This is a genomic window from Desulfosporosinus burensis (assembly GCF_054657535.1).
Map to the genome: position 1 here is coordinate 57,672 of NZ_BAAHYN010000010.1, position 196,928 is coordinate 254,599.

Here is a 196,928-nt window from a genome sequence, read left to right on the forward strand (position 1 = left end):
TGATTTGGCAATTTCCTCTTTGCCTACCCCTTGTTCTCCGACTAATACAACGGGTGAATCAACTTGACTTACCCTAAATGCCAGATCCAAGACATTGTTCATGATGACGGAACGCGATCTCAAATCAGCACCCATTTCCTGACTATTTCTCATCTGAGCTATCTCTGACTGATATTTTTCGGAAAGCTGTTTGCTTTCCTCAAGTGCTTCTTGCAAGAGTACGATCTCTCTCATATCTCTGATGTTAATCACAATTTTGGCAATCTCCCCTTCTTCATCATAGACGGGGTTGCCTGTGATCACTAAGGAATGCTCAGCATAAGGCCCTTCCAAGATGCTAACCAGACTGCCCTGTTTCTTAACTAAAAATACTATGTTTTTTCGAAAGACACCCTTATCTACAAAATCCTTAAATTGTCTGCCCACCAAATCTTCCCATGAAACGTCTAAAATCCTCCCCACAGCAGGATTGCAACGTAGAATTTCGCCCTGACCATCACAAATAATTAACCCATCATAAGAAGAGGCTACAATTGTCTGGAGTTCCTCGTTAAGTTGTTTTACGCTTTGCAGTTCTTGTAAAACCTTTTCGATCTCGGAAACATCTTGGAAAACCCCTACTGCCCCTACAACCTCTCCATCTTTAATAATCGGTGTCCGATTAGAAATATACTGTCTTCGACCCACTTGAAACTTTTTACCGAATTCAGGTATTCCGCTACGAACAACTTCGAGTAGACCTGTAGGAATAATAACATCCGTCAAAAAGCGTCCTACTGCTTCCTCTTTGGTTGAACGAGTTGGTTTTTCGGCTGCTGGGTTAAGGGATGTAATTATCCCCTGTTTATTGATCGCTAGGATTCCATTATGTGCCGAGTCAAAGACAGCCTCCAGTTCACGACTTCGTGCTTGGACCTCTTGAAAATAGGACTGTAATAAGGAAAATTTAGATACTACGCCCGTAATTTCTTCCTGGTTATTAAACACAGGGTAGATATCGAAGGGTAAATTCCAAACATCTTCTAATAATGTCTCTTCGTTTAAGGGTACGAAACGAGTCGTTAGATAGTCAGCAGCCTTATTTTTCGCTGCAAAGTTTTCTAAGCCCTTTTGGTTAACCTGGTCTTGGGTGACCATGCCCAGTAGATGACCTTGTTCGTTGAGTAAAGGCAAGCCAGTCACCTTTTTTTCCATCATCAAAGTCAGTGCGTCCCCGATAGTATGATAGTTATAAAGACATACGGAAAGTCGTGACATCACTTGCCCTACACGTAACAAACTGTTTTCCTCCCAACTACTACCTATTCGGCTGGTAACCAAGTTCAATGCTGGCAATAATCTGCATATGAATGTTGGATGTTCCTTCAAGAGTTTCAAACTGCTTGGCATCGCGGAGCCATCGACCGCATGGGTATTCGGTTGAATAACCATATGAACCATAGATCTTCATGGCCATGTTTGCACCATGAACTGCTGCATTACAACCGAATAGCTTAGCCATCGAAGTCGCTTGTTGGTTTGGCAATTTGTTCTCTTTGAGCCATGCAGCTCGATAGACGAGGTATTTGGCTGCTTCATCTTCTAGTTTCATTTCGGCAATCTGCTGCTGGATCATTTGATATTTTCCAATTTGTTTGCCAAACTGGGTACGCTCATTGGCATATTGAACTGCACCCTCTAAGCAGGCTGCCGAAAGCGCTGCCGAACCAGTAGCACAACCCATGCGTGTGTTATTTAACATCCACATACAAATCAGGAAACCCTTATTAAGAGGACCTAAAAGGTTTTCCTTCGGAATCACAGCGTTTTCAAACACTAGTTCAGAAGTCGGAGCAGGCCACATGCCCACTTTCTTGAGAATGGGGATTCTTGTAATACCAGGGGTATTATTATAGTCCACTATAAAGCAGGATAAGCCCTTCGTTCCTGCTCCTTTTTCAGTGACCGCATAGAGAAGTCCAATATCGCAAGTGTGTCCGCCCGATATCCACATTTTGGAGCCATTCACCAACCAGTGGTCACCCTTATCTACCGCAAAAGTTTTCATGCTAGCCACATCAGATCCCGTGTTGGCCTCGGTTATCGCAAAGCTCCCGACCGCTTCGCCACTTACCAGACGAGGTATATACTTTTGCTTTTGTTCCTCAGTACCCCATTCATTAATGGTCATTGCTGGTCCCCAAACGTTGCCGCTGATACTTAGCCTCCAGGAAGTATGAACCTTGGCTATTTCATATAAAGCTACGACAGCTTCCATCCAGCCCATGCCATTACCGCCATACTCTTCAGGAATGCTCCACCCTAGCAGGCCCAACTCACCCATTTTAGTAAGGATCTCTCTGCGATAGTAATGATTATCTTCGTCTTCCTCTACAAACGGTGCAATTTCTTTTTCAGCAAAATCACGAGCCATCTCTTGAATCATTCTTTGCTCTTCAGTTAATGCAAAATCCATTTTCCCTTCTCCTTCTCTAAATAATTAATGGCCAGTAAAAATAGGTTTACGCTTTTCTTTAAGGGCAGCCAACCCTTCCCTGTGGTCGGACATTTCAGAAACAATAGCCATTTGGGAAGAAATCAAATCTAACGCTGTCCGCAAATCGTTAGTGCGTTGAGCTGAATAAACTGCCCGCTTAATCATTTGCACACACACTGGAGGGGAATCGGCTATTTTTCTAGCCATCTCTAAGGTGGCTTGTTCTAGCTCTAACGCGGGGACAACCTTGTTGACCATACCCATTTTTTCTGCTTCGTAGGCTGAGATGAAATCCCCAGTCCATAAGATTTCTAAAGCCTTGGCAACTCCAACTAAACGAGGCAAATAAAAAGCACCACCATCTCCTGGTACAAGGCCTGCCTTCACGTAACTGGCAGAAAGCTGCGCATCATCTGCCACTACCCTGATATCGCACATCAATGCCATATCAAGGCCTGCTCCTATGGCCATTCCGTTAATACCACAAATGACTGGTTTATCCATCAGGTCTAGTGTCAAAGCAATTTTATGGATATGGCTTGTCAAAGCCCGTTTACGGTCGATGGCATTATCGCCCCACGACTCACCTCGTTCATCACATCCGACAAATCCTTTTCCATTAAGCATGGCATCGATATCCCCGCCGGTGGAAAAGGCCTTACCCATGGCAGTCACCACGATAACCCTTATGTTTTGATCCTCTTGTGCGTCTTTTAGTGCCTCTGCCCACTTCCGAATCATCGGCAAAGAAAAGGCATTATTCTTCTCCGGTCTGTTCAGGATGATCCTGGCTAAAAAACCGTCTTTCTGATAAAGCAAATGGTTATCCTTATCTTCTTGAGGGGCTATCCGGAACTTCAAGCATTCCCTTCCCATTATTCACATCTCCTTACTATTTCATTTCTTGATTTCCCTGGAAATGTACACTTAAACAGGAGACAACCCCATTAGGATAGGTAAACACCCCAGAGGGTAAGAATCTTGCCTCTTTATCCTTTGATCGACCTAGGTAGGATCATTTGATGGATTGGTGTGATCGACTTAGGGTTTTGATAATTTGCTCCTGCAAAAGCCACACAATATTTTCTTAAATCTGGGAGAGTAACAATCTCATCCACAAACCCTCGTTGGGCACAGTACACTGGTCTTGATTTCGCTTCGTAATCTTTAATCATTTGGTTCATCTTGTCAATGGTTGCTCCTAAATCGTTACCAGCTTCTTGTTCTTTGACCAGTCTTCTAGCATAGGAAGCAGCAGCAGCGGTTTCCCCGTGCATCACATAAATTTCTGTCAATGGAGTTCCCAATGTAATGGCATTATTTTCATTAGCTTGGGGACCTCCCATAATATAATGAGCTGCAGCCGTTCCTTTTCTTAAGACGATGCACATCATGGCGATATCTGTTTTTTCAATGGAGTATATCAAGCTCTGACCAATTGCGAGCAATTCAGCCTCTTCCGCAATATCTCCTACATCGATACCCGTTGTATCTTGCAGCCAGATGATTGGCAAATTATCCCGACCGCACAGGGTCACGAATTCACATTGTTTGATGAGTCCCTGACGGTAGTGTTTACCGCCTACGCCAACATAGGTTCCTTCTGCGTACTCTGGATATTTAGGTATTATTCCTTGTCTGTTGCCGATTACTCCGACTGGGAAACCGTCGATTTTAGCTATACCAGTAAAGACCTCCGGTCCATAATCCGGCCTATACTCCATGAATTCGCTATTATCCGTAAGCCGGGCCAATACTTGAGTAGCATCATAGGGTCTTTTTTGATTTGCAGCAATAATTCTATTCAGATCCAGAAGAGGAAACTTGGGTTCTGCTGGCTCAGCCACGCGAAATACTTTGGGATCAAAGGCCGGCATACCACTCATATACTCTTTAATACCATCTAAGACGCCAACTTCGCTATCATATACTTCTCTAAAATAGGCAGTTTGATCAAAATGAGTTTCCACCCGACCCGGTGCCTTTTCCTTAAATCCTTTGGTGGCATTGATTAAGTCTTGGGCTGCTTCCAAGTCAAAAAAACCCTTTGGATTCATCCCTCCAACAATCCCGGCTCCTCCCACTGCAATATTGGCATCCTTATGAGCTATAAGAATCGTAGGACTGATTCCTTGATAGCCTCCACCAGCCGGATTGGTTCCATAAATACCATTTAGGATCGGAATTCCAAGCCGATTCAGCTCTGCATGTCTAAAGAAGGTAGTACCACTTCCCCGCCGATCGGCGTAGACGTTTTCTTGCTCCATTAATTTAACCCCACTACAATTAGTGAGCCAAACTAAAGGAATATTGAGCCTTTTGGCTAAGTCAGTGACCCTTAATATATTCTCAGCTTGGCCAGAAATCCAAGCTCCTGCCATGACCTTATTATCGAAAGCAATAATCACTGCCCATTTTCCATCTATTTTACCTAATCCGTCTACGACACCAGTGCATCCTTCTTCATTGTCATTTGGATTATAAAGTGTATGTAAAGGACACCAACTTCCGGCATCAACCAGATAATCCAGCCTATCCCAAACGGTCATCTGACCTCTTGCTCGGATTTTCTCAGCGGGAGTACCCGCATTTTTTACTGTTTCGATGGCTTTAGAAATTATTTCCTCTTGTTCTTGAAGAAATTTTATGTTGTCTTCCGTACGTTTTATTTCCCCTGCACTTAAAGGTTTCCCAATATCAGGCATCTTTTCGAAGTAAGGTCGCAATGCCGTTTGCTTTCTATCCATGATTAATATCCTCCTTCTCATCCTCATCCTTGATTATAGATTTGCCCCTAGGCTAATGAGTACCGCAATCAATGCAAAACAGGCGTCTCCATCTTCCATGCATTTCCTTTCAATGGAGCAAGTAAGTTTTACATGTGATTCACCTCCCTCATTAGCGATTTTCCTCTACAACCTCGCCAAGATTAATCAACTATGCAAAAATGCATAGTTACCATCCTTTGCATACCTGCATTAATCTTCGAACTGACAGGTTAATATTGGCACAATAATAATCATTACAGTTCTCATATGTTGCTATTTTACTGAATTTACGTGGCTGTTCACCTAGTTCTCCGTGACGAACCCCTTTGCAATCTTGCATATCTAATGTCTCTCTGTTCTTACAATATATCATTTGTTAGAATATTTCAATAGTATTTATGCATTTGTGCAAGAAATATCTTAGGTGTTAGTCTTGTGCTCCATGGTAATATTTTGCACAGAAAAAGAACGTCGGATGCCGCACGAGCTGCGTTCCAACGTCCGCTAACTATACTTAGGAATTTTTCTTCGTTTTATCCGCTAGATAATGATGCAGATAAGTCCTCCGCTGCCATCGTTGACAATCCGTTGCAGGGTATCTTGCAGTTTATGTTGAGCATTTTCCGGCATTTTATAAAGCTTATTTTGGATACCTTCACGAACCAAATCATGCAATGATTTGCCGAAGATATTCGATTCCCAGACCTTCTTCGGATCGCTTTCAAACTCATCCAACATATACTTGACCAGTTCTTCGGCTTGCCGTTCTGTTCCAATCAAAGGGGTAATTTCTGTCGTTACATCCGCTCTAATAATGTGCAGGGATGGAGCGCTAGCCTTGAGCTTGATTCCATAATGTCCCCCTTGCTTGACAAGTTCTGGTTCCTCTAGGAACATTTCTTCCAGTTGAGGAGTGACCACACCATAACCGTTGAGACGAACTTCTTCAATAGCCGCGGACAGTTTATCCCATTCTTTCTTGCCTTTGCTATAATCTAAGACTAAACGCAGCAAGGAATGATCTCCTTCAATTTCAATCCCCGTAAAATCTTGCAGGACGGTTTTAAAAAGTCCATCGATCGCGGTGATTTCCACATTTGCGATTCCGCTGCCTAAGTTCATCTCTTTAAGCAGGACATCTTGGGCATATTGGCATTCCACTAAAGCATCTAAGGCCTGATCGATATCTCTCAAGCGCCGAACGCCGTCAATGGCCTTGCGAACCGTTTCTTCAAAAGCCGCCCGAACTGGATGAATAGGATCCAGTTCCTCAACCCATTTTGGAAGATCGATATTAACCTCGGCAACGGGGAACTCATATAATACTTCTTCGAGAATTTGCGTAATATCGTCCTGAGTCATTTCTAGACAATTCATGGCAATAACAGGTATTCCATATCTCTCTTCGAGAGAACGGCTCAACTCTTGTGTGTTATCGGCATAAGGACGAGTCGTATTCAAGACCACCACAAATGGTTTCCCCAGTTGCCGGAGTTCGGTAATGACACGCTCTTCAGCGTCTAGATAAGCATCCCGTGGAATATCCGTAATAGATCCATCGGTTGTGACTACAATGCCAATCGTTGCATGGTCAGTAATCACTTTACGGGTGCCCATTTCTGCTGCATCTTGAAATGACATAGGCTCGTCACTCCAGGATGTTTTCATCATTCGTGGTTCTTCACCGTCTTCAGCCTCGTACCCTAAAGCACCCTCTACACTGTAGCCTACACAGTCGACCAAACGAACATTCATGTGAATTGAGTCTTTGAGAACGATTTCTACGGATTCCGATGGGATAAACTTGGGTTCAGTCGTCGTGATCGTTCTCCCTGTCCCACTTTGTGGAAGCTCATCTTTGGCCCGTTCTCGTTCAAATGCATCTAGGATGTTGGGCAGGACGAGGAGGTCCATGAACCGTTTGATAAAGGTGGACTTTCCTGTACGGACTGGCCCGACGACACCGAGGTAGATATCGCCCCCTGTGCGTTCAGCGATATCCCTGAAAATGTCTACTTTTTCCATTTAATTTCCCTCCCTTTTGAGTGCTGTCCCAAAATTTGGGGAAGGGCCTCCACCTTATCTCCCCTTCCACCTCCCTGTAACCCGTGGATTCCCAATAACCGGACTAGCACATTAAGCAGTATAAGTATATTGGCACTTTTGGGCAAATATGACTATACAACAAAAAACGCAGAAAAGGCTTTTAAAGAACCTCTTCTACGTTTATGAAACTCAAGCTTAAAATATGTATACTATCTTAACCAACTCATCTCCACAACTTCTTCAAGTTCATGGCGTTTCCCACGTGACATTAAATCGACTACCGCCTCTTGGGGATCGGCTCCTTCGAAGAGTACTTTGTAGGCTTGTTCTGTGATAGGCATTGAGACATTTTTCTCAATACTAAGCTCATAGGCTACACGGGCCGCTCTAACCCCTTCAACCACCATTCCTACGTCTTTAAGGACCGTTTCTAAAGGTTTACCCTGCCCAAGAGCGACACCTGCCCTCCGATTACGGCTATGCAGGCTGGTACAGGTCACAATCAGGTCGCCTACGCCAGATAATCCAGCAAAGGTTAACGGATGCCCTCCTAGCGCTACGCCCAAACGGGCAATTTCTGCTAATCCTCGAGTCATCAGAGCAGCTTTGGTGTTGTCGCCGAAACCTAACCCCTCGGCAATACCAGTACACAGAGCAATGATATTTTTTAAGGCTCCACCCAATTCTACCCCTATAACATCGGGATTGGTATAAATTCTAAATTTCGAGGTCATCATCATGTCTTGGACCGTCTCGGCAGTCTTGACATCCGAACCCACTACGACAGTGGTCGGCATATCTCTGGCTACCTCTTCGGCATGGCTGGGACCGGACAAGACAGCAATCGGATTGTGTGGAAGCTCCTCTTTCAAGACTTCCGAAAGGCGGAGATGTGTTTTATCCTCTAAACCTTTCGCAGTATTGACTACGATACAACCTTGCCTTAGGTAAGGCTTTACAAATCGGGCAGCTTCTCTGACACTATGGGAAGGCACGCTGAACACGACCAAATCAGCATCTAATTGCCTGAGATCGGTGGTTGGCAGAAGTTGGGACGGTAAACTAACACCTGGCAAATAACGTACATTTTCTCGTTGCTTCGTCAAACGTTTCATTTCATCAGGATTACGTCCGATAAGGGCAACCTGATGCCCAGCATTCGCCATGAGCACAGCTAAAGCACATCCCCAACTCCCTGCACCATAAACCGCTATATTCGGCATACCCATATCCCCCCTTACTTCGATGCTCGATGCACGAGGCACGGCCTCTAACTCAAACTTCTTCTTCGGATCTCTACTTCGGACTTTCGTACATCATGCATCATGCATCATGCATCATGCCTCGGACCATGAACTTCGGACTTCCGTTTCGGACTTCGTGCCTCTGGCTTCCGACCTCAAACTTAGGACTTGGTCCTTGGTCTTTCGTGCATCGTGCATCGTGCCTCGTGCCTCGATTATTTGTCTCCAAATCGATGTTCTGTTCCATTGATGACTCGTTTAATATTACTCCGGTGAAGGTAGATCACAGCTGAAGCGGCAACCAAGCCAAAAACTCGATACGCAAACGGTTCCTGAAAAACAAAAACAGTGATAGCGACCGCAAGAGCACCGCTAACGGAACCCATCGATACAAAACGTGTAATGACCACGACTAACAAGAAAAGTGCAATCGCCACAAACATGACTTTGGGCATAAGGACTGTAATAATTCCAAATCCTGCGGCGACTCCTTTGCCACTAGGGCGGAACTTGAATAAGGGATTCCAGCTATGAGCTGTCATCACTAGAAACCCACCAATTATTCCTCCCCATGGTCCGTAGGCCCAATAACCAAGGAAAGCAGCCAAGGCCCCTTTTAAAAAATCTCCGAGCAGCACTAAAATGCCCAGTTTAACCCCCAAAAGGCGAAAGGCGTTCGTCGTGCCGATATTCCCGCTGCCATGCCGACGTACGTCTATCCCTTTGAGTTGGCCTGCTAAATAGGCAAAAGGTATGGCTCCCAAGCTATACGCTAAGATAAAAATTAGGTAGCGTGGCATGGTTTAATCCTTCTCTTTCTCTTCATCTTTTTGTCGAACGACAATTCGGATCGGAGTACCCTCGAACCCGAAATGTTTTCGCATCTGATTCTCTAAATATCGTTTATAAGAAAAATGCATCAATTCTGGATCATTCACAAAGAACACAAACGTGGGCGGCTTTACTCCTACTTGAGTAAGGTATCTTACTTTTAAGCGCCTTCCTTTATCGGAGGGAGGGGGATTGAGATGAACCCACTCTCTCAGCAAGGTATTCAAGGTTGCCGTTGTCACGCGAGTAGAATTTTGTTCGACTACGAAATCCACAAGGTCCAAGATTTTATTAACCCTTTGTCCTGTTAAGGCGGAAATGAACATGGTTGGTGCATACTGCATAAAGCCTAATTCTTCGCGAATTGTCTTTTCAAATTTATTTATGGTCTTCTCATCTTTTTCCACGAGATCCCATTTGTTGACCACTAAAATAATTGCTTTACCTGCTTCATGTGCATACCCAGCAATCTTTTTGTCCTGTTCTGTAACACCATCGACTGCATCGATAAGCATAAGAATCACGTCAGAGCGATCGACTGCCCGAAGAGATCGCACAACACTATATTGCTCTGTTAGCTCATCAATACGAGATTTACGGCGCATCCCTGCCGTATCAATTAGGACGTAATGCTTCCCATCTTGTTCAAACGGCGTATCAATGGCATCCCGGGTTGTTCCTGGTATGTTACTGACAATAACTCTGTTTTTGCCTAGCATCGTATTGACCAAGGACGATTTCCCAACGTTCGGACGTCCGATCACAGAAATTCTTATAACATCGGGGTCATACTCGTCTTCATCATTCTCCGGGAAATTAGCTATGACCATATCGAGTAAATCCCCGGTATTCATACCATGTACAGCAGAAATAGGGATTGCATCCCCTAACCCTAAGCTTAAAAAGTCATAGAGTTGCCCTTCTATCTTTTCGAAGTTTTCTACTTTATTCGCTGCCAGCAAGACAGGCTTTCCCGACCGACGTAGTGTTCTAGCAATCATATCATCATCTGGGGTCGTCGATATCTGAGCATCTACGACAAAAATAATGACATCCGCTTCTTCCATGGCAATTTCCGCCTGTCTGCGCATCTGGGCCGGGATGGGTGTCCCCTCATCCTTAAATTCTATTCCCCCAGTATCAATTAAGGCAAATTTCCGTCCCAGCCATTCTGCATCTCGATACAGTCGATCTCTTGTCACTCCAGGCATATTTTCAACAATGGCCACAAGACCGCCCGTAATGCGGTTAAATAAGGTAGACTTTCCGACATTCGGCCGTCCGACAATAGCTACTACAGGTTTACTCAAATCGTCCCACCTCCAAAGAATCCCCAATTAGATGTTCTAAGAATACTACGCCATGATTTTCAACAATACTAGCCTTGCCATTGACCTTTTCTTCTAACCACTTAACATCATGATCATCCAGAAAGAGATCTTCATCAGCCTTGAGCATTACACGAGGGATAAAAAAATCTTCCCCTGATAAATCCTCCAATTGATGGGCGATATCTTGGGCCGTTAATAATCCCGCAGCCGTCACAGTTGTTCCAAAAAAGTCATTGCGTATCCCATGTACTGATAACTTCAAACCCTTGATTCGAGCCATTAAGCGCTGACTCCATAATTCAAAAAAGCCCTGAGCAGAGGTCCCCGTTATAAGATGGATATGGCGTTCGGCTAACTGATTCGGTAAAAGCTCCCAAACCGATTCCAGCTCAGTTATAAATTTACGGGCCATCCCCACACCGTTTTCAAGTTGTGGAAAATCATCATAAACAGCAAAATTCGGAAATTCCCGACCAGCCAAAACATAAAATTCATCTGCATAATAGACAAGATGCCGGCCCGTCAAGGAAAGGAATTTCTTTTGCCACAACTCCGCTTCTAACACAATCTGACCAGCCTCAGCCGAAGTGAATCCACGCAAGCTTGTAAGGTGTTCACGGTAGCGGGTTAACCCCACTGGAACCACAGCGATGGACTGTATAGCTGGATAAAGTCCCCCTAGCTGTCCGATAGTTTCAGCCAAAACGTCACCATCGTTATGATCCGGAACCACCACCACTTGAGCATGGACAGCAATTCCGGCTTCAGCAAAGCGTTTGATTTGCTCTGGCAACTTTCCGGCCTGAGGGTTTCTCATCATACGTGTACGTACTTCCGGGTTCCAAGCGTGGACGGAAACATAAAGCGGGCTGAGATGAAGGGCAATGATCCTCTCAATTTCTTCCTCACTCAAATTTGAAAGAGTAATAAAGCTTCCTTGAGTTAGAGATAAGCGGTAATCATCGTCTTTATCGTAAAGCGACGACCTCATTCCTTTTGGCATTTGAGCCACAAAACAAAATGTGCAATTATTGCGACAAGTTTTCAGCCCTTCAGAACTCATTTCCACTTGGAGACCTAGGAATTCTCCTGGAGCTTTCTCAATCTCGACCTCCCACTGCTCACCGTTCTTCTTCTCGATAAGCAGGATGAACTCGTCCTCGGATATGCCAAACTGAAAGTCAATAAGATCGTTCAGTTTTTCTTCGTTGACTTCAAGAACACGGTCCCCGACTTCAATCTCCATTTCTTCAGCAATACTACCTGTATGGACGGCTGTGACCACAAGCCCGTTCGACAAACTATTCATCCTCCTGACAATTCAGATCAGGGCCTATTTCCTACTAATCAGAAAGTATAACTTCGTTGTATACTTTCTGAAGCATAAGTGCAACTAAGGCGGCCGCCTTCGCCAAGGCTTGGCGCCAGCCAAGTTTTCTTTACAGCCTCAATCGTTTACAAGTATACTACATATCAAACCCGCCTGCTACTGAAGTTAATGCTCCTCCCGAGGTTCGTAAGCACTGACACTGCTTGTAGACAATTTATCAGCGGTCGCCTTTTTCAGTTTCCGTTCAACATAAGACTGCCAACCCAGACGTAAACCAGCCCAAAGCACGAAGAACCAGACACCAAAATTCCAAACAAATTCGTCGGGTAAGTCGGCATGTCTGACGATACCATCATAAGTAAAACGCACAAAGGCTTGATTTATGAGTAAGCTTCCTGCTAAGGCGGCTGCCGTTCCCCAAAAGGATTTTGCACTCAGCCAAGCGACTATAACTAGTATTAACGAGAAAATGCCTGATCCATAAGGCAAAACCCCTGGTTCATTGACTTGAAATAAGGTTTCTAGGCAGACTACTAGGCTGGTAACTATAAGAGGCAGAATCCGTCGCTCAGTCCGCTGCAGCGCCCATACCCAAAAGACTAAGATAACCATCAGACGTGCAAAGTTCCAATTCCAGGGCATCGAGGCGGGAAGGATGAATTCCAACCATTTTCCAATGATCCAGGCCATTGTCAACCCAAGAAAAAAATGCCGAGAAGCTCTTTTTTCTACCCGAGTTTCAAGGGTTAAGAATAGAATTACCCATTCTCCATAGGGAAATAACACATAACTCCCACCTTACGACGGATATTTCTCCTATTATCCCCGTTTAGAAGGAGTTTACACCGCGATGTTTGGGTGGGCTCTTGACCATCATAAGCTTGGGTATCTTCTTTCGATATCGAGTTATATTCAAGATTAGACCGAGTTTGACCAGCGTGATGACCAGTGAGTTCCCGCCATAAGAGATCAGAGGTAGGGTAATCCCTGTTACTGGGAGTACTCCGGTAACCACCGATAAGTTGACAGTCGTCTGAATAGCTAACGTGGATATCAATCCAAAGCCCAATAACCGTCCGAAGCGATCTGGGCATCCACTAATGACATGATAAGCTCGTGCATACAACGCAATAAAGAGGAATAGTAAAAATACAGTACCGATTAAGCCCAGTTCTTCTCCTACAATGGCAAAGATCATATCTGTATGGTTTTCAGGCAGGAAGCCATATTTTTGCAGACTTCGTCCCAAACCAACGCCGAACAGACCGCCCGAGCCGAAGGCAATCTCAGCATTCGTAATCTGATATCCTAAATACATAGCATCTTTCCAGGGGTCTAGCCAGACCAAAATTCGGTTCCATTGGTATTCTGTATTGTAAATCATATATAAGAGCGGTACGCCAAGCGTCGGTACAGCAGCAGCAAACCAAAATGTCGGCAGTTCCGTCTGTAACAGCATGACGGTACAGGTTAGTGCTAAGACCATCGTTGTCCCTAAATCTGGTTGTTTATAGACAAGGGCCAAAACAAGAAGGGTAATCGGTATGAGGATACCTAAGGGGATACGCCAATCTTGGCCCCGCTTAATTGGATAGCGATCTAAAATATGGGCATAAAAAAGCACCAAGGCAAGTTTAGCAACTTCTGAAGGTTGAACTGTAAATCCCAAAATTTTAATCCACCGGGCTGAACCACCCGCTTGGATCCCAGCATCAGTAAAGATGATTGCAACCAGTAAGATCATACTTATGATGACGCCTAATCCGGCAAGCCGCCGCAAAAAAGTATAAGGGATTATCATGGCTACCAGCGCGAAAAAAGAACCTACAATCGCCCACTTTAATTGTTGAGTAACATAAAAGTACGAATTGTCCGTGGCGTTAAATCCTCTTACAGCACCCGCGCTAAGAATCATAATTAATCCGAAAGCTAAAAGTGCCAGGGTTAAGAATAATATGGGGAAATCAATCGGCAGATCTAGTTTTCGCTTAGCCATTAAAATCCCCTTTCTTTAATAGAGAAACTTGGTTTTTGCCAAAATGACTTCCTGCGCCGTAGAACAGGAAGTCAATAATACCTCGATTTAACAACACCCGTATAAGAGCTTACTCTACTTGGTTTTCCAAGTGGAAAGCCTTTCCTAGGGCATCTCCTATGGTTACCGGTTGGATTTCAGCTTGTCCCGCTAAAGCCTGAGTATCATTGGCCTGAGCGGAGTCTGCAATCGCTTCCCTGATACTTAAGCTTATCCTTTTCTCCTCTGGTTTACACTGAATGACTTTAGCAGTCACTGTATCCCCGACTTTAAGCACATCTTCGACTTTATTAACCCGTTGATCTGACAATTGGGAAATATGAACCAATCCGTCCATACCTTCACCGAGGGCCACAAATGCGCCAAAAGTAGCGATACGTACGACTTTGCCCTGAATGATAGCTCCCACTGGATAATTTACAGCCGCTTGACCCCATGGACTCTCTTTAAGTTGTTTAAGACCCAAGGCTAATTTTCCGGTTTGATGATCTAATCTTAAGACTTGGACTTCAACCTCGTCCCCAATCGCCAGCAATTCTGACGGGTGCTTAATCCGCGTGTAAGCCATATCCGAAATATGCAGCAGGCCATCCATCCCACCGATATCGACAAAGACACCAAAGTCCGTCATCCGCTTGACTGTGCCTGACACTACTTCACCCTCTTTGAGGGTTTCCAGTAATTGTTGGCGTTTGATTGCTTGTTCTTCTTCCAAAATGATTTTCTGGGAAAGAACTACTTTCCTTTTCGATGAATCAAATTCTATTAATCTTAAGCGTAACGTTTGCCCTAAAAACTGATTTAGATCTTCCACATATCCCAACTGGATTTGAGAAGCTGGAACAAACCCTCGCAGTCCCACATCAACTACTAACCCGCCCTTGACAACTTCAACGACTTTAGCTTGGATTTCTTCTTTAGTTTCTGCGACTTTCTCTAAACGTTCGTGAGCCCCCTCTTCATCTGCTTTCCGTTTGGAAAGAACGGTATGTCCTTCCTCATTTTCCACACGAATCACGACTGCACTTACGGTATCCCCAATCGCTACAACGTCCTCTAGGTTAGTTTGCCGGATAGAAAACTCACTGATAGGGATGACTCCCTCGCATTTCCAACCAATATCGACGAAGATTTCCTCTCTTGTCATTTTAACGACAGTACCGGTAACCCGCGAACCAAGCTGGATTTCTTGTAAATTTTCTAGCCAACTATCCATATTCATTTCATTTTCATTCATTTCAGACATTTTTTTATAAACCTCCTCAATGATCCAATCCGGTGTAGAAGCCCCCGCCGTTAAACCGGCACTTTCGACTTCGCTAAACCAAGTAGTTTTCAATTCCTCTGCAGTTTCAATAAGGTATGTTTTTGTGCGTTCTGCGCAGATGCTCGCCAGTTTTCGAGTATTTGCGCTATCTCGCCCACCCACAACAACCATAATATCAACAGTCTCTGCTAACTCTCGAGCCACTTTTTGTCGTTCAGCTGTTGCGTTACAGATCGTGTTGTGAACGGTTATATCACCCGTATGGAGTTTCAACTCTTCGACTATCCTGATAAAATTTTCCGCAAGTTGGGTCGTCTGAGCTAAAACAGCTAAATGTGAATAATATTGAAGTTCTTTGGCCTCTTCGACCGTTTGGATGGGAATGGCCTGTTCTCCAGCCCACCCTAATATTCCTTGGACCTCAGGATGATGTTTATCTCCCATGACAATCACTTGTCGCCCTAACTTAGCTGACTCGGCAGCCAATCGTTGTGCTTTCTGGACAAAAGGGCACGTGGCATCGACCACGCGGACACCTCTATTCTCAGCACCCTGATAAACACTAGGTGCTACACCATGGGAGCGAATAATCAGGGCTTGATCAGAGGTTACGTCACTCAGATCATCGACTACACGAATACCACGTTCTGACAAGCGTTTTACGACCTGCTGATTATGAATAAGGGGCCCGAGTGAAACTGCCTTTGAAGTTTCTGCTGTTCGTTCTGCCATTTCTAAGGCACGTTTCACACCAAAACAGAACCCAGCTTTTGCCGCCATCTTGACTTTCAAAACGAAGAACCTCCTATTAATGAAAGAGAACACACCTGCTGAAGTAAAAGCTGTTCTTCGGGACAGGAATATCCCCAACAAAGTACAGAACTAATTCTCTATTCTACTCCAAAATTCCTGCCATATTTCTGAGATTATTAAGGAAAGGGGACACACCTGCTGAAGTAATAGTTGTTCATCGGGACAGGAATGTCCCCAACAAAGTGGAAAGGGGACACCCAACACTATTTGGCTTTGGGTAATTCGATCATTGCTTGCATAATGCGATCCGCAATCCATTCACGGCGGTTTTCTACCCCTTCAGGAGCCTTCAGCATTTGAGCAGTCAAGGGCTTACCGATTACAACCCCAATTTTGCCCCACCCTTTAGTCATTAAGTTTGCTGTCCCGTAAACCTTTACCGGGACAACAGAAGCTTGACTCTTTTCCATGAGCAGGACCATTCCCGGCATTCCTTTTTGAATCTCTCCTGTCTTTGAACGAGTTCCTTCAGGAAAAAGACCTAAGATGCGCCCTTGCTTTAAGATTGCTAAAGATTGACGGATGGCATTCATATCTCCCTGCCCTCGTTTGACTGGAAAAGCGCCAAGTTTGGAAAAAATCGTCCCCAAAATCGGAATGGAAAATAGTTCTTCTTTGGCCATGAAGGAGACTTGACGGGGTAGGCTGCAAGCTGCCAGAACTGGATCCCAAATGCTTACATGGTTAATGGCTAAAATTACGGGTCCACTCAAAGGCAAGTTCTCCGCCCCTTCTACTTTCCACCCCATAACACGAAACTGCAGGCGAAACATCCTCTTCGCAAAACTATAAAGCGTCATGATTCAACCTCCTGAGTCAACTTAAGAATTTCCGCTACCAGTTCTTCCACACTTAAACCCGTTGTATCGAGAATAATTGCATCTTGAGCAGGCCTTAACGGTGAAACCTCTCTCTCACTATCTGAACGGTCACGTTTCAGCATATCTTGAGCGACTTCATCGTAAGCTACAACTTTCCCGGCCTTCGTGAGTTCTATCCACCGTCGTCTTGCCCGTTCCTCAGGAGTCGCTGTTAAGAAAATTTTATAATCAGCGTCTGGCAGGACGTGTGTACCGATATCACGACCATCCATAACCACGCCTCCGCGCCCAGCCTCCAGGCGTTGAAGTTCCACTAAACGATCTCTTACCCCTTGATAGGCAGCCACAATCGAAACCGCCCGTGAAATTTCGGGGTTGCGTATAGCTTGAGTGATATTCTCGCCATCACACCAAACAATTCTCTCGTCCGAATGATCGAGCACAACTTCCGTAGTTTTTGCTATTTGACTTACCCTAGCTTCGTCGTCTATTGACGCCCCGCTTTTCAGCACCTTATAAGCGATGGCCCGATACATAGCACCAGTATCTACATAGAAAAGCCGTAATTGCTTTGCTACAATCTTGGCAACCGTACTTTTTCCCGCACCAGCAGGGCCATCGATCGCAATTTGCAATGCCTGTTGTTGCCTTTGCTCCATTTATTCTGCTCCTTTTACTCAATCATTAATTTTGCAGCTATCAGTGTGGCCACGGTATTATTTAAGGCATGTAATGCAACGGGCGGATAGAGGGATTTAAACTTAGTATACAAGACTATGAGTACGAGTCCTAAGACGAAGCGTGGGAAAAATCCGTAAACTTGGAAATGGAGAGCGGAAAAAATAACCGCACTAATCGTTGCTGCTGTCCATTTCCCGAAATACGCTTGCAGACTGCCAAAAATCACTCCCCGGAATAAGGTTTCTTCCACAATCGGTGCTAATATCCCTGCTAACAGCAAGTTAAGCAGTAATGTATAACCCGTGGCCTGTCCTAATAACTTCGAATAAACATCTGTTTCAGGAGGAGTTAACCCATAATTGTATAGGACAACGGCATAACTGATATTGATAACCCAAGAGAAAAAGTATAGTCCTATGACACTATAAAAATACTTTCTGATAGGAACAGCCTTCCACCCAAAATCAGACCATTCCCAGTGGCGAATTCTTTTCAGAAGTAAAATTAGAAGTGCAAAGGCGAGCTGAGTCATAAAGGCATTCAGATATATTAAAGCTCGTTCAAGTGGCCATCGATCCATTAACCAGATAGTCCCAAAGGATAATAAGACATAGATACAGATAACCCCGCCCAAAACCAGCACCAGATCAATCCAACTTAAATTTCGCTGATTAAGAAGGAACTCACTCCGGACTACCTTAGATTCTGATTCTTCGTCCAATTTGCTACCTCCTTCTTTTAAACACATATTTCTTTCATTTATATCTCAGACTAATTGGAAGGGAGGAATTCGTTATGTCTTCGGAAACAACTCTGCAAGTCTATCATCATCATCTTAAAATTCCCATCGAAACCTATTTCAATACAGTTGCCGATTTCTTAGATCCATGGGATGAGCGAGCCTATCAGTTTGTTGTCCATCGCCACCTAGAAGAAACGAACGATCAAGGTATTGTAGGAATGGTTCGTCAAGAAAAGGACGAGAAGTTTGTTTATTTAGATGCTGCAGTCCGTTACCCGGTTACAACTGAGAATTAAACAGGATGATCAGTGAACACGTTCAGCCGATCAATAGCGCCTCTAAGTCTTTGACACTTTGGACGATAAAATCAGGGTTTGCATTCTGCAATTCTTCAACTGTTCCATACCCATATCCTACTGAAATACTCTCAATCTGATTGGCTCTTGCCCCCTGAACATCAAATCTTCGGTCCCCGATCATCACCGTTTTCGAGCGTAAGTCAGAGGGTACATTTTTCAGCACTTCCCCAATCAGAACTTCCTTCTCCACAAATTGACCATTCAACTCGCTGCCCATGATAACACTAAAGTAGGAATCTATTGAGAAATGGTGAAGAATTTGCTCTGCAAAAACTCTCGGTTTTGAGGTCGCCAACAGATTCCTGCAACCCTTTTCTTTTAACCGGGACAGTAACTCGGGTATACCAGGATAAACAATATTTTCATAGAGACCTATTTCTTTGTAGCGCTCCCTATACAACTTGATAGCACGATCTAGAAGCGCTTCCTCTGTCGTTTGAAGCAAGATTTTAAAGCTCTCTCTTAAGGGCGGCCCGATAATCCAATCTAGATCATCTACCTTCGGAAGGGGATAATCTAACCGACTTAGAGCGTACTGAACAGAGAGCGTAATTCCTACCTTTGGATCTGTCAACGTACCATCTAAGTCCCAAAGCAATACATTATAACGCACAAAACCCCTCCAACCTAAATTTCCTTAAATTTCCTGAATGAATTCAACGCAATAAGGTCACTCTATAACGAAATGAAAGGAGGAACTATTCATGTTCTATCAGCACAAGCATTACCCTTATCACGGTTTACTCTTTTTTATGAGTCTTGTTGCCGCTTTCTTACTCGGACGGAAATCCGAAAAGTATGGCTTTACAATTATATCACGCGGGTGTGACTGTGCTTATGATGATGACTCCGCTGATGAAATGATCTAATTACAACTCAAGTTCTAATTTCAACTCAAGCTCCGAGGCTTCCCTCGGAGTTTTAATAATGTTTTAGTGATCGAAGTAAACAATGTTCGAATAAAGCCTCTAGTTTGCCAGCTGATGGATGACCAAACCGCCGGTAAAGTGACAATACTCGCCAAGGCGTTGACCATCCGAAAACTGTTTGCAGTAAACGGTGATTCCGCCAAGCCTTATGGAAATGCGCAATTTTACTGATATCTCCCTTGCAAACACCTTGCTCAATCAGACGCTTAAAAACCGCTCGTCCAGTTACACCCGATTTACGCCAGAGTTGCATTAAACTTGATGGATAATCCATCCGTTGATCGTTCTTTAACCAAAGATCGATGGCAGTTTCCAGTAAGCGATGTCGAAACACAGCTTTATCCCGTTCTTCACCACTCTCAAGCTTATTCTCCCCCTATAAAAATATCCTATGAAAAGTATGACTTAACTATTATATATCACGCGAGTACTACTGTTCAATGACGACGACCTGAGAGCCGAGCAATCCGCCAATGTTCAATGGGCTCTGTTCAGAAGAAAAGAAGTAATGGTAAAATGCCTCACTTGCATTTCGCCATTACTCCCTAATCCTTTGTTGCTTCACAGAAACATTTTTCGTACAACGGTTAATTCAGCTACTTATTAGTGTTGTCAATCGGTTTTACAATGTATGTAACAATGCCAATGGCCACAATATTAGCAAGATTGTCTAAGACTTCGACCGTTGTGACCATGAGCTGTTTTCCTTTTTTCACAATCTTAGCATAGACAAATATATCTGAGTCAACTACAGGTAACAAATAATTTACTTTTAATTCTACAGTCGACACTGCAAAATCCCTTCCAACATGCTCATTTACAACTACTGCTCCAGCGGCGTCCACGGCCATTGAGATAATTCCCCCATGCATAGCTCCATACACTTGCCGTAGATTGTTCGTATTTATAACGTGCACACCAGGATGCCCTTCCGAATTACGTACTATTTCCATACCAATGTGTTTCCAAACGTTTCCTGCCTCAAGTAAATTTAGATCTACCATGGTTTCCTCCTGTCGTTGCTATAATACTATAGATACAAATCTTAGCATTTGGAAATTAACCCTCTATTTCCACCCCAGTGTTTTCTAGAAATTGGGCCACCATATTATAAAAGCCTATAGTAAGAGTTAGTTCTACTAATTCTTGTTGGCTGAGAAACTGGGATAGCTCCTCAAATACCTCGGGACTAGCTTTCACATTAGCAGTAACCTCCTCAGTGTATCTGATAATGGCCCGCTCTTGATCATTAAATACTGAACGATCAAGGGGATCTAGCCTAAGGGCTTCTATGTGCTGTTCCGACACGCCAACCTGCCTAGCCATTATTTCGTGTTGGTACCACTCATACCTTGAATTACATAACTTGGCTATCCGGAGGATAACTATTTCTCGTAGGCGGGCATCAAGTTTTGCTTGGGTTAGTAGAGAATTTCCTAAACGCATAAAATGACGTACACTATTTTCCGCGTGAGCCATCATTCTATTGATGTTTAAGCCGCTTAGTTGGGATTTTCCTCCTGTAATCATATTACGAGTCTTATCCGGCATTTCCTCCAAAGACAGCAGGGACAATTTTGGCATAGAATCTCTCCTCCTTGTTTTCTTCGAACCTCCGTCTTATTCTCGAAGTTTCATCATTTAATTATAACCCGTATACGTTGTTAGATGGGACCCGTACAGAAACATTTTGAATATTTAGACACATTATTCTTAAAATTAGAACATAAAAAGCTGAGAATTACAGCTTTTTTTGTTCTAATTCCTTACCGAAATCAGGTCCCCTTTAATCAATCTCCTTATACCCTAGTTCCAATGCCTTTAAATTAATTGCTAAAATCTTACCCGGCAATGAATCTTCTAAAACCTTTGTAAGACTTTCCTTGGAAACCACTGGGCAAAGCTTTAATACACTTCCTAAAAACAAGGAATTAATCGTTTTAGGATTTCCTAGATCTATAGCTTTAGCGCTAAATGGATACCCCACATCATGGACTCGTTGACTGCTTTTTACAACATCTTGGTCATAAAGGATTGTGCATTCATTCGATACAATATTGCTATAGCGATCGTATCCACCTTGACTAAGGGCTAATACTAGGTCCGGCTGATCACACTTTGGAAAATAGATGTCTTCACCACTAATAATAACCTCAGATTGAGAATATCCTCCCCGTGACTGAATCCCATATGTTTGAGTTTGCACGGCTTTTTTTCCTTCTAACACAGCGGCCTTGGCTAAGGTTACGCCACCTAGAATTAACCCTTGACCGCCTGTACCCGCTAAGACGATCTGCCACGTTTTCCCTGCCATCTACTCTCTCCCCCCTGCTGTTTGGCTGACACTATTTATCCGCCGATAGTTGGTATAAAAGTCGGGTCTTTCCTTTTTAACTAACGTTCCTATGGCAAAACGCTTAGCTTGTTCTTCGCTGGACATTTCCTGAAATTTAGAGGCAGCTACTGAATTCTCCTTTAGCCACTTTAACATATTCACGGCACTGGGTTGACTATTGAATCGCCCAAAATACGTCGGGCAAGGGCTAATAACTTCTATTAGACTGAAGCCTTTATGAGTAATAGCCTCTTTAATTAGATTTTTCAGGGCCCCTACGTGATAGGCTGTAGTCCTAGCTACGAAATTAGCCCCTGCAGCTTCTGCAAGAAGACACACATCAAACCCGGGTTCAGGCGTTCCCAGTGGAGAAGTCGTGGTTTTGCTTTCCAATGGAGTAGTAGCCGAATACTGTCCTCCGGTCATACCATAGTTGTAATTGTTGGCAACGATGGCGGTAAGGTCAATATTCCGTCGAGCCCCATGAATAAAATGGTTTCCTCCGATGGTGACGGCATCTCCATCCCCCATTAAGGTAACCACTGTTAGGTCGGGGTTTCCTAACTTAATTCCTGTCGCAAAGGCTAGGGCCCGGCCGTGGGTTCCATGAAAGGCTTGGGTAGACATATAATCATCCGCTTTCCCCCAGCAACCGATCCCTGTTACGGTAACGACATCCTTCGGGGCGAGGTCTAGCTCAACGAGAGCTTCCGTGTAAGCACGTAAGATGATACCATCTCCACAGCCCGGACACCACATATGGGGGAGTCTGCTTTTATCTAGATAATCCTGATAACGTCGTGCTACCATTATTTTAACACCTCCTGAATTCGTTCCAGGATCTGTGAGGGTAGAATGATTTCACCATCGATGCGCGAAAGTGGATAAACAGGCGTCTTAAATGAATTGAGGCGCTCTACCTCCAAAACCACTTGCCCTAGGTTGAGTTCCGGTACAATCACGGCTTTGGCCTTCTTAAGGACTTCTATGACTTGTTGATCGGCAAAAGGCCATTGAGTGATAAGTCTAAGGAGGTTTACGGAGAGTCCTTCTTTTTGAGCATTGATCACGGCTTGTTTTGCTGAACGGGAGACGACTCCATAAGCAATAATGGTAACCTCTGCGTCTTCAGGCCCAAACCTTTCAACCTGAACTATATCCGCCTTATTGGTTTCTATCTTACGGTGTAAACGCCGCACTAAATTATCCGCTGTTTTAGGGGCATTATGTGAATAACCCGATTCATCATGACAAGAACTACTAATGTGCACAATATATTCAGTTCCATAAGGAGGAATAGCGGGTATATCATCGTCACCTGTAGTATAGGGTTTATATCCTTCAACTGGGTCCGTTGGTAGTTTACGATTGATAATTTCTAATTTCTCCAGTTCAGGAATTGTCAGGCTCTCTCTCATATGGCCTATAACTTCATCACCCAAAAGGATAACCGGGATCCGATACTTTTCTGCTAAATTAAAGGCCCGGACCGTTAAATCATAGCATTCTTGGACGGAAGCGGGGCTCAAGGCAATAATCGGATGATCTCCGTGGGTGCCCCAACGAGCCTGCATCACATCTCCTTGTGCAGGACGCGTGGCAAGGGCTGTGCTCGGTCCGTTTCTCTGAATGTTAATCACAACAATGGGAACTTCAGAATAGATGGCCATCCCTAGATTCTCCTGCATTAGGGAGAATCCTGGGCCACTGGTCGCCGTAAACGATTTTTTACCTGCAGCTGAAGCACCAATGATCGTGGCAATGCTCCCTATTTCGTCTTCCATCTGAAGGAAAATACCCTCAACTTGTGGTAATAATTCAGCTGAAAGCTCAGCGATTTCAGAGGAAGGTGTAATTGGATAACCCCCGTAAAATCTGGCCCCAGCATCAATGGCCCCATATACGCAAGCTTCATTGCCTTGCATGAATTGTACTCCAAGTGGTCTGATCACGTTAACACCTCCAAGGATATGGCGAAATCAGGGCAGCGCAGATCGCACAAGCGGCAATAGGTGCATTTTTCTGGAAAGCTTACTTCCGGCGAACCGTCCTTAATCAAGGAAAAAACCTGTTGCGGACAGAAAGCGTGACAGATGCCGCAACGTTTGCAATAAAAATAGTCGATATTAATCTTTACGTTCAAAGTCACCATGTCTTCCTCCTTCTAGGTAGTCTTATTTACTTCTATAATTAAACCCAGCCACGAGCCTTCATCGCTTCAACAACTGTGCCAATTGCTTTTACCCAGCACGCCTGACGCATTGAAATATTTCTTTCAGTATGCAAGGCATAGATTTCGCCAAACACCTTATGGATTATTTTCTCAAGCTTTGAGTTTACTTCCTCTTCACTCCAACTATCATTATTTAAGTTCTGCACTCTTTCGAAATGAGCCACTTGAGTACCCCCGGAATTAGCCCAAATATCCGGAGCAATAAAGATCCCTTTACGGATAAAAATTTCTTCCGCTTCCGGAGTGGTAGGACCATTAGCTCCTTCAATTAAAAACTTTGCTATAATTTGATCTGCATTTTCTTTAGTAAGCACATTTTGAACCGCACAAGGAGCTAGAATATCACATTCCAATTCCAGCATTTCTTCATTAGCAATTTCTTGCGCATTAGGGTAACCCCGAAGACTGCCAGTACGCTCTACATAGGCATGGACATCAAAGATATCTAATCCAGTCGATTTGAATATGGCTGTGGATACATCGCTGACCGATAAAACCTTTACACCGTCCTCTTGGTACAGCTTTGCTAAATGCCAACCGACTTTGCCAAATCCCTGGATCACAGCTGTTAAATTTTGCATCTCTAATCCCTTGGCATGCACTAATTCCCTAGTAGCAAACAATAGACCTCGGCTTGTTGCTTCGGCCCGTCCTTTAGACCCTCCCAGGGCCATAACTTTTCCACTGATACCCCCAGCCTCGTGATGCATATTCATCGTTTCCCATTCATCCAACATCCAGCTCTGAGTCTGAGCCGAGGTGCCGATGTCAGCCCCTGGAAAGTCCTTCCACGCCCCTATAGTCGGCCCAATCTTGCGAATATATCCTCGGCAAACGCGCTCTAATTCCCCTTGGGAAAGAGTTAGTGAATCAACGACAACGCCCCCTTTGGCACCTCCATTAGGAATTTCGTTTAAGGCGTTTTTCAAGGTCATCCAGAGTGACAAGGCCTTTACATCCTCGGGTGTTTCATCGAGATGAAAACGTGTTCCTCCTCGGGTCGGTCCTAGAGCAGCGTTATGCTGAAAACGGAAACCGGTGAAGATTCTAGTGATTCCATCGTCCATCTTAACTGGAAATTTTACAGTTAACTGTGACATGGGTTCCTTAAAAATTTCGTACACGTGGTCCTCTAATTTCATATACTCGGCTACATTACTCAATACTTCTAAGGCTACCTCATAGGCATTCTTTTTCATGTTAGTTAAACCTCTCTCTTAAGAATAACTTAACTGGTTCTTTTTGGTTACGTCTTATCCATATTGATTTACCCATTACTGAGGGCGGCCTTTCGGACGCCCTGTTCAACCGGCTTTCCACCATCACTCATTAGCGATTGATCTTAATATTATGTTCTTTATTTCATAGCGCCTTTTTCTTTATAATATTTCGCTGCGCCTGGATGTATAGGAACTGAGAAGCCATTCACAGCCGTCTTGAGATCAATGGACTTGCCTTTTTCGTGGACTTTTACAATGTCATCCTTTTTGTCAAGCTAGCGGGGGCGGTACTTCCACAGCCTGTTAACCCAATACTTAATAGTAAACCCAACGTTAAAACTACTGCCGTTATTTTTTTAGACTTCTTAATCATAAACTTACCTCCTCATGATTTTTAATAAGATGGGATACTATTTATAGGGCTTCCGCCTGCCTCTCGCTTCACCCCCCTTCATTAAGCCATAATGGCTAATGGCGATCTTAGATACTTGCTATGAATTACAACATTGCCTCCCTAAGTACTCCCAAACGGTTTATACACATAAGTCACCTACTTTTCTTTATGTTCATATCCGTTGAGCGTAGAAATTTCCAACGCAGCGCTAATAATCGAATCTCTGTATCTATCAATATAACTCGGCACAGCCCTTGATGTTGGAAAGGATATCGCTATACAGGCTACTATTTTTCCTGCCCGATCTCTGATAGGAGCGGAAAGACAAGCACTTCCAGGATGGTACTCCCCTTCGCTATACGTATAACCTTTTTCTTTAGCCTCTCTGATCTTTACCCTTAACACTAAGGGATCTACAATTGTGTTTTCCGTATACGGTACTAATTGAACCTTCTCAAGGTATTCATCAATTTCTTCATCCGATAAAGACGTTAAAAGCATCAGGGAATCGGCTCCAATATGAAGTGGCGACCGTTGACCAATTTCAACAAATGTACGTACCTGTTCCAGTCCCTGAAACGATTCTATACAGACCCGTTCCCACCCATCTCTGACATCTATATAGACTGTCTCACTCAGGAGATCACGAAGTCTGTGCAGCACCGGTGTAGCTATGTCACGCAGGACAAGACTTTCCTGGACAATACTAGCCAGGTGAAGAAACTTCAATCCTAAAGTGTACCGTTTCGTATCAGAACTTTTTTTGAGGTAACCTAACCCCGCCAATGTTCCAATAATCCTGCTAACCGTAGGACGGGGTAACCCTAGATCCTGACTCAATTCTGTAACACTATACTCCTTCTTTCTATGAGAAAACTTTTCTAGTATAGCAAAGGCTTTTTCGATGGATTGAATTTCTTTCAAATTAAAAGCTCCTTTCGTTTCGCCACTGGAAACATATATAAAAAATTAGATATTGTAAATTATGGATTATGTTTAATTAATGGTCACATCGTGAACGTACAATCCATAGAGTGGTCAATTCAATTTTACTTTATTCTGAATATTCTTGTCAAACACTTTTTTTAATAAAAATCTTCCTTCTGGTAAAATCCTTTAAACAGTAATGGCGAAATGCTTACATGCATTTCGCCATTACTTTAAAAGTTACTTTATTTAATTTGTTTTCGCACAACCTTGATTATAGCAATAGATTTCGTTATTACTATTTAGCTGATATATTATTATTATTTCTATGAGATTGGATCGTTATTTCTTTCGGGCTACATTCAACACCATGATCTTCTTTAAGCATTTTCATAAAAGACATGGTTAATATAATTAAGACAACTATTAAGGGAACCGCCGCGACTACAGAGGATGTTTGAATTGCGCTTAAACCCCCTAAAGAAACAATCGCTATCCCTACGGCCGCTAAAGCTAAAGCCCAGACAACTCTGTTCCAGCGAGCCGGTTCTTGATCTTCGGTCAGACTCTTAGTCGCCATAGAGGCACACACATAGGCTGAGGAATCAAGACAGGTGGCCAGGAAGACAAATTCCAAGAACAGGAATAAGACTAAAATAACCTGTGGCATTGGCAAGGTATTAAGAACTGCTATAATGGCGGCTGGAACTCCGCTCTCTGACATGATACTGGAGACTGGTAAAATCTTATCAAATTCCAGGTGCAAAGTATAACCACCTATAACTCCAAAGAAAGCCCAACAACCTAAAGTGCCCCAAAGCATCTCAGCAACAATCAGTTGCTTTAATGTACGCCCCTTGGAAATCCTAGCAACGAATAATCCCATATAAGGTGCCAAGGCAATCCACCACGCCCAATAAAAGACAGTCCATGCCTGTGGGAACCCGCTCTTAGCAATTGGATCGGTAAATAAACTCATTCGGAAGAAGTTATTCAATAACACACCTACACTGTCAGTGAATAATGACAAGATAAATACGGTTGGTCCAGCTAATAAAACTATAACTAGCATAGCTAAAGCAAGATAAACATTGATATTACTTAAGACCTTAATCCCCTTATAAAGTCCGGTATAAACACTAAAGCCAAAGATCAATGTCCAAATCGCAATGATTACCATATTTAAGCCCATGGACGGTTGTATACCCGTCAAACTTGATGCTGCTTGCGCCAATAAGGGAACCCCAAGGCCGAGGGAGGTCCCAAAACCACCAACGATACCAAACATAACCAAAATATCAATAACCTTCCCTATCCAGCCATCAACTAAATTTCCTAGGATAGGCCGACAGGCTGTACTAGCCCTAAGTGTGGTATCCTTACGAACGTAATAAGCATAGGCAATTGGCAAACCGGGGAGAGCATACAAGGCCCAGGCACTAAATCCCCAGTGGAACATGCCATAGGTAATGGCCCATTGGGCTGCTTCTACTGAGCCTTTTTCTATGCCAAAGGGTGGCCCTTGCAAGTAATAGAGCGGCTCAGCCACGGACCAATAAATGAGACTGGAGCCAACTCCAGCACAAAATAGCATTGCTATCCAGGTCAATGTGGAGAACTCAGGTTTATCATCAGGTCCGCCTAGTTTTACGTTCCCATATCGACCAAAAGCTATCCACATTAAGAAAGCAAATACCAAAAAAGTACCTGTTTGGAAAAGCCAGTCTAGTTTATAGGTCGCCCAGGCTAGAGCTGCATTGACAAGTTCTGTACCAGCCTCGCGATTCAATATGAGGAGTAAAGAAATACCAAAAATCACGATAACAGCAGGCCAAAATACTTTATGATCCAGTTCTGGTTTCGCCATTTAATTCGCCTCCTAACCAAGATTTCAGGGATTAGCACTTTAAAAATCGTTTTTTCTGGTCATGTCCCATGATTCTAGATTACTACTTCTGGACAATTTTGTTGCTTAACCTCACTTTCTTCTCATTTCTGAGCTTATTCCCGATGATTAACCCCATTAACGAGGAACGTCTTGAGCATTTTCGCCCTCGTTAGAACCATCGGTATGATTAAGGGGAAGTAGTGCGTTAATCATTAAAGACAGTTTGTCTTTGGTGATTTCCACTACTTTTCCGCTTAAACATTACTAATTAGCCAGCACTAGTTGCATATAATATTTAATTTATTTAAAATTTTCAGACTTCTAATGTTATGAAACACCCTTTTGATGGAGTATTTCAAATACTTTTTAAAAATCGTTGTAAGAACCATTATTCGTAGAGACCCTGGCGATGGGCGTTTAGATAACCTGTACAATAGGAGTCATTCCCCAAAAGTGTCTGTGACCCTTGAACAGCGCCCATCATACTTTTATCAAGGGGGTTCAAGATATAACTATCCATCCCCATCGTCATCGTTTGAATCATAAAGAATTGATTAAGGATTTTTCGATTTGGAAGACCGAAGGACACGTTACTTAGACCACAAACCATATGAACCTTTGGATAATTCTGCCTGATCAGTCTTACTGTATCAAGGACTTCCTGCCCAGCTTTATCCCCCGTGCTTACCGGTTTGACTAGAGGATCAAAGTAAATATCGTCTTCAGAAACTCCTGCTTCTGTTAAACTTTGATAAAGGTTTTGGGCTACAGCCATCCTGTCCTCTGCCGTCTCAGGCATACCGTTATCATCCATACAAAGAGCTACAACCTTCGTCTTATATTTAAGTACTAATGGGAGGATTTCTGAGTAACGCTCTTTTTCACCGGTAATAGAGTTTATAAGAGATTGGCCGTTGCGAGCAAGCTTCAACCCGGCTTCGATGGCCTGAGGGTTTGGGCTATCTATGCATAAAGGTGCTTGTACAACTTCCTGAACCGTATTGACTAACCATTCCATGGTTTCTACTTCATCAAAGATCATCGTGCCGCAATTAATATCGACATAATTTGCCCCAGCGGCGACTTGATCGGAAGCAATTTTCTGGATATATTCAGCATCTCTTTTCTCAACTGCTTCGCCGATCAATTTTCGACTAGTATTGATTAACTCCCCGATGATTAACACTTTCATTCCTCCTCTGACTATTTTTAGCTAACAAGTTTCAGGCATAACTCCTTGGCTGCCATGGCATCTGCTCCATAACCATCCGCCCCAATGTCGTCCGCGAAACTCTGGGAAACGGGTGCCCCGCCTATAATCACTTTTATTCCGTCACGTAAGCCCTCTTCGATTAATAGTTCAATGGTAGTTTTCATATTGAGCATGGTTGTCGTTAAAAGAGCCGACAATCCGACGATTTGAGGTTTATGCTCTTTAACCGCTTGCACAAACATTTCAGGTGAAACATCTGTGCCAAGATTAATGACTTTAAATCCACCACTTTCCAGGATCATACAAACAAGACTCTTGCCGATGTCATGAAGATCACCTTTTACAGTCCCAAAGACGACTGTCCCTGCAGTGGGCATATCTGATTCTGCGATGAAAGGCTTAATCAATTCCATTCCAGAGGCCATGGATTTTGCTGACATCATCACTTCCGGAACATACATATCTTCTGCCTTAAACCTGACGCCGACTATATTCATTCCGGCAATAAGACCCTCGTTGATAATGCGTAAGGGGTCCACCTTGCTATCAATCATTTCTAAGGTAATTTCTTTAACATTATTGAAATTACCGTTAAGTACCGCATCCGCTAGATCGTTAAAACTACTCACTACGAAATCCCTCCTCTTATAAGCGTCTTATTTGAGTGTCTTATTTCATATTGCTCATCTGCTGCAAATAATCTTCTTGGGCTCTTTTCAAGATGTTATCAATTTCAGCATTGACCTCAACACTGAGAGGTTCAACCTGGTGGGTTGCCAGTAATTCTTTAGCCTTTAATCTAGCACTCTCTTCCACCTTTTCTTTTTTTAAGGACCATTTCTCATAAGTTTGCCGGTCGCTAAGGTTCGGTTTCCAAAGCTCGCCAGCCCTAAGATGCTTTCTGGTATGCTTTTGCTCTAGAAAATTACTATTGGATTGGATCACTTCAGCAATCACACTCACTGCCAGCTTGTCTTCAGAAACCTCAATTCCTCGGACCGTCCTCTGAATCACTGAAGATAGTTCATTATCGATCACCAACATGGCGAAACATGACGTGAGAGCATTTTCCAGAGAACCAGCAGCTGCTAAAATGTCCGTGCCGATCAACGCGGGCATCAGGGCATTATATAAATGTTCATAACCACTCTGAGCATCGGCTATTTTGGAAGCACAAGAGTAGCCACTTGCTGTAGACGGTATCCCGTAAAAACGGGCCAGTTGAACTGAAGCGGCGGCGGCTAGACCCATTTCCGGCATGGCCCATAGCCCTACTCCAGAACGCATATCCATGAAGGTGACTCGAGGGGACATAATGACTGGGCTCCCTGGTTTTAAAAGTTGACTGGCAACAACCCCTGCTAAAATCTCCGCATTATGTTGAGCCACGGTACCCACTAAGGTCATTGGCCCTGTGGAACCCATCATTGGACAAGGAATAACTCCTAGCGGTAAACCAGCTTCTACTATATCCAACATCGCTTCGGCAGGATCAAATCCATACTCTAACGGGCTAATTGGAGATACTTCGATATAGGCAAGTGGTCTTTTTCTCAACATCTCTTCCCCGCCGGCGACAACCCTTAATAATTCAAGAATATATTTCATTTCATGAGAAGATTCTGCTGTGATTCGCACGGGTTTCGTCGTATTGCGCAACATCGTTGCAGTCTCTACCGAAACAATGATCTCTTGGGGAACATCCCTAGGGAAAATTGGCGAAATAATATTGATATAGTCTAAAGCGTCCGTCAATCTGACGAAATCTTCAAGGTCCACAAGTTTTACGTCCCTTTTTTCCCCGGTGTCAATATCAATTATTGAAGGTGTCCCCACACAGGTTTGGGAGTAGGCTTTTTTTCCACCCATCTCCACTACATGGTCATTATTTCGTCCGTATAGTTTAAATTCAGAAGGCACAGTTTTTAGTGCCCTGTCAAGGATATCCTGACGAAACACAATTCTTCCGTCTTTTTCCTGACAGCCATGCTCCAGCAATAAATCCTTCAGTCTCTTTGACTTGGTATGAATGCCAATTGACTTCAAAATATCCATACTTGCTTCATGGACCTGCTGGAGTTGCTCATCTGAAAATAAGTCAAACTTCACTAGCTTTCACCCCCTCTTTGTCCTTAGCTTCCGACTTCCGTTTTGCGGGCTCGTTCCAGTATTAGTTCAAATTGAGCATTAATCTCAGCGCTGATTCTTAAACCTGGATGAGCCGAAATCAAAGCCTTGGCAATTTCACGTGCTTTATCTTCGATCTTTTCCCCTGTGTCTGCCCATTTTTCGTAGGTTTGCCTATCTCCGAGGGGTGGAAGCCATAGCTCACCGGCTCTAAGATGTTTCCGAGTATGTTTCTGTTCCAGAAAGTTACTCTGAGTTCCGATGACTTCGGCTATAACCTTTACTGCCAACTTTTCCTCCGAGACTTCAACCCCCTTAATCGTCCTTTGAATGACGGATGACAATTCGTTATCAATAACTAACATGGCATAGCACGAAGTTAAGGCATTGTCTAACGAACCAGCCGAGCCAATGATGTCACTCCCAACTAAAGCTTCCATTAAGGCATTATATAAATGTTCGTATCCGCTCTGAGCATCGGCAATTTTCGAAGCACCACAGAATCCGCCCGGTGCACATGGAATACCATATAGCTTGGCGAGTTGATTCATTACCGCTCCTGCCAAACCCATTTCCGGCATAGCCCACAGACCCACTCCGGAACGCATATCCATGAAGGTTGCCCTGGAGGACATGGTCACCGGTGCTCCAGCTCTGATCAGTTGACTGGCAATAACCCCCGCTAAAATCTCGGCATTATGTTGAACGGCAATACCCGCAATCGTCATCGGGGCCGTTGAACCCATCATTGGACAAGGTTCAACGCCTAACGGTAATCCTGCTTCAACAACATCCATTAGGGCTTCAGCTGGGTCATAGCCAAAATCGAGTGGACTTAACGGAGATATAGGAATCATAGCGATTGGTTTCTCCGTTAAAGCATCTCTTCCCCCTGCTGCCAGTGCTAATAATTCAATGATATAGGGCAGTTCACGTGCCGATTCTATACAAATACTTAAGGGTTTCGAAGTGTTACGCAACAGGGTTGCCGTTTCATAAGTTAATATTATTTCTTGAGGGACATCTCTAGGGAAAATGGGAGAAATAATATTAATAAATTCTAACGAATCTGCTAACCTGGTATACTCTTCAAGATCCTTGATCGTGACATCCCGTTTTTCACCCGTTTCTAAATCCATCATCGATGGAGTACCTACACAAGTTTGGCAATAGGCTTTCTTTTGTCCAATTTCCAAAACAGGTGAGTTATTTCTGCCATAGAGTTTGAATTCTTGGGGCACAGTTTTCAGCGCTTTTTCGATCACTTCCCGAGGAAAAAGAATTCTCCCTGTTTCTTCCTTGCACCCATTATCCAAGAGTAACTTCTTAAAGCGATCAGATGTTGTGTGAATTCCTATTGTTTCAAGGACTTTCAAGCTCGCTTCATGTATTTGAGATACTTCTTCGTCCGCTAAAAGCTCGAATTTCATCCGTCTTTCCTCCAATCGCTTTAAGCTTTACCGATAAGTTTTTTGGCAATGACGACGGAGCTTAAAGCATCTTCGGCATAACCGTCGGCCCCAATCTTTTCTGCCCATGCTCCATTGATCGGTGCGCCGCCAATCATCACTTTAACTTGGTCCCTTAAACCTTCTTCAATTAAAAGTTCTATAATCTCCTTTTGCCTTCCAATAGTCGTTGTTAGCAAAGCTGAAATACCTATGATGTCAGGTTTGAGCTCCTTAGCCTTTTCAATGAACTTATTGGCTGGCACGTCGATTCCCAGGTCTATCACTTCAAAGCCCGAAGTTTTAAGCATCATTCCGACAATGTTTTTCCCAATCTCATGCAAGTCCCCCTGAACTGTCCCCATTAAAACCTTGCCATAAAACTCACGTGCCGTTCCCACCAGCAAAGGTTCAAGTTTTTTCACACCCGCATCCATAGCTTTGGCACCTAAAAGAAGATCTGGCAAATAATAATGTCCAGTACTAAAATGGTCACCAACAATCGTAATCCCTTTGGTCAATGCTTCATTAAGTATAATTAACGGCTCAATCCCTTGACTAATCGCTTTCTCGGTCAATTCAACCACTAGTTCCGGGTCCCCCTCGACCACTGCTTCAATGAGATTATCGAGTAGTTCATTTGCCATGCCTAACACCACCTAATTCTGTGTTCTATTCTATTAACTCAATTAATTCCGTGTCCATTACTTAGCTCCCATTAGGGACGGTTATTTTACTATTCCATATTCAATTTCTGCATCTTCTACAATCTGCCGTATTTTTTCTGCTACTCCAGCTGGCAACGGATCTGGCTTATGGTTTTCCAGGATAGAAATTGCTGCTTCATAAGCTCTTTCCGTGAAATCCTTGCCCCCTAAGTCTAACCAAGTGTCACGCATCCTTCTGTCGATTAATTTGGTCTGGGAGTGAGCTGTCTTAAAATGACGGAACGTGTGCTCATTGGTTACGAATTCACCGCCGGCACCTACCTGCTTGATGACATCCACAGCCAAAGTCTCTTCGTTGACCGCAATCCCTGAGACAGATTTTTTAATCATTTTAGCCATTTCGTTGTCCATGACTAATTGCGCAAAATCGAAGGTAATGCCAAGTTCAAGCATACCCAAACCATAGATTAGGTTTGCTCCGCCTAGAGCAGCCAATAATCCGGTTATGGTTTTTTCGTGGGCGGCTTGAGCATCGGGTACTTTACTATCTGCCTATCCGCCGGCAACCCAGCTGGGCAATAAGTAGTACTGAGCTAATTTGGCTACACCGGCATTAATCATGCCACATTCCGGTGATCCGACAGGAGCAGTCGTATATTTTAAATCCATAATCGTGGTTGAACTTCCATAAATCACTGAAGCCCCTTTAACCGTTAGCTGGCTTAAGACAATTCCGCTTAAAACTTCAGCATTATGAGTCACAAGTGTCCCTGCCAAGGTGACAGGTGAAGATGCGCCAGCCATTGCCATGGAAAGAATATTGACAGCGATACCCGCTTTTGCAGCCTCGATAATTACTTCTGTACAATCCGCAACCAACTGCAAAGGACTAGTTGGACAAACGATCGTACTATAAATGGGTCTTTCTCTGAGCTTATCCATACCTCCAACAATAGCCGCCGCCATCTCTACTATTTTTTTAAAGTTTTTCCCATTACTGGCGCCAGAAAAGCAATGTTTAGAGGTATTCGTAAAGTAAGCTTCAGCTTCATGAAGCGACCCAACCAGGGCATTCTCATCTTGAGCTGCAACCGCTCTTTCATAAACATCAATTTCGCTCATTGCGTCACACACCAGCGCTGTATTAGCAACGTCCTGTTTGGTTGTTTGTCTGTACTCCTTGGTATAAGGATCAATCACTCGAATGCCCTCACCGAAATTTGTAAATCCAACTCGGTTGGCCTCTAAAATCATGTCATTTTTCGGATTTCTACCTGCCAGGAAAATTGAACTTGGAGCGGAACGGATAGCGTCTTCAACCAAGTGTGCAGGAAACTTAACCATGTGAGATATGTTGTCGACGATTGCTCCTCCCCTAGCGAAGATCTCTCTTGCTTCTTCGCTTTCCACCTTAATCCCGGTGTTTCTCAGGACATCTAAAGTAGAACAGTGGATAGCATATAGTTCGTCTTCGGTAAACAGGTTAAGCCCTACTCCCTCTTGGCGACTTGCTCCCGCAAATAAGTTCCTTTTCAATCCACTCACCTCCACAAACTCCGTTAGTTTTATTCAATTATTTGGTTCTATTCAAGAGTTGAAGCGCTTTGGTTACGGCTTCCGCTGCATCCTCAGCATAGGCGTCCGCACCAATGCGGTCCGCCCAACGTTGGGTAGCTGGGGCTCCACCGACCATTGTCTTAAATTGTTCACGCAAGCCGTTTTTACGAAGCTCGTCCTCAAGCTTTTTCTGACTCATTAACGTTGTGGTAAGTAAAGCGCTGGTACCAATAATGTCCGCTTTAACTTCAATAGCTTTCTCGATTATTTTGACCACGGAAACATCTCGACCCATATCGTGTACTTGTATCCCTTGAGTTTTTAGGAGAGAAATAACAATCCCCTTGCCTATATCGTGTACATCCCCTTCAACCGTAGCTATAACAAATATTCCTTTATATTGGGCTACTCCACTCTGAACAATTGCCGCATCTAAAATTTTCACTGCCGCCTTCATGACTTCAGAAGACATAATTAATTGAGGAAGGAAAACTTCTCCTCTGCCAAAGAGTTCTCCCATTTCTCTTATCCCATAGCTGAATCCCGCACTAATAACTTCAACAGGATCATACCCTTCTGCAAGAGTACGCTCTGCCAATCCTACAGCTCTCGCTTGATCACACTGTAAGATGGTCTCCCTAGCCTCTAAAATAATATCTTCAATACTCAACTGCTAACCCTCCCCAATTATCTGATATACTGATTATCTTAAGCCAGTCATTCGTTTAAAGTTTTCTACTGACCTAATCTCTATGCCAAGTAATTTTGCAATCTTAATTTTTGCTTGAATTCCAATTGCGGCCCCATCGCGTGCTTGAACGTGACCGATATCTAGGTCCTCTCTGATCTCCTGCATGACGGCCTCGTCACATAGTTCGAAGGTAGAGATGCCTAGTTTACCAGCTACATAGTCTTTTGCTTCTTTAATTTTCATGCCTTTAGCCATTTGCATACGTGCTACCAGATCTCCAGCAGTACGTATTCCGCCCATGCCTGCAGACGTCTCATGAGTTATTGCCATACCATAAGGATCCCCATGACCTATCTATAAACCGTCTGCCTTGCCAATCTCGACTAAGGCCTTATCCGCCCTCGAAACAGCATCGACTGCAGGAGTGTTAGAATTAGGAATAGCGCCTACTCCCATACCAACATTAACATGTACCGGTATGCTCGCTGCTTCTGTACAAGCCTTGACAAAGGTAACGGTCCGCGCGAGATTCCAGGCAAAGGTCTTGCTACTGTTCGTATTAATGACGGCCCCGAAGATTGTGGCGCCAGCTTTTTCCGCCACTTTTACCTGTTGATGAGGATAGAGGCCTGCTAAGCGCTTTCCATCGAAGAACAAATCTCCATGCATGCCGAGAATAAACTCGCCAGCCATTCCGAATTCTATGGCAATATCCGGATATTTACTTTTAAGAATCTCGACAGCCTTCAAAGATGCTAGAACATCAGCGTCCCCCGAAGCGCCGACTGTGTCAAAGTTAATTCCGTCTGCCCCAGCTTCATACATACGACTAGCCACATAAACCATGTCCTTAATCGCATGTTCCACCGCTTCTTCTTGGGCTGCTTTCGCTTCAGAAATTTTAGCAAGTGGAAGTAGTTCAGACCAATTTTCAATGGGACCATCCGGCTTTGTATAGAGGCCAAGGTTTGGCATAGCTCCGTAAAAGATTGGTATAATGGTATTAAGTTGAACGTGTTCCATGGCCGCTGTCTCTTCGTGAATAATGGCTTTCAGTTGTTTGTAACTGTAATCAACATGAGCTAACTCCATACTATCGGAACAAAAAGCTCTTTCATGGGTTAGGATTGCAGTCGACCGATCCATGGGAACGCCTGCCCGAACCGGTAACTTTAACGTCCCTGCATCAAAGGTTACAACCACTTCGTCTCCTCGCTGTACACTCACGGTCTTGTCCGGCCTCGTGCAAATATCGAAAAGATGATCTAGCTCGCTTTGACTAAGGGCAGGGATTTTGCCACGATCAGCCGCATCATTAGTTCCCACTTCAAGATCGCGCCGCATCTCATCTGCACTTACTTTCGTCGGAGAACCATCACCATACCGTGTGAAAAATTCACTCATTCATGTTTCCTCCTTGTTGATTATTCATGATTTTGATAATAGAACGTTTGGTAAACTTATTTAGCAGAAACTAACATTTATAATGCGATGCAAAAGTTATGCCAATGTATAAATTGTCGGTTTTACCCGAACCACAACTCTTTTCATTTCTATTAACACAGTGTATTAATGAAATTTGGCATCATTCTATATGACAACGTTTTAAAATTCTGAATTTTTTAGCAAATACACTATTTTATTAGCCGATGAATAATTTCATTGGCTAATAATGAAATTATTCATCCCCAAGCATCTTTCTCAAACAGGCTAGCCTTTAGCTTAGGTAAAAAAAGGCCCGGTGTCAAAATCACCGAACCACTTTTATTATCATCAATATTATCTGCTTATAAGTCTATTAAACAGCATTTAAGCCAATAAAGTTATCTCCTAAAAGCTTATCTTATGGGATGGCTATCATATAAACCCGCTAATCTAAACGATATTTTTTTAAAATTTTAACAACAGTTGACTGATTAATTTCCAATGCTTTAGCAGCTTTATACGTTGATTTAAAAATATCATAAGCATTTTTTACTAATTGTTCTTCCAATTCTCTTTTAGCAAGTTTTAATGGCATCATTTCCGTGCATATAACCTTTTTATTATTCGTCTTTAATTCAAGAAAGTTCTGCATTGCTGCTAGTGTAATTACCTCCATATCACTTATGATTATTGCCCTTTCAAGTACATGTTCTAATTCCCTTACATTGCCTGGCCAGCTGTAAGTATAAAGAGCCTGCATTACTTCTGGGGCAATAGTTTTATTCATTCCATATCTGCTATTAAATATCTCTAGAAAATACTTTACTAAGGCAGGAATATCTTCCTTACGCTCTCTCAGGGGCGGTATGTTAATTGGCACGACATTAAGTCTGTAAAATAGGTCTTTGCGAAAAAGGCCCTCATTGACCATATTTTGCAAGTTGCGGTTAGTTGCTGTGATGATCCTTGTATCTATTTTAATCTTGTTTGTACCACCGACCTTGCATATTTCCCTGTCTTGCAAAAACTCAAGTAATTTTACCTGGATCAAAAGTGGTAGTTCACCAATCTCGTCTAAAAATAATGTTCCATTGTTCGCCAATTCTATTTTACCGATTTTACCGCCCTTAGTCGCGCCAGTAAAAGCCCCACTTTCATAGCCAAAAAGTTCAGATTCAATTAAGGTTTCAGGGATAACGCTACAATTAATCTTAATAAAAGGTTGATCACTTCTTAGACTTGCATAATGGATAGCTTTCGTGATAACTTCTTTTCCAACCCCAGACTCCCCTTGGATTAATACTGTTAAATCAATGGGAGCTATTTTATAAACTGTGTCCCTTACTTTGGCCATTTCTCTACTATTATATATTAAGTTAACATTGGAAAAGATCTCCTCACGCAAAGAGTTTATTTCTTGATTTTTCCTTTCAAGTTCCGTTTCCTTTTTTTCTAGTTCAGATTTTAATTTTGTAATTTCTTGGTAATCTTTAGAAGTACAAACAACTCTGGCAATTTCTCCTTCTTCATCAAAAATGGGAAAGGCGGTACTAATGACAGTCTTACCCGATTTCAAAAGCTGAATCATATTTATCTTTTTCTTTTGATGGAGGACATGCATGGTAATACTTGTGGAAAAAACCCCTTCCTTTTCTAAGTCCTTGACATGTCTGCCAACTACATCACCAGCTGTTACTCCAATTACTCTTTCTGCAGCTGGATTAAGACGTAAAACATAGCCAAATTGATCTGTTACGAAAATCTCATCTTCAATATCTTCAAATATTTTTTTATATTCTTGCATGGTTTGTTGAATATCAGGGGGACAGCCGCAATAATCCACTAACATTTTTTTTATTATGCCTATATTATTAATAATTCCAATAGGATAAGATTCTTTATTTATTATTACGACAACATCAGTATTAAAATTAATCAGCTCAGCAACTGGGAAATCTTCTGTGACTACATTAAATGTTAAAGCGTACTCTAGCTCAGCTATTGTAGTTCTCTCATTTAATCCATTTGTCTCTTTAGCTGCAAGAATTTCGCGCAAAAAATTATTCGCCGTTAATACCCCTACAACACATCTATCGTTAAAAGTAATAACGAACTTTTTGTTTTGTGTTGTAATACTATCAATAAGCGACCATAAATTATTTGAAGTTGGACTTACCATAAAATCTTGAGAAGCTAAATCAAGAAGCTTGAGCATAAATTTTCCTCCCACTAACTATAGGGGCTATACTTTTTTGCTTATAGCAAGAAAAGGCTCGGTGTAATATCACCGAACCTTTTTAAAATCTCCTAATCCAGACCCGAGGGAGGGAAGGATTTTTGCCTTGAGAGCGAATCTATTGGCGAGGAGTACGGGAGTTTCACCCGTCTACATGAATTTAGAGTCCACGCGATCAATCCGATCTACCCCCCGTGTGTTTAACATCTACTTAAATCATACCTTAATCATTAAGCAAATTCAATGCTAACGATTGATGAAGTTGTAGTTCCGCGGATGGTCGTCCTTGATTATCCCACCCTCTTAATCTGTAATAGTCGTCGAGCATCAAGTCTAGTTCTTCCCCTGTGATAACATCCCTGCCCTCGTTCAGCGGTTCCTTAAACATCCGCTTCGGCAGTGTATCCTGCTCCCTAGTAGCACCCTCGCGGAGATTGAAAACCTTACTTAACGTGACAATCCTGTTGGCTATCTCTTCGAGTTCGAACTGAGTATAATCCCAACCGGTAATCGCTTTAACTAATTGTCTAAGCTCTGGCCAGAGGATCATGTCCCTATAAAAGACACATAGTATCTGGGTATTCAAAAGCGTCAACCTATTTTCAAAATCGATGAACATTTCGGCTTTACCTTGGGTGATTGCAGGATCGATCATCCCACTTAACTCTGCCTTATAAAAAGTTGCCCTTAGATGACAGGCCCCCCTAGCCGAAGTGGAGTAAGCAAGTCCCATCCCTTTAAGCACCCGGGGGTCATAGCCGGGAGGTTCCAAACCTTTGACATGGATGGCAATATCCTCAAGATCCCAAACCAGAGCGGCATGTTTAATCCCTTGGGACAAGATCCCTCCCAGGCCTCTTGCATAGGCGATATCCTCAAGTAAGTCCGCTACACCCTTTGCGTCACCATAATTCAAGTTGGCTTCGACTTTACCACGTTGAACAGCTTCCTGAGTAAAGGCTACTAAATTCCCTGCGGTGATCGTATCCATCCCTAACCGATCACATAGATCGTTTAAATGGATGATTTCTGTTAAATCGCCGATACCACAAAGTCCCCCAAAAGCGTATATAGTCTCATACTCAGGGCCTTCTACTTTTAGCCCGTTATACTTGCCTTTAGTGACCGTTGTCAGCTTACCACAGGCTAGGAAACAAGTGGGACAGGCATTCGGTTTGACCTCATTTTCAGCGAGTAAGGTGTCTCCACTAAGGTCTCGCCAATTCTCATAAATCCCTTCGGACCAGTATTTAGTCGGGAAAGTTTCTGCACAATTCATGGTTTTAACCATCTGAGTGGTGCCGTAAGTTTGATACGCTTTAACAGCAACATTTCCTTTAGCCTTCGCCGTCAAGGCTTTAATTAAATCCTTGAGCAGTTCCGGATCAGAAATCTCGGCTTGGGCCTGACCGTGGAAAACAATAGCTTTGACTTTTTTCGAGCCCATTACTGCGCCCATACCCGTGCGACCAGCCGAACGCCAATAGTTATTTTCGATACAAGCGAACCGTACTAAATTTTCCCCTGCCGGGCCAATAACTATAGCCTGGGCTTCAGGCACTCCAACTTCCGCCAAAATTTTATCTTCTGTCTCATAGGTATCTTTACCCCAGAGATCACTGGCGGTTCGGAACACGACCTGTTGATCGGATATTTCTAGAGAAAGGGGCATATCTGCAACGCCCTCTAAAATAATCGCATCGTAGCCAGTTTTTCGCATCTGAGGCGCGACCTTGCCTCCTGAAGTTGCTTCCCCATATAATCCTGTTTGTGGGGATTTACTAAAGACTCCGTATCGGCTAGAACCCCACATTCCAGTACCTGTAGCGGGACCGGTAACAAAAATTAACGTGTTATCCCCTGAGAGGGGATCAATTCCGGTCTTGACATTCTCTAAAAGCAAGTAGGAAGCTAGGCCCCTTCCCCCTAGGTAAGTTTTCAATATATCTTCTGAAATTTCTTTAACAACGTAAGTCCTAGTCGTGAGATTAATCCTCAATAGTTTCCCGAAAAAACCTTTCATTGCCTTTCCCCCATTTACTTTAACTTATGACCACTCTTTCAGTATTGAATGATTAGTGCCCTCCCAAATAGGCAGCTTTTACTTGGGGATCATCTATTAATTCACTAGCTTTACCACTCTTAAGGACTGCACCATTTTCTAGAATATAAGCACGGTGAGCCGTATGGAGAGCGGTCATGGCATTTTGTTCGACAAGTAAAATTGTTTTTCCAGCCTGATTAATGCGTTTGATCACAGCGAAGATCTCTTTAACAAATAATGGGGCGAGGCCCATGGATGGTTCATCTAATAGTAAGGTGTCCGCTCCGGTCATCAAAGCTCGTCCTATCGCCAACATCTGCTGTTCTCCACCGGACAGATTGCCTGAGGCCTGCTTCTTTCGTTCAGACAAACGGGGAAACTGTCTATAGACATCTTCCATATCCTCTTTGACTTTAGCCTGATCCTTTCTATTATAGGTAGCTAGGATTAAATTTTCCTCAACCGTTAATTTTGTTAGCATGCCCCGCCCTTCCGGAACATGAGATAATCCTTGACGGGCTATTAAATGAGAAGGAGAATTTGTGATGTCCTTATTTTTAAACATTACCTTGCCGGAACTTGGGCGCACCATCCCTGAAACCGCCCGTAAGGTACTCGATTTTCCGGCACCGTTTGCTCCAATGATAGTTACAATTTCACCTTCATCGATATAAAAAGAAATCCCTTGCAGCGCTTTAATCACGCCATAAACGACTTCCAGGTTTTCGACTTCCATAATTCTGGCCATTAACCCACCTCCGCTTCACCCAAGTATGCCTTAATCACAACTGGGTTATTTTGGATTTCCTGAACAGTCCCGTTAGCAATAACCTGGCCAAAATTCATGACTGTAGCATAATCACAGAGACCTTCCACTAATTTCATCTGATGCTCAATCAAGACGATGGTTATATCGCTGTATTGTCTTTTGACTTCCTTAATAAGGCCCACTAATCCTTGAACCTCTTGGGGATTCATACCTGCAGCAGGTTCATCCAACAACAATAGCTTTGGTTCCGTAGCCAGTGCCCTGGCGATTTCTAACTTTCTCTGCATACCATAGGGCAAATTCCCAGCCTTTTCCTCCGCGCGAACATCAAGTCCAAAGAGGTTTAACAAACTATCAATTTTGGCAGACAAATCTTTAGTTTTAAGCTTCCCTAGCCCCCTGCGGTAGATTTGTCCAACATGAATGTTCTCTACAACCGTCAGGTCATTGAACAAGCGTAAGTTTTGAAAGGTCCTAGCCACTCCAAGGCGAGAGATTTCGAAAGACTGTTTACCAACCAAGCTTAATCCATTGAGCAGGATCTGACCGGCCGTAGGATGGTAAATTCCAGTAATTAAATTGAACAACGTCGTTTTACCGGCTCCGTTCGCTCCAATTACTCCATAGGTCATCTTCGCTTTAACCTTAATATTAAGATTGGAAATAGCTTTCAAACCACCAAACATATGGTTCAGCTCTTTGATTTCCAGCAACTCCATGGTCAGGCCCCCTTCTGTTCAGAGCTTATCTACATAACACTTAGGTATTTGATTGTTTCGACTTAGAAAAAAAAACGTGCGAATATACCCTTTCGATTCCCTCTGAGAATTCTGGGCAGGCTCATAAGTCCTTCCGGCAAGAACAAAATAACTAAACAAATCGCTACCCCAAGGATGATTAGATAGGCTGAACTTTGCCCCCACATAACCAACATATATTGGTTTCCAACATAGAGTACAATTGCGCCAATGACTGGTCCGAATAAGGTACCAATACCCCCTAAGAGAACCATAATAACCATTTGATCCGCAATCAGCGGTCCTAAAACGCTGTCTGGGTGGATAAAGGTAATCCAGTAAGCAAAGGCACCCCCAATGATTCCAGCAAACATTGAGCTGATGGCGAAGACCTGATTTTTAACCCATGTAGTGTTGAGCCCTAAGGTGCGGGCTGCCGTTTCTTCTTCCCGGACTGCTTTTACTTTTAAACCAAAATCACTATGTTCGAAAAAGAAATACGCTGCAAAGAAAACAAGTAACGCTAAGCCAAACATAACGTAATAAAAGAAATTGTCATTAAGCATCGGTGGCAAACGCAAGCCCTCTGGCCCACCTGTTATCTCTAAGACTAAAACCAATTGACGCATCATTTCCGCGAAGGCCCAGGTGCCAATGGCAAAATATGAGCCACTCAGACGTAAGGTTGGGTATCCCACGATGGCTGCGAAAAGATAGGTTAAAATTCCAGCGATGATTAACGCTAAAAAAAACGGCAAATGTAACTGGGTCATTAACATGCCTGCAATGTAAGCGCCAACTCCAAAGGAAGCGCCATGACCGAAGCTTATATAACCCATATAACCACCCAACATATTCCAGCTTAAAGCTAAGCCAATCCACATCATGATACCGGTTGCAATTCGCAAAATGAAGGAAGAAACTAAGAATGGCAAAATGCATAAAAGGACCATAGAAAGGAGCAGCAGGATTACTTTAACTGGGCTAAAAGACTTTGATATCGACAAGTTAACCTCTCCTTTCTACCAGCCTTTACCAAGAATACCTTTAGGAAGGAATACAAGGATTAAGTAGAGGATGAAAAATAATATCAAGAATACGTAGGCTCCCCCCACGTAGACGGAAACAAAACTGGATATTAACCCTAACATCAAGCCCGCTAGGATTGCGCCTGAAAAAGAACCCATTCCCCCTGCCACCACAACAAAGAAGGCGAAGGCGGTATAGCGCAAACCCATATCTGGGAATACAGAGAAAATACAGCCGATAAAGACACCTGACATAGCAGTTAAGCCAACATAAATAGCATAAACTAAGCGTGATATGCGATGACCGTCAATTCCCATTAAACCCGCCACCGTCTTATCCTCTGCGGCTGCCCGTATGGTAATCCCAGTCTTAGTACGATAAAGGAAATAGGCAAAAGCCGCCGTCACAATAATCGAAAACACAGTAGCCGCCCCTCTAATAGCGGGAACGGTAATGCCAAACAGGTTAATATTCATTTCCGATAACACTGAAACTAGATTACGATTGTTAAACCCCCATAGGGTTAGAGCCGAGCCTCTTAATAACGTCGAGAGACCAAACGTAAATGCTAAGGCCATCATGGCAGCACTTCTGTGCTTAATATTGACGACTTTCTGAATAATTGGCTGAAATAGGTAACCAATCAAAGCGAAAAAAAGGGCAATAAACGGTATTAGTAGTAATGGGTCGATCTTTGTGTACATGTTAAGCCAAAAAGCTGTGAAGGCTCCTAACATAATCCATTCGCCCACGGCAAAGTCAACTATGTGCATAACTCCATAAGAAATTGAGAAGCCAACTGCGATGGTTATGAAAATCCCACCGATTAGAATTCCGTTGATCAACGTTTGCGTAAATAATCCCATAAAACATCTCCTCTCCTATAGTTTGAGGAAACCGGGACATCCCGGCTCCTCAAACTAGAAGTTTTGCACTTAATTAGCGACCGCTCAAAGCAGGAACAGGGTAGATAGCATCTTTTGCCTTCATATCTGCAGGACCGACTATAATTTGCTCCCCTTTAACCATTTGGATCGTTAAAGCTTTTAAGCCAATATTATTATGGAACCAGTTGCCCTCTGTTGCGAATTTGATCGGCCCATAGAAGGTATTAACTTCTACTTGTTCAAGGGCTTTGGTTAACTGTTCCCTTTGCTGATCAGAAAGTGGTGGTTTTGCTCCGATCTTAGCCAAGGCAGCTGAAAAAGATTGACCCGTCGCTGAACATGCTGCTGCAGTATAGTCCGGAATGGCATTGTATTTTGCTTGGTAGAGTTTCACATAGTCCTGAGCAGTACCGTATAGGTCGTCTTTTAATTTTAGATCAGGCGTCCATACTGCCGCGCCATATACATAGTCCGCATCTTTGCCAAGGTTCTTGGTGAAGTCTGGGTTTGTAATCCCATAATGCATGACAAATGCCTTCGGCATAAACCCTAGAGATTTGGAGCCTTTGATAATTTCCATATGTTCTGCTTCATGGCCACCTACTGCCAGCACGTCTGGGTTCAGTTGTTTGATGGCGCTGATTAACGGAGTAAAGTCCGTTCCGGCAGGCACAACATCATACTTAAGAACTTTCATACCATTTTTCTCGGCAGCAGCTTTAAATGATTCAGCAACTGCTTTGGAGAAGGCATCATTTACGCCGATGATAGCGATTGTTTTGGGCGGATCCGCTAATTTAGATAATGTATCTAAAGGAGAACTTGCCGTCAAGTCAGCAGCCGGAACAGAACCAAAGGTATAGGCAAATTTCTGTGTCCAGATGGAGGGGGATTCGGCAGACCCAGTGATCATAGGGACTTTGTATTTATCGAGAATTGGGGCTACAGCTTTAGTTACTCCACTGGTATACGGTCCGAGAATGAAATCAACCTTTTCGGAAGTAATCATTCGTTCCACTGCGTTGGCTCCTGCAGCAGGATCGCTTTGGTCATCCGCGTAGACAAGCTTAACCTGATAACTTTTATCTCCGACCTTAATACCGCCTTTTTTGTTCACAGTATCTTCCCAAAGATCGTAACCATATTTAGTGATATTTCCACCGATGACTTCAGCACCCGATAGAGATGTAATGACACCTACTTTGTAATAGTCTCTTGCCTCAGTGCTCGCACTGGTACCTGCGGTACCCGTACTACCACAACCGGCCAAAGATATCATTAAGCTAGAAATCATCGCCAATCCCAAGACACGTTTAATTGTGAACTTTTTGAACATAAATTTTTTCCTCCTCTATTATCTATAATAGTAGCAACTCAGTGTGATTACGCTTTTAATCCTCCCTAATTAGATTACTACATCACCCCTTTCCTACTTTCCATATTATTGCAAATGAACATTCTCTTTGAAAATACCGTACCTGTGCATTTTCCGAACAATCGTCGATTGATTAACCTCCAAAGCATCTGCCATTTTATAAGTATTTTGGAATTTGATTAATGCTTTATTTAGTAATTGCCGTTCTAATTCGTCAGTGGCACTTTTCAAAGGACAAATGTCCAATACGAAAACTTTTGCTGAAGTACCATCCCCATGTAATATATAATCCGGCAAATGCATCGGTAAAACTTCCAAAGCATCGACGGTCACTACAACTCTCTCGACTAAATTCTCTAATTCTCGTACGTTACCGGGCCAATTGTAATTTATCAAGAGCTCCATGGTCTCCGGAGCCATTTTTTTATAAATCTCATATTTTTCTCGAAGCCCTTCTAAAAAATGCTCAACTAGGACTGGGATATCCTCTTTTCTGTGCCGCAAAGGTGGTACAACTAGGGGTACGACGTTTAATCGATAATAGAGATCTTCTCTAAACTTTCGTTCTTTAACCAGTCGAGGTATGTTACGATTTGTCGCAGCCAAGATCCTGGCATTAATATCAATGTAGTCATTTCCTCCTACTCGCCTTAACCTTTTCTCTTGGATAACCTGCAATAACTTTACTTGAAGATTAAGTGGTAATTCACTGATTTCATCCAAGAATATAGTTCCGGTACTGGCCATTTCAAAGAGTCCTTTTTTCCCTTCTTTTTTGGCCCCTGTAAAGGACCCCCCTTCATACCCAAATAATTCTGACTCCATTAAGTTCTCAGGGATTGCGCCGCAGTTAATGGTTATGAAGGGATAGTCACTTCGCTTACTTAATTGATGAATCTTTAACGCAACAACACCTTTACCTACACCGGACTCTCCTTCGATGAGCACCGTAGAATCTACACCTGCCACCTTGCCGGCAAGTATTAAGATCTGCTGCATTATTGCGCTTTTGCTGATAATTTCTGATGCATCTAAACGCTCTTTTTGCAACTTCACAATTTCAGTTCGATAGTTATCCATCAACTTTTCAGTATCTTCCAAGCGCTGGCGTAAGTTACTTAATTCGGTTATGTCTCTGGAATTCGTAACTACTCGAATGATCTGGCCTTTTTCATCAAAAACAGGATTAGCAGTTACGATGATTTTTTTCCCACTCTTGGTTGATTGTATCAACGTAGATCGTTTTTTTGTCCTCAGAACTTGAGGGGTAATACTGGGCGAAAACAGTCCTAATTCTTCTAATTTGCTTACATGTTTGCCGATCATTTCTTCCGCTTTCATTCCGTAAAAACGTTCACCCGCTTTATTTACCCTCAGGGTGACGCCCTCTCCGTCGGTAACGAAAATTTCGTCATAAGAAGAATTAAAAATGGCCTCCAATTCCTTGTTAAGTTCTTTAGTAACTTCTAATTCTTGGACTACAGCATCAAGATCGGTAATGTCTTGAAAGGATGTAACGACTCCGGTAATTCTAGTTCCTTCGAAAATCGGTTTATGGTTAGAAAGTATAACTCTTCCTCCTATGTCAACTTTATTATTGACAACAGGAATTCCCGTTTCCAACACCTCATACATGGCAGAATCCGGAAGCACTTCTCTGGCCATTTCCCCTACAACATCGCCATTAATCCCCAGCAACTCTTTAGCAGCCTTGTTGCATCCTACTATGTATCCATTAGAATCGACCATCAGCACTCCATGATATATCTCTTGAAATCCTGCTTTAAACTGCACCAATTCAACACCTCCGGTCCGTTATATAACACTTGCAACTTGTGTGCCAAATTTATAAGATTGCAATATAGCTACTATTTGTCTGTTTTATGGGAAAATTCAGTTTTTTAAAAATAAACAAAATGCGTTCTTGCATTAATATTTAATGCAATTCAGGGATCATTATTGCATAGTTGTTAAATTAGTGAGGAATTAGTAAGGAATTAAATCAAATGCATAATCACATTGCATTAATGTCTATGCGCATTATTCTGAAGAAAAATTAAAAGAATATTCCTTAATTAATTATAGGCTAATCTATAGTTCGTTTTTTAGCAATAAATTAAATTGTCGAATTTACAGAAAATGTTGTATTATATGGATTAATTTGTCTTTATTTTACCCATTATACTGTATTATAGCTTTTGCATACCATAATAGAATTCCTGATTGCATTTTTATAATGCAATCAGGATATCTAGCGATTATAGCTATAGCGTATACTAGATAATTGAATACATAATACATAATACATAATACACATGCAAATTTGCAGAGTGTGTTGCTTTAATATTAGTTTTATCTTGAAAATCTGTATAAAGTGCAAGACTGGCACAGACTTTGCAATGTTAAACATTTACGTAATGAAAAGGAAAGAGGATGGTAATAGTGACTGTTTACGCCGAAGATCAAATCGCACAAATGAAAAAAGATGACATGAGATACTTTTTGCATCCAACAAGTTCGATAGCCGACATGGAATCATGGGGTGGACCTAAGATTATTGCTGAAGGCGATGGAATTCGGGTTAAAAGTGTTGAGGGTAAGACCTATATAGACTGTGGAGCGGGTCTGTGGTTAAACAATGTAGGATATGGCCGAACTGTATTGGCCGAGGTTGCCAAAAACCAAATGGAAACGTTGTCTTTCTTTCAAACCTTCAATGGCTATTCTCATCCATCAGCCATTGAGGTGGCAAAAAAAGTAGCTACAATGATCCCCATGGATAATCCCAGGATCTTTTTTACTAGTGGAGGTTCTGAGTCTAATGATACAGCCTACAAACTGGCCCGGATCTTTTGGTACTTGCAAGGGAAGCCTAACAAGAATCACATCATTGCCAGGACTAAAGCCTATCACGGGGTTTCTTATGGGGCAGTAAGCGCGACAAGTTTACCTGGTTTTTGGGATGGATTCAGACCCTTAGTCCCATCGTTCCATCACATTGAGCATCCTCATTGTTACTTCTGTCCCTGGGGAAAAGAACACGGTCTTTGTGATCTTGAATGCGCAGGAGCGCTTGAGGAAAAAATACTCGAACTCGGCCGGGACAATGTTGCGGCCTTTACGGCCGAACCGGTCATCGGAACCGGAGGTGCAATCGTTCCGCCAGACGGCTATTATCAACGAGTACGGGAAATTTGCGATAAATATGACGTCTTATTTATCGCGGATGAGGTGATTACGGGCTTTGGTCGGACAGGTAAGATGTTTGGCATGCTGCATTGGGGAGTAAAACCCGATATTATGATGATGGCGAAGGGAATTACCAGCGGATACATTCCTATGGGAGCTGTCGGGATCTCAGATAGAGTCTATACACCGATCAGAAACCACGGTATCTTTATGCACGGTTATACTTACAGCGGTCATCCTGTAGCCTGTGCAGTTGCCTTAAAGAATATTGATATTATTGAACGAGAAAACCTTGTAACTAATGCCCAGGAGAAAGGCGAACTATTGCGTTCCCTCATCCGAGACTTGAGGTTACCCTGTATTGGTGAAGTTAGGGGAATAGGACTGATGAATGCCGTCCAGCTCGTTCAAAATGCTGAAAACAGAACCAAGTTTAACCCTGCCCTAGGATTTGCAAAACGTGTGTCTGCTATTGCTTGGGAAAACGGCTTGGCATTGCGACCGTTAATTGATGACGGGTTACAATTGTCCCCTCCGTTGATCATTACTGAAGCAGACGTCATAGAACTTGTGGATAAATTAGGAAGATCTGTTGAACAAGCTCATCGTGAGTCCTTAGGAAATGCATTTTAGCCTCCTAACGAAAGATAAATAATAGGCACCGTTTAAAATTCTTGGAAGTTCCAAGTACTTAAACGGTGCCTTTCTTCCTGCCAAGGATCAACCTCAAAATTATTGTATTAGACCTACCATTTCGAGGTACATACATTCTACTCTCTCAACATAAGTGTTTGAGTTTGAGTTTGATTCCCGCTACTCAAGGAAATATGCCCCTAATTTTTTTTGCTTGGACCAACCTATTAACGGCTACCATATAGGCACCCATTCTCATAGTCGTATTATTGTCCTTTTTCTTGTCCCATACTTCATTGAACGACCTAATCATAATTTTTTCCAGGGCACGATTCACCGCTTCTTCGTCCCACATCAAGGACTGTATGTTTTGCACCCATTCGAAGTAGGATACAACAACACCACCCGCGTTGGCTAGAATATCTGGAACAATCGTTTTGTTCTTTTTTTCGAGAATTATATCAGCTTCTACCGATGTCGGACCATTCGAACCTTCGACGATTACCGTAGCTTTAATATCTGGGGCATTGAGCTCCGTTATCTGGTTTTCTAAGGCAGCGGGGATAAGAACATCACATTCTATAGTCAGTAGCTGATCATTGGTAATCTTAGTTACTCCGGGGACATTGTAATCCTGGAGAACTTGCCCCCCGTTACTAGTAAGAAAGCTTAGAATCTCATCCACATTCAACCCGGTATTGCAGTAAACGCCTCCACTGACATCGCTTACAGCCACTATTAAACAGCCTTCATTATGCAATAATTTGGCTGCTACTCCACCAACGTTCCCCATACCCTGGATAGCTACCTTAGTGCCAATTAAGGGTATTCCCAAACGATGGAGTGTCTCCCTCGTGATTAACATAACTCCACGTCCAGTAGCTTCTTTTCTACCAAGGGAACCGCCAATTTCCACCGGTTTACCGGTTACAACTCCGGGAACTGGATAACCCTTAAACATACTGTAAGTGTCCATGATCCAGCCCATAACCTCTGCATCAGTGTTCACGTCAGGTGCGGGAATATCTCGTTCGGGACCGATCAGCGGCAATATCATGGCCGTATATCTTCGTGTGAGGTTTTTAAGTTCGGTTTTGCTCAGTTCCTTTGGATTAACTTTGACAGCACCCTTACTTCCGCCATAAGGGATATTTACAACACTGCACTTGAAAGACATCCATGCCGCCAGAGCCTTTACTTCATCGATATCAACCTTTTGGTGATACCTTAGTCCACCCTTACATGGGCCTCTCAAACTCGAATGTTGCACCCGGTAACCTTCAAAGACTCTTATCAACCCATTGTCCATCTCTACCGGTATAGCCACTTTCAATTCTCTTTCCGGGTACTTGAAAACCTCATAGTCATTTTCTTTAAGATCCAATAGATTCGCCGCTTGCTCCAGTACCTTCAGCATGTTGTCATACGGATTATATGCCTTGCCCATTTATTCTTCCTCCACTCTCGCTCATAGTCCCTCTTAGTTCTCACTAAAAACAGTCAACTCTTCGGCTACGATATATTATTAAGCAAGATTCGTGCCAATCTGTAATTGGCACAATAATACGAATAGTAAGTCTTCCGCGAATTACTTGGAACTTAACTTATTCACCAATGCATAGGTTAGTCATTTCCTTGATGAAGTACCCAATTTTGGCATGCTTGAGTCCTTCTGCAATCTGCATGCGCCTACTACCTTTCCCGTCTAACTTTATATAAACTAAAGAAAACTTGGCTAGAGCGCCAAGCCTTCTTTATAATTCCTGATTTTTTGGAGACATTTAACCCCCAGCGATAAAAGGAAAGAACTTAACGTCATCATTTTCCTCGAGCCTGTAATCTAGATCTCGCTTGACACCATTGACAACGATGAAGCCCACCGATGAGTAAGGAACCCCAAGCTGCTCCATTAACCGAGGAAGGGTAAGATCTGGCTTAATCTCCCTCTGATATAGACCGAGCTGACTAGAATATTTCCCCAGTGGTCCATATAATCTGATAGTTATCTGCAAATCTTACCTCCTTGGCCATGTTGCTCCATCCCTAAGATTTAGTTTATCCCGAGTTCATGCAATTTCGCTTCAGTTGGTTTCCCATCACGATCCCAACTCCGCAAACTATAATATTCCTCAAGCATCCTTTCAAATTCCACGAGGGGTATAAGCTGACCCTTGGTAGCTCCTGTCTTTAGAGTTTCTTTAAAAATTCTTGCGGGTAAAGTATCATTATCTTTACTGAACCCATCCCTAACATTAAATTGCCTAGCCAAGTTTACGACCCGTTCCCCGACCAATAAAAGGTCCTGTTCAGACACAGTCCGCTCTAATAAGTTAGACAAGATGATTCCCATAGTTTCCAGAGATAGCGCCCAAAAGTCACATAAAATCAAGGAGAATTTCACGGCATTATAATGTTGTAACTCTATGACAAGCTGGGCTTTTCCTTCGACCGTAAAGGCATCTAAATCTCCATAAGCCTCTTGCGCTACTGGCCAGGCCCTCATATGACAAGCTCCCCGGTCAGACGTGGCATAGGCTAGTCCCATTCCCCAAGACCCACGTGGTTCATAGCCTGGAAATTCTAAGCCCTTGACTTGCATAGCAAAGTCACTGCCGCCATATTTTTCGGAAAGTTTCTTAACTCCTAAGCCTAAATCTACGCCAATACCCTCCTGGGCGGCAATCAACCCCGGGACCTTTAAATAGGCGTCTACGTCACCAAACCGCAAGCTAAAATCTTTAATTCCCTTTTCGGTTAATTCCATGGCGAAGGCAATAACATTCCCCACAGATATTGTGTCCATGCCAAGATTGTCACACAAGTCATTGAACTCAATGATGGCCTCCAAGTCACTGATCCCACAGTTAGAACCACCTATGGCTAAGGTTTCATACTCTGGTCCTTCCACCGTCGACCCGCCAGCCCTTGAATAATTGCCACACCCCAGTGCACAACTGAAGCACCCCTTTTTACCTGAACGAACTGCTTTCATGGCATCGGAATTTATTGCTTGGTAATCGTCATAGGTTCCCTGCTGGAAATTCCTTGTGGGCAAAATACCTGTATCTTGGTTGAAATCCACGAGTAAAGCTGTGCCGTCTGTATTAGCCCAGAGATTGGTATCCGTCAAGATGTCTGTCTGCATAAACTCTTTCATACTTGAAGCGAATTGCTTAATATTGGGCACGGAGATACTGCCACTTCCCCGAACTGCGATAGCCTTGAGATTTTTGCTTCCCATGACCGCGCCCACTCCACCTCGGCCAGCCTGTCGATAAAACTCTGAGGTGATACAGGACATTGTCACTAGATTTTCCCCTGCAGGTCCGATGGCTAGTGCTTTAACTTCTTGATTGATTTTTTCTCTTAAGATCAGTTCTGTTTCCTGTGCCCCCTGTCCCCAGAGTTCAGACGCGTCCCGAATTTCCACGATCTTATCTTCGATATAGAGGTAGGATGGCTTTGTGGCCTTTCCTTCTAAAATTACAGCATCATATCCTGCATACTTTAATTCCGCCGCGAAATGGCCACCGATGGAACAATCAAGGATGGTCCCTGTGGCAGGGGATTTTGTAATTATTGATAATTTCCCAGAGAGAGGTATGATGGTTCCCGTGAAAAGGCCTGTCATTAAAATCAGCTTATTATCCGGTGACAGAGGATTCACCCCTGGAGCAAGCTCTTCATAGAGGTATTTTATGCCGAGGCCTTTACCCCCTATATAATCCACTGCCCATTGTTTATTCAACTCTTCAACCTGACTATGACCCGTTGTTAAGTTAACCCTCAATATTTTTCCAGTGTAGCTCATCTTAGTTCCCCTCCTGGTTCATCAAAGCTTGATGGGGGCACCACTCGACACAAGCCGGTGACCCTGCGCAGAGATCACAAAGAGCTATACCTTCGGCTCTGGAAGCTATAACGTTTTCAGGGCATGCTGTAATACAAATTCCACAGTTTGTACATTTATCCTGATCATAAATCAAGTACCCTGCCTGGTGAGTAATCGCTGCGGTGGGACAAATACTGACACAGGTCAGACACATATTACAAAGGGAAGTTTTGTAATTCAAACCCGTTTTAGAGTAAAGGGAAATAATCTTGAGCCTTGCTAATTCAGGGTTAAAGACCTCTTCTTTTGCGACAGAGCAAGCCAATTGGCATAAGCGGCACCCAATACAGAGCTCCTCTATTAATTTTAAAACCATCGGTTTTCCTCCGTTCACTATAACTTACGGGATTAGCACCTCTTTTTAACGAGTTTTTTTCTATAGTTTACTATCTGCCTTGCTATCGCAGTAGCAAACTATGGACAGTTCCACCGCGACAGCAAAGCAGGCTGAGTTTAAGATGGTTATCCTAGAGATCAGTTGAATACAGCTAACCCACGAACCTGCACAAGTGCATTTTTAAATGCGACAATGACACGATCCGCTTCTTTATAGGTGATCGTCAATGGGGGTTCTATTCTAATTGTTTTAGCGTTAATCAGCGTACCAGCTACAAGCACCCCGCTATCAAACATCGCCTTAGATACCTCATACCCAATTTCATCCGATTGAAATTCAATCCCAATCAGAAGACCTTTTCCTCGAATTTCCATAACCAGTTCTGGGAACTCAGCGGCAGCATTACGAAGCCTCCCCAGCATATAGTCTCCAAGTTCAGCAGATCTGGCTGGCAAATTTTCCTCAATTAGGACATTAAACGCTGCAATCGCGGCAGCACAGGCGAGTGGATTACCTCCAAACGTCGTTGTATGCATAAACGGATTCGGAAACAGGGTTTTGAAGACTTCCTCTGTCGCAACGACAGCTCCGGCTGGCATAATCCCGCCGCCAAATGCTTTGGCAAGACAGAGTATATCCGGCACAACATCATAATGTTCACAACAGAACATTTTCCCAGTGCGACCCATTCCGGTCTGGACTTCATCAAAGATAAGCAGTGCTCCAAACTGATTACAAAGTTCACGAACTTGTTTTAAATAACCCTCCGGCGGTAAAATAACCCCGCCTTCCCCTTGAATCGGTTCAAGAATTACTGCAGCGACATCTTCACCTACGAGGGCACAACACTCCATGGTCTTTCTCATCATCTCAATATCACCAAAGGGAACGTGACGAAAGCCGGGTATCATAGGTAGGAACGGTTTACGGAAAATGCCCTTAGCCGTTGCAGACAGAGAGCCTAAACTTTTACCGTGAAAAGCGCGAGTTGTTGAAATAAAGGTCGTTCGATCGCTGTACATTTTAGCAAGTTTAAGGGAACACTCGACCGTTTCAGTTCCGCTATTCGTGAAGAAGCAGTATTTTAAATCGCCCGGTGTGATATCTGCCACGATCTTGGCTAACATGGCCCGTAAGGGATCTAATAAATCTTGACTATGCAAGGCCTGACGGTTTAATTGATTTGTTACAGCTGCCATCACCTTAGGATGACGATGTCCCACATTATAAATTCCAAAACCGCCCAAGCAATCGATATACTCTTTTCCATTCACATCCATAAAGCAGTTTAGCCCCGAATCTTTCCATTCTACGGCGGCAAACTGTTTATCCTTAGTGACGCTCTTGCGATATTCTAAAAAACCAGGGTTGACATGATCCCGAAAACCTTCAACGGTTTGGCGTGTGACCCATTCTGCTTCATCCTTTGTAATGTCTTGTTTGCTAATTAAATCAAGGACTTTGTTAGAATACTCATAGACATTGGCGTACTTCTCTTTTAAGTCTTCTTTGTTTTGCGTTGTATTAACTGTCATGATAGTTCCTCCTAGATTCATTAAGATTGATACATCTAGTTGCAAATGTTATGCCAATATAAGGAGGCTGAGGATCCTCAACTCGATATATTGGATTCATTAAAGTCAAATTCCGGAGGTTTGCTACGGAATAGTTTTGTTAAGTAGGCAAGATAGAGAACTCCTATTGCTAACCAAACTAGACCCAGTGTCAGTGAACTGGTCTCCAGATTCCACCATAGAATTCCTACGAAGATCGCTCCGATGATGGGAAATAGCAGGTAACTAAAGAACCCTGTAAAGGTTTTATGCATTTTCTTCCGGACGGTATAATGAGCAATAACCGATAGATTGACAAATGTAAAGGCGGTTAAGGCTCCAAAGTTAATAAGCGCCACAACAATTGCCAAGTCTAGAAAAATGGCCAGTAAGGCTATACAACCTACTAAAAGTACATTTAAAGAAGGGGTTCCCCAACGAAGGTTTACATAGCCAAAAAACTTTTTGGGGAATACGTTATCTCTACCCATTACATATAGAAGACGAGCTACACTCGCATGAGAGGTTACACCTGAGGCAAGAACGCCAGTTAGTGTAGCGGCCAAGAAAAATATTTGGAATATTCTTCCCCCTACCATCATGGCAATTTCAGGTGATGCAGCCTCAAAGTCTTGAAATCTTGATATATCTGGAAAGAAAGCTTGAATAAAGTACGACTGGGTAATAAATAAAATTCCACCAATTAAGGCCACAAGGAAAATCGCCCGCGGAATTGTCTTAGTTGGTTCAGGAGTTTCTTCCGAAAGGGTAGTAACCGCATCAAAGCCTAAGAATGAGAAACATAGAATTGTGGCTCCGGCCAGTAATATGCTCATATCCATATCAGGGGAAAAGAAGGGTTGAAGAGTAAATACCTGACCATATCCTTCACCTGCCATTAGTCCCTGGATATCTAAATACGTGAATATACACATAATCAAAATCTGACACCCGACTAATATTGTGCTGAAGTTTGCAATGAAATTTACAGTAAACAAGTTAATTCCGGTCATTACTAAAGTAAACACCAGAATCCAGAACCAGGTTGGAACATCAGGAAATAATGCCGAGAGGTATATACCTGCTAACAAGGAATTTACCATGGGTAAGAAGAGATAATCGAGTAATACGGACCAACCAACCAGAAATCCCAAATGTTTACTGATTGTCTTTTGGGTATAGGTATAGGCAGACCCGGCTTGTGGAAATGCTTTGACCATTTTTCCATAGCTTGCAGCCGTAAACAGCATTGCAATTAAGGCTAAGAGATAACTTGTGGGAACATGCCCGCTGGTTACTTCTGATACGATCCCGAAGGTATCGAATACAACCATTGGTGTCATATAGGCTACACCGATCAGAACAACTTGCCACAATTTTAACGTGCGTTTCAATTTTCCTATATTTTCCATTTATCATCCTCCTAGTGTATTATGTATTATTTATGCAATTCATGAAATATTTTGACTATTTAGGGTAAAAAATTTTGTGCTCCCCCCTTCTTTAATATTTACCAAGCTTTTTCCGCCTATTTTAAACAATAAGCAAAATGTATGCCAATCTAAATTATTAATAATTTATTGGTATACATTTTGCTTATATTTATGCAAAATGTTCGATAAACTTTCATGAACATGTCGGTGTATAACCTTTTCCACCCTCCTATTTAAATAAATAAAAGGGCATTTCATAAATTTTAGTATAGTGAATTGTTTTATTTATTTGAATTTTATGGTATATTTATAAAAAAGTTATTCACCCCTGCATAATCTAGTTATTTCAGTATAAAAGGAGCTCTTTTCGATGGATTTGCGAACATTTTTACGTGATCCGATATTTGTGGATGAGACGACAAGTCTAACTGAAATCTCGAAACGCCTAAATAAAGAAGAGCATCCTTATGTTTTCATTAAGAAAGATGGAAACATATTTCCGTTGAAAAGTTTTAATTTCCTTATTGAGAGACAAGAGCCGTATGAGAGAACAATCAAACACTTAGTGAGTGAACCGCCACTCAATATAATCTCGTATGCTGATTTAACGGTTCATGTCCTTGACGTACTCGCTGAATTGGTGACACTGGTCAGATATGAGGATAACTTAAAGTACATCCTAAGAGAAGATTTTTTATTGACAATGATGTCCACTGGTGCGAACAGTGAAATTGCTTGGTTACGCAGCCTCTTTTCGTCGATTCCGCGCGGTCTGATGGTAGTCGATATCAACTATGCAGTAGTGAATAGCAATGCCGAGGCACACCGTATGTTACGTATTTCGGAGGCTGATCTATCCGCCCTGCGTATGCAGGACATACTGGGCTTGAACAACTTTCAGTACGTGTATAACACCCAAACTTCTTTGCTGAATCAATTTATCACGACTCCCTCAAGTCAAGCCGCAATTTTAGTCGATTTTGTGCCGCTGGTTATGTATCAAGTGGTCACCGGATTTGCTTTAGTTTTGCAAGATCTCCCATCAGTTGAAGGTATAGCCATGGAACTGGATTCAGTAAAGCTATTAAATAACGACCTTGAAGCAATTCTATCAACCATCTACGATGAAATCATCGTCGTTGATGCGCGTGGCAAACTCTTACGTGCCAGTGATCACTATATATCCTCACAATGGAATCGCCCGCCTAACACCTTAATTGGACACCAACTTTTAAAATTAAAAAAAGCGGATGAATTACTCCATAAAGTAATTCGGGAAGTACAAAAGAAAAAAGGAAAAGTTTCTTTAATGCAAAACGACAGTGAATCTCACCGACTTTCTATAGGAAATCCGATCTTTCATAAGTCAGGTGAAATAGAGCGTATCGTGATTGCTTCACGTGATCTTACGGAAGTATCCCGTCTCCAGACAGAACTGGAACAAACGCGCAAACAAAGCGAGAACTACCGAGAAGAATTAGAACAAATGCGCCAACGCGTTACCCAAGCTCAAGGAATACTGCCAATCTATGCTAGTCCTCAAATGCATGAGGTGATGCAAGAGGTCGAACGGGTGGCCCAATTCTCTGCTACCGTTCTACTGAGCGGCGAATCTGGGGTTGGCAAAGAAATTATTGCTAATGCCATCCACTCCCTGAGTGAGCGACGAAAAGAACCACTGATTAAAATTAACTGTGCTGCCATTCCAGAATCTTTACTCGAAAGCGAATTATTCGGTTACGAACGAGGTGCATTTTCAGGCGCCAACCAACAAGGTAAAACTGGCTTAATTATCAAAGCACATAGAGGTTGCCTTTTCCTTGACGAAATTTCCGAGATGCCGCTTGTCATCCAGGGTAAACTATTACGGGCCATTCAGGAACGGGAGGTCTATCCGGTCGGAGCCACCCAACCACTTAAATTCGATATTCAAATCATCGTATCCACGAACCGTCCTTTGGCTGAACTTGTAGCTCAGGGCAAATTCCGTGAAGACTTATTTTATCGGATTAATGTTTTTCCTATCGAAATTCCAGCTCTTCGCGAGCGCAAAGAAGATATCGCCTTGTTGGCTAACTTTTTCTTACTACAATTTAATCAGCTCTATCAATGCAATCTACGCTTCTCGAGTTCCGCATTTGACTTACTGGAAGCGTATCCGTTCCCGGGGAACGTTCGCGAGCTACAGAATCTAGTCCAACGAATTGCAATTAAAAACGATGGAGATGAGATTGATGCCACGAACGTTGAACGCATCTTAATGAAACTCGACCCTATAGCGCCCAGACAAACGGGACGGTTTAATCAAGTAATTCCATTAGAACAAGCTTTTAGCCAGGTCGAAAAAGAACTAATTACCCTAGCCATGAAACAGTACCATTCCACTACGAAAGCAGCTAAGGCACTTGGCGTTAGCCAATCTACGATTAGTCGTAAATATAGACAAATAGTTAATAAATCCGGAAAGCAACCACTATAAAACGGGGCTGAGCTAAAACTTGTTTGTGTTTTCACGTCCCCACTTTTGAGATCTATATCATCAAAACACAAGCGTCCTCACTCCACTTTGATAGTGAAATGAGGACGCTGTTTGATTGTTGTAAAGATTTAGAATTTTGGAGAATGAGGCCAAAGATCTCGATTACTTCTGAACCTTGGCAAATGCTCCCTCTAAAATGTTCAGAGCTCTCTCAAGTTGCTCATCTGTGATCACCAACGGCATCAGCATCCGAATTACGTTTCCATATACCCCTGCCGAAATGATAATAAGCCCTTGACTCAAACATTCTTGAGTGATCTGAGCTGTTTCTTCTTTGGCAGGTTCCTTTGTCTCCCTATCTTTAACTAGCTCTATTCCAATCATTGCACCCAGACTTCGGATATCACCAATCAATGGATATTTCTCTTGCATACCCTTCAAGCGAGCTACAACTGAAGCTCCGATTTTTGCTGCTCTGTCCGAAAGCTGTTCTTGCTCGATATAATTGATCGTCGCTATACCAGCCGCACAAGCGAGTGGATTACCCGCGAAGGTGCCTCCGATCATACCAGGACCAGGAGCATCCATAATTTCCGCTTTACCCACTACTGCACTTAAAGGCATACCAGCAGCAATGGATTTTGCCATCGTCATAAGATCGGGCTCGACACCATAGTTCTCAACCGCAAACATTTTTCCAGTTCTGCCAAAACCCGTTTGAATCTCGTCGGCAATAAAGACTATACCGTGTTTTTCAGCAATCCTTTTTAAACCTGGCAAAAACTCCTTGGGTGGAACTATAAACCCACCTTCTCCTTGAACAGGCTCGATGATCATAGCAGCTATACTCTCTGCTTCAACCTCAGCAGCGAAAAAACGCTCAAATTGTTCTAAACAGTGCATACCACAACCGGGATAGGTAGAATGATAATAGCACCGATAGCAATAAGCAGAAGGCATCTTATAAATTTCAGGAGTAAAGGGTCCAAACCCATATTTATAAGGTCTAACCTTACTAGTTAAGCCCATGGCTAAATTTGTTCTTCCATGGAAAGCCATTTCAAAAGCAATGACTCCCGTTCTTTTCGTATAGGAACGAGCAATCTTGATGGCGTTTTCAACTGCCTCCGCACCGCTGTTGACGTACGTTACTTTAAGATCTCCTTTAATCGGTGTGATTTGTATCAACTTCTCCGCCAAATCAACCCACCCTTCGTACATAGATACCATAAAGCATGTATGGATTAATTTTTCAGCTTGTTCCTTTATAGCATCAACAACCGGTCTGGGACAATGACCAGCATTCAAAACACCAATACCACCATAAAAGTCAATGAATTCGTTCCCATCAACATCAGTCATCAAAGCACCTGAAGCTTTCTCAATGAACAAAGGAGTTCCCTGCGAGATCCCTTTAGCTGTACACTTATTTTTCCTATCAATTAATGCTCTGGATTTTGGTCCCGGAAGTACCATTTTTTCACTCAATGCCAACATCCCCCTCGTATTTCTGATATACAAAAGTTTAGAACAATCTCGTTTCCGTTCGTTCTATCACTATTCTTTTTGATATGCAATTTTCTCGCCATAGATTCACTATCTATTCCATAGCCTATAATAATAATTACACGCTTAATCTCTAAATAGCAGATGCATCTATACATTGCAAAGTTTTTTAATTTCATTTCTAAAACCATAACTAATTCATAAACTTGCTCATTTTTAGGATGATGCAATTTATCATTTCATGGATGTATGATTGCATCACTCTTGGAATAGCGGACTTCTTTTTAATAGTGTTTTAATAAAAAAAAGATGCTTACACTGTGCAAGACATCTTTTAAGTGATGTGTCTATTTTCAATACTATTTGGATAAGGAAATCCCATCCCTATGATTCCATAACCTCTTCCAACCTAATTTGCCTAATTCCTTTATGACAGCGGGCTGGTAAGGCAAGGTAGTAACTTGTTGCTTCATTAAGATTTTTTTGCGCTGTTTCGGAAAGGTCAGCCACGATTTTGGCTGGCGAACCGACGACAAGTTTATAAGGTGGAATTATCGTATTTTCTAATACTAAAGCAGCAGCTCCAATCAGACATCCATCTCCTATACTTGCATGATCCATGATGATCGCACCCATGCCGACCAAAACATGTTCAGCGAGCTTAGGGGTATGCAGAATGGCTCCATGACCAATGTGACTTCGTGGCCCTAGAACAGCTTCACACCCAGGATAAGCATGAATAATGCAGTTCTCTTGGATATTGGAACCTGCTCCAATCGTAATCTTACCCCAATCTCCTCTTATTCGTGCTCCAGCAGCAATGTAACATCCCTCACCTATGGTCACATCACCAATAATTGTCGCTTCTGGTGCGACATAAGTCCCATTTCCGATTCTAGGTCGTTTACCTTCAAATTCGTAAATCATGATTCGTTCAGCTCCCCCTTAAATAGCTCTGCAAAGCCTTCTAACCATTTTTTTGTAAATTCCAGGGCAACTGCCAAATTTCCTGTTTGTCCCTCGCCCTTATGGAATATTTTAAGATCACTACATTAAATAACAAGGTCGTCCTAAAGGGTATGATGCGTGGGTAGGATTGGTACCTCATGGCGGCAAAGGGGATAGAGTTAATGAACGTTTTAGCGGCAACGGTTTTGCTTTCCGTTGCCGCTAAAGATGTACGCTCTCTTTACTTTTTATCTCTTAACGCCTTGAGTACCATTTCTGGAGTAATGGGCAGGTTATAAAATCTTACCCCGATAGCATCGTAGATTGCGTTGGTGATCGCTGGGAAGGTAGGCTGAACGGCTCCTTCGCCTGTTTCCTTAACCCCAAACGGTGCTGAATGGTCATAACTTTCTACTATGTTGGTATCCATTTCCGGCATTTCCATAGTCGTCGGCGTCTTGTAATCGTGGAAGTTAGGATTTAAATGTTTGCCGTTAGCATCTAACTTTTGGTCTTCGTAAAGGCAGGCCCCAATATTAAACAAGATGGAGCCTTCTACCTGTCCATCAACACTCATGGGGTTGACAGGCGTACCACAGTCACCGGCTTCGGTTACCTTCTTGACATAGATCCGGCCAGTTTCTACATCCACTTCTACTTCGTGTACTTGTGCACTAAAACCAAAGGTAGGTGAGTGACCGATATTTGCGCCCTGAACCCTATTGCCGCTCACAATATCAATCCCTTTGCGCCGTGGTGGAGAATAGTTCCCCATCCCGACCAAGGTCCCATTGATACTAGTATAAGCTTCAACGACTTTTCCCCACGAGATGCGTTTTTTACTTTCGTACATTGAATATATCTCATGATTTTTAATGACCAACTGATCAGCCCTGACTCCCAGCATACCTGCAGCTGTTTCTTTGAGTCTTTGATTAATTTCCACACTGGCCATCTTAATAGCCGCCCCAGAAGCATACGTTAGGCGGCTGGCAAAACTACCCAAGTCAAAGGCCCCTATTTCCGTATCTCCCGACTGAATGTGCACATCTTCAAAATGGATGCCCAACTCCTCGGCAACCATCTGGGCCATGATGGTATTGCAGCCCTGACCGATCTCAGCGGCTGCACAAAGCAGCGTAACACCGCCCTCTGTATCTACCCTGATCATCACCGTAGTATGTGGCTTGTAGTTCTGATAAAGAGTATAGGCTGTCCCGGATATATAATAACCGCCGGCCATTCCGATCCCTTTGCCAAAAGGCAGCTTACCATGCTTTTCCAGATAGCCTGATTTTTTGACCGCTGTATCCAGGCATTTCTTAAACTCGCTATGCGGTACGAACATATTGTTGATACAGGTATGACCTGATTCGATCGCGTTTTTTAGCTTTAATTCATACGGACTAATTCCCATCATTTCGGACATTTCATCCATCATGCACTCCAAGGCCCACCTTGGCTGAACTCCACCGAGACCGCGCATGGCCCCGGTGCTAGGCTTGTTCGTATAAACACTTCTTCCCCGGAACCGAACGTTAGGCACCTTGTAGGGCAGATGTAACATAGAGGCAGTGTAGAACATCACTACAATACCCCAGCCAGCGAAGGCGCCTTTATCCAAGGTGTTGTCAAAATCTACTGCTTGGAGATAACCATCCTTATCCAGGCCCATTTTCACCTTCATATGGCACGGATGCCGACCTTTATTGGTATAGAATACTTCTTGGCGATCAAAGACCACTTGAACAGGTCTGCCGACCTTCCTTGATAGCAAACAGGCTACAAATTCTGAGGGTGATGCTTCGCCTTTACCACCAAAACCACCGCCGATGGTCGGAAGAGTAACGCGGATTTTGTTCATCGGGATTTCTAAAACGATGGACATCTGACGGTGCAGGTAGTGGGGAACTTGGCTACTGGCCCACAAATGGAGTTGACCGCTTTGGGTGTCATAGCTAGCTAGGGCAGAATGCGGCTCGAGAAAGCCGTGTTGAGGATAGTTTGTATGGAATTCTCTTTCTAAAACATATTCACACTGAGCAAAGGCCTTATCCACATCGCCGTAGACCTGTTCCCCTGCATGCATTATATTCCCCTTACTATCTTCATGTATCAGCACTTCTTGGGCGCGTTCCATGGATTCAAACGGATCCAGCAACACCGGGAGAGGTTCATATTCCACTTCAATCAATTCTAGAGCAGCTTCGGCGGTTTCTTCATCTAGGGCTGCCACAGCTGCTACGCCTTCACCATAGAAACGAACTTTGCCGATGGCTAGGACCGTTTCGTTGGCTGACTGAGGAACGATACCCCATTTGTTAGTAGCTTCATCTCCAGTAAGCACTGCCAGAACACCCGGCAGCTCCAGAGCCTTGCTGCAATCAATCTTTTTAATGATGGCATGGGCATAGGTACTACGTTTTATTCTCCCATAAACCATGCCGGGTAAGGTCATATCCCCTGTATAAATCGCTTCACCCTTAACCTTAACAGGGCCATCTACCCTAGGTACACTTCTTCCCACTTGAGTATATCGTTTTTCATCCTGGTAGGCGGGTACCCCTTCGAGATTCCAGCCTTCCGGTGTCAGGTTCCATTTTGATTTTTCCATCATTTCACCCCCTCTTTAGACCAAACCTTGGCAGTAGCTTCAACGGCTTCAATGATTCTTTTATAACCAGTGCAACGACAAATGTTCCCACTTAACTCATGCTTAATATCCTGCTCAGTGGGATCAGGATTCCTGTCTAGCAACGCTTTGGAGGACATGATCATGCCCGGGGTGCAAAAACCGCACTGTACTGCGCCATGATCGACATAGGCCTGTTGAAGCGGATGTAGCACGCCACCTTTTTGTACCAACCCTTCAATTGTAGTGATCTTTTTGCCCTGACAAGCAATAGCCAGCTTAATACAGGACAACTCAGGGTTACCATCAATTATCACGGTGCAAGCTCCGCAGTCGCCATCTCCACAGCCTTTCTTGGTGCCAGTAAGGCCTACTTTTTTCCTGATGACATCAATCAGTAAATCCCTAGCATCAACGGCTACTTCATAAATCCTGTCATTAATATCTAATTCTATCAGTGTTTTCATCAACTACACCCCCTTCGCAGCGGCATAAGCCTCTTTAAGCAACCTACGTGCCAGGACTTTGACTATTTCACGCCGGTATTCAGCAGATGCCCGAATATCATCAATAGGCTTCGCCTCATCTTGGGCTGCCTCAGCTGCCTGTTCGATCAGTTGATCACTAAGCTTTTGCCCTAGTAAGAGAGTCGGAACTTCCTTTGATACCAAAGGCCTAGGATAAACGGATCCCATCACTAGCCTGACCTCTTTAATTGTCTGGCCATCATTTTCCAATTCTATGCTTACTGCCATATTGACACAGTCGATTTCCATAGCATCTCTGCGCCCCATATAGGCATAGCGACAGGCTGAATTCTGGGCAGGCTCTGGTATTATAAATTTCGTTAGCATTTCCCCTTCTGTAAGATCAAGCTGCCGGACGCCTAGGATAAATTCTTCGAGGGGTAGTTCTCTCTCCCCGGAAATGCTCCTAAGCACAACTTTGGCACCCATTGCCACCAGGGGGGGCGGAGTCTCTGCCGCCGGAGAAGCATTGCAAGAATTACCTCCCAGACTAGCCATGTGCCTTACCTGAGATGAACCTACCTCACTGGCTGCATAAGCAAGAGCAGGGTATTTGGCCTGAATTTCCTCAGAAAATTGAATCTCAGCCAACTTAGTATTGGTCCCGATCACGGCTCCTTTTCCTGGCTCGCAAATGATACCTTTAAACTCCTCTACCCCATTGATGTCGATCAGATAGTCCGGACTTATTGCCTTTGCCTTCATTACCACCAATAAATCAGTGCCGCCCGCGAGTATTTTGGCCTTACTTCCCAAGCGAGCAACTAATTCCAAGGCTTCTGCTGGCGTTTTTGGTGCAAAATACTCAAAGTTATTCAAAAACATCTTAGAGCAACCTCCTCTTCTTTTTTAAAATCAACCATTGCAGCTTGACCATGCTTTAAGTAAAATATTTCAAACTCAGGGTTATCAGGGGTTTTATAAATGGATTTTACTAAGTCATTCATGGCTAGCATTTTTCTCTTAATATTCATGTCTATTCCGAAAATTACATCTCCACTCACTCTTACAGTGACAAAATCTTGAGAGGTTGAGCAAAATTCAATCGCCGGATTGCATTGTAATTGACAAAAGACATCCTTCGTATTCGTTGTGCAAAACCAGAGCTTACCATCTTGTTCAAGCATAAATCTCCAAGGTCTTACATGGGGTCTGCCATCCTCATCAATAGATGCCAAGCAGCCAATTGGATTAGCGTATAAAAAATCAATGATTGCTTTCATCCTTATTCCCCCATCATTAATCATGGTTCTATCTACCACTAGCCTAGTTCAGTATATAGTATTATTATACATAGTATCATATCGTTAATTATTTGAAAATATTAAATCTTATGTTTTTACATTAAAATTTAATGACCCGCGAGAAACAATTTTAAACCCCTACTTTGATAAGTGGAGGTTTAATGGGACACTATCGTCACTAAAACGAGTTCACTCTGATCTATAAGTTTGAAATTCCTCAAGCAAATTTTCGACTATTTTTTCTTCGGTCAATCGCAGAGCCAGAACATTTCTCTTAATCATGGATTCTTTCGACTTATGAGGAAGTTCTGAAACGTCCAGACGAAGTTTCTCTAAACTGTACCGTACAGTGTCTAGTCTGTGTTTCAAACAATCCCTTATTTCCTCGGAACTGAGAATATCACTACCGTCAATTGCTAGATTTAAGTCTAAATAATACCATTCGAGTTTTCCTAAGGCATCCTTGATTGAGGACTTTAAGATCTCTTGCCCTCTCTCGGTAATAAAATACCGTTTTCGCTCGGGAGCCTTTCCTTCACGCTCAATCTTAAATTCCAGATAGCCTTTGCCGTTTAAACGAGTTAACACTTGATAAATCGAAGCTATACCGATTCTAACCCATAAGCGCATACTTTTAGCTTCAATTTGTTTTTCAATTTCGTAGGCGTAGGAAGGTTTTTCATTAACTAAACTTAATATGATTAACTCAGCGTTAGAAAGCATATATTAAAAACTCCCTCCATTACTCTAAACTATTATCATCTATAATAGCATAGCCTATTACTTTAGTTCAAGTTCCATAGATTTCGGTCAGCACGGACAGACAGACAGAGAAACACGGGCGTGGCAAGATTGTTTCTTCCTACGCCCGTGTCTTGAATCAGAGTATTATCGCTGAAAAAGAAAAACTAACGTCTCTCATTGCTTCAGCTTCTTGTGTTTCTAATTAGTTTAAAGTCTAGAGATGTAGTAGCTTAGCGGCGTTACCGCCAAGAATGTTTTCCACTCCCTCTGCCGGTAAAGGCAGCTGCGCGATAGCATCCATATTGCGTTTAATCCAAGGCATGCCCGGCCAATCGCTGCCGAAGATCACTTTATTCGTAATACGAGCCAAATCGGGAAAATAGCTCATTAATTTTACTGGTGGGAGACCGGCAAGTTCCATGAAGACATTGGCATGGATTTTTGCCATGAAATAAGCATGATCATACCAAACCCCTCGTCCAGAGTGGGCCATAACCAACTTTACCTCTGGAAAATCTCCAGCAACATCATCCAAATGCAATGGATCGCCGTACTTCAGGCGTGAACCCTTAAACACCGAGGATCCGGTATGAATCAAGACTGGAATATTCAATTCTTGAGCAGCTTGATAGAGCGGGTACAGCCGACCGTCGTTAAGATAGTAATGTTGGTAAGTAGGATATAGCTTCAACCCACGAAAACCCTCGTCTTCTACTTTTCGCCGTAGTTCTTCTCCTAAATCAGTATAAATATGAGGACTAATGTCACAAAAGGGAATTAATCGCGTCCTGCCCTTACAGAAATCGCGCACTTGTTCATTGGTGCAGAGCCCTGTGCTGATATAACTCAATTCTGCCACAACGCAAGCATAATCAACGTCTTCTTCAGTTAACAATGCTTCAAAGGCTCCAGGATCGTTGTAACGTTGGATATAGTCTTGATATCCCACAGGATGTGCTTCCTTCATCCACTCAGTCACCCATGGTTGGTGAAACGTATATACGCCCATATGAACATGAAAGTCGATACGAGGTTTACGGGACTCTTGGTTAATATTTAGTTGCGTCAAAGGTCACATCCCCTTTTTGCTGGCCAATAGCCTTCTTAACAAAATTAAATATGAATGTACTTTATTGTACCCTATTTTACTCTGGATTAAAATGGCATATAGTATTGTTATACTGCTTGCCCAAGGCAAAAGACTTTAGATCGAATTCAAGTGTGTTATAATTATAGTGAGAAAATTATAAATAATTAAATTATATTTATTCAATTTATACGTGTAGCTTTAAAAGAAACATACTTTTTAATGTCAGAATCTATTTTTAAAGTGTTAGGGTGTGGTAAGCAGATGTTTATGAGAAAGATTTTTGAGGACAGCGACTTGGAAGCGGATACGCTTTACGACGAGTTTTTAGAGATAATCATTAATGGTGGTGGTTACCAAGGGATTACCGATTACCTAGCCCAGAAGTTACAAGTGAACATCCTGATTGAGAATGAATATTTCCTGGTCCTGGCACGTTCTTATTATGACACCCCTACCTTCTCCAACACAGATCGAAGGACTGGCATAAAATACTGGAAACCTCAACATGTGGACCCCAGGATCGTTGAATATGTACGTTTGTTACAGAGCACCCATCAACCTGTGACCTTACCTGAGTTGCCGGAGTATGGGATAACCTCTCCAAGAATGGTGTTTCCGATCATCATAAAAGGAGAAATCACAAAGTATTTAAATATCTTCAAAGAAAACTTGAACCGAGAACAGATGAGAATTGTCAGAGTCGTAATGCACAGTTTGGTGGTGCTGGAAATCTGCCGACAGGCACAAGTGGACTTAGAAGATAGATATTTAAAAAACTTGATCTTCGGCCTTATATTTGATGATAAAGGTCAGGACCATAACTTTTATGAGAAAGAAAATCTCCCCGGTTTTGATCTGTCTAGAGAGGCGGTTTTGACTGTCATCCAAATCAACGCCGCACTGGGAAAGCGGCAGATGGAAGGGGTTTTGCGCAGCATAATCAGTGACCTTTCTATGAATGCCAGCGCAGTCGCCATTAGTGAGGAACAAGCTGTCCTGTTAATTCAATCGTCTGACGGTAGCCCCTTGGAAACAGCTGTGATTACGGAATACCTGCAGGCACTCTTTGAAGCGTTAAAAATGACGTTTACGAATTGCAAGATAAAAATCGGTGTAGGCCGCCAGTGTTATAATGCCCGGGATTATAAGGTTGCCTTGAACGAATCCTTCAAAGCGCTCTCCTTTACGGACCGCAAATTAGGGAGTGAAGAAGGGGTAATTTACTATCACTCGCTGAAATTGATGGAATGCCTGATGCAGCCGGGTAACGAACAAACATTATCGGGGTTCGTTCAGAGCATTATCGGCAACCTCTACGCTTATGGGGTTAAAAATAACATCAATCTTATTGATACCCTGGAATCTTATTTGAATCATAATTGTTGTATCCAAAGTGCGGCCAGGGAGTTGTTTATCCATCCCAACTCCCTTAGATATCGCTTGGAAAAGGCAGGGAAAATTTCCGGTCTTGATTTGACTGACAATGATACAAAGCTGGAGCTTCAGCTCGCTATTAAGCTGTATAGGTATCAAGGAGACTTACTTTTAGAGATGTGAAATTTTTTAGTTAACATATGCGCTAGCCATGACTCGAACAAGGATGTTCGAGGTTAGAGCATAGCCATGCCCTGTAACTACTATTTACATTCATCAGTGATGCCGTGTAGTGACATGGAGGTCTAATTAGTAAAAAAGGTCCGACTGCTAAAAAACTGGCAGCCGGACCTCTTTGTATAGAGTTAACAATAACAAGGCCGGTTTACTAGAATGTTTGTAATAATACGTCAATAGATGTTACAGATGACTATTAGTATAATTTAACTATAAAAAAGTACGCATAGGACAATAGTGGAGGTGTATTTATAATAAAACCTTTTCCCTATTAATCAAGTGAAGGGGCAAATAGCAATCCCTTCCAGAAAGTTAAATCCATTGTTTAGTTTGATATTTGAAAGGAGGAACACTATTCATGCTGGATGAATTATCAAAGATTGTTGGGAAGGAAAACGTGAGCAATACAAGAGAAGATCTTCTTCGTTATTCGAGCGATTTAAGTCTTCTTCCTTCGGGATTGGCCAATGCCGTGGTATGGCCAGGAAGCACAGAAGAGGTGGCGAAGGTCGTTACATATTGTAACGAAAAGAACATCCCAGTTGTTCCCGTCAGTTCCAGGGTACATGTTCATGGAAATACGATACCTAAGCAGGGTGGCGTTGTCATTGATCTTTTAAGGATGAACAAAATATTCGAAATTGATCTTTCTAACCGTCTAGTCAGGTTTGAAGCGGGTGTAACCTGGAAACAGCTTACGGAGGCCTTGAAGGAAAAGGGAATGCGTCCCATTATGCCGCTTTTGCCCCGCCCAGATCGGTCAGTGTTGACCGATACACTCGAAAGAGAAGTAGCGACAAGTATTGTTTATGATTATGGTGAGCCAACCCAGTCACTGGAGATAGTATGGGCGAATGGTACAATATTCAGATCTGGATCAGCCAGTGTTAACAATTTTCCAGATTCACATTCAAGAGGTGCCAACCCATCCGGACCTGGCCTTGACTTCTATCGTTTTATGCAGGGAGCCCAGGGAACAATGGGTATTGTTACTTGGATGAGCATGAAAATTGAATCCATACCCAGAATAGACAAAATTTTATTTGCTCCAATTGATAATCTCTCACTTGCTATGGATTTTCTCTATAGAATTCTGCCCAGAAGAATTGGTCAGGAATGTCTACTCCTCAACAATGTAGATCTTGCTGGCATTGTTGCTGATAAGGTTGAGGACTTTGACACACTATGTGCTAAACTCCCGCCTTGGACTCTTGTTCTAACCATCAGCGGACTTTTGAGAAGACCCGAAGAGAAGATTGCTTACGAAGAAAACTTCCTGAAAGACGTTTTGAAAAACGAATTTTCCAGTATACTTCTTTCAGACAAGCTACCTGGTTTTCCCGGTATGAGTAAAAAACTTCTCCCCATGCTTAGAACAACGTGGCCGGCAGACATTAAATATTGGAAAAATCGTCTCAGAGGCGGATGTCAGGACATCTTCTTTATTACGAAACCTGAGAAGGCACCAGATTTCATTAAAATCGTGGAAACAGTTGCCGCAAAACACGATTATCCTCTGGCAGACATCGGTAAATATATTCAGCCTATCGAACACAATCGTGCTTGTCATATGGAGTTTAACTTTTTCTATGATCCAGAAAATGAACAAGAAAAAACTATGATTGCCAAGTTGAATCGTGAGGCCTCAGTGGCCTTAATGAATGCGGGTGGTTTCTTCTCTAGACCGTATGGCGAGATTGCTCCAATCGTATTTGACCGTGCTGGTAACTATACAATGGCCTTAAAACGTGTGAAAAAAGTGTTTGATCCTAACAATATTTTGAACCCTGGAAACCTTTGTTTCTAAGAAGAAAGGAGGAGGCAATATGTCAGTAATTGATCTTATGAAGAAAGACCGCTATGAAACCCCCAAAACGCCAGTAGCTTTTGATGTTACGAACTTAAATAATTTTATCTATGATATGCAACATTGCATTAAATGCAAAGGATGTTATTGGGTTGAACATACGTATAATCCTGGTGTGAAATTCAATACGCGATGCCCTAGTAACCTGTGGAATGACTTCGATGCTTACGGAGCCATGGGTAAGATGAGAATTGGCTTAGCTATTGCAGCTGGAAAGATGGAATGGACAGATACACTCCTTGAAATCATCTATGCTGACCCACTTTGTGGTGCCTGTGATGTAGGCTGCAAACGTAACCTTGATCTTGAAATAGGTCTGACACTGGAGGCCTTGAGAATTAAGGCTGTCGATGAGGGTGCTGGTCCTATGCCAGCCCACAAAAAGATTGCCCAAAATGTTGCTACAACCCAAAACCAATACGGTACCTCGGAAAGCCGGGTTAAGTGGCTGACGAAGGACATCAAGGTCGCGGAAAAGGCAGATGTAATCTATTATGTTGGCTGTTCTTCAGCCTATGCCACTCCTAGTATAGCGCAAGCAACCGCGAAGATATTCAACGCTGCCGGAGTTAGTTTCATGCTTATGAAAGACGAAAAGTGCTGTGGAAACACGCTCTACTCTGTAGGTATGGTTAAAGAAGCCAAGGCAATCGCCCTAGAAAATATTGCAGCGGTGAAGGCATCAGGTGCTAAAACACTGGTGACAAGCTGTGCTGAGTGCTATCGAACCTGGAAGGTCGATTATCCGAAATTGCTGGACATTGCTACTGCAGACCTTGGCTTTGAGGTCATTCATCTCATAGAGTTTGCCAACCAAGCGGTTGCCGATGGAAAACTTAAATTGACAAAACCGGTTGATATGCGCTTCACCTACCATGATTCCTGCGGGGTAAGCAGACTCTGTGATCCTTGGACTCCTTATAAAGGAGAACGTGGTTGGATGGGTATGATCTTCCCGGGACTTTTGAGAAGACGCGGTAGACATGGCCTATATTTACAGGCCCGAAATGTGTTGAATGCCATTCCTGGCGCGGATTTTGTTGAACTGATTAGAGTTCGCGAGAATGCTTTCTGTTGTGGAGCTGGTAGAGGAACACAAGAGGCTTTCCCTGAACTCGCTAAGTTCTCAGCCAACCATCGGCTGGATGAGGTTAAAGCCGTGGGCGCTGAAGTTCTCGTATCTGCTTGTCCACGCTGCAATACTAACTTTGCCCAGGTTGCCAAAGAGGATGGCGATAATGTCAAAGTCATGGATATTTCTGAACTTATCTTAGCGTCAATTGAAATATAGGGAGGTGTAACAATGAGTATTAATAAAGATGCATATAAGGCATTTGAAGTCATCGTGGGATCCAAGTATATTTCTGAGGATCCGGCGATCTGCGAAGGCTACCGATCTGGCCCTGGTGGGTATGAAAATGGACTCGGCTACGAACGCGTGATGACAACAATCCCTCATGCAGTTGTTTTACCGAGGACAACTGAAGAAGTGCAGAAGATTGTTAAAATTTGCAACCGCTATAATGTACCCTATGTTCCATTCTCCACCGGTTTCTACGGCCCTCGTACTCACTGCCATGTGGAGAATGAACTAATTATTGACCTGAAGCGGATGAATGATTTTGAGATGGATGAAAAACACTTCAGCGTCAATGTTGGTTCTGGGGTTGTCTTATCATCAATTCAACAAGAGGCCTTAGACAAAGGTGCCTATTCTGTTATCGGCGGCGGTGGAGGGCAATGTTCAGCCATTGCCAACCTAATTGGTGATGGCTGGTCCCCTCTGAGTCATCGGATTGGTCTTCCCCACAGACGAATTCTCGGCACTGAACTTGTTCTTCCGGATGGTGAAATTGTCAAGATGGGCTCTCTTGCCGATGGCAGTGATGATCCCTTCTGGGGTGAAGGTCCTGGTCCTGACCTAAGAGGTCTCTTAAGAGGTTTTACAGGATTGCGCGGTTGTTTGGGTATCGTTACCAAAATGGCTATCAAGACGCTGCCCTGGCAACCTGAACCGTTAATACCGACTGGCATCTCTCCTAACACAGCCCTAGCCCTGCCACCAAAGCGGGTTAAATGGATAAATTACCGTGTGCCCAGCAAAAGAGAGCAAGTTAAGGCTATGTTCGACATCGGCCAAGCCGAAATTGCTGCCGCTTTAACCAAGGTTCCCCTTTTCTGGCGTGCCATTTCTAAGGCAGAGGACAAGGAGGAGTTCTGGGACATTTGGTTAAAAGAAGATGAGGAAACCATCAAGAACTTCCACATTGTCAGAGTGCTGCTCGTAGGTTTTACCTCAGAAGAGGATATGATCTATCAGGAAAAAGTTCTTAATGATATTATGACAGAACTAGGTGGGATTGAAATGCGTACCAAACCCACTGACGAGTCTTGGATCAAAAACGCCGACTCAGCTGGCATGTGGCTGATGTGCGGTTCCTATGTCTCCGTTGACTATATTATCGAGTCTCTTACCCAGGCTACTATTCATGGTGAGACTTATGCAGAACTTAAGAGAAAATACACTCCACCACTGATGCCAGACTTTGGTGATCCTGGTTGGTTCCAAAGCTTTGAATTAGGTCACCAGGGATACTCCGAGTTCTTAGTTTACTGGGATCATCGCGAAGACACCGCCGGAGTGGATCAATTCTACGTTGAAACATCTAAGATGAATATCAAGAATCGCTACTACACCTCCCTTATCGGGCCTCACCAGCCGCTTTATTTGACAGGCCCTCAATACGGGCCGAACTATCACGAGTGGCTTCTGGCGATTAAGAACGAGTTTGATCCCTTGTGGGTCAGCCATCCGCCAGTACCTCTTGCTCATGACGATTTTGTGAATAAAGCACCATGGATGCAATCCACGAAGGACTGGGAATCCCCAGAAGAATTACCGATGCCGAAGTGGGGACAATTACCAGTGCCAGAGTATTAAGAGTATTGGTATATAATAATAGACTCAGATGGAGTAAAACTCCATCTGAGTCTTAGTCAAATGTATAGACATATCGCCTTCTATGCGTGACAGTCATTTATTATCCTGTCTAGTGATTGTTATGGACAGGATTATAAATGACTGCATTTATTATCTCATAGGAATAGGAGAATCAGTCGTATGTTGAAAGCTATTGTTCTGGCTGCCTTACTAGGTATGTTGTTCCCGGTTGCAGGACATGCAGTAAGCGGCCGTTTCAGCAACAATTGGTTGCGATTCGGGATTTCTATCATTTTTCTGATTGTCTCTATCCTTATTACTTACTATCTGGCTCGACTATTTAAATGGTGAGACTGTACGGCCATTGTTGATTTATCATCCTGGAGGTGGCTTTGTGAAGAGACTTTCATGGCAAACTATTAAACGTAAATGGATTGGAAATAATGTACCGGGTATACTCCCCCAAGACGCTCCTGACTCTGCTTGGGATCTATTATCCTATAAAGAGGAACCTAAGCAAGTGATTAGTACAATAACACCTCAGTCGCTAAGAGAAAGTATGTGGAGAGATTGTTCCTATATATGCTCGGATGAAGAGGCATTTACGATGTATATGTCACTTGAGTTGGGAAAGCCGCTCCTAGTTGAAGGGCCACCAGGTAGTGGAAAAACAGAAGTAGCAAAAGTAATGGCCACTATCCTTAAGACGGAGTTGATTCGCCTACAGTGTTATGAGGGACTGGATGAGGGGAAAGCCTTGTATGAATGGAACTACCAGAAACAGATCCTTGATATTCAGAAAGGTGGAAAAGAAAACGTTTTTGGAGCAGACTATTTATTACCAAGGCCGCTCTTGGCAGCTATACAGGCTAAGAAGACACCTGTGCTTCTGATTGATGAAATTGACAAAGTTGAGCCTGAGTTCGAGGCCTTTCTGATGGAGATTCTTTCCGATTTTCAGGTATCTATCCCGGAATTTGGTACTGTCAAGGCTAAGACTCATCCTCCGGTAATTCTTACTTCTAATGCCATTAGAGACCTTGGCGATGCACTGCGCAGAAGATGTGTCTATCTTTATCTCGATTTTCCATCGATGACGAGGGAAGCTACTATCCTGATGCGGAAGATCGTAGGTATGCGCCCCGACTTAGCTCTGCAAATTGCCCGTACTATGTACTTGCTGCGGGAAGATTTAGAGTTGTTGAAGCAACCATCCGTCTCTGAAAGTCTGGACTTGGGGCAAGCTGCTGTCAATATGAAGAAGCCAAGCTTGGACCCAATGTTTTTGAATCAGTTAAACTCGCTTTTCTTAAAGACCAGGGAAGATCAAGAGTTGTTTACAAAGAAAGGCGGGGGGAAATGGGTGTGCCAAAACCTGTAATTCCCGCAGTCGTCAGAGATCAATGTCAGTGGTATTGGGAATGGCTTATTTCGATTTTTGGTTTTTCTGCAGCGGTTTCTACTCGAGAAGAGACTGTTAGTGGTAGTGTCAGTGGTAGCACAGGTACCTTGTCTATTCCGATTCAAAAGATGTCCATTCGTTACCACCGACAGGCAACTAGGCCAATAACCGGTCAAAATCTTGTCGTTAATAAAGAAAGTCTAACGACTGGGTCCTTATCTGTTCAGGAAGATGAGATAACGGATGATGATGTGGTTTATGCGCGAAGACAACTACGTAAAATTGCCCAGCATTTAGTTACCAGTTTATCCCGTAACCGTAACCATAGTAAAGTTATGACGCAAATTGACTTAAGGAGATCCCTGCGACGGTCTATACAAACTGGAGGAGTCTTAATTGACCTGAAATATAAAACTAGGGTTATTAAGAAACCTCGACTTGTAATCATTTTAGACACTTCCGGGTCGATGCAGGTCTGGATAACTATGTTGATCCAACTAATTCAAGCTGTTGGCTTGGAATTGTCAAAGAAAGAGATTTTTATTTTTGCCGAAGACTTGGAATGTGTAACCAAAGATCTTAAGAAGACCTGGCAAGAAACTGTCAATCTAATAAAAATGAGAAAAAACTGGGGCGGTACAACCAGTATTGCAACATCTCTTAGAACCCTACAAGAGAAGCATCATGATAAGTTCGTGTCTCAAACGGTCGTACTTATGCTTTCCGATTTGTTTACTGCTGAACCTCTAAAATCAGCTGAAGAAGTCAAGAAAATTAGCCGAAAAACAAAGAGTTACTTCATCTTTCGCACTATGGATGATGAGGACGATGAATATGCTTATGAAAAAAGTGTTCGTCCATTTATTCGAGTAGCAACAGCCATTTATGACATAAAGGATCTGGGGGGGATGGCAAATGCGGTTAGAAAAGTATGTCTTAAATAGCGTGCAGGGAACTAATATTTAACGGATCAGATGTAAATGATACTGCTTCAACCAATCGTTAGACTCGATGTTCGACTTTAGTTGAACGAGTTCGCTCTGTATTTTTTAGGGAAAGAGGGTGCTTGAGTTGTCCTATGGTCGTGAATTAGATATTCCGCTTGACGTCCTGGAGCTTGATAAATATACCTATCTTGTGCCGCATGGAATTCCGATTAAAACTGAATTGCTAGTGAAAGCCGGTGTCGAAAAGATTTCACTTATTAACAGAAATATTACTGTTACACCATTGGAGCATGATGCTGTAGCAGCTTTCGATTCACATCCGCTTTTTCCAACCGATGAATTTTTATCGATCCCAGGTGTTACTCCTATTGTCACCCGGTTCTCTAGTCAATTGTTGCAAGTATTGGGAATTACGATAGAAACGATCTATGAGTTTTATTCTCAGTCTAACCAGAAGTTACTTGAAGTTGATCTCTCTCAACTCTCTATTTCGAAAGGAAAACTCTGTATTGGGGAGACACCTTCGGAACAGATGGTCATTGTTTGGACCGGATCCGGTTTTGTAGTGGTTCCTGCTTCCATCAAACTTCTACCGCCGGAAGAAGTCGTTGAGGAAGCAGTCGGCTCTATTACAGGGAGCAAGTTTCGATGTAAATATGGAATGCTGGACATTATGCGAAGATAATGATGTTTACTCGACGAATAGGTCAACTATTCGATTTTCCTTAGACAGCCAATACCCCCGAATCGTGAGCCGCAAAGAAGGTATAGCCGTAAAAGTGATTGTCAAGAGTGTCAAAAGAGGATTTTCGACGTGACAGCCCATCTCCTGTAAGGTGCTGATCAGAAACTCCAGCCGTTCAGCTACCTGCGGTCCGGGAAGCGCAGAAACTCCCCCATATACGGGTAATGCCACTTCTGCCTTCACTACTCCATCGCAACAGTACACCATCCCTCCTCCTAGTTCCTGCAAGCGGTTTATCGCCATGGCCATATCCAGGTCATTACTGCCGACAACGACAACATTTCCTTCATCAAAGGACGCACTGATCGCAAACGCCCCCTGCCTCAGACCGTAGCCTTTAATTAAGCCGAGAGCCTTGCTGCCCGTCCCTTCAAATCGATCGATGACTGCAATTTTTAAGATGTCATCCTTCAGTTGGAGCAATCCATTATGCACTGGCATTTCTAGAAGAACTTCTCGGTTGACAATTTCTGTTACCATCGAAATAATCCTAGCCTGCACACTAGTACCAGGGGCCGTAATCTGAAAGAACTCAGGTGCAACGGTGGGAAGTTTGAGACTTTGGCTAAACTCAGCAGGGTAATGCTCAGCTGGTAGATCAATTTCCAGTCGCCCTTGCAGGGCCACCACCCGACCTTTAATGATCACTACTTGAGCATCAATCTTATCAATTGTAGGAATAACCACTAGATCAGCGTATTTTCCCGGGGCAATCCCACCTAGATCAGCATCAAGGTTAAAATGTTCCGCTGGGTTTAAAGTGGCCATCTGAATCGCTGTGATGGGATTCAATCCCGAAGCTATCGCCTTATTCACAATATAATCCATGTGCCCGTATTTAACTAAATGGTGGGGCCATACATCATCGGAAACCAAGATACCCCGACGCAGGTCGATATCCAGCTTAATTAGCTCTGGTATCACGGTTTCCAACTCACGGCGGATCGAACCTTCGCGAATCATCGTCGCTAAACCTAGGCGCAACCTAGCTCGCACATCTTCAGAACTAATCGACTCATGACAGCTGTCTGCTCCATAGGCAACAAAGGCATTTAACCTGCCATCTCTGGCTCCGGCACCATGCCCTTCCACCGTTTTACCTAGAGAACGTGCCTTGGAGACTAACGTGTTTAGACCTTCCTCAACTGTACCACCCACCACACGAGACCAATATACCTCTCCCAGGCCTAATATTTCTGGGTATTCTAGAATTTCTAACATTTCAGCCACGCTAACTGCTGGCTTGTTTGTTCTAAGTGAACAAAGAAACGTAATAACTGGGGCTGTCGCGAAGATTCTCAGGGGATACGTGGGTAATTTCGCCACAAACGCCCGCACACCTTCTATTCCCACGCCATTGGCTACCTCGGTTGTTTCACTAATGACCGTTGTAGTACCCCTGGGAAGGGCGAAAGCGACAAATTCTCTTAATCCCAGCCAATAATCCAGGTGGCAATGAGCGTCAATGAGTCCCGGAATCACTACTTGTCCGCGGACATCAAGCCGTAAAGTCTCCGGGCTTATAGGAAATCCTTGGTCAGGTCCTACATAGGCAATCCGTTCACCCGAAACCAAAATTTCGTAATTCGGAAGCAGTTCCCCCGTATATACATTTAGCACAGTCCCTCCAGATAAAATGAGATCAGCCGGCTCTTTACCTAATGCAACCCGTTGAAGACGCAAAACCTCATCGGTTTGAATGGACATTTTCATTTTTGTTCAATCCCCCTCTTTATAAAATCATTCTATCCTCGCACTATCCCTAACCATTGTTATTTCTCTCGAAATGTTTTTATCTATTTGAGGTGTTTTTCTTAATAGTTATCCTTTCATCGGCAACTTGATCTTAAGCCATTTGAAAATCATTACAGAGGGTGCGATGAAAGGATTTTTCATCGTACCCTCTGATTGGGTATTCTATTACCCTTAGGTATTTTCCAATTTGCGACGATCCTCGTCTCGTAATTCCCTTCTGAGAATTTTCCCAACTTTAGATTTGGGCAACATATCACGAAACTCAATATATTGGGGAACCTCATAAGAATTCAAACGTTCTTGACACCATTTAATGAGATCGTAGGCGCTAACCCCTCGGACATCTTTCTTAAAGATTACAAAGGACTTTATTCTTTCCCCAACTGCTGCATCTTTAATTCCGATAGTACAAGCAGCAATCACAGCGGGGTGTTCTTGGAGTACTGTATCAATTTTAGAAGCCGCAACTCTATATCCTTTATGCTTTATAACATCAACCGACCGATCTAAGAAGAAAAGCCAGCCTTGTTCGTCAATCCGGACAATGTCCCCAGTTTTGTACCATATTTGTCCATCAATATTCACAAAATGAATCGCTGTTTCCTCAGGTTTGTTCCAATAACCAGAGACCATATTTTCCGAAGCTATAAACAGTTCACCTGGTTGACCTACTGGGACTTCTTCTAAGGTATCTGAATTGAGAATTTTGCTCTTTTGAAAGGAGACGAATTTGCCCGCTGTACCATTCGGTGTTTCTTCCTTCGGGCGAGGTCCCGCAACCCCCCCGCAAGTTTCCGTAGCGCCATAGCCTTGATAGAGTGGTTTGCCAAATTTTTTCAGCCACCTATTGGCCACTTCTTGGGGCAGAACATCTCCGCCCGAAAAAACATATTGGAGGCTTCCTAAATTATATTGGTCAATGCGGTCGTGTTCTAAAATCATTCGGTACAAGGTCGGAGTTCCTAAAAAAGTCTTAACTTTATAGCGTTGAAAATGATCAAAGATGGCATCGAGACACATTTTGGGAAGTATAACCAAGGTTTCGCCCGTAAATAAGGCACCGAAGCCAACAGCTTGACCAAGGATGTGATAGAGAGGCGACCCTTGAAGAACGATGTCTTCACCTATCGGTATGAGTGATGAGCTCGCCGCCCTTTGTTCAGTACAACTTTCTATTAAAAGAGCATGACAGATGGGGACTCCCTTAGGAAATCCCGTCGTGCCGCCGGTATAAAGTATTTCGGCAATTTCCTTGCCCGTCAATTTTAGAAGGGGTGGAGGAGGAGCATTGCGCTTAAGCAAGTCTGGGAAGGTATAGATGTTTCTCCCTTGAGAATCGAATTTTCCTGTAGGGATTTTATCTAACAGGTGTCCAACTAATTTCTTCCAGGAGGGTATGAGATCTACTAACGTGCAGACAACAATCCGCTTGATATTAGTATCGGCAGCAATTCTATCAATATAGCCATAATTAGTATCCATACAAAAGATGGTTTCAGCTCCACTATCATTGGCTATATATTTGAGATCTTTGGGGCCGTAAAAATGGGTCACCGGTATGGCTATCGCACCAAGCCTTAGAATAGCAAACCAAGCTACAATCCACTGAGGGCAATGAGGTGCGTAAATAATCACTTTATCATTTTGCTTAACTCCCAGTTCAAAGAGAGAACCCGCTACTTGCTCTACCATGGTGTTCATCTTATTGTAACTATAGTTCTCTCCAAGATAGATTAAAGCTGAGCGGGAGGATGATTTCTCTACAGAGTTTTTGAATACTTCACTGATCGACTTACATGACTGTCCGGACAATAAACCCACCCCTTTATCGATGTTCGATGTTCGAAGTCCGAATTCAGACCTCCGACCTATGACCTCCGATATCCGTTGTCCGACTTCTGATTTCTGGCCTCTGATCTCTGATCTCTGTTCTTGCATCTGACCTCCGGCCTCTGGATTTATGTTCCAAAATAGGCTGATTTAACTTCAGGATTATCCATCAATTCGGTTCCTGTGCCCGTCATGACTAAAGTTCCGTTCTCAATAATATAGCCCCTGTCGATGATCGGCATAATCGGTCTAGCATACTGCTCAGACATCATCACTGTGACGCCATGTTTGCGTATCTCTTGTGCAGCCCTCACAACTTCTGCTTGCATATGTGGACTTAAACCTAGCAAAGGTTCATCCATCAATAACAATTTAGGCTTTGCCACTAAGGACATGCCAATAGCTACCATTTCTTTTTCTCCGCCGCTTAACATGCCAGCTTTATTTTTTCTTAGCACGATTAAGGGGGGGAAAAGCTCATAGACAAACTGAAGACTCTCTTTGACTTCTTTATCTTTTCGTAAATAGCCGCCTAATTTTAAATTTTCTTCGACGGTATTATCGCGAAAGACAGGATGCCTTTCTCGGCAGAGGATGATGCCAAGCTCTACTCTATCCCGCGGTTTCAAGGACATAATATCAGTATCAAAGTAATTAATGCTCCCGGAAATGGTGATTCTTGTGCCACCCTTACGTTGTTCACGTACTTTTAAGTGATGGGTTAGTCCAGAAATAGTATTTAGAATGGTTGTTTTTCCGGCACTATTCGAACCAAAAAGTCCAATGATTTCACCTTGCTTGATTTCGAAACTCAAATCGTTAACAGCTAAGGCATTCTCATAGAAAACCATTAAATTATTAACTTTAAGCACCAGTTTTCACCTCGCTTCCCAGGTAGGCACTGGTCACTTCATCTTGAGTCATCACGTCACGGGGGAGACCCTCAGCTATTTTTATACCAAAGTTCAAAACGATAATTTTATCAATTATTTTGAACAGCTCCGTGAGACGATGTTCAACCATGATCAGTGTCTTGCCTTCATTTTTTATGCGTTCCAGAAGCGGGACGACGCTTGCTATTTCCGACATACTCATCCCAGAAAATAATTCGTCCAAGATCACGATGTCGGGCTCTAAAGCTAAACAACGGGCTAATTCAAGTCTCTTCAAATATCCGTGGGGCAGTGCACCTGCCTCTTTATAAGGGACTTGGGAATCCCGTTCAAAGCCCACTTCTTCTAAGAGGTGAATGGCAGCTTCATCTAGGTCACCATATTTCCCTCCTCTTATCTTCCTTGCCCGTGGTGAAGAGATAGGGATAATCAGGTTCTTAAAGACGGACATGTTATAAAAGGGCCGGGACATCTGGAAACTACGCGCAATCCCTAAATTAACAATTTTATGAGGGGCCATGCCGGTGATGTTTATTCCCTTGAAAAGAATTTGTCCCTTGTCTGGCTTGACAAATCCGCTGATTAGGTTAATCAGGGTACTTTTGCCAGAACCGTTAGGGCCAATAATTCCTAAGGCCTCACCGGGTTTAAGTTCAAAACTAACGTCATTCGTAGCTTTCGTCCCACCAAAACTTTTGCAAAGATTGGAGATTTTGATAATAGGTTCAATCATGCTTTACTTCCTCCATCGTTGTCAACCGTTCAATTTGGCTGTACTTTCTTTTAATATATTTAAAGAGTCCTTCAGGTAAACCGATAGAAAATATCAAGAGGAGAAGCGAATATATGACGACTCTAAGTGAACCAAACTCTCGTAATATTTCAGAAAGTGGCATTAAGATTACAGCTCCCAAAGCCCCACCGATAAATGTCCCGGCTCCACCTACGACGACTGCCGTTAGGGGGAGGATGGAATAATCCATAGCAAAGGCGGGTATACCCACGAACTGGAAGTGGTGAGCCACAAAAGCTCCTGCAAAGGTAGCGGGTAAAGCAGCTATAAATACTGCTTGGGTCTTATACCATTGGATATTATAACCAGCAGCAATAACTGCTCGATCGTTATCTCGAATCCCTTGAAAAACTAAACCATAATTTGATGAAATCAATCTTCGAAAGCCAAAGAGCGTGAGTAAGACAACAAACATGAGCAGATAAAGTTTACCTGTTATTCCGGGAAGTGGAGGGAGAGCACTCATGCCTTCGGTTCCACCCAGCACTTTAGTCGCTTCGATTAACCTCCCTAACAAAAGTGGTAAAGCAAAGGTAATCAGGCCAAAATAAATTCCTCTTAGACGCAATACGGGATAAAGAAAAAGTGCACATATAATCGCCCCGACTAGGGTTGCTGTGGGGATGGTGAAAAGTGGCGACCAACCGAATCTAAAGCTTAGGTAACCAGCAATATAACTCCCAACTCCAAAGAAGAAGGCTTGCCCTAACGATACTAAACCTGCAGATGCTAGCAAATCCCAACTTAAGGCCAACAAAATAATTACCAGTGTTGTTACTAACACGTTTAACCAATACATCCCCACCACATCTTTTAACAAGGGGAGGCTGAACATCGCTAAAATGACGATCGCTTTAGGTAAAATAACGTAGAGGAGATCACGTATGGAGGCTAGCACAAAAATATCATCTGATCTTACTTTTATGCCACGATCAATGCGTTCTTTCCGGTGACTAGTATTCGTCCTCACACTCTCTCCTCCAATTCTTTATATTTGCCAAATAAGCCTGAGGGTTTAATCGCTAAAACTACGACTATGGCACCTAGGTATACGACTTGACCCCACTGTGGTCCGAGATAGTTACTAGCAATGACCATGGCATAACCTAGAATCAGACTTCCCACAAAAAGACCCAATGTACTTTCTAAGCCACCAAGAACTGAAACAGCCAGAGCAATCAGAAAAATCTCGTAGCCTAAATTAATCGAAATGATGCCTAGCGGTAAGATTGCTATGGCAGCGATAGCAGCTAAGGCCGCGCCTAAGCCCAGGCTGAGCATGGCCGCCCAATCCGATTCAATACCGATACTTAAGGCTGTATACTCGTCTTGAGCCATGCCCCTTAAGGCCAAACCAGTCTTGGTATAATGAGTGAAATACCACAAGAATAGAGCAATTATCAAAGCAATGCCAATGATGATCAAACGTTGGTAATCAATCGTCACCCCGAAAATGTCGACACTCCCCTTCACAAAAGGGGGCAGACTAAAATCGAAACTCGTAAAACCTTTCCAGCGGAAGAATTCGATCAAAGCAACACCTAAGGCAAAGGTTGAAATGACTTCGGATAAGACGATGCCCCGTACAGGCATTAGGATAACTCGGTAGATCAGGGCTCCTAATATTCCCATCAGCACAACCGTTAAAAGCATGGCCACCAGAGGGGATAAGCCTAAATAGTTGATCAGCATCCAAGCAGTAAAGCCTGAGGTAAGATACATAGCACCGTGAGCAAAATTTGCTACCCCGCTTAAACCGAAGGTTAGGCTAAACCCAATCGCTGAGAGCATAAGTATTGCACTGTTTACTAAACCGTAGATTAGAAAGTTAGTGACCATGATTCACAAACACCCCCGAAAAAATGGTGGAGCGTTTTTATAGGAAAAACGCTCCTTAAATTGTAGTTAAGCCTTTACTCTATGTTTCTAAGTCAATCAGAAAGTTACTTTATTGCTGGCAGAACGATTTCTCCTTCAGCGATAGCTGCAGGGTATACTGGTACCCTTTTGCCATCAACCCACTGAAACGCAATACTGACAGCGCTTGTTTTTGGATCGGAGCCATAAATAATTTGATGGTTCTTATTGAATTTGAGATGGCCAATCATACCGTCCATATCTGTTTGCTCGAGAGCGGTAACAAGTTTGTCCGCATCCAGTGATCCGGCCTTTTTAATAGCTTCAGCCATAATATAGACGGAATCATACGATGGCCCTCCCCCATGACCAGTAATTTTGGCGCGTTCTGCTTCGCCAAACTTTTTGCCATAAGCCTCATTAAAGGTAATACTTTTGGGAAGCGCCTTCACTGGTAGTGAGGCATTTTCAAATAGGAAATTAACTAAACCATTGATATCTCCACCAAAGGTTTTCCAAGATGATTCTGAAGCAGCTGAACTAATAAACCCCGCGAAAAGTGCTGGCACTTTCATGGCACTAGCTTGTTTGACTAAGTTGGCAGACTCAGGCATATCAAAGAGGGGAACAATGAGTTGAGCTCCACCCAATTTTGCTTTATTAAGCGTTGAGGAGAAATCCGAAGCCCCTGTTGGGTAAGCATCATGCCCTACAACAGTCCAACCGTTAGCTGCAGCCCATTTTGCCAGCGCGGTATTTGTCCCTTTCGCCCAAGCTACATCTTGATTTACAAAATATACTTTATTGAAATTAAACTTTTTACCTATAGTACTTAAATTATCGGACAAGTTACCTACGAGATACGGAGAACTTAGGCCGACTCTAAACAAGTACTTATATTTTAGATCTGCTTCAACCTTTTTTTCAAAATCAGGGGTCATTGCAATTGATACCATATATGGAACCTTATATTTAGCAATCAAATCCATGGCCGAGAGAAGGACCTCTGAACGTAAAACTCCAACAACCATCGCAGCAGGTTTCTTTTCCAGAATTTGTTTTTCAATAGCTGCCAAGGCATCTGTTACAGGGATTGAAGGTTCGGCATCCCTGGTATCGATAGTGACGATTTCAAAAGGACGTTTTGTACCACCAACATCTACACCACCACTAGTATTTATTTCATCCACGGCTAATTGCGCCGCTTTTAGAGAACCAGCCGCATCGAATTGGCCTAAGGAAGTTGCAACACCTAAAATAATTGGATCAGCCTTTTTCTCTGTGGTGGTAGTGGTAGCGGTCTTTTGACCACACCCAGATACGCTTAATAGCATACTCATCATAAATAATAGGCTTACACCAAGAGCTAAAGTTTTCTTTTTCATATTCAGACTTAGCCTCCTCAATTTAATGTTTTTGGCAACAAAATATTTTATGTTTTTCCAATCACCACCTTGAGCTTATCTGATTAGATTTAATATATTGAATTTTCAGTTATATTTCTTTCCAAATCATAACATATTCACTTGCACATTACTACCTCTGAACCAGTTTGAAATTAACAAATAGTTCCACCTGCTTCATACGAATAAAGCTATCCCTAAGGATACTTAGAGGGAAGTAATTGAACTGATCAGGTTGACGTCTGAAACTATAAAAGAGAATCATGGCGGAGGTCGGAACCAAATTAGCGGTGGATAAATGATGTGAGTAATGCCTATGGACTAAATTATGCAAATTAGTTTGGAGGAAGTCATGGAATCCTAAGCAGTATAATGTAAAAAAGACTCCTACTTAATTGCTCAATCTGGAGCAACGTAAGTAGAAGCCTATTGACCAAAGTTCTATTTGGTTTGCAACAAAAAATATTATTCAATCCATTTCTAAGACTTAATTTTGTCTTTTCCCACAAGCTGAAGGATGTTGATAGCTAAGTAGAGATTAAAATAAGCTTGGCCTTCTTTCGGATCCTGCCCAGTAATCTCTTTAATTCGCTTTAATCTATATTTTAAACCACTTATTGACATATCCATAGTTTTAGCAGTTCCTTCAACATTACCGCGGTGGCTTAGAAACTCTTGGAGTGTAGGGATAAGTTGAGTTTGATAGGTTTCATCATAGGTTAATAGAGCTCCAATATGGTTAGTTGCAAAGTTATAAATATCTTTGGAGTCTAAGGCACTAAAAAGCAGGGCATGGGTACCAAACTGCTCAAGTGAGATTACCTTACTATGTTTTTTTAAGATTTTACCTATTTCTAGCGCCTTTTTTGCAGATAAGTAGGAGTTGTTAAAATCAGATATCTCCGTGCAACTACTTCCAATACCAATTGACAATGTAATTTTCGGATATTTATTTAAGACTTGTTCGATGATATCTTCGGCCAGTTGTCTGGTAATTTTTTCAGGGCAATTCACGATAGTTTGTTGGACTAGTATAATTAAATTATCCCCTTTGTTAACGACCATTCCTTTACCAAACCGTTCTAGGTAGTTTTGGACAGTACTGACAAGCTCTGTTTTAAATTGTAGAATTCTTTTTTCATCTTGCCCTAAGGATTTGAACAATAGAGAATAGTTGTGAATCTCTAACACTAGAACCCGATGAGGTCGGGTAATGTCATAATTCAAGCCACGGGCCCGGTTAATGATCGAATTGGGGTCAGTGAAATTCTCTGATAGAAGGTCATCAATAAAATCACCCTTTAGGCGCCTTTCTACCTCGGCGATCTTCTTCTGTTCTAGTATTACGAGAGCAAAAACACTGGCGGCATGTTCCAAATCAATATTCTCCAAATCTGAAAAGGGTAACTCTATGCGCAGTAAGGATACAAAGCCAAGATGTTGACTGCCAACCAGAATTGGTGAAACCAAGCGATAAACAAGACAATCCGCATGTTGATCAGCTAATTGAAATGGACGCTTTTGTTGAACGTAAAAAGCGGAAGTCTTTTTGAAAGAAGGACTCGACAAAATAGGAAGATAAGGCGTTAGGATATCTTTTGTGGCAGATTTTTCTGGAAAACAGGTGGATTGTGGAACCAAATGGTTATCTTCCTGAATTACTGTACATTTCATTAATTCTGCAAGAGTGGCCGTGATGTTTTCTATCCCTTGGCCTTTCAAAATACATTGTGTCAATTGTTCATGAATAGTGACTGTTCGTTCCAGCATCCTATTTTGAGCCTTAATCCTCTGATGAGCTGTTTCTAGTTCTTCGCTGATTTTACTAACTTCATAATAGGCTAGTTCAGGGATTATTTCTTCTCCCCAATCTTCAACCGACTTTCCAATAAAAGTACAGTGCTCATCACCTTGGCCTACACATTGTACCTCTTTATAAATGACCTGCTTTCCTAGGCGAGCAGAACTGTAGCCACTAGCATATCCAATCGAATTCCAGCATACTGGTTCGTGGTGGTGACCAAAATGCAGGATATGTTGTTCTGCTTCATAAGAGTTCGTCCAATATCCTTTATAATATGAGGCACCTGTTTGGGGATCGATATGCCAAAAGAATTCACTTAAGGCGTAGCCTTGCAGAGTGTGCATGATAGGACCGGTGAATATTCCCTCCTGGTCTTCGTCCCACTGGAACTGTTTTTTAATATTTGTATAGGCTTGAAAACCACAGGACCAGCCATAACGAATGAGAAAACCTTTAGCTCTGTCCATACCCAAGGTATCGATTAAATCTTTACGTAACATTCCCAGAGAGGTGGCATCGAAGATCATCACGCGAGAGCCTTTTAAAAGGACTTTACCCTGTTCAGGTAAGAATTCAAGTAGTTCTTTTAAACGTATTTCGGAAACTCTCATTTTATCACCTCCTGGCTATTAACGTCATATAAATGCTCTAATGCCGAACAGACGACTCAGCGGCGGCCCGTCGAAAACGAGCCATTCTGCGAACTATCGTTGACTGATTTACGCCCAAGGCAGCGGCAGCCTTATAAGTACTACCATATTTCTCTAAGGCCTTGTCAATAAGTTGTCGTTCTACTTCATCTACAGCTTCTTTCAAGGGCATTAAAGAATTGACTGATACTCCTCTTAATTCACTGGCACTCCGTTTAAAAGGAATAGGTAACTGAGATACTAGAATCAATTCTCCGGCCGAAACCACCATTAAACGCTCAACCATATTTTCTAGCTCTCGAACATTACCTGGCCAATCATACTGTAGAAAAGCCTCAATTACCTCGGGAGAGAATTCTCGTTGAAAACCGTACTTCTTACTAAATCTATCTCGGAAATGATAGATTAGAGGAATGATATCCTCTTGCCGTTGACGCAAAGGCGGTATCACAATCGGAACTACATTTAATCGAAAGTACAGATCCTCTCTAAATTGACCCGCCCTGATCATCTCTTCAAGATTTTTGTGGGTAGCAGCTAGGATTCGCACATTGACTTGGCGCGGTTTTGCCCCTCCAACGGGAACAATTTCCCGTTCTTGAAGAACCCTCAAAAGTTTAGACTGAAGATTAAAGGGAAAATCACCAATTTCGTCGAGCAAAATCGTCCCATTATGAGCTAGCTCGAACATGCCGATCTTGCCTTCTCGACGGGCTCCCGTAAACGCTCCCGATTCATATCCAAAGAGTTCCGATTCTAACAAATGCTCTGGAATAGCCCCGCAATTTAGTTTTATAAAAGGACCATCGGCGCGGTTGCTCTGAGTATGAAGAAGCTTCCCTATACCTTCCTTGCCGACGCCTGATTCTCCGAATAAAAGCACGGTAGAATCAACCTTAGCTACTCGCCTAATTAATTCGAATACGCGTTCCATCTCAGGACCAGTCCCTATCATTCCCCCAGTATCCTGACGATTACGCAATTCGGATAGCTCCTGGTGGTACTGTTCACTTAGACGTTTGGCATCAATTAGTTCCTGTCGGAGCTGATTAAGGCTGGTCATATCTCTAAGATTTATTACAACCCTCATAAGCTTTCCTTTTTCATCGAAAACAGGACTACCCGTGACAAGCAAACTATGATTATGCTTATTTTCCATAATTGTAACCGGTTTCCTGCGTTGCAGAACTAAGTTAACTAGCGAATGAGCATAGGTAACCTCTTCAATTTCCTGAATTGCTCTGCCAATCAAATTCTGAGCATTACCTAGACTCAATTTTTCAAAGGTATGATTATATCTTAGAACTATGCCAGCCGAATCGGTAACGAATAAACCATCTGAGGAGGACTGTATGATTGAATCGAGTTCACTATTAAGCTCCTTAACTGTGGCCAATTCTTGTGATACCGATTCGATTTCTGAGATATCTTGAAATACGCCAACAGCTCCAGTAATCCTACCGTCCTGGATTACTGGATCCCTATTCATGATATAAGTCCCCCTACCCACTCGAAACTTTTGGGAATACTCCGATTTTCCCGTTTCCAGCGTCTCCATAAGACCAAGAGGCACTAAGACATCTAAGACATGACGACCAATGGCTCTTTCACGAGAAACCCTAGTAAATCGTTCGGCTGCCCTATTAAACGAATTTATCATCCCATCGCTATTGATCACTACAATACCATTATGCGCAGAGCTTAGTACCGCTTCCAGTTCTTTCACCTGGAATTCGGCTTCTTGATATAAAGCAACCGCCAGGTCCGCACGGCTTAGAACACCAACAATCTGCCCATCCTCTTCAATTACCACAGCCAAATTAAATAGGTAAGCCCATGCCTCACCTAGACGCAGAGACGGCTTAATAACCACTGGATCACGTTCCACCGCCTCAAGGCAACTCAGTTCTGCAGATGAACTGTTATTATCGATTACTCTCTCGACAAGGGTCTTCATTGTAACTACCCCTATCAAATTACCGGTTTTACCCACGACAGGCCAACCAGAAGAATTAGCTTCGATAAGCCTTTGTAATGCCTCCAAACAAGAATTGGTCTCGCTAAGACAAACAGGTATCTGGGTCATGACCTCTTCCACCCACATCATAACTGTACCCTAGTCTCCAAATTTTTTTCTAATCTTTGCTGGAGATACAAGTCTTCCACCTCTTTCTTTAACGGGTTATTCGAGTTTATTTACACAAAAGTAGCAAATAAAACCTTATTATGAGGAAAGTGTTGGCTAGTTTTCAAAATCATTTCTTGACAAACGGGGACATTACATGGCATGATAATTTTATATATAATTAACTGAATATTCAAATTGGATAGACTAGTCTGAAATGCATCTTAACTGTGCAAACCTTTTTTGCTGATGTCACCAGCCAATATATTTTTTGGAGAACTTAAGGAAACTTGGCTGGCGCCAAGCGCTGGCTATGGATGGAAGAAATGAGGGATCAGCTTGAAACTTCGTGCCATACTGGTGGATGACGAATGCTCCGACAGTCAAGAACTTCGCAACCTACTCCAGCCCTTTGAGAATGTTCAAGTCGTCAGCAAGGCAACAAATGCCTTAGACGCCCGAGAGTTAATCTTGAATCTAGATGATTCTACTTACAACACAGCTCACGAAGAATACGCGTTTGCCTTAAATGCTTTAGAGCATCTTCTTAAACCTATTCACCCTAAACGACTGGAAGAAGCGCTATTGAAAGTGCGCCAATTAAAAGGCAACCTAACTGGGCCAAAGAGTAATCCGCCCCCTATTAAACGTGAAACTATTTCACCTAAGCCTTTGGAAGTTGTACCAGTCGAACTAAGAGGTAAAATAATACTATTACACCCGGACGAAATAATCTATGTCTATACCGATAAAGATAAGGTCTACATAAAAAGCTTAAAGGAGTCTTACTTGACCCGTTTTACCTTACGCGAGTTGGAATTACGTTTAAACTCCACTCTTTTTTTTCGGTCTCATCGTTGTTATTTAGTGAACATTCAACGCATGCGAGAACTCATTCCATATTTTAATGGAACTTACACTATAGTGGTCGATGATCTTGAACGTAGCGAAATCCCAATGAGCCGGACCAAATCCCGGATACTCAAAGAGATGTTAGGTCTTTAGAGTCGTATTTATGAAAAACCGAGGCTACGCCTCGGTCTTTATATCACACCATGGAAATCCGAACCTAAAAGTTTTACAAAAGCTCTGAACAAGTCCTACATCTATAATAAAAGCCACAGGCTTTGTACAGCTGGTGGTTTTATTTTATTGTATACTATCTCAAGAAGGTTATCAAGCAATTATCTTATGCGCTGACATTTGCCATTTCCTCGGCTCAGAAAAGTTCTTCCTTTGTTCTGTCAGGGCTTAAACCATAAACTATAAAAACACCTTTCCATTTGCTAAATGAAAGGTCTCAAACAAGAAACCTTCATTTAGCAATCTTGAAAGGTGCGCATAGGTATCGATCATAGGGTTATTTCGGCAATTCCTGTTGCTTAAGCTTCTCATGCATCTGACAAGCAACACGGAACAGATCTTTACCCGTTAATCCTATTGACTCTAACGTTTTATGATAAATATGGATGAGTTTTTGCAAAAGATCTGTTTTTGATTTATCCTCCCGCAAACGCTTCATTTCCGCAGTCACTTTTTCTATCAATTCCGGTGTTATCGTGACTCCTGACTCCGTAAGTTCCTTTTCCATCCCCAGTAAACCATGTTCAATAATTTGGCCTCCAGAGTGTTTACCGTATACGAAAGAGGTCTTCTGTCCTACTAATTCTGATGGAATAGCCTCATAAATACGCCGATCAATCAGTACACCCGCCGTGTGTATGCCGCTTTCGTGCGTAAAAACATGAGGTCCAATAATTGGGCAATGGGCCTGGATTGGCATACAGGCATATTTTTCGACTAGGCGGTACAAGTCATGCAGCTTTTCGTATTTGAAACCGGGAATTTCGATACCATAGAGCAATTTCAAAGAAACTACTACTTCGTGGAGAGGCGCATTTCCCGCCCGTTCACCGTATCCTGCTACCGTCGTGCAGAAAGCCTTCGCACCATATTTAATTGCTGTGATAGTATTGATTGTGCCAAACCCAAAATCATTGTGGAAGTGTACCAATAAAGGTACCTCAGGCATTGCCTGGACTATCTCTTCTGTATATTTGGCAGTTGCCTCCGGAGTCAAAACCCCTACAGTATCTGGCCAGGAAGGTCTCGTGCCACCTGCAGCAAGCCCCCGACGGAACAGTTCAATACAATAATCAACATCCGCTCGTGAACCATCTTCTCCACCGAACTCGATATGAGTTACCCCTTTGGACCGAGCGTAACGGATTGCTTCCTCCATCATCTTCAGGTTGGCTTCTTTGTACCATTCGATTGGCCGATCTTCATGTTCGGCGTCAGAAATCCCCTCCCTATGAAGTAGGGTTTTACCTATTTTATATTTATTGTGTAGATTGGATGCCGTCGTAAAGATGAAAAAAGTCACTTCTTCTGGAGAGATATTTATCCCGTTAAGAACCTCAAGAGTTGCGTCAATATCTCCTTTATGCGAACGACACATTACCACAATTTCAAGATCGGCGCGTAATTCACCACGGCGCTTGGCTTCCATGATCAAGCGCAAAGCCTCTTGTTCCGTAGCTGATACTCCGGGGAACCCCACGTCGATAATATGAACCCCAATATCGCTTAAGGCCTTAGTAATCTCAAGCTTTTGTTCAGGGGTATAGGCCACACCAGGCATTTGCTCTCCGTCGCGAAGGGTGGAGTCGTAGATACGAAGTTCTCTAGGGTCTGGAAATGTAATATCTTTCGTAAACTCCAACGGACTATGCAGTAGTTGTTCGATAGGCTCACGCAACATATAATCCTACCCCCTCGCTAATATTTCGATGACAAAATCACCGATTTGACTGGTAGATAGTCCTGAATCTGCGCCCAAGGAGGGAACCTTGCCGGACATTAACAAACTTTGGAGGGCTTTGTCAATCTTGACAGAGGCTTCTGTTTCGCCAATATAGTCCAAAAGCATTGCCATTGCAGCAATCGCGGCCATTGGATTAGCGACATTAAGACCCGCATATTTTGGAGCAGAACCATGAATCGGTTCAAACATGGAAACCTTGCCTGGATGGATATTCCCTGAAGCAGCTATACCGAGTCCACCTTGGATCATCGCGCCAATATCTGTGATAATATCACCGAATAAATTACTGGTAACGCCCACATCAAACCATTCTGGATTTTTAACCATCCACATACAAGCAGCATCAATATAGGCGTGTTCCCTTTGAATATCAGGATATTCTGCACCGACTTCTTCGAAGGTTCTAGTCCAAAGATCCATAGCTCGTATCGCATTCGCCTTATCGATTAAGGTTACCTTTTTCTTTTTATTGCGTTTTCTGGCTAATTCAAAAGCATATCGAATGGCCCTTTCACACCCTTTACGGGTGAACACCATTTCGGCAATGGCGACTTCATCTGGAGTGCCCTTTTTAAAGATCCCACCTATACCTGTATAGAGATCTTCGGTATTCTCACGTACAATAACCATATCAATATCCTCTGGCTTTTTGCCTTTAAGAGGACAAAATTGCTCTGCGTACAGTTTGATCGGGCGCAGATTAATATAGAGATCTAATCCAAAACGCATTCCCATGATGATGGGCCGCTCAATAAAGCCTGGCTCTACCCGTGGATCACCTAGGGCTCCAAGGTAAAGTGCATCCATCGTTTTGTATTCATCTAATATTGATTCTGGCATGGTCTCTCCGGTTTTCAGATAGTGATCGGTCGAATATGGATAATGCGTTAATTCAAAGGAAAACCCCTGTTGTCGAGCTACAACTTCCAAAACCCTAAGTCCTTCGGTGACAACCTCTGGGCCTACTCCATCGCCACCAATAACTCCAAATCGATAGTTGCGTGGATTATCTTTATTCATCGTTAGCTCCCCCCAATCGTTCACCTGCATAGGCCACAAGCCCACCGGCATCCATGATCTTTTGCATAAAGGCAGGGAAAGGTGCTGCTTGGAACGTTATTCCCGTCGTGAGATTGGTTACTTTTCCGGTCAGCGGGTCTATACTGATTCGCTGACCTTTTTCAAAGTCTTTAGCGACGTCCGAAATTTCAAAAATAGGTAGTCCAATATTTATGCAGTTTCTATAGAAGATCCGAGCAAATGTTGGGGCTACTACAGCCGCCACTCCGGCCGCTTTTAAGGTCAGAGGCGCCACTTCTCGTGATGAACCACAACCAAAGTTATTGTCAGCTACGATCACGTCTCCTGTTTTAAATGTTTTGACAAAGTTTGGATCTAAGTCCTCTAACACATACTTCGCTAATTCTGCAGGATCAGATATATTACAATAACGGCCTGCTATGATCAGGTCGGTATCAATATCCCGACCTAACTTCCAGACTTCTCCTTCAATCATCGTCGTTTCCCTCCGTTCTTAGCGATTATTCTAGTTGACCAGGGTCTGCTAATCTGCCACTTAAGGCTGAGGCTGCTGCTACAGCTGGGCTAGCTAGGTATATCTCACTAGTGACATGACCCATCCGGCCGACAAAGTTGCGATTGGTGGTGGATACACAACGCTCCCAATCAGCTAAAATTCCCATATGTCCTCCTACACAAGGACCACAGGTTGGGGTTGAAACAACGCATTCTGCTTGTATAAAGGTCTCCAATAGTCCTTCCTTCATAGCATCAAGGTAGACTTTTTGGGTACCTGGGATGATGATGCAGCGTACTCGAGGATGGATCTTTTTTCCTTTTAGAAGTCCGGCGGCGATACGCAAGTCTTCAATCCGTCCGTTGGTACAGGAGCCGATCACCACTTGATCGATAGAAACTTCACCCACTTGAGAGATAGGTCTTGTGTTCGAAGGCAAATGTGGGAAGGCAACTTGGGGCTCGATATCGGCCATATCAAAAACGATGGTTTGAGCATAGTTAGCATCTGGATCACTAGTATAAACCGTATAAGGTTGATTGGTGGCTGCTTTGACATAGGCTTCAGTTTTAGCATCAACCGCAAAAATACCATTTTTAGCCCCTGCTTCAATCACCATATTAGCCATGGTCAACCGTTCTGCTATACTGAGTTCCTCTATGGCCTCTCCGCAGAATTCTAAAGCACTATAGATAGCCCCATCGACACCTAAACGTCCAATCATGTAGAGAATCATATCTTTACCAGAAACCCAAGGTCTTTTCTTCCCTTGAAATTCGATCTTGATCGTGGGTGGAACCTTCAGCCAAACTTCTCCTAAGGCCCAAGCTACAGCGATATCAGTTGATCCTACTCCGGTAGCGACCATACCTAACGCTCCATAGGTACAAGTATGGGAATCTCCGCCAATGACCAATTGACCTGGTCTTACCAAGCCTTGTTCTGGAAGTAGGACGTGTTCAATACCCATTCGGCCTACTTCGTAGTACAAGGTGTTATGTTCTAAAGCAAACTCTCGGACCTTTTTGGCAACTCTAGCGGATTGAATATCCTTATTGGGGGTAAAATGATCCGGGATGATGACAAGTTTTTGAGGATCAAAGACGTTCTTAGCTCCTTTAATTTTGCCAAACTCTTCGATAGCTACGATAGCTGATAGTTCATTGGCCAAGACTAAGTCCACTTTAGCGTTGATGATCTGACCGGGACGTACTTCGCTTAACCCAGCGTGAGCGGCTAGAATTTTCTCTGTCATAGTCATAGTCATAGACATAGTGAGCTTCACCACCTCTTGATTTCACATTTCTTTTATCCACATTAAGAGTTCCACTTCTATCAGTGAGTGTTCCATGTTCTGCTTCACCAAGTATTCGGTTTAGTTATTGTGTTCTCGAAGGTCCACCACTCGTTTAGCTTTACCTTCACTACGCAGCAATGTCTTGGGAGCAACAACTTTAATCCGGGCATTAAGGCCTAGTACTTGCTGTAATTCAGCACCTATGTGTTCTTGTACCTTTTTCATGGCCTCATCCCCTTGGGCATGTAATTCATGGGTACATTCCACGAGGACTTCCAGGTCATCCATATAGCTTGCTCCGCGGTCCACAACGATGACATATTGGGGTTCAAGTCCCTTAATCGTTAAAATCACACTTTCAATTTGAGAAGGGAACACGTTGACGCCTCGAATAATTAACATATCGTCAGTACGTCCGGTGATACGCTTCATCCGAGCTGTGGTGCGTCCGCAGGCACAGCTTTCAGTATCGATAATGGTTCGATCTCTTGTTCTATAGCGCAGAACTGGGAAAGCTTCTTTCGTTAGGGAGGTTAGGACCATTTCACCTAAGCTCCCAAGTGGTAGAGACTCTCCTGTATCTGGATCGACGGTCTCTACTATGAAATGATCTTCGGAAATGTGCAATCCATCGTGATAGGGGCATTCAAACGATACTCCTGGGCCCATCATTTCGGTAAGCCCGTAGATATCGAAGGCCTCAATGTTAAGTTTTTCTTCGATTTCACGTTTCATTTCCATAGTCCAAGGTTCAGCCCCAAAAAAGCCTACTTTAAGTTTAAGGTCCCGCGTGGGATCGACACCCATTTCCTTGGCTTGTTCAGCGAGTACTAAGGCATAGGATGGGGTAGCCATCAGGACTGTTGCCCCAAAATCTTGCCAGAGCATAACTTGGCGTTTAGTAAGCCCTCCAGATACTGGAATGACGACTGCTCCAACACGTTCCGCTCCATAGTGAGCTCCCATGCCACCAGTGAAGAGTCCATAACCATAAGAGTTATGCACAATATCGGCATTGGTAACTCCACCAGAAGTGTACACTCGAGCCATCAGTTCAGACCAACTATTGATGTCGTTGGCTGTATAGCCCACCACGATCGGTTTACCGGTGGTGCCACTTGAAGCGTGCATGCGAACGATCTTAGCGATTGGTTCGGCGAACATTTTAAAGGGGTAATTATCGCGAAGGTCATTTTTGGTGGTAAAGGGTAATTTACTAATATCTTTAAGACTTTTGATATCTTCGGGTTTAACTCCTAACGCGTCCATTTTCTCTTTATAGGCCGGTACTTTAGTGTAACAACGCTGGACTGTTGCTTGGAGTCTTTGCAGTTGTAACTCTTCCAGTTTGGCCCGCGGCATAGTCTCATGTTCCTGGTCCCAGATTAAGCATTGTTTAGCGTCAGGCGCAGGTTTTTCCACCGTCTGAACCCTCCTTAACTACTCTTAGTGCCTCAGTCTTCACTTGATGTGAGAAACTAGTCTTTAGCTATGGCTGCTTGAGCCCTTGCTTGGGCCATTTCTATGCCTGCTTTAAAGGCCTGTAGATTGATATCGACAAGTTTTGGCGGAATACGTTTCCGAATAACTCTTTCCCAAGCTTGCTGGGATAGATCCAAGTGAGCGGAAAGAGCCCCCAGAATGATTAGACTGCTGACTTTAGGATTGCCTAATGCTTTAGCTTGGGATGTGGCCAGAATTTCTTGGATCTGAAAGCCTTTACTTTGAACAAATTCCATGATTCCGGTGGGATAAGGTTGATATTCACCCATCTGACCAGGCATGACTTCAATGTCATTGATCAGCATCAGACCCCCTGGTTTGAGATAATGTCCGTAACGTACTGCTTCAAGCCTTTCAAAGGCTACTAAGATATCCCCAGTACCGGTGCGGACGGTGGGTGAGTAAACTTGGTCACCGAAGCGCAGATGACTGACCACGCTCCCTCCTCGTTGGGCTACCCCATGTACTTCTGTTTGTTTAACTTGGGCATATTCCTCGGCAGCAACTAAAGCGAGAACTTCACTGGCCAGAAGTACGCCTTGCCCTCCGACGCCACAGAGGAGTACGTTCGTTACCTTTGACATTTTTATTCCCCCTTTAAGTGAATGGCGTCAAATTTACAGGCTTGGGCACATAAAGAACAGCCTGTGCAGGATACATCATCAATCAGTGCTTGTTCTCCAGGTAATACTGCTGGGCAACCGATACGTTGACAAGCCCCGCATTGATTACATTTATCGAGGTCTATGACATAGGGTGTTTTGGGTCTTTGCTTTTCGCCACGAGCGAAGATACAAGGTCTGTTCGTGATGACAACAGAAGGTCCCTCATGGTCGAGAGCCTCTTTAATGGCTTGGTTCATTGCTTTTTGATCAAAGGGATCGGCCACTTGAACATGTTGAACGCCAAGGGCTTTAACAAGGTTAACTAAGTCTAGTTTGGGGACTGCTTTCCCTTGAAGGGTGAGTCCTGTCGCAGGATGTTCTTGGTGACCCGTCATGCCAGTGGTGCTGTTATCCAGAATGACGATGGTGGTGTTGCCGCCGTTGTAAACAACGTCAATAAGGGACGGGATTCCGCCATGAATGAAGGTTGCATCTCCAATAACTGCTGCAACTTTGTTCATTCCTCCAAGTTCAAAGCCAAAGGCGTTACCAATTGAGGTTCCCATGGCAAAGGAGGTATGCATAGCCCCTAAGGGTGGTAAGGCGCCTAGTGTGTAACAGCCAATATCTCCGGTGACTAAGGCCCCCGATTTTTTGAGGGCGAGGTAGGCTCCTCGATGCGGACAGCCTGCGCAAAGTTGGGGGGGACGGCTGATGATGTTAAATTCATTGGAAAAGTCTTTAATAGGTTGTTCGTTGAATAAGCATTTACCTAAAACGTCTGGGCTGAATTCCCCGGTGCGGGGGAAGATATCTTTGCCGCTGATATTAGTGACTCCCCAAGCTCGGATTTGGTCTTCGATGAAAGAATCCAGTTCTTCAATAATGTAGACTTTATCGTATTGGGCACAGAAATTGAGGATCATTTGCTTTGGTAAGGGATAGGTGATCGCTAGTTTAAGTACGCTAGCCTCTGGAAGTAGTTCTTTAGTATAAGTGTAGGAGGCCCCACTAGTGATAACCCCTATTTTACTGTTCCCTTCCTCGATACGAGTGTAGGAATAAGTCTCAACAAACGCGCTAATTGCTTCGAATTTAGCATCCAGTTTGGCTTTAAGCGCTTTAGCAAAAATGGGCACGACCCAGTTAGGTACGTCTTTAACAAAGCTTTTAGTTTCCCCTACTTCACTACGTTCGCCCAGAGTTACCATCCCTTTACTGTGGGAGACTCTCATGGATGTCCTGAAAAGCACGGGGGTGGAGAATTTCTCGCTAAGTTCGTAAGCGAGTTTTAGATAGTCTTTGGCTTCTTGAGGATCACTTGGTTCAATCATAGGTATTTGAGCTAATCTGGCAAAATAGCGATTGTCTTGTTCATTTTGGGACGAATACATCCCTGGGTCGTCGGCTGAGATGACTACAAACCCACCGATTGTTCCAGAAAACGGGAATACCATGAAAGAATCTGCTGCAACGTTAAGTCCGACGTATTTCATCGAGCATAAAGCACGTTTGCCAGACATGGCCACTCCCATAGCTTCATCAAAGGCTACTTTTTCGTTCGCTCCCCACTGAGCTTTGATTTCAGGATATTGGGAGATAACTTCAAGTATTTCTGTGCTGGGTGTACCAGGATAACCCGATGCGAAATAAACTCCTGCCTCATAAGCTCCTCGGGCGATGGCATTGTTGCCTGCCATAAGCATCCGTTGGCCGGCATCTTGCGTCATTTTTCTTTAACCTCCTCATTGGCTTAATTCAAGCCAAATTACCTATTTTAGATAATTCTAATATATCAAAATATTCAATCTTTTTACATAATCGAGCCATGAACTGTACTTAATTTAGGTTCTACGGTTAATAACCCACTGTTAACGAAAACTGAATTACCCGTGAACGGTTGTTTTGGAGGGTGATCAGTATACAAAGTGGTGTATCTTCAATAATCAACCTGCTGGTCTCTTTACAGCTTTCTATTTTGTGAGTTAAAATACATAAAGACCTTGTTTTTAAAATGTTCGGAGAAATTGGTCTACATTTCCACTATAAGGGGGGGACAAGAAAAGGCATGAAAACATTAATGACAGGTAATGATGCAATTGCTCGGGGTGTCTACGAATATGGTATCAGCGTTGCTGCAGCCTATCCTGGCACACCAAGCACAGAAATCCTCGAAAATATTGTTAAATACCCGGAGGTTTATTGTCAGTGGTCGCCAAACGAAAAGGTAGCCATGGAAGTAGGCATTGGCGCAGCTATTGCCGGTGCTCGTGCCATTGTTACCATGAAAATGGTAGGTGTCAATGTAGCTGCCGATCCACTTTTCACTGTAGCTTATACCGGTACGCGAGCTGGCTTAGTCTTAATATCAGCCGATGATCCAGGAATGCACTCTTCACAAAATGAGCAGGACAATAGACTATACGCGGCGTTTGCCAAGATACCTCTGTTAGAACCCTCGAACTCCCAAGAAGCTAAAGACATGGTTGGCTTGGCTATGGAAATTTCTGAAGCCTTTGATACCCCGGTCATGTTACGAATCACAACTCGGATAGCACATTCTCAAAGTTTAGTAGAACTAAAGGAGCCGATAGAACGACTTGTCAAACCCTATGAGAAGGACCCGCGCAAGTACGTTATGCTACCTGGACACGGACGGGCTCGCCGCTTAATCGTTGAAGAACGAATGCAGAAACTAGCCACCTATTCGGAAACTGTGGCAGTCAACTATATGGAGATGAAGGATCCAACCGTTGGTATCATCACCTCTGGTATTTGCTATCAATATGTTAAAGAAGCCTTGCCTCAGGCTTCCATCCTCAAATTAGGCCTAACCAACCCTTTGCCTGCAGGCTTAATTAGAGAGTTCGCAGCCAAAGTCAGCAAGCTCTATGTCATTGAAGAATTAGAACCTTATCTGGAAAAGGAAATTCGTCTTTTAGGCATCGACGTCATTGGCAAGGAACTTTTCCCACCTTATGGAGAACTCTCCGTTCGGATGATCACGGAAAAAGTAACTGGCCAAAACGGAATACCGCTCGCCAAACCCTTTGACTCCCCATTTAGACCTCCGGTCATGTGCCCAGGCTGCCCACATCGCGGAATGTTCTACACCTTTAAGCAACTTAAACTTGTTGTTTCTGGTGATATTGGCTGTTATACCCTAGGAACCATGGCTCCTCTCGAAGCAATGGATACTTGTATCTGCATGGGTGCCTCGATATCCGGAGCTTTAGGAATGGAGAAAGCTCATCCAGATATGGCGGAAAAGATGGTTGCCGTCATCGGAGATTCTACCTTCCTCCATTCAGGCGTTACCGGGCTGATGGATGTGGTTTATAATGGGGGACACACCACCACCGTTATTCTGGATAATTCCATCACAGCCATGACAGGCCACCAAGAAAACCCGTCTACAGGCAAGACTCTCATGGGTCAACCAGCTCCTCAAGTCGACTTTGTTGCCTTGTGCAAGGCCTTGGGTGTAAAACGGGTTACGGAAGTTGATCCCTTTGACCTGGCAAACGTTAAAGAAGTTATCAAGACCGAAATAGCAGCCCCTGAACCCTCGGTAATTATTGCGAGACGACCTTGTGCTCTTATTATCAAAAATACGGAAAAACCTCTTCAGGTCCAAGACTGCACAGGCTGCAAAATGTGCTTGAAACTTGGTTGCCCAGCGCTCTCCTTTGACGAAGAAAACAAGACAGCCCTAGTAGACCAAGCCCTATGTACAGGGTGTGGCCTATGTATAAACGTATGTAAATTTGATGCCTTGAGAAAGGCTGGTGATGCTTAATGTCTAAGATAATTAATGTTTTACTCGTCGGAGTAGGTGGACAAGGAACAATTTTAGCCTCCAAAATTTTAACCCATGTCGCACTAGCCGAAGGTTACCAAGTTAAAATGTCAGAGATCCACGGTATGGCCCAACGGGGTGGATCTGTCGTAACTCAAGTTCGTATGGGGGAATACGTTTACTCTCCGGTTATTGAACCAGGAGAAGTTGACTTTTTGATCGCCTTTGAACAATTGGAAGCCTATCGTTGGTCTCATTACTTGAAAAAAGATGGGGTCTTAATTGTTAACACTCAAAAGATAGTACCGTTACCGGTACTCATCGGAGCTGCAACTTACCCAGAGACTATCCTTGTCGACCTTAAAGATCGAGTTGAGCGTTTTATTGAATTGGACGGATTAAAACTAGCTTCTGACGCAGGCAATGCCAAAGCCACAAATGTTGTGTTAATGGGTGTCCTCTCTCAGTATATGGATTTCCCAGAGGATGCCTGGCAAAGTGCCCTTGTAGAAAAAATCCCAGCCAAGTTACTGGAATTAAATAATAAAGCCTTTGCTTCTGGGGTAGCCCTGGTAAAGTAATTCGTAACTTAGTTGACATATCAATTTCCGACATACTAGTTTAGAATTATACTAAATAAGGTCGTTGCGTACTTTTGCGCAGCGACCTTTTGATTGGAATATGGTATTGTTCTTGTATTAGCCAAGGTATATAATATTAAATAACAGATTATTCTGAATTATGGGAGGTTGGCAAGTGATTAATCCATCACTCGATTTTCCACCCTTTAATACTTTATCTAACGAGGTTATAGGGGATTTAATGCCAAAGCTCATTCTCAAAACCTATGCTAAAGATACCTTCATCTTTACTAAAGGCCAACCATCGATCGGCTTTTTGCTAATTATCATAGCTGGTACCGCAGGAATAATTGCAGAAGGTGATAACCCTAGCTCCAATGTGGTATCCTTACGCTACGCAGGAGAGTTTTTTGGAGAATCTATATTGACTGGTAAAACCTACCCTGCATCTGTAAAGGCTGTAGAAGAATTGACGTGTTATTTATTAAAAAAGGAGATCTTCGAGGATTTACTTCAAACCCAGAACAAATTTGCTGGTTTTTTCAGTAATATTTTAACTCAACGTCTTCGAGATATGTACGAACAAATGGTCCAAGAGCAACCGTTTGACTCTTACGGACATAGCTCTGAACCCTTTAAACATCGACTTAAAGATATTATGTCAACTCCTGTTATTACTTGTTCCCCTTCAACACCGATCAGTCAAGTTGCTAGAATTTTTTCGCAGCAACATATTAGCACTATCGCAATTGTAGGGACAACCGGGAAACTTTTGGGTTTAGTCAGTGAAAGAGATTTAATTAATAAAGTCCTAGCTCTAGATTGTAATCCTGCAATTGTATTTGCCTCTGATATCATGGATAAGACTCCCCCCACGTTACCACCCGATGCATTTTTTTATGAGGCGTTATTAACTATGATTAAGCGCCATGACAAGTATATTTTAATAGCAGAAAATGGATTTCCGCTTGGGGTTATCACAATGGGAGACCTTACGCGGTTGCGAAAAACCAGTACTCTGAGCATTGTCAGTAGAATTGAATCAGCTAAAACCACTACCGAACTTAGTCATGCTGCCAAACTTATCCAGAAGGTTACTATTAATATGGTGTCGGATAAGGCTTCTGCTAATGAGATTTGCGAGGTTGTTTCAGAACTCAATGACCTTATTACCCGTCGCCTCTTAGTTTTAGCCGAAGAAGCGCTAGAAAAATGCGGTTTAGGCTTACCCCCACTTGATTACTGCTGGTTAACCCTGGGAAGCGGTGGGCGCAAAGAACAGACTCTCTCTTCTGATCAAGACAATGCCCTTATCTATGCCGAACCACCACTAGATCAAGAACCAGCAATCAAAGAGTATTTCCTCACTTTAGCGAATTTTGTCGTTAATGGACTTGAAGAAGCTGGCTTTCCCAAGTGCCAACATAACATCATGGCAAGTAACCCAGATTGGTGTCAATCTCTACAGGCTTGGAAAACTTCTGGTGATAGTTGGATTTTCACTCCTACGGAGGATTCATTTCGGAAATTTACAATTTTCTTGGATTTCCGAGCGGTTTATGGACAGGAAAAACTGGCCCAAGAATTACGGGATTTCGCCCATCGTCTTTTCCGCTTAGCCCCCTCGATTCTTCACCATATGGCTAAAGATGATCTTCAAACCAGAGTACCTTTAGGGCTCTTCAAGCAAATTATTTTAGACAAAAAGCAAGGACATAAGGATGAGGTCGATATCAAGGGTTCCGCCTGTGTTCATATTGTTGACTGCATACGTATTTTTGCAATGCGTGAAGGCATTCTTGATACCTCAACTCTGGCTAGATTAAATAAACTCGTCTCACTCGAGGCAATATCTGCCGATGATGCTGAGTATTATGAAGCTGCTTACCTCTCTCTAATGATGTTTCGAATCCGTGTAAACTTGCAGAAGCTGAGTCAAGGACTTGTGCCAGATAACTACCTTAAACCAAGTGCCCTAAGCAAAAGACAACGCACAGTACTACGCGAGAGTCTTATTGCGATAGACCGCTTACAGACATTTACCGGTTCTAGCTTTAGGGTGGAAGGCTATCTGTAATTGCGATGCAAGAACTCCCACCTTCGAACTCCAAACTACAGCTTCTGATTTAGCCCGAATTTATGATTTAGATTTCTGGTTTCTGGCTTCTGACCTCTGGTCACAGACATCTGGTCTCCGACATCTGGCATCTAATTTAGGAGGAAATGTAGTTGTTTACTATTTTACTAAAACTAGTTAGAAAGAGCCCGACAGATTCCTTTCTACTCAGCTCACCGGGATTAAACAGCTTGCATGATAAGGTTACCGTCTTAAGACACCAAACTTGGCCGGAATATCGCCTAGATAGTAGTCGGTTCGTGGTTTTCGATACTGAAACAACCGGTTTTTGCTATAATAAAAAGGACGAGATCATCTCCGTAGGAGCTGTAGCCATTGAAAATGGTCTAATCACCGAATCTTGCTTCTCAGAATTTGTTAACCCCAATCGGTCTATTCCGACAATCGCTACAGAGATTACCGGAATTACCGATGAAATGGTTGCTAATAGTTCAGATGTTTTAACTGTATTAGACAAATTTTTAGAATTTAAAGGGCTTTCCCCCTTAATCGCTCATACTGCCTCTTTTGATTTAAACTTTATTAATATAAAACTACGTAGATATTGTGGTCATAGGCTTAATACACCAACTATCGACACTCTTCTACTGGCAAAATTACTTTTTCCTGGGGAGGAAAATCTACGTTCTCTCGATTCCTTAGCTCAATATTACAATATTGACCCTATAGGAAGGCACACTGCCCTTGGGGATGCCCTTATTACCGCCCAAATTTACACTAAAATGCTGGACAGTTTATACGAGTTGGGAATAGAGACTACCTATCAGCTGGCCAATCATCTAATGTTTAAACATTTAATCTAAAAAATATAATCAATAGGATAAGAGCTAGTATAAGAGCTGCCAAAATTAAGAGCCTTCAACTTTGAAGGCTCTTAATTGAACAAAATTTTTAATTTTATCCACATTCAAGGCACCCACTTATAGAAGTGGGTGTTGCTTGTTCAATCTAATCAGACAACATACTTACCCTCTTCAATGACTGCAGCTGCAATCTCTTTTCTCAAGGCAATAATATTCCGCGGAGTATAAACCACTAATTTCTTAAGGTCTAAAACTAATGCCTCAAGAGTTTCAGAATCTGCAAGAGCAGATATGCTTTCCTTAGCAATAAACTCTAACTTGCCGATTTGAGAATATATGAAAGCATCCGTCAGATTATTTTTAAGCTTAACCCCAGCCTCTCCATGCTTAGCTAGGGCTTTCTGTGCCCTCAACCAAACACTTTCCATTGCAAAGGCTCCCATCGCTAAGTCAGCCAGTCGGCCTAAGATCTCTTGTTGCTTGAGCAGGGTATCTCCATACTTATCCAGTCCCGCTCCAAAAATGTAAAGAAAGATATCTTTAGCTGCCTGGACCAGATCTCTTGTTCCCTCTCGAGTTATTACACCCGAGTTGAGTTGTTCCTTTAGCTTCTCTAAAGCTTGTTTAAGATCTAAATCCCCTTTAGCTACCCGGCGCAAGATTGTCGTCGGGATCAAAATGCGATTAATTTCATTGGTCCCTTCAAAAATTCGATAAATTCGGGCATCTCTATACAGTCTTTCAATCGGATATTCCGAGATATAGCCATACCCTCCGTGAATTTGCACGCCTTCATCAACAACGTAAGCTAAGGCCTCTGTGGCAAACACTTTGTTCATGGAGCATTCTAAGGCATATTCTTCAATCCCTTTGGCAGCTAATTGCCCTCCATCTACACCAGAAATGTCCATACTATGTAAAATGTTTTCCAATAACCCCCCAGTCCGATAAACCATGCTTTCTATGGCATAAGTCCTGAGCGCCATTTCAGCCAATTTCTCTTTTATCAGTCCGAAGTTAGAGATCGGGGTTTTAAACTGTTGGCGTTCGTTAGCATAAGTTGCAGACAGTTCCAAGGCGAACTTAGCATGGCCCACGGAGTTTGCCGCCAGTTTTTGACGACCCATATTTAAAACATTAAAGGCCACGACATGCCCTCGGCCAATTTCGAACAAGAGGTTTCCCACTGGCACTTTGACATCTTCAAAGACTACAGCCCGAGTAGAGGAGCCTTTGATCCCCATTTTCTTTTCTTCTGCACCAGTAGACAGCCCGTCCGAGTCGCCATCAACGATAAAGGCGGTAAATTTTTCTCCGTCGATTTTGGCATAGACAATAAAGACATCCGCCATTCCAGCAGTGGTGATAAACTGTTTACTTCCGTTCAAGATATAAGATTGACCATCAGCACTTAGTACGGCTTTCGTTTTAGCTGCTAAGGCATCAGAACCTGCTCCTGGTTCCGTCAATGCATAAGCACCGATCTTTTCACCGCTAGCAAGGCCTGGCAAATATTTTTTCTTTTGTTCAGCGTTACCAAAAAAGACGATCGGTAGACTGCCTATCCCAGTTTGCCCACCTTGGGTCATGGCAAACGAACCCGAGCGACCAAATCCTTCAGCAATCAGAGTTGAACTGATTTTGTCTAGGTCCATACCGTCATATTCCTCTGGGATATCTGCGCTCAAAAGACCCAGTTCCCCAGCAGCTTCCAGAAGCTCACGAATTAGACCTTCCTTTTTAGCCTCTAGATCTTCCATGGTAGCTAAAACTCTGTCTGTGACAAAGTCATTGACCATTTTGGCGATCATTCTGTGTTCTTCGGTAAAATCTTCAGGGGTAAAAATATCTTGTGGATCCGTAGGGCTAAGTAAAAAACTTCCCCCTTTAGGTAAATTCATGTTTTCACCTCGCTTGTGTTCATTAACCGCTGAAATCTCCACCTACAACCTAAACTTATACTTTCTGCCTAGTACTAAAAAGACGAGAAGTCTCAAAAAACAGAGACGTCCCCGTCTTCGATGCTCGAGTCACGAACTTTGACACTCTATACTCGTTATTGGAATTCAAAGTGATACTTAACCTGTGACGTTATGCTTGATGTAAAACCCACCTAAATCTCTCGCTCTGATCTCTGGCTTCTGGCCACCGATCTCTGGTTTTGACCACTGACATCTGGAATCATTTATCCGTATAATTAGGTTTGCGTTTTTCTACAAATGCAGACATGCCCTCTTTACGGTCATCACTGGCAAAGGTCAAAATGAAATTTTGGATTTCTAAGGTTAAGGCTGAGGTAAGGTCGAGGTTCATCCCAATATTAATCGAGGACTTCGCCATTTTCATAGCAACCGCAGGCTTTGAAGCTAGTTTTTTAGCAAGTTTTACTGCTTCTTCCATAAGAGAACTCAAGGGAACAACCTTATTGACTAAACCAATATTTAGGGCAGTATTAGCATCTATGATTTCCCCAAGGAAAATCAGTTCTTTTGCTTTGGCGGTACCTATCAAGCGAGGTAAGCGCTGGGTACCTCCTGCTCCGGGAATGATACCAAGATTAATCTCGGGTTGACCAAACTTCGCAGTATCTGAAGCAATCCGGAAATCACAAGCAAGGGTTAGTTCTGTACCGCCTCCTAAACATAAACCGTTGATAGCAGCAATAACTGGTTTTCCAAGGCTCTCAATTTTAGTTAAGGCAACAAAGGGATTTTGGCAGAAGGTATGACCTTCCACAGGGGTTAAATTGACCATTTCTGTAATGTCTGCACCCGCTGCCAGAGCTTTTTCTCCGGCACCAGTAATAATAACCGCTTTGACAGAAGGATCAGCCTGGATGTCGTCTATGGCCTGAATCAACTCCTGAAACACTTGACTGCCCAAGGGATTCATGGGAGGCCTATTTAAGGTTATGGTCGCTATTCCATCTTCCTTAGTGAGAATAATTACTTCATATGCCATTGGCATACCCCTTTCTTCAAGAAGCTTGTTTATTCGCAAGCTTCTTTTTAAGACTAAGTCCGGATACTTCTCGACTTTGTTCGAAAACCAGTTGAGAGTTCCTTTATCGAACAAAACTTGGCACTTGTGATTAATACTTATAGAAACCTTCACCGCTTTTTTTCCCGAGCTTACCTGCCCGAACCATTTGCTTGATAATTTGAGGTGCGCCATATTGGCTATCCCTAAACTCATCGGCAAAATATTCCATGACAGCATGGTTGATATCAACACCGGTAAAATCCATTAATTCAAAAGGACCCATAGGATAGTTAAGTCCTAATTTAATCGCTGTATCAATATCCTCAACTGAAGCTACTCCTTCTTGTAAAAGACGGGCTGCCTCCACATTCTGCGGAATCATGATCCGGTTCACTATGAATCCCGGCGAATCCTTTTTAACTTCTACCGTTGTTTTGCCAAAGGCCCTTGCTAATTCTGTAGCCGTAGCAATCGTTTCATCAGAACTCTTAATGCCACGAATAATTTCACAAAGCCGCATAATTTGGGCTGGGTTGAAAAAGTGCATGCCGCAAACTTTATCCGGACGGCTTGTTGTGGCGGCAATTTCCGTGATAGACATTGAAGAAGTGTTGGTTGACAAAATAACTTCAGGACGACAGATCCGATCGAGGGCTTGGAAAACTTCTCTCTTAAGATCCATTTTTTCGAGGACAACCTCAATCACAAAGTCGGCAGAGGCCAGATCTTCGAGCTCTGTAGTAGCTTTTATTCTAGCCAAGGTTGCCTGGCGAGCATCTTCAGTCATTTTGCCTTTTTCCACCGAACGAGACATAACCCTATCCATGTTTTTTATAGACCGATCAATAAAAGCCATGTCAATGTCCCTGAGGATAACTTCATAGCCAGACATAGCCGCTAAATGTGCTATACCTGTACCCATTGTTCCTGCGCCTACAACGCCAATTGTTTTGATGTTCATAAATAATTCCTCCTCAAAAATCAGATTATTGAGACCTATAACATCTCTTAAGAGACCTTAACAACTAAGGCTGCACCAGTGTCGCCGGCGGCGCATCCTGTGAATAGACCATAGCCACCGCCTAGAATAACCAGTTCTTCAATCATTTCCATAATTGTCCGACCTGCAGTAGGTGCCTGGGGATGCCCATAAACAAGTGAACAACCGTAATTATTCATCGTCATGACATCAAGACCCATTTCGTTAGCCATGTACAAATCATTGGCCGTAAATGGATTATGCGATTTGATTGCTTTTACGTCCTTGATATCGATACCAGCATTTTTCAAAGCCATTCTTGAGGCAGGCACTACCGCCATAGCCATATGATCCTGTTCAGCACGAGCATAGCCATAGGACATGATTTGAACTTCGATGTTCTTATCTGTACTTAGTTTTAGAGCTTTCTCTCTTGTGGTTACAATAAGTCCACAATTACCATCAGCTGGATGGGTTTGAGCGCCAAATGAGTGTACCCCACCTGGAATAACAGGTTTCATTGGCGTCAAACTCTCTAGAGTTGTGGGAGTAATACCTTCATCTGTTTCAACTATTCCCATTTTCTTTTTGCTTATTTGATACTCCGCTGGAATCATATAACGTTTTTGGAACGCCCGATCATTAGCCAAAGCCTCCTGATATTGCTCGTAACGCCTAGCTGTAACCCGATCAACATCTTCCTTGGTAATTCCACCAGCCTTTTTGACCACATTCTCGGCAGTCTGGATCATGGCAACCCCTTTAAAAGGACCTCCATTAAAATTATCCATAACCCAGCTTTCCGAAATCATTTCGCCGCCAGGGCCTTTTGGATTAGGCCAGACTGTTAGAGGACCATTGGAACAACGGTCTGTAAGCAAGCAAAATGAAGTTTCGTACAGACCTGTCTCAATACCTGCAGCTGCTTGGTTAAGAACAGTAGTGGAAGTAGAGCAGGCCTGAGTAATATGCATACCAGGAATATCAGGTGCTCCCATCAAAGTGGCTGCCCAAGGGGCATCATAAAAAGTATGAATTTGTCCAATGGTCTTACCAAAAACAAGGTACTCAAATATCTTTGAATCAATTTCTTTCGTGGCCAGCCATTTTTTGGCTGTTGACCCTGCTAGTTCAACCGCATGTTCATTTTGCAGACTCCCCTGCCAACGAGCAAAGGGTGTACTGTAGTAACCACCATATGGTATAAACGCTTTTGAATACATTCGATTCCCCTCCATCATCCATTCGTTATTTCTAATTGGGTATTATTTTTAATCCTTTGTCATTACCATTAGCTTTGTCTTCCTTTAGAATTCCTCTTCAGTATCCCCTCCTCTGGTATTTAATTAAGATTGTGGGTTTCATAATATACCTTCTACACATCAGTTTAGATCTAGATATAGATATAGATATAGAAAAATATTCCAAATGCGAGAGAGGTTTACCCTATGTTCCAATCTTCCGAATATTCGTTTTAAAGATAAGTTTATTATATACTATTATTGCCTATAGTACAATTAGAAAATAGAAGTTAGAAGATCCCGTTTTTGCTCGGGAGCTTCCTTCACGCTCAACCTTAAGTTCCTGATAACCTTGGCATTATATCGCTCTAACTTACTTGATATCAGTTCAATGATCGAGATCTCGAAGATCTACAACACGTTTAGCTTTACCTTCACTACGTTCCAAGGTCTTAGGAGCAACAACTTTGATACGGGCATTGAGGCCTAGTACTTGGTGTAATTCAGAACCTATCTCTTCTTGCACCTTTACCATAGCCTCATCGCCTTGCGCGTGTAATTCTTTTGTACATTCCACTTGGACTTCCAGATCATCCATATAAGTAGATCCGCGGTCCACAACAATAACATATTGGGGTTCAAGTCCCTTAATGGTTAAGATCACATTTTCGATCTGAGAAGGAAAAACGTTGACTCCTCTAATAATTAACATATCGTCTGTTCGTCCGGAGATACGTTTCATGCGAGCTGTGGTTCGTCCGCAGGCACAGATCTCAGTATCAATGATGGTACGGTCTCTGGTCCTAAAGCGCAAGATTGGGAAACCTTCTTTGGTGAGAGAGGTAATCACCATTTCCCCTTGACTACCCTGTGAACAGGATTCTCCAGTATCTGGATCAACGGTTTCGACTAAGAAGTGGTCTTCACAGATATGTAAACCGTTATGATAAGGACATTCTGATGATACTCCGGGACCAATCATTTCAGTGAGTCCGTAACAGTCATATGCTTCTAAGTTGAGCTTTTCTTCGATTTTGCGTTTCATTTCTATGGTCCAAGGTTCAGCTCCGAAAAATCCTACTCTGAGCTTAAGATCCCGAACTGGATCAACACCCAGCTCTTTGGCCTGTTCAGCAAGTACTAAGGCATAGGATGGAGTACAAGTGACAACTGTTGCTCCAAGATCTTGCCAGAGCATAACTTGACGTTTGCTGAGTCCACCAGATACTGGAACAACAGCTGCACCTACACGCTCAGCCCCATAGTGAAAACCTAGTCCGCCAGTAAAGAGTCCATAGCCATAATTATTGTGAACAATATCAGCATCTGTTACCCCAGCTGAAGTATATACGCGCGCCATTAGTTCAGCCCAAGTGTCTAAGTCTTTGGCTGTATAACCAACGACGACCGGTTTGCCAGTTGTGCCGCTCGAAGCATGCATGCGAACGATTCTGTCCATGGGTTCTGCAAACATTTCAAAGGGATAATTGTCACGAAGGTCATATTTTGTAGTAAAGGGTAGTTTATTTACGTCTTTTAAACTTTTAATATCTTGGGGTTTGACACCTAGTTCGTCCATTTTCTCTTTATAGAATGGAATTCTACTGTAACATCGTTCGACTGTTTTTTTGAGCCTTTCGAGTTGTAACTTTTCAAGTTTGGATCGCGGCATGGTTTCATGTTCTCGATCCCAAATTAAACATTGTTTAGCACCGAGTTCAGGTTTTCTTACCCTCATTAAGGACCCTCCTTATTTAGCATTGTCACTTTCCTAGGTTTACTAATTGACTCCAAAATCTTTGTGACCTCTCCATTGGCTTAGTCATAATATATCAAATATTCTAGCAATTATATTGTTTGAGCAAATCAACTGTTCATTCTAAAGGTTTTACGATGGAAAACTGCCCTTGAATGGGTTTTTCCTCAACTGGCAGTGGACGTAATTCGACTGTGAACGGTTTTCTTGACCCTAAAGCGACTACCTGAGCACTAAGCAGGACTTTACAACTCAGTATTATTTGATAAAATTAATATACCATTCTAAATTTTCTGATAATTGTCCATGTGAAAGGAGGTGTATTTATGTTAGGGTTAACTGACCCAGGAGTTATAGCTGCTTATCTCTTATCAATCGGCAGTGCCCTTCTTTGTGTAGTATATGGAGTCATGAACTGGGAAAAAGAATAAGTAGCCTATGTATTAGAAGGAGGGGATTTAACCAATGGGCGTTTTTTATACCATTCTAGCAATTTACATTGTGGTCGTTGCAGGCCTAGGTTATCTAGGGTATAAACATACTAAATCTTCCAAAGATTATATGGTGGCTGGAGGAAACATTCATCCTTATGTCATGGGCATGGCTTATGGAGCAACCTTTATTTCCACCTCAGCCATTGTAGGATTTGGCGGGGCTGCTGGTTTTTTTGGAATGGGTATGTTGTGGTTAACGGTGGCCAATATTTTTGTCGGAATATTTATTGCCTTTGTTTTCTTTGGCAAAAAGACACGTGCTCTGGGACAGAAATACGGAGCCTTTACTTTTCCTCACCTCTTAGGATCGCATTATGAATCTACCTTTATTCGCCGTTGGTCAGCAGCACTGATGAGTATCGTCTTACCTATTTACGCCGCCGCAGTGATGATCGGTGGTGCAAGATTCTTAGAAGAATCCTTAAAGATGAACTATACAACCGCACTATGGGTTCTCTCTCTCGTAGTTTTAGCTTACGTCTTTTTTGGTGGTCTCAGAGGAGTTGTTTATACTGATGCCTTTCAAGGCACTTTGATGTTTATAATGATGCTCATGCTAATTGTTTTAACCTATAAGATGTTAGGCGGAGTCACTGTCGCCCATGCTAAGCTAAACGCAATGAATAGTTTAGTCCCTGCTGCGCTAGCAAAACAGGGAATGGTAGGTTTTGCTTCAATGCCTAAATTCTTATCTCAAAACTGGTGGTTCGTGATTTCAACCTTAGTTCTTGGAGTTGGCATCGGTGTTTTAGCCCAACCTCAACTCATCGTTCGTTATATGACTGTAAAATCTGGCAAAGAATTAAATAGAGCCTTAGCTTTTGGTGGAGTATTTATTCTTTTTATGACCGGTGTAGCTTTTACAGTCGGTGCACTTTCTAATGTTTACTTCTATGAAGCAACTAAAAAGGTTTCTATGATGGCTTCTGCTGTCGGAGGAGCTCCTCCTAACACGGATAAAGTCATCCCCTTGTTTCTAACTCAAGCTTTTCCCTCCTGGATATATTACTTCTTCTTGCTAGGGCTTCTAGCTGCAGCTATGTCGACCTTGAGCGGTCAGTTCCACTTTATCTCAACCTCAATCAGTTATGACCTGCTTGGCAAAACCAGTAAAGACGATTCGGCGAAAACCATCTGGTTAGCCCGGATGGGTTTGATCGTGGGTTTTGTGATTACCGTCTTTGTGTCCTTTCAGTTACCAGGAAGCATTATTGCTATTGGAACTTCAATTTTCTTCGGTCTTTGTGCTGCTGCATTGCTTCCAATGTATATAGGAGCACTTTGGTGGCAGCGTTCTTCAAGATCCGGTGCACTTTGGAGCATGGTATCAGGATCCCTTATTTATCTCTTTATGTGCATCTTTGTCAATGCTAAGGAATCAGCAATCTTTGGATTGACTAAAGCCCTTTTCGGAACAGTTTCTCTAGCTGGAACTGGCTCCTTAAGTTATATTGACCCACTGATCGTAGCCCTACCAGCCAGTGCTGTTATTTTTATTATCGTAACTTTAATGACCGAACCCTTAAGCAAAATTAATAGCAATGCCCTAAACCAATAAATCAACTGGAATTGCAAACAAAAATAAGCAGCCACTTCCCTTTGTTTGGGAAGTGGCTACCATTATGCCCCCCAAGTTGCCTTTTGTTCAGTCCGATTTACTGTCTCAAGGCGACCTAAATAGTTATGTTTAGGGCGTAACAACTGATCTGATACCCTCCCCGGAGCGTAAGAAATCTAAGCCCTCATTAATTTGGTCAAGTGTAAAGCGTTTAGTTACCATGGGTACTAATTGGATTTTCCCATTACGAACCATCTCGATTGCTTTTGGATAATCTTGTAAAGAACAGCCTAAAGAACCTACAACTTCCATTTCTCGATACATCACCTTGCTAGCATTTAGTGACATCGGACTTGGCGGATAACCTACGATGACTAGGCGTCCACCGTTTCGTACAAGATTAAAAGCAGTTTCCAGTGTTTTAGGATTGCCAATACATTCCATAGCAATATCTACTCCAGCGCCGCCGGTCGCTTTCTTGACTGCTTTAACAAACGCTTTATCATCGGGATAATCTTTGGGATTAAAGGTACCAACAGCACCTAACTCTTTAGCCTTGTCCAATTTGAATTGCATAATATCAACAGCATAGACAGAGGCACCCGCAGCATTAGCAAGTTGGACAAGGTTTAAGCCAACCCCTCCACAACCAAAGACAAGTAAAGTATCTCCTGGTTTCACACCGGACCGGTTTTTTACAGCATGGAAAGGTGTCGTAATAGCATCGGCAATAATAGCAGCTTCAATCAAAGGAATTCCCTCTGGTAAATGAAAGAGATTATTAGCAGGAGCTTTGACATATTCAGCATATCCACCATCTACATCGTTCCCAAACATCTTCATTTTTTCACAAGTATTGCCACGTCCTTGACGACAAGGGCCACATTCACCACAGGCCATAACCGCTGGCAATAAAACATGATCCCCGACTTTGAATGTTGTAACATCTGGGGCGACTTCAAACACAGTACCAGAGATCTCATGTCCTAAGATCAAGGGTGGCTTCTTAAACGTAGGAGTACCATGGTCAATATAGCCTATATCAGTGTGACATAGCCCGCAGGCGGCAACCTTAACTAAAACTTCACCCGCTCCAATGACTGGCATTGGCACTTCCTCTACTTTAAGAGGTTGATTAGGGCCATAGAATACAGCCGCTTTCATAAATAAATACACCTCCAATTATTTCAGGAAACCATACTTTCTTATTATGATATCTACAATACCCATTAAGGCTTAGAGTGCCTTAGGTAAACCTGTTGCTCACTGAGCCTCCCAGTACATAATTCCCGCATCATGCCTAATTCGAACACGCTCTTTTATCCTTAGCCAACCTAAATGACCTAGGGTTTCCGAAAGAGCTAACCAAGTGTGATATCGCCCACCGCTAGGAAACAATTCATTAGCTATAGAAAATGCACTTAAGCGTTGAGTACCTAAAATCCGGAGGACTTGCTCACTTCGTTTAGCCATACGGTTAAACTGCTGCTCAATTGCTTGGTCAGCTGATAAGATCGGCTTACCATGTCCTGGATAAACTTTAGAAGCCTTAAGTAGGCCAATCCTTGTCATAGACTCCTGCAACCTTAGCAAGCTCAAATCTCTATCTTCCCCATAAATATTAAAGACAGGGTTTGGCGTAATTTGCTGCAGTAGGGTATCACCCGTGAACATTACGCCATTTTCAAGCTGAAAACAACAACTACCGGGGGTATGCCCAGGTGTATGAATTACCTTAATGGGCAGACCAAGAAGTTCTAAGACAGTACTCTCTGACAAAGAGCGGATACAAGACTCCGCCAGGGGCTTAAACTCTCTCTCTGAGGCTACTACCTCACTTATCAAACTTGCTATCCGACTCTTTTGGACACCGAGTTTTTCCAAAAAGGGAATAGCTGGCTCAGGGTCTTCAAAAAATGGATTCTCTAAAGTACCGGTTAATTTATGTCTGTCAGCGGGATGGACCCAAACAAGGGCACCAGAACGTTCCACAATTTGCGCTGCAAAGCTGAAATGGTCGTAGTGCCCATGAGTTACCAAAATGTGCTTAATATTCTCCCAGCTGACTTCGGCTTTTTTTAGAGTAGTTTCGAGGATATCCAGCGCCTGAGGGGCATTTGGACCAGTATCTACTAGGATGGACTCTTTATTTTCAAGTTTTATGAGGTAGGCGTTGGCTTTAAACCCAACACCTGGAATTGGTACCTTGTACTCATAGATCTGCATCCCATTGTTCTCCGTTTCGTTACCTTTAGCCTCCGTTTAGTACAGCGCCTCAATAATAGTAGCCATACCTTGCCCGCCACCTATACAAAGTGTAACCATACCATAGCGGCCATTGCGTCGACGCAGTTCATAAAGAAGAGTCGTCATTAAGCGAGCTCCAGTTGCTCCGATCGGATGTCCTAAGCCAATGGCACCACCATTAACATTAGTTTTCTCCATGTCAAGCCCAAGTTCTCGAATAACGGCCAATGATTGTGAGGCAAAAGCTTCATTCAATTCGATTAAGTCAATATCACCTAAACTAAGCCCAGCTTGTTTTAAAGCCTTACGTACTGCTGGAATGGGACCAATTCCCATGATTTGCGGTGGCACTCCAACTGCTGCATCTGTAACAATTCTAGCCAGAGGCTTAATACCCAATTCCTTAGCTTTTTCAGCAGACATCAGTACCACCGCCGCAGCAGCATCATTACGGCCACAAGAATTACCGGCTGTAACGGATCCGCCTTTCTTGAACACTGGTTTTAAACTTGCTAGTTTTTCCAGTGTCGAAGCCCTTGGACCTTCATCAGTATCAAAAATAACCGTGCCTTTTCGAGTCTTGATCTCAATCGGAAGAATTTCATCCTTGAAAACCCCTGAAGCTAAGGATCTTTGACATCGTTCTTGACTTTGGAAAGCGAACTTATCCTGATCCTCTCGCGAAACATTATATTTTTCAGCCACATTTTCAGCAGTATCACCCATCGAAACACTGCCATAAATCGAAGAAGGTTGCCCACCTGGGCCTGCTTCTGTCAAGGAATCAACTAATACCCCATCTCCAGCACCATACCCATAGCGCGCATTTTTAAGGTAAAAGGGCGCCCGACTCAAACTTTCGGTTCCCCCGGCCACAATCACTTCAGCTCTGCCGGTCTGAATTTCTTGGGTTCCATTACTGATAGCCTTTAAACTGGCAGCACATTGACAATGTACTGTATAGGCAGAGGCATCTTCCGTAATTCCCGCCAAAAGTGAACAAACGCGAGCGATATTTGCGGCTTCAGTCGTTTGACGCGACCAACCCATGATCACTCCCTCTACTAAATCAGGACTTACACCTGCCCGAGCGACAGCCTCTTTTACGATAAGACCACCAAGTTCTTGGGGTGTAATGTCTTTAAGTGTTCCTCCGATAGTGCCAAGTGGAGTTCTTACGGCACTGACGATTACAACTTCTTGCAATTCTGGTCCCCCCCTTTTTATTAAAATCCTCAGCGAATAGGCGCTTCGCTTAGCGCATGATCATGCCACCCTCAATACAAAGAATCTGCCCAGTAATATAACTCGCATCTTGAGATGCCAAAAAGACAAAACCACCCGCCATTTCCTCCGTTTGCCCGAATCTACCCATGGGTATTTTATCCAGATACTTAGCACTCAAGGTTGGATCAGTTGAAATTTTTTCCGTCATTTTTGTGACAGCAAACGGAGAAATCGCGTTAACCGTAACTCCGTATTTAGCTAATTCCCGTGCCGCAGATTTTGTCAATGCATTTATTCCACCTTTAGCAGCTGCATAATTCACTTGCCCGATGGTGCCTTGTAACCCAGCTGATGAAGTCACATTGATGATTCGACCATAACCACGGGCTTTCATGTCTCCTGCCACAGCTTGCATGCAAAGGAAGGTTCCTTTCAAGTGGATATTTATAACGTCATCCCACTGCTCTTCGCTCATTTTGAGCATCATAGCGGGTTTACTTAAACCAGCGTTATTGACTAAGATGTCAATTTGACCCAGTTCCTCCTTGACTTTTTGAACCATTGCTAGCACTGATTCTTTTTTCGCAACATCCACAGTAGCTACGCATGTTTTACGTCCAAGCGCTTCAATCTCTCGCACAACATCATCGTCACGAGTGATTGATCGACTCACTAGCGCAACATCTGCGCCCTCACTAGCAAAGGCCAAAGCAACAGCCTTGCCTATGCCATCTTTAGCACCTGTTACTAAGGCTACTTTTCCTGCAAGTTTCATCTCTTTTCCCCCATAAAATTATTTTATCTAATTACCACTTTGGTCTCGAGTTTCTGAAGTCTCCTAGTCCATAGCATTATAGAACATAGTAGCTCCCTATAATAAATTCCTAACAATCCCACTCGGATCCACACGGCGCAAAGCCTCTAATTCAACTTCGGTAGGTATGAGAGTCGTTGGCACGTTTCATCACATTCCAACATAGGGGGCTCACTCCCAGATATAACTATAATTCTATTTACCCTGCCAGACTGGTTTGCGCTTTTCCATAAAAGCGTTTAGCCCTTCTAAGGCATCCGCGCTAGGCATTAATTCATTCAGGTAAATATCGTCAATAGTCTTAAGTCCCTCAACAAAGCCTTTATTCAGGCCGGCCTTTATGGCCTTTTTGGTGTACGCCAGCACTAATGGGCTCATTGTCATAAACTTTTGTAAAAATTGCTTCACGCCTTCGTCAAAGGAATCAACGGGTAGAACAGCGTTCACCAACCCCAACTTATCAGCCTTGGCGGCATCGAAGACCTCGCCTCCCAAAAGCAATTCCATAGCATGGGGCATAGAGGTTAATTTGGGAAGCATGTAGGTAGCTATGGGCGGAAATACTCCGACAGCTATTTCCGGTTGTCCGAACTTCGCCTTTTCCGAAGCTACGACCATATCACAGAAAAGCACCAGTTCATATCCTCCACCCAAAGCCGCGCCATTAACGGCTGCCACAATAGGTTTATCGTTCTTATACATATTATGGAAGATGCTGTCGAAGACCTCAATCATTTTTGACACCTTATCAGGTGTGTGATCCGCAATGTCTACACCGGCTGAAAAGGCCTTCCCTTCTGCATTTAAGAGGATAAGTTTAGCGGTTTGCCCTTGGGCCCACGCAAATGCGTCGGCGATTTCCTCCATCATAGGAATAGTCAAAACATTAAGTGGCGGCTTGTTTAGGGTTATGGAAATCACTCCATCCACATTATTCACTTTGATAAAACTATAACTCATACGATACCCTCCTGTTCACATCTTTATCATCAAAGTATTACTCGTTGCTTATATTCCCACTCGCATTTGCTCCAAAGAAGGTGAAGGAAATGCGAGCGCTTTAGTTAATACATAAGCCGCCTGGAGTGCCTCTGTAGGGCAAAGAGGAAAACATTCTTTGCAGTTCCAGCACTCCTGGGAGGCTATCTCAGGAATGAAGCATATCTCCCGAGTTTTGCCTTTGTCAACAAAGGCAATAGCGTTCTTCTTTTTGACCTCGGCACAGTATCTTACACATAGACCACAATGAATGCAAAATGAGGAATCTTTTTCAAAACGGTCTTTGTTTGCTCCATACTCTATAGCCAAATCCTGCAAATCAAAGGCATCCGGAGCATGAGCCAGCAATAGCTCCAAGATCATTTTGCGAATTCTAGCTAACTTCTCAGACCTGGTTCTGATGACCAAATCTTTGGCCACAGGGTAAAGGCAGGCAGCAACATAATTTGTCCAGCCGCGAACGTCTGCTTCTACTGTGCAAAAGCGGCAACCCCCATAAGGTTCTAATTTCTCATGGTGACAAAGTGTCGGAATCGATATTCCCGCTTGTTGTGCAGCCTGTAAAACGGTCATGCCTTCACTTGCCGTAACTTCTTTTCCGTCAATCTGTAAAATAATTTCACTCATTTTTCTATGCTCCCTCTAATGCGATCAGTTCCTTGCAGGAATGCGCCGGGCACCGCTTCTCCTTGATGTGCGCCTCGAATTCACCTCTAAAGTATTTTAACATGCTCAAGATCGGGTTTTGAACACTCCTGCCCAACGAGCAAAGGGCCGCTGCGCCGAGTACCTCAGCTAAATCCTCCAAAAGCTCAATATCCCCGTCTCTTCCCTTACCCTTAGTAATATTAGTCAGGATATTAAGCATCTGCCTGATGCCTTCACGACAGGGAACGCATTTGCCGCACGATTCCCCAGAGAGGAAATCAATGAAGTACCTAGCGACCTCAACTAAACAGGTATCTTCATTCATTAGCAGCATATCCCCTGCCCCCATTGAAGCTCCCAGTTTTGACAGCACATCAAAATCCAGCGGGTTGTCGATGAGACTCTCGGGAATAGTCCCTCCCATGGGTCCTCCAAAGTGAATCGCTTTAAGTTTCTTTCCGTTTGGAATTCCACCACCAAAGTCGTAGACAATTTCTCTGAGCGAGGTACCTAAAGGAACTTCTACTACAGCTGAATTACTTACATGACCTGATAAGGATACGAGTTTTGTCCCCTTGCTCCGCTCTGTCCCGATACTGTTATACCATTCGGAGCCTTTAGCGATGATCTGAGGCACATTAGCCCAAGTTTCTACGTTGTTCAGGTTACTCGGCCTATCCCAAATACCATTTACCGAAGTACGGATATATTTTGGTTTTGGCTCCGGTGCCTTTCCTTCTATTGACCTCATTAAGGCACTGGACTCGCCGGATACGAAGATCCCGACATCAAAATGCACCTCAACCTTAAAGTTGAAACCGGAGCCGAGGATATTTTCACCCAGCAGGCCGTACTCCTCCGCCTGGGCAAGGGCAATATCTAGATTCTTTCTTAGCTCTGGGGTATCATGCCGGGTGTAAATGAAGCCTTGATGTGAACCTATAGCATATGCACCGATGATCAAGCCTTCCAGCACGCTATGCGGATTTCCCTGAAAGAGAGCTCTATCCATAAACGCCCCAGGCTCCCCTTCATGAGCGTTCACAATAACATACTTCACTTCGTTGGGGGCATTACGGGTAGTCTCCCACTTCCTACCTGCAGGGAAGCCACCGCCGCCCCGTCCGCGCAAGTTGGCTTTCTGAACTTCCTCAAGGACTTGCACAGGGCTCATCTCAAGCAGAGCCTTGGCTAACGCAGAATAACCGCCAATCGCCAGGTAGTCATCGATGCTCTTAGGATTAATCTTTGCGTTATTACCCATCAGAACCCGCATCTGGTTTTTATAGAAAGGTATTTCAGCCATATGTGCTGCTTTTTCATCAGTATTGGGGTCTGTATAAACCAAGCGGTTGATTACCTTTTTTTCAATGATAGTCTGGGAAATTATCTCCGGGACATCCTGCGGCTTAACCTCTAAATAGCAGATTTCTTCAGGATAAATAACAACAATCGGCCCTTTTTCACAAAAGCCATGGCAGCCGGTGGCTATTACATCCACTTTAGCTTCTAACGATTGTTTCCTGATTTCTTCTTTAAAGGCGTTAATAACTAGGCCGTTACCGAGGCCGAGACAGCTGAGTCCCGCACATATAGCGATACTAGGCTTATCGGGATCTTTTTTTGACAAGATGCCCTGCCTGAGTTCTTCCAATTCAGCAGCCGAATTTATCCTTGTCATAATCTTCCCTCAATCATATTTTTTTAACGCCTCTGCTATCTCGTTAGGCGATATCCTACTGTGAGTCTGCTCATCAATTTTTAGCATTGGACCACAAGTGCAACAGCCTTGGCAGTTAACAGTCTCCAAACTAAACTTCTGATCCGCATCCGTTTCACCAGGTTTAATTCCAGTCAGGTCTTGCACCGTGTCTAGAACACTCTGCGCACCACGAATATGACAGGCGGTACCTGTACAAACGTGAATTTCATGACGTCCTTTGGGAGTCAAACTGAAGGTTTTATAATAGGTAGCTATGCGCAGTACTCGACTAAAGGGCACCCCTAATTTCTCACTGATCTTCGCTAATACTTCTCTGGGAAGCCAATGTTTCTCTTCCTGAATCTCCATCATGACTCGAATCAGTGCACCGGCTTGGCCCTGATATTTATCTAAAATCTGATCAATTGCATCTTTATCCATATTCTCTCTGTCCTGACCTCCTTCTCTCCCCGAAATCGATGTTCGATGTTCGATGTTCGAAGTTCGAGTGATTGTAATCTTTCAGGCATTATATCTACAAGAATCACAGTTATTCCTTAGGCGAGAGCAAAGCGTTTTTGGCTTTCCTCGTACTAGTCAGAAAGTATAACTAACGTTACATACTTTCTGGAAGCATAAGTGCAACTAGCCCGCCGCCCTCGCTATGCTTGGCGCCAGCCAAGTTTTCTATATACCTGACTAGTCCTTGACTTGATGAACTATTAAGGTGCCTTGATACTTCAGACGGGGTCAGGTCTAATACCTTAGAGATCTCTCCGGTTGTCTGGGGCCCGTCCCGCAAGAGTGAGATAATTTGGCTGATTGCCAATTTATCCCCAATTGTTTCATCAAACAACGTTTTGAACTCGTCACTGGCGAAGAAATTATGATAGACCTCCTCCGATTGAACAGTTATTCGCATTCTCTCCCTTTCCACCAGTTTGATGTAAGGGACTAAGTTGGTAACTGCTTCAAGTTTGGACTTTAAGGTATTCTTGTCTATTCCTTCGGCCTTGCCTTGAGGCCCTAACTCTTTCATCTTCTTGCCAAAGTCATTCATTACTTCGGCGAATAGGTTTCCTTCCCCGGAAGTCATTGTTTCCATCCTTAACCTTTCGGGGTTCAGCCCAATGTTCTCCATTATTTTCTTACACAGAAGTACCATGTTTAAGGCATGGTAATTACCATGGGTACTATAATTACAATCATTAAAACGGCAACCACCAATAAACACTCCATCATTTCCATTGGAGAAGGCCCTTAATACAAATGACAGGTCGACTCTACCGGAACACATGACGCGAATAATCCTGCTTTCAGTTGAATATTGTAGTCTGGACACGCCAGCTAGGTCCGCAGACCCGTATGCTCACCAATGGCATACAAAACCTAATATTTTTGGTTTAAATTTAAGTCCTGTACTCACTCGTTCTCACCGCCTTACTTAGTAGTAATCCCGTCTTAAACCGCCGCGTCAATTTGGCTCATGATCTCTTCATCCGTAAAGTGTTTTAGTTGAATTGCTCCTGTTGGACACTTTGTGTTACAGAGACCATCTCCCTTACAAAGAACAGGATTAATCCTAGCCTTTCTGCCTTGTGGTGTCTCATAAAATTCTAGTGCACCATACGTACATGCGGTGATACATGCTCCACACGAAATACAGTTACTCTCCTTCACCTCGCAAACAGCCCCGGAGGCTACGACTGTATCATGGGAAAGCAGAGTTATGGCTCGCCCGGCAGCTCCATACGCCTGGCTAACAGATTCCGATATTAGTTTAGGATAGTGGGCTATTCCACAAAGATAAACGCCATCGACAGCAAACTCAACAGGCCTTAATTTGACATGGGCTTCTTTGAAGAAACCATCAAGATTGGTTGTTACCTTGAATAACCGGGTTGCTTCCTGACTGCCCTCTGATGGAATAACGGCGGCAGCTAAAGCGAGCGCATCAGCATCGATTTCCAGCTTCTTACCTAAAACAAGATCGGTCACGCTTACCCTTAAGACACTCCGTCCATCCTCATCCACAGCTGGTTCCACCGACGGTCCATCCTCCGGCTCATAGCGGATGAACCTGACATCCTTACTTGCCGCTTCCCTGTAATAATCCTCTTTTAAGCCATAGGTTCTGATATCCCTAAACAAAATATAGATATCCATCTGAGGGTTTAGCTCTTTTAGTTTCAGGGAGTTCTTGATGGACTCACTACAACAGATCCGACTACAGTAGTTTCTGTCTTCATTTCTACATCCTACGCATTGGATCATCACCAAACTCTTAGAGTTGAGCAGCCCTTCATTTCCTTTGGCGATTTTCTCCTCCAACTCCAAGTTGGTCATTACCCGATCATCTTCGCCATAAAGGTATTCCGTGGGTTGATATACCTCAGCACCTGTCGCGAGAATGGTGGCGCCATGTTTTATCTCACTGACTCTTCCTTCATGTTGCACCTTGGTTATGAAATTCCCAACGTAACCCGTCGTACCTGTGATGGTAGCATCAGTATAGACATGGATTAAGTGGTGCTGATAAACCTTGCGAATGACCTCTTGCAAAGTCTCTTGAACATCCAGCCCTTCGAGGGTGTAGTAGATTTTGCGTGCGATTCCCCCTAGGTCTTTATCCTTCTCCACCAGGTAAACCTCATGCCCCTGGTTGGCCACACTCAGAGCACTGGTCATCCCGGCCAGTCCGCCTCCAACCACTAAGGCCGTCTTGTTAACCTGCAGAGCAAATTCCTGCAAGGGCTCCAAATAGCACGCTCGAGCTACCGACATCCGGACTAGATCCTTGGCCTTTTGGGTAGCCTCTTCCTTTTCTTTGGCATGGACCCAAGAGCAATGTTCTCTAATATTAGCCATTTCCAAGTAGTATTGGTTAATTCCCGCTTCTCGAAGGGTATCCCGGAATAACGGTTCAAGGGTCCTGGGAGAGCAGGCAGCGATCACTAAGCGATTGAGCCCTTTTTCCTTGGCCATGTCTGCAATTTCTTTGGCAGAGTTAGTGGCACATGAAAATAGCTGTTCCTGAGCGTAGACTACATTGGGTAAGCTTAAGGCATATTCCACCGTGGAAGGAACATTTACTATCCTAGAAATATTTGCCCCACAATGACAAACAAAGACGCCTACCTTGGGCTCCTCTTGGGAGACATCCCGTTCTGGCGGGTATTGCCTTTCTCTGGACAGCTTCCCTCGCCTGAAGTCAAGCAGTTCACCACATTGGGAGCCAGCCCCGCTGGCAGAATAAACCGACTCTGGGATATCTAGAGGACCCTGAAAGGCTCCACTTACAAAGATCCCAGGCCTACTGGCCTCTATAGGATTGGAAGAAATCGTTTTGCAGAAGCCGTGTGAATTGAGTTCGATGCCGAACTTGTCAGCCAAATCCTCATAACCAGTAGGAGGATTCAAGCCGATGGATAAGACCACCAGATCGAATTCTTCCTCTTTTACTCCATCATCGAGAGTCGAATATCTGATCGTTACATTCTTGCTTTCCGGGATCTCTTTTCCTATCGATACATAGCTTCTGATAAATCGAACCCCGGGGAGTTGCTCTGTTTTTTGGAAGTAGCGCTCTAAATCCTTGTTATAGGAACGAATATCGTTATGGAATATGGTGCACTCGGCCTCAGCGTCATGCTCTTTGGTCAGAATCACCTGTTTTTGAGCATATGAGCAACATACTGCAGAACAATAGCTGTTGCCGCCTTCCGGGTTAACCTGTCTGGAACCGACACATTGAATCCAGGCAATTTTATGGGGATGCTTTTTGTCCGAAGCGCGCAGTATCTCCCCTTCGTAGGCCCCGGATGGACTTAATATTCGTTCATAATCAAGACTGGTTACCACATTTTCAAACTTTCCGTAGCCATAGTCATTCCTCAACTTAGGATCAAAGGGCTCAAACCCAAGGGACAGAACTATCGCCCCTACATTTACTTCGACCTTCTCTGCCACTTGATTAAAATCTATGGCGCCCGTCTTACAGACTGATTGGCAAATACCACATTTTTTTTCTTTAAGGTAAAGGCAGCTATCATCAATATAAGTGGCCAGAGGTATCGCTTGAGTGAAGTAAATATGGATGGCTTTATTATCGGATATTTCTTGATTAAATTGATCAGGGTACTTGACCGGGCAGTATTCTACACAGACAGTACAACCCGTGCATTTGCTCTCGTCAACATATTTGGGCCTTTTCTTCAAGGTTACCTTGAAGTTACCAGCTTCCCCTTCTACATTGTCAACTTCAGTATAAGTCAGGACCTCAATATTCGGCTGCCGGTCGACCTCGACCAGTTTGGGGTTGATTATTCAACTTGAGCAGTCATTGGTTGGAAAGGTTTTGTCAAGTTGGGCCATATGGCCGCCGATACTCGGCGCTTTGTCAACTAGGTAAACCTTATAACCGGCAGTGGCCAGATCAAGAGAGGCTTGAATACCGCTGATCCCTCCACCAACAACCATAACGTCTCCAAAATTCTTGTCTCCAGCACTATTACAAAGTTGTTGAATCTGTTCTTTTAGCAATAGTTCATTTTCCACTTTATATCACCTCCGTAGTTTTTATGTACCCGTGCTGTTCGGGTTCGGCCGGGCTGCCGACTCAATAGCTTCTTGTAATTTTTGGAAAGATAAAAACAAATCCCGGCCTAGTGGTGGTGAGTGCAAACTATTAATATCTGGGTAACTTAACCTGATCGTAATAATAATCGACTACGCCAATTTCCTTCATGCGGTCATTTATATATCTCCAGCGTTCCCTTAGACGACCGGTAAACTGTTTTTCACAAGGATATTCATCACATTGAAAACAATAATCAACGCTTTTCTCTTTATGACAGGTTTTAGCGGAACAAGTCGTTAGAGGACATTGCACATTTTCACCTCTGCACCCACTACACGAGCCATTGGAAAAAGCGGTCAGGATTTCTGCGAACTGAGCGTACCCTTTAAAAATAGGGTTTCCTTCTGTTTTCATTTTTGCAACTGGCTTGTAATTCCCGAGTAGGAAAGCAAGCCTTGAACTTAATTGTATGATTTCCCCGTTTTCATAATCGGCGCATCTCTCACAATCAAGACCACACGGAGAAAGATGTTTTAATACGTCATCATAATCCACTTTCTGACACCTCCTCGCTCCGTCTGGTAAGGCACGTGAACCGAGGTCTTCACGCCAATCGCTTCTTGCATGTCTTCTTCCTCTTCTATATAACCTCCTGGATGATCTCCGTAATGTCCTTAATCTGTATGACATCATCATAACCCATGACTAACCTGCTATCCTCGAAATTGGTTATGCAATACGGGCAGGAAGTAACCAGTACCTCAGCCCCAACCCCAACAGCTTGATCTAATCTGAGGTTGGCGAATCTGTCGGACTTTTGAGTTTCCATCCAAATCCTGCCTCCTCCCATTCCACAACACATACTTTCTTCCCGCGACTCAGCCATCTCGTTCAGGACCAAACCCGGTATTTTCTGTAAGACCCCGCGCGGTTCGTCATATATGCCATTATGTCGACCCAGGTAACATGGGTCATGATAGGTAACTTTTTTCTCATACTCCTTATTAATTTGAAGCCTGCCTTCATTTATCAGCTCAAATAAATACTGGGAAATATGAACAATCTCAAACTTCACGTTGAATTCAGGATACTCGTTCTTAAAGGTGTGGTAGCAATGAGGGGAAGAAACAAGGATTTTCTTTACCCCGTTATCGATAAACGTTTTGATGTTTTCCCTGGCTAAGCGTTCGAATTCTGCCTCATTGCCTGTCTTGCGGATGCTTTCTCCACAGCAATTCTCCTTAGTACCTAGTATTCCAAAATCCACTCCTGCCTTATTAAGGATATTGACTGTGGCTCGAGCTACCTTCTTTAATCTTGAGTCATAGCTGAGGTAGCAGCCTGGAAAATATAAGACATCCATTCCTTCTGTGAATGGTTTTACTGAGAGACCCTCTGCCCAGTCTGCCCTCTTGGATCGTGCTTCACCGAAGGGGTTACCTTCTGAATAAAGGCCTGCGCTTGCAGCGCGGACAGGCTTGACAGCCTCAGGAAAAACACCATATCCCGTAGCGAACCTACGCAGGCCGATCATGTCATTGATCTGCTTTACGTCTCTGGGGCATCTCTGATGGCACTTGCCGCAGGTTGTACAACGCCAGATCTCTTCATTTTCTATCTCAGTCAAACCGAAGGTTGCCTCTCGGATTAACTTGCGCATACTGAAAGTTCTTACTCTATTCCAGGGACAGACAGTATCGCATTTTCCGCATTGATAGCAGAATTTGACGGCTTCTGCGCCGCTCTCTTTAATTTCATCGATGGCCTCTTTGAAGGGGGCTACAATTTCCACGATTTTTAATCCTCTTCTTTCACATTTAGTTGGGGACATTCCTGTCCACAAAGATCACCCAAGCTTCAGCAGGTGTGTCCCCTGTCCTTATTAGCCCTTCTGTGACATCCGGGCCATGGTATCTGCAAGCTTCTGGAATCCATATTTGTCTACCAAGGCATTCAAGCCTATCTCCATATCACCCAGCTTGACGTCTTCTTCGGCTTCCTCTTCCCTTTCCTCGTAAGTCAGGGCTTTAGCCAGGCACCACTTAACACACAAGGGCTCTTCTTCATCTTCACACATATCGCATTTCAGAGGCAGTCCGGAATCGGGTTCTTTGAAAATATCTCGGGATGGGCAGGAAGCCCTGCAGAAGTCACACTCCTTATATTCCTTGCCGTCTATCACATATTTGTCTCTGCCCATACATTCGGCTGCAGCATATTCACCCGCGTAAACAGGGAGATAGATATCTTTTAAAGGATCACGAATCATTCGAATACGAGACCTCGCCGGATTATTGCTGCTATATTTTGGGGTAGCGTGAAAGGATGAGCAAATCACCTCACAGGCCCGACAACCATTGCACTTATCTACATCAATCTTGATTACCTTGACTTTCTTCTTAATTTTACTCATTTGTCATAATACCTCTTTGTTCAAAGTCTTCGCTCACGTAATCCATCGACAATTCATGTAAAGACTCTTTCGTTGGAATACCTTTAAGGTTCCAGCCCTTAAATTTGTAATATTCATCTAAGAGGGTAGCTTCAAGATCAGGAAAACGTTTCTTCCAATGGTCCTCTGGGGGACGTTCGTCTTCTCTGGTTAAGCCTCTTCGTACATTAAAGGCTCTAATTAAAGTTCGGTTCCTCTTAGCAGCTTGTACTAGCTCTGCTTCATTCATATCAAACCCAGTCGCTGCTGAAATGACATTGGCATAATTGTGCAGATGATACGCAGGCTTTAGGGGGAACGATGACAAACCAGCGCAAATCCCGGTGGCGTCATCAATGTAGTGCATCTGCTCCATCCAGTCAACGATTTCACAAGAAGCTTCAACCGTTGGGTAATATGGGTTGGAGTGTTCTCCGCGGTGTTCCCAGTCCAGGAAATATTTCTTAAATTTTTCAGCAGGAACATGGAACCAATCCGAGATAAACTCTTCTTTCTGCTCTTTCGTATCAAAAGGCGCCTGGGGGAACTGCCCTTCAATTTGGGTAATGTTTATCTTCTCCCCGGTAGAATACATAAGGAAATAGACGGGATTCAACATTCCTAACTTGAGAGGCAGTTGCTCATGTTTCTTAATGTTGTTATGAGCATATTCTTCTGCACCTTTACCAATTTTTTTAGCCGCCCAATAGGTCCCTTCGGCTAAAATATCGCCGATCCCCTCTCGCCGAACAATTCTCTCCAGTAACCAGAAAAATCGTTCCTCATTATCGGACGGGAATCCCGGCATATCCTCGTCAGTCAAAATGCCAGCTTCATAAAGCTCAAGGGCGAAGGCAATCGTTTGCGGAGTTGTGAATCCGTCCACACCATAGGCCTGAGCTTTAGAGTTGATTCTAAAACCAAAATCCAAGTCTGTCATGGATGCCATGGTATAAGTAAGTTTCGAGTAACATTTCATCATGTATTTAGGGATTCCTGGGTAGGCGACGGATGCCCCGCAGGACATCGGACAGTTATAGCAACTTAAGAACCGCTCCCGCACACTTTCTTGTTTCTCCGTCCACTGCTTTTCGATTTCTTCCGTCCAGAAATCTCTCCTCCGTGTTCGGGCATTTCCCCACATGAAACTCTCGGTGTGCCACTTCTCATCATGGATTTTCATTTCTTGCGGTGACCCAAGCCCAGCTAAAATAGGTGGTACCATGCCCAGTGGATTTTCCGCTCGGACTTGAATATAGTTTAGAACATCGTTGCAATGCCCCAGAAATTCGGCCGGTCTAGCAATATTGACGTCCTTTGTTCCACGGACAACTATCGCTTTTAACCGTTTACTTCCCATAACGCCGCCAACTCCTAAGCGGCTGCAACTGGACCTGCCCTGCTCGATGGAAGCATAAAAGACCCTATTTTCACCTGCCAAGCCTATTGAAGCTACCTGAGCGTTGGGTTCCTTTAACTCTTTTCGAATAAGATCTGCGGTTTCATTCGTGCCCATTCCCGCGAGATGACTGGCATCACGTAGTTCTACTTTGTCATTGTTGATCCATAAATAAACCAGATCAGGAGACTGCCCGCGAATGATCACTTTGTCATAACCGGCATGTTTCAATTCTGGTGCAAAAAATCCCCCCATCATTGAAAATGCCATTAAATTAGTCTGGGGAGAAATGGTAGAAACAATGGTGCGATTAGCACCGGGAGCAGGGGTCCCAGTTAAAAGACCAGCGCTAAATATCAAGAGATTTTCAGGAGAAAAGGGTTCAACTTCAGGGGGAACCCTATCCCATAATATCTTAGCGTTCGTACCTAGCCCGCCAAGATGAAGTTCGGCTAATTTCGGGTCAGTTTCTACCCTCTCAATGTTTCCTCGGGATAAATCAATTTCTAGATTATACCCTGTCTCTGCGTATCTCATTTTTCAACCCCTCTAGGTATGTTTTTACCATAAATAATCGCTCATAAATCCATAACAAACCTTCATGCTTTTTAAGCAAAAAGTGCGCAGCTTAACTCTGGCCCTTTAGAGAACTTGGTTTGCAGGCGCCGGCGGTCGCCATAGGTTGCAGCTTAGATTACTTCTCTAGGGCAGGTGCCATGACTGCTTCAAAGAATTCCGTGGTGTATGGCTTGCATTCCACCTGCAACTGACGATACTTAATAAAGTCAATCGTGTCTTTACCGGTTGTTTTCTTGTTGTTGAAAGCGTTGAAGCCCATATACGCCTCGCTTTGCATGTTGGCGACCAGCCAGTGACGGTTCAGTAGTTTTGCTTGATCCCAGAAGAATTTTTTCTTGGCGCGGACACCGTCAATGGACATCATCAGGCAGTTGGGGAACAAGTTGGTAAATACATAGATAATCCTATCAATTTCTTTATCCAACAGGGTAAAGTCGGTAGTGGCTTCACTGATTATTTTTTTAGCCTCTGCAGCAGCTTCACCTGTTTTAAAGTCCCCGTAAACGATCTCTCCGTCTTCAACATAATTTTCAGTTTTAATCAGAGGGTTGCGGATGAATTTGCCGTCGGCTTTTAAGACAGGGATAGCTTTGCTGATCATGCCCATCCGATGTACTTTATAAGCGCTCCACACTTCACAGGAAACGCAGTTCCACATGGCCTGCTCCATGGTTAAAAATTCGGGCAGGAAGTCAGTAGCACCACCCACTGGAGCAGATCCGTGTTTCGGGCCTGCTTGCCCAAAAATAGCCATATCGGAAGAGATCGTCAGGTCGCAAGCCAGACCAATCTCCTGTCCGCCGGCAACCCTCATACCGTTTACCCTGCAGATAACTGGCTTTTTGCAATTTAAGAGACCATCGACCATCGCGTTGAAGAGATCCATATAAGAACCGTACTCTGTACCATTCATGCTATAATACTCGGAATATTCCTTAGTGTTGCCGCCTGTACAAAATGCCTTGTCTCCTACAGCGGTAAAGACAACAGCGACAACGGAGCGATCAGCCGATGCTTTTTGCATTCCGGCAATAACTCCTTTAACCATTTCCGTTGTGTAGGAATTAAATTGTGAGGGGTTGTTCAGAGTTACCCATGCTGAATAAAGGCTCGGGACGATGTTTCCATTGGGGTCCACAATGGGCTTTTTCTCATAGATTACGCAAGGTGCTTCAGTTCCAAAGTGCTCATTTCCATATAACTCATGATTTTTTATATCTGTTTGACGGGGCCATCTGTTTAAACTATTTAAATCCATAATTACCCTCCTAAATATTGGTCAAATTTATCTTCTCAATTCCTAACGACTATTCTCAGCTTAAGAATTAATTAAAACTATATCTCTTCTTCCACCTCCTCTTCAAACAAATAGTATTAGGTATAAGTAGGCAGCTTTCACGGCTTCTAAAAGTGCGTGTCTTCTTCCTCCTTTTGAAATATAAGTAAACTTGAATTATCCCTATGCAAATGTCATGCCATTACACAAACTGTCCGAACCATTTAAAAATTGATCAGCTAAAATTGACAGCTTAACTGTTGAAACTTGATTGTCAACGGTTTAATATCCCCCTGATTTTTCTTAATATTAAATATATTTCGAAAGAGAGAAATCTAAAAACCACTGCAGTTATGCAGTGGTTTTTAGATTCTGTACAAAAAGTCACTTGAATCACAGCTTGTACCGAGTCGTATTTGCATCGCAATAATGCACATATGACTCGGTAGATACTCTATTCCAAGAGTTATTTACTTTCACTGATTAATACTCCAGGGACAAGGGTTCGAACCTTAAAGCGTAAATTGTTGCTATATAGCGTTTATTATCTAATTTCTTACTAAATTTATCTTCAAAGGTGCGAGGTGAATGAAGTGGTATAATACTTGCATATAAAAATATTTAACAGAATAGTTTAAAAAGTATATTATATTGCCAGATTTTTTATATATACTTCTTTCTCCAATTCTTAGTTGAATACCTGCAAAGCAGTCGTTGTTGCTTATACCACTAAAATTCTTTTGGATATGCTAAGAAATGAGGGATCAGCTTGAAACTTCGTGTCCTATTAGTAGATGACGATGGCTCCACACGTCAAGAACTTCGCTATTTACTCCAGCCTTTTGATGTTCAGATTGTTGGCGAAGCCACAAATGCTTTAGAAGCCCTAGAGTTAATTTATAATCTGGATTATTCCCTAATTTTTTTAGACATTCTTATGCCTGGCTTAAACGGAATTGACCTAGCCCACCTATTGAGAGAAAAATCGGATGCACTCACAATTATCTTCACCACGGCTCATGAAGAGTATGCGTTTGTCTTTGCCTTAAATGGTTTAGACTATCTTCTTAAACCTATTCACCCTAAACGCCTGGAAGAAACGCTCATCAACGTGCGTCAAATGAAAGGCAACCTAACAGGACCAAAGAGTAAGCCGCTGCCTCCTCTTAAAAGTGATGTTATAACACCTCCCATTAAACCTTTGGAAGTTGTACCTGTTGAGCTAAGGGGCAAAATAATTCTCTTACACCAGAACGACATTATCTTTATCTATACCGATAAAGACAAGGTCTTCATTAAAACCCAAAAGGACTCTTACTTGACTCGTTTCACCTTACGGGAGTTGGAAGAACGTTTAAACTCGGCCCTTTTTTTTCGTTCCCATCGTTGTTATTTAGTAAACACACAGCACATGCGGGAACTTTTCCCCTATTTTAATGGAACTTACACTATAGTGGTGGATGACCATGAACGTAGCGAAATCCCAGTGAGCCGGCCCAAATCCCGTATACTCAAAGAGATGTTAGGTCTTTAGAGTCGTATGGGTATCAGCGAAATTGACCAATCTTCCCTCGTAAGATAATCGAGGAATAGGAGGGGAAGAGCTTATATGAGCGTATTTACAATGTCTAACCCCTGTCCAGTTCAACTTAACCCAGATCAGCCCATTTCTGAAACTATCGATCTCTTAATAGCTAATGAACTCTGTTATGCACCTGTTATAAAAGACCAGGTATTGCTCGGTATTCTAAGTCTAGCAACTGCCCTAAAATGGACACGGTCCAATGAGCACATCAAAAATCATGGTAAAGTCAAAGATGCCATGCAAACAAAAATCGGCCCTTATCCGGAAGGTTTAGATGGAAAAGAAGCGTTTTTAGAGGGCAATTTTGCATTCTCTAGAGAAGATTCTCAGGGCAACTCGGATGAATTAATCACTTTGAACGAAGCATTTACTAATCTTACTCAGAAAATGACGGCTCAAAATGAGTTTACCCAAGCCATTCTCGAAAGTGCACCTGTTGGTATCATTGCACTTAATGTTGTCGGTGAAATCATATTTATGAACAAGGACGCCTATCGGTTACTCAGCGTGGATAGTAATGTCATCGGGAAACCCATGAAAGTTGTTTTTCCTGTCAGTAAGCTTACTAATATTATTGAGACGGGGCTTACAGAGTTTGGCCAAAAATTAGTGGTTAACGGTCGTACTATTATTTCCAACCGCTCCCCCATTATTTTAAATGACAACATTTGTGGTGCAGTGGCAATTTTTCAGGATATTACCGAATTAGAGAATATCTCCTCCCAACTCGCTTCGGTAAAGCAACTTAACCTAGAACTGGATGCGATTATCGAATCCTCCTTCGACGGTGTTATGATAACCAACCAAGAAGGAATAGGCATCAGAATTAACCAAGCCTTAGCCCGATTAACCGGATTGGATGCAACGAACTTTGAGGGTAAACTTATCCATGATTTATTTGTTAAAGGCATTTTTGAGTATGAATCTATTACTATCAAAGCTTTACGTGAAGGACGAACTATTACAAATGTCCAGAAAGTTAGCACCACAGGCAAAGAGGTGCTTGTTACTGGAAATCCAATTTTTGATATAGAAGGTAAGGTTCATAGAGTAGTCACTAATGTCCGGGATATTACCGAACTCCAAAACCTGAAGGAAAAATTAAAAGAGTCCGAATTGTTGGCAACGCGCTATCAAACAGAACTGTCTCAATTGATTCCGGAGCGACTTGAAAAGGACAAAATTATTGTACAAAGTACTAGTATGTTGAAGCTATATAATCTTGCCATGCGAGCGGCCCGGACGGATGTCACCGTTCTGCTTCTCGGTGAATCCGGTGTCGGAAAAGAAGTCTTTTCTCGAGTGATCCACAGCACAAGCAACCGTGCAACTACAGGAAGATTAATCCAGATAAACTGCGGAGCTATTCCGGAAAATCTTTTAGAATCCGAACTATTCGGGTATGAGCCTGGTGCTTTTACTGGGGCCAGCCCAAAAGGTAAACCAGGGATTTTTGAAATCGCCACCCACGGGACACTCCTTCTAGATGAAATAGGAGATCTACCTAAAAATCTCCAGGTTAAACTGTTACGTGTTCTTCAGGAACAGGAAGTTTATCGAATAGGAAGTACTAATCCGATTAGACTCGATGTCCGCATTATTGCTGCTACCAATCTAAATATTTGGGAACGAGTTAAAGAGGGTTCTTTTAGAGAAGACCTATTTTATCGTTTGAACGTTTTACCTATTGAAATCCCTCCCTTAAGGGAACGCAAAGAAGATATTTTGCCTCTAGGCATGCACTTTATCAAACTTTACAACGAAAAGTACAAAGTAACAAAGCGACTGGACCCCAAAGCCATACCCATTCTGGAATCCTACAATTGGCCTGGCAATGTAAGAGAACTTCAAAATGTACTCGAAAGATTAATGGTCGTTACAGATGAAGAATTAATTCAATCCTTACAGGTTCAGTATCAATTAACCAAGTTTAAACCAAAGTTTCATTCTCCGATAACCGTAAATGAACTGATACCAATCCATGAAGCGAGAGATATATTGGAAAAGGAACTAATTTGTATGGCCTTGGATTCTTACCCTTCCTTCAGAAAAGCTGCTGAAGTTTTGGGACTTGATCACTCAAATATTGTACGTAAGGTTGCTAAATACGGGATCAAGAGATAATTACAACGAAGTTCCTGCTTAATAGTAATGATAATTCTTACATAGTTCGAAGAACCCCCATTTATAAGAAGTGGGGGCTCTTGAATATTAATGGACTTTCCCTACTCTATTGATTCATTTCCGCAGCTAGTTTGACTGCTTTAATAATTTTGGTATAGCCCGTACAGCGGCAGAGATTCCCTCCTAGGGCTTCTTTAATCTCCTCTTCATTAGGTTTAGATATTCTGTCTAAAAGACTCTTGGCAGAAAGCACCATTCCAGGTGTGCAGAACCCACATTGAATAGCGCCATTTTCAACGAAGGACTGTTGAACTGGATGCAGTTTGCCATCATCTCCAGCCAACCCTTCAATTGTCATGATCTCTTTGCCTTCGGCCGCGATTGCTAAAGTAGAACAGGCTAGAGTAGGCTTATTGTCAACTAATACAGTACAGGCACCACAGCTACCTTCATTACACCCTGACTTTGTTCCAGTGAGTCCAACCGTCTCTCTCAGCACCTCTAGTAAAGTCTGCTGTGGTTTGACTAGCACTTCATATTCCTGATTGTTTACATTTAAGACGATTACTCTTTTATTACTACTCATAATCTCGCCCCTTTTTCGGCTATTATTTATTGAATATTTGCTTCAAGCTTTCCTCGATCAATGCTCCCACCATCCGGCGTCGATAGCTAGGTCGATAGGACATATTAGCTACTGGAAGAACATTTTTCCCTGCTATCGCTGCACATTCCTGGGCTAACCCTGAAATCTTTACTTCATCTAGCTCCTCTGTCTTCAAACCACGGAAAATCTCTTCAATACCTTTTACCAGCACAGGTCCACTCCCTAGCGCAGTAAGTGCGAGACGAACGTCCTTGACTAGTCCGCCTTCATCACTGACAACCACGGCCACGCCTGCCTGTGGAAAGTCTATGCTTTTGCGTGAACGGAGTTTGATGTAGGCACTTTTAGTCTGCCAGGCACTTTGTGGAATCGTGATTTCGCAGATGATTTCTCCGGATTTAAGGTTGGTTGGCGTTTTACCTTCTCCTGAATAAAATTCAGCTAAGGGAATTATTCTCTCACTATCTAAGGAAGAAAGCTTAATTGTTGCTCCATAAGCAATTAGGGCTGGTGCCAAATCGCTGCAATAGGCAGCATGGCATCTTTCAGACTTTTTCATGACCAGACATTGATCTCCACCAGTTTTATAGCATAATGGGTGAGCCTTTCTCCAATGGCGAGTCTGATTATAAAACCAACAACGAGTGTCTTGGCAAAGGTTTCCACCAAGAGTGCCCATCTGCTGGTGTTGGACAGCCCCTACTCCGCTGCCCGCTTGGTAGAGTGCCGTCAAACTCGCTTTTACTTCTGGCTGGTGGATTAAGTCCCAAATAGTGACCGCACCTCCGGCAATGATTTGCTCATTGACTGAACATGCTATTTTGGATAGCGCCTCGATACCCGTAAGATCGACGAGAATTTCGGCAGGATTGAGTCCCACTTTCATATTGTTTAGTAAGTCGGTTCCCCCAGCCAAGGGGCGAATTTTCCCTGCTTGTTCTTTCAATAAGGTTAAACATTCCTTGATGGTTTTAGGACGGTAATAATCTAAGGCCGGCAGCGTCATGCATCCTTCCTCCCCTTGTTATTTTTTTCTTCGATTGCCTTCAAAATCTTCTCTGGAGTTATCGGTAAATCCATAATCCTTACGCCAATAGCGTCGGTAATAGCATTCACGATAGCCGGTGCAGTATAGATGGTTGCGCCTTCCCCACATTCTTTGGCCCCAAAAGGCCCTACCGGATCATTCGTCTCAACGTGGATTACTGCTTGAGGAGGGGCATCAGCAGCCGTGGGAAGCTTATAATCAATAAAAGAAACACTCCGGTTTTGGCCATTTCCCATATCAAAATCAGGATCTTCATAGAGAGTGTGTCCTATCCCGGTCATAACCGCTCCTTCTATCTGACCTTCCACCTGATCTGGGTTCAAGGCCCTGCCCGCATCGTCTGCCGTCACAATCTTAAGGATTGTGACCCGACCTGTTTTGGGGTCAACTTCTACTTCACAAGCCTGGGTTCCAAAGCTGTAGGAGCCAGAGATATCACCGTTATCTCGCAACAACGTGGTTGGTTCTTTGGCCGGCAATTGATAGTAACCACGTCCAATCATGGGAACTTGAATATCAGCATACTGTACTAGCTTGACAGCTTTATTAATTTGCATTTTGCGTTCACCACGGAGCAGAATGTAGTCTTCTTTGATCGTCATTTCTTCTGGATCGGCCCCGATCTCTTTTGCGACAACTTGCAAAATTGTCTTTTTGATATCCCGGGCAGCAAGCTGAGCCGCTTTGCCGGATCTGACGGTTACCCCGCTACCGAATGTCCCGGAATCTAACGGGCAGATGTCGGTATCCGCAGCGATAACCCTTACTTTCTCAAAGCTGACCCCTAGTTCTTCGGCAACAATTTGCGCGATAACGCTTTCCGCTCCTTGTCCGATGTCTGCAGCACCTGTGAGTACCGAAACACCGCCGGTTTTTTCCAGCTTAACAACCGCACCGCCGCCGATGTGGCTCATGTTATTAACGCCTGAAGCCCAGCCGGAACCTCCCACGCCAACACCTCGATAATTCCCGCGGCCGCGCTTTTCCTTCCAGCCAATAGCTTCCGCGGCTTTATCCAGGCTCTCTTTAAATCCGCAAGTGCGCAGAATCATTTTAGCAGGGTTTGGGCTGCCAGCTTCCAGGGCATTGATCCTCCGGAAATCTATAGCATCCATGCCTAAGTCTGCTGCAAGCATGTCTGCCTGGGATTCGATAGCATAGCGCATCTGTGGCGCGCCGTGTCCTCTCATGGCTCCGTTCGCTTGCTTATTGGTATAGACGTGCTTGGCATCTAAGACCAGGTTAGGCAGGTAATAAGGGATCATCCCAAAGTAACCGGACAGGGTGATGATCAGCGGGGCAGTACTGTTATAGGCCCCACCGTCCACTGTAAGATCGATGTGCTGGGAACTGATCCGACCATCCTTAAAAACACCGGTACGGACTTTAAGAATAGCTGGATGCCTGCCCCGTACACAGGTCTGTGCCTCTTCTCGATCATAGAGAAATTTGACCGGCCTTCCTGTTTTCATGGAAAGAAAGGCAGCGCAAAAGTCTTTGGAATACATATCGATTTTGACGCCAAATCCCCCGCCAACGGCTGGCTTGATCACCCGCACGCGATCTTCAGCAATACCCAAAGTACTGGCAAGGTTGTGCCTTAAAAAATACGGAATCTGAGTACTGGACCAAATGGTGAGCTTGCCGCTCGGCTCGTACATGGCAATAGCCGCGTGAGGTTCCATAGGGGCATGATACTGACCGTGTGTCCTGAAAACGTCCTCCCGAATATGGTACGCTTCAGCAAAACCTTGTTCGATATTGCCAAATTCTTTACGGTATTGAATGCTAACATTATTTTTTACCTTGGGACCGTCATGGATGTCTGGAGCCCCTGGTTTGAGAGCATCTTCAATAGTGAAAACTGCCGGCAATAACTCGTATTCCACTTCAATAAGTTCTATAGCTGCTTCTGCAGTCTCTTGGTCCACAGCCGCCACAGCTGCTACTTCATCTCCTACGTAGCGTACCTTGTCAATAGCCAGACCGTACTCATCTTGGGCGAAAGGCACGATCCCGTACTTAACAGGGAGGATATCTTTCCCTGTCATGATTGCTTTAACACCCGGCAACTTTAATGCTTTTTCAATATTTACATTCAGAACACGCGCATGTGCATGAGGACTTCTGAGTAATTTCCCATAAAGCATGTTCGGCAGCTTCATATCGTCTGTGTAAACGGCCCGCCCGATTACTTTGTCCCAGGCATCAGTCCTGGGAACACTTTTGCCTATAACACTAAATTCCTCCATGTTTGATTAACTGGGTTTACCATTTCCCCCAGTTACTTTCCCCCTTCACTAACTAATATTTACAAAACTTATGCGTTTTTGACTTTTCACAACCTCGGCTAAATCTTATTAAAGTCATAAATATTTATTTTTTCTTACACCTCCCTTAAGCAAATTTGATAAGTTCCACTTGAAACCATTATCCAACGATTAGTCAAATCTAATTGTTTCTTCTAAACCACTTATTGTTATACTTAGCAATTCTCATGCCACCTTCAGTATGTATCAATAAAAAGCTCTTGCCCTTCTGCACGCCTTGGGTAAACCAGGGCCAGATACACAAACAATATTTGCTAACCCAACTAATAAAAACGTCCGAAAAACACACATCTGTATGTTTTTCGGACAATACATCTAAACATTTTTCTTAACTTCTATGTTCAACTAAACTATCAGTCATTCGGGAAAGCTTTTCGTACAATTTCGATCTACTAATACCTAATAACCTCGCCGCCTTAGATTTATTACCTTGAGCCTTAGCCAAGGCGACTTGAATAGCTTCCTGTTCAATATTGGCTAAGCTTTGACCTATTAATCTCTGACCTGTCATCCCGTTGATTTTCTCCGTCTGTCTGATTTCCTCAGGCAAATCTTGAAGATCTATCAAGCCACATTCAACATAGTTCAACATTCTTTCGATCACATTTTCTAACTCTCTAATGTTACCCGGCCAATTGTAGTGAACTAAAACTTCTAAAGCTGCATCAGTGATACCATCCACACGCTTTGTGAACGAATTGTTATATTTTCTGATAAAAGTATCAACCAGAACCGGAATATCCAGCTTTCGCTCACGCAAAGGAGGTATCTTTAAATCGATCACATTTAATCTGAAATACAGATCTTCCCTGAATTTTCCTTCAGCAACAAGACGTTTTAAATCCTTGTTTGTAGCGGCAATAATTCTCACATCGACTTTACGAGTCTTAATATCTCCTACTCGCTCAACTTCCTTTTCTTGAATGACTCTTAATAGCTTACTTTGTAGCATAAACGGCATATCACCGATTTCATCAAGAAAAATCGTACCTCCAACTGCTAACTCAAATTTGCCAGGTTTACCCTGTTTTCGCGCTCCGGTAAAGGCACCGTCCTCATACCCGAACAATTCTGATTCTGCAAGTTCACCAGGAATAGCCGAGCAATTAACTTTAATAAACGGTTCTTTACGTCGATTAGAGGCATTATGAATGGAATGAGCAAATAGTTCTTTACCTGTCCCACTTTCACCAGTAATCAGAACAGTCGAGTTACTCCGTGCTACTTGAAGTGCCTGAGTTTTCAACTTTGCGATGCGCTCGTTACTACAAACAATATTGCCTATGGTATAGCTCGTTCCGTTTACCTTGAACAACTCATCTTTGTAATAGTTGAGTTGCATATTGATCCGATTTAGCTGTTGCATAACATCAGCTAATTGATCTAAATCCTCATATATCTTGACCACCGTTCCCTTGGTGTTGCTTTCTTTTGTAAAGGGCAAAGTAGAGATGACACAGGGCCTGGCGTTAATTTCCAAAACTTTTAAAGGCAACTGGTCATCCGTCAGAGGAACATATTTATTAATATTTTGCCCAATAATCTGATCCTTGGATACCCCTACTCTTTGGCAAAAGTTGGCATTAGCCATACTCAGCCGACCTTGTTCATCTAATACTGCGACCCCTTCATAAGCAACCTCTAAAACTGTCTCTAAAGTCATTTTGAGTTCCTTAACAGTTTTTAATTCATGAGCAATTCCCTCAACATCCGTCAGATCTTGTAAAACAAAGGTTGCCCCTTTTATTATTGTATTTTGAAAGATGGGCACAGCAGTAGCGATCAATTTTAGAGCTCGATATTCAATCTTATGAGGCACAATCCAGGTTCCTTCAACAATGGGCGTAAAATCATCTTTCAAATCCGTAAGAAAATTTCCAATATACTCCCCCACTTGAACTTTGTGTAAGATACTTTTGGCGTATTGGTTTGCTAAGGTGACAAATCCTTGAGAATTAGTTGCTATGATACCAGCAGGTACATTCTCGATAACACTAGATAACTCATTATATAAATACTCGGTTCGATCCAAAAGTTCGTTAACTGCACCTGCTTGGGTAATCATGCCAATCGGTTCATTAGCCATATTAATGACAGGAGTTTGTCCAACCCGGACTGTGTGCAACCAATGGGCCAGTTCGCCTAAATCGTGGAATGATTTGTCTTCCCGTAAATAAGCAACCTCCCGAATGTAGTACTCATCTATTGAAGTATCAATACTTAAATCATTCAATAACAAATCGAATAGAGTTGAATGTGAAAAGTAGCCTATGAGTTGCCCGACTTCATCAACGACAGGCACTCCATGAAGTTTTGAATTTTTAAGTAATTCTATCGCTTTGCGTATGCTATCTTGGGGACGTAATTGAATCGTAGTTGAAAGCATAATGTCGCGAACCTGCATGAAACATCCCCCCTTTTGATATCTTTAATAGGGCGTCGCCCTCTACTGTAGGGATGTGAGGCGGGCCATAAGCTACTATCAATAAGTTGGCCTTTACTGAGAAGGGACGCTTGGGTCCGAATCATCCATACCTTAAATCAATTAGTAGATATTCCAATAAAATACTGAATACTTTGAATAATGTTTCTATAATTATATACTGGGTCAATAAGCTTATCAAGCGATAGGTACGGTAGACCTCTCCATTTCGGAGGTTCTCCGTACCTATTGTTTTTGGATATTTGGTGTAATAAAACACCGATCTGGTGTTTTATTACACCAAATTGGTGTTTTATTACACCAAATAATGGTGTGTTCATCTTTACCTAAGGAGTATGATTTGCGCCTAATATAGGTTAATCCGCAAAAATTGTCATTTAAACTACAAATATCAACCGCTCACGGATAATTTTAAAAATTTTGAATATTTGGTCCATGGTTTGCAATAAGTGGTCATTGGATTTTTTATTGATCCCCATTAATCCTAAGGGATATTAATCAGCAAAGAATTAGACTGATCTTAACTGGAGGGAGCTGAACATTTAAAGCCTATCAACCTAAGTTCAAAACCCCACTTCTCTAAGTGAGGGGGGCCATATTAAATTTCAGGTGGGGTACAATCCGCCTTTGCAGGTGTCTTTCATATCTAAAGTCTCAATGTTCAGCTAAAACTGAACGAGTTCACTAAGGAGGTTATAATTTTGGGAGCTAAAAACGGAATAGAAAAATTTAACGCTGCTAACCTATTTGTTGACCGTCATATTCAAGAAGGGCGTGGAGACAAAGTCGCAATTTATTATTTAGACCAAGAGATTACGTATAGTGAAGTGCATGAGAAAGTCAATCAAACAGGTAACGCTTTAAAAGAAATGGGCATTGGTCTTGAAGACCGAGTTATGTTGTTACTTTTAGATTGCCCTGAGTTTGCCTACAGTTTCTTTGGGGCCATGAAAATTGGCGCAGTTCCGATTCCTACCAACACCTTATTAATACCGGCAGATTATGAGTACCTCTTAAACGATAGCCGTGCAAAACTTCTCGTGGTCAGCTATGAGTTACTGGACAATATTACAGCTATTAGCGAAAATTTACTCTATTTAAGACAGATCATTGTTGTCGGCCAGCCAGCCGAAGGGTGCCTAAGTTTTGACAGTATCATCAAGGATAAATCCCTAGAATTAGAAACTGCCAACACTGGGACTGATGATGCGGCGTTCTGGCTCTACAGTTCGGGAACCACTGGATTCCCTAAAGGTGTAGTTCACCTCCACCATGATATGGCTTTCGCTGCAGAACATTATGCAAAAGGAGTTTTGCAAATCACAGAAAAAGATATAACCTATTCCGTTGCAAAATTGTTTTTTGCCTATGGATTAGGTAATGGCCTTTATTTCTCTTTTTATGTAGGTGCTTCTACGGTCCTTTCCCCAAGTCGCCCCCTTCCAGAACACGTGTATGCAACCATTGATCGATACAAACCAACCTTGTTCTTTGGGGTTCCATCCTCATATGCAGCTATGATCCAACTGGAGACTACGAAAGACTATGATATGTCCAGTATCAGGTATTGTGTCTCGGCCGGAGAACCTCTACCAAAAGTTATCTTTGATCGTTGGTTAGAACTATGGAATTTGGAAATTTTAGATGGAATTGGAACAACGGAAATTCTGCACATCTTTATCAGTAATATTCCCGGAGACGTTAAACCTGGAAGTACCGGAAAAGTTGTCCCAGGTTACGAGGCTAAAATTATTGATCCAGACGGGTATATCGTACCAACCGGTGAGATAGGAACACTCATGATCAAGGGACACAGCATTGCAGCCTATTATTGGAATAAACACGAAAAAACGACTGAAACCTTCATCGGTGAGTGGATTAATACGGGAGACAAGTATTTTCAAGATAACGAAGGCACCTTTTGGTATGTCGGTCGCAGCGACGATATGATTAAGGCTGGTGGAATATGGGTTTCCCCTGTCGAAGTTGAGTATTGCCTGATGGAACATCCTGCTGTTTTTGAATCCGGTGTGATCGGAAGAACCGACGAAGATGGCTTAGTCAAACCAAAAGCGTATATCGTACTAAAGGAAGGCTACGAGGCCAGCCTTGAGTTAGCAGACGAATTATCTATCTTTGTTAAAACTAATATAGCACCTTATAAATTTCCACGTTGGGTTCAGTTTATCCCTTATTTGCCAAGGACAGCTACTGGAAAAATGCAGCGATTCAAATTACGGCAGTTAGAAATTGATTTACAATAAAGGCTCTCGGTTCATACCAAACAAATCGGATTAACAGTAAATTCTCAGGGATAGTCGCTCGATTCATTTTGATATAAGGACCTTTACTGATATCGCTCAGACGAATTTGTCGAGTGACTATCTCTTCTCTGTACCACTCTCACCTGCAATTAGAACTGTCAAACTACTCTGGCCATCTTTATTCTTGCCTAATATTTCTCATAGATAGACTTTCCCTAGCATTTTCTAGGACACCGACTGCAATGCGGAAGACTCTCTGTTACTCCTGAATTCGTTCATCATGTAGACGGAGTCTTTTCAATTCCATTAGATTACTTATGATTTAAGTTTTCAGATAATTCAAAGTATACATTAAAATTAGAAATTTCAAATAAAGTCTGAATTAAAATGGGTATTCTTCTAATTTGGTGTAAAACGTTATTTAAGGGGGTGATTGATAACACACAATAGTTAGTGAAATTTACTGAAAATAACTGCAAGGGTCAAGGCAATCGATTCAATAGATTTTGGGGGAGGTGAGAACAAAACCATTTCAGATCCGAATTGCCCAGAGGTTGGGGTACAATCCGGTAATCAGACCGTTCCTAACCGTCGGAAGGTGGTTTAAAAACTTTATTAAATTAGGGGGAAGAGAAACTATGAAATGGCAACGGTATCATACAATTTGGTTATTGATGTTTTTGGGTTGGACTATTGCATATACGGACCGCAACTTACTCTCTCCTATCGCGGCCTACATGATTACCAACAAGATAGCCTTTTTCGCTGTGGTGGCTAATCCCCACGCACTGGCGGGTTTAATGAGCACTTTGTTCTTCGCAGGTTATATGGCGATGCAGTTCCCCGCCGGCTTAATCGGTGATAGAATTGGTCGCAAACCTATCCTGGTACTCAGCTTAGTTTGGGCAGCGGTTGGAACACTCTTAACCGGAATGTTGGCTTTCTCCTTATTTGGCTTGCTTGCGGCGCGAGTTCTCACCGGCTTAGGTGAGGGGACTTATTACTCCAATGACCGGGCTTTGATCTCAGAAGTCACCCCCCCAGAAAAGATGGGCATGGGCATGGGCGTATCCTTCGTCGGACTAGGCATTGGTCTGGTCGGCGCTTCAGTTGGTGGCGCATGGTTATTAAACTGGGGAGTGAAACTCTTTGGTCCTGATAAAGGCTGGTACTTCCCATTTTACGCAATGGTTGTTCCAACTTTGATTGTGGCTGTAATGTTTATGATTTTACTCAAACCGGACAGGGGTACTCTTTTCAAACCAGCAAGCGATGGCACCTTTGCTCCCGGTACTCCTTATTATTCAAAGGCTCTATTTGAAACTTCCAAATACATCGCGTTATTTTTTGTGCTCATTATGGCTGTGGCTTATGGCGGAATCGAACTTGGTATGAGCGCAGTTGGCGTATCGATTTGTATCCTGATTATTGCCTTGGGAATTATGTTAGTCATTATGACCCGTCTGAATAAGCAGGTAGGAGCTGTCTTTTTTAACAAAAACCTTCAGCTAGTCTATTGGGGAGCCCTCCCGACCCTCTGGAGCCTCTGGTTTTACAGCTTCTGGGGCACTAAGGTTATTTCGGATGCTGCTTCAGCGGGCATTAATAAATCCGCTGTCACCGCAGCTATCTTCGGGCTGGCGGCATTAGTAGGTCTTCCATTGATGGGAAAAGTTGCCGACATCTTCAATCGTCATGGTTATGGCCGAAAGCCTGCCCTGATCTTAGCCATGGGTCTCCATGCATTGTGCATTTTTGGCTTGGGCTTTTACCTCTATGCAGGTGGCACGTCGATATTCATGCTCGGCACTCTGGTGTTCGGCGCGGGTGTTTTCCTGTTCGGTACCTGGTCGGTATCCTTTTCCCTTGTCACTGCTTTTGCCCCTCCGGCCTTAATGGCTAGCGCTTTCGGGGTTTGGAACCTTATTGCTGAAATCGGTGCCATCTTATCGCCGGTTGTTTCCGGCGTCATGCGAGACGCAACTGGTAGTTGGGTATCCCCTGTTATGCTGGATGGTGCCTTAATGGTGCTGGGCATAATTTGCGTTGCCTTAGTTTCGGAGCGTGTAGGTATTGCAAAGAATGCCTCCAATCAACAAGCCGCCGCAACCAAAACGGAGTGAGGTTTAGCCTCACTAATGGGACCACTTGTTCTTCAACCTAAAAAGCGCGTGCTAATTGCACGCGCTTTTATCACTTGATCCATGCCCTGTTCTTTCTTTTGGCTTCAGTGAATCTTAAACTATGCAAAAATTGGCGCTCACAATTTGGTACGACGCAACTCTGTCTGAAGTATTATTTCTAACCTTTTTTGTCATGTTACTTTAATTTATTGAATCCACTTCCGTTAACACCTAAAATAGAGCCGTTCAAGTTTTAGTATTGATTTATTTCAGAATATTCTATATATTTAGAATACGCTGCTTTGTCTTTTTAACATTAGCTTTTCTTAATCAAAAAAAAGGGGGGGGAATCAACCAACAATAAAACAGAATATGGAGATTTGTATGAGAGGAAGGTCATTAACTATACGGGAGAGTTTTCAAAAAGGCAACCTAACACGTAAAACTAGAACAAAGGGAGATGTATTGTATGATTTCGGAAAAAAGAACTACCTTTTCTTGCTTAAGATTAGCCATTTTCTTATTTGCAATAAGCTTAGTGTTAGTCGTTGCGGGATGTGGTGCAAGTACTTCAAGTTCTTCGAGTACTGCAAGTTCTAATAGTCCTGTTAGTCCCCCTGCCGAAGCACCTAAGCCGATAGAATTAAAGCTAGCCCACTTTTGGCCTGCTACTCACACGGCTGAAAAGGACATTGCTCAAGGTTGGATAAAAGCAGTGGAAAAGGCGACGAATGGTAAGGTCAAAATAACCAGTTATCCTGCTGAAACCCTTTTGAAATCCGCAGAAACCTATGAGGGTGTTGTAAAGGGCGTTGGTGATATCGGAATATCTGCCTATGCCTATACTAGAGGACGTTTTCCAGTCGTTGAAACTTTCTTGTTACCAGGTATTAGTAATAACAATTCCAAAACAGCAAGTCTTGCGCTTATGGAAGGTATCAAAACTCTGAATCCCAAAGAGTTGCAGGATACTCATCATCTCTTTAGTTGGGCCACTGGTCCAGGTAATTTGATGTCAAAGACACCGTTACGGGAATTGAAAGATATTAAAGGCCTTGAGATTGGGGCAACTGCAGGCCCCAGAGGGGATGCGATTAAGTTATTAGGAGCCACACCAATCACTATGCCGATGCCTGAATGGTATGAAGCACTGCAAAAAGGCATGATGAAAGGCGGGGTTGCCCCGCTGGAAACCATGCAGGGCTTTAGATTAGGTGAAGTTACTGGCAATTATATTACCATGACGCCGTTCCTTTACAATCAGGCCTTCTTCTGTACGATGAATCTGGCAAAGTGGAATTCTATCCCCGCTGAAGTTCAGAAACAAATTACTGACGCTACCGAAAAGTTTTACGTTGAAAATGTCCCCAGTATCTTTGATAAAATTAATGAAGGTGCCTTAAAATGGACCCAAGACAAAAAGAAGGTCGAAATAATAAACCTCTCTGAAGCTGAAACAGCAAAATGGATAGAGCTAATTAAACCGCTTCAAACTGATTATGTCACCTTTTTAAACAGTAAAGGCTTAGATGGAGAAAAGATCTTAAGTACTGTTAAAGACTTAGCTGATAAACATAATAAGTTAAAGTGATGTACTAGAACGAGAGGACCAAGTGTCTAAGGAGTTTTAAATTGTAAACCTAGCGGGCATTTCATAGCAGAAGGCATCAACATTTATGCTGTTGATGCCTTCTGCTATCTTTAGAAATCTATTATTCCATACCGGTGTAACTTATCGTAAAACGATTTTCCGGAAATTCCCAAGGCCCTCAATGCATTGGTACGGTTATTGTTGTGAGCGTAAAAATAACTAGATTAAGTACTTGTAAAAATAAAAAGTTGGTAAAATACCCGCCTGAAATTCAGTTACAACCCCCTGACAGAAAAATATGGGTTTAAGAGCATGAGCCCCTATACTATTTATCCCCCCACTTGATCCATTGTATCTTTTATAGACATAATTACATAAGCATTAAATCAAAGCAGCAATAAAGCCATTAAATACCGCGAAAATCACGACTCCATGTGCCTGCCATAAATTTTCGCAGAATTAGCTTCGAACTCCCTAAAAAAACAAAAAAAGGTTAGGAAACCCGCTTAAAGCTAAGTATCCTAACCTTTTTGGTTATATATTTAAAACTAAACTAGTAATTTATCCAATCCCCAAAACACAGTCATCCCAAAGACGATCCCTAAAAAAACATTTGGAACAAATCTAGAAAAGAGAAAGGTCAAAATACCCGCCCATAAAAAAGGATTTTGTCCTAGGACGATTGTTCCTGCCGGTGTTACCAACTCTGGAACAACTAAGGCTGCTAGTAAGGCAATGGGAACAAGTTCGATAAAATCCCGGGCAAAGCCCTGAACATTCTTCCCTTTGAACAACAGAAACGGCAACACCCTCGAACCATATGTGACTATAGTCATTAAAAAAATGGTTTCTAATAGCTGGACTGACATGACTACCTTCCCTTCTCTGCTAGGGCTTCACTCAGTGGATGGTCTTTTGGACGTCAAACTCGATCCGATGCACTTTCCTCCCACGCCACCATGCCCCGATACCTGCGGCAAGGACCACACTTATAATTAAATATAGTTTCCCTGGAACAAGTAGTTTGAAAACAACGGCTAGTAGGGCCGCTAAAAGATACGTCATATAGTTCTTTTTAGACAATGATGACGTCGTTAGTATTATGAACAAAGCCAAGAGAGCAAATTGAAAACCTGAGAACTGAATTGGCAGCCATTTACCAATCAGACCACCTAAAATTGTAAAGATGACCCACGTTGCGAAAGCGCCTATATTGATCCCCAACATGACTCGACGACGGCTTTCTTCTCCGTCGACATCCTTCAAAATGTTTGTATTGAGCACAAACGTTTCATCTGTAAGCCCTTGGGCCAAGCCCATAGACCAAGGAAGTGTTCTTTCTGGGAAAAAGGGGACAACCGATAAGCTCATCAATAGATGTCGAATATTGACGATCAGGGTGGTAACCCCAATCATCATCGGGGTAGCTCCCTGATGGATCATTTCAATCGCAATAAATTGCGAGGCACCTGCGTAAACAAAGAAAGACATCAGCCCGGCTTCCCAAACGGTTAAGCTGAACTGAGTCGCTAAAATTCCAAACGTTATAGCTACGGGTGCATACCCAATTACAATGGTCAAGGACTTACGCAAACCGTAGATAAAGCCCCTTTTAACATTTTGGTTTAGGTTGTTTTCGTCTTCACTAGTAATTATGACTTTACGTTCCATCGTCGCTCAGCTCCAGTCACTCTTGCTCTATGGCAAAAACAATTATGCGCTTCAGGACTTGAAGCTCTTCTATTAGTAGAGGTCACTCAGTTAACTGCTTGACCACGGTCAAAAAGTCAGGATAAGATACCTCAGCAGCCTCCATGTTTTCTATGCTGATCCCATCTTTGGAGAGCAGTCCAGCGATAGACCAAGCCATAGCCAAGCGATGATCCCCAAGACTATTCGCGTAGCCACCGCGTAAGGAAGGCCGACCATAAATCCGTAACCCATCGGGCAGTTCCTCGACCTTGGCCCCTAGGGCATTTAGTCCCTCAGCCACAGCGCGAATCCGATCACTTTCCTTGATGCGCAGTTCGGCAGCGTCACGAATCACCGTTTCCCCTTCTGCTAAACTTGCGGCTACTGCTAAAATTGGAATCTCATCAATCAGTCGTGGAATCATGGACCCTCCGATTTCTATCCCTTTTAGGCGTGCAGGACGAACCCGCAAACTTGCTCTGGGCTCACCGCAAACGTCCGAAACATCGCTCAATTCAATATCCGCACCCATCGCTTGCAGCACGTCCAATATCCCTGTACGTGTCGGGTTCACTCCAACATCCGACAAGATTATCTCTCCGCTCCCAACCAAACTTCCTAAGACTAGAAAGAAAGCAGCCGACGAAATATCCCCTGGAACAATAATTCTTTGACCAGTTAAGCGTCCTCCACCATGAACTGAGACCTCTGTACCGAGACTTTGAACCTCTACGCCAAATCCCCTTAGCATTCGCTCAGTGTGGTCCCTGGAAAGAGCAGGTTCCATTACTCTGGTCTCACCGCTGGCGCTTAACCCCGCTAGGATAATGGCTGATTTTACTTGAGCCGAAGCGACCGGTGTTTGAAATGTTTGCCCTTGTAACCGACCACCCTGCAGAGTTAACGGCGCAAAATTGCCCCCTTGTCGACCCATTATCTGGGCTCCCATCTGCTTAAGCGGGTCCGTGACACGGCGCATAGGTCTAGATCTAAGTGATGCATCACCAGTCAGGGTGACTGCAAAGGGACTGCCCGCTAACACGCCCAACATTAATCTCATGGTGGTTCCAGAATTACCAGCATCTAGAATATCCGAAGGCTCTTGCCAAGCTTCCATTCCCTCGCCGCGAATCCAAACTTCGCTCCCTTGTCTTTCCCAGGATACTCCAAGCTGAGTTAAACAACGAAGCGTACTTAAACAGTCCTGGCCTAATAAGAAATTCGAAACATGGGTTTCTCCATGAGCCATACCTCCGAAAAGGGCTGCTCGATGAGAAATTGACTTATCACCCGGAACCCGGATTTCTCCTTTTGCGCCGGAAGCTGGTTTGATATACACGCCTCGCATAGGTGCTACCCCCTTAGTTAGGTTATACATACGTTATACACTTATTTCAGTCAAACTTCAATTCAACTACCAGAAATCAATCAGTAATTTATCAATTTTCAAGACCCACTTCTATTAATGGAGTATCTTCGTAAACTTATGGTTCTGGCAAAGTCACGATTCCTACCTAACCTGGAATTAGTTCATGTCATCTCGAATCGCATGTGCCTTGCGAAATGCCTCAGCAATCGACTCCCCATCTCCCTGCTCTAGACATTCGCGCAGTTCTCTCATTCTTTGCTCCCAATGGGTAAGCCCGTCGAGAATGGCATCAGCATTTCTCACCATAATTTCCTTCCACATTTCAGGTGAACTGTCTGCAATACGCGTAATGTCTCGGAAGCTGCGCCCAGCTAACGCCAAAGTCGATTCCCCTTCTTTTGATACATCCTGTGCCGCCAATGTCAGGGCTACCGCTAACAAATGGGGGATATGGCTGACCATTGCCACTTCCACATCATGATCATTCGCTTCTCGAAAGACAACTTTGGCTCCGAACCCTTGAACAAGTTCGACGAGTCTCCCAACCGCCACTGGAGAGGAATCTGATGTAGGAGTAAGGACATAGGGATAACCCCGGAAAAGGTCTGGATCCGCGACTCCAAATCCTGACTGTTCTGAACCCGTCATTGGGTGACCGCCGATAAAATTAAAATTATAAGGACCGCCAAAGCCATTATGACGGGATTTTCGGCAGATATCCGTCTTTAAACTCCCAACATCTGTGACGATTGCCCCCTTGGGTATTCTGCCCATCAATTGTTCTAACCCATTCTCCAGTTCTTCTATGGGAAGAGCTAAGACCACCAAATCAACATCGATAAACTGAGGCATAGCCGTCCAGCCAGCCAGAATCCAGCCCCGACGCACAGCTTTATCAAGACTAGCCTTTTCCGGGTCTACTGCAAAAACCTCCCAGCCGGCACGCTGCAAGGCACCCGCCCAAGACCCTCCAATCAAGCCCAAACCAAGGATGCAGGCCTTCGGAATCCGAAGGCCTGACCATCCAGGTGTTAAAAATTCTTCATTCTCAGAATTTATTAATCCATCAGTCAACACGTTTACTCACTTCTCCTAACTCACGATCTAGGGCAGAGGTAAGCCTTGACAGATCATTCATCATAGTTTTAAACCTTTCAGGCGTTAAGGACTGTTTTCCGTCGGAAACGGCTTTTTCCGGATGAGGATGGACTTCGACAATCAAGCCATCGGCACCGGCAGCAAGTGCTGCTTTGGCCATGGGATGAACCAAATGCCACTTCCCAGTTCCATGACTTGGGTCAACTATGACTGGAAGGTGAGAAAGGGCATGCAAGGCAGGGACCATACTTAGATCAAGCGTATTTCGAGTATAACTCTCAAAGGTACGAATCCCACGCTCGCAGAACATTACTTGGTAGTTTCCTCCATCCATGATATATTCTGCAGCCATCATCCATTCCTCTAGCGTGGCAGAAGGTCCTCTTTTTAAGAGGACAGGCTTCCCGCACTTGGCTACTTCTTTGAGGAGAATAAAGTTTTGCATGTTCCGAGCCCCAATTTGGAGAATATCAGAATAATGAGCCACTAAAGAAACATCACGCGCATCGATCACTTCTGTGACTACTAAAAGCCCCGTTTTATCACGCGCTTCGGCTAAATAGCGTAATCCTTCTTCCTCTAAGCCTTGAAAGGAATAAGGAGACGTGCGCGGTTTAAAGGCCCCGCCTCGTAAGAAGGTGGCACCACTCTCGCGTATGGCAAAAGCCGTTTCCACGATTTGTGCCCTACTTTCCACTGCACAAGGGCCTGCCATAACATGGACCGTCTTGCCTCCGATTTCTTGTCCACCCACTCGGATAATTGTATCAGCAGGCTGAAACTCTCGACTGACTAACTTATACGGTGCTAAAATCGGCACTACTTTTTCTACCCAAGGAAGCGCTTCTAAATCAAGGGATTCAATTTTCTGCCGGTCCCCTATTGCTCCCATGATCGTTTTTTCGACCCCTTGGGAAAGATGAATTTTTAAGCCCTCATCAGTTAACCGTGTGGATACCTCTTCAATCTGTTCTACTGTCGCACCATTTCTTAAGACAATAATCATTTTTTTACCCCTTTCAACCATCCTACCTCTAAATCTATCTAGGGAGACCACGAGAAAACTATCCTCTCTTATTCTGGTCTGTTCCTACAGTAATTATTAATCAGGACGCGTGAGAACCAAAAAGGCACCCCGAATAGAGGGTGCCTTGATTTCCAATCGCTCCCATCCTACTATTCTACCTATTTTTTGCCAAGTCCTTCGCTAATGAAGCACCCGCAACAACCACAGCCAACCATCCTACGTAAGCTTTGCCAAGCAAAACTTGCTAATCTAATCACGAAGTAAAAATTAAATTAGAGCTATCTTACCACAGAAGGGGCTATCTCTACAACCCCTACCAAAGTATTCATATTGTTCTGTAAACTTAGAGGTATCATGGTGTAGGTTACTAATTTTGCGATTAGTAATTTTTCGCAGAAAGACCCGATTTCAGTATTACTGCAACCGGGTCTTTTATATGTGCCTAGGTCAACGAGCAAGAAGCCATAACGATCAAATCAATTCTCGACCCACAGCTTTAGCCACAGGACCAACACTTTCCATAAGTTCAGCGAAATGTTCAAAGTTCAACGATTGATCTCCATCACTTAAGGCATTTTCTGGTTGAGGATGGACTTCAATCATTAAACCATCTGCGCCAGCAGCAATTCCTGCTAAAGCGACAGGTTTGACCAATGACCATCTTCCAGTACCATGACTTGGGTCTAAAAAAACAGGCAGATGAGTCAGTTCTTTTAAAGCTGGAATTGCTGTAATGTCTACGGTGTTCCGGGTATATGTCTCAAAGGTCCGAATCCCACGTTCACACAATACAACCTGATCGTTTCCTTCTGACATAATATACTCCGCGGCAAAAATCCATTCTTCTATAGTTGCTGCCAGACCCCGTTTTAACAAAACAGGATGTTTAGTTTTTCCTATCTCAGTTAAAAGCGTATAATTTTGCATATTCCGAGATCCTATTTGAAACATATCTGCCACTTCGCCAACTCGTTCAATGTCGCGAGCATCCATAACTTCCGTAACCACTGGAAGTCCTGTCAGCTCCCTAATCTGGGCTAACATTTCCAAGCCGCCTTCTCTTTTTCCTCGAAAGGAATAGGGGGAGGTTCTTGGTTTATATGCCCCACCGCGAAGCATTGTGGCTCCGAGACGTTGAACTTCCAGAGCTGTACTCAATAACTGTTCATAGCTTTCAATTGCACACGGACCAGCTACGACCACCAATTGCGGGCCACCGATGATAACATCTCCCACTCGAACAGTCGTGGTTCCTTGCTGTTTGTTTTGCCGTCGAGTGATTAGATTCACCCCGCACTCCTTCTTCCTCTGCGCTTAGTCGATTCGTTCACGAGATCACGTCTAGGTACTTAATCAGCATCTATGAGATCTTTCCTTAATATTACAGCATTGCGTAAAAAGATGTGCCGAATTTCCCTTTGGCAACGATTTGAATTGGCATGCAAAAGCACACGTATACAGTGTGGAAGTGCACCAGGCACTGGAATTTCCGTCGAGCAAAGAAGAGGTACCAACTGCCATCCTATGGCACGAGCACTTGATGCAGGAAAATCTGCATTTAAATCTGGGGTTACCGTAAAAATCGCACTCACTAAATCTTCAGTGCTTAAGGCATTTTCTTTAAGAATGATTTGTAAAAGTTCCTGGGTTGCTTCACGGATTTCCTGAGGATCATTGCGATCTACCGTTGTCGCACCTCGTATTCCTCGCACCATGCCCACCCCCCCTATTCTTTAGGAGCGACGCGATGTCCTAATCCTACTGCTACTTCATCTAGATGCAAGAGCCCTATTCCGAAGAATACCGCTACGCTCAAATGATCGTTCTGACGCGCGATTCCTATCTTTCCGCCAATATTTAAACCCAAAGCTTTATTCATGATTTGACTTAAGGCCTCGCGAGTAGCGCCGGCTACAGCCCCTTCATCTCCATGTGTTTCTTTAATAGCTCCTTCGCGTTTTGCCGCTACAATTGCCCGTTCTACAATCTTGCGAACCGAACTAATATACTCTCCTCCATAATCAACTGCAGCAGTTTTCACTCCAAGCCGTTGATAAGACTCTTTTAAATGGGCCTCTTCTTCTCTGCTCTCTGTCATCGCCATTCTTAATGCTGCGAGCGCAATCTTTTTACTTTGTGCCATGTACGCATTCTTCCTTTCCCACGAATTGATCCCACTCTTATTCGTGAACAAGACGTGCGGAATGGTAGAAAAAGACACTAAGTAGTGTCTTTGATTTCTTAATTTAACCATCCCACCATTCTTCTATACTAAAGAGAATAATTCCCATCCTACCATTCTACCCTCCTTTTCTCAATAGTTTATGAGAAAATATTATTTATGATTATAGTAATTATATTACTCTAAAGAGAGCTTTGCAAGATTAGTGACTTACAGTTACATTCTGAATACTTCCCTGCACCACGAAAATCTGGTTTTGACGTGGCTCAAGTAATTGAGGATCTTTCTTAAGGACTTGAACCTGAATGCGCTGAGCTATACCCACTCCATCCAGTTGGATTTGACCGGATTGAACCGTAATTTGCTGCTCCCCTTTAGCTAAAGTAGCAATAACTTTACCGTTTTGTAGCACACGAACCGGGGCAGCGGGTATCGCTTTCAGTGTCATATTCCATACGTTGACGGATTCTACTAGGTTTGGCTTGGCAAGGGATGGAAGATCCAAAGGAGGAGCTTCAACCCGTTCCGCCATTGCCATATAAAATTGTACCGGATCTCTAATTGCACTTAGCTGCATTAAGACAAGTATTACTGATGCCAAGACCATGACTCGAATGATCCGGCGTTCTCCCCGCTGGACAATATTCCAGAGCCACTCTAACAGGCTTCCTCTACGACGCACTTGCACCACCTCAAATAGAGTTTATGCAAGAGATGTCTAAATCAGACCACGGATAAAGCAACCTCTCGAGCTGCACATCCCGCCCGATAGCCCATTGCAAAGGCCGCCTGAAGGTTATAACCTCCCGTAATACCATCGACATCCACTACTTCACCGGCCCAATAAAGCCCATCAAGACATTTTGAAGCCATTGTTTTGGGGTTAATCTCTTTAACATCGACTCCACCGGCTGTAACAATCGCGGTCTCTATAGAAAGGGTTTCTGTAATCGTCATAGGCAACTCTTGTAACAGTCTGACCAAACGTTTTCGTTGTTCGCGGCTGATTTGATGAACTACTCCTTCAGGGTTAATTCCACTCAAACGGATCATAACCGGAATCAGACTTTGAGGTAATAGGTCATCCAGAGCATTCTTAAACTGCTTATTGCTGTACTTTTGAAAATCACGTTGAACACGGGCATCTAATTGTTCTTGGGAAAGGGCTGGTTTAAAATTAACCCGTAACTCGACCTGCTCCCCGTTACGCAAGGCATCCCCTGCGCGACGGCTCATGGTCAAGATAATGGGACCGGATACCCCAAAATGTGTAAACAGCATTTCGCCAAACTCAGTTATCTGCTTCTTTCCACCGATCCACAAGGACCCCTCAACGTTCTTTAGGGATAATCCCTGAAGCTCCTTCACCCAATCTTCCGCTGTTTTAAGTGGCACCAAAGCGGGCCTGGGGGTTATTACTTTGTGCCCCAGTTTACGGGCAAATCGAAATCCATCCCCACTTGACCCGGTCGCCGGATAGGATGAGCCTCCCGTACAAACGATCACCACAGGCGCCAAGAACTTTTTCTGACCATGTCCTCGAACCCCCGCAACATGACCGTTCTCAACTAGAATTTCCTCCACCGTGATTCCAGATCGGACCTCTACTCCTGTTTCTGTTAAAAACGCCGCTAAGGCATCTACAATCTTTTCAGCGTCATCTGAAATCGGGAAAACACGTCCTCCACGTTCCACTTTCGTCTCGACCCCGTACCGAGCGAAAAAGTCCCGTAAGGCCACATTATCGAAACCTCTTAAAATACCGTGCAAGAACCGTCCATTTCCAGGGTAGTGGCTGATAAAATCTGACACGTTTTCTTCGTTCGTTATATTACAACGTCCTTTACCAGTGATCGCAATCTTCCGGCCCAGACGTTCTTTCTTTTCAACTAAAAGAACCTTCGCGCCTCCTATAGCCGCTTGTCCAGCAGCCATCATACCTGCAGCTCCACCACCAACCACAATAACTTGATACTCGTTCATAGTTTATTCCTTTCTTTAGTGGCTCTTTTCAAGCCAGAGGCAATACCTTAACATTTCTTCTTTAACTAAATAATATGTACACTATTGCTTTGGAAATTAAATTTTATAATTCTACCCCTCTATTCAGGTTAAAATACTTCCTCCCAATGAAACATATGCGAACGGGCATGAAGTCAAGCATGCAAGTCACGAACCGTCCCCAACTTGCACTTTGTTCGCACCATGCAAGTGCTGAGCCTAAGATAAATAGGCAAACAAGATAACCCGAAGGAAAGTTCATTGAACATTGGTACTCGGCGGAACTTGCTCGCAAGGTGTCATTTGTTGTCGTTCCGAGTAAGTTCCTGTAGGTTCCCGGACCCTACTCGGGACGACAAGCTCCGCCGAATAGCAATGGGCTGCTTTAAAATAGGTAGCTTTCTTTAGATTTTCACACATAAACACAATATCGTCAATAAGCTGTTCTGTATGGATAAGTCCCTCTAGAAAAGTTTTTTCATAAAGATATCACCATCCTTCATCCTATATACCAATAAATGGTGTTCAAAATAATTATGGCGATATTTTGTGAGAGTCAAGTCCTCTCAAACCCACCATAAGTTAGATTTTTAAACCGTTACCATAAAACCTTGAGATCTCTGAAAGCAGAGAATATCAAGGTTTTTTAAATTAATAAGAGAAACAAGAGCAAGCTTGATGGCTCTATTATAGCGTGTCTGTAATGATATTTTTGTGGATTTTCCATTGACACAAACACATAGGAATAGTACAATAACTTTAAGCCTCCCCCCCGGGGGGCGGGAATAGTTTTACTAGTTAAAATATGAACTAAGTGTAAATGAAGAAATTAGGAGTTGTTAATATGGTTGACACCGAGAAAGAAACCATAATTAACCGTTTTAGAATTATTCGGGGTCACATCAGCGGTATAGAAAAGATGATTGAAGGAGGAAAAGAATGCGCTGATATTTTGGTACAAATGGCGGCTGTAACCGCCTCAATGACAAAGGTTAAGCTAATGATTAGTAAACATATGGTTGAGCAATTTATAGAAAAGGCATTAGTTGAAGAAAAAGATATAAAAAAGGAAATAACTAAAATACTTGAAAATATTTTAAAGATCAGTTAATAAAAATTTAAGCCTTCATGAGAAATTATACATCAAGAAGGCGGAATGGGAGTTAAATATGAAGAAAATATTAATTTTGGGGGCAGGTACCGCTGGAACTATGATGGCCAATCATCTTGTCAAGAAAGTTAACAAAAATGAATGGTCAATAACGATTGTCGATCAACATGAAAAACATTACTATCAACCAGGGTTTCTGTTCATTCCTTTTGGGATCTATTCGGAAAAAGACGTAATAAAAGAAAAAACTAATCTTCTTCCAAAGGAGGTTAAATATATTCAAGCTCCTATAGAGTTGATTGAAGCAGAAAAAAAACAAGTCATATTAGGCGACGAGAAAATTATCCCTTATGACATATTAATTATTGCAACAGGATGTGAAATTGTCCCCGAAGAAGTAGAAGGCGTAGACCAGGGATGGAGAAAAGATATTTTCGACTTCTATACTATTGAGGGTGCAGTTGCCCTAAGGGATAAATTGAAAGATTGGGAGGGAGGAAAATTAGTTGTTCACATAAGTGAAATGCCAATTAAATGTCCCGTTGCTCCACTTGAATTTGTTTTTCTTGCAGACTGGTTCTTTTCAGAAAAGAAAAAAAATCGTAGAAAGGTAGAACTAAGTTATGTTACTCCACTAGACAGTGCCTTTACGAAGCAGAAGTGTGCAGATGTCTTAGGTGACTATTTTCCACAAAAAAATATAGATTTAATTAAGAATTTCAATGTGAGTCATGTAGATGCGGAAAGCAGAAAGCTTGTATCGTTGGATGACAGAGAAGTAACTTACGATCTCCTTGTAACGATTCCGGTAAATATGGGAAGCAAGCTGATAGAACGCTCTGATTTAGGTGACGACTTAAACTTTGTACCAACTGATAAACACACTCTTCAATCTAAAGCTCACGAGAATATATTTGTCATTGGGGATGCCACCGATATTCCAGCTTCAAAGGCTGGTTCTGTCGCCCATTTTGAAGCAGAAATTCTAACTGATAATATCCTGAGTTATATTAATAATAAGCCTTTAACTGCTAGCTTCGATGGTCACGCAAACTGTTTTATTGAATCAGGATACAATAAAGCACTTTTAATTGATTTTAATTATGAAATTGAGCCTGTTGAAGGAACATTTCCCCTGCCTGGGATTGGCCCTTTTTCACTCTTAAAAGAAACGAGAATAAACCACTTAGGGAAATTGGCTTTTAGACACATCTACTGGAATATGCTATTGAAAGGCATTCCGATTCCTACTGTTTCGCCAGATATGAAAAAGAGCGGCAAGAAACTTGAAGGATTATCGGTTGATGTTTAATCATAGAAATCACTAATAATTAGGGAGGATTAGCTATGGAAAAAGTAATTGCGGGTAATTCTGTAGACGTTACTGAAGAAGGATACTTGACTAATATAGCTCAATGGAATAAAGAAATAGCTGAAGCAATAGCAAAAGAAATTGGAATTGACGAATTAACCGAAGGTCATTGGAAAGTGATTGAATTCTTACAGAAGGATTTTGCTGCAACAGAAAAAATGCCAACTATTAGAAGAGTTAAAAATGCAGGCGGTATTGCAACCAAAGAACTATATGGACTGTTTCCAGAAGGACCTATATTAAAGGCTGCTAAAATAGCCGGATTAAGCAAGCCTGTTAGTTGTGTTTAAATGGAAGGGGAAATATAAATGTCAAATAACGAAAAGATTAAAAAGGTCTCGATAGTTGTATCAAAGGGATCTCTGGAGGGAATATACCCAGCGTTAATTATGGCTAATGGAGCAAGAATGCAAGGAATCGAAGCCAATCTATTTTTCACATTTTTTGGAATGGATGCAATCACTAAAAAAAAGATGAACAATATTAAAGTCGCCACTGTTGGTAATCCGGCAATGGGTATACCCACTTTAATTGGAGCTATTCCAGGAATGTCGTATTTTGCAACTAGGATGATGAAGAAGCAGATGGAAGAATTAGATATTCCACCGATACCAGAATTTATCGAAATGATTGATGACGCTGGCGGCAAAATATATGCTTGCTTAGCTAGCGTAGACATGTTCAAATTGAAAAAAGAAGATTTTTGCGATCAAGTAGAAAAAATATTGACAGTAGGAGAATTTTATGACATCTCAGCTGGAGGTCAAATAATATTTACCTAAAAAGATAACCGGTTCTCCGTCAATTGTTGAGGCAGCAGATATTCTAATGGAATATCTGCTGCCTCTTTTCATGATATATTGTTAAAAATGAAATGGATAATCGGGCTGTTTATATCAACATAGGCCTAACGAGACCAGAGGGCACCACGGGCGGATGTCCCGTTAAACCTCTGTAAGACCGTTACGACGCATAATAAGACTAATGCGACGTAGCGAATTAAGTTTAATACCTACAAAAAAGCCACACCAATTTATAGTGCTGTTCTCCGTAATTTGAATGTTCGTCTCGACAATTCAAAGACACGCATATTAAACAATCGTTTTGGAGAAATCTGATGTGGCAATTTTATGCTTCTTCCAATTTTATCGCGATTTAGTATTATTGAACCATTCAATCGTTGCTTTTCCATGCTCTTCAGGAATCTTGTTACTAACTTGTTCATGAAGCCATCCTAAAGTCTTATTGTTCAAATACTGTCTCATCTGGTCTTCTGCTTCTACCATTACAACTTTTATCAAGCAAGGACATTTTGTATATGTATCAGGTAAATTATTTTTATCTAACAATATCTCATTTTGTCTAATCTCTGCACATTGAAATAATGGAGTCGTCCCTTCTACTGCTTCAACTATATTCCAAAAGGTTATGCTTTCTGGAATACGTGCTAACTCATATCCCCCATTAACACCTGAAATTGACTTCACAATCCCGGCTTTCCTTAATTTTGTATATACTTTTGATAAATAAGTTTCTGAAACTCCCTGAAATGTCGCTAAATCTTTAATTCCAACAGCCTTTCCTGATGGAATATCTACCATATATAATAAACAATGTAATGCATACTCTACTCCTATGGAAAATTGCAATACAATCCACCTCCTAAATAATAAAGTCCCCACATAATACTTAATTATTTTTTGTCGATATTACATGATTCAATAGTAGATAATAATTATCTTTAATATATATTGACTTTTTCATAAAGTCAATATATATTAAAGATAGACAATGCGTATCGACGATATCTTGTATCTTATTAAGATTTGTATTGTTAAATAAATTATTTAGGAGGAAATATACAAATGCTTACAGAAAAGTTTTTTGATGTACTAAAAAAGGAAGGTGTAGTTTCAATAGTGTCATGGGGGATAGATGAACCGCATGTGGTTAACACTTGGAACTCATATTTAGAGGTAACATCTGATGAAAGAATTTTAATTCCTGCATATGCAATGCGTAGAACAGAAAAAAATGTTAATCAAAATAATAAAGTAAAGATCGCTTTGGGTAGTAAAGAAGTTTTGGGTTATAAAGATTACCAGGGAACAGGCTTCGTGATTGAAGGTACTGCAAAATACCTTGAGTCAGGTTCAGAATTCGATATGATGAAAGAAAAGTTCTCTTTTTTAACTAGAGTGTTAGAGATAACAGTTACATCAGCAAAGCAAATGCTTTAAATGTTGTTGTTTTCTGGTGTTGTATTTTCTTAAATAATTTTTAACCTAACTGACAAAAAAAACCTTTGCGATATATTACTATATTTCAAAGGTTTTTTTAAACACATATTTAAGAAAATCAAACTAAGACCTCAATCAATGTGCGAACACGATAGTCTCCGGTGAAGACTATCGCCGAAGGCGCTGACCACAACTAACACTTATCGCCGTAGGATGTTAAGACACTTCCTCCCCTTTGCCCTCAGAACTCTTCTGTGCTAAGATTATCGCAAGTCCCAAGAACAGCTAAAGCAAAATTAGGAGGAATGTTTCATGAGTCTCGACCAACGGACCCTTGCTCTAGTACAAATATCTGCAGCAGTAGCCTGTAATGCCCTTGCAACCCTTCGTGTTACGGTCACAGCGGCCCTAAACTTAGGTTTAACCCCCCAAGAAATCGAAGAAGTTATCAATTTGGCTAAAGAGATTCAACAACAGCCCATTTCTCATGTAACTCATTTAGCCAATCAGCTTTTGCGCGAACCTAAGAAACAAGCACACGAGCCTAGTGCCCAGTGCGGGTGCGGCTGCGGAAGTCACCATTCCTAAGCTCCTCCACTCTGGCATGCTCCTATAAAGCTAGTTCGAAAAAAAACCGCGGCCATCAGGATCACTGGTTGCGCAGACTAAACATAATTCAGCCTTATCAAAAATCCGTTTGCCACATCGAATGCAATACCCCGGCTGACCCTCGTGGATCAGTATTTTACCCGTAAGTAAACGATGTGACAATGATTTAAGCTTAAATGATAATGCTTTTGGAGGGCAAGTTTCCACGCATCGCTGGCAATGAACACACTTTTGGGGTTCCAGAATAAGACGCAATTTCTGGATCTTATCCTCTGTGTTAAGCTCCTCTGTACTCGGATCAGGATTCATCTCTTCTCGCTTTTGTAACGCGCCTTGTGGGCAAATTGCTGCACAGACACCGCAACTTGTACAACTATCGGAAACGGTTAAAGCTCTGAAGGGGATTTTCTCCTCTGAAGCAGCCCCTAAAGCCTCAATCAGCCACTGACGCGATTTGGGTATTGGATATATATCATCGCCGGCCAGGCTTGGTAGCCATTCTTCCATCTTTTCCTTGCTCATTTGCCTCCAGCCTGATTTTGTTTTCGGTTTCAAATGGAGAGGGGCAACAACTGCAGGCTCTGGTTCAATAGCACTCCCTTCATCCGCGTGAACTTGAATGTGGACAAGGGGATGCTCTGGCCAGTCCAGATGAACCTGTTTAAAAACCTGAACACTCGTTGCGCAAGCAAGACGATCATCGCAATCTGAACATACACCAGTCATAATCGTGACAGACTTTTCCTTAGCCAAAATCATAAGTGTCATCCAGCTATCTCGATCAAATATTCCCAAGCAAGGGATTTCAAACCCGAGGGGCCTTGCTTTAGGGCAATTTAAAACAATTTTTTCAGTCTCTATTAGAAAATCATGAAGATTGTCCATGGTCCGATCTGCAAAACCGTCACTCGGGCACACGGCCATACACACTCCGCATTCCGTACATTGTTTAGCATCCAGCTGTCGATATTCTGAGATAGCTTGATGCGGACAACGTTCTATACACAATTGACAAGGCCGGGCAAACGGCTTTTTCGTATTAAGACAGTTCCCATTGTAGTATACCATTTGACATGTCATAATCTTATCCTCACTATCATTTCCTCCTACATGACTATTCGCTTTTAATCCCAAATTTCCTCTAACTACAACTTTTCAATCAGCTTTCGATAAGAACTTGTTCAGCTAAAGCTGACATCGAGACTTCTGTGACGAATGCCTCTTGGGATGCCCTTTATGGCGTATTCGATACTAAACAACCCCGGTATGTCGTCGCCATAGTTGGACCTATACTTACTCAAATTTGATACTTTCTACCCGGGAAATAGCCCATTGGCATTCATCGGTGACGCCACATAGCGGCATGAGAGTGAAAGTCTAAATAGACTAAAAAAGAGGCGGAAAGCACAATAGTGTTTCGCCATTTTTAGTCTATATTTAAATACTTTGCCAAGTGTTTCTCGACGCCGACCAAATGATCCAACATAGACTTTTTGGCTTTTTCTACATCATGATTTTTTATTGCCTCATAAATATTACAATGTTCGTCATATAATTTCTTCGGGGTATCACAGTGTTCGTAGAGTCGACTGCGACTGGACTTCAGCGTCTTTTGCATTGTATCTGAGAGCGTATTCATGAGCCGAATTAGAATTTTATTATGCGTAGCCCTAGCAATTGAATAATGGAATTGATGATCAGCATCTTCCCCTAATCGATGATTTTCAAGGTCCATCCGCATAATTTCTAGTGCTTCAAACAAATCTTTGATCTCATCTTCACCTGCTCGCTCTGCCGCTAGGCCCGCAGCCTGGACCTCTAAAATCTTTCGAGCTTCATAAAGTTCTAAATCCGAATCAGTTTCAATGAATAGCATCCAAGCGAGCGGGGTAACGACAGATTCAATGTTAACCTGTCTAATGTACGTTCCTTCTCCTGAACGTACTTCGATTAAACCCATCATCTCAAGAGCACTAATAGCCTCTCGAATAGAGGCTCGACTTACTTGAAACCGCTCAACTAATTCTCGTTCTGAGGGTAAACGGTCACCGGGCTTTAACTGTCCTTCAGCAACCAGATGTCCCACTTGGTCAACAATCTGCTCGTAGATTTTCCGGGTTTTAATGGGTTTCAAATTCACCCTTTTTCACTCCTCGTCATTGGTATCAATAATTGTACCAGTAAATAGTGTAACACAAGTCTGAACTTAAAAGAACATGGAAACACTTATTTGTTGAGTGCTTCCATGTTCAATAGTCCTTTATTCGAGCGATATCAACCTTTAATAAGGAATTACCTTTTTTTTCCTGACCGATAAGATTCTGCGAGAATTTGGATTGTGTGCACTACTTCTTCCTCAATTCCAGCATTTTCAACCCCACTTTTCAGTTGCAAGCGGCAAGCAGGACAGCCCGTTGCTACAGTGTCTGTATGAGTTAGGGCAATATCAGCTGTTTTACGATCTGATATCTGCACGGAAAGATCAGGGTGTACTATACTGAAAGATCCGGCCATACCACAACACCGACCTGGCTCTTTCATTTCAATCACTTCTACTCCGGGAATACTCTTCAGGATTTCGCGTGGCTCACTGCTGATCCCCTGCCCACGGTTTAAGTGGCAAGGATCATGATAGGTGACTTTGCGTTCCACACGACCTAAGCCTTCCTTTTTAAAGGGTACTTTATGAATTAGGAACTCGGAAATATCGTAAGACTTTCCAGCCCATTTATCTGCCAAGGCTTTAAATTCCTGATCATTCTCCAATAGTTCAGTAAAGACATGCTTCCAAGCGGTCCCTCCCGAAGAACAGGCCACGACTAAGGCATCGGCACCTAATTTTTCGAACGCCCTCAGATTACGTCTTGCTAAGGCACGGGCTGAGTGAACGTCTCCATTGACCGAGGCTGGAATACCGCAACATCCCTGGTTCTTGGGAATGACGACTTCGATATCATTTTCAGTAAGCACCTCGACGACTGCTCTACCGATGTCTGTGTAGAAATAATTGATCATACACCCCGTAAAAAAGGCCACTCTCATTTTTGGGTTTTTGACTGGTATTACTTCAGGAAATTCAGAACGCAACGTTTTGTTGGCCAACATCGGAAACACTTTTTCAGTTCCTATGCCGACGTCAAAACGCATCCGCGCGATCCGATCACTTTTATGGGGTAAGTGCTTTAGGGCTACACCCTGGAATACACTACCTGCCTTCATGCCAAAATCAAACAATTTTTGCATCTTTAAGGCGGTAAAGGCAATCTTTTTAACTGAATGCAATCCTTTTTTGCGAACAGCTTCTGCCCTTGCAGCAAGGATGATTTTATCAAATCGAACCCCACAAGGACAGTTGGTATTACAGGCCATGCAGGTAGTGCAAAGGGAAAAGCGATCCGCTAGTCCCTTTGTCATGTCAAGTTCCCCAGAAATGAGGTACTCCACTAGACTGATTTTTCCCCTGGCAACGCCCACTTCTTGACGAGTTTCTTTATAAATCGGGCATACGGCCATGCAGTTTCCGCATTTCATACACTTATGGAGTTCATCGGTAATCGAATCCAGCGAATTATATACGGACACGATTAGTCCCTCCTTACAATCTTCCCAGGGTTCAACACATAGTTGGGATCCAGGGCTTCTTTTATACGTCGCAATGCTGCAACACCGGCTTCTCCAAATTCTAAATCTAGATATTTCATTTTAGCAATCCCAATTCCATGTTCCCCTGAAAGAGTTCCTCCCAGAGAAATTGCCACTTGGAAAATCTCGTCCACAGCAAGGTGAACTCGTTTCATTTCGTCTGTATCCCGTTCATCCGTAAGAATCGTAGGGTGCAAGTTACCATCTCCGGCATGCCCGAATGTGGCAATTTGAAGACGATGCTTTTCGGCAATTTTACGAATTGCTTTGAGCATATCGGGAATTTTGCTTCTTGGAACCGTCGCATCTTCTAAGACTGTCGTCGGTCTTTTCTGAGCAAGAGCGGGCAGGGCACTTCGGCGAGCCAACCACAATAGATCCCGTTCTTTATCGTTTTTGGCGATTTTCACCTCAGTAGCTCCCTCAGCCTGTAAAATTTGCTCGACCAAAACTGCTTCCCGCTCAACTACTTCTTTGTACCCATCTACTTCAACCAACAGAACAGCTTCTGCATCCAATGGCAGTCCGGCATGCACAAAATGTTCAACTGTTTGAATGGTCGCATTATCCATAATTTCGAGGGTTGCTGGAATAATCTTGTTGCGTATAATAGAAGCAATGGCCTTTCCAGCCTTATCAACATCATCAAAAATGGCTAGAATGCTTTTGCGAGCCTCCGGGGCTGGTATAAGTTTCACGATGATTTCCGTGATAATCCCCAAAGTTCCTTCAGCACCAGTAAAGAGGGCAACTAAATCATACCCTGTGACGTTTTTAACCGTTTTCCCACCCCAACGAATGACTTCTCCATTGGCTAAGACCAACTGTAAACCCATAATATAATGTTTGGTAACTCCGTATTTCAGTCCGCGCAATCCGCCTGAGCATTCGGATACCGAACCACCCATGGTCGCTGTCGTCACAGTTCCAGGATCCGGGGGATACAACAAACCTAGCTTAACTACTTCATCATTGAGAGCTTGGATGATCACTCCCGGTTGAACAGTTGCTGTTAAATTATCTTGATCTACCTCGAGGATTTTATTGAGATTAAGCATTGAGAGTACGATGCCACCCTTAGTGGGAATGGTTCCCCCGCTAAGGTTAGTACCTGAACCACGTGGATAGATTGGGATTTGATGGCGTACGGCAATTTTTACAACCTCTGACACCTGTTCGGTGGAAAGGGGCGAAACTACAACATCCGGCTTATGATGTTTCATGGCAGCGGTTGCGTCATAAGCATAGGTCAGTAAGTCTTCCTGCTCTGTGAGGACATTCTCTGCACCGAGCACTTGAATTAGTTCTTGTATGACTTCACGAGCTAACATCCATTTACCCCCTTAATAATGAAGCTATTAATTATCTGTTTATGTCTGACTGTCAGACCACCTATCCCTATATTAATTCAATTTAGTAGAAATTTCAATAAGAAAATGAAATCTCTCATATAGCCTCTCGGATTTTCATTGAGGGAATGAACAACTATCAAATTTAACTGTCCCGCATTGCAGTCGGCACGACAATGACACAAATCAATACATTATGATACTTTTTATCACTCGCGAATTACCAGTTATTAAATGTCATGGATAGCAAAATTCCTCCCACTAAGAGGGAGGAGTACTATAAGGTTGGGAGAGTTTACTTTATAAATAATAGAGGAAGAGTTAAATTCCTTCCATCCCCACATCCCTAATCCGATCGTCATTATTCCTTAGACAACCGATTATATTAAAATGACGAGTACACCCAACCCTTATCGATACAGAATTCACGTTGTTTGATTCCTTTAATTGAAAGTGCAGCAGGATTTCGGTACTCCTGCTGCACTTTCTGTTCCTTTGATGGTTGGACTTGAATTCCGGCTATGGCTGCCGTCCGTAGCCAGTATGTTGATTCAGAGTACCTCTGTTTCCTTCGGAGCGGTTGGAACACCGATGCTCGTCGGAGTTGCACAGGTCTCAAAAATCCTGAATTAGACTCATGCCAGAGTCTGGAAAGGCTCCTCGATTTTACACTTGTGAATTTGAGGAGCCTTTCCGAATAGATAACAGATTTTATTATTTTTTCGTACCTAGTACCATTCCTAGGACATAAGATCCACCAAGCAGCCCTGCTAATATAGCTAGAAGCTGTGTACCACTCAGTTTATAGGCAACTATCGCTGCCGCTGCTCCTCCACCCCAATTAGCAGGAGGAACCATCCATTTGAACACATACGCTTGCAGCATGACGAGTACTCCGACGAGTGCCGCTAATGTGATACTATGCCAAAACACTGTACGGAAGATCGGTCCAACTGCAAGGCTACCTTCTTTCCTATCTTCGTAACAAGCAGCGGTTGCGACAACGATACTTTGTGCATCAATCATTTTACCCATGACGCCGCCCGTGCTGTTAGAAGCTGCAATCAAGATAGGATCGAGTCCTAACTGCTCAGCAGTAATTTTCTGCATGTTTCCAAACAATACGTTGGAAGAAGTGTCACTACCAGTCAAGAATACTCCCAACCAACCCAACATAGCCGCGAAGAACGGATACATAAAGCCAGTTTTGGTGAACGCGAGACCCAGGATAGCATCTAGACCAGCAAATTTAGTGGTAAAGCCCATACCCATAACCAGTCCGATCGTGAGCAGTGGGGTTTTCATTCTCTTTGCGGTACGCACTACTGATTCCATCCACTGATCGGCCGTAATTCTTAAGAATATACCGGTCAATAATGCAGCGATGAAGATACCAGTTCCAGCGGCTGAAATCAAGTTCAAAGTGTATAATGCCGCCTCAGGGCTATCTTTAGGTACGACAGGCGCAGTCTTAATAACCACGTTATGCAAGAAAGGTACTTGGAGAGGGTAAGTGAAGAACTTGTTTATTAAGAGTTTAACTTGCGGAAGTCCCCAAAGGAATACAAACGTTGTTAGGAATGCCCAAGGTATCCAAGCCACCAAAACATCTTTTTTAGTATGCTTGACACCAGCTTTCACAGGGGCTTCACCAGCCAAACGATAGGTTGTTTTAGGCTGCCAGACTTTAAGGAAGATAATTACCGCACCCATCGAGACTATACCACCAAGAATATCGACCAACATTGGACCGATAAAGTTAGAAACATAGAACTGAGTGATAGCGAAACTGATACCTGCTACAAGCAGAGCAGGCAAAACTTCCATTGTATCTTTTACAACAGTTTTCATGCTTTTCTTATCCATATAAATCATGGTAGCAATGGTCCAGATAGGAATTATTAAAGAAAAGAACGGCAGTTGGCGTCCAGCCATAGCACTCAGCGCAAATTCATTAAGGCCAGTGACTTTCGCAAGAGTGATAACCGGAGTACCGATGGCACCATAGGCGACTGGAGCAGTATTGGCAATCAAGCAAAGTACTGCAGCAGTAAAGGGTTTAAATCCTAAACCTACCATTAATGCACCAGCAATTGCAACTGGAGTACCGAAACCAGCGGCACCTTCAATAAACGCACCGAAGGAGAAAGCAATAAGAATAGCCTGAATTCGTCTGTCAGCAGATAGATTACTCACGCTGTCCTTAACAACTTCAAATTGTCCGCTAACAAGAGTAATCGTATAGAGGAACATAGCCGCGACAACAATCCAACCAATTGGAAAAAGACCGTAAGCGACTCCGTTAACAAATGCCATTGATGCTGAAGCCAAAGGCATCTTTAAAATGAATACTGCGATAAGGATAGCTAGAAAACCAGAAATAAGTGCGGCCGGAGGAGGTTCAATTCCTCTGTGTTTATTTCCATTTTTATCAGTCCTGGGGTGGAACGCAAGTAAATATAATAATGCAACAATAGGGATTGCAGCCACAAGAGTAGACAAAACTGGACTGCCTAGTGGGTTATAATTTTGAAAAAACTGCATAATCCAACTCCCTTTCAATATTCAGCTTTCATTTAGTTGGTATAATTCAATGACTTTCTAATTTTCAGACATAGCCGACTATTATTTCCTCCTTTCAACGAATTAGCTTTAGCATAATACAATCTGTAGCAATTCTCTAGAATGTCTACATGAAACATAAATTATCTGACATGAGATTACTGATTGATGTAATCTATTACATTATTGAATATTTGGCAAAAGAAAAAGTGTTCTCGAAAGAGAACACTCAGACATCCAACCGATCTTTAAGTCCTTTAATATAAGTTCGACTCACCGGTATTTCAGGCGAATTCTCTGCATCAATGATAATCTTATAAGTCGAGTTAAACCAAGGAATCACTTCTTTGATACGATCAAGGTTAGCGATGTAAGCTCGGTGAGTTTGTAAAAACTGAGCTGGATCCAGTCTCTCTTGGATTTCATACAAACTGAAAGTGGTGGGCCACATTCTTTGTGCTGTGACCAAACTGGCGTAGCGACCCTCAGCGACCACATAAAGCAACTCCTGTGGGTCAATCAGGACGACGCGTCCTTTACTGGTTGCCGCAAGTTTGCGTGGCAGTTGTTTAACCCCTATCTCCTGAATAAGTCGTGTTATTTTCAACGACAATTCAAGGTCATTTGGCTGCAAACGTTGCTGTATCCGATCAATCGTAACCTTTAAACGTTCCTTAGAAAAGGGTTTAAGAATATAATCCACGGCATTGAGTTCAAAGGCGCGTATGGCGTGAACATCGTAAGCGGTGGCAAAAACGACGGATGCATGAACATTCAACTGTTGAAGAGCACGAAAAACATCTAGTCCATCCATGTCCTGCAGATGGACATCCATAAAAATGACCGCCGGTTGTAAGCTGGGAATATTCTCAATGGCTTCAGCTCCACTTGAAAACTCACCGACGATTCTTACTTTAGAATTTTGCTCTAACAAAAATCGAAGTTCTTCACGTGCTGGTTGTTCATCATCCACTATCACTATTTTGATCATTAAGTCACCCCCCTAAGTACACTTCCGGAAGTTGGTACTCGAAACGAAATAATAGTTCCCTCACCAAGAGTGCTTTCAATCAGAAGTCCCTGTCCGTAGAGTCTTAATAAACGTCGATGTACGTTCTTAAGACCTATACCGATCTCATCACGTTCATCTTGATCCCCTTCAATAATGTCGCGCAACTTAAAATTAGATATACCAATTCCGTCATCTTGAACTACTACATCTAAGTTATCCCCCTCTATGTGAGTATGAATTGTGACTGTACCTCCGTTTTCCTTGGGTAAAAGCCCGTGTCTTACTGCATTCTCTACCAGCGGTTGCAGTATGAGCGGTGGTAGTAAAACACCTGCTGTCCCTGCACCAATGTCCAGATTGACCTTCAACTTGTCTCTAAATCGAGCCTCTTCGATAGCCAGATAGGCTTGTACGTGTTCACATTCTTCCCGCACGGAATGGAAAACAACCCCTTGACGCATGTTGTGACGTAAAAATTCACCCAAAAAAATAAGAACTTCACGAGCTTTTTCGGGTTGCATCCGAATCAAGCTCACGATGGTATTAAGGGTATTGAATAAAAAATGTGGTTGAATCTGAGCTTGAAGTGCACGGATTTCGGCTGCAACATTCAACTCTTTTTGATGTTCGAGATCAGCTAGTTCGAGTTGAGTGGAGAAAAGCTTCCCTAAGCCTTCCGCTAAGGTTACGTCCATAACCGATTTGCCACGCTGATCACGATAAAGTATTAAAACACCGATAGTCTTCTCTCCTGGACATAAGGGTACGACAATTGCCGAGCGCAGAGGACAATTTGGATACAGGCAATCTATCTCCTTTTCAGATATTGCTTGAAAAGGTTTTCCAGTTTGTAATACTTTATGGGTTGCCTCTGTCAAAATTGGTTGTCCACTAAAATGGTGATCCGCTCCTAAACCGACAAATGCGATAATTTGTTCCGTATCCGTTAATGCCACTCCCGCCACATTGGACATTCTTTGAATGATTTCGGCTGCTTTCTGAGCACTTTCCAAATTAAGACCCTTCCTGAAATATGGCAATGTCTTATCGGCAATTTGTAGCACTTTCTGAGCTTGAATGGCTGCAATCTGCTCCTCTTCAATATAAACTGTCTTGTAAATGTATAGAAAAATGCCCACTCCAATACCATTACTTACCAGCATTGGCGTGGCAATGATCATAACAAGGTTCCATGCTTCAACGAAAGGACGAGCCAGCATAAGAATAATGACCATTTCCATAATTTGTGCAATTACCCCAAGCCCGATGCCAACCTTCCAATCGCAGGCTTTTTCCCGTGCCAGCCAATAAACGAGTCCTCCTAATAAGCCCTGCATTATAGGGGATACTGCACAAGCCAAACCGGTAAATCCTCCATAAAAGATATAAAAGTGTAATCCTGTAATAGCGCCAACCCCTAACCCTACCATAGGTCCGCCGAGCAAGCCTGCACTTACTGTTCCAATAGCGCTCGTATTAGCCAAAGCCCCATTAATTGAGACCCCTGAATAGGTTCCTGCCATGGATAATATGCCAAAAATCAGAATCAAAGTCAACTTCTCACGTTGGGTTATTTGGGAACTCAAATATCGACGAAAGACTTGACTCTTCGTCATCAGTAACGCTATGGTGGCAATAACACTGAGCCTTTCAGCCAATTCCATTAGTAATTCCATAGATTCATCCTCTTTTCACCTAGCCAAGTTGCTGAAATATAGTGTAGTTACTGGTGATAAGGCACACAAATGCACAGAATAAACAGGCTCAACACCTCTTTGAGCTTCTTCTAGTAATATCTATGATTAATATCTATGATTAATATCTATGATTAATATCTATGATTTCAACTAATGATATGCAGGCCATATATGACAATTAACGTGAATACTTATGTTCTAATATTTTCATCTCTTGCTGAAATGATTGACTTAACCGAAAGAGCAGGCGTTCCATATCCAAGCGGTGAAGTGAAACTGTTTCAGGACTAAGAAACTCAATCTTGCGAAACTCAGGTTTAATCAGGATTGGAAGCAAATCGTCGAGGTTCTCGATCCGAAGTGTCAAGATAATCGGGGCATAAGCAACCTCTTGGGAGCGTCTCCCCTCACTCTCTGTCACAGCATAGATATCTAGACTCAAATCGATATCTTCAATAAAGATACCTTGCAGTGGAACATTGCGAAGTAAAGCAACCTGTTGTTCCCTGATCGATTCAGCCATGAGCTCTTTACTCTTGCCTCCAAAGAAAAATCGTCCACTTTTTGATTCTCCGCGATAATCTACCCGAATCCGTACGCGAACGTGTTCTGTTAGAAGCTCATTTCCAATCCGTATCTTCATTCTCGGCTCTCCCCGTTTCTTAATTAACTCATTCTTTCAGCTATAACAATCATTTTTCGCAATTATGTAGTTAAAATTATTCTCCAAAGGTTTATATTTCTCCTGCAAGCCTTGCTTTAGGGTTAGAATTTTGGACATACTAAGAAAAATCCAAAGGTAGATTTTTAGGGGGGTACAAAATGCTCAAAACCGCCATTGCAATTTTTAAAGGACCTCAACAGACTAAAGAGGCTATTGAAGAAATTCAAGGGGAATCCTTAGCTAACAGTAAAATATCCGTTATAGTTCGAAGCGAATATATTCACCAAGGTGAGTTTCGCGAAGAAATTGCTAATGAATTGGCTTATTACCCCAGTGAAATCAACTTGGACAAATTTAACGCCTGGTTAGTTCAAGCTCCGCCCTTTGTAGTTGCTGACCTTGGCGAAGTTGTCGTCGCTGGACCGCTGGCGAGTCAACTAATGCACCAACCTCAGAGTCGCGGGCTGAACGAAGCTCTATTTAGCTATGGTCTTTCTGAGGTTAGAGCTAGACATTATGAACATGAAGTTCGCACAGGGCACTGGTTAGTTTTGATCCAGACCAGCCATGAAAAGATTAATTCCGTGGCCAATGCCTTGCGTTCCTTTGGTGGAAGAGACATAGAAATCTGGAACAAAGAAATCGAGCACCCTATATACCCTTTTGGTTAACTATCTTATCTTCAAAGTCCCACCTTAGAACGCAATTGCTTGACTTCTTCTTCAGTAAGAGCTCGGTAAGAACCTGGGCGGAGAGTAAGGTTTTGGATTAATTTCAATGGCCCGAATCGAATTCGTTCAAGTTTGACGACTAAATATCCAACAGCCTCAAACATTCGTCTGATTTGACGATTTCGCCCCTCATGAATTGTCACTTCCAAGACTTCCAGAGGATCGTTCTTTGATCCTCCTTTCGTCCGCTGGGAAAGACCGCTTACGCGCTGAACTTGGGCGGGAGCGGTTTTTCCATCTTCTAAAAGTACCCCCTGCTGCAAAGTTTCAAGAGCATGAATGCCCACCGGACCTTGGACCCAAACTCGGTAGGTCTTCTCGATTCCATACGAGGGATGCATTAAACGATGGGCTAAATCTCCATCGTTTGTAAGTACCAATAATCCAGAAGTATCATAATCCAACCTGCCTACCGGATAAACCCGAACCGGAACATCTTTTAATAAATCGACCACAGTCGGTCGCCCTCTTGGGTCGCTGGCACTGGTAATCACGCTGACTGGTTTATTCAGTAAATAATAGTACAAAGCCTCGGTTCGTTTAACCAGACGTCCATCCACTTCGATCTGATCTCGAACTCCGACTTTGGTCCCTAAAGCTGTCACCTTATCTCCATTAACCGTCACACGACCGTCAAGGATCAGTTTCTCGGCATGTCGTCGTGAAGCAACTCCAGCCTGGGCGAGTACTTTTTGCAAACGTTCTCCGCACCCTACGTCTAATTCCATAATCTCACCTTCCATTAACTTTCTCATTTGTCTACTTAAGCACAACTCAATGCCACAAGAATTCTCTATTTGGCTTTCAAATCATAAATTCCCGGACCGATTTCCGGATAACTTCCTTGGACCTGTTCCCAAAATTGATCTTTTTGCTCACTTTTAGGCAGTCGAACAAGATAATCTGCTGCGAATTTTTGCAGTAGTTGAGCAGCTATTTCCTGATCTTTTACAGTGGTTAAACGAAACCCTACCCGGTTCGCATAATAAAACGTCATTGGGGGCGAGTCGCTTAACACTAATATACTGGATTCAGGCGTATTTTCTTTAATCCATCGTGCCTGAATTAGATAGTCTGAACTCCACTGATACTTTGGCGTTAAATAGGTATAAGCATCTAAGTTGAGCAAGGCTATAAGCACAATCACTAGTAACGCTCCTCGAATATCTTTTATTCCATCGAGGGCATAGGCGCTTAGCAAGGCTATCAGCGGCAGAATCGGCACTAAATAATAATCCAAGGGAATCCGCACACAAACGACTCCAACGTAAAGAACACTCACTCCCACCCAAGTCAAAAGGACTATTCGTACTGGAGACGGAAAAAATAAAAGTCGAAGTACGCCTATACCTGCAAGGATAAGCATACTAAGAGTTAGTCCTTGCTCCACGTTTTTTTCTAATAACTTCCAGTCTAAATTGGGATTGGCCATGTTTCCAGTCATTATTCCAGAAACAAATTGACTTGAAGGCGGTGAGTAATAATGTACCCACAAATAGTATACCATAGGTAGAATGAGCACAATCACACTATAACGAATAAGCTGTCCTACGGCCTTCGATCTGAGAGGCCAAAAACCCAATAGCAAGGCTACCGGAAACAACATCAACTGCGGAAGCTTAGCAAGTATTGCACCAGCCATCAATAGACCTACTTTCCAACTTCCGCGCTCCGCTTGGGATTTCCTCCACTTGCAGAGTATAGCCAACGCCCAAACACTCCAAGCTTGAGCCATTGGTTCAGGCATGACAACTCGACCATAATAGATCGATAAGGGCATTAAGGTATAAATAGCAGCTGCAAAAAGCCCTGCCCGGTCTGTAAACATCTGTCTCCCCAAATAATAAATTCCGCCGATCGTAAGCAACGATAGCATAACTGACCATAACCGTCCCCAAAGATCTGCCCAACCGAAGATGGTCCAGGTCCAAGCCAAAAGGTAGGGTAAAAATGGAAACTCTAATTCTACTCTTTGAGGGGTTATTCCATCATAACTAAGAAGGGGAATAAAGACATTCGGTAGATCGGTTAAGCGTCCGAGCATATGGCTGGCCATGCTCGCCGTATCGGCTTGTCGCCAAGCCTGATTGTCTAATAATGGGTTAGTAATTCCTCGCAGCCTAAGTCCTAAGGCCACAAGAACTATTAAAAACAACCACCATTGTCTTATTCCTCGGCCCATTCTACTGTTCTCCACTTATTACGTTTTAGTTGATATATCAGTTGGACATATCCCCAAATTGTTGGCATTATTTTCAGTTTACTGGCACCTTTTTTGAGCTCATAATGAAGTTTTAAAGGAATTTCAGTGACGCACTCTGCAAAGGGTGCAACTTTGAGAAGCAATTCAACCATCCCTGAAAAATTGCGACTTTTAATAATTTCCGGACCATATTGTCGAGTCCCTTCAGCCAATAAGGCAAGACGATAAGCTCTGTAGCCACAAGAATAATCCCGTACTCCTTTGATAGGGGCAAAATAATGCATTACTCTACCAGCTCCCCAAGATAATCCCCTCCGCCCTAAAGAAAGCCCATTTTGTTCCCCACCTGAAACGTATCGAGAGGCAATCACGAGGTCAGCCCCAGCGCAAATGGCTTCATAAAGCAGGGGAATACACTCTGCGGGTTGAGTATTATCTGCATCCATTGTAATGACCATATCCGGAGCGTTCTGATTCTTGTCAAGCTGATCATCTAATGGGTCACCAGAAAACCTGTTGAAATTCAAGACATATTGGAAACCGCTGTTTAAGGCAGCTCCTAGACCTTGATTTTGAGAGTGATTCACGTTGTGAATATTTCGATGGATTTGAGCAAAGCTCCGGACAACATCTGAAGTATGATCAGTACTCCCATCGTTGACGATCACGATCTGATGGGGGATGGGTGCGCAGGTCTGTTCAATGTCCTCGAGTAAAGCTGGTAGCGCTTGATCTTCATTATAAGCTGGTAAAACAATATAAAGCATACAACAATGTCCCCCTTTCGGTTCATCGTTAGTATGCACAAAGAACGGTTCAATAAAACGCCTTGTTGACGATCCATACAGAAGCTATTAAACCGATGGCATCCGCTATTAAACCTAATTTGAGAGCGTATCGATACTTTTTAATGCCTACAGAACCAAAATAGACCGTTAATACAAAGAATGTCGTATCCGTACTCCCTTGGAGGGTTGATGCTAAGCGGCCAATATAGGAATCTGGTCCATGTTGATTAATCAGCTGTGTTGCTACCCCTAAAGCGCCTGATCCACTGAGGGGGCGCATAATAGCTAGAGGAATGATGTCAGCAAAATTTGAATCTAAACCCAAAAACATAAAGACTGGCTGTAGCCAGCGGGCCACTATTTCCAATGCCCCTGAGTCTATGAAAACTCTAATGGATACCAACATGCCAATCAAAAAGGGGAGGATTTTGACTCCTGTTTTAAATCCATCCTCCGCTCCTGCTACGAAGGATTCGTAGACGGGAACCTTGCGCAGGTAAGCCAGCACAGGGATGAGTAATAAAAGTATAGGGATAGCCCAGCGTGAAATCTCAGCAATAACGTTCATCGTTTTCTCCTACTTCTCCTACGAATAAAATAATCTACCAGGATGGCGACCGTCATTGCGCATCCTGTCGCGACTATTGTCGTTCCAATTATCTCGGTTGGATTAACGGAATTCGCCTTAAGACGCACACCAATGATCGTAGCTGGGATAAGCGTTATACAAGAGGTATTTAAGGCTAGGAACGTAATCATAGCTGGGCTGGCCACGTCTGGTGTTGAGTTTTCTTTTTGAAGTTCTTGCATAGCCTTCAAGCCAAAAGGGGTTGCAGCATTACCCAAGCCTAGCACATTAGCACTTAAATTCATGATAATGGCTCCCAGTGCAGGACTATTCGGCTTTAGGGAAGGAAATAAAAGACGAACTAAAGGACCAAATACTCGGGCAATTCCTCTGACAAAACCTGCTTCCTCAGCTAAACGCAGGAGCCCTAACCACAAGCTCATCACGCCAATCAGTTCAATAGCAACCTCTACCCCAAGTTCGGCTGCTTTCATGGCAGAGGCAGTAACAGTTTCGATATGTCCATTGTACGCTGAGACAATAATCCCAATCGCCAACATTAAAAGCCAGATGAGATTAACCATGTCCCACTCCCCTGCCTAAAATGTATATAGAAAACTTGGCTTGCGCCAAGCCTTGGCGCCGGCGGAAATCTTAGTTGCACTGATAACATATGCGCTGGCCATGACTCGAACAGGACGTTCGAGGTTAGAGCGCCGCCATGGATGGCTGGGCGCCGTGATGGCCGAGTGTCTCTGTAGCCATGGATGGTGAGAAGAGACCATCGCCATCCATGGCTAGATGCCGTGATGGCGAAAAGGGACCTCCAGAAAGTATGTAACATAAGTTATACTTTATGATAAGTATGAAAAAGCCAAACAAAAAAGAACGTAATCCGTTCTTTTTGTTTGGCCTAAATCTAGACTATAATGCCATTAGTCACGGGCGATAATGATATCTTCCGAAACTTTCTTTTTCTTGTGAAACATACCAGTAATTCGATCTAACAAATCAGGAACTGTATCAATCAAACGGTCTACTACCACATTACTATCAACTGGAAGAAGCCGAATATTCCCATTTCCTACGACCAAAAAAGCAACTGGTTGTACAGACACTCCTGCACCAGCGCCGCCTCCGAAAGGAAGTGGGGGTGCTTGTCCTCCAGTATGAGCATGCTCTTTGCTATCCTCTTGTGAGGCAAATTCGCTCCCGCCTGCTGCAAAACCACACGACACCCGTGAAATCGGAATAATCATGGATCCATCATGGGTTTCTACCGCTTCTCCAACAATCGTGTTGACATCAACAATCTGTTGGATACTCTCCATGGCTGTTTTCATTAATGATTCGATTGGATGATTTCCCATGCGTCTACCCCCTTATACCCCACTTAAATGTTCTCAGTATATTTATTCCAATAAAAATAATATGACCGATTTTCAAATGGAATATGCATTGAATATCACAAAAGAAACCCTCTTTCTTAAACTGAGGAACAACGACTAACTCTGGACAAGCTACCTCGACCGTCACTTGTCGATAAAGGCGTGAAAGAGCAAATCCAATCATGGTCCAAAACGTCCCGGCAGCAATTGCAGTGTGACGAGCATCCTCATAGCCAATTTCGATTCGCCAATTGATGGCCTTACAATGGATCCCTCGGTAAAATTCACTCCTCAACCGAGATAAATAGTTTAATAACCGAGGTATTTTGGGCCAAAGCCGTAATAACAGACCTCGGCGGAAATAGCGAAATCGCGCTTTACGGCTAGCCTGACGTGTTCCCCCTTTTGCCTCTGCCACCTGTTCGTATTTAAGCTGGGGACCCTTCTCCCATTCTAATTGAAGGGTTGGAATTTGATATTGAATGTGCCATAAACCATAAAAGGCTCGCAAATGGATATCGATATCATCTTTCTCTTCAATCCGTCGATATCGAAAATCAACTTCAGCTTTCATGGCTAAACTAAGTAGTATTAGAATAGTCACAGCAAGCAAGAATGCTAAAATCCGCACCAAAACCCCTCCGTACTCCATACCCTCGTCAAAGTGACTGTCCCTAAATAGGTATGATGTACGGTTTGAAGAAAAATTATGCACTCAACAAGCTGAAATAGCCAAAACCTGAACTTAGGAAGGTATTCCCAGTTAAATTATAGTATTTTAACCCTTAGCCTAACAGAAACTATACTGTCGTGACCTAAATTTTCGTTATGGAGGTGGGCTTTAGTATGAATATGAGAATAGGAAAGGTCGACCCTGGAACATTTAGCTTTCTTGAACCCGGTTGGTTTATTTTTCACGCACTCGCTATTACGGGGATGATCATGGTTGGTATGGCAATAGAACGAAGAGACTGATTTAACGCCTATTGTAAAAAGAAAGTATCTAACCTTCAGTTATACTTTCTGACTTGAATGACCAGGGAGAAGGGTTGCTACAAAGCTGCCCCCTTCTCCTTTTTTTGTTCTCGACGTTTTGCCCGAGTTAAAAGCTTCACCATGACTAAAGCAATTCCTGCGATCATAAGTATGCCCACAGCAACGGCAGCAAAGGCAAACCGATTGGGATTCTTAATTAAGGAACTGAGGTTCTTATTATCCTCTACGATCTTCCTTTGCTGGGTCTCTTGGTAATATTCAGGAACCCGAGCAACTCCGTTCACTTTGTCAAATGACTTTAGATATTCGGCAAGCGCAAACCATTCCTTAAGTTCGTTATTTCGCCCACTGATTTTATCTGTAATTACATGTGCTTCATAGTCAGTAATTGGAGTGCCAACCTTGGTTTTTGGTACAATTGATAATAGTCCCAGTGATTTATCTCCCACGACAGATAACATCTGGGCTGAGTATAAACCGACCACAACACGATAGAGTTCCTGATCCTTTATCTCTTGCAGGAGACCATCAGATTTTTGCAAGATGGAATCGGTTACTTTATTTAAAATTAATCGATTTGGGTTAAATGTGAAATTTAAACCCGACATATAGAGCTGGGCATCTTCCATGATCGGTGCAATAGATGCATCCACCTCACAGGCTGTCTTCAATTCTTTACCGGTAAGATAGACAGAAATCAACGGATAGCCCGAAATAAGATCTGGACCAATACCCAAAGAACTGGCAGAGAAAGCATCTGCTACCGTGATATTCCCTTTGACAAAGGAGGAGCGAATCGTACCAACAGGTACAATGGCCACTGCAACTGGTTCGTAATCTACTCCCTCAGCTTTTTTTACCGCATATATATAAGCATCGCTAATCAAGTTGCCTAGTGTATCCTCAGCGTGTTGCTTGCCAATTTCTGGTGTTGGGACAAAATCAAAGGTCGAAGTTGCCAGAACTTCGTCAAACTCCATTCCGAAATGATCAAGGTACTTTTCTTGCACAATACTCTTGAAATAATCAATTTTCAGGGAGATATCTGGATCAGGCTTAAAGGTATGATCTATTTGTTTAAGCTTATAATCGTTCAAGTTCCAATTGTTCTCAGTCTTCTGTATAAGATCTATCATTCCTAAGCTTTCGCCATACTTTCCAGCTGAGCCTATGATTGTTTCCCCTACGACTATGGGTTCCGTGAGCTTTGTATGTGTATGACCACTGATGATAATATTAAGCTCAGGGACTTTCTGGGCGAGTAGTTCATCTTCAGATTTCGTAGGATCTGGCGATGTACCTAAATGGGAAAGGCAGATTATAAGATCTACTTTTTCCGTTTGCTTTAGTATCTTGACAACGCGCTTGGCATTTTCAACAGCATCAGTGAACTCGACTTCCGCCATCGGTGCTTTAGAAGCTGCATCCTTACCCAATAAGCCAAAAACACCAATTTTTAGCCCGCTACGGTCTAGGACAGTATAATCTTTAACCCCATAATCAAGCATTGATTGCTGCAGATTACTTAAAGAATCGGATAAATTGCCCGTTTTATCACTTGGATAGGTGAGATTAGAGACCACAAGTTGTGGTATTTTGTCCCCACTTTTCTTGGCAGCACTTAAACTATCTGCCAAACCTGTAGCCCTAAAATCAAATTCGTGGTTTCCTAAAGTTACTACATCATACCCCATCTGACCCATGATTCTGAGTTCAGGTGCATCACTAGCATAAATCGACTGAAAGAGTGTCCCCATGGAAAAATCCCCTGAATCGATCAAGATTAAATTGGGGTTGCGTAGCTTTTCTTGATTAATGGCGCTTTGCAGTTGGGCATATCCTCCGAATTTAGAAACGGTGCCTTTTTGATTAATGTCAAACGGAAGGAAATGATCGTGCAGATCATTCGTAAATAGAATGGTCAGCGTCTTTCCATTTTTCTCTGCGGAAGTGGCAGGATCACTCAGACCCACTATCCATATAATGGTCATAAATACGCATAATAGTTTAAAATGCGTTTTCATAACTAACCCCCCCAACTAACCATCATGTTCCGCTATTTATTCTCTCCTTAATATCACCGAAAGCTCCCATAGATACAAGGAGGCAATCGAGCCATAGGGAGAATACCTTTTTCTATACCGCTCAAATTTTTCCTTCGGGAGCTCTTTGAGACCGTATAAATTCATCATTCCTCTACAGATTGCTAAATCCTTGTAGCTAACCACATCGGGACGACTGAGTGAAAAGATAAGTAGCATTTCAGCGGTCCAAACACCCACACCATGGAGTGAGGAGAGCTTTTTTATGATTTCATTATCGCTCAGAGTATGAAGTTGATTAAAATTTACCTCCGATAGCGCAGCATGAGCAATGCCCTTGATATATCCAGCCTTTCTCTCAGACATGCCACAGCCTTTTATTTCCAAAAGGTCCGCCTGGGTAATACTTTCCGGTGTAATGGTTTCCAGCAGCGCATAAAGTCTGTTCCAGACAGTTTCAGCGGCCTTTTTTGATATCTGTTGACTGACAACGCTTGAAACAAGTGCCGTAAACGGATCAGGCGTAATCTCACGCTGAATAATGCCTATCTTATCAATAGCCGCACCAAGCTTTTTATCTCGGCGTTTCAAGTACTCAATTTCCTGGTGTCCATATTTAAAAAACGGCATAGCTATTATTCCCCCCAGTTCTACTCTAAAACGCTTGCCACCTCTTCTTGAGTAAGAGCCACAACTTCTAAGTTTGGCAGATCCTTGAGTGAACGCAAGCCAAAATGGAGAAGAAACTGTTCAGTCGTTCCATAGAGAATAGGGCGCCCCGGACCGTCCTTACGGCCGATTTCCTTGACTAATCCCTTTTCCACCAACGTTGTCAAGGCCCGATCAGATTGAACTCCTCTGATAAAATCGACTTCTCCTCGCGTCACAGGTTGCTTATAGGCGATTATCGAGAGGACTTCTAAGGCAGCATTGGAGAGCACTTGAACAGGTTGTTTATACAGAAGCTCAATATAACGGGCTAATTCGGGCTTAGTGCCCAATTTGTATCCACCATTAATTTCTAAGATAGTTAACCCACAGGAGTCTAGAAGATAACGGTCACGAAGCTCAAATATAAGCTCTTCAACCTTCGCTTGGTCTAATTCAAGAATCTCCCCTAGGAGTTCAGAGGTGAGCGGATTCTTGGCAACAAATAATAGGGCTTCTAAGGCCGCCGTTTCCGGCTCTCGAAACAGCATTCTATCTACTCCTCTTCCGTGAATTCCCATGCTTTTGCCGTCGGAAACATCATAATATCACTGAGCTGGGATGGTTGTTCAGCTCGAATTTTTCCTGACTTTAAGAGTTCTAGCAAGGCCAGAAAAGAGACCACCATTTCCATGCGTGATCCTATTCGCATGAGCTGGTAAAAGCGTATTCCTTTCGGATGTAGTAGAACACGCCGTAAAACATCCGCAAGCACTCTCTCGATCGCGATCTCATCCGGTTTTACATGTCGGATTTCTTCCCCTTTTTCCGCACGTTCGATCACTCTACAAAACGCTTGCCAAAGGTTATCGAACACAATCCCTTTGAGTGGATCCTCAGGTGGCACTTCCGAGAGTAAGTCCTCGACATTAACCTCACGAAAATAGGATCGTCCTGAGGATGTATCTAGCCTTTCAAATAGTTGAGCCGCCTGCTTGAACGTCCGATAGGCTAATAAGCGTTCAACCAATTCCTGGCGAAGATCTTCCTCTTCGACCTCAGTCTGGGCAATTTTCGGAGGTTTTGGCAAGAGCTCTCTTGATTTAATATAAAGCAATTGTGCTGCAAGCACTAGAAATTCAGTCGTGACTTCCATGTCCATAGACCCTAACTGGCGTATCGCTTCCACAAACTGATCGGCAATTCGCGCAATCGGTATATCGTAGATGTCCACTTTTTCTTGTTGTATAAGCGTCAATAGTAAATCCAGAGGACCCTGATAAGCTGGAAGTTTGACCTGGGTCACTGTTTTGTCACTTTCCATTCACTTATAGTCCCATGACACAGCGGACTTCTTTCATGGTCTCCGAGGTAGTAGCTCGGGCACGCTCTGCCCCTTCTTCGAGAACCTTCTCCACCCTACCAGGTTCTTCCCAATAAGTACGCCTCTCTCTAAACGGACTGATTAATTTCTCCAGATTCCCTGCCAGATGCCGTTTACAAGCGACACAGCCTACTTTTCCTGCTCGACAATTCTCTTCTACTTCTGCAACTTCCGGTGTGTAGATTTGATGGAACTTATGGACAATACAGACTTCTGGATGCCCTGGGTCATCTTTACGGAGCCGAGCTGGATCAGTGACCATTTGTTGAACGCGAGTCTTGATCTCCTCAGCAGAAGCTGTAAGGGAAATCGCATTATGATAACTTTTGCTCATTTTTCGCCCATCAACGCCCGGTAAAAGAGGTACTTTACCCACCAACCCTTGTGGCTCAGGAAATACCATTCCGAATAAGTGATTGAAACGGCGAGCAACTTCTCGGCAAAGCTCAATATGCGGAAGTTGATCTTCTCCGACTGGTACTACGTTTGCCTTATAGACTAAAATATCAGCTGCCTGTAAGAGGGGGTATCCTAAAAACCCATACGTGCCTAAATCTTTCCCCTGCAGACTTAATTGTTGGATTTGATCTTTATAGGTAGGAACACGTTCCAGCCAAGATAATGGAGTAAACATAGAAAAAAGCAGATGAAGCTCCGCATGCTCTTTGACTGCCGATTGGATAAAGACAGCACTTTTCTGAGGATCAATCCCTACACTTAGCCAATCTAAGGCAATCTCCCGCCGAAGACTTGGAAAGTTTAAGCGATCCTCATACCCTGTTGTCAAAGCATGCAAATCCACAATGGAAAAATAGCATTCATAGTCCGCTTGTAAAGCTACCCAGTTTTGAATAACACTCAAGTGCCCTATATGCAGTGCCCCAGTGGGCCTCATACCACTTAAAATTCTCCCTTTCACACTAACACTCCTTTTGTAATCTAAATCTCGCTATACTTAATTATTGACTAATTTATCAGATAGCTAACCAGCACTAAGCGATAGAGTCAAAATTCAACCTGCAGTAAGTTACCTATAACCACTCTACCCAATAAAGGGGGTCAGTATTAAAACAACGATTTTCCGAAAGGCGTAATATAAGCCTATCACCGCGGGAGAAAGTACCTTACTTAAAATATCCGTAAAGAGAAGTACTATCAATATTATCATACCATACTGCTCTATCACTTGTAATCGAGGCGCGAAGCTTCTAGGTAATAATCCCCCGAGAACCGTGAAGCCATCAAGCGGAGGAATCGGAAGGAGGTTAAATATTCCTAAGCCTAGATTCATAAGCACTATCGAATAAAACATTAGCTCAATGATGCTACTCCACGCAGATGCTTCAATCCAACTCATAGTCAGAAACCAAAAAAACATTGCTACAAACGCTATGATCAAGTTTGTTACAGGTCCCGCCAAGGAAACCAACATTAAACCCCTCTGTTTATCTCCTCTAAAATATTGAGGGTTGGTCATGACTGGCTTAGCCCAGCCAAAACGAAATAAAAGAGCCATAATCGTTCCAAAAAGATCTAAATGTACAAATGGATTTAAGGTTAAGCGTCCTTGGCTGCGGGGAGTTGGGTCACCTAAACGGTCAGCTGCCCAGGCATGAGCATATTCATGAAAGGCAAAACCGATCATTAAGGCGGGTATATTGGCGATAATGGCTGTTAAATTAAAATCAGGCAAATGCTTCTCCTCCTTCTAACGCTGGGCATAGACCCATTGTCGAGCTATCTCCTGCTCTTCTTCCGAAGTGCTAATTTGACCCTCCAGCCAGGCCATGCGCACTCGATCCAGAATATGTCCGATCTCTGGGCCTTGCTTAACACCCATTTGGATTAGGGCTTTGCCATTTAGGGACATGTTTATTCTTTGGCCAGCCTCAAGGCATTCCGCTATTTGCTGCTTATAACGTTCATCCCTCGCTAAGGCGATGACAACCTCCTTCGGGGCTTTGTTAAGCACTCTGTCCAGCTCGCTTAAAGTCAAAGAATCCAGCAAAGTATCGCGCAGATTAATCAAGGCAATTGTTTCATCCCTTAGGGATCTATTTAAATTTACTCGCTCCAGGACTTTCTCTATACTTGCATTGTCCATATTAGAAATAGCCATCAACCAACGCAGCTTCAGAGACCATTGAGCACTATCCTCTAGGTCCTCTAAGCTAAAGTTCCAGTTAAACTCCTCTCTGAACCAGGCCTTAAATAAGCCGCACTTGATCAAGGTTTGACCCATAGCTAGATAGTTTACTTCGTTAAAGATATGCATAATTTCTTCAGTAAAGCGTTCAATGCTAAGTTTAGCAAGGACTCCAGTATCTATCGCTGTATGAAGCGCTTCGAGTGTTTCTTTAGCCAAATTAAAATGATACCGTTCCGCAAAGCGAATAGCCCTCAGCATCCGCGTAGGATCATCGATAAAACTAATATTATGTAAGTAGCGGATTTTTCCTTGTTGCAAATCTCGTTTGCCACCGTAATAATCTACAAGTTCTCCATAACGCTCTGCATTCAAGCAAATCGCCATGGAGTTAATCGTAAAATCACGTCGGAAAAGATCATCACGCAAACAAGATTCTTCTACTTGGGGAAGCGCTCCGGGAAAGGAATAATGTTCCCATCTCGTACTTGCTACATCGAGATGACTCCCATCGGGAAAAATAATCTGAGCTGTTCCAAATTTTACATGCTGGGTTAGTTTACCCTCTGGCATTCTCCGCATTAAAGCCTGTGCAAATTGGCCGCCGCTCCCTTCCACCACAAAATCCAAGTCTTGTGTCGGAACGGAAAGTAGTAAATCCCGGACAAACCCTCCAACAAGATAAACGGAGCATTGTTCTTCCTGAGCGGTATCTCGGACCGACTCAAGTAGATTTTGGACTTCTTCCGGCAAACCCTTTATCAAATCCAAAATGTCCTGACGCATTGCTGCACTGCGTTCACGACCAAGTTGTGCTTCAATAGGAACCGAACCACCGTGAATGAGACGTAAGACATCAGACCTGGAAACAATGCCGACGAGGTTACCTTCTTCAACTACGGGGAGACGCCCAATGTCATTTCTAACCATGAGACGTTGAACCTCATCCCACGGGGCCTCTACATCTACCGTTTTCACCTTCGTGGTCATAAACCCTTTTACTGGCGCGTGTCGTAGACCGTGTTTAATGGCCTTATCAACATCTCGCCGAGAAATAATCCCTACCAAACTCTTATCCTCTGTGACAGGTACTCCTGTGTGTCCGTAACGCAAGAGAATTTGTTCTACCTCGCCAAGTCGTGTCTCCGGAGAAACAGTTTTTACCGGATAACTCATAATATCTCGAACCATATGGGGCCGATTAGCTCGGCTTTGAATCGCAGAACGCAGTTGTTTAAGGAGGACAGGGATTTCTCCATCCTTAATGGTCGCCGATGCCGCCCTCTCATGGCCGGCACCGCCAAATAATTGGACCAATCCATTGACTGGTAAGCCTCTTCCTCTCGATCGAGCCACGATATAGACTCGATTCTCCATCTTGACTAACAGAAACCAAGTATCAGCGCCTTCAAGTTCCCCAACACGATGAACTAACAAAGCCAGTCCACCGACATAATCTTCTGACTCAGCATACGAAATATAGACCGGTAAGCCATCAAAAAATTCCGTCTGTCCCTGATCCAACAATTGCTGTAATAAGTCTTTTTGTTCCTCGGCAAGTGGCCGTCGTAGGTATTTAGCAATAACCCCCAGATTCGCTCCTTGTCCCAATAAATAAGCCACAGCGTGTACATCACGAACTGTGGTGCTATCAAACAACAAACTTCCTGTATCGTCATAAATTCCGATGGCCATCAAAGTCGCTTCAAAGCTACTCAACGGTAACCCAAGTCCGGCTAATTTTTCAACTAAGAGCGTTGCACAGGCTCCAACCGGTTCAATCACCATTCCCGGTTTGAGCTTTCCCGCATAGGGATGATGATCATAGATTTCCAGCTCAACTCCAGAGGTTTTAGCAACTTTTTCCCCCACCGGTCCCGCACGATGTAGCTCATGAGTGTCCACCAAGATGACCCTGGAAACCTCGTCCATGTTAATATCTTGTGCTTTTCGAAACCGTAATTGATCCCGAGAGAGGGCCAAAAAATCTTGCACGTAGTCATTCGGTTTCCCGTCCATGACTAGGACGCTATTTGGATAAATCTTTTGAGCGGCCACCATCGATGCTAAGGCATCAAAATCGAGTTGGCGATGAGCCAATATGATATCCATTGTTCCATCCTCAAATTCTCTATAATTGTTCTTAAATTATACCATCATCTGCCTGTTTTCATCAACTTCATAGATTTGTAGTGATTTGAAAACTTCAATCACGAATATACGAAAAAGAAGAGCATTTACACTCTCCTTGATCCAATGGCTATCCCTAAGGAACACAGGCCTATTGAAGACTCATTTTTGGTCGTTCTAGTCGAACTGAACCAGCAGCTGTAGAAATTTCTAGATCTATTTTAGTCTTAGCTTCAGAATAGTTCGGACTGAGCCATTTCTTATCTTCTAACAATAATCCTGAGCCCATAAAGTCAGTACTTGTAGCCACACCATTTAAGCGAATCTGTAAACCGACGCTTTCGGGAACCACCAACGTTAGCTTGGAAGCCCCGCTGTCAATCTTCCCGTGAGTAGCAATTCCGGTCTCTCCAAATTGAAGTTCGAAGTTGCTCGCGCCTGTCCCTATTTTTAAATTATCCACCTTAAGCTGACTTAAATCAATCACCCCGTTGATCGCGCCCGCCTTGATATCTAAGTCATAGTGTACCTTGGGCGAAAGATTTAGAGCAATATCACTCAAATTGCGCTCCCCCTTCCCCCCAGATGAAAGGGAAGAGAGTGTCGCTGTAATGGTATCTCCTGATTGCTTAATCTGTACAGCCGAGGCATTAGGTCCTGAATCTGAATCCCGACTAACCCATTTATAGGTCCCAGACATAAGTTTTGCCTCCGCATTTCCCGAATCCAAACCCTTTACGTGAACCTGTGCTCCTCCCAGTTTAAGATTAACCTGCGCTTTCTTGACATCCGAGGGTAATGGGACGTCTATGGTACCCGTTCCATCCGAAACACTATGAAACGTACGATTCCAAGGCATAGTTCCAGGCTTATCACCCACCACCAAAGAGTATCCAACCATGCTCAGAAGGAAAACCAACAAAACAGTGCTGAATGGAATCCGTCGGTTAAAGAACAACCCAATTCCTGCCAAGATAAGGATTAACGGCCATAGATCGACGACATGCACCCATAAATTCCAGGATAATACCCCATAGTTAAGCAGGAAAAAGATTAGCCCTAAGACAATTAGAAGTAGCCCACGACTCAGGGAATCAAAGACTCTTTTCATCTTCGCCCCCCCCTAAAAACGATGGCAAGTCCTAAAATAATAAGAAGTAAAGGCCACATTTTGCTCATATCAAACCAAACCGGAAACCAGCGTTCAAGTAAAAAAAATCCTCCCAGGATCACTAATACTCCACCCGCCATTTTCGAGCGGTTCTCATGATTTTCCTGCTTACCAAAATCCGTAGCAGCCCCTTCGACATCGGAGACTACTTGTTTAACAAAATCCCCAACTTCACGCTTTTGGTCCCCGGAATACCCGAATTGTCCCGCGGGATCAGCTGGTATAATTATCCACGCAACTAGATATGCCGGAAAGCCAACGCCTCCTGCAAACAAAGCTACTAAGGCAATGAGTCGCACTAGGGTGACATCGACACGAAAATAATCGGCTAGCCCTCCACAAACCCCTCCGATCATCTTTTCTCGTACAGAACGGTATACCTTTTCAGTCATGTTCATTTCCCCCTATATCTTACTTGATTTTTTATCTACACTCTTAATACGATTGGAGAGCTTCTTTTGTTTCAGCAGGACAATAATATTCTTAAACTTTTTTAAAAGACTTGTAATTTTTACAATCCTAAACGAAGAAAACCTCAAACCCATAAAGGCTTGAGGTTTTCTTCATATAGATCTCTTAGTTTAGATACTAGTATTAATTTCTTCGGTTGCTTGTTCAATCTCTTCAGCAGACATCCCGTCTTTAGCTAAATTGAACTTGATCGCATCTGCCCAGAATGCACATTTTGCACTCATTTTCCTGAAAGTTTTAGCATTGACTTTGCTTGCTTTGGCTCTGGCATCCGCATTAGATTGAACAATCGTACAAATATAGAGTGCTTTAACACGAGCGTCCTTATCAAGATCGCTAAACGTTTGGTTCAGTTCTGAAATCAGTTGACGGTAATAGTCCGAAAACTCTTCAAAAGGAATTTCAGTTTCCATGTGTAAGTATTCTTTCAAATTTTCAAGTAGCTTATCCAATGTCCACCCTCCAAAAAATTGCCTTCTAAGTCTTAAATCTCATATAGTATACAACTGATTATATAAAATGACAAGATGACAAGTTACTTCGACCCTATTAAACTCTTAAACTATTAAACTCTTAAACTCTTAAACTCTTAAACTCTTAATGAAACCCTGAGAGCTTATCAAAGGCGAGTAAATGCCTAAGATTCATCCATCCTGCTCAAGATCCGTCCCCTCAATATTAAAGAACACAGAAGTAGTCTTCCCCTCTTCCAAAAGACGTTGTACAACCACTTTTGCCTTCTGAGGGTTCACTTGCCAATAACTAATCTCGTTTTCAATCATAAAATTTCCTGGTAAGGTTTGGGATGTAATATCTAGTTTGTCATTACGAAGTAGGAGATTTGCCAGCGACCACAGTTGTCCTACTGAAAGGTCAGTTTCTACGGATTTAGCCATCTGAGAAATCAACGATGGTAGTTTTGGTACAGTTTTCATTTGTAAAAATTCCTTTTCCATGGCTTTTAGGACAGCCTGTTGACGAGTTGCTCTGGTAATATCCCCTAAGGTATCTTGCCGAAACCGTGCATATTGTAAAGCTTGTGCTCCATTTAAACGTTGAGTCCCTTTACGAAGGTTTATGACACCATCTACTTTATCCCCAGTGAGATAATACATGTCTTTATCTACTGTGAGAATTATCCCCCCCAAAATATCAATAATTGTCTTAAATCCTGTAAAGTTTGTAAGCATATACCCATCTATAGTTTGACCAGTTAATCCTTCAACCAAGGCTTCTGTTGTTTTAAGACCTTTCCCTAACCGCGCAGCAGCATTTATTTTCTCCTTTCCATAACCCGGGATCGTAACTTGGGTGTCGCGAGGTATGGAAAGGAGGGCAACTTTACCGTTCAGGGTATTGATACTCGCCATTAGAAGCGTATCGGTGTTGCTCAGAGATTTTTCACCAGTTCTTTGATCCACTCCGACTAAAAGTACCGTAAAATATCTATTATCAAAGCTAGATATGGAGTTTAAAAGTTCTTCATTAGGCTCTTCAATAGGCTCATCTACCATATCATTATTCTCGACACTTGTTTGTTTTGAGGTTTCCACATCCCTATGTTTCAATTCGAAACTATCCGTTACAGGGGTAATGGGTTTGTTTTCTTTCCCTAGAACCTGGCCCACTAAACCAACGCCCATAACCAAACTGACACCTATAAAGAATCCAATAACCAGGCTATTTCTATAGGATTTAAAAATTCGGAAAATCGTATGCACATATCCTTTATTTCCGTACATCCGAATCCACTCCATTCTAAAGCTTTTTCTTTAGCATCAAACATTCCTCCTTGAAATATTCCGACTAACCTAAGAAAATTTCAATAAAAATGTCTCCATCTAATTTGGAGACTAAATGTTTTAGAATACTGAAATTCTGCTCTAGAATGTTATTTTGCACACAGGTTATATCATTATGTAAAATTTTACATATACTGGTGTAAAATTAACTTCTTGCCTCTTTGGCCTAACTTTAGAAGATAATAAGCTTGTTTAAAATAGATTGATATAAGGGGGGGACTATCATTGAACCATGGATATTCCCGCGGAAATTCCCGTGCCTATACTCCTGTATTGAGAAATCCTTGCCTCTTCCACCAAAACACCGTGCATTCCTCCCCAACAACCAATTATGCTGGTAAATATGTTCCAATTCCACTAGAAACCAGCGACTATTGCCATTATTCTTCTTCGCCTTATTCACCTAAATCTCAATACATCGTTCCAGCTCCCTTTAATTATTACCCACAGGCTTATTCCTCCCTTATCACCTTGGCAAGATCTCCGTCATCATTTCAGTTTCCTTTCTCCTCTTATTCAGTGCCAGCCTATTCTTATGCACCGACGGTTTCTTCTAAAGGGTTGGCCCTAATTCTAATTGCAACCCTTATTTTAGTTTCTCTGGATCTAATAATAGTTCGCCCCCAGAAATCGAGGTCCGAGGTTCGAAGCCATGTCTGATTGTTATCCATCACATTGTTAGTGAAAATCTTAAAGGTTAAGCTAAGCTTATTCTCTTTTTTATGCTCCTCGTTGTTCCCTTTGCTGATCAGTTAAACCGATATCGATGCTGGCACCGACTGTAAGAGACCACTTTCCACATCGGTTTCCCACCTTGCCAAACTTATTCCCTCTTGCATAATTTCTACAACCTCACAACGGTTTGCACACCCAGAACACTCAAAGCTTTTTGCTTGAAGTTGTGTCTCAGCAAGTTGTAACCCACGAAAGCCAGTCCGACTTTCTGGTCGATTTACCACTATGTTTTAGATGAAATCGGAGATATGAACCCCTATTTACAGGCCAAACTCCTGCGTGTTTTACAGGAGATGGAATTTGAGCGAGTTGGAGGGACTCAGACCATCAAAGTGGATGTCCGCGTAATTGCAGCTACCAACCGTAATTTGCTGGAAATGGCCAAACAAGGCGATTTTCGCGAAGATCTTTATTACCGGCTCAATGTCTTTGAATTGCGCTTGCCACCACTGCGCAACCACAAAGAAGACATTCCGGCGCATGTTCATTCTCTCATTGTCAAATTTAACCGCAAATTTGGTAAACACGTGATGGGCTTAACAAGCCAAGCAGAAGAACTTTTGATGCAGTATGACTGGCCAGGTAACATCCGGGAACTTCAAAATGTCTTGGAACGCGCCATGGTCACAGTAGAAGAAGAAATAATTAACCATAAATACATGCTCAATCTCGTGGATTCCCAGACAACAATTCAACAAGAACAGGTGATCGGAGAAATTATGCCCATCGAACAAATGGAAAAGCAGATGATCCGCCTTGCCTTGAAGCGTTACGGCGACTCAGTAGATGGAAAGAAGCAAGCCGCAAAGGCCTTAAAGATATCCCTGGCCACGCTATATAATAAACTAAGGACAATGTCTTAGCTGGGAAGATGGAGTCAACAGCATATTCTATTTACTAGAAGGTTTTAACGACTAAATTCTAAAAATTATAAATAGTCTGCTCATTAAAGGTTGAATTAAGGGGAATCATTGCCAGTTTTCAGATCCCTTCTTTTAATGTTTTGATTCGTAGAGTCCATTCTTTATTAGGACTAGTGCCCATTGGCCTATTTTTGACCTTTCACATGTTTCTTAATTTAACCGCCCGTGGTGGGCCAGAGCTGTATGACAAAGTTATTGGTACCATGCGGAGTTTCCCGGGGATTTTTATCATTGAACTTGTTGTCATATTTATTCCGATTGCCATTCACGCCATATATGGAACCTGGGTGGTTTATACTGGACAAAGCAATGTTTTGAGGTATAAGTACGCCAAGAATTGGTTCTATATCATCCAACGAAAAGCCTCCCTTTGCCAATTGAATAAATATCATCAATAACCATCTGAAACGATGGATCCCTACCTTCCATCCTTCCTCGTTCAGCAATGCGCTCTTTGTGAAACTCTATGATTTCCTGGCTAAAGGGTAAATTACCATGATCTAAGAAGCGCACAGCTCCCTGAGAATCACGGGCGGGTAGTATTTTTCCAGCATTATACCGGCTTGGCGCAAAGGGAATATCAATTAAGCCCGCCTGAAATCCCTGTACGACGCCCACAGCAATATCTCCATCCCCTAGTTCTAGTATTTTATCCACAATAGCCCTAGTTTCGACTTTGATACCCTCTTTTTCCTGCTGCAAATCCTCTGAATCAAGCAATGCTTGACCCCGTAACATGTTAAGTACCTGCTTAGTGGCCTTAATACCGGATGCAATACCTTCTTTTGATGGAATACCTAAGGCTTCATAGGGAGTCTTAACTATAACCTTAGTCGCCTTTGCTAGGGCAGCGGCGACAGCACCCCAGGAAATGACCCCAAAAGCCTTACTTTCGTCTTGAGGAAAACCTCCCATCCATTGATGGAAGACACTGGTCAACATAATGCCCTTATAATTAAAACGCGCTAGGTATTCTTCTCCTAATTCAATTAAGCTTCGAACTGCGGCTATATCTTGAATCAGATTACCACATTGCCCGTACCCTAAGGAGATATTTCTTACACCCTGTTCGGCAGCAAGCAAAGCCTCAATAATTGCAACACTATGGGAAATACAGGGAGGGACTAACGTACCTGTTAAAGGGCCAAACGGCTCACGATTAATTCTAACCCCATGATCTTCGTACAAGCCAACTAAGCGGTCTACATACTGCCAGTGGCTTATAGTTTCTTCTAGAGACACGTTCTTAGCGTAAGGAATATTATAAGAAATCCCGCCGCCCTCAAAATCCGTAAACCCACCGGCTAACGTAATTTCGGCCAATAAACGCGCATCAGGAGTGCCATGGCGTACT

General features: G+C 43.0%; 168 protein-coding genes and 4 pseudogenes (1 of these 172 only partly in view). 35 read left to right on the plus strand and 137 right to left on the minus strand.

Features of this window, described 5'->3' with window-relative positions:
* From ACYQ3Q_RS17920 to ACYQ3Q_RS17990, 15 genes are all read right to left on the minus strand, one after another.
* Positions 1-1,278, minus strand: partial view of a sigma 54-interacting transcriptional regulator gene (locus tag ACYQ3Q_RS17920; protein ID WP_459929889.1) — the 5' portion only. 819 nt of this gene lie to the left of the window's left edge; 1,278 of the gene's 2,097 nt are visible here — the first part of the coding sequence; it begins with the start codon at positions 1,276-1,278; its stop codon lies beyond the left edge, outside the window.
* A 19-nt stretch (positions 1,279-1,297) separates the two neighbouring features.
* Positions 1,298-2,455, minus strand: a complete 1,158-nt coding sequence (locus ACYQ3Q_RS17925) for an acyl-CoA dehydrogenase family protein (protein ID WP_459929890.1) — start codon at positions 2,453-2,455, stop codon at positions 1,298-1,300.
* 24 nt (positions 2,456-2,479) lie between these two features.
* Entirely contained in the window at positions 2,480-3,352 is an 873-nt protein-coding gene (locus tag ACYQ3Q_RS17930; RefSeq protein ID WP_459929891.1) for an enoyl-CoA hydratase/isomerase family protein, read from the minus strand.
* A gap of 113 nt (positions 3,353-3,465) precedes the next feature.
* Positions 3,466-5,223: an acyl-CoA carboxylase subunit beta gene (locus ACYQ3Q_RS17935; RefSeq protein ID WP_459929892.1), complete on the minus strand. Its 1,758-nt coding sequence runs from the start codon at positions 5,221-5,223 to the stop codon at positions 3,466-3,468.
* Positions 5,224-5,784: 561 nt separating this feature from the next.
* On the minus strand, positions 5,785-7,269 hold the full coding sequence (spoIVA, locus tag ACYQ3Q_RS17940; protein WP_459929893.1) for a stage IV sporulation protein A: 1,485 nt from the start codon (positions 7,267-7,269) through the stop codon (positions 5,785-5,787).
* Positions 7,270-7,499: 230 nt separating this feature from the next.
* Positions 7,500-8,513, minus strand: a complete 1,014-nt coding sequence (locus ACYQ3Q_RS17945) for an NAD(P)H-dependent glycerol-3-phosphate dehydrogenase (RefSeq protein ID WP_459929894.1) — start codon at positions 8,511-8,513, stop codon at positions 7,500-7,502.
* A gap of 236 nt (positions 8,514-8,749) precedes the next feature.
* Positions 8,750-9,334, minus strand: a complete 585-nt coding sequence (gene plsY / locus ACYQ3Q_RS17950; protein ID WP_459929895.1) for a glycerol-3-phosphate 1-O-acyltransferase PlsY — start codon at positions 9,332-9,334, stop codon at positions 8,750-8,752.
* Between the two features lie 3 nt (positions 9,335-9,337).
* Positions 9,338-10,675 (minus strand): ribosome biogenesis GTPase Der, encoded by a 1,338-nt coding sequence (der, locus tag ACYQ3Q_RS17955; RefSeq protein ID WP_459929896.1) that lies wholly within the window; start codon positions 10,673-10,675, stop codon positions 9,338-9,340.
* Positions 10,668-11,996 carry a DUF512 domain-containing protein gene (locus ACYQ3Q_RS17960; protein ID WP_459929897.1) on the minus strand — a complete coding sequence of 443 codons (1,329 nt, stop codon included), beginning with the start codon at positions 11,994-11,996 and terminating at the stop codon, positions 10,668-10,670. The genes der and ACYQ3Q_RS17960 overlap by 8 nt, the downstream gene beginning before the upstream one ends.
* Positions 11,997-12,191: 195 nt before the next feature.
* Entirely contained in the window at positions 12,192-12,812 is a 621-nt protein-coding gene (locus ACYQ3Q_RS17965) for a hypothetical protein (RefSeq protein WP_459929898.1), read from the minus strand.
* Positions 12,813-12,855: 43 nt separating this feature from the next.
* Positions 12,856-14,022: a putative lipid II flippase FtsW gene (gene ftsW, locus ACYQ3Q_RS17970; protein ID WP_459929899.1), complete on the minus strand. Its 1,167-nt coding sequence runs from the start codon at positions 14,020-14,022 to the stop codon at positions 12,856-12,858.
* A 109-nt stretch (positions 14,023-14,131) separates the two neighbouring features.
* Positions 14,132-16,120, minus strand: coding sequence for a bifunctional 4-hydroxy-3-methylbut-2-enyl diphosphate reductase/30S ribosomal protein S1 (locus ACYQ3Q_RS17975; protein WP_459929900.1), 1,989 nt, complete (start codon positions 16,118-16,120; stop codon positions 14,132-14,134).
* A gap of 224 nt (positions 16,121-16,344) precedes the next feature.
* On the minus strand, positions 16,345-16,941 hold the full coding sequence (locus ACYQ3Q_RS17980; RefSeq protein WP_034141484.1) for a lysophospholipid acyltransferase family protein: 597 nt from the start codon (positions 16,939-16,941) through the stop codon (positions 16,345-16,347).
* Positions 16,938-17,621 (minus strand): (d)CMP kinase, encoded by a 684-nt coding sequence (gene cmk, locus ACYQ3Q_RS17985; RefSeq protein WP_459929901.1) that lies wholly within the window; start codon positions 17,619-17,621, stop codon positions 16,938-16,940. The genes ACYQ3Q_RS17980 and cmk overlap by 4 nt, the downstream gene beginning before the upstream one ends.
* A gap of 14 nt (positions 17,622-17,635) precedes the next feature.
* Entirely contained in the window at positions 17,636-18,364 is a 729-nt protein-coding gene (locus ACYQ3Q_RS17990) for a CPBP family intramembrane glutamic endopeptidase (protein WP_459929902.1), read from the minus strand.
* Positions 18,365-18,438: 74 nt separating this feature from the next.
* On the opposite strand from ACYQ3Q_RS17990, the gene ACYQ3Q_RS17995 reads away from it, so the two are divergent.
* Complete coding sequence (locus ACYQ3Q_RS17995) at positions 18,439-18,681, plus strand: hypothetical protein (RefSeq protein WP_459929903.1); 243 nt, start codon at positions 18,439-18,441, stop codon at positions 18,679-18,681.
* Between the two features lie 22 nt (positions 18,682-18,703).
* On the opposite strand, the gene ACYQ3Q_RS18000 is transcribed toward ACYQ3Q_RS17995, so the two are convergent.
* Positions 18,704-19,357 carry an HAD hydrolase-like protein gene (locus tag ACYQ3Q_RS18000; RefSeq protein ID WP_459929904.1) on the minus strand — a complete coding sequence of 218 codons (654 nt, stop codon included), beginning with the start codon at positions 19,355-19,357 and terminating at the stop codon, positions 18,704-18,706.
* 91 nt (positions 19,358-19,448) lie between these two features.
* Here ACYQ3Q_RS18000 and ACYQ3Q_RS18005 point away from each other — a divergent pair, with 91 nt between their 5' ends.
* Positions 19,449-19,613, plus strand: a complete 165-nt coding sequence (locus ACYQ3Q_RS18005; protein ID WP_459929905.1) for a hypothetical protein — start codon at positions 19,449-19,451, stop codon at positions 19,611-19,613.
* Between the two features lie 52 nt (positions 19,614-19,665).
* Here ACYQ3Q_RS18005 and ACYQ3Q_RS18010 read toward each other — a convergent pair whose 3' ends face one another.
* The 28 genes and pseudogenes from ACYQ3Q_RS18010 to ACYQ3Q_RS18145 all read right to left on the minus strand — a co-directional run bounded on the left by ACYQ3Q_RS18010 (position 19,666) and on the right by ACYQ3Q_RS18145 (position 48,670).
* Positions 19,666-20,007 carry a hypothetical protein gene (locus ACYQ3Q_RS18010; RefSeq protein WP_459929906.1) on the minus strand — a complete coding sequence of 114 codons (342 nt, stop codon included), beginning with the start codon at positions 20,005-20,007 and terminating at the stop codon, positions 19,666-19,668.
* 262 nt (positions 20,008-20,269) lie between these two features.
* Complete coding sequence (locus ACYQ3Q_RS18015) at positions 20,270-20,677, minus strand: PaaI family thioesterase (protein ID WP_459929907.1); 408 nt, start codon at positions 20,675-20,677, stop codon at positions 20,270-20,272.
* A 55-nt stretch (positions 20,678-20,732) separates the two neighbouring features.
* Entirely contained in the window at positions 20,733-21,257 is a 525-nt protein-coding gene (locus tag ACYQ3Q_RS18020) for a carboxymuconolactone decarboxylase family protein (protein ID WP_459929908.1), read from the minus strand.
* Between the two features lie 202 nt (positions 21,258-21,459).
* Entirely contained in the window at positions 21,460-21,987 is a 528-nt protein-coding gene (locus ACYQ3Q_RS18025) for a 2-oxoacid:acceptor oxidoreductase family protein (protein ID WP_459929909.1), read from the minus strand.
* Complete coding sequence (locus ACYQ3Q_RS18030; RefSeq protein ID WP_459929910.1) at positions 21,988-22,818, minus strand: 2-oxoacid:ferredoxin oxidoreductase subunit beta; 831 nt, start codon at positions 22,816-22,818, stop codon at positions 21,988-21,990.
* On the minus strand, positions 22,818-23,960 hold the full coding sequence (locus ACYQ3Q_RS18035; RefSeq protein WP_459929911.1) for a 2-oxoacid:acceptor oxidoreductase subunit alpha: 1,143 nt from the start codon (positions 23,958-23,960) through the stop codon (positions 22,818-22,820). The genes ACYQ3Q_RS18030 and ACYQ3Q_RS18035 overlap by 1 nt, the downstream gene beginning before the upstream one ends.
* A complete protein-coding gene (locus tag ACYQ3Q_RS18040) occupies positions 23,957-24,160 on the minus strand; it encodes a 4Fe-4S dicluster domain-containing protein (protein WP_459929912.1) in 204 nt (67 codons plus the stop codon). Before ACYQ3Q_RS18040 ends, ACYQ3Q_RS18035 begins: the two co-directional genes overlap by 4 nt.
* A gap of 38 nt (positions 24,161-24,198) precedes the next feature.
* Positions 24,199-25,440, minus strand: coding sequence for a Glu/Leu/Phe/Val family dehydrogenase (locus ACYQ3Q_RS18045; protein WP_459929913.1), 1,242 nt, complete (start codon positions 25,438-25,440; stop codon positions 24,199-24,201).
* Positions 25,441-25,598: 158 nt separating this feature from the next.
* Positions 25,599-25,718, minus strand: coding sequence for a TAXI family TRAP transporter solute-binding subunit (locus tag ACYQ3Q_RS18050; RefSeq protein ID WP_459930044.1), 120 nt, complete (start codon positions 25,716-25,718; stop codon positions 25,599-25,601).
* Positions 25,712-25,834, minus strand: a complete 123-nt coding sequence (locus ACYQ3Q_RS18055; protein ID WP_459929914.1) for a hypothetical protein — start codon at positions 25,832-25,834, stop codon at positions 25,712-25,714. The genes ACYQ3Q_RS18050 and ACYQ3Q_RS18055 overlap by 7 nt, the downstream gene beginning before the upstream one ends.
* Before the next feature lie 177 nt (positions 25,835-26,011).
* Positions 26,012-26,779, minus strand: a complete 768-nt coding sequence (locus tag ACYQ3Q_RS18060; protein ID WP_459929915.1) for an IclR family transcriptional regulator — start codon at positions 26,777-26,779, stop codon at positions 26,012-26,014.
* 301 nt (positions 26,780-27,080) lie between these two features.
* Positions 27,081-28,649, minus strand: coding sequence for a BCCT family transporter (locus ACYQ3Q_RS18065; RefSeq protein WP_459929916.1), 1,569 nt, complete (start codon positions 28,647-28,649; stop codon positions 27,081-27,083).
* 409 nt (positions 28,650-29,058) lie between these two features.
* Positions 29,059-29,856, minus strand: a complete 798-nt coding sequence (locus tag ACYQ3Q_RS18070) for a methyltetrahydrofolate cobalamin methyltransferase (protein WP_459929917.1) — start codon at positions 29,854-29,856, stop codon at positions 29,059-29,061.
* 23 nt (positions 29,857-29,879) lie between these two features.
* Positions 29,880-30,512 (minus strand): cobalamin B12-binding domain-containing protein, encoded by a 633-nt coding sequence (locus tag ACYQ3Q_RS18075; protein WP_459929918.1) that lies wholly within the window; start codon positions 30,510-30,512, stop codon positions 29,880-29,882.
* Positions 30,513-30,552: 40 nt separating this feature from the next.
* Complete coding sequence (locus tag ACYQ3Q_RS18080; RefSeq protein ID WP_459929919.1) at positions 30,553-31,992, minus strand: trimethylamine methyltransferase family protein; 1,440 nt, start codon at positions 31,990-31,992, stop codon at positions 30,553-30,555.
* Positions 31,993-32,015: 23 nt separating this feature from the next.
* The gene (locus ACYQ3Q_RS18085; protein ID WP_459929920.1) at positions 32,016-33,455 is read right to left on the minus strand and encodes a trimethylamine methyltransferase family protein; all 1,440 of its coding nucleotides are present in this window, start codon (positions 33,453-33,455) and stop codon (positions 32,016-32,018) included.
* 5 nt (positions 33,456-33,460) lie between these two features.
* A complete protein-coding gene (locus ACYQ3Q_RS18090) occupies positions 33,461-34,105 on the minus strand; it encodes a corrinoid protein (RefSeq protein WP_459929921.1) in 645 nt (214 codons plus the stop codon).
* 81 nt (positions 34,106-34,186) lie between these two features.
* Positions 34,187-35,677: pseudogene (gene mttB, locus ACYQ3Q_RS18095) on the minus strand ([trimethylamine--corrinoid protein] Co-methyltransferase).
* A 22-nt stretch (positions 35,678-35,699) separates the two neighbouring features.
* Complete coding sequence (locus tag ACYQ3Q_RS18100) at positions 35,700-36,353, minus strand: cobalamin B12-binding domain-containing protein (protein ID WP_459929922.1); 654 nt, start codon at positions 36,351-36,353, stop codon at positions 35,700-35,702.
* A gap of 33 nt (positions 36,354-36,386) precedes the next feature.
* Positions 36,387-37,778, minus strand: a pseudogene (gene mtbB, locus ACYQ3Q_RS18105) ([dimethylamine--corrinoid protein] Co-methyltransferase).
* A gap of 466 nt (positions 37,779-38,244) precedes the next feature.
* On the minus strand, positions 38,245-40,014 hold the full coding sequence (locus tag ACYQ3Q_RS18110; protein WP_459929923.1) for a sigma-54 interaction domain-containing protein: 1,770 nt from the start codon (positions 40,012-40,014) through the stop codon (positions 38,245-38,247).
* A gap of 244 nt (positions 40,015-40,258) precedes the next feature.
* Positions 40,259-42,058, minus strand: coding sequence for an aldehyde ferredoxin oxidoreductase family protein (locus tag ACYQ3Q_RS18115; protein WP_459929924.1), 1,800 nt, complete (start codon positions 42,056-42,058; stop codon positions 40,259-40,261).
* A 52-nt stretch (positions 42,059-42,110) separates the two neighbouring features.
* The gene (locus tag ACYQ3Q_RS18120; protein WP_459929925.1) at positions 42,111-42,827 is read right to left on the minus strand and encodes an ABC transporter ATP-binding protein; all 717 of its coding nucleotides are present in this window, start codon (positions 42,825-42,827) and stop codon (positions 42,111-42,113) included.
* On the minus strand, positions 42,827-43,567 hold the full coding sequence (locus ACYQ3Q_RS18125) for an ABC transporter ATP-binding protein (protein WP_459929926.1): 741 nt from the start codon (positions 43,565-43,567) through the stop codon (positions 42,827-42,829). The genes ACYQ3Q_RS18120 and ACYQ3Q_RS18125 overlap by 1 nt, the downstream gene beginning before the upstream one ends.
* Positions 43,568-43,629: 62 nt before the next feature.
* A complete protein-coding gene (locus ACYQ3Q_RS18130) occupies positions 43,630-44,592 on the minus strand; it encodes a branched-chain amino acid ABC transporter permease (protein WP_459929927.1) in 963 nt (320 codons plus the stop codon).
* 15 nt (positions 44,593-44,607) lie between these two features.
* Entirely contained in the window at positions 44,608-45,480 is an 873-nt protein-coding gene (locus ACYQ3Q_RS18135) for a branched-chain amino acid ABC transporter permease (RefSeq protein ID WP_459929928.1), read from the minus strand.
* Between the two features lie 73 nt (positions 45,481-45,553).
* Entirely contained in the window at positions 45,554-46,837 is a 1,284-nt protein-coding gene (locus ACYQ3Q_RS18140; protein ID WP_459929929.1) for an amino acid ABC transporter substrate-binding protein, read from the minus strand.
* A gap of 105 nt (positions 46,838-46,942) precedes the next feature.
* The gene (locus tag ACYQ3Q_RS18145) at positions 46,943-48,670 is read right to left on the minus strand and encodes a sigma-54 interaction domain-containing protein (protein ID WP_459930045.1); all 1,728 of its coding nucleotides are present in this window, start codon (positions 48,668-48,670) and stop codon (positions 46,943-46,945) included.
* A gap of 639 nt (positions 48,671-49,309) precedes the next feature.
* Between ACYQ3Q_RS18145 and ACYQ3Q_RS18150 the strand changes: the two genes are divergently transcribed.
* On the plus strand, positions 49,310-50,698 hold the full coding sequence (locus tag ACYQ3Q_RS18150; protein ID WP_459929930.1) for an aminotransferase family protein: 1,389 nt from the start codon (positions 49,310-49,312) through the stop codon (positions 50,696-50,698).
* Between the two features lie 184 nt (positions 50,699-50,882).
* On the opposite strand, the gene ACYQ3Q_RS18155 is transcribed toward ACYQ3Q_RS18150, so the two are convergent.
* The 6 genes from ACYQ3Q_RS18155 to ACYQ3Q_RS18180 all read right to left on the minus strand — a co-directional run bounded on the left by ACYQ3Q_RS18155 (position 50,883) and on the right by ACYQ3Q_RS18180 (position 57,892).
* Positions 50,883-52,145, minus strand: a complete 1,263-nt coding sequence (locus ACYQ3Q_RS18155) for a Glu/Leu/Phe/Val family dehydrogenase (RefSeq protein WP_459929931.1) — start codon at positions 52,143-52,145, stop codon at positions 50,883-50,885.
* A 334-nt stretch (positions 52,146-52,479) separates the two neighbouring features.
* A complete protein-coding gene (locus ACYQ3Q_RS18160) occupies positions 52,480-52,710 on the minus strand; it encodes a MoaD/ThiS family protein (RefSeq protein WP_459929932.1) in 231 nt (76 codons plus the stop codon).
* A gap of 38 nt (positions 52,711-52,748) precedes the next feature.
* On the minus strand, positions 52,749-54,509 hold the full coding sequence (locus ACYQ3Q_RS18165) for an aldehyde ferredoxin oxidoreductase family protein (protein WP_459929933.1): 1,761 nt from the start codon (positions 54,507-54,509) through the stop codon (positions 52,749-52,751).
* A gap of 1 nt (position 54,510) precedes the next feature.
* Positions 54,511-54,906 carry a 4Fe-4S binding protein gene (locus tag ACYQ3Q_RS18170; protein WP_459929934.1) on the minus strand — a complete coding sequence of 132 codons (396 nt, stop codon included), beginning with the start codon at positions 54,904-54,906 and terminating at the stop codon, positions 54,511-54,513.
* 158 nt (positions 54,907-55,064) lie between these two features.
* On the minus strand, positions 55,065-56,462 hold the full coding sequence (locus ACYQ3Q_RS18175; RefSeq protein ID WP_459929935.1) for a putrescine aminotransferase: 1,398 nt from the start codon (positions 56,460-56,462) through the stop codon (positions 55,065-55,067).
* A gap of 77 nt (positions 56,463-56,539) precedes the next feature.
* A complete protein-coding gene (locus ACYQ3Q_RS18180; protein WP_459929936.1) occupies positions 56,540-57,892 on the minus strand; it encodes an APC family permease in 1,353 nt (450 codons plus the stop codon).
* 391 nt (positions 57,893-58,283) lie between these two features.
* On the opposite strand from ACYQ3Q_RS18180, the gene ACYQ3Q_RS18185 reads away from it, so the two are divergent.
* Positions 58,284-60,392, plus strand: a complete 2,109-nt coding sequence (locus tag ACYQ3Q_RS18185) for a sigma-54 interaction domain-containing protein (protein ID WP_459929937.1) — start codon at positions 58,284-58,286, stop codon at positions 60,390-60,392.
* A 162-nt stretch (positions 60,393-60,554) separates the two neighbouring features.
* On the opposite strand, the gene gabT is transcribed toward ACYQ3Q_RS18185, so the two are convergent.
* The 8 genes from gabT to ACYQ3Q_RS18225 all read right to left on the minus strand — a co-directional run bounded on the left by gabT (position 60,555) and on the right by ACYQ3Q_RS18225 (position 69,062).
* Positions 60,555-61,868: a 4-aminobutyrate--2-oxoglutarate transaminase gene (gabT, locus tag ACYQ3Q_RS18190; protein ID WP_459930046.1), complete on the minus strand. Its 1,314-nt coding sequence runs from the start codon at positions 61,866-61,868 to the stop codon at positions 60,555-60,557.
* Positions 61,869-62,282: 414 nt separating this feature from the next.
* Entirely contained in the window at positions 62,283-62,825 is a 543-nt protein-coding gene (locus ACYQ3Q_RS18195; RefSeq protein WP_459929938.1) for a gamma carbonic anhydrase family protein, read from the minus strand.
* 262 nt (positions 62,826-63,087) lie between these two features.
* Positions 63,088-65,460 carry a xanthine dehydrogenase family protein molybdopterin-binding subunit gene (locus ACYQ3Q_RS18200; RefSeq protein WP_459929939.1) on the minus strand — a complete coding sequence of 791 codons (2,373 nt, stop codon included), beginning with the start codon at positions 65,458-65,460 and terminating at the stop codon, positions 63,088-63,090.
* Positions 65,460-65,945, minus strand: coding sequence for a (2Fe-2S)-binding protein (locus ACYQ3Q_RS18205; RefSeq protein WP_459929940.1), 486 nt, complete (start codon positions 65,943-65,945; stop codon positions 65,460-65,462). The genes ACYQ3Q_RS18200 and ACYQ3Q_RS18205 overlap by 1 nt, the downstream gene beginning before the upstream one ends.
* A 3-nt stretch (positions 65,946-65,948) precedes the next feature.
* Positions 65,949-66,830: an FAD binding domain-containing protein gene (locus ACYQ3Q_RS18210; protein WP_459929941.1), complete on the minus strand. Its 882-nt coding sequence runs from the start codon at positions 66,828-66,830 to the stop codon at positions 65,949-65,951.
* Entirely contained in the window at positions 66,821-67,228 is a 408-nt protein-coding gene (locus ACYQ3Q_RS18215) for a pyridoxamine 5'-phosphate oxidase family protein (RefSeq protein WP_459929942.1), read from the minus strand. Before ACYQ3Q_RS18215 ends, ACYQ3Q_RS18210 begins: the two co-directional genes overlap by 10 nt.
* 210 nt (positions 67,229-67,438) lie before the next feature.
* A complete protein-coding gene (locus tag ACYQ3Q_RS18220) occupies positions 67,439-67,972 on the minus strand; it encodes a PadR family transcriptional regulator (protein WP_459929943.1) in 534 nt (177 codons plus the stop codon).
* Positions 67,973-68,207: 235 nt separating this feature from the next.
* On the minus strand, positions 68,208-69,062 hold the full coding sequence (locus ACYQ3Q_RS18225; RefSeq protein WP_459929944.1) for an amidohydrolase family protein: 855 nt from the start codon (positions 69,060-69,062) through the stop codon (positions 68,208-68,210).
* 240 nt (positions 69,063-69,302) lie between these two features.
* Between ACYQ3Q_RS18225 and ACYQ3Q_RS18230 the strand changes: the two genes are divergently transcribed.
* The 8 genes from ACYQ3Q_RS18230 to ACYQ3Q_RS18265 all read left to right on the plus strand — a co-directional run bounded on the left by ACYQ3Q_RS18230 (position 69,303) and on the right by ACYQ3Q_RS18265 (position 78,536).
* The gene (locus tag ACYQ3Q_RS18230) at positions 69,303-70,640 is read left to right on the plus strand and encodes a PucR family transcriptional regulator (RefSeq protein ID WP_459929945.1); all 1,338 of its coding nucleotides are present in this window, start codon (positions 69,303-69,305) and stop codon (positions 70,638-70,640) included.
* Between the two features lie 412 nt (positions 70,641-71,052).
* Complete coding sequence (locus ACYQ3Q_RS18235; protein ID WP_459929946.1) at positions 71,053-72,501, plus strand: FAD-binding oxidoreductase; 1,449 nt, start codon at positions 71,053-71,055, stop codon at positions 72,499-72,501.
* 19 nt (positions 72,502-72,520) lie between these two features.
* Positions 72,521-73,852 carry a (Fe-S)-binding protein gene (locus ACYQ3Q_RS18240; RefSeq protein ID WP_459929947.1) on the plus strand — a complete coding sequence of 444 codons (1,332 nt, stop codon included), beginning with the start codon at positions 72,521-72,523 and terminating at the stop codon, positions 73,850-73,852.
* Between the two features lie 12 nt (positions 73,853-73,864).
* Positions 73,865-75,502 carry an FAD-binding oxidoreductase gene (locus ACYQ3Q_RS18245; protein ID WP_459929948.1) on the plus strand — a complete coding sequence of 546 codons (1,638 nt, stop codon included), beginning with the start codon at positions 73,865-73,867 and terminating at the stop codon, positions 75,500-75,502.
* Between the two features lie 180 nt (positions 75,503-75,682).
* Positions 75,683-75,853, plus strand: a complete 171-nt coding sequence (locus ACYQ3Q_RS18250; RefSeq protein ID WP_291300230.1) for a hypothetical protein — start codon at positions 75,683-75,685, stop codon at positions 75,851-75,853.
* Positions 75,854-75,896: 43 nt separating this feature from the next.
* Positions 75,897-76,883: an AAA family ATPase gene (locus ACYQ3Q_RS18255; RefSeq protein WP_459929949.1), complete on the plus strand. Its 987-nt coding sequence runs from the start codon at positions 75,897-75,899 to the stop codon at positions 76,881-76,883.
* A complete protein-coding gene (locus ACYQ3Q_RS18260; protein ID WP_459929950.1) occupies positions 76,868-77,848 on the plus strand; it encodes a VWA domain-containing protein in 981 nt (326 codons plus the stop codon). Before ACYQ3Q_RS18255 ends, ACYQ3Q_RS18260 begins: the two co-directional genes overlap by 16 nt.
* 127 nt (positions 77,849-77,975) lie before the next feature.
* A complete protein-coding gene (locus ACYQ3Q_RS18265; RefSeq protein WP_459929951.1) occupies positions 77,976-78,536 on the plus strand; it encodes a hypothetical protein in 561 nt (186 codons plus the stop codon).
* Between the two features lie 6 nt (positions 78,537-78,542).
* On the opposite strand, the gene ACYQ3Q_RS18270 is transcribed toward ACYQ3Q_RS18265, so the two are convergent.
* The 9 genes from ACYQ3Q_RS18270 to ACYQ3Q_RS18310 form a co-directional block, all read right to left on the minus strand.
* Complete coding sequence (locus tag ACYQ3Q_RS18270) at positions 78,543-80,309, minus strand: adenine deaminase C-terminal domain-containing protein (protein ID WP_459929952.1); 1,767 nt, start codon at positions 80,307-80,309, stop codon at positions 78,543-78,545.
* Between the two features lie 213 nt (positions 80,310-80,522).
* Complete coding sequence (locus tag ACYQ3Q_RS18275) at positions 80,523-82,289, minus strand: class I adenylate-forming enzyme family protein (protein ID WP_459929953.1); 1,767 nt, start codon at positions 82,287-82,289, stop codon at positions 80,523-80,525.
* A 20-nt stretch (positions 82,290-82,309) separates the two neighbouring features.
* Positions 82,310-83,053: an ABC transporter ATP-binding protein gene (locus tag ACYQ3Q_RS18280; RefSeq protein WP_459929954.1), complete on the minus strand. Its 744-nt coding sequence runs from the start codon at positions 83,051-83,053 to the stop codon at positions 82,310-82,312.
* Positions 83,046-83,807, minus strand: coding sequence for an ABC transporter ATP-binding protein (locus ACYQ3Q_RS18285; RefSeq protein ID WP_459929955.1), 762 nt, complete (start codon positions 83,805-83,807; stop codon positions 83,046-83,048). The genes ACYQ3Q_RS18280 and ACYQ3Q_RS18285 overlap by 8 nt, the downstream gene beginning before the upstream one ends.
* Positions 83,800-84,837 (minus strand): branched-chain amino acid ABC transporter permease, encoded by a 1,038-nt coding sequence (locus ACYQ3Q_RS18290; RefSeq protein ID WP_459929956.1) that lies wholly within the window; start codon positions 84,835-84,837, stop codon positions 83,800-83,802. Before ACYQ3Q_RS18290 ends, ACYQ3Q_RS18285 begins: the two co-directional genes overlap by 8 nt.
* The gene (locus ACYQ3Q_RS18295) at positions 84,834-85,706 is read right to left on the minus strand and encodes a branched-chain amino acid ABC transporter permease (RefSeq protein ID WP_459929957.1); all 873 of its coding nucleotides are present in this window, start codon (positions 85,704-85,706) and stop codon (positions 84,834-84,836) included. The genes ACYQ3Q_RS18290 and ACYQ3Q_RS18295 overlap by 4 nt, the downstream gene beginning before the upstream one ends.
* 104 nt (positions 85,707-85,810) lie before the next feature.
* On the minus strand, positions 85,811-87,109 hold the full coding sequence (locus ACYQ3Q_RS18300; protein ID WP_459929958.1) for an ABC transporter substrate-binding protein: 1,299 nt from the start codon (positions 87,107-87,109) through the stop codon (positions 85,811-85,813).
* Between the two features lie 498 nt (positions 87,110-87,607).
* Entirely contained in the window at positions 87,608-89,542 is a 1,935-nt protein-coding gene (locus ACYQ3Q_RS18305; protein WP_459929959.1) for a XylR N-terminal domain-containing protein, read from the minus strand.
* Between the two features lie 37 nt (positions 89,543-89,579).
* Positions 89,580-91,667, minus strand: a complete 2,088-nt coding sequence (locus ACYQ3Q_RS18310; protein WP_459929960.1) for a sigma 54-interacting transcriptional regulator — start codon at positions 91,665-91,667, stop codon at positions 89,580-89,582.
* Between the two features lie 378 nt (positions 91,668-92,045).
* Here ACYQ3Q_RS18310 and ACYQ3Q_RS18315 point away from each other — a divergent pair, with 378 nt between their 5' ends.
* Complete coding sequence (locus ACYQ3Q_RS18315) at positions 92,046-92,711, plus strand: LytR/AlgR family response regulator transcription factor (protein WP_459929961.1); 666 nt, start codon at positions 92,046-92,048, stop codon at positions 92,709-92,711.
* Positions 92,712-93,066: 355 nt separating this feature from the next.
* Here ACYQ3Q_RS18315 and ACYQ3Q_RS18320 read toward each other — a convergent pair whose 3' ends face one another.
* From ACYQ3Q_RS18320 to iorA (ACYQ3Q_RS18350), 7 genes are all read right to left on the minus strand, one after another.
* Entirely contained in the window at positions 93,067-94,470 is a 1,404-nt protein-coding gene (locus ACYQ3Q_RS18320) for a LeuA family protein (protein WP_459929962.1), read from the minus strand.
* Positions 94,471-94,476: 6 nt separating this feature from the next.
* Positions 94,477-95,553 (minus strand): 3-isopropylmalate dehydrogenase, encoded by a 1,077-nt coding sequence (locus ACYQ3Q_RS18325; protein WP_459929963.1) that lies wholly within the window; start codon positions 95,551-95,553, stop codon positions 94,477-94,479.
* Positions 95,546-96,049, minus strand: a complete 504-nt coding sequence (locus ACYQ3Q_RS18330) for a LeuD/DmdB family oxidoreductase small subunit (protein ID WP_459929964.1) — start codon at positions 96,047-96,049, stop codon at positions 95,546-95,548. Before ACYQ3Q_RS18330 ends, ACYQ3Q_RS18325 begins: the two co-directional genes overlap by 8 nt.
* A 25-nt stretch (positions 96,050-96,074) precedes the next feature.
* On the minus strand, positions 96,075-97,337 hold the full coding sequence (gene leuC / locus ACYQ3Q_RS18335) for a 3-isopropylmalate dehydratase large subunit (RefSeq protein ID WP_459930047.1): 1,263 nt from the start codon (positions 97,335-97,337) through the stop codon (positions 96,075-96,077).
* A gap of 108 nt (positions 97,338-97,445) precedes the next feature.
* Positions 97,446-98,729, minus strand: a complete 1,284-nt coding sequence (locus ACYQ3Q_RS18340) for a phenylacetate--CoA ligase family protein (protein WP_459930048.1) — start codon at positions 98,727-98,729, stop codon at positions 97,446-97,448.
* Between the two features lie 116 nt (positions 98,730-98,845).
* Positions 98,846-99,454: an indolepyruvate oxidoreductase subunit beta gene (locus ACYQ3Q_RS18345; protein WP_459929965.1), complete on the minus strand. Its 609-nt coding sequence runs from the start codon at positions 99,452-99,454 to the stop codon at positions 98,846-98,848.
* Between the two features lie 2 nt (positions 99,455-99,456).
* The gene (gene iorA / locus ACYQ3Q_RS18350) at positions 99,457-101,205 is read right to left on the minus strand and encodes an indolepyruvate ferredoxin oxidoreductase subunit alpha (protein WP_459929966.1); all 1,749 of its coding nucleotides are present in this window, start codon (positions 101,203-101,205) and stop codon (positions 99,457-99,459) included.
* Between the two features lie 338 nt (positions 101,206-101,543).
* Here iorA (ACYQ3Q_RS18350) and iorA (ACYQ3Q_RS18355) point away from each other — a divergent pair, with 338 nt between their 5' ends.
* The 4 genes from iorA (ACYQ3Q_RS18355) (at position 101,544) to ACYQ3Q_RS18370 (ending at position 106,795) form a co-directional block, all read left to right on the plus strand.
* A complete protein-coding gene (iorA, locus tag ACYQ3Q_RS18355) occupies positions 101,544-103,274 on the plus strand; it encodes an indolepyruvate ferredoxin oxidoreductase subunit alpha (protein WP_459929967.1) in 1,731 nt (576 codons plus the stop codon).
* A complete protein-coding gene (locus ACYQ3Q_RS18360; RefSeq protein ID WP_459929968.1) occupies positions 103,274-103,855 on the plus strand; it encodes an indolepyruvate oxidoreductase subunit beta in 582 nt (193 codons plus the stop codon). Before iorA (ACYQ3Q_RS18355) ends, ACYQ3Q_RS18360 begins: the two co-directional genes overlap by 1 nt.
* A 175-nt stretch (positions 103,856-104,030) precedes the next feature.
* Complete coding sequence (locus ACYQ3Q_RS18365) at positions 104,031-105,932, plus strand: DUF294 nucleotidyltransferase-like domain-containing protein (protein ID WP_459929969.1); 1,902 nt, start codon at positions 104,031-104,033, stop codon at positions 105,930-105,932.
* Positions 105,933-106,084: 152 nt separating this feature from the next.
* Positions 106,085-106,795, plus strand: coding sequence for a 3'-5' exonuclease (locus tag ACYQ3Q_RS18370; RefSeq protein WP_459929970.1), 711 nt, complete (start codon positions 106,085-106,087; stop codon positions 106,793-106,795).
* A gap of 149 nt (positions 106,796-106,944) precedes the next feature.
* Here the strand turns inward: ACYQ3Q_RS18370 and ACYQ3Q_RS18375 are convergent, their stop codons facing one another.
* The 5 genes from ACYQ3Q_RS18375 to ACYQ3Q_RS18395 form a co-directional block, all read right to left on the minus strand.
* Positions 106,945-108,696, minus strand: coding sequence for an acyl-CoA dehydrogenase family protein (locus ACYQ3Q_RS18375; RefSeq protein WP_459929971.1), 1,752 nt, complete (start codon positions 108,694-108,696; stop codon positions 106,945-106,947).
* A gap of 280 nt (positions 108,697-108,976) precedes the next feature.
* Positions 108,977-109,756 carry an enoyl-CoA hydratase/isomerase family protein gene (locus ACYQ3Q_RS18380; RefSeq protein ID WP_034143318.1) on the minus strand — a complete coding sequence of 260 codons (780 nt, stop codon included), beginning with the start codon at positions 109,754-109,756 and terminating at the stop codon, positions 108,977-108,979.
* Between the two features lie 130 nt (positions 109,757-109,886).
* The gene (locus ACYQ3Q_RS18385) at positions 109,887-110,738 is read right to left on the minus strand and encodes a 3-hydroxyacyl-CoA dehydrogenase family protein (RefSeq protein ID WP_459929972.1); all 852 of its coding nucleotides are present in this window, start codon (positions 110,736-110,738) and stop codon (positions 109,887-109,889) included.
* 47 nt (positions 110,739-110,785) lie between these two features.
* The gene (locus tag ACYQ3Q_RS18390) at positions 110,786-111,979 is read right to left on the minus strand and encodes a thiolase family protein (protein ID WP_459929973.1); all 1,194 of its coding nucleotides are present in this window, start codon (positions 111,977-111,979) and stop codon (positions 110,786-110,788) included.
* 406 nt (positions 111,980-112,385) lie between these two features.
* Entirely contained in the window at positions 112,386-113,735 is a 1,350-nt protein-coding gene (locus ACYQ3Q_RS18395) for a phenylacetate--CoA ligase family protein (RefSeq protein WP_459929974.1), read from the minus strand.
* Positions 113,736-114,079: 344 nt separating this feature from the next.
* On the opposite strand from ACYQ3Q_RS18395, the gene ACYQ3Q_RS18400 reads away from it, so the two are divergent.
* Entirely contained in the window at positions 114,080-114,184 is a 105-nt protein-coding gene (locus ACYQ3Q_RS18400) for a symporter small accessory protein (protein WP_459929975.1), read from the plus strand.
* A gap of 34 nt (positions 114,185-114,218) precedes the next feature.
* Positions 114,219-115,805 carry a sodium:solute symporter family protein gene (locus tag ACYQ3Q_RS18405; RefSeq protein WP_459929976.1) on the plus strand — a complete coding sequence of 529 codons (1,587 nt, stop codon included), beginning with the start codon at positions 114,219-114,221 and terminating at the stop codon, positions 115,803-115,805.
* A gap of 129 nt (positions 115,806-115,934) precedes the next feature.
* On the opposite strand, the gene ACYQ3Q_RS18410 is transcribed toward ACYQ3Q_RS18405, so the two are convergent.
* From ACYQ3Q_RS18410 to oah, 15 genes are all read right to left on the minus strand, one after another.
* Positions 115,935-116,969, minus strand: a complete 1,035-nt coding sequence (locus ACYQ3Q_RS18410; RefSeq protein ID WP_459929977.1) for a zinc-binding dehydrogenase — start codon at positions 116,967-116,969, stop codon at positions 115,935-115,937.
* Between the two features lie 99 nt (positions 116,970-117,068).
* A complete protein-coding gene (locus ACYQ3Q_RS18415) occupies positions 117,069-118,031 on the minus strand; it encodes an MBL fold metallo-hydrolase (RefSeq protein ID WP_459929978.1) in 963 nt (320 codons plus the stop codon).
* Between the two features lie 36 nt (positions 118,032-118,067).
* The gene (locus ACYQ3Q_RS18420) at positions 118,068-119,258 is read right to left on the minus strand and encodes a thiolase family protein (protein ID WP_459929979.1); all 1,191 of its coding nucleotides are present in this window, start codon (positions 119,256-119,258) and stop codon (positions 118,068-118,070) included.
* 49 nt (positions 119,259-119,307) lie between these two features.
* A complete protein-coding gene (locus ACYQ3Q_RS18425; protein WP_459929980.1) occupies positions 119,308-120,054 on the minus strand; it encodes an SDR family NAD(P)-dependent oxidoreductase in 747 nt (248 codons plus the stop codon).
* 234 nt (positions 120,055-120,288) lie between these two features.
* On the minus strand, positions 120,289-121,053 hold the full coding sequence (locus ACYQ3Q_RS18430; protein ID WP_459929981.1) for an enoyl-CoA hydratase/isomerase family protein: 765 nt from the start codon (positions 121,051-121,053) through the stop codon (positions 120,289-120,291).
* A 48-nt stretch (positions 121,054-121,101) separates the two neighbouring features.
* Complete coding sequence (locus tag ACYQ3Q_RS18435; protein ID WP_459929982.1) at positions 121,102-121,719, minus strand: 2Fe-2S iron-sulfur cluster-binding protein; 618 nt, start codon at positions 121,717-121,719, stop codon at positions 121,102-121,104.
* 4 nt (positions 121,720-121,723) lie between these two features.
* Entirely contained in the window at positions 121,724-123,421 is a 1,698-nt protein-coding gene (locus tag ACYQ3Q_RS18440; RefSeq protein WP_459929983.1) for an NADH-ubiquinone oxidoreductase-F iron-sulfur binding region domain-containing protein, read from the minus strand.
* Between the two features lie 9 nt (positions 123,422-123,430).
* Entirely contained in the window at positions 123,431-123,883 is a 453-nt protein-coding gene (locus ACYQ3Q_RS18445) for an NADH-quinone oxidoreductase subunit NuoE family protein (protein ID WP_459929984.1), read from the minus strand.
* 175 nt (positions 123,884-124,058) lie between these two features.
* A complete protein-coding gene (locus tag ACYQ3Q_RS18450) occupies positions 124,059-124,868 on the minus strand; it encodes a hydrogenase iron-sulfur subunit (protein ID WP_459929985.1) in 810 nt (269 codons plus the stop codon).
* Positions 124,869-124,903: 35 nt separating this feature from the next.
* Positions 124,904-127,999, minus strand: a complete 3,096-nt coding sequence (locus ACYQ3Q_RS18455; RefSeq protein WP_487247261.1) for an FAD-dependent oxidoreductase — start codon at positions 127,997-127,999, stop codon at positions 124,904-124,906.
* 130 nt (positions 128,000-128,129) lie between these two features.
* Positions 128,130-128,576, minus strand: a complete 447-nt coding sequence (locus ACYQ3Q_RS18460) for a DUF3795 domain-containing protein (protein WP_459929986.1) — start codon at positions 128,574-128,576, stop codon at positions 128,130-128,132.
* An 85-nt stretch (positions 128,577-128,661) separates the two neighbouring features.
* Positions 128,662-129,813, minus strand: coding sequence for a (Fe-S)-binding protein (locus tag ACYQ3Q_RS18465; protein ID WP_459929987.1), 1,152 nt, complete (start codon positions 129,811-129,813; stop codon positions 128,662-128,664).
* Between the two features lie 90 nt (positions 129,814-129,903).
* Positions 129,904-130,434 carry a 4Fe-4S dicluster domain-containing protein gene (locus tag ACYQ3Q_RS18470; protein WP_459929988.1) on the minus strand — a complete coding sequence of 177 codons (531 nt, stop codon included), beginning with the start codon at positions 130,432-130,434 and terminating at the stop codon, positions 129,904-129,906.
* Positions 130,427-132,388 (minus strand): aldehyde ferredoxin oxidoreductase family protein, encoded by a 1,962-nt coding sequence (locus ACYQ3Q_RS18475; protein ID WP_459929989.1) that lies wholly within the window; start codon positions 132,386-132,388, stop codon positions 130,427-130,429. The genes ACYQ3Q_RS18470 and ACYQ3Q_RS18475 overlap by 8 nt, the downstream gene beginning before the upstream one ends.
* A gap of 157 nt (positions 132,389-132,545) precedes the next feature.
* The gene (gene oah / locus ACYQ3Q_RS18480) at positions 132,546-133,688 is read right to left on the minus strand and encodes a 6-oxocyclohex-1-ene-1-carbonyl-CoA hydratase (RefSeq protein ID WP_459929990.1); all 1,143 of its coding nucleotides are present in this window, start codon (positions 133,686-133,688) and stop codon (positions 132,546-132,548) included.
* A 787-nt stretch (positions 133,689-134,475) separates the two neighbouring features.
* Between oah and ACYQ3Q_RS18485 the strand changes: the two genes are divergently transcribed.
* Positions 134,476-135,240, plus strand: a complete 765-nt coding sequence (locus ACYQ3Q_RS18485; protein WP_459929991.1) for a LytR/AlgR family response regulator transcription factor — start codon at positions 134,476-134,478, stop codon at positions 135,238-135,240.
* Between the two features lie 75 nt (positions 135,241-135,315).
* Entirely contained in the window at positions 135,316-137,415 is a 2,100-nt protein-coding gene (locus ACYQ3Q_RS18490; RefSeq protein WP_459929992.1) for a sigma 54-interacting transcriptional regulator, read from the plus strand.
* A gap of 106 nt (positions 137,416-137,521) precedes the next feature.
* Here the strand turns inward: ACYQ3Q_RS18490 and ACYQ3Q_RS18495 are convergent, their stop codons facing one another.
* From ACYQ3Q_RS18495 to ACYQ3Q_RS18510, 4 genes are all read right to left on the minus strand, one after another.
* Positions 137,522-138,001: a (2Fe-2S)-binding protein gene (locus ACYQ3Q_RS18495; protein WP_459929993.1), complete on the minus strand. Its 480-nt coding sequence runs from the start codon at positions 137,999-138,001 to the stop codon at positions 137,522-137,524.
* 22 nt (positions 138,002-138,023) lie between these two features.
* The gene (locus tag ACYQ3Q_RS18500) at positions 138,024-139,028 is read right to left on the minus strand and encodes an FAD binding domain-containing protein (RefSeq protein WP_459929994.1); all 1,005 of its coding nucleotides are present in this window, start codon (positions 139,026-139,028) and stop codon (positions 138,024-138,026) included.
* Entirely contained in the window at positions 139,025-141,322 is a 2,298-nt protein-coding gene (locus tag ACYQ3Q_RS18505; protein ID WP_459929995.1) for a xanthine dehydrogenase family protein molybdopterin-binding subunit, read from the minus strand. Before ACYQ3Q_RS18505 ends, ACYQ3Q_RS18500 begins: the two co-directional genes overlap by 4 nt.
* Positions 141,323-141,728: 406 nt before the next feature.
* Positions 141,729-143,804: a sigma 54-interacting transcriptional regulator gene (locus ACYQ3Q_RS18510; protein WP_459929996.1), complete on the minus strand. Its 2,076-nt coding sequence runs from the start codon at positions 143,802-143,804 to the stop codon at positions 141,729-141,731.
* A 740-nt stretch (positions 143,805-144,544) separates the two neighbouring features.
* Between ACYQ3Q_RS18510 and ACYQ3Q_RS18515 the strand changes: the two genes are divergently transcribed.
* From ACYQ3Q_RS18515 to ACYQ3Q_RS18525, 3 genes are all read left to right on the plus strand, one after another.
* On the plus strand, positions 144,545-146,107 hold the full coding sequence (locus ACYQ3Q_RS18515; RefSeq protein WP_459929997.1) for a benzoate-CoA ligase family protein: 1,563 nt from the start codon (positions 144,545-144,547) through the stop codon (positions 146,105-146,107).
* Between the two features lie 515 nt (positions 146,108-146,622).
* Positions 146,623-148,230 carry an MFS transporter gene (locus ACYQ3Q_RS18520; RefSeq protein WP_459929998.1) on the plus strand — a complete coding sequence of 536 codons (1,608 nt, stop codon included), beginning with the start codon at positions 146,623-146,625 and terminating at the stop codon, positions 148,228-148,230.
* Between the two features lie 469 nt (positions 148,231-148,699).
* Positions 148,700-149,821: a TRAP transporter substrate-binding protein gene (locus tag ACYQ3Q_RS18525; protein ID WP_459929999.1), complete on the plus strand. Its 1,122-nt coding sequence runs from the start codon at positions 148,700-148,702 to the stop codon at positions 149,819-149,821.
* Between the two features lie 548 nt (positions 149,822-150,369).
* Here ACYQ3Q_RS18525 and ACYQ3Q_RS18530 read toward each other — a convergent pair.
* The 10 genes from ACYQ3Q_RS18530 to ACYQ3Q_RS18575 all read right to left on the minus strand — a co-directional run bounded on the left by ACYQ3Q_RS18530 (position 150,370) and on the right by ACYQ3Q_RS18575 (position 159,172).
* Positions 150,370-150,690 (minus strand): AzlD domain-containing protein, encoded by a 321-nt coding sequence (locus ACYQ3Q_RS18530; protein ID WP_459930000.1) that lies wholly within the window; start codon positions 150,688-150,690, stop codon positions 150,370-150,372.
* A gap of 31 nt (positions 150,691-150,721) precedes the next feature.
* Positions 150,722-151,492: an AzlC family ABC transporter permease gene (locus tag ACYQ3Q_RS18535; protein WP_459930001.1), complete on the minus strand. Its 771-nt coding sequence runs from the start codon at positions 151,490-151,492 to the stop codon at positions 150,722-150,724.
* 82 nt (positions 151,493-151,574) lie between these two features.
* Positions 151,575-152,861 (minus strand): 3-phosphoshikimate 1-carboxyvinyltransferase, encoded by a 1,287-nt coding sequence (gene aroA, locus ACYQ3Q_RS18540; protein WP_459930002.1) that lies wholly within the window; start codon positions 152,859-152,861, stop codon positions 151,575-151,577.
* Positions 152,862-153,038: 177 nt separating this feature from the next.
* Positions 153,039-153,959, minus strand: a complete 921-nt coding sequence (locus tag ACYQ3Q_RS18545) for a prephenate dehydrogenase (RefSeq protein ID WP_459930003.1) — start codon at positions 153,957-153,959, stop codon at positions 153,039-153,041.
* Positions 153,949-154,986 (minus strand): 3-deoxy-7-phosphoheptulonate synthase, encoded by a 1,038-nt coding sequence (gene aroF / locus ACYQ3Q_RS18550; protein WP_459930004.1) that lies wholly within the window; start codon positions 154,984-154,986, stop codon positions 153,949-153,951. Before aroF (ACYQ3Q_RS18550) ends, ACYQ3Q_RS18545 begins: the two co-directional genes overlap by 11 nt.
* Before the next feature lie 492 nt (positions 154,987-155,478).
* Positions 155,479-156,297 (minus strand): 3-deoxy-7-phosphoheptulonate synthase, encoded by an 819-nt coding sequence (gene aroF / locus ACYQ3Q_RS18555; protein ID WP_459930005.1) that lies wholly within the window; start codon positions 156,295-156,297, stop codon positions 155,479-155,481.
* 59 nt (positions 156,298-156,356) lie between these two features.
* A complete protein-coding gene (gene aroH, locus ACYQ3Q_RS18560; RefSeq protein ID WP_459930006.1) occupies positions 156,357-156,722 on the minus strand; it encodes a chorismate mutase in 366 nt (121 codons plus the stop codon).
* An 11-nt stretch (positions 156,723-156,733) separates the two neighbouring features.
* Complete coding sequence (locus ACYQ3Q_RS18565; RefSeq protein WP_459930007.1) at positions 156,734-157,150, minus strand: HutP family protein; 417 nt, start codon at positions 157,148-157,150, stop codon at positions 156,734-156,736.
* Positions 157,151-157,391: 241 nt separating this feature from the next.
* Entirely contained in the window at positions 157,392-157,871 is a 480-nt protein-coding gene (locus ACYQ3Q_RS18570; RefSeq protein WP_459930008.1) for a hypothetical protein, read from the minus strand.
* 41 nt (positions 157,872-157,912) lie between these two features.
* Positions 157,913-159,172 carry a BaiN/RdsA family NAD(P)/FAD-dependent oxidoreductase gene (locus ACYQ3Q_RS18575; protein ID WP_459930009.1) on the minus strand — a complete coding sequence of 420 codons (1,260 nt, stop codon included), beginning with the start codon at positions 159,170-159,172 and terminating at the stop codon, positions 157,913-157,915.
* A gap of 838 nt (positions 159,173-160,010) precedes the next feature.
* Here ACYQ3Q_RS18575 and ACYQ3Q_RS18580 point away from each other — a divergent pair.
* Genes ACYQ3Q_RS18580 through ACYQ3Q_RS18595 form a run of 4 tightly spaced genes read left to right on the plus strand, consistent with a single transcriptional unit; the run spans position 160,011 to position 162,455 of the window.
* Positions 160,011-160,301, plus strand: coding sequence for a metal-sensitive transcriptional regulator (locus ACYQ3Q_RS18580; protein ID WP_459930010.1), 291 nt, complete (start codon positions 160,011-160,013; stop codon positions 160,299-160,301).
* Positions 160,302-160,359: 58 nt separating this feature from the next.
* Positions 160,360-161,613: a type III sulfide quinone reductase, selenoprotein subtype gene (gene sqr, locus ACYQ3Q_RS18585; RefSeq protein WP_459930011.1), complete on the plus strand. Its 1,254-nt coding sequence runs from the start codon at positions 160,360-160,362 to the stop codon at positions 161,611-161,613.
* Positions 161,614-161,648: 35 nt separating this feature from the next.
* Positions 161,649-161,963, plus strand: coding sequence for a TusE/DsrC/DsvC family sulfur relay protein (locus ACYQ3Q_RS18590; RefSeq protein ID WP_459930012.1), 315 nt, complete (start codon positions 161,649-161,651; stop codon positions 161,961-161,963).
* Positions 161,964-161,981: 18 nt separating this feature from the next.
* Entirely contained in the window at positions 161,982-162,455 is a 474-nt protein-coding gene (locus tag ACYQ3Q_RS18595) for a DsrE/DsrF/DrsH-like family protein (RefSeq protein ID WP_459930013.1), read from the plus strand.
* Between the two features lie 363 nt (positions 162,456-162,818).
* Here ACYQ3Q_RS18595 and ACYQ3Q_RS18600 read toward each other — a convergent pair whose 3' ends face one another.
* On the minus strand, positions 162,819-163,322 hold the full coding sequence (locus ACYQ3Q_RS18600) for an RrF2 family transcriptional regulator (protein ID WP_459930014.1): 504 nt from the start codon (positions 163,320-163,322) through the stop codon (positions 162,819-162,821).
* A 216-nt stretch (positions 163,323-163,538) separates the two neighbouring features.
* Between ACYQ3Q_RS18600 and ACYQ3Q_RS18605 the strand changes: the two genes are divergently transcribed.
* Entirely contained in the window at positions 163,539-163,913 is a 375-nt protein-coding gene (locus ACYQ3Q_RS18605; protein WP_045574579.1) for a pyridoxamine 5'-phosphate oxidase family protein, read from the plus strand.
* A gap of 312 nt (positions 163,914-164,225) precedes the next feature.
* On the plus strand, positions 164,226-164,501 hold the full coding sequence (locus tag ACYQ3Q_RS18610) for a carboxymuconolactone decarboxylase family protein (RefSeq protein ID WP_034144814.1): 276 nt from the start codon (positions 164,226-164,228) through the stop codon (positions 164,499-164,501).
* Positions 164,502-164,531: 30 nt separating this feature from the next.
* Here the strand turns inward: ACYQ3Q_RS18610 and ACYQ3Q_RS18615 are convergent, their stop codons facing one another.
* The 4 genes from ACYQ3Q_RS18615 to ACYQ3Q_RS18630 form a co-directional block, all read right to left on the minus strand.
* Positions 164,532-165,602 (minus strand): 4Fe-4S binding protein, encoded by a 1,071-nt coding sequence (locus tag ACYQ3Q_RS18615; protein ID WP_459930015.1) that lies wholly within the window; start codon positions 165,600-165,602, stop codon positions 164,532-164,534.
* 346 nt (positions 165,603-165,948) lie between these two features.
* Positions 165,949-166,662 (minus strand): FadR/GntR family transcriptional regulator, encoded by a 714-nt coding sequence (locus ACYQ3Q_RS18620; protein ID WP_459930016.1) that lies wholly within the window; start codon positions 166,660-166,662, stop codon positions 165,949-165,951.
* Positions 166,663-166,814: 152 nt separating this feature from the next.
* Positions 166,815-168,104, minus strand: coding sequence for a (Fe-S)-binding protein (locus ACYQ3Q_RS18625; protein ID WP_459930017.1), 1,290 nt, complete (start codon positions 168,102-168,104; stop codon positions 166,815-166,817).
* A 2-nt stretch (positions 168,105-168,106) separates the two neighbouring features.
* Entirely contained in the window at positions 168,107-169,495 is a 1,389-nt protein-coding gene (locus ACYQ3Q_RS18630) for an FAD-binding oxidoreductase (RefSeq protein ID WP_459930018.1), read from the minus strand.
* Positions 169,496-169,966: 471 nt separating this feature from the next.
* On the opposite strand from ACYQ3Q_RS18630, the gene ACYQ3Q_RS18635 reads away from it, so the two are divergent.
* A complete protein-coding gene (locus ACYQ3Q_RS18635; protein WP_459930050.1) occupies positions 169,967-170,146 on the plus strand; it encodes an L-lactate permease in 180 nt (59 codons plus the stop codon).
* An 81-nt stretch (positions 170,147-170,227) separates the two neighbouring features.
* Here ACYQ3Q_RS18635 and ACYQ3Q_RS18640 read toward each other — a convergent pair whose 3' ends face one another.
* From ACYQ3Q_RS18640 to ACYQ3Q_RS18655, 4 genes are all read right to left on the minus strand, one after another.
* Positions 170,228-172,057 (minus strand): L-lactate permease, encoded by a 1,830-nt coding sequence (locus ACYQ3Q_RS18640; RefSeq protein WP_459930019.1) that lies wholly within the window; start codon positions 172,055-172,057, stop codon positions 170,228-170,230.
* A gap of 247 nt (positions 172,058-172,304) precedes the next feature.
* On the minus strand, positions 172,305-173,066 hold the full coding sequence (locus tag ACYQ3Q_RS18645; protein WP_459930020.1) for a LytR/AlgR family response regulator transcription factor: 762 nt from the start codon (positions 173,064-173,066) through the stop codon (positions 172,305-172,307).
* Entirely contained in the window at positions 173,066-174,763 is a 1,698-nt protein-coding gene (locus ACYQ3Q_RS18650) for a LytS/YhcK type 5TM receptor domain-containing protein (RefSeq protein WP_459930021.1), read from the minus strand. The genes ACYQ3Q_RS18645 and ACYQ3Q_RS18650 overlap by 1 nt, the downstream gene beginning before the upstream one ends.
* 199 nt (positions 174,764-174,962) lie before the next feature.
* A complete protein-coding gene (locus ACYQ3Q_RS18655) occupies positions 174,963-175,427 on the minus strand; it encodes a hypothetical protein (protein WP_459930022.1) in 465 nt (154 codons plus the stop codon).
* 179 nt (positions 175,428-175,606) lie between these two features.
* Here ACYQ3Q_RS18655 and ACYQ3Q_RS18660 point away from each other — a divergent pair, with 179 nt between their 5' ends.
* On the plus strand, positions 175,607-176,119 hold the full coding sequence (locus ACYQ3Q_RS18660; protein ID WP_459930023.1) for a hypothetical protein: 513 nt from the start codon (positions 175,607-175,609) through the stop codon (positions 176,117-176,119).
* A gap of 11 nt (positions 176,120-176,130) precedes the next feature.
* On the opposite strand, the gene ACYQ3Q_RS18665 is transcribed toward ACYQ3Q_RS18660, so the two are convergent.
* From ACYQ3Q_RS18665 to ACYQ3Q_RS18695, 7 genes are all read right to left on the minus strand, one after another.
* Positions 176,131-176,934, minus strand: a complete 804-nt coding sequence (locus ACYQ3Q_RS18665; RefSeq protein WP_459930024.1) for a pseudouridine synthase — start codon at positions 176,932-176,934, stop codon at positions 176,131-176,133.
* A gap of 38 nt (positions 176,935-176,972) precedes the next feature.
* Positions 176,973-178,361 (minus strand): ArnT family glycosyltransferase, encoded by a 1,389-nt coding sequence (locus ACYQ3Q_RS18670; RefSeq protein ID WP_459930025.1) that lies wholly within the window; start codon positions 178,359-178,361, stop codon positions 176,973-176,975.
* Positions 178,346-179,149 (minus strand): glycosyltransferase family 2 protein, encoded by an 804-nt coding sequence (locus tag ACYQ3Q_RS18675; RefSeq protein WP_459930026.1) that lies wholly within the window; start codon positions 179,147-179,149, stop codon positions 178,346-178,348. Before ACYQ3Q_RS18675 ends, ACYQ3Q_RS18670 begins: the two co-directional genes overlap by 16 nt.
* 49 nt (positions 179,150-179,198) lie before the next feature.
* Positions 179,199-179,738, minus strand: coding sequence for a spore maturation protein (locus tag ACYQ3Q_RS18680; protein ID WP_459930027.1), 540 nt, complete (start codon positions 179,736-179,738; stop codon positions 179,199-179,201).
* Positions 179,735-180,322, minus strand: a complete 588-nt coding sequence (locus ACYQ3Q_RS18685; RefSeq protein ID WP_459930028.1) for a nucleoside recognition domain-containing protein — start codon at positions 180,320-180,322, stop codon at positions 179,735-179,737. Before ACYQ3Q_RS18685 ends, ACYQ3Q_RS18680 begins: the two co-directional genes overlap by 4 nt.
* A gap of 351 nt (positions 180,323-180,673) precedes the next feature.
* Positions 180,674-181,108, minus strand: a complete 435-nt coding sequence (ytfJ, locus tag ACYQ3Q_RS18690) for a GerW family sporulation protein (RefSeq protein ID WP_459930029.1) — start codon at positions 181,106-181,108, stop codon at positions 180,674-180,676.
* Positions 181,109-181,112: 4 nt separating this feature from the next.
* Complete coding sequence (locus tag ACYQ3Q_RS18695; protein ID WP_459930030.1) at positions 181,113-181,757, minus strand: DUF2953 domain-containing protein; 645 nt, start codon at positions 181,755-181,757, stop codon at positions 181,113-181,115.
* 215 nt (positions 181,758-181,972) lie between these two features.
* Here ACYQ3Q_RS18695 and ACYQ3Q_RS18700 point away from each other — a divergent pair, with 215 nt between their 5' ends.
* Positions 181,973-182,101 (plus strand): hypothetical protein, encoded by a 129-nt coding sequence (locus ACYQ3Q_RS18700; RefSeq protein WP_459930031.1) that lies wholly within the window; start codon positions 181,973-181,975, stop codon positions 182,099-182,101.
* A 77-nt stretch (positions 182,102-182,178) separates the two neighbouring features.
* On the opposite strand, the gene ACYQ3Q_RS18705 is transcribed toward ACYQ3Q_RS18700, so the two are convergent.
* The 12 genes from ACYQ3Q_RS18705 to ACYQ3Q_RS18760 form a co-directional block, all read right to left on the minus strand.
* On the minus strand, positions 182,179-184,146 hold the full coding sequence (locus tag ACYQ3Q_RS18705; RefSeq protein ID WP_459930032.1) for a bifunctional metallophosphatase/5'-nucleotidase: 1,968 nt from the start codon (positions 184,144-184,146) through the stop codon (positions 182,179-182,181).
* Between the two features lie 36 nt (positions 184,147-184,182).
* Complete coding sequence (locus ACYQ3Q_RS18710) at positions 184,183-184,794, minus strand: DNA-3-methyladenine glycosylase family protein (protein WP_459930033.1); 612 nt, start codon at positions 184,792-184,794, stop codon at positions 184,183-184,185.
* A gap of 20 nt (positions 184,795-184,814) precedes the next feature.
* Positions 184,815-185,363 (minus strand): SMC-Scp complex subunit ScpB, encoded by a 549-nt coding sequence (scpB, locus tag ACYQ3Q_RS18715; RefSeq protein WP_459930034.1) that lies wholly within the window; start codon positions 185,361-185,363, stop codon positions 184,815-184,817.
* Between the two features lie 5 nt (positions 185,364-185,368).
* A complete protein-coding gene (locus ACYQ3Q_RS18720) occupies positions 185,369-186,136 on the minus strand; it encodes a segregation and condensation protein A (protein ID WP_459930035.1) in 768 nt (255 codons plus the stop codon).
* A 4-nt stretch (positions 186,137-186,140) separates the two neighbouring features.
* Entirely contained in the window at positions 186,141-187,115 is a 975-nt protein-coding gene (gene trpS / locus ACYQ3Q_RS18725) for a tryptophan--tRNA ligase (protein WP_459930036.1), read from the minus strand.
* A gap of 123 nt (positions 187,116-187,238) precedes the next feature.
* Entirely contained in the window at positions 187,239-187,841 is a 603-nt protein-coding gene (locus ACYQ3Q_RS18730; protein WP_459930051.1) for a site-2 protease family protein, read from the minus strand.
* Between the two features lie 63 nt (positions 187,842-187,904).
* Complete coding sequence (locus ACYQ3Q_RS18735) at positions 187,905-190,454, minus strand: CBS domain-containing protein (RefSeq protein WP_459930037.1); 2,550 nt, start codon at positions 190,452-190,454, stop codon at positions 187,905-187,907.
* A gap of 169 nt (positions 190,455-190,623) precedes the next feature.
* Positions 190,624-191,583 (minus strand): toast rack family protein, encoded by a 960-nt coding sequence (locus tag ACYQ3Q_RS18740; RefSeq protein WP_459930038.1) that lies wholly within the window; start codon positions 191,581-191,583, stop codon positions 190,624-190,626.
* Positions 191,580-192,035 (minus strand): PspC domain-containing protein, encoded by a 456-nt coding sequence (locus tag ACYQ3Q_RS18745; protein WP_459930039.1) that lies wholly within the window; start codon positions 192,033-192,035, stop codon positions 191,580-191,582. Before ACYQ3Q_RS18745 ends, ACYQ3Q_RS18740 begins: the two co-directional genes overlap by 4 nt.
* Positions 192,036-192,224: 189 nt before the next feature.
* The gene (locus ACYQ3Q_RS18750; protein WP_459930040.1) at positions 192,225-192,566 is read right to left on the minus strand and encodes a hypothetical protein; all 342 of its coding nucleotides are present in this window, start codon (positions 192,564-192,566) and stop codon (positions 192,225-192,227) included.
* Between the two features lie 192 nt (positions 192,567-192,758).
* Positions 192,759-193,856, minus strand: coding sequence for an LCP family protein (locus ACYQ3Q_RS18755; protein ID WP_459930041.1), 1,098 nt, complete (start codon positions 193,854-193,856; stop codon positions 192,759-192,761).
* A gap of 812 nt (positions 193,857-194,668) precedes the next feature.
* The gene (locus ACYQ3Q_RS18760; RefSeq protein WP_459930042.1) at positions 194,669-194,875 is read right to left on the minus strand and encodes a hypothetical protein; all 207 of its coding nucleotides are present in this window, start codon (positions 194,873-194,875) and stop codon (positions 194,669-194,671) included.
* Between the two features lie 6 nt (positions 194,876-194,881).
* Between ACYQ3Q_RS18760 and ACYQ3Q_RS18765 the strand changes: the two are divergent.
* Together ACYQ3Q_RS18765 and ACYQ3Q_RS18770 are read left to right on the plus strand one after the other, a co-directional pair.
* Positions 194,882-195,514 (plus strand): annotated as a pseudogene (locus ACYQ3Q_RS18765) (sigma 54-interacting transcriptional regulator); the annotation flags it as partial.
* 107 nt (positions 195,515-195,621) lie between these two features.
* Positions 195,622-195,933, plus strand: a pseudogene (locus ACYQ3Q_RS18770) (succinate dehydrogenase/fumarate reductase transmembrane subunit); the annotation flags it as partial.
* Here ACYQ3Q_RS18770 and ACYQ3Q_RS18775 read toward each other — a convergent pair.
* On the minus strand, positions 195,923-196,928 hold a 1,006-nt coding region (locus ACYQ3Q_RS18775), incomplete at its 5' end, for a methylaspartate mutase subunit E (protein ID WP_459930043.1). The pseudogene ACYQ3Q_RS18770 and the gene ACYQ3Q_RS18775 sit on opposite strands and share 11 nt — an antisense overlap.

Bases quoted from the DNA above. Each gene is read 5' to 3' on its own strand.
- ACYQ3Q_RS18675 (WP_459930026.1), bottom strand. From the start codon at position 179,149: ATGCTTTATATTGTTTTACCAGCTTATAATGAAGATCAAGCGCTACCA.
- ACYQ3Q_RS18525 (WP_459929999.1), top strand. From the start codon at position 148,700: ATGATTTCGGAAAAAAGAACTACCTTTTCTTGCTTAAGATTAGCCATT.
- scpB (WP_459930034.1), bottom strand. From the start codon at position 185,363: ATGCTGTTTCGAGAGCCGGAAACGGCGGCCTTAGAAGCCCTATTATTT.
- sqr (WP_459930011.1), top strand. From the start codon at position 160,360: ATGAAGAAAATATTAATTTTGGGGGCAGGTACCGCTGGAACTATGATG.
- ACYQ3Q_RS18220 (WP_459929943.1), bottom strand. From the start codon at position 67,972: ATGCTTTCTAACGCTGAGTTAATCATATTAAGTTTAGTTAATGAAAAA.
- ACYQ3Q_RS18400 (WP_459929975.1), top strand. From the start codon at position 114,080: ATGTTAGGGTTAACTGACCCAGGAGTTATAGCTGCTTATCTCTTATCA.
- ACYQ3Q_RS18140 (WP_459929929.1), bottom strand. From the start codon at position 46,837: ATGTTCAAAAAGTTCACAATTAAACGTGTCTTGGGATTGGCGATGATT.
- ACYQ3Q_RS18150 (WP_459929930.1), top strand. From the start codon at position 49,310: ATGGTAATAGTGACTGTTTACGCCGAAGATCAAATCGCACAAATGAAA.
- ACYQ3Q_RS18410 (WP_459929977.1), bottom strand. From the start codon at position 116,969: ATGAAAGCGGCTGTATTCTATGGCCCTAATCAACCTCTTAAAGTAGAG.
- ACYQ3Q_RS18650 (WP_459930021.1), bottom strand. From the start codon at position 174,763: ATGGAATTACTAATGGAATTGGCTGAAAGGCTCAGTGTTATTGCCACC.
- ACYQ3Q_RS18755 (WP_459930041.1), bottom strand. From the start codon at position 193,856: ATGTACGGAAATAAAGGATATGTGCATACGATTTTCCGAATTTTTAAA.
- ACYQ3Q_RS18065 (WP_459929916.1), bottom strand. From the start codon at position 28,649: ATGGCGAAACCAGAACTGGATCATAAAGTATTTTGGCCTGCTGTTATC.
- ACYQ3Q_RS18425 (WP_459929980.1), bottom strand. From the start codon at position 120,054: ATGAAACTTGCAGGAAAAGTAGCCTTAGTAACAGGTGCTAAAGATGGC.
- ACYQ3Q_RS18120 (WP_459929925.1), bottom strand. From the start codon at position 42,827: ATGGCCAGAATTATGGAAGTCGAAAACCTGGAAGTCGTTTATGGCGTG.
- ACYQ3Q_RS18125 (WP_459929926.1), bottom strand. From the start codon at position 43,567: ATGGAGTTGCTGGAAATCAAAGAGCTGAACCATATGTTTGGTGGTTTG.
- ytfJ (WP_459930029.1), bottom strand. From the start codon at position 181,108: ATGGGAAATCATCCAATCGAATCATTAATGAAAACAGCCATGGAGAGT.
- ACYQ3Q_RS18670 (WP_459930025.1), bottom strand. From the start codon at position 178,361: ATGGGCCGAGGAATAAGACAATGGTGGTTGTTTTTAATAGTTCTTGTG.
- ACYQ3Q_RS18135 (WP_459929928.1), bottom strand. From the start codon at position 45,480: ATGGGATTATTTACGCAAACGTTGATCAACGGAATTCTAATCGGTGGG.
- ACYQ3Q_RS18745 (WP_459930039.1), bottom strand. From the start codon at position 192,035: ATGACTGAAAAGGTATACCGTTCTGTACGAGAAAAGATGATCGGAGGG.
- ACYQ3Q_RS18430 (WP_459929981.1), bottom strand. From the start codon at position 121,053: ATGAGTTATAGTTTTATCAAAGTGAATAATGTGGATGGAGTGATTTCC.
- ACYQ3Q_RS18375 (WP_459929971.1), bottom strand. From the start codon at position 108,696: ATGAATTTACCTAAAGGGGGAAGTTTTTTACTTAGCCCTACGGATCCA.
- ACYQ3Q_RS18045 (WP_459929913.1), bottom strand. From the start codon at position 25,440: ATGAAAAAGAATGCCTATGAGGTAGCCTTAGAAGTATTGAGTAATGTA.
- ACYQ3Q_RS18740 (WP_459930038.1), bottom strand. From the start codon at position 191,583: ATGAAAAGAGTCTTTGATTCCCTGAGTCGTGGGCTACTTCTAATTGTC.
- ACYQ3Q_RS18405 (WP_459929976.1), top strand. From the start codon at position 114,219: ATGGGCGTTTTTTATACCATTCTAGCAATTTACATTGTGGTCGTTGCA.
- ACYQ3Q_RS18360 (WP_459929968.1), top strand. From the start codon at position 103,274: ATGTCTAAGATAATTAATGTTTTACTCGTCGGAGTAGGTGGACAAGGA.
- ACYQ3Q_RS18705 (WP_459930032.1), bottom strand. From the start codon at position 184,146: ATGAAAACGCATTTTAAACTATTATGCGTATTTATGACCATTATATGG.
- ACYQ3Q_RS18320 (WP_459929962.1), bottom strand. From the start codon at position 94,470: ATGTTGCGTGAGCCTATCGAACAACTACTGCATAGTCCGTTGGAGTTT.
- ACYQ3Q_RS18030 (WP_459929910.1), bottom strand. From the start codon at position 22,818: ATGGTAGCACGACGTTATCAGGATTATCTAGATAAAAGCAGACTCCCC.
- ACYQ3Q_RS18685 (WP_459930028.1), bottom strand. From the start codon at position 180,322: ATGGTTAATCTCATCTGGCTTTTAATGTTGGCGATTGGGATTATTGTC.
- ACYQ3Q_RS18710 (WP_459930033.1), bottom strand. From the start codon at position 184,794: ATGCCGTTTTTTAAATATGGACACCAGGAAATTGAGTACTTGAAACGC.
- ACYQ3Q_RS17980 (WP_034141484.1), bottom strand. From the start codon at position 16,941: ATGACGCTTTATAGTTTTGCGAAGAGGATGTTTCGCCTGCAGTTTCGT.
- ACYQ3Q_RS18025 (WP_459929909.1), bottom strand. From the start codon at position 21,987: ATGGCAGGGAAAACGTGGCAGATCGTCTTAGCGGGTACAGGCGGTCAA.
- ACYQ3Q_RS18655 (WP_459930022.1), bottom strand. From the start codon at position 175,427: ATGAAGATACGGATTGGAAATGAGCTTCTAACAGAACACGTTCGCGTA.
- ACYQ3Q_RS18310 (WP_459929960.1), bottom strand. From the start codon at position 91,667: ATGACCCAGATACCTGTTTGTCTTAGCGAGACCAATTCTTGTTTGGAG.
- ACYQ3Q_RS18205 (WP_459929940.1), bottom strand. From the start codon at position 65,945: ATGAAAACACTGATAGAATTAGATATTAATGACAGGATTTATGAAGTA.
- ACYQ3Q_RS18665 (WP_459930024.1), bottom strand. From the start codon at position 176,934: ATGAGAAAGTTAATGGAAGGTGAGATTATGGAATTAGACGTAGGGTGC.
- ACYQ3Q_RS18640 (WP_459930019.1), bottom strand. From the start codon at position 172,057: ATGCAGTTTTTTCAAAATTATAACCCACTAGGCAGTCCAGTTTTGTCT.
- gabT (WP_459930046.1), bottom strand. From the start codon at position 61,868: ATGGTACTTCCGGGACCAAAATCCAGAGCATTAATTGATAGGAAAAAT.
- ACYQ3Q_RS17930 (WP_459929891.1), bottom strand. From the start codon at position 3,352: ATGGGAAGGGAATGCTTGAAGTTCCGGATAGCCCCTCAAGAAGATAAG.
- aroF (WP_459930004.1), bottom strand. From the start codon at position 154,986: ATGATTATTGTCTTAAGAAATGGTGCGACAGTAGAACAGATTGAAGAG.
- ACYQ3Q_RS18730 (WP_459930051.1), bottom strand. From the start codon at position 187,841: ATGATCGGTTTTGCCTTTCATGAATATGCTCATGCCTGGGCAGCTGAC.
- ACYQ3Q_RS18575 (WP_459930009.1), bottom strand. From the start codon at position 159,172: ATGAACGAGTATCAAGTTATTGTGGTTGGTGGTGGAGCTGCAGGTATG.
- ACYQ3Q_RS18285 (WP_459929955.1), bottom strand. From the start codon at position 83,807: ATGATTGAACCTATTATCAAAATCTCCAATCTTTGCAAAAGTTTTGGT.
- ACYQ3Q_RS18580 (WP_459930010.1), top strand. From the start codon at position 160,011: ATGAAGAAATTAGGAGTTGTTAATATGGTTGACACCGAGAAAGAAACC.
- ACYQ3Q_RS18445 (WP_459929984.1), bottom strand. From the start codon at position 123,883: ATGGATAAAGATGCAATTGATCAGATTTTAGATAAATATCAGGGCCAA.
- ACYQ3Q_RS18630 (WP_459930018.1), bottom strand. From the start codon at position 169,495: ATGTTAGCTCGTGAAGTCATACAAGAACTAATTCAAGTGCTCGGTGCA.
- ACYQ3Q_RS18180 (WP_459929936.1), bottom strand. From the start codon at position 57,892: ATGGAAAATATAGGAAAATTGAAACGCACGTTAAAATTGTGGCAAGTT.
- ACYQ3Q_RS18590 (WP_459930012.1), top strand. From the start codon at position 161,649: ATGGAAAAAGTAATTGCGGGTAATTCTGTAGACGTTACTGAAGAAGGA.
- ACYQ3Q_RS18230 (WP_459929945.1), top strand. From the start codon at position 69,303: ATGTCAGAATCTATTTTTAAAGTGTTAGGGTGTGGTAAGCAGATGTTT.
- ACYQ3Q_RS18185 (WP_459929937.1), top strand. From the start codon at position 58,284: ATGGATTTGCGAACATTTTTACGTGATCCGATATTTGTGGATGAGACG.
- ACYQ3Q_RS18495 (WP_459929993.1), bottom strand. From the start codon at position 138,001: ATGAGTAGTAATAAAAGAGTAATCGTCTTAAATGTAAACAATCAGGAA.
- ACYQ3Q_RS18200 (WP_459929939.1), bottom strand. From the start codon at position 65,460: ATGGAAAAATCAAAATGGAACCTGACACCGGAAGGCTGGAATCTCGAA.
- ACYQ3Q_RS18700 (WP_459930031.1), top strand. From the start codon at position 181,973: ATGAATATGAGAATAGGAAAGGTCGACCCTGGAACATTTAGCTTTCTT.
- ACYQ3Q_RS18595 (WP_459930013.1), top strand. From the start codon at position 161,982: ATGTCAAATAACGAAAAGATTAAAAAGGTCTCGATAGTTGTATCAAAG.
- ACYQ3Q_RS18090 (WP_459929921.1), bottom strand. From the start codon at position 34,105: ATGGCAAATGAACTACTCGATAATCTCATTGAAGCAGTGGTCGAGGGG.
- ACYQ3Q_RS18660 (WP_459930023.1), top strand. From the start codon at position 175,607: ATGCTCAAAACCGCCATTGCAATTTTTAAAGGACCTCAACAGACTAAA.
- ACYQ3Q_RS17995 (WP_459929903.1), top strand. From the start codon at position 18,439: ATGTCTTCGGAAACAACTCTGCAAGTCTATCATCATCATCTTAAAATT.
- ACYQ3Q_RS18475 (WP_459929989.1), bottom strand. From the start codon at position 132,388: ATGAGATACGCAGAGACAGGGTATAATCTAGAAATTGATTTATCCCGA.
- ACYQ3Q_RS18605 (WP_045574579.1), top strand. From the start codon at position 163,539: ATGCTTACAGAAAAGTTTTTTGATGTACTAAAAAAGGAAGGTGTAGTT.
- ACYQ3Q_RS18345 (WP_459929965.1), bottom strand. From the start codon at position 99,454: ATGTCAAAGGTAACGAACGTACTCCTCTGTGGCGTCGGAGGGCAAGGC.
- ACYQ3Q_RS18530 (WP_459930000.1), bottom strand. From the start codon at position 150,690: ATGTCAGTCCAGCTATTAGAAACCATTTTTTTAATGACTATAGTCACA.
- ACYQ3Q_RS18040 (WP_459929912.1), bottom strand. From the start codon at position 24,160: ATGGTGACTTTGAACGTAAAGATTAATATCGACTATTTTTATTGCAAA.
- ACYQ3Q_RS18565 (WP_459930007.1), bottom strand. From the start codon at position 157,150: ATGGCACAAAGTAAAAAGATTGCGCTCGCAGCATTAAGAATGGCGATG.
- ACYQ3Q_RS18275 (WP_459929953.1), bottom strand. From the start codon at position 82,289: ATGCAAGAACAGAGATCAGAGATCAGAGGCCAGAAATCAGAAGTCGGA.
- ACYQ3Q_RS18155 (WP_459929931.1), bottom strand. From the start codon at position 52,145: ATGGGCAAGGCATATAATCCGTATGACAACATGCTGAAGGTACTGGAG.
- ACYQ3Q_RS18170 (WP_459929934.1), bottom strand. From the start codon at position 54,906: ATGGTTTTAAAATTAATAGAGGAGCTCTGTATTGGGTGCCGCTTATGC.
- ACYQ3Q_RS17945 (WP_459929894.1), bottom strand. From the start codon at position 8,513: ATGCCGAATATAGCGGTTTATGGTGCAGGGAGTTGGGGATGTGCTTTA.
- oah (WP_459929990.1), bottom strand. From the start codon at position 133,688: ATGGATTTAAATAGTTTAAACAGATGGCCCCGTCAAACAGATATAAAA.
- ACYQ3Q_RS18240 (WP_459929947.1), top strand. From the start codon at position 72,521: ATGTCAGTAATTGATCTTATGAAGAAAGACCGCTATGAAACCCCCAAA.
- ACYQ3Q_RS18510 (WP_459929996.1), bottom strand. From the start codon at position 143,804: ATGCAGGTTCGCGACATTATGCTTTCAACTACGATTCAATTACGTCCC.
- ACYQ3Q_RS18300 (WP_459929958.1), bottom strand. From the start codon at position 87,109: ATGAAAAAGAAAACTTTAGCTCTTGGTGTAAGCCTATTATTTATGATG.
- ACYQ3Q_RS18330 (WP_459929964.1), bottom strand. From the start codon at position 96,049: ATGATTGAAGGAGAAGTCTGGAAGTTAGGTCGGGATATTGATACCGAC.
- ACYQ3Q_RS18720 (WP_459930035.1), bottom strand. From the start codon at position 186,136: ATGGAAAGTGACAAAACAGTGACCCAGGTCAAACTTCCAGCTTATCAG.
- ACYQ3Q_RS18680 (WP_459930027.1), bottom strand. From the start codon at position 179,738: ATGAACGTTATTGCTGAGATTTCACGCTGGGCTATCCCTATACTTTTA.
- ACYQ3Q_RS18435 (WP_459929982.1), bottom strand. From the start codon at position 121,719: ATGAGTGAAATTATTTTACAGATTGACGGAAAAGAAGTTACGGCAAGT.
- iorA (WP_459929967.1), top strand. From the start codon at position 101,544: ATGAAAACATTAATGACAGGTAATGATGCAATTGCTCGGGGTGTCTAC.
- ACYQ3Q_RS18415 (WP_459929978.1), bottom strand. From the start codon at position 118,031: ATGCAGATCTATGAGTACAAGGTACCAATTCCAGGTGTTGGGTTTAAA.
- ACYQ3Q_RS18325 (WP_459929963.1), bottom strand. From the start codon at position 95,553: ATGAATAAAGATAATCCACGCAACTATCGATTTGGAGTTATTGGTGGC.
- ftsW (WP_459929899.1), bottom strand. From the start codon at position 14,022: ATGGCTAAGCGAAAACTAGATCTGCCGATTGATTTCCCCATATTATTC.
- ACYQ3Q_RS18175 (WP_459929935.1), bottom strand. From the start codon at position 56,462: ATGACAGTTAATACAACGCAAAACAAAGAAGACTTAAAAGAGAAGTAC.
- spoIVA (WP_459929893.1), bottom strand. From the start codon at position 7,269: ATGGAAAAAGTAGACATTTTCAGGGATATCGCTGAACGCACAGGGGGC.
- ACYQ3Q_RS18005 (WP_459929905.1), top strand. From the start codon at position 19,449: ATGTTCTATCAGCACAAGCATTACCCTTATCACGGTTTACTCTTTTTT.
- ACYQ3Q_RS18500 (WP_459929994.1), bottom strand. From the start codon at position 139,028: ATGACGCTGCCGGCCTTAGATTATTACCGTCCTAAAACCATCAAGGAA.
- ACYQ3Q_RS18270 (WP_459929952.1), bottom strand. From the start codon at position 80,309: ATGAAAATGTCCATTCAAACCGATGAGGTTTTGCGTCTTCAACGGGTT.
- ACYQ3Q_RS18020 (WP_459929908.1), bottom strand. From the start codon at position 21,257: ATGCCAAAATTGTCCCTGCTGTCTTTGGAGGAAATGCCGGATAAGACT.
- ACYQ3Q_RS18385 (WP_459929972.1), bottom strand. From the start codon at position 110,738: ATGAACATCAAAACAATTGGCGTTGTAGGCGCAGGAACAATGGGTACA.
- ACYQ3Q_RS18395 (WP_459929974.1), bottom strand. From the start codon at position 113,735: ATGAGGGTAAGAAAACCTGAACTCGGTGCTAAACAATGTTTAATTTGG.
- ACYQ3Q_RS18295 (WP_459929957.1), bottom strand. From the start codon at position 85,706: ATGGTCACTAACTTTCTAATCTACGGTTTAGTAAACAGTGCAATACTT.
- ACYQ3Q_RS18340 (WP_459930048.1), bottom strand. From the start codon at position 98,729: ATGCCGCGGGCCAAACTGGAAGAGTTACAACTGCAAAGACTCCAAGCA.
- plsY (WP_459929895.1), bottom strand. From the start codon at position 9,334: ATGCCACGCTACCTAATTTTTATCTTAGCGTATAGCTTGGGAGCCATA.
- ACYQ3Q_RS17925 (WP_459929890.1), bottom strand. From the start codon at position 2,455: ATGGATTTTGCATTAACTGAAGAGCAAAGAATGATTCAAGAGATGGCT.
- ACYQ3Q_RS18250 (WP_291300230.1), top strand. From the start codon at position 75,683: ATGTTGAAAGCTATTGTTCTGGCTGCCTTACTAGGTATGTTGTTCCCG.
- ACYQ3Q_RS18645 (WP_459930020.1), bottom strand. From the start codon at position 173,066: ATGATCAAAATAGTGATAGTGGATGATGAACAACCAGCACGTGAAGAA.
- ACYQ3Q_RS18215 (WP_459929942.1), bottom strand. From the start codon at position 67,228: ATGAAAGCAATCATTGATTTTTTATACGCTAATCCAATTGGCTGCTTG.
- ACYQ3Q_RS18235 (WP_459929946.1), top strand. From the start codon at position 71,053: ATGCTGGATGAATTATCAAAGATTGTTGGGAAGGAAAACGTGAGCAAT.
- ACYQ3Q_RS18055 (WP_459929914.1), bottom strand. From the start codon at position 25,834: ATGATTAAGAAGTCTAAAAAAATAACGGCAGTAGTTTTAACGTTGGGT.
- ACYQ3Q_RS18115 (WP_459929924.1), bottom strand. From the start codon at position 42,058: ATGAAAGGTTTTTTCGGGAAACTATTGAGGATTAATCTCACGACTAGG.
- ACYQ3Q_RS18610 (WP_034144814.1), top strand. From the start codon at position 164,226: ATGAGTCTCGACCAACGGACCCTTGCTCTAGTACAAATATCTGCAGCA.
- ACYQ3Q_RS18015 (WP_459929907.1), bottom strand. From the start codon at position 20,677: ATGGTAGATCTAAATTTACTTGAGGCAGGAAACGTTTGGAAACACATT.
- ACYQ3Q_RS18210 (WP_459929941.1), bottom strand. From the start codon at position 66,830: ATGTTTTTGAATAACTTTGAGTATTTTGCACCAAAAACGCCAGCAGAA.
- ACYQ3Q_RS17935 (WP_459929892.1), bottom strand. From the start codon at position 5,223: ATGGATAGAAAGCAAACGGCATTGCGACCTTACTTCGAAAAGATGCCT.
- ACYQ3Q_RS18305 (WP_459929959.1), bottom strand. From the start codon at position 89,542: ATGAGAGTTTCCGAAATACGTTTAAAAGAACTACTTGAATTCTTACCT.
- ACYQ3Q_RS18470 (WP_459929988.1), bottom strand. From the start codon at position 130,434: ATGAGTAAAATTAAGAAGAAAGTCAAGGTAATCAAGATTGATGTAGAT.
- ACYQ3Q_RS18195 (WP_459929938.1), bottom strand. From the start codon at position 62,825: ATGATTTACGAATTTGAAGGTAAACGACCTAGAATCGGAAATGGGACT.
- iorA (WP_459929966.1), bottom strand. From the start codon at position 101,205: ATGACGCAAGATGCCGGCCAACGGATGCTTATGGCAGGCAACAATGCC.
- ACYQ3Q_RS18490 (WP_459929992.1), top strand. From the start codon at position 135,316: ATGAGCGTATTTACAATGTCTAACCCCTGTCCAGTTCAACTTAACCCA.
- ACYQ3Q_RS18380 (WP_034143318.1), bottom strand. From the start codon at position 109,756: ATGGCATATGAAGTAATTATTCTCACTAAGGAAGATGGAATAGCGACC.
- ACYQ3Q_RS18535 (WP_459930001.1), bottom strand. From the start codon at position 151,492: ATGGAACGTAAAGTCATAATTACTAGTGAAGACGAAAACAACCTAAAC.
- leuC (WP_459930047.1), bottom strand. From the start codon at position 97,337: ATGACTATGACTATGACAGAGAAAATTCTAGCCGCTCACGCTGGGTTA.
- cmk (WP_459929901.1), bottom strand. From the start codon at position 17,621: ATGGAGCAAAGGCAACAACAGGCATTGCAAATTGCGATCGATGGCCCT.
- ACYQ3Q_RS18505 (WP_459929995.1), bottom strand. From the start codon at position 141,322: ATGGAGGAATTTAGTGTTATAGGCAAAAGTGTTCCCAGGACTGATGCC.
- ACYQ3Q_RS18615 (WP_459930015.1), bottom strand. From the start codon at position 165,602: ATGACATGTCAAATGGTATACTACAATGGGAACTGTCTTAATACGAAA.
- aroA (WP_459930002.1), bottom strand. From the start codon at position 152,861: ATGCGAGGCGTGTATATCAAACCAGCTTCCGGCGCAAAAGGAGAAATC.
- aroH (WP_459930006.1), bottom strand. From the start codon at position 156,722: ATGGTGCGAGGAATACGAGGTGCGACAACGGTAGATCGCAATGATCCT.
- ACYQ3Q_RS18110 (WP_459929923.1), bottom strand. From the start codon at position 40,014: ATGCTCAAGCTTCTTGATTTAGCTTCTCAAGATTTTATGGTAAGTCCA.
- ACYQ3Q_RS18735 (WP_459930037.1), bottom strand. From the start codon at position 190,454: ATGGATATCATATTGGCTCATCGCCAACTCGATTTTGATGCCTTAGCA.
- ACYQ3Q_RS18245 (WP_459929948.1), top strand. From the start codon at position 73,865: ATGAGTATTAATAAAGATGCATATAAGGCATTTGAAGTCATCGTGGGA.
- ACYQ3Q_RS18390 (WP_459929973.1), bottom strand. From the start codon at position 111,979: ATGTATTCAAAAGCGTTTATACCATATGGTGGTTACTACAGTACACCC.
- ACYQ3Q_RS18165 (WP_459929933.1), bottom strand. From the start codon at position 54,509: ATGAGCTACACTGGAAAAATATTGAGGGTTAACTTAACAACGGGTCAT.
- ACYQ3Q_RS18440 (WP_459929983.1), bottom strand. From the start codon at position 123,421: ATGACAAGGATAAATTCGGCTGCTGAATTGGAAGAACTCAGGCAGGGC.